A 230,686-nucleotide genomic window follows, 5' to 3' on the forward strand; every position below is an offset into this window, starting at 1 on the left:
CGGCGGCCGAGATGCCGATCACCACCCTGGTGATCGGCGAGGGAGGATCGGGCGGCGCGCTCGCCTTCTGTTCGGCGGACCGGATCTGGCTCACCCCGGACGCCTGTTTCTCCGTCATCGCCCCGGAACTGGCGGCCGGGATCCTCAAGCGGGGCCACGAGGACGTCCCCGCCCTCGCCGACGCGCTGAAGCCACGCCCCGAAGATCTGCTCGCCCTCGGTGCCATCGACGGCATCGCGGGACCGGAACCGGTCACCTTTACGAGATAAGGGGTTCGACATGTTCAAGCGGATATCCGCCGCGGTGCTCGCCGCGGCCTCGGTCGCTCTTCTGGCCACTCCGCCCGCGCAGGCGGACGCACCTGCCCGCTATGTCGCGATGGGCAGTTCCTTCGCGGCGGGGCCGGGAATCCCGCCGCAGCGGCCCGGAACCCCGGCGGCGTGCGGACGTTCGACGAAGAACTACGCGAGTCTCGTCGCCGGGCAACGCGGTCTGGCCCTCACCGATGTCACCTGCAGCGGCGCGACGACGGCGAACATCCTCACCGCCGGACAGTCCGGGCAGCCGCCGCAGATCGAGGCCGTCACCCGGGACACCCGGCTCGTGACGATCACCATCGGCGGCAACGACGTCGGCTACGTCGGGAGCCTGTTCACCTACGGCTGCCAGAACACAGGCGGCACGAACTGCGGCCAGGTCGACCGGAACGCCGTCCGCACGGCGCTCACCACGGTGCACGAGAAGATCGGCGCCGTCATCGCGGCGGTCCATCGGCGCGCGCCGCGGGCACGGGTGCTGGTCGTCGACTACCTGACGATCGTTCCGGGCGACAGGCCCGCCTGCGACGGCGTTCCGCTCACGCCGGAGCAACTCGCCTTCGAACGCGAGGTCGCGGACCGGCTGGCGGCGGCGACCCGGCGGGCGGCGCGCGACGAGCGGGCCTCCCTGATCCCGGCGGCCGCGGCGAGCGCCGACCACGACGCCTGCGCCGCCGTTCCGTGGATGGAGCGCTACACGACCGCGCAGGGCCGCGTGCCGTACCACCCGAACGAGGCAGGGATGGCGGCCGTCGCGGACCTGATCACGGCACGGCTGCGCCAGCCGCGCGGAAGGTGCGGCGGTAGCTGTCCGGCGGCACACCGACCGTCCGGTTGAAGTGCCGCCGCAACGTCGCGGCGGTGCCCATCCCGGTGGCCTCCGCGATCAGGTCGACGCTGTCGTCGGTCCGCTCCAGGAGTTCCTGCGCGCGGCGGATGCGCTGGGTCAGCAGCCAGCGCAGCGGCGTCGTCCCGGTCGCCGACCGGAAATGCCGGGCCAGGTTGCGGGAACTCATGCTGGCCTGCCGGGCGAGGTCCTCGACGGTCAGCGGCCGGTCCAGCCGTTCGGTGATCCAGGGGAGCAGCCCGCCGAGCGGATGGTCGTCCTGGTCGGGCACCGGGGTGGTGACGAACTGGGCCTGCCCGCCCGCGCGGTGCGGCGGGACGACCAGACGGCGGGCGACGGTGTTCGCGACCGCCGAACCGTGGTCGCGACGGACCAGGTGCAGGCACAGGTCCATCGCGGCGGCCTTGCCCGCCGAGGTCAGCACGCTGCCGTTGTCGACGTAGAGGACGTCGGGATCGACCTCGACCGAGGGATACCGGGCGGCGAGGACGTCGGTGTGCGCCCAATGCGTGGTCGCGCGGCGGCCGTCGAGCAGGCCGGCGGCCGCCAGGACGAACGCGCCCGTGCACAGGGAGGCGACCCGCGCGCCCGCTTCGTGGGCGGCACGGACGGCCTCGACCAGGTCCGCGGGCGGATCGACGTCGATGTCGGCCCAGCCGGGGACGATGACGGTGCCGGCGCGCGCGAGGCGATCGAGCCCGTGATCCGGTTCGAGCAGGAAGCGCCCGACCTTCACCGGCTCCGCGCCGTAGACCCCGAATTCGTACAGACCCGTGTCGAAGACCTCGTGGGCGATGGACAGCTCGAACTGCAGCATGCCGTCCGTGGCGGCGAGGGCGACCGTACTCACGTCCGAAAGTGTACGCATGATGGCGTTCCGGACACTGTCGATCGGCGGGCTCCGCCTACAGGATGGTCCACAGTGGATCGACCGAGGGCAGGAGAAACCATGGGTACGTACGACGTCGCGGTGTTCGGGGCCTACGGGCACACCGGGCGGTTCGTGGTGGCGGAATTGCGCGAGCGGGGCTTCGGCGTACTCGCGGTCGGGCGCGACGGGGCCAAACTGCGCGCCCTGCCTTGGTCCGACGTCGAGATCCACCGGGCTTCGGTCGACGACCCGGCTTCGCTCGACCGCGCGTTCGCAGGCGCGGACGCGGTGATCAACGCGGCCGGGCCGTTCGCCGACACCGCCGCACCGGTGATCGAAGCAGCGCTGCGGGCCGGCGTCCCGTACCTGGATGTGGCCGCGGAACTCGAAGCGAACATGGACACCTTCGCGGACTTCGGCGACCGTGCCGGGGGAGCGACGGTGATCCCGGCGATGGCGTTCTTCGGCGGGCTCGGCGACCTGATGGTCACCGCCGCGATGGGCGAGTGGACTTCCGCGGACGAAGCGCATATCGCGTACGCGCTGAGCAGCTGGCATCCGACGGAGGGGACCCGCGCGGCGGGCAAGGTTTCGCGGGAACGGCGTGACGGCAAGCGGATCCGGTTCTCCGGTGGCCGGATCGAACGCCGCGAGGACGCGCTGCCGGAACTGGACTGGGACTTCCCCGCGCCGTTCGGGACCCGTGCCGTGCTCGGCGAGTTCACGATGGCCGACGTCGTCACCGTCCCGAGCCACCTCGACATCCCCGAGGTGACCACGTACATGACCGTGAACGCGGCCCGTGAGGTGGTGACGCCCGAGACGCCGACACGTGCCGCGGAGGGCCCGTCCGCCGAGGAGTTCGTGGTCGACGTCGTCGTGCGGTCCGGCGGGGAGGAACGGCGGATCGTCGCGCGGGGCCAGGACATCTACGCGATCACGGCACCGCTGGTGGTGGAAGCCGTCCAGCGTGTGCTCGACGGGCGGGTCAAGGCCACCGGGGTCGTGTCGGCGGGCGAGATCTTCGACGCGCCGGCCTTCCTGGCGGCGCTGGCGCCACGGATCACCGTCACCGGGTGACACCGGCCTGCCAGCCCGGATGCGGCAACCGCGCGGGCGGAGCCTCGCCGGGCCGGTACTCGAAATGCCACCATTCGTTGTCGTAGATCCGGTAGAGCGCGAAGCGGGCGCCGTGGTCTTCCAGCCACTGCGCGCCCTCGCGCGGCCGGACGTCCAGCGCGGTGCCTCGGACGTGCGCGGAATCCTTCGGCGGCAGGACCCGCTTTCGTCCGGCCTCGGCGAGGAACAGCCGATGCTGCTCGGCGGCGTCGCGATGTCCCGAGGTGACGCCGAGGAGTGTGCGATGCCGCCAGAACGCCTCGGTTCTGGCGTCGGTGAACGCGGCGAGCGTTCCGGAGGTGAGCCCGGCGAGGTTCTCGGCGGGGAAGCGCAGCGACAACGCCCATCCGCAGGCGAGACGGCGGGCCTGACCGGGGGAGGCCAGCCACGCCGGGATCAGCAGCAGTACCGCGAGGACGCGGGTGATCGCCGCGAACACGAGTTCTTTCATGCCGTCAACGGTCGCCGCCGCCTGTCCGAACCCGATCGCGGCGAAGTGCGCGGACGCCGACGAAAATGTCACCGTTCCGCACGGATCACGTCGTGACGCAACGATGACATTCCGTGGACGTTCCGCGGAAACAGGGCGGGCACCATGGCGTGTCATGGACGAGCGGATTCCGTCCGGCGCTGCGATAGTCGTCGGCATGCCCAGGGTGCTGCTCATCGAGGACGACCAAGCCGTGCGTGACGGGCTCAGCATGGCGCTGGGCGGACGCGGCCACGCGGTCGACGCGGTGGCCACCGGCGAGGAGGGCCTCGCCCGGCTCGCGTCACGGCCGCCGGACATCGTCGTGCTGGACCTCATGCTGCCCGGACTCGACGGCTTCGAGGTCTGCCGCCGCATCCGCGCGGCGGGCGATCTGCCGATCATCATGCTCACCGCGCGCAACGAGGACATCGACGTGGTGGCCGGGCTCGCCGCCGGCGCGGACGACTACGTGGTCAAACCCGCCAGGGCCCAGGTATTGGAGGCCAGGATCCGCGCGGTGCTGCGCCGCACCGGGCAACCGGCGCCCGCGGTACCCGCGCCCGTCGAGATCGAGCGTCACGGCGATCTCGGCATCGACCGTGCCGGGCTGACGGTGACCAAGGCGGACAAGCCGCTCGCCCTCGCCCCGACCGAACTGCGGTTGCTGCTCGAACTCACCCAGGTCCCCGGCCGGGTGCTCAGCCGCCAGTATCTGCTGGAAAGCGTGTGGGAGCACGGCTACTTCGGCGATTCCCGCGTCGTCGACGCCTGTGTGCAGCGGCTGCGCGCGAAGATCGAGGACGATTCGTCCGCGCCGGTGTACGTGCAGACGGTCCGCGGGTTCGGCTACCGGTTCGGGCCGCTGTGAAGCTTGGGGGTCTGCGCACCCGCCTGCTCCTGGCTTTCAGCCTGCTGGTCGTGATCACCGCGGCGACAGTCGCCGGAGGCGGCTACGTCCAATCCCGGACCCTGATCCTCCAGCAGGCTCAGGACGCCACCGCCCGCGTGCTGGTCGACAAGGCCACCGCGCTGTTCCCCCTCGGCCCGCTGCCCCCGGGGGACGGGACGCTGAGCCGGATCAGCGGCGAACTGTCCGATCGTCAGCTGAGCTCCTTGGTCCTGTTCGAGGACAGGGCCAGCGGGAACCAGCAGATGCGGTCCTTGATCTCGCCGGAGCTTCGCGAGCGGGTCCGGGCCGGAAACGTCGCCTGGCAACGGGTCGACTCCGGGGGCACGCCGATGCTGGTGGTGGGCACGAGGTTCACGGTGCTGCTTCCCGGTGGGCAGCAACGGGATTCGGGTATCGAGGCCTACATCGCGCGCAGCATGGTGCCGGAGGCGACGAGTATCGACGAACTCGCCACGCGGGCGTGGCTGATCGGCGGCGTGGCGCTCGTTTTCGCCATCGGGCTGGCGCTGCTGGCCGCCCGCGGTGTCCTGCGGCCGGTGCGGGAACTGGGTGACGCGGCGAAGCGGCTGGGCGAGGGCGACCTGCGGGCCCGGATCAGCGTCCGCGGCTCGGACGAACTGGCCGGGGTGGCGCGGACGTTCAACGAGACGGCCGAATCGCTGGAACGCCACGTCGGGGAGCTGGAACGGATGGAAGCCGACGCGCGGCGGTTCGTCGCTGACGTCTCGCACGAACTGCGCACCCCGCTGGCCGCGATGACCGCGGTCGCGGACGTGCTGGAGCAGGAGGCGTCGAGTCTGCCGGGGGACGCCGGGCGCGCGGCGAAGATGAGCATCGAGGAGACGCACAACCTGACCCGGCTGGTGAACGACCTCATCGAGGTCTCCCGCTTCGACGCCGGGGCCGCCGCCCTGGCCCCGGAAGAGGTCGACGTCGCCGAGGTGATCACGGCGAGCCTGCGCATCCGGGGCTGGACGGGCGAGGTGGAGGGAGACCTGCCCTCCGGGATCTTCGCCGAGTGGGATCCCCGGCGGGTGGACGTCATCGTGGCGAATCTGGTCGGGAACGCGTTGCGGCATGGGGAAAAGCCGGTCTCGCTCCGGCTTTCCGAAGCGGGGGAGCAGATCACGGTGGAGGTCTCGGATCGCGGTCCCGGACTGGCGCCCGAGGTGCTGCCGCACGTGTTCGACCGGTTCTACAAGGCGGATTCGGCGAGGGCGAGGTCCGGCGGCAGCGGACTCGGGCTGGCGATCGCCTGGGAGAACGCCCGTCTGCACGGCGGGATGTTGAGCGCGGCCAACGGTACCGACGGTGGCGCCGTGTTCACCCTGCGCTTGCCCCGGCGGGGAGGGACAGCATGAGGAAGACCTGGCTCGCGGCACTTCTGCTCGTCTCGACGGTCTCGGGTTGCGGCGTCCGGCCCAGTGCCGTGATCGCCGGCGCGCCCGCACCGGTGGGACCCGCCAACGCCGCGGTGCTCTACTTCCTGTCCGGTGGGCAACCGGTCAGGGTGCTGCGCCCGCTCGCCGAGGAGCTGCCCCCGGCGAGCCCCGTCGACCTGCTCGCCGCCGGACCGGACGAGAGCGAGCGGGAACGGCAGTACACCACGGAAGTCCCGACCGGCACGGCGGTGCTGGACCAGACGCCCGCGCCGAACGGGGTCACGGTGACGCTGTCGGTCGGCGTCGCCGGGTTGTCGTCGAAGGCGGTCGATCAGATCGTGTGCACGGCCAGGGATTCCTTCGGTGGAAGCGCGCAGATCACGTTGCGGGGCGGGGGATCCGTGCGCGGTCCATTGACTTGTCCCTTGCCTGGCTAGGGGGCGTGAGTGGCGATTCGGTTTAGGGCCAAGAGCGTCTTAGCTGCCCAAGTACATGAAGGCCCCCTTCCTTGCGCCTAGGTACAGGAAGGGGTCCTTCATGTACTTCAGGCGAGCCCCGGCGCCGGCAATGAGCCCGCCGAACGCGTCGTGAGTGGCGATTCGGGTCAGAACCAACCGTGTCCTGAGTACCTACTGGCGGTCTTGCGTGACTGGATGGACGGCACACGTGATCGGACGGACGACTCACGGCGAAAGCTTCGCCGGGAGCGTGTCGTCCATCTGATCACGTGTGTCGTCCGTGGATCACACGTGCCGTCCGCCCAATCACGCGAAGCCACCGTCTCGGTACAGGTGGTCGTGAGTGGCGTTTCGGGTTCGAAACACGAATCGCCACTCACGACCACTTCGACCAACTCGGTGCCGGTGCTGCGTCGGCACTTCACGGACCGCGGCCAAGCACACACGCACCGCGCGCACGACGGCAATTTTGCCGTCCAGGGCCCAAGAAGGAGTGGCCCGAATCACCGGTGTCGGTCCCTCGCTTTGTCCGGTTCCGCCCGCTAGCTTAGGCAAGGCTAAGCAAACGGACGTGGGGTGGTTGTGGCGTGGAGGGGATCGAGGGCAAGGTCGCGCTCGTCACCGGAGGCGCGCGCGGGATCGGGGCGGCCGTCGTGGACGGGCTCGCCGAGGCCGGCGCGATCGTGGCGGCGGTGGACCTGGTCGAAAGCGCTTCCCGGGACGGGGTGGCCTCGTTCGTCGCGGACGTCGGGGATCCCGCCGCCGTCGCGCGGGTGGTCGGCGAGGTCGAAAACGAACTCGGGCCGATCGGCATCGGGGCGTCCGTCGCGGGTGTGCTGAAGCCCGGGTCCGTCTGCGACACGAGCGACGAGGACTGGGCGGCGACCTTCGCGGTCAACTCCACCGGCGTCTTCACCGTGCTCCGCGAGATTTCCCGCCGGATGTTGCCCCGCCGGAGCGGTGTGCTGGTGACGGTCGGGTCGAACGCGGCGGGAGTCCCACGCAGCGGGATGGCCGCGTACGCCGCTTCGAAGGCCGCGGCGACGATGCTGACCCGCTGTCTCGGGCTCGAACTCGCCGGTTCCGGCATTCGCTGCAACATCGTCTCGCCCGGCTCGACCGACACCGACATGCAGCGTCTACTGTGGACGGACGAAAACGGCGCGGACCGTGTCATCGCGGGAAATCCGGAGCAATACCGCGTCGGCATACCACTGGGCCGGATGGCGGAACCCGCCGATATCGCCGACGCCGTCCTGTTTTTGGCCTCCGATCGCGCGCGGCACATCACGATGCAGAACCTCTACGTCGACGGCGGCGCGACGCTCCGCGCGTGATCTCGATGACGCAACGAAGACTTTTCGGGTCCGTACGATTAGGTTAGGCTAACCGAAAGTCGGCGCTTTCGTACTGGGGTGTCACGGGCGCCTGTTCGGTCAGTAGCATTCGCGAAAGGGAATCCAGTCGTGTCCTCACCTGCACCGGCCCGACCAAGGCCGGTCCACCAGGCGGCCGATCTGCTGGCGGCGTATCTGCCCGGATCGTTCTACTACTCGTCCGCTCGAGGATCGCTGCTTGCCGACGGCGTGTACGCGCCGGTCCACGCGGCGCCCGGGAAGCGTGCCCGCGCGGCCGCCGAAGTCCTCGACGCCGCTCTCGTGGCGGGAGTGACCGAACCCGTCGTCGCCGGCGCGATCGGATTCCGGCCCGACGCGCCGAGCAGCCTGGTGGTGCCCGCCCTGGTGCGCAAGGCGGGACCACCGAAGGCGAGTGGTCCGGTCGCCCCGCTGGGCGGGAGTTGGACGGTGTCGCCGCGGCCCGCGCCGGAGGTCTACACCACTGCCGTGGCGAGGGCGCTGGAGGAGATCCGCGACGGCGACCTCCGCAAGATCGTGCTGGCCCGCTGCCTCGACGTCACCGGCGGCGACCCCGTCGCCGTGCCGCGGCTGCTGGCGCGCCTCGTCCACGCGGACCCGGCCGCCCACGCTTTCGCCGTCGACGTCAGCGCGCCGGGGGATCCCGCGCCGCGTACCCTGATCGGCGCGAGCCCGGAGCTCCTGGTCTCCCGCCGCGGTCGCGTCGTCACGGCCAACCCGCTGGCGGGATCACGGCCGCGAGTGGCCGACGACGCCGGGAACTCCCGGCGGATCAAGGATCTTCTGGCGTCCGAAAAGGACCGTGACGAACACGCGCACGTCGCCGCCCAGGTGGCCGAAGTGCTGGGCCGGTTCTGCGTCGACCTCGACGTCCCCGCCGAACCTGAGGTGATCGGCACGCCCACGATGTGGCACCTCTCGACCAAGATCAGCGGACGGCTCGCCGACGTGACCGACGCCGGTGCGTCCGCGCTCGGACTGGCCGAGGCACTGCATCCGACACCGGCGGTCTGCGGTGTCCCGACCGGACTCGCCCGCGACACCATCGCAGCGCTCGAACCCGAGGATCGCGGCTATTACGCGGGTCTCGTCGGCTGGACCGACCAGGACGGTGACGGCGAATGGGTCGTCACCATCCGCTGTGCCGAAGTCCGTGACCGGACCGTCCGGCTGTTCGCCGGCGCGGGAGTGGTGGCGGGTTCCGATCCGGCGGCCGAACTCGCCGAGACCGGCGCGAAATTCGGCACCATGCTGCGGGCCCTCGGTCTGGAGGGAGTGGAATGACCGCCGACCACGTGCCCTGGCCGCCGGAAACCGCGGCGCGCTACCGGGCTTCGGGATACTGGCGCGGCCAGACCTTCGGCAAGCTGCTGACCGGCCTCGCCGAGGCCTACGCCGAGCGTCTCGCCGTGATCGGCGAAAACGCCCGCTGGACGTTCGCCGAACTCGACGAGCGGGCGCACCGGCTCGCCGCGGGATTCGCCGGAGCCGGGATCCAGGCCGGTGACCGGGTCGTCGTGCAACTGCCGAACGTGCCGGAGTTCGCATCCGTCGTGTTCGGACTGTGGCGGGCAGGCGCGCTGCCGGTGTTCGCGCTGCCCGCGCACCGCGCGAGCGACCTGCGGCATTTCGCCGAGCAGAGCGAGGCCGTGGCGATCCTGACCGTCGGCGAACACGAACGATTCGACCACGCGGCCATGGCACGCGCGGTCGCCGCCGAGATTCCCTCGGTGCGCAACGTCTTCGTCGTCGGCACGGAGGAATTCGCCGAGCTCGAAGCGGCGACTCCGCGCGCCCTGCCGGACCCCGATCCGGCGGGCGTCGCGTTCCTCCAGTTGTCGGGCGGGAGCACCGGCCTGCCCAAGCTGATCCCGCGCACGCACGACGACTACCTCTACAGCGTCCGGGAAAGCGCCCGGATCTGCGGCCTGCGCCCGGAAAGCGTGTACCTGGCCGCGTTGCCGGTCGCGCACAACTTCCCGCTCAGTTCGCCCGGTCTGCTCGGCGCGCTGCACGCGGGCGCGGCGACGGTGTTCGCGCCGCGTCCCGACGCCGACACCGCGTTCCGGCTCATCGAGGCCGAGGGCGTGACGATCACCGGGCTCGTGCCGCCGCTGGCCGCCGCGTGGACGCAAGCCGCCGCGCGGACCACCCGCGATCTGTCCTCTTTGGACGTCCTGCTGGTCGGCGGCGCGAAATGCGCCCGTGAACTGGCCGAGAAGATCGGACCCGCGCTGGGGTGCCGTCTGCAGCAGGTGTTCGGCATGGCCGAGGGCCTGGTCTGCTACACCCGGCTAGACGACCCGGACGAGTACGTCCTCGCCACCCAGGGACGGCCGATCTCGCCGGACGACGAGATCCGCGTGGTGAACCCGGACGACCCACTGTCCACTTCGGACGATGTCGTCGCGCCGGGAGAGACTGGCGCACTGCTGACCCGGGGGCCGTACACGATCCGCGGCTATTACCGCGCCGAGGAGCACAACAAGACCGCGTTCACCGAGGACGGTTTCTACCGCACCGGTGACCTCGTGCGTCGGCATCCGTCGGGACATCTGGAAGTGGTCGGCCGGGCCAAGGAGCAGATCAACCGCGGTGGCGAGAAGGTGGCCGCGGAAGAGGTCGAGAACCACCTGATGGCCCACCCCGGCGTGCTCGACGCCGCCGTCGTCGCGGTGCCGGACCCGTACCTGGGCGAGCGCACCTGCGCGTACGTCGTCCCGGCTGCCGGCGCCGAGCCCGCCGCGGCGGAGCTGCGCCGGTTCGTCCGCGAGCGCGGGGTCGCGGCGTTCAAGGTGCCCGATCTGGTCCAGGTGGTGCCGGAGTTCCCGGTGACCGGTGTCGGCAAGACCAGCAAACGCGAGCTGCGGGCGGCGCTGGCCGCCCTGGCGAAGGAGAAGTGAACGTGTCACTGCCCAAGATCGAGCCCTACGCCCTCCCGACGGAGGCCGAGCTGCCCGCCGGACGGGTCGGCTGGAAACCCGACGCCGCCCGTGCCGCGCTGCTGGTCCACGACGCGCAGCGGTACTTTCTCGCGCCGTACGCGGGATCCCCGGTCCCGGAGATGGTCGCGAACATCGCCGCGCTGGCCGATGCCGCCCGCGCCGCGGGGGTCCCTGTGTTCTACACCGCGCAGCCCGGCCACCAGGCCGCCGAGGACCGCGGCCTGCTCACCGAGTTCTGGGGCGACGGGATCGGCGCGGTCATCGACGACGATCCGGCCGCGGCCGACGTGGTGGCCGAGCTCGCCCCGCAGCCGGGGGACAAGGTCCTGACGAAATGGCGCTACAGCGCGTTCCAGCGCAGCACATTCACCGAGCAGCTCGCCGAAGCGGGCCGGGATCAGCTGCTGATCACCGGGGTCTACGCGCATATCGGCTGCCAGGCCACCGCCGTCGAGGCGTTCATGCGCGACATCCAGCCGTTCCTGGTCGGCGACGCGGTCGCGGACTTCTCGCGCGAACGTCACGACCAGGCCTGCGAGTACGTCGCCCAGCGCTGCGGCGCACTGACCACCACGGCCGCCGCGCTCGCCGCGCTGGCCCCCATCCACGCGGGAGCACAGCGATGAGCCTGACCGTCCAGAAGATCCACGCCGACGTCGCCGAACTGCTCGGCTGCGACCCGGCCGAGCTGAAGCCGGAGACCGACCTGACCGATCTCGGCCTCGACTCGATGCGGATCATGGGCCTGGTCGAGCAGTGGCGTACCGAGGGTGCCGACACGCTCGAATTCGCCGACCTGGCCGAGCAGCCGACCCTCGGCCACTGGACGCGGGTCCTCACCGGGAGCGCGACGTGAGCCGCGCCGACCATCGCCACCGGCACCTGGAGCGCATCGCCGAGGTCCGTGCGGGACGGCATGCGGAGAAGGTTCCGTATCCGATCCGCATCCGGCAGGCCGAGGTCTTGCGTACCGAGATGATCGGTTCCGGGCTGCTCCGGGTCACGCTCGGCGGACCGGGAACGGCGGGTTTCGAGGCGCATTCGCCCGACGAACACGTGAAGATCCTGTTCCCCGAACTGGACCCCGAGCCGCGGCTCCCGGTGCAGGACGGCGACATGCTGCGCTGGCCGAAGCCGTCGCCGACGTCGCGCGAGTACACGGTCCGCCGGTACGACCCGGCTTCCGGGGAGCTCGACCTCGACGTCGCGCTGCACCAAGGCGGGCTCGGCTCCGGTTGGGCCGAGAAGGTCACGCCCGGCACGCCGGTGCACGTCGCCGGTCCGCCCGGCGGGCTGATCGTGCCGCACAACTACGACCGCTACCTGCTCGCCGGTGACGTCACCGCGCTGCCCGCGATCGCGCGCTGGCTCGAAGAACTGCCGCGTACCGCCGCGGGCTGGGCGTTCATCGAGGTCACCGGCGCGAGCGAGGAGATCGAGCTCTCCGCGCCCGAAGACGTCGAGGTGCACTGGCTGCATCGAGGCGACGTGGCGCCCGGCGCGTCCGACGTTCTCGCCCGTGCGGTCCAGACGATCGAGGTCCCCACCGGGGAACGGCTCTACGCCTGGGTCGCCGGCGAAGCGGGGCAGATCAAACCGCTGCGCCGCTGGCTCAAGAACGACCTCGGGCTCGGCAAGGACGACCACGACGTGACCGGTTACTGGAAACGCGGCGTCGCGGACTTCGACGACGAGCACGACCACTGATCCCCACCAAGAAAACCGAGGAAAACCCATGCGCACCACAAGAACCCGCCGTCTCGCCGGAGCGCTCGCGCTCGCTTTGACGGTCGTGACCGCGGCCACGGCCTGCGGTGCGGGCGAAGACGGCAAGGCCGCCGACGGCGGTCAGACCCGGGTGTTCGCCGCCGACAACGGCCAGATCACCATCCCGGTCTCGCCGAAGCGCGTCATCGCCACCGGTTACGCCGTGCCCGCCCTGCTCGAAGCGGGCGCGCCGCTGGTCGGGGTGTCCAGCTGGAAGCGCGGGATCCCGCTGTTCAACGAGCAGGAGCGCAAGAAGTACGACGAGCTGGCGAAGGTCGCGGGCGAGTCGGCGTCGGAGACGAACTACGAGGCGATCGCGCAGGCGGATCCGGATCTCATCGTGATCGGCGTGCCGAAGCCGGTGCTCGCCGACATCGACATCAAACGCCTCGAAGCGATCGCGCCGGTCGTGGCGATCGGCCCGTCGGTTCCGTCGATGTGGCGTGAGCTGTCGCGCAAGCAGGCCGACGCCGCCGGTGCGGCCGCCGGATTCGACGCGCTGAAGACGGCGTACGACACCAAGGCCAAGGCACTGGCCGAGAAGTACAAGGCCGTGGTGCCGCAGCTGAAGCTGGGCCACGTCGGTGCCTACGGCGAGGTCGCCAAGGGCAACTTCCAGCGTGAGTTCAACGGTTCCTGGGGCACCAACATCGCGCAGGACATCGGTGCCACGTACTACGGCCAGGTCAAGGTCAAGGGCGGCGGCTCGAAGGACGTCAGCGAGTATCCGTCGATCGAGGAACTGTCGACCGCGTTCGCCCAGGCCGACGCGATCACCTACTCGGTCGCCGCCGACGGTTCCGTGCCCGCGCCGGTCAAGTACGTCCTCGACTCGCCGCTGTGGAAGGAACTCCCCGCGGTGAAGGCGGGCAAGGTCTACCCGTTCCGCTTCACCGAGGCCGCCACCTACCGGGCCGCGACGTCCACTTTGGACGCCGTCGACCAGGCGTTCGCGCCGCTGCTCAAGCAGTGACCACCACCGGGCGGTCCGCGCTGCTCGGCGCCGCACTGCTCGGGCTCGTCGTGGTCGCCGTGCTGAGCGTCGGCATCGGCGCGCACGCCATCGCCCCCGGCGAGGTCGTGCGCGCCCTGCTGGGCGAGGGGAATCCGAGTGACCGGGCGGTGGTCCTGGACATCCGGATGCCGAGGGCGGTGCTGGCGATCGGGGTCGGCGCGGCGCTCGCCGTCGGCGGCGTGCTCGTGCAGGCCCTGTCGCGCAACGCTTTGGCCGAACCCGGCGTGCTCGGCGTGACCGCCGGGGCCGGGTTCGCCATCGCGGTGGGCTCTTCGTTCGGCCTGGCCGCGTCGGCGCCCGCCGAACTGGGTCTGGCGGTGCTGGGCGCGGTCGGCGCTTCGGCGCTGGTGTACGCGGTCGGCAGCAAGTCGCCGTTGCGGCTCGTACTCGCCGGGACCGCGTTGAGCGCCGTGCTGCTGGGGCTCACCCTCGGCCTGCGGCTGCTGTTCCCGGACACCTTCGACGTCTACCGGTTCTGGTCGGTGGGTTCGCTGGCCGGTCGCGAACAGGCGCCGACCACGGTCCCGCTGATCGTCATCGGCCTGTCCCTGCTGGGCGCGTTCGCGGTGAGCCGCCAGCTGAACGCGATCGCGCTCGGCGAGACGGTCGCGCATACGCTCGGCGCGAACGTCGCGCGCGTCCGGACGGTCACCCTGCTGCTGATCACGCTGATGGCGGGTGCGGCGACCGCGCTGGCCGGGCCGATCCTGTTCGTCGGGCTGATCGTGCCGCATCTGGCCCGGCGGGTGGCCGGCGCGTCGATCCCGTGGCTGATCGCGTTCGCCGCGCTGCTCGGCCCGGTCCTGATGCTGGCCGCGGACGTCGGCTCCCGGGTCCTGCTGCCGACCGGTGAGGTGCCGGTGGCGATCGTGACGGCGTTCCTCGGCGGCCCGGTGCTGATCTGGGCCGTCCGCAAATACGGGGCGGCGCCGCTGTGAACACACTCGTCCTGCGGCGCGGGCGGTTCTCCGCCCGGATGGAACGCCGCACCCTCGTCTTCTTCGTGGCGATGCTGGGGGTCATCGCCGGCCTGACGCTGCTCGGGCTCTGCTACGGCGCGGCGTGGGCGAGCCCCGCCCGCGTGTTCGCCGCGCTCACCGGTTCCGGTGGCGGGCCGGGCGTGGTCATCCGCGAATGGCGGCTGCCCCGGGTACTGGCCGGGCTGGTGTTCGGTGCCGCGCTCGGCCTGGCGGGCGCGATCTTCCAGAACGTCACCCGCAACCCGCTCGGCAGCCCGGACGTGATCGGTCTCGACGCCGGTGCGTACACCGGCGCGCTGTTCGCGATCACCGTGCTCTCGGGCACGTCGACGCAGCTGACCATCGGTTCGGTGCTCGGCGGCGTGATCACGGCGGCCATCGTCTACGCGTTGTCGCTCGGTGGCGGGTTGTCCGGGCTGCGGCTGATCGTCATCGGGATCGCGATCAACGCGATGCTGATGGCGTTCAACTCGTGGATCGTGCTGCGCGCGGAACTCGAGATCGCGATCGCGGCCGTCGGCTGGAACGCCGGTTCCCTCAACGGGGTCGGCTGGGACGACGTCGCCATCCCGTTCGCGGTGCTCGCGGTGCTGTTCGTCGTGCTGTTCACCAGGGCGCCGGCGCTGCACCAGGCCGCGCTCGGCGGTGCGCTGGCGGTCACCACCGGGGTCCGCTGGGACCGGCTGCGGCTGGTCCTGGTGCTGATCGGGGTCGGCTGCACGGCCACCGTCACCGCCGTGGCGGGCCCGATCGCGTTCATCGCGCTGGCCGCACCGCAGATCGGACGGCGGCTGGCCCGCACGCCCGGTATCGCCCTGCTGCCCGCCGCCCTCACCGGCGCCGTACTGCTCACCAGTGCCGACCTGGCCGCTCAGATGTTGCTCGCGCCGGAATCGCTGCCGGTCGGTGTGGTCAGCACCGTGATCGGCGGCGGCTACCTGATCTGGCTGCTCACCAAGGAGGTTCGGCGCATATGAGTGCCCGCTTGACCGCTCGGGACCTGACCCTGCGCTACGGCGACCGGGTCGTGTCGACCCGGCTGAGCCTCGACGTGCCCGACCGCGCGTTCACCGCCGTCGTCGGACCGAACGCGTGCGGCAAGTCCACCCTGCTGCGCGCGTTCGTCCGGCTGCTGCGCCCGTCGGACGGCGAGGTCCTTCTCGACGGCAAGGACGTGGGTTCCTTTCCCGGCAAGGGTTTGGCGCGGGAGCTCGGGTTCCTGCCGCAGGATCCGGTCGCGCCGGAGGACGTCCGCGTCCGCCAGCTGATCGCGCGTGGCCGGTTCCCGCATCAGTCGCTGTTCGCCACCTGGTCCGAAGAGGACGAACGCGCGGTGCTCGACGCGATGACCGCGGCCGGGGTGGCGGGACTGGCCGACCGGCCGGTGCAGGAGCTCTCCGGCGGGCAGCGTCAACGCGTGTGGGTGGCGCTGGTGCTGGCGCAGAAGACGCCGTACCTGTTGCTCGACGAACCGACGTCCTTTTTGGACATCGCGCACCAGTACCAGTTGCTGAGCCTGCTGGCGCGCCTGCGCGACGAGGGCCGCACGGTGATCGCCGTCCTGCACGACATCAACCAGGCCTGCCGCTACGCCGATCACCTCGTCGCCCTGCGGGACGGCCGGATCGTCGCCGAGGGCGCGCCGTCCGACATCGTCGACGCGGAGCTGATGAAGGAGGTCTTCGATCTCCCCAGCGTCGTCGTGCCCGACCCGGTGACCGGAACCCCGATGGTGGTGCCTTCATGCTGAACCTGACCGGTGCCCAGCTGGGGATCTGGACCGCGCAGCGCCTCGAACCCGACTCGCCCTACTACGTCGTCGGCGATGTCATCGAGATCGTCGGCGACAAGGCGGTCGACGTCGCCGCGCTCACCGAAGCGATCCGGGCGACCGCCGAGGAGGCGGACAGCCTGCGGTTGCGCGTTTTCGAGACGCCGGACGGTCCGCGCCAGGTCGTGTCGGAAGACGTGCTGCCGCTGCCGGAGGTCGTGGATCTGCGCGGTGAGGCCGATCCGGTCGCCGCCGCGCACGAGCGGGTGGACGCCGAACGCCGCCGGGTCGCCGAAGCCTGCCGCGGGATGGTGGATCGGCCGTTGTTCGCCCACCTCGTGCTGCGGCTGTCCGGATCGCAGGTGTGGTTCACCCAGCTCGGGCACCACCTGGTGTTCGACGGCTACACCGCGGCGATGCTCGCGCGCCGGACCGCGGCCCGCTACACCGCGTCGGTGCAGGGCAAGGACGTTCCGGCTTCGACGTTCGCCCGGTTCGCCGATCTCGTCGAGGCCGATCGCGCCTACCGCGAGAGCGAACGGTTCGCCCAGGACCGCGAGTACTGGCGCGAGCGGTTCACGCCGTTGCCGGATCTCGACGACGCCGGCAGCGCATCCGGCCCGCCCGAGCATACGGTCACCGCCCGGTCGATCCTGCCGGCTTCGGATGTCGCCCGGCTTCGTGAACTGGGCAAACGCGCCGGGACGACGTGGGGTGACGCGCTGATCGCCTGTTACGCCGCGTTCCTGCACCGCGTGCTCGGCTGGACCGACGTCGTGTTCGCGATGCCGTTGATGTGCCGCGAGGGCGCGGCGCTGCGGACTCCGGCGATGGCGGTCAACGTGCTGCCGCTGCGGGTCACGGTGCTCCCGGAGGACTCGGCGGCCGAGCTGACCGCGCGGGTCGCGGGCGCGCTGAAGGAAATGCGCACGCACCAGCGGTATCGCGGGGAAGACGTGCCGCAGGATCTCGCGGTGCCCGGCGCCGGCGCGCTGCTGCACGGCCGCGGCATCAATCTCAAGGCGTTCGACCTGAAGCTCGACTTCGCGGGCTCGCACGGCACGATGCGCAATGTCGCGGGCGGGCCGCCCGAGGACATGGGACTGTCGGTCCTGCCGACCTCGGACGGCGGGCTGCTGCTCGGGTTCGAGGTCGACGCGCGGACGCACGACCAGGCCGCGGTCGACGCCAAGCTGACCGCCTTGCGCTGCCTGATCACCGCGCTGACCGAGCCGGACGGCCCGGCGGTCGCGGGTGCGGATCTGATCCCGGCGGGGGAGCGGGACGCGGTGCTGGAGGCGTGGTCGACGCCCGCACCCGAGGGTGAACTCCTTGGCGTACCTGAACTTCTCGACCGGCTGGATCCCGAACACACCGCGCTGGTCTTCGGTGACGAACGGCTGACCGCGGGCGAACTCGTCACGCGGGTCCACCGCCTCGCCCGGGCGTTGCGGGCTCGTGGCGTCGGGGCGGACGACGTCGTCGCGCTGGCCCTGCCGCGGTCGGCGGATCTCGTCGTCGCCCTGCTGGCGGTGCTCGATGCAGGGGCCGCCTTCCTGCCGCTGGACCTGGCGCATCCCGTCGAACGCCTGCGGGAACTCGCCGCCGAAGCCGGTGCGGTGCTCACAGTGGCCGATGACCCGGGAATCGTGCCGGGGCCGCATCTCCTGCTCGGCGACACCAATCTGTCCACTCTGGACTCTTCGCCGCTCGCGATTCCGCGCCATCCGGAGCATCTCGCGTACGTCATCTTCACCTCCGGCTCGACCGGATGGCCCAAGGGCGTCCTCGGCCGGATCGGCGGGCTCGCGACGTTGCTGCGCCACCACCGCGCGACCACGGTCGCCGAGACCGAACGCACCGCGGGCAGGCGGCTGCGCGTCGCGCACACCTACTCGTTCGCCTTCGACTCCGCGCTCGACCAGCTGATGTGGCTGCTGTTCGGACACGAACTCCACGTCTACGGCACCGACGTCGCGCGGGACGCCGACGAACTGCTGGCCGCGTTCGCCCGCGACCGGATCGACGTCGTCGACACCACGCCCTCGATGGCGGCGCCGCTGGTCGACGCCGGGCTGCTCGACGGCCCCGACGCGCCCGCGCTGCTCGTCCTCGGCGGCGAGGCGACTCCGCCCGCGCTGTGGCGACGCGTCGCCGAGTCCGGTGTCCGCGCCCGCAACATGTACGGCCCGACCGAGGCCACTGTGGACGGTGCCGGATCCTGGCTGGACGACGGGGAACCGACCATCGGCACCGCGGTTCCGGGCACGGCGGTCCGGGTGCTCGACGCCGCGTTGCGTCCAGCGCCCGTCGGAACGCCGGGAGAGCTGTACCTGGCGGGACCTCATCTGGCGCGTGGTTATCTCGGACGTCCCGGCGCGACCGCCGAACGATTCGTCGCCGATCCGTTCGGCGCGCCCGGCGACCGGATGTACCGCACCGGGGACCTCGCCCGCTGGGTGCCCGGCCGCGGGCTGGAGTACCTGGGCCGCCGCGACGGCCAGGTGAAGGTGCGCGGACACCGCGTCGAACTCGGTGAGGTCGAGGCCGCACTGGCAGCTGTTCCCGGAGTGCGTGCGGCCGCCGCGGCGGTGCGCGGGCCCAGGCTCGTCGGTTACGTCGTCGGCGAGGTCGTGCCGGACGAGGTCCGCGCGGCGCTCGCCGGGCGGGTGCCGGAACACCTCGTGCCGGCCGCGGTCGTCGTGCTCGACACGCTTCCGTTGACCCCCAACGGGAAGATCGATCGTCCGGCGCTGCCCGCCCCACGCGCGGCGGCCGGACGCGTCGCGGCCACCGATCGCGAACGGCTGCTGTGCGCCACCATCGCCGAGGTGATCGGTGTCGACGAGGTCGCCGTCGACGACGACTTCTTCGCGCTGGGCGGCGACAGCATCACCGCGATCAGTGTCAGCAGCAGGCTGCGCGCGCACGGTCTCGACCTGCGCCCGCGTGACCTGCTGGCCCGCCGCAGCTTCGAGGCGCTGGCGGCGGCGAGCGCGGAGATCGGTGCCCTGGCCGCCCCGCCGGACGAGCCGGCCGGCGTGGTGCCCGCACCGCCGATCGTCCGCGCGCTGCTCGATTCGCATCCGGACGTCACGACCATCGCCGGCTACACTCAGTGGACCGCCGTCCGGCTCGATGAGGACCTTCCGCCCGCCCTGCTGGCCGAAGGCGTGCAAACGCTGCTGGACCACCACGACGCCCTCCGTCTGCATTTAGAGGACGAAATGCGGGTCCGGGAACGCGGGGCGGTGAAGGCGTCGGACGTGGTCATCGAGACGACCGGCGAACCGGCCGAGGTCGCGGCGCGACTCGCGGAGTCCCTGGACCTCCGGGCCGGGGTGCTCAAGGTGGCGTTGCTGCCGGATCACCTCGTCATCGTGCTGCACCACTTGGCGGTCGACGGTGTCTCGTGGCGGGTTTTGCTGCCGGATCTGCGTTCGGCCTGTGCCGGTGAACCGCTCGACCCGGTCGGGACGTCGTGGCGGCGGCACGCGCTTCTCCTTGCCGAGCAAGGCACTTCCGGTGCCCGGCGGGGCGAACTCGACCATTGGCGTGGCGCGCTCGACGGTCCGCGCCTCGGCCACCGTCCGCTCGACCGCGGCGTCGACACGGTCGCGACCGCGCGGCGATCGGTCACCCTCGCCACCCCGGAGCAGACCGAAGCGGTGCTCACCGCGCTGCCCGCGGCTTATCGCGCCGGACCGGACGACGTCCTGCTCGCCGCGCTCGTGCTGGCTCTGCGGTCTTGGCGCGATGCCCCGGTCGAGGCCGAGACGGTGTCGCTCGAAGGGCACGGCCGCGACCATGACGGCCTGGACCTTTCGCGCACCGTCGGCTGGTTCACCGCCGAGTATCCCGTGCGCGTTCCCGCCGGCGTGGCGGCGGCCGGAGAGCTGCTGCGGGCCGCCAAAGAGGCCAAACGCGCGGTTCCCGACAACGGTGTCGGCTTCGGGGTCCTGCGGTACCTCGACCCGCTCACCCGGGACGAACTCGCCGCCGTCCCGCCGCCGGACGTCGTCCTCAACTACCTCGGCCGGTTCGCGGCCCTGCCCGGTACCGGCTGGCGGCTGCCGGAGGAGGACCCGTTCGCGGTCACCGAACCGGACGCCAAGTCGCTGGAACAGGTGCTGGCGCTGAACTGCTTCGTCCGCGAGGACGGCCGTCCGCACCTCGCCGTCGAATGGACCGCGGCCGGTGCCGTTCTGTCTGAGGAAAGCGTTGCCGCGCTTCAAGAATCGTGGTCACTCGCGCTGGAAGCGATGGCCGCGTACGCCGCCCGGATCGGTCCGGACGGCGGTGGGCTCACGCCGTCGGATCTCCCGCTGGTCGGCCTCGGCCAGACCGACATCGACGCGCTCGAACGCCTGGGCCGCATCGAGGACGTCCTGCCCTCGACCCCACTGCAGACCGGGCTTTCGTTCCACACGCTGGCGCGCGGCACCGAAGACACCGACGTCTACGTGGTCCAGGCCGTCACCCTGCTCAGCGGGGCGCTCGACGCGGACCGCATGCGCGAGGCCGCGGCGGAAGTGCTGCGGCGGCATCCCGCGCTGCGCGTCCACCTGCACACCACCGACGCGGGCGAGGTCGTCCAGGTGGTGCCCGCCGACGTCACACTGGACTGGCGATTCGCGCATGTCTCGCCGGACCAGGTCGACGCCGAATGCCGCACCGAACTCGCCCGTCCCTTCGATCCGGCGACCCCGCCGTTGATCCGGTTCCTGCTGCTGACGCTCGGCCCGGACGAGCACCGCCTGGTGCTCACGAATCACCACGCGTTGCTCGACGGCTGGTCGATGCCGCTGGTCGGCCGCACGCTGCTGGCCACCTACGCCGAACTCGGCGGCGGCCCGGCGGCCCCGGTCGCGCCCCCGCTCTCGGAGTACCACCGGGTGCTCGGCGAACGCGACCCGGACGCCGCGCTGGAAGCGTGGCGCGAGGCACTGTCCGGATTGGACGAAGGAACGCGGCTCGCTCCGGCGAGCGTCGAGTCCACTGTGGAGCGTCCGGAACGCGTCACCGTGGAACTGGGCGGTGAGTTCAGCGAGCGGCTGCGCGCCTTCGCCCGCGAACGCGGCATCACCCCGACGACGGTGTTCCAGACCGCCTGGGGAGTGCTGCTCGCCAGGCTGACCGGCCGCCGCGACGTGGTCTTCGGCTGCCCGGTCTCCGGCCGCCCGGCCGACGTCCCGGGCGTCGAGCGCATGATCGGCCAGTTGGGCAGCACGATCCCGGTGCGCGTGCGGTTCGACGCCGCCGACACCGCGGCCACCGTGCTGGAACGCGTGCACACCGAAAGCGTCCGGCTCACCGATCACCATCACGCCGGCCTGCCGGACATCCAGCGTGCGGCGGGCGTCGGCGACCTGTTCGACACGATGCTGGTGATGGAGAACTTCCCGCTCTCCAGCCGCGCCCGCACCACGCTGGCACCCGGCCTCGACCTCGTCGGCGTCGACATCACCGACGCGACGCATTACCCGCTCACGGTGATCGTGCTGCCCGGCGACGAGTTCACGATCGGCCTCGGGTACCAGCCGCAGGCGTTCACCCGCGCGGAGGCCGAGTCCTACGGCCGCTGGCTGCGGGCGGTGCTGCACGAGATCGTCGCCGACCCGGCGCGGCCGGTCTCCCGGCTGCGCGCGCTCGACGCCGAGGAAGAACGCGCGATGCTGCGTCTCGGTGAGGGACCGGAACCGAAGCGTGAACGCGGCGGCATGCTGGAGGAGTTCGGCCGCTGGGTCCGGGAGACGCCGGACGCCGAAGCCGTCGTGTGCCGCGACCGGAGCCTGACCTACGCCGAACTGGACCGTCGCGCCAACCGGCTCGCGCACACCCTGATCGACGCCGGGGTGAAACCGCAGGACCCGGTCGCGGTCCTGTTGCGCCGCGACGTCGACCTCGTGGTCGCGCTGTTCGGCGTGATCAAGGCCGGTGCGGTGCACGTGCCGATGGACCCGGACTACCCGGCAGACCGGCTCGCCTACATGCTGGGCGACATCCGGCCCGCCGCCGTCGTGTCCACTTCGGACGTCGAAGGTCTTCCGGTGATCAACCCGGCCGAACTGTCCACTGAGGACTCGGATCCGGCCGTGCCCTCGTGCGCGGACGCGATCGCCTACGTCATCTACACCTCGGGCACCACCGGCAAACCCAAAGGCGTGGCGGTGCCGCATCGCGGCGTGCCGAGCCTGATCGCGTTGCAGGAAGACATCGTCGGGATCGGGACCGCCGAGCGATACCTGCATTTCGCCTCGACGAGTTTCGACGTCGCGTTCTGGCAGTTCATGTTGCCGCTGCTGTCCGGCGGCACGTCGGTGATCGCACCGGAGGAGGTGCGGGTCTCCGGCGACGACCTCCTTGCGTACGCCGCCGAACATCGCGTCACCGGGCTCAACCTGCTGCCGTCGTTCCTCTCGGTTATGCCCGACGACGCGACCGTCGACCCGGACGTGTTCTTCGTCGTCGGCGCCGAACGGCTCGACCCGGAACTGGCGCGGCGCTGGGGAAACCGGCGGGCGCTGTTCAACGCCTACGGGCCGACCGAGGTCACCATCAACTCGGTCACCTGGCACTACGACCCGGCCGACCCGGGTCCGCTGCCGATCGGCCGTCCGGACCCGGAGGTCCGTGCGTACGTGCTGGACGGTGGTCTGCTCCCGGTCGGCACGAACGTCACCGGCGAGTTGTACCTGGCGGGGCCGAAGCTCGCGCAGGGCTACGTGGGCCGGTCGGCGCTGACCGCGGAACGGTTCGTCGCCGATCCGTTCGGGCCGCCGGGGGAGCGGATGTACCGCACGGGCGACCTGGTCCGCTGGCGCCCGGACGGGCAGATCGTCTTCCTCGGCCGCGCCGACCACCAGGTCAAACTGCGCGGGTTCCGGATCGAACTCGGCGAGATCGAGGCCGCGCTGACCGCGCACGACGACGTGCGCGCCGCCGCGGTGATCGTGCGCGAGGACCGGCTGGTCGCCTACGTCGTCCCCGTGGACGGCGCCGAACCCGATCCCGTCGCACTGCGCGAATACCTCGCCGCCGAACTGCCCGCGTACATGGTGCCGACCGCGTTCGTGCCGCTGGACCGGCTTCCGCTCGGCCCGAGCGGCAAACTGGACCGTGCGGCGCTGCCCGCGCCGGAAGCCCGCTCCGACGGCGGCCGGGAACCCGCGACCCCGGCGGAAGCCGTGCTGCTGCGGGTGGTCCGCGAGCTGCTGGGGCCCGACGTCGGCCTCGACGACGGATTCCTGGACGCGGGCGGCGACAGCATCGCCTCGCTGCGGGTGGTCTCCCGCGCCCGCCGTGAAGGGCTGCACCTGACCGCGCGCGACGTCCTCGAAGGCGGCACGGTCGCCGGGATCGCCGCGCGCTGCGGAGAACCCGAACGGGCTGAGGAAGCCCCCGCGGTCGGCGACGCCCCGCTCACGCCGATCATGAGGGATCTGCTGCGGCGCGCGGGAAAGGCGGCCGACGGGTACTGCCAGTGGGTCGAGATCTGCGTGCCTTCGGCGGACGACGTTCCTCGCTGGATCGCGGTGCTCGACGCCGTTCTCGCCCGCCACGACGTCCTGCGCGCGCATCTGGTCGAGGACGCGCTGCGCGTCCCGGACGTCGGTGCCGTGACCGGTGCCGACGTGCTCACCGCCGTCCGCCTCTCCGGTGATCCTCGCGCGGCGCTGGACGCCCAGATCGAGCAGATCGTCGCGCGGATGGACCCCCGCACCGGACCACTGGTGCGGGCGGTGCTGGCGGACGCTGAGGACCGGCCCGGCCGGTTGCTGCTGGTGGCGCACCACCTGGTCGCCGACGCGGTGACCTGGCGTGTCCTGCTCGACGACGTCGAACAGGCCTTCCACGGCAACACCCTGCACCGGCGCGGCCAGTCGTTCCTGGGCTGGGCGCGGTCGCTGCGCGCGGCCGCCCCGCATCGAGAGGACGAAATGCGGCATTGGCAGGGGGTCGCCGCCGCGCCGGTGAGCACGCTCGGCCGGACCAGGCTCGATCCGGTGCGGGATACCGTGGCGACCGCGCGGCATCACCGGGTCGACGTCGGCGAGGGCACGACCCACGCCGTACTCACCGCGCTGCCGACGGCCTACCGCACCGGACCGGACACTGTGCTGCTGACGGCGCTCGCCCGCGCCGTCGCCGCCTGGCGGGGGACCGGCGCCGATCTGCTCGTCGCCGTCGAAAGCCACGGACGTCCGGGACACACCCCGGATTTCGCGGGCACGGTCGACCTGGCCCAGACCGCCGGCTGGTTCACCGCCGTGCATCCGGCGCGGATCGCACCGCCGTCCGGACTGGTGCCGGACGCGCTGCGCGCGGTGCGCGATCACCTGCGCGCGGCGGGGGACGGGCTCGGGCACGGGATTCTGGATGTCGACGGCCCGCGGCCGGAGGTGGCCTGGAACTACCTCGGCCGCTTCCCGGCCCCACCGGTCGAGGAGACCCTGTGGCAGCGCCCGCCGGACGCCGATCCGCTCGGTTCGGGTGGCGGCGCGGAGATGCCGCTGCCGTACGCGCTGACGGTGAACGCGATGGTCCCCGGCGGCGGCACGCTCGGCGTCCGCTTCACCTGGCCGTCCGCGCTGTTCACCGAGGACGAGATCGTCGTGCTGGGCGAGCATTTCCGGCGTGAGCTGGACGGTCTCGCCGCCGACGTCCCGGGGCCCGGCGAGATCATGCCGCTGACCCCGTTGCAGGAGGTGATCCTGCGCGAATCCCGGGCCGCGGACGAGGATCCGTATCGGGTGCAGGCGGCGTTCACGCTGTCCGGCGATCTGGACGTCGAGGCGCTGCGGTCGGCGGCGGACGCGCTGGTGCGACGGCAGCCGAACCTGGGCGCGGTGTTCCCGCCGTCGCACGAGGTCCAGGTGATCCCCGCCAAGCCACAGGCCGGTTTCCGTGTGCGCGAAGTGTCCGAAGTGGACGCTGCGTTGGACGAGGAGCTCGCGGAACCGTTCGACCTGGCGCACGGTCCGTTGTGGCGGGTCACCGTCCTGAGGCACGGCACTCAGACGCTCGTGCTGACCAGCCACCATCTGCTGTCCGACGGCTGGTCCGCACCGCGCATCCTCGGCGAACTGTTCGCGTTGTACGCGGGGAAGCCGTTGTCGGAGCCGGTGCCGCCGACGCGGTACACGCGCCTGCTCGCCGCGGCCGATCACTCCGCCGATGTCCGGGCCTGGCGTAAGGAACTCGACGGCCTGCCGGAAGGCGTCCACCTGCCGCGTTCCGGTGGTTCCGCCGATCCTGCCCTGTTCACTGTGGACGGTCGGCTGGTCGCGGAACTGACCAAGCTGGGTGCGGCACGGGGGCTCACCGTCAACACCCTGCTGCAGGGTGCGTGGGCGGCCGTGCTCGCGACCCATGCCGGACGTCCCGACGTCAGTTTCGGGGTGATGACCTCGAACCGGACGTCCGATGTGGACGGTGTCGAAGACATCATCGGCCTGCTGGCGAACAGTGTCCCGGTCCGGGCCCGGTTCACCGGAACCGTCGCCGAGGCACTCGCCGATCTGCAGGCACGGCAGCAGGCGATGGCCGCGCACCACCGGATGGGACTGGCGGAACTCGCGTCACTGGCCGGGCGCGAGCGGCTGTTCGACAGCCTGCTCGTCTTCGAGAACTACCCGGTCGACCCGGCCAAGCTGCGCGAACCCGCGCCCGGCCTGACCGTCACCGGGACGAGGTTCCGCGAACGCACGCATCACCCGATGAGCGTCACGGTCGTTCCCGGCGAGCAAGGCTGGGAGGGTGTTCTGTACGCGAGGGAGGCCGACGCCCGGTCGCTCGCCGACGACCTGGTCGGGTATCTCCGGAAGCTGCCGTCCTGGCTCGACGGCGACGCCGCCGGGTTCGTGGGGGAGCGGTGACCGCGCGCCCGATCGACGCCGCGCTGTGGCGCACGGCGGCCGTGCTGGTGCTCGGCACCTTCATGGCCACTTTGGACAGTACGATCGTCTCGGTGGGCGTCGACACCCTCGCCGACGAGTTCGGTGCGCCGGTCACGGGTGTCCAATGGGTGACGACGGCGTATCTGCTGGCCGTGGTCACCGCCGTGCCGGCGTCCGGCTGGCTCGCCGACCGGTTCGGCGGCCGTCGCGTCTGGCTCACCGCCGTCGTCGTGTTCCTGCTGGCGTCGCTGCTGTGCGCGCTGGCGACGACACTGCCCGCGCTCATCGCGTTCCGTGTCCTGCAAGGACTCGCGGGTGGTCTGCTCCCGCCGACCGGCCAGGCGCTGCTGGCGCGGGCCGCCGGACGGGACCGCATCGGCCGCGTGATCGCCGTCGTCGGGCTCGTGCCGCTCTTGTCGCCGGTGCTCGGCCCGCTGGCGAGCGGCACGATCCTCGCGGTCGCCGACTGGCCGTGGCTGTTCTACGTCAACCTCCCGATCGGTGTGGTCGCGGTTTTCCTGGCCCGGCGCTGGGTTCCCGAGAGCGAAGCCGGGGGCAAGGGCGAGCGTTTCGACTTCCGGGGTGCGCTGCTGCTCTCGCCGGGGCTGGCCGTCCTGGTCTTCGGGCTCACCTGGTTCGACCAGGGGACACCGCTGGTCGCCGGGATCGCCGTCGTGCTCGGCGTCGTGATGCTGGCGGCGTTCGTGAGGCACGGTCTGCGGGCCGAAGCGCCTCTGCTGGATCCGCGCTTGTTCACCAAGCCGCCGTTCGGAGTGGCCGCGTTGGCGCTGGTGCTGCTCGGCGCGTCGGTGTTCGGCACGATGTTCCTGCTCCCGCTCTATCTCCAGCGCGGTCCTGGACTGTCCACTTGGGACACCGGACTGCTGCTGGTGCCCCAGGGCATCGGCGCGGCGGCCGGTTCGCTACTGGTGAACCGGCTCGTCGACCGGATCGCGCCGCGCACCCTGGTGCTCGGCGGGATCGGGCTGGTCGCCCTCGGCACCGCCCCGTTCACCCGGCTCGGCCTGGGTCTCCCGGACTGGGTGATCGTGGTTTCCCTGCTGCTGCGCGGTTTCGGCGCGGCGCTGATCGGCGCGCCGGTGATGACGATCGTCTACCGCCGGGTCGAACCCGCCCGGCTGCCCCGCGCGGCCGGGGCGCTGAATCTGCTCAACACGCTCGGCGGCTCGATCGGCACCGCGGTGCTGGCCGTGGTGCTGCAGGCCCGGCTCGCCGCGCGCGGCCCGGATGTCGCCGCCGCCTTCGCCGACGCGTTCTGGTGTGTTCTCGGCCTCGCCGTCGTGGCGGTGGCCGGTGCGACGCGGCTGCCCCGGGCCGGAGAAGCCGCCCCCGACAAGGAGAAAGGTCATGCGGATGCTTGACCAGCTGCCCAGCCCGGCCGAGGTGGCCACGAGCGGCTTCGTGCCGGAGGAGATCATCCGGCACCGCGAGACCGTCGCCGACGTCCTCGCGCGGCGCGACTCGCGGCTGCTCGTCGTCGTGGGCCCGTGTTCGGTGCACGACACCGACGGCGCGCTCGACTACGCGCACCGGCTCGCGGAGGCGTCGCGCCGGTTCGCCGACGACCTCGTCGTGGTCCTGCGTGCCTACCTGGAGAAACCGCGGACGATCGCGGGCTGGACCGGCCTCGTGCCCGACCCCACCCTCGACGGCAAGGGCGATCTCGCGTCCGGCGTCCGGATCGGACGGCGGTTCCTGGACGACGCCGCCGCGACCGGGCTGCCGCTGGCGTACGAGTTCGTCGATCCGTTCCTGGCGCCGTACTTCGCGGACACCGTCAGCTGGGGCGCGATCGGCGCGCGGACCGTCGCCAGCCAGCCGCACCGGCAGCTGGCGTCGTGGCTGCCGATGCCGGTGGGCATGAAGAACTGCGTGTCCGGGCGGCTGGACACCGCCGTGGCCGCGGTCCGGTCGGCCGCGCTGCCGCACGTCTTCCCGGGCGCCGCCGCCGACGGACGGCCGCGGATCCAGCGCAGCGCCGGAAACCCGGACGCGCACCTCGTCCTGCGCGGTGGCCCGAAACCCAATCACCACGCGCACGCGGTCGCGGACGCCCTCGACGCGCTGACCGCCGCCGGGCTGCCGCACCGGCTCGTCGTCGACGCCTCGCACGGCAACAGCGGCAAGGACCACAACCGGCAGCCCGTCGTCGTCGCCGACCTGGCGGACCAGATCTCGGCGGGCAACGACGCCCTGGCCGGCGTGATGATCGAGTCGTACCTCTCCGACGGCAGGCAAGACGTCGGCTCCGCCCGGCCCCGGCCCGACCTGAGCATCACGGACGCCTGCCTGGGCTGGGAACGGACGGTCCCGCTCCTGGAGTCCCTCGCCTGCGCGAACGCGGTGCGGCGCCTGAGCGGCCCCGTCGGGTCACCCCGCGCCTAGCCGTTCCGGCGATCACGCGTGCTTAGACGGCGATCACACGTGATTGAAGGCGGAACTCGCGTGATTGAAGGCGGTCCGGCTCCAAACACGCGTGTCACGGCTTCAATCACGAGAGTTCCGGCAATGGACACGGGTCAAAGCGCTTCGAGGGTCGCCTTCATCGCCGGAACCAGGTCGTCGCCCATCTTCTCGAACTGCCGTTTGAGGAAGGGGTCCGCGAGTTTCGCCAGGCCGTGGAACTCGATGGTGGCGTGGTAGCTGACGGTCGTCGTGCCGTCCGCTTCGGAGATCGTCAGGTCGTCGGTGGACGTCGCGGTCTTGTTGCTGCCGACGAACACGATCCGGTCCGGCTCCAGCCGGTCGAGCCGATAGGTCAGCTCGGTCTTCTTGCCGCGGAACTCGGACACGTTGTGCCATTGCGAGCCGACGGCGATCGGGCCGGTGCCGGCGCGGGTGCAGGACACGGTGCCGGGGTCCCACGACTCGGCGTGCGCGAAGTCCCGCAGATAGCCGACGACGGTCTGGGCGGGGGTTCGGACGGTGATCGTCCGGTGCACGTGGACCATCACGACAACGCTACGCAGGAGGACCGGCTCTCGCAGCCTCAGCGAAACGCGTGAAGGCCTCCTTCCCTCGGCTCAGCCGAGGGAAGGAGGCCTTCACGCGCGTTGCGGGCTACTTCTTCCAGATGATCGGGTCGTCCTTGTACCCGTCGCCATCGTTGAATTCCGCGCCGCCGACCTCGCCGCCGTCCCTGATGGCCTGGAGCTCACAGGTCTCGTAGGTCGCGCCGGCGGTCTTGAAGTCCTTCTTCGCCGACTCGGACTGGCAAGCGGTGGTCTCACCGGTGATGATCACGCCGGTGCTCTTGTTGTCCGGACCGACCGCGCGCATCCGCACCGTGCTGTAGGTGAGGTCCGTACCGCCGACGTTCTCCACCGTCATCCGGATGTAGACCGGCGTCATGCCCTTGGCCTTCTCGCCGTAGGAGGCGAGGTCTTCCTTCGGGCCGAGTTCGATCGCCTTGACGGTGATCGCGATCGTGCCGCTCTTGTCCTTGCCGTACTTGAACGGGACGACGGCGCGTTCGCCGACCTTGAGCGCCGTGCCGGGCGCGGTGGCGTCCGCGTTCGAGACCGGGACGGTGCCGCTGGTCGCGGGCGAGGACGCGGAGGCCGACGTCGGCGCGGGCGACGGGGCGGGGGCCGGGCTGCCACCCTTCTCCTCACCGCCACAGGCGGAAAGCAGCAGCGCGGCGGCGCAGCCGGTGGCGGACAGAGCGATACGGTCGAACTTCATGGATCTCCTCGGACTCCCCGCCGAACCCTGCTCCGGCGTTCTCGCCACGCACCGTAGTTGATGACGGAGTACATCGGTGTGGTCCATTCGCACCAGAGCAGGTCACGAATCGGTTACGCTTATCGGCCTAATGGGTGCGCTTTCACTTCTTCCAGGTGATCGGGTCGTCCTGGTAGTCGCCTTCCCGGAAGATCACGCCGCCGACCTCGCCGCCGTCCTTGACGCCTTCGGTCTTGCAGGTTTCGTAGGTCGCGCCCGCGGTGGTGAAGTTCGCCGGCGCAGACTCGCCTTTGCAGGCCGCGGTGCTGTTGGCCAGGATCACCTTGGTGCTCTTGCCGTTCGGGTCCACCGCGCGCACCGACACCGAAGTGTCGGTGAGGTCCGTGCCGCCGACGTTCTCGATCACCATCCGGACGTAGACCGGGAGCATGCCTTCGCCCTTGTTCTTGAACTCGGCGAGGTCTTCCTTCGGGCCGAGGTCGACCGACTTCACGGTGATCGCGATCGTGCCGGACTTGTTCGCGTCACTGAACGGGACGACGGCGCGTTCGCCGACCTTCAGCGTGCTGCCGGGCGCCAGGGTGCCGTCGGCCCGGACGGTCTTGTCACCCTTCTCTTCCCCGCCGCAGGCGGAAAGCAGGAGCGCGGCGGCGCAGCAGGTGGCGATCAGGGCGGACTTCATGGATCTCCTCGGACTCGTGGCTCGTCACGCAACGTAGTCGGTAAAGGGGGAGGCGGGAGTGGTCCGTTCGTACCACAACCGGTCACAAATCGCTTACGCCGATCAGCCCGTCTTGGATCGCCCGTGCGACGAGCGCGGCCTTGGTCGGGGCCTCCCTGCCCATCTGGGCGTACTTCACCCGGATCCGCTCGAGATGCGAGTTGACCGTGTTCGGCGAGATCCCCAGCCGGTGCGCCACGAAGTCCTTCGACTCGGACTGGAACCACTCGATGAGCACCTCGGTCTCGCGCGCCGAGAGAGCGGGCCGTCGTTCGGAGCGGTCCCCGGCCATCGCACCCGCCATCGACGGCGGCGTGTACGACCGGTCGGCCGCCGCGGTGCGCACGGCTTCGAGGAGATGTTCCGCGCCCTCGGCCTTGGTGAGATAGCTGAGCGCGCCGAGTTCGAGGCACTGCAGCACGGTCTCGTCGTCGGCCCGCATCGAGTAGACGACGACGCGACGGCCCGCCTCGGTGAGCCGCCGCAGATCACCCATCGCCGGGGTGGTGCTGTTGAGGTGCAGGTCGAGGATGACGACGTCGGCCTGCGCGCCCTCGCCGATCCACGCGGCCCGCACGTCCTCGCCTTCGGCCACGACGGTCACCGGCGGGGTGCCGCAGGACAGCCAGTGCACGACCCCGGCCCGTACGGCCGGATGATCGTCGACGACCACCGCGGTCAGTTCGGTCGCGAACGCCATTTCGCCTCCATCCACGATCGTTCTCCCAGTGCGTGCCATTCGACGTCGACGGCGCCCGATCCGTTCGCCGTCACCCCCGGTTCACCGTCCGTGATCACCGCGACACGGATCTCGTCGTCGGCGCGCAGGACGCTGACCCTGGCGTGCGACCGCGCGGCGACCAGCGCGGTCATCAGGGGACCGGTCAGTTCGCGGCGGACGGTGGTCGGGACCGGCGCCGGTTCACCGCTGACCGCCAACGTCACCGTCAGTCCCCGCCGCTCGGCGAGATCGACGCAGGCCGAGACCTCGTGCAGCAGCGGGTCGGGGACGTCGTCGTTCTCCGCGAACAGCCGCCGCAATTGCGTGGCCGCGAGCGCGCACCGCCGCCGGACCTCGTCGTCACGCGGGTCGAGGGTGCGGTCGGCCAGCCCGGCCAGCAGCGGCAAGGTGGCCCCGAGCTGCCCGGCGAACCGGTTCCGCTGGTCGGCCTCCCGCTCCTCGGCGAGCGCCTTGCGGTGGGCCTGGCGGTCCCGTTCGGCGGAGGCCTCCGCGGCTTCACCCGCCCGCCGGTTCACCACCCTGATCAGCGCCAGCGTCGCGGCCTGGAAGGTGAGCACACTGAGCGCGACGATCACCACGCTGCCGATCTCGCCGCGATCCGTGAGCTCCACGCCGAACTGCCGGACGACGGCGAGCGTCATCTGGAGGACGAGCGCGGCCATCGCGATCGCGGGGCGGTCCATCAGCAGCACCAGCAGATGCCAGCCGGCGAGACCGGACGCCCAGTTCTCGTCGCCGAAAAGCCGCTCCGGGGGCAGCGTCCAGACCGCGACCGTCGCCGCGGCGAGCACCACCACCGCGCCCGTGAACGCGACCGGCCAGGGGACCGGCTTCCAGCGCAGCACCCACCACGCCGCCACGACGAGCACACCGGCGAGCGCCGCGTACGCGATCCGGCCGGGGGTGTCGGTCAGCCGGGCCAGGCTCAGCCCGACCTGGATCGCCGCCGTCGCGAGCAGGACCGCGATCCGGCAGCCGCCGAGGACGCGGTCCGCGGTCTCATTCATGCGGCCACACCAGTTCCACCGTGGTCCCCGCGCCGGGCACGGAGGTCACTTCGGCCCGGCCGCCCGCCGCGGCCATGCGTTCGACGAGTGATTCCCGGACACCTCGCCGTTGCGCCGGGGTCTTCGCCGGATCGAAACCGCGCCCTTCGTCCCGGACGGTCACGCGGACGCCGTCTTCGACCGTCAGCCTGGCCTCGCGGACACCCGCGTGCCGGTCGACGTTCACCAGCGCCTCGCGTACGGCGCGGACCAGCGCGAGCGCCGCCGACGCCGGGATCGGCGCGACCGGCGACCAGTGCGTCTCGACCTTCACCGGGGTTTGCGCGAGCACGCCGCGCAACGACGTCTCGAGGTCGACCACACTGCCGGGACCGGATTCGCCGGTGAGGATCGCGAGATCGCGACGGGCGTAGCCGGCGACCTCGGCCGGATCGGTCGTTTCCCCGCGCTGGGCGACGGTGAGAAAGGTGGCCGCGGCCGTGTCGTGCAGCACGGCCAGGTACTCCCGTTCCTGCAGCCGTCGTTCCACGGCAAGGGATTCCTCACGCGTCAGCCGGGCTTGGCGCTCGCGGAGGTGGTCGATCCGGCGCGTGGTCCGCGACAGCAGGAGGAAGGCGCCGCGGGCGAGGCCGGCTTCGATGAGCACTCGCAGGACCACCGAGAAGCCGTCCTCGAAGCCGAGCGGCACCACTTCGATCGCCAGCAGGCAGGCGATGGCGGGCACGGTGATCTTCGGCGGCCATTCCCATTGGAGGGTGATGGCGGTGAGGGTGAGCACGTTGAGCGCCCACTGGTTCAGCTCGCCCGCCTCGGGCGCGGTCAGGAACTGGGTACCGCAGATCGCCCCGGCGCGTACCAAGGTCAGCGCGAACGCCAGCGGCCTGCCCCGGCCCGTCTTCCCCACGACGTACTCGGCCACGGCGGTGACCAAGGCCAGCGCGAGCAGACCGAAGGCCAGCGGGAGCGCGCCCGACGGCGTGGCGAGCACGCCGAAAACGCTGATCACGAGCAGTCCGGCGCCTCTGGCCGGACCGGCGAACCGGCCGACCACCCGTGAGAACTCCGCTTCGACGGAGGTCTCACGATCGGACGGCACGGCAGCAGTCAAACAGATGCCTCGAGCGTGCGCAGGTCCAGTACCCGCCAGGTGAGCGCCTCGTTCCCGCCCTCCGACCACCACACGTACGGCCCCCGCGCCAGCACGGTGCCGAACTCCGCCGTCAGGTCGGCCATCCGGCCGGTGGCGGTGTCGTAGAGGGCGAGCACACCGCGGTCGTCGTCGACCACGACCGCGTACCGGTCGAGCACGACGACGTCGCCGAACGCGGGCCGGATCCCCTTCCCGCCGACCCGTCTCCGGTCGGAGCCGTCGGGTTTCATCAGGTCGAAGCGAGCCGTCCCGCTCTGGCGCAGGACCTGGACCCGGCACCAGGACGGCGTGCAGTCGACCAGTTCGACGTTCTGCCCGCCGACCCGCGAGACCCGGCCGTCGCGCAGGTCCACCAGCTCAGACGGTCCCGCCTGCTCGACGGCGGCCGACGTCGCGAACGGCCAGGCGGTGAGCGCGAAGTCGCCGGGCAGCGGGGTGGTGGTCACCGGACCGCCGGACAACGCGACCGTCCTCAGTTCGGTCGCGTCGCCCCGCACGGCGGCCCAGGACGCTCGGCCTTCGTGCACGACGAGGTCGTACTGGGAGTCCAGGAGGACGACCCGACCGGTGTCGGCGGTGATCAGGACGGGGCTCTCCCCGCGTGGCCCGGAGCGCCACAAGGCGCCCGTCCCGGTGATGTCGGACAGTTCCAGCCACACCAGCGAGTCCGGCGAAGTGGCGAGAACGAAGCGGGGCGAGCCCGACAACGGGACCTCGCGGAGTACCCGTTCTCCCAGCGTCAGCCTGAGCGAATCGCTCGCCCGGGTGATACCGGCGGAGGTCCCGGAATCGAGGTACGCCAGGGGCGTGTAGGGCGAACCGGTGACGGTGTTCGCGGCGATCCGCGCGCCCGGCCACACATCGGTGACCGACGCGGAGACCGGAGCCTTGACCGCCGGGACCGGTGCGGGCAGGACCACGACCACGACGGCGGCGACCGCCGCCAGCGCCAGGCCGATCGGGGTGCAGTCACGGGGGATCACCGCACCACCGCGGGGGAGGAGGCGTTCGCGCGGAGGAGCGTGGGCGCGCCGGTGCCGTCGGCGGGGACGGAGTAGATCGCCTTGTCCCGGCCGTAGGCGACGGTCCGGTCGTCCAGCCACTGCGCCTGGTCGTCCAGATGCGCCGGATCGGCCAGCGGGACGTCACGGCCGTCGGCGAGGGACAGCACGTGCAGCCGCCAGCGGTCGCCGTCACGGAACTTGTAGGCGACACGCGTGCCGTCCGGCGAGAGGGAGGGACATTCGACGTTCTGCCGCACCGTGGTCAGCGTGCGGCCGCGGAGATCGCCTCGGACCAGCCAGGTGTCGCCCGCGGACCGGGCGGTGGCGTAGAAGGTCAGATCGTCGCGGGCGAAGGTCACGCCCCAGTAGTTCAAATCCTTGGCGGGGTAAGGCTTTCCGTCGACGGTGAGCGCGAAATCCTCCAGTGAGCCGTAATGGTTCCCGGTGTCCAGGTCGTAGATCCCGGCGGTGGTGGAGAACGTGCCCACCCCGCCCAGATACGAGTCCCCGGCGCGGAACACCGTCCAGCCCACCAGCCGCCCGGACGGCGACACCCTGACCCGCGACGGCGTTCCCCATTCGGAGATCTGCCGAGGCTCCGCACCCGGTTTCGTGACGACCAGTTCGGCCTGGTCGGGCACGGCAGTAGCGCGCAGGCACGCCAGGGTGCCCGCGGCGACGTCCACGCGCTGACAGGACGGGCCGACGCGCTCGTCCTGCCGGACGCGGCCCGACTCGTCGACGTACAGCAGCCCGCCGTGCGCGAGGTCCAGCCGCTGCTCCGCCACCGCGTCGCCGGTGCGCAGCCCGACGAACACCGCCCCGGCCACCACCGTGACCACGAGCGCCGCGACGCCCGCCCAGATCCGCCTCATGCCATCCTCGATCCGGCCAGTACCGACACCAGCAGCGCCACGGCGAACAGCGCGAACGCGGGGCCCAGCGCCATCCCCGCCGCGAGCGCGCCGAACAGCACCGCGCCGGCGGCCCTGGCCAGCGCCTGTCCGGTTTGGACGAACGCGAGACCGGTGGCCCGCAACGATTCCGGCACGTGCGGCGCCGCGTGCGCCATCAGCACGCCGTCCGTGCACGCGTAGAACACGCCGTGTGCCGCCAGTACGACCACCGCGACGAGCCAGCCGGTCGCCGAAGCGGCCAGGACGACATACGCGGCGAGCAACACGACGTGCCCGGCCAGGAACACCTTCCACCGGCCGAGCCGGTCCGCGAGCCGTCCGATCGGCGACGCCAGCGCCATGAACGTCAGCGCCGTCGCCAGCGGCAGCAGGGGCAGTGCCCCGGGCGGCAGGCCCGCGGACCGCTGCACGCCGACGAACAGGAACATGTCGCCGACCGTGCACACACCGAGAAGCGCCGCGGCCAGACAGGTTCCGCGGAGTCCCGGCTCGCGAAGCAGGGCGAATCCGGCGCGCAACCGGACCCGCGACCGCTCGACGGCCCCGGCGGGAGCACGGACGAACACCGCCAGCACGATCACCGCGATCACGGCGAAGCAGAAGCTCACCCCGAACACCGCCGGGTAGTCGCCGACGAGCACGGTCAGCAGGCCGAAGGCGGCGAGCGGCCCGAGCAGCGCGCCGGCGGTGTCCATGGCGCGATGGACACCGAACGCGCGGCCCAGGCCGTCGGCAGGGGTGGCGAGGGTGATCATCGCGTCCCGCGGCGCGGTGCGGATGCCCTTGCCCGCGCGGTCCGCGCCGATCACCATGCCGATCGCGCCGAGCGACGACCCGGCGGCCGGGAAGGCGAGTTTGGTCGCCGCCGAGAGGCCGTAGCCCACCAGGGCCACGGCCTTCGGACGGCCGAGACGGTCGGCGAAATAGCCGCCCGCCAGCCGCAGCAACGCCGTCGCCCCCGTGTACAGCCCGTCGATCGCGCCCAACTGCAGGAATCCGACGCCGAGGCCGTACACGAGGTAGAGCGGGAGGACGGCGGTGACCATCTCGGCGGACAGGTCGGTGATCAGGCTGACCACGCCCAGCCCGATGACCGTGCCCGGGACCGCGTCCTTCGAACGGCTCGCGGGCCGGGCGGGGTCGGCGGAGCGGATGGAGGAGACGTACATGGCGGCCTTCCCGGCGCTGCTGTCGTGAGTGGCTGAAGGGACTTCGCATGAGATCGGGGGTCGTGAGTGACAAAGAGGGTTGTTGAGAGGTAAGCACACCCTTGAACTGTCCAAAAAGGACGCTTTTCGAGATCAAGCGTCCGATTCAAGCACTTTGCGCAGTGTTGGCCGGGGGTCGTGGGTGGCGATGGTCGTTCTAGCCCTCTTTAGCACTCACGACTCCCCGCGAAACCGGATATACAGGCACAAAGCAGGCGTGGACCGGCCGGAAAGTGACCACTGTGGACACCAAGGGCCTTAGGCGGCACAACGCGCCACATTTGCCTTATCCCTCATTAGAACGACCATCGCCACTCACGACCCCGGGCCGAAGGCTCCCTTGGCCGCGTCGGACGCGGCGAAGGGAGCTTTCACCCCGGCTGAGGCCTCGCTCACGAACACGCACGACCCGCCTTCGGCACGGCCTTACGGCGCGAGTTGCAGCCGCATGGCGCTACGCGGTGACGCGGATGTCGTCGACCGCGGACTCCCACAGCGACGCGGTGCTCGCGTCGGCGGCTTCGACCAGCAGGCGCACGCTACGGCCGGCGAACGACGACAGGTCCGCCGTCGCGTTCTGCCAGACCCCGGCCACCTCGGTCGCGGACCCGGTCTTCTCGAACACCGTCGTCGGCGCGGTCCCGTCGAGGACGCGGATCCGCAGGTAGTCCGCCGACGTCGCGTTGTCGCCGTGCGCGAAGGTGTAGGAGAAGGTCAGTTTCCCGCCCGCGGGCACCGTGAACGCCGGTGAGGCCATCGACGACGCCCCGCCGTCGAGGTCGTTGACGCCGTACTCCGATCCGGCCAGCCGCCCGGTGACCAGGCAGTTCACGCCGCTGGTGGTGTCGCCGCGCTGCTTGATCTGGTTGCTGTAGGTCGAGGTGGTCTGTTCGGGGTCGCCCCGTTCCCACTTGCCCGCCGTCGCGGTGTCGGACCCGGCCGTGTTGAGCCGCCAGCCCTTGTCGGTCTCGAAGTCGTCGGCGAACGCCTCACCGCCCGCCGCGCCGACGCTCACCGTGACCTTCGCCGTCTGCGTCGTGGAGCCCGAGGTCCCGGTGACCGTGGCGGCCGCGGATCCGGACGCGGTGTCCGAAGCGGTCAAGGTCAGCGTCGCGGTCGCCGTGCCGTTCGCGGGCGGGGTGACCGACGAGGGGGAGATCGTCCCGGTCACGCCCGAGGGCAGGCCGGAGACCGAAAGCGCGGTCGCCGCGGTGAAGCCGCCGGTGCTGCCGACGTTCACCGTCACCGACGCCGTCCCGCCCGGTTTCACCGAGACGGACGACGGTTCGGCACCGACGGTGAAGCCGGGGGAGGAAGACGCCGCCTTCTTGCATTTGCCGGTCGCGGTGTCAGTGAAGGTGCGGCCCGACACCGGCACGAAGTCGCTGCGGTAGTCGGTCGCGCTCAGCGTCAGCTTCCCGACGCCGAAGGTGTTGGTGTTACCCGCCTCCTGCACGGCGGCCGAGGACTGGTCGAAGTTGTAGTAACCCCGGCCACCGGTTCCGATCAGCAGTTCGCGGACGCCGTTCGCGTCGTCGCGGGTGCCGTCCGGCCGGGACGGTGCGTAGCGCTGATAGTTGTGGTCGTGGCCGACGACGACGAGATCGGCCTTCGCGTTGTAGAGCGCCTGGAAGAACGGCGTGACCGACGAGTCGTCGCCGTGTGTGCCGCGGCTGAAGCGCGGGTGGTGGAAGAACGCGGCCGTGCAGGGTTTGGTGCTCGCCGCCAGGTCGTTCTTCAGCCAGGTCTCCTGCGCCGAACCGGTACTGCGGGTGATGTTGGAGTTGAGCGCCACGAAATGCCAGTCGCCGACGTCGAAGCTGTAGTAGCCCTTGCCGCGTTCACCGGCTCGCGCGCCGAAGTAATCGAAGTACCCGGAGGCGCCGGACGTGTTGTATTCGTGGTTGCCCGGCGTCGGATAGGTGATTGCTTTGAACTGCCCGTAGTAGGGGTCGTAGTTGTTCTTGTATTCCGACAGCGTGCCCGAACTGTAGGCGTTGTCCCCGGCCAGGATCAGCGCCTGCGGGTTCATGTTCTTGATCAGCGGCGCGGTCTGGTTGCACGAAGACCCGCAGACGTCGCCGACGGCGGCCACCGTGGTCGTCGCCGCGGCGAGCGGCCGGTCGCCCGCCTGGTAGGCGTCGATGGCGAAGCGGCTGGCGGGATCGGACAGTGCCGCCGACACCTGCACACAGTCGCCTTCGAACGCGCGGGTGTGGAAAGCCTTGCCCGGCCAGTGTCGCGAAGTGAGCGTGTACGAGCCCGCACTGCTGCCGGTCAGGGTCACGGAGTCGTTGCCACGCAACGAAAGCTCCGTGAACCGGACGCGTAGCCAGTGCGCTCCGGGCGCGCAGACGGACCGGTCGGCCGAAGTGGACGTGCCGCCACCGGACACCGACGCGGGGCCGCCGGTCACGCCCGCTTCGGTCAGTTGTGGAACCTGATCGGCCACTTCGGGCACGGCGGGCGGAGCGGCCCCGCCTGCCTGGGGATGCGCGGCGACCAGGAAGGCCCCGGCCGCCAGCGTGGAGGTGGCGACGGCGAGCGTGCGACGGCGCCATCGTTTCGTGGTTGAGCGCATGCGAAATCATCCTCTTCGGTCATCGGCGGGAGGACGTGCGAGTCGTCGGGGATTCGGGGGATTCTTCCGACGATTCCGACCCTAATCGCGGCCCGGGGAGCGTCAACGAAAAGTCGTGGCGAGGCTGGATAACTCTGAACGGCGCCCGTTCACCCGACGAAAGTCGGGCGTTTCGGACGGTACGCTGCGCCTTCATGACGAGTCTCGCTCCGGCGGAATTCGGTGCCGCACTGCGCGCCGCGATCGAACGCAGCGGGCTGAGTCTCAGTGAGATCAGCCGCCGGTTGCGCGATCACGAGACGCCGGTCAGTGTCAGCGCGCTGAGCTATTGGCAGAATGGCGAGAATCGGCCGGAACGGGCGAGTTCCCTCGCCGCGGTGACCGCGCTGGAGGTCATTCTCGGTCAGTCGCCGGAAACGCTGACCGGATTGCTCGGCCCGCGTCGTCCTCGTGGGCGCTGGACCGTCCGCACCGGACACGCCCTGAGCTACGACCAGGTGTGGCGGCGACCGGAGGAGGTGGTGCGCGCACTGTCCAAAATGGACGTGACACCGGACGAGCTCGACACCCCGCACCGGCTTTCCCAGTACCTCACCTACCGCGTCGACGGCGACGGCAACCAGGAATCGGTCCGGGTCCGGCGGCTGATCCGAGCCGATCGGGACGGCACGTCGCGGTTCGTCTTCGTGAACCGGTGCTCCAGCATCACCCAGCCGCCGTCCGTGCTGTTCACCGACGGCTGCCGCCCGGCGCGGTTCCGCGCGGACGTCCCGTCGTCCACCTGCGTGTTCGAGTTCGCCCTCGACCGCACCTTGGCGGCAGGTGAACTCGCCGTCGTCGAGTTCGGCGTGCGGTATCCGCCGGGCCAGGGCCGGCGGCACGTGCAGGTCGCGCTCTACCGGCCGGCGCGGGACGTCGCGGTGCAGGTCAGCTTCGATCCCGGCCGGTTGCCGCGGCGCTGCGCCGGTTTCTTCCGGCCGCGCGGCGTCCTGCCACCCGAGGAACGGTCCGAGGCGAGGTTCGACCGGGACACCAGCACCTTCCAGTTCATCACCCTCGATCCGCAGCCCGGCCAGTACGGCATCCAGTGGAGCTGGACCTGACTATTCGTAAGGCCGTTCGGGCGCGGGGACCGGTGTGGCGCTTTCGACCTTCAGGAACGGGATGTGTTCGCCGTTGACCTCGTCCACCACGGACCCCGGCCGGAACGTGCCGGTGACCTCGATCCAGGTGTCGGGTTCGCTCGGGACGCGGCCGTCCAGCACGACCTTGACCGGTCGTCCGTCGGCGGCGCAGCAGGTCAGGATCATCCGGACGAGCAGTGACGCGCCGTCCGCGCCGGTGGCGGTGAAGCCGGTGAGCACGACCCGCCTCGCACCGAGGGAACGGCCCTCGTCGAACACCGCGCGCGACGCGTAGTCCAGGACGGTCACCTTCACCGGGTCGCCATCGGGCAAGGGCGGGTACTCGTCGGAGCGTGTCAGCGCCATGCCCGCGTTGCCCGCCGCGTAACTGCCGAGCGGCTGCGGGGCGACCAACAGCAGGGCGAGGACCGGAAGCGGGAGCAGCCACCCCACCTTCGGGTGACGATGGCGGTTCGTGGCCGCGAGCACGAGGACCAGGAGGCCCGACGCGAGCAGGAACGGCCAGAGCCCTTCCTTGACATAGCGCAGGTACTGGCCGGTCAGGCAGACCTTGAGCACCGCCGCGCCCAGCAGGAGCAGCACGACGGTCGCGGCGGTCCGGTTCACCAGAGCACCGTCCCGGTCACGGCCGCGCAGGCGAGCGCGACCACGAACGTGGCGGGCGCGAACCGCGCGGCGAACCGCCTGCCGAAGGTGCCGGCCTGCATGGCGAACAGTTTCAGGTCGACCATCGGCCCGACCACCAGGAACGCCAGGCGGGCGGTGAGGGAGAACTGGGTCAGCGAGGCGGCGACGAAGGCGTCCGCCTCACTGCAGATCGACAACAGGACCGCCAGCAGCGACAGCGCGAGGACACCGAGCAGTGGATCGTCCGCGACGGCCTGGAGCCAGCGGCCCGGGATCAGGACGTTGAGTGTCGCGGCCGCCATGGCCCCGACGACGAGGAAGCCGCCCGCGTGCACCAGGTCGTGGCCCGCGGCGCCGGCGAACGCCCGCCAGCGCGTGTCACCGTGGGCGTGTTCGGGCAGTTTGATCCATTCCGTCCGGCCGAGGCCGAGCCACAGCCAGCCCATCACGACCGAAGCGGCGAGCCCGGCCGCCGCCCTGGCGAAGACCATCGACGGCCGATCAGGGAACGCGATCGCCGTCGCGGCCAGTACGACCGGGTTGAGAGCGGGAGCCGCGAGCAGGAACGCGAGCGCCGCGGCCGGAGTGACCCCTTTGCGCACCAGGGCGCCGGCGACCGGGACCGAACCGCATTCGCAGCCCGGCAGCACCATTCCGGTCGCCGCGGCGGCCGGTACCGCGAGGGCCGGATGTTTCGGCAGGGCTTTCGCGAAGAATTCCCGCGGCACGAAGACCGCGATGGCGGCGGAAAGGGTGACGCCGAAGACGAGGAACGGAACGGCCTGGAGCACGATCGAAACGAAGACCGTCGTCCAGGTCTGCACGATCGGCGCCCCGAGGACGTCGCCGAGCAGACCCCGCGCGAGCAGAATCAGCACGAGAAAGGCCGCGAGCACTTCCACCGAACCGATGCGCGAGCGCACTCCGGTGTCCGTCATGTGGCGAACCTCCCATCATCGGTCAGAACTTTAGGGATTTCGCGGTCCACCTGGAATTTCGTTCTCTGGATAACGCTGGACGACCACGAATGGGCCGAGTCGCCCGCCTCGCCCGGTCGGGGGTATTTCCGGATTCCGATTGTGTTCACCCGGCCGGTGGGCACAAGAATCGCCGCATGCGTGCAAGGCGATTCGCCTCTCTTTCCGCCGGTGCCGCCGCTGCGGTGTGCGTGGCGGCTCTCGTGGTCACCGACGGCGCGGCCGCCGCCCCTTTGCCGGGCGGACTGGGACCGTGTGTCGGTCCGGCCTGCCCGGGTAAATACCCGCCGGTGAACAACAAGGACTACGCGGGCCGGGACAACGGCATCAACGTCTACGTCGGTGGCGAATTCCAGGTACGGGAAGCGGCGGCCGAAGCCGAAGGCCGGGTCGTCGTCCTCGGCGGTTTCGACATGGCGAAACGAGCGGGCGCGTCGTCCGTCTACAACGTCGGCATCGCCGGTGTCGGGTCACGTGTTCCGCCGCCCGACGGCGCCGACTTCCTGACCACCGGCGGAAACGTCAGCGTCGCGGCGGACCAGCGGCTGCTCGCCGACGGCGGGGTCGTCCGGCACGCCGGAACCGTCACCGGGACGGTGACCGGGAAACTCGAAAAGGACCCCGACGCGGCGAAGCCCTATTTGAGCCTGCGCGAGGATCTGCGAGTGGCGAGCAAGTGCTACGCGCGGGACGGCGCCACACCGCGGCCGGCCACGGGAACGGCGGTCAACCAGGGCTATCGCACCCTGTTCACCGGAGACGGCAAATCCGCGCTGCAGGTGTTCACCGTGGACTTCGACCTGACCGGCGCCACCGGTGGCATGCAGGGAATCGAGTTCGAGGGCATCCCGGCCGGGGCGACGATTCTGGTCAACATGGTGGGAGCGGCCCGCACGATCAACACCTACACCGGTGACCTGAACGATCAGGACCCGCTGAACAAACTGCGCGAGCGCCTGCTGTGGAACTTCCCGGACGCCACCCAGGTGAAGATCGCCGGTGGCGCCCAGTTCCAGGGAAGCGTGCTGATCGGCGAACCCGGGAGCACCGCGACCGTCACCGCGTCCGGGATGAACGGCCGGTTCTTCACCACGGGCTCGCTGGTGCACAGTTCCGAAGCGACCGGTGGTGGCGGGCAGGAGTTCCACGCCTACCCGTTCGACGGTGATCTGCCGGAATGCGGCAGCACGCCGACCACTACGCCGAGCAGCTCGTCCTCGTCCTCTTCTTCGTCTTCGTCGAGCTCGGCCACGACGAGCAGCAGCTCCACGTCGACGAGCCCGACTTCGACGACCACGACCAGCTCGCCGACCTCGACCACGTCCACCTCGACGTCCAGCTCCTCGACGTCGGCCACGTCCACTTCGACCACACCGACGTCGACCACCTCGTCGAGTCGGGCGAGCAGCACGTCGACCAGCCCGACGTCGAGCAGCAGCTCGTCGAGCGCGACTTCATCGAGCCCGACGTCGAGTAGCAGCGTCACCGCGTCGTCCAGTGCCACTTCGAGTAGCCCTTCGCCGACCACCACCAGCAGCTCCTCGAGCACGACCGCGGCTCCCGGGGTGACCACCTCCACGACGCCGGGGCAGCCGGGAGCGACCACTCCAGGTGGCGGGCCGTCCGACGGCGGCCCGCTGGCCTCGACCGGCAGCGAGATCCGAGGTCTGCTGGTGTCGGGCCTGTTCCTGTTGCTGGTCGGTGGCGCGCTGGTGGCGCTCACGATCCGGTCGAGGCGCCGCGAGTCCTGATACTCCGGCCACTTGGACGGCTCGATCCACTGCGGACCTGTGCGATCGTGGGCCCGCAGGAAAACGAGGAGGAGCCGTTGCCCGATGAAGCCCGACGAGAACGAGCGCGCCGGCCGGCCTCGGTGCATTCACGCCCCGGGACGTCTCCCCGAGAACTCGTGCGCACCCACCTGGCCGAGGCCGGAATCGAGGACGTGACCGGATCATTGCGGGCCGCCCAGGAAGCGGGTGACATCGCCGCGAACCGTGATCCGGCACGGGAGGCGCATCTCCTGTGGAGCATGGTGAATCTCCTGCGCGCACCAGCCGGTGTGGACGAGCGGCAGGCAGCCGAGGTGCTGGCCACCGTCGACTACCACCTCGACCTCTTGTTCCGGCCACGCCCGAAACTCGCCGTCGTCGTGGTGGACTGCCCCGATCCACAGGCCCTGGCTCCGTTCTACGAAGCCCTGTTGGGCGCGCCCCGGACCGGGAACGGCCCCGATCACGTCAGGATCACACTGGGCGGTGACCAGCCTGAGCTCGCCCTGCACCGCACCGATCACTTCGTCCGGCCGGACTGGAAGAGGGGCGATCCCGCGCAGCAACTGCACCTGGATCTGCTCGTCACCGACCTGGACGAAGCGGAGCAGGAGGTACTCGCTCTCGGCGGGCACCTCCTCGACGGCTCGGACAAACCCATCGGCTACCGCGTGTACGCCGATCCGATCGGACATCCGTTCTGCCTGGTCACCCCTGAGGGTCTCGGCTGACCTTCACGGCGGTGTCGATGACGTCGCGGCGGTCCACCAGCAGGGCCTCCGCGGCGGTCCGGCCGGCCGCGGCCAGGTAGGCGTCGACGAGCCGGTTGCCGACCGCGTACCCGGCGCCGGTCGGCAGGCCGACGGGAGTGCCGCCGTAACGGGCGGCCGTCTCGTCGCCGTGTACCCAGGCCGCGAAGTTCTGCATACCGGTGATCTCCAGGCCGGAGACGACCTTCTCGAACACCGCGTCGTCCCGCAGATGCGGCACGCCGATGCGGGCGTAGCCGAGTTCGTCGCCGTACAACTGGCGGGCGAACGCGTCGGCCAGGCCTTCGGACACGATCTGCTCGCCGACCGTGACGGTCGCCGGATCCCAGATCACCCCACCGGGGCTGTAGCGCAGGTTGTGGTTGAGCTCGTGGACGGCGGTGGCCTCCACCCTCGCCAGATTCTCCGGATACGGCCAGAAGTTGAGGTAGATGTAGCCGGACACGCTGCCGTTGGCCGACATCCCCAGGTTCGGGCCCATGAAGTGCCGGTCGCCCGGATCACCCAGCACGGTGAGCACGGTGATGTCCGGGATCGCCAGCCCGGGCGTCGCGGCGAGCTGAGCGGTGACGGCGTCGTCGAGGGCTCGCTGGATGCGGTTCCAGGCGTCCGCCTCGTGCAGGGCTTCGAGAGCCTCCAGACAGCGATCCTCGTCGCGGTCGAGCGGGAATCCGGAGCTCATCGCGTGCATCGCCACGAGGTCGACGTCGCCGGGGAAGTAGCGGTACATCCCGGCGGCGGGCTCGACCATCGCCTTGAGCAGGGCCGCGCGGTCCGCCCGAGGCGCGCGCAGGATCTCGCGCATGGCGGGGTAGGTGTCGAGAACGGTGATCGTCATGAGAGCGACCGTAAAGCCTCCAGTGGGTGGAGACTCAAGCCTCGTGAGCCGGACCCTGAGAACGGACCAGGGGAAAGCCCGGATGTCCTCGCCGCCGCCCGCTTCTAACGTCGTGATCATGATCCGACGGATACTCCTGACGGTGCTCGCGGGCGCGGCGGTCCTCCTCGTGCCCTGGACCGTCTACCTCGCGCACACCCTGCCCGACCGGTACGACACCGGGCAGTGGCGCGCGGCCTGGGTCGGGTTCGACGTCGCGCTCCTGCTCTGCTTCGCGGCGGGAGCGTGGCTGGGGATGCGCCGACGGCGGGCGGCCGTGCCGCTGCTGTCGGCGACGGCCGCGATGTTGTGCTGCGACGCGTGGTTCGACGTCATGCTGGGCTGGACGTCGTCCGAACGATGGACCAGCGTCGCGCTCGCCGTCTTCGTCGAGATCCCGGTCGCCGTGGTCCTGGCCTTCGCCGCGCGGCGGCTGCTGGGTGACGCGCTGCCGAAGCGATCGGTGAACCTGAACGACATCGCGATGCGCGAGGACCCGCGCTACCACCTGGTGACGCGCGAACTCCCCGCCGCCGAGGAGGACGTCGCGCGCCGGACCGGGCTGGCGCGTGCCGAAGTCGACCAGTGTCTGAAAACCTTGCAGGACAACGGTTTCGTGCGCCGTGACCGGAAAGGGAACTGGCTCTCGATCCCGCAGGACCTGCGCGAGCCGAAGCCGGACGACTACGACGGCGCGGATCGGGAACGGGTCACCGCGTTCCTCGACGCCAAGTACGCGAACGAGGTCGCTTTGCTGTCCTGGGCGGCGGAGCACCGCGACGAGTTCGGCCCGTGGGCGACGGCGCAGCGGACTTCGGCACGGCTCACCGAGGCGGAATTCCGGGAACTGGACGCGGAATACCGCGAGCTGATCACGCGGTACTGCCATCGCCGACGGCGTCCGGCGGAGGGTGAGAAGGAGCTTTCCGTGCGTTTCTACGCCTTCCCGCCACCGGAGACGGCCCCGGTCTAGGGGTGCCGCCAGGCCAGGAAGGTCTCCAAAGTGGTCAGCCGGTGCTCGCGCACGGCCAGTTCGATCTCCCCGGCCGGGGCGTTCCGGTCGAACAGGTCGAGGATCTTCTGGTGCTCCTGCACGGATTCGTGCGCGCGGCCGGGGACGAAGCTGAACGTCGAGGTGCGCAGCCCCGCCAGCCGGTTCCAGCCGCGGTTGACCAGATCGAGCACCTGCGGATTGGGGCAGGTGCCGAACAGGACGCGGTGGAAGTCGCGGTTCAGCGCGGTGAACCGCGACGGCTCGAAGTTGTCGAGACACGCCGTCAGCTCCGCGTTGAGTCCCTTGGCCTGGTCGAGCGCCTCATCGGGGAGGGACGGCGCCGCCAGCGCGGCGGCGTACCCCTCGACCAGCGCGAGCGTCTGCATGGTGTGCTGGTAGTCGCTCTCGTCGGCCATGGCGACCTGCGCGCCGATGTTGTGCTCGTAGGTCACCAGCCCTTCGGCCTCCAGCCGCCGCACCGCCTCGCGCACGGGCACGGTGCTGACGCCAAGCTCCTGCGCGATCTGCCCGAACACGAGGCGGTAGCCGGGGGAGAAGGTGCCGTCGTCGATCCTCGCCTTGATCCAGTGGTAGGCGATCTGCGACTTGCTCATCGCGGTCGAATTCACCGCGTCGCCCGCGGTCACGAGTAGTGCAGCCAGACTGATTTGATCTCGGTGTACGCGTCGATCGCCCACGGCCCCATCTCGCGGCCCCAGCCCGACGCCTTGTACCCGCCCCACGGCGCGGCCATGTCGGGGATCGGCGGCATGTTGACGAACACCGCGCCTGCGCGGATGCCGTTCGCGAACCGCTGCGCGACGCCCAGGTCGCGAGTCCAGACGGTGGCCGCGAGCCCGTATTCGGTGTCGTTCGCCCGCGCCAGCAACTCGTCCGGATCGTCGTAGGCGGTGACGGCGAGGACCGGGCCGAAGATCTCCTCGCGCATGATCGTCATGTCGTCGGCCACGTCTGCGAACAGCGTCGGGGTGTAGAAGTAGCCGTCGCGATCGACGGGCTTGCCGCCGGTGACCAGCTCCGCGCCCTGCTCGCTGCCGGTGGAGACGAGGAAGTCGACGTGCTCGCGATGCTTGGCGGACACGAGGGGCCCGAGCTGCGTCGACTCGTCCAGCCCCGGACCGAGCTTGAGGCCTTCGAGCCCGGAGGCCAGTTTCGCGACGAATTCCTGTTCACGTTTGCGGTCCACGAAGAACCGGGTGTACGCGGCACAGACCTGACCGCTGTTCAGCGTCGCGCCCGCCAGGTTGCCGGCGACGGCGGCGTCGATGTCGGCGTCGCCCGAGATGATGCTGGGCGCCTTGCCACCGAGTTCGAGGGTGAGCCGTTTGAGGTTCGACTCCGCGCTGGCCGCCGTGATCAGCTTCCCGACCGCGGTCGACCCGGTGTAGGACAGGTGGTCGACGTCGTCGTGCCTGCTCAGGAGCGCGCCCACCGCGCCGTCGCCGGTGACCAGGTTGACCACGCCCGGCGGGAACCCGGCCTCGTGCACGAGCTCGACCAGCCGGATGCTGGTCAGCGGCGTGACCTCGCTGGGCTTGATCACCACGGTGTTGCCGGTGGCCAGCGCGGGCGCGAGCTTCCACACGAGGATCATCAGCGGGAAGTTCCACGGCGTGATCAGCGCGTTCACGCCGACCGGCTCGCGGCGGGTGTAGTGCAGCGTGTCCGGGAAGGACACCGGGTTCGTGGTGCCCTGGATCTTGGTGACCCAGCCCGCGAAGTACCGCAGGTGCTCGGCCGCGCCGGTGACGCTGACCTGGCGGGAGATCCCGATCGGCTGGCCCTGGTCGCGGGTTTCGAGCGCGGCCAGCTCCTCGTGGTGCTCGTCGACCAGCGACGCCAGCTTGAACAGCAGCGCGGCCCGCTGGACCGGCAGCAGTCCCGCCCAGGCGGGGTCGTTCAGTGCCTTCCGTGCGGCACCGACGGCGGCGTCGACGTCGGCGGGCGACGCGGTGCCGACCTCCTCGATCACCTGGCCGGTGGCCGGATCGTACGTCGGCAGGGACCCGCCTCCCGCGGCGGTCCACTGTCCGTCGATGAACAGGCGTGTGGCCATGGCTAGCTCCTCCTCGACCGGTGTGTGATCGAGTATCGGGCGCCGCGACGTCTCCGGTCTTGCCCGCCAGGGCACGCCGATTGTCGGCCAGCGAACCGAATCCGCCGGACGTCCGCGTGCCTTGCGAGGGTGGGGGACATGGACGTCATCGTGGTGGGAGCGGGTTCGGCCGGTTCGGTGGTCGCCAGGAGACTGGCCGACTCCGGGGCGTGGGTCACCCTGCTCGAAGCGGGCGGGCCGGACACGAATCCGGCCATTCACGACCCTTCGCGGGCCGGCGAGCTGTGGCACGGCCCGGAGGATTGGGACTACTACACCGTGCCGCAGCCGCACGCGGCGAACCGGCGGCTGCATCTGCCGCGCGGCAAGGTGCTCGGCGGGTCGCATTCGCTCAACGCGATGATCTGGGTGCGCGGCGCCCCGGCCGACTACGACGGCTGGGACCTGCCCGGCTGGCGCTGGGACGACGTCCGGCCGGTGTTCGAACGGATCGAGAAGGATCTGCTCGACGTCGTGCCGAACGAGCCGCTGCATCCGATCCAGCAGTCCATTGTGGACGCGGCGGTGGAGATCGGGCTGCCGTTCAACCCGGACTACAACGGCGACGAACTCGACGGTGTGTCGGTGCAGCGCGTCACCACCCGCGACGGCAAGCGGCTCAACACCTGGCTCGCCTACGGAGAGCCCGCCGCCGAACGGATGACCGTCCACACGGGAGCGCTCGTCCACAGGTTGCTCTTCGAGGGCGACAAGGTGACCGGAGTGCTGGCCGAGGTCGACGGCGAGCTGCGCAAGGTCTTCGCCGACGAGGTCGTGCTCGCCGCCGGCGCGCTGGCGTCACCGGCGATCCTGCTGCGCAGCGGCGTCGGCCCGGTCGACGAACTGGAGGTGCACGGTATCGACGTCGTCGCAGAGCTGCCGGGCGTCGGGAAGAACCTGCACGACCACTTGCTCTCGCCGGTCATCTTCGCGACCGATCGCCGCCGGGTCGATCCGCCCGCGCCGGGGCGGTCGGTGACGCAGACCCATCTGTTCTGGCGCAGCCGTCCCGGACTGCCGGTGCCCGACACCCAGCCGATCCACTTCAGCGTGCCGATGTACGAGTCGTGGATGACGGGCCCGGAAACCGGGTTCTCGCTGATGGCGGGCATGGTCACGCCGCGCAGCCGGGGCAGTCTCCGGCTTTCGGGGCCGAGCCCGCTCGACGAACCGTTGATCGATCTCGCCGCGCTGGAGGATCCGGCCGACTTCGAGAGCCTGGTCGCGTCGGTCGGGCAGTGCCGGGAGATCGGCCGCGCGTCCGCGCTGGCGGAGGGATGGGGAGCCCGCGAGCTGTATCCGGGGCCGGAGGCCGATGTCCGCGAGTACGTCCGCCGGACCGCGATCACCTACCACCACCAGGTCGGGACCTGCCGGATGGGCACCGACGCGGACTCGGTGGTCGACCCGGAACTCGCCGTGCACGGGCTGAGCGGGCTCCGGATCGCCGACGCGTCGGTGCTGCCGCGGGTGACCACGGGCAACACCAACGCGCCGGCGGTATTGGTCGGCGAACAGGCCGCCAGGTTCATGCTCGGCCGATAATGCGGCGCAGCCAGGAGGCCCGGGCGGCGAGCGCGGCCCGGGTCACCTCGCTGTCCGGGGCGATCCGGTCGAAACCGTGGTACGCGCCCGCCCAGACGTGCAGTTCGGTGGGCACGCCGGCCCGCCAGAGCCGCCGCGCGTAGCCGACGTCCTCGTCACGGAAGATCTCGGCCGCGCCGACCTCGATGAAGGCGGGCGGAAGTCCGGTCAGGTCTTCCGCGGTCGCGGGAACGGCGTACGGCGACGTCTGTCCGTTCAGGAGCGACCGCCAGCCGAACTCGTTGGCCTCGCGTCCCCACACGCCGCGTTCCGCGAATTCCACTGTGGACGCCGAGTCGTTGCGGCTGTCGATCATCGGGCACAGCAGGAGCTGACCTGCCGGCGCCGGTCCGCCGCGATCCCTGGCCAGCAGGGCGATCCCGGCGCTGAGCCCGCCTCCCGCGCTGCCGCCGCCGACGATCAGCCTGCCCGGATCGAAGCCGAGTTCGGCCGCGTGCTCGACCATCCAGGTCAGGCCCGCGTAGCAGTCTTCGATCGGTGCCGGGTGCGGGTGCTCTGGAGCGAGCCGATAGTCGACGGTCACCGCGACGAAGCCGAATTCCTCGACCAGCGCGACCATCCGGGGCAGGTCGGCGAACCGGTCGTCCAGCACCATGCCGCCGCCGTGGATGTTGTAGAACCCCGGCGCGTTCCGGGCATCGGGCGGCTTGACGACGGTGACGACCACGTCGGTGCCGGGTACCTGGCGGTCTTCCCAGACGAGATCCCGGTCGCCGATCGCCTCGGCGCAGGTCGGGTTGCCCTCGGCCATCGCCTGGCGGATGCCCGCCAGCGAATCGGCGCTCAGTGGCGGCCCGGTGGGCAGACCTTCGAGGGCTCCGGCGAGCTCGGGATCGAAGGCCGTCACGGTCCCTCCGGATCGACGACGCCGCGGTCGGCCCAGTACGGCTCGACCAGTTCACGGAGCTGCTCCGCACCGACACGCTCGACGAGGTCGACGGCGCCGAGGTTGTCCTTGAGCTGCTCGGTGCTCGTCGCACCGAAGAGGGTGGTCGTGTTGGCCGGGTGGGTGAGGGTGAACGCGAGACACAGCTGCGCCGGCGTCGTGTCCAGGTCGGCCGCGATCTTCGCCAGCGCCGGGGCGGAGGCGGCGATGCGTTCGCGGATGTCGCCGGGGTCGCGGCCCACCTGACGCGCTCCGCTGTTCTTGCCCAGCAGGATCCCGCCCTCGAAGATGTCCGAAGACTGGAGTGTGACGCCGAGTTCGCCGAAGACCTTCGCGAACGGTTCACCGTCCGGAATGGACCGTCGCGCGACGCTGTACTTCAGCTGCGCGATGGCGGGGCCGGGCACGTTCTCGGCCGCGGCGAAATCGTGCAAGGCCCGGATCGTGGTGGCGGACCAGTTGTTGACGCCCCAGTGCCGGATGAGCCCGGCCTCGCGGAGCTCGTTCAGATCCAGCACGAGCCGGTGCAGGTCGGTGTCGTCGCGCCGGAGATCGCCCAGTACCACGAGATCGGCGTGCTCGACGCCCGCGCGGAACAACGCGTTGTCCAGCTGGTCGCGGAGGTCGTGCTCGGGATATCCCTCCAGCCAGAGCTTGGCCGAAAGCAGGTAGTCCTCGCGGCGGAGGCCCGCGGCGCGGACCATCGCGGAGAACAGCACGTCGGTGAAGACCGGTGTGGCGCCGGGGAATCCGTAGACGGCGACGTCGAAGAGCGTGATGCCGGAATCGACCGCGGTGCGGACGAGGTCGACCGCCTCGCGGAAGTCCATCCGGTCGTAGGTGTGCCAGGAGCCGAGCGAGAGGACGCCGGTGAGCGGGCCGTCGCGGCCGATGCGACGCTGGGGGATGGTCATTCGGGTCTCCTAGGGGAGGCGGGGGTCGATGACGGCTTTGAGTTCGCCGAGCCGCGACATCGACTCGACACGTTGGGAGGCTTCGGAAAGACCGACCGGTTCGCTGAACAGTTCGTCCCACGGCAGCCGATCGGCGAAGGTGCGGAAGAAGTCCACCGAGCGGTGGTAGTCGGCGATGTCGCCGTTGAGCGAACCGACGACCGTGAGTTCCTTGCCCATCACCGTGCCCAGCGCCACGGGGGAGGGCACGGGGCCGGTGGAGCCGACGATCGCGATCGTGCCGCGCTGGGCGGCGAAGGCGACGGCCTCCTCGCCGATGGTCGGCCCGCCCGCGAAGTCGAAGACGTGATCGGCGCCCCGGCCGTCGGTGAGTTCCTTGACCCGTTCGATGCGGTCTTCGACCGTGCCGTCGACCGGGATCGTCGCCGTCGCCCCGAAACGCTCGGCGGTCTTCAGCCGGTCGCCGGGCCCGCCGATGGTGATCACGTCGCCCGCGCCGGAGATCCGCGCGACCGCGGTGGCGAACACGCCCAGCGCGCCCGCGCCCTGGACCACGACCGTCGCACCCGGACGGATCCCGCCGGCGCGGGAGACGGCGCGCAGCACGGTTTTGCCCGCACAGCCCGACATCGACGCCCAGGTGTCCTTGACGTCGCCGGGAAGCAGGAGTTTGGCCGCACCGGGAGTCACATAGCAGTACCGCACGAGCCCGCCGGTGGCGTACGGGAAGACGTCGGAGCGCTGGAGGAATCCGTAGCCGCGCTTCTCGCAGGCGACCGGTTCGCGCAAGATCGTGCAGCCGTAACACTTTCCGCAGGTCGACTCGGACCAGCCGATGCGGTCGCCCTCGGCGATCTCACGGCCGAGGGTGTCGGTGGTGCCCGGTCCGACGGCCACCACCTCGCCGACCATTTCGTGTCCCAGCACCATCGGGAGCATGCCGGGGAAGGTCATCTGGCCGGACCAGAGGTGCACGTCGGTGCCGCACAGCGTGGTGCAGGTGATCCGGACCAGCGCGGCGCCCGGTTCCGGCTCCTCGGGCAGCGGTAGTTCCCGCAAGGTGAGCGCGGAGCCGTGTTCGGTGAGCACCGCCGCCTCGGTTCTGTTGACCATCTTTTTAGTCTACAGTCGTAGGAGAAAAAGTCCAGATCCTGGAGGAAACCATGCCGTCGCAACGTATTCGTCCCGCTTCGCTCGTGGTTCGCGGCGGTCCTGTGCTCACCTTCGACCCGGCGGGCACCGTCGTGCGGGCGATGGCCGTGCGAGGAGACCGGATCGTCGCCCTCGGTGACGTCGCGCTGGACCACATCGGTCCGGACACCGAGGTGATCGACCTCGCCGGGAGAACCGTTCTGCCCGGGATCAACGATGCGCACCTGCACGCGACCTGGCTCGGCGCGCGCTGGCCGGACATGCTCATCGGCGGCGCCGGATTCACCGGGGGAGAAGAGAAAACGGTGCGGACCGCCGCCGAACGGCGGGCCGCCATCCTGCGCGCGGGCGAGCTGTGCGCGTCATTGGGCATCACGAGCTACACCGAACCTGGTCTGGGCCCCGGTGAGACGGGCTGTTTCGGCGCCGAAGTGCTGGAGGAGTACGCGGCGCTGGCCGAGGAAGGCCTGCTGCGCGCGAGGGTGACGGCGCTGCGGTTGTTCGGCCTGCTCGACGGCGCCAGCTCGCTGGACGACTTCGAGCGAGGGCTGGCGACCCCGTCACCGGTCGCGAATCCGTTGTGGCTCACCGTGCCCGGGGTGAAGATCTTCGCCGACGGCATCCCGCCGATGCGCTCGGCGTGGACACATCATTGCTACGCCGACGGTTCGCACGGCGCGCTCCTCGTCGACGGCGACGACGATCCGGGACGCGTGGGCAACCTGGCCGCGATGATCCGGCTCGCCCACGACGCCGGGATGACGGTCGCCGTGCACGCCACGGGGGATCGCAGCATCGAGGCCGCGCTTGGATCGCTTCGCCGCGGCGATCATCTGGTGCACGGCGATCTGGTGACCCCGGATCAACTGGCGCGGATGGCTTCGGCGGGGGTGGGCCTGACCACGCAGCCCGCGATCGCGGTGGCGATGCGGGGAATGCTCACGGACGCGCTCGGTGCCGAGGTCGGCGCCCGCGCCTGGCCGCTGGCGGAAATGCTCGCGTCGGGTGTTCCGCTGACGTTGAGCAGTGACGCGCCCGTGGTGACCCCCGACTGGCGGGTGCACATCGCGGCGGCGGCCGGGATGCTGGCCGCGTCCGAAGTGGACGCCGGGCTGATGGCCCGGTTGCTGCGCTGCTACACGGTCGCGGCCGCCGAACAGGACGGCGCGACGGACTGGAAGGGATCGCTGACCGTCGGCCGTGCCGCGGACTTCTGCGTGCTGGCGGCGAATCCGCTCGAGGTCGCGTTCGCGGACCTGCCGGACGTCGGTGTGGAACTCACCGTGTCCGGCGGCCGCGTCGTGTACTCAGGTGAGCAGTTGCCCGCCGTCGACCTGGAGGCTCACCCCGGTGAGATGGCCGGCGTCGGCGGAGGCGAGGAACAGGACTGACGGCACCACGTCGGCGACGGAAGCGATGGTTCCCAAGGGAATCCTCGCTTCCCACGCCGCGCGGGCGGCCGTGTCGGCGGCGAATCCGGCGGTCATCGGCGTGAGCACCGGGCCGGGGGCGACTGCGTTGACCCGGATGCCGTGTGGCGCCAATTCGAGCGCGGCCGAGCGGGTGAGCGCCTCGACGGCGGCCTTGGTGGCCTCGTAGTGGCCGAGCCCCGGGGTCGGCTGCCGGGCGCCGATGGAGGTGATGTTGACGATGGTGCCACGCGTGCCCGTCTCGACCATCCGTGCGCCGACCGCGCGGGTCATCAGGAAGGTGCCGCGGAAGTTCACCCGCATGCACAGATCGAAGACGCCGATGTCCAGTCCCACCAACGGCCCACCGCCGCCGGCGAGACCGGCGTTGTTGACCAGCACCTCGACCGGGCCGAAGCGATCGGTGACGAGCGCCAGCGCCGCGTCGACCGATCCGGGGTCGGAGATGTCGAGTTCGACGTGCTCCGCGCCGAGTTCGGCGGCGAGGTCGTGGGCCGCCCGGGTGTCGACGTCGGCGATGACCACGCGGTCGCCCGCGGACTGGAAGGCTTCGGCGACTCCGCGGCCGATGCCACTGGCACCGCCGGTCACCACTACGAGTCTCTTGTTCATTCTACGATCGTAGACTAAAACTTGTTTCCGTTGCCAGCGAAAGGAAAACTCGTGGACGAGAAGCGGAACGGACTGGGCTTCGCCACTTCGGCGCTGAGCCTGGGATCCTGGAACACGTGGGACCGCATGGACTTCGACGACGCGGTACGCCTGATCCGGCACGCCGTCGATTCCGGGGTCACACTGTTCGACGTGGCCCACTACGACATGGGGCCGCATGCCGAACAGTCGCGCACGGATCTCCTGTTCGGCGAGGCGGTCCGCGCCGCCGGGATCCAGCGTGACGAGTACCAGCTGTGCGGAAAACTCTGGCTCTGGGACTACCCGAACACCGGTTTCGCCGAGCAGCTCGCCACTTCGTTCGACCGCGTCGGTGTCGAGCGTGCGGAAGCCGTCGTGGTCGGCGACTACTTCGAGCGGCCGGACATTCCACGTATCGTCGCCGAGGTGGCCGAACAGATCCGCCTCGGCCGCTTCGACGTCTGGGGCGTGAACAACTGGCGCGCCGCGGATCTCGACCTGGCGCTGGAATTCTCCGCGGCAGAAGGGCTTCCGGCGCCTCGTTTCGCCCAGCTGAAGTACAGCATCGCACGTCGATCGATGGCCGAAGGTTCCTTCTACGGCAAGCATTGTTCGGCCGGAACCTTGACGTTGCAGGCGTCGGACGTGTTCGAGGGCGGTGTGTTGCTCGGGAGGACCCCGGAGCGGAAGATCGGCGCGGATCCGGGTGAGATCCGAGAGTCGATCCGCGCCGCCGCCGCGCGTGTCGCCGCTGTCGCCGGGGACTTCGGGGTGAGCTCGTCGCAGCTGGCTCTCGCGTTCTGTCTCGCGTACGAGCCGGTGGTGAACGTGTTGTTCGGGGTGAGCCGGATGGCCCAGCTGGAGGACAACCTGGGTGCTGTCGCGTTGGCCGCTTCCCGCGGTGCCGAGGTGCGGGCGGCTCTGGAGGATCTTTGGCTGGACCGCTCGGTCGCCGCCGATGGGACGTTCTGACCCCCGGTGGTGTGTCGCGAGCCGGGCGCGAACGCTATGAAAGGTCCTTTCCTTGCAAAATTTGCAAGGAAAGGACCTTTCATAGCATCGGTCGGGTCGGGGGAGGCGTTGCGGAAGCCACTTTCGCAACGTTGAAGGTTGCGAAAGTGGCTTCCGCAACGCGGCGGAGCCGCAATCCTCAGCCGAGGAAGTCGAGCACGGCCGCCTTGAACTCCGCGCTCCGCAAAGCACCGCCGTGATCCCCGGGCACCCGCACGAGATCCGCGCCCGGCACCAGATCCACCAGAGTCTCGATGCCCCGACTCACCGGATCCTCCACCCCCGCCACGAACCGGGTGGGCACGGACACCGCACCCGAAACCGGCGCGAAAGGCTCGGCCCGCAGATCCTCGATGCACCGCGCGAGCGCCGCGGGATTCCGCCCCGGCGCCGTGATCATATGCGCGATCACCCCGGTCAGCGGGTCCGACGGAGCCTTGCCTCCACCGGCGAAGGCCAGTGCGGCAGCGACATCGACGGCGCCGAACGGTTCGAACGGGCTCACCCCGGCGAGCACGAGCCGCCGCACCGGAGCCTGAGCGGGCAGTTCCCAAGACAGCCGCGCGCCCAGCGAGTATCCGACAACGTCCACTTCGGACAGATCGCGGAGCAGCCGGGTCAGTTCCCGAGTGATCGCGGCGGCGCCGAGCGAACCCGAGGGGGCTGCGCTGGAGCCGTGCGCGGGAAGGTCCGGTATCACCACCTCCCGGCCCGCGGCGGTGAGCGCGGCGGGCCATCCGGTGGTGATCCAGTCGGTGTGCCCGTCGGAGGCGAATCCGTGCACCAACAGCACAGGCGGTCCCGAGACGGTTTCGGGAGCGAATCGGCGCACGGCCAAGGAAGTAGTGGCAGACAACGGGATCCTTTCTCAGCTGCCGGAGGGGCGGCGGGTGCGCAGCCGCTGCATCTCGCTCAGCGTCCGCGCGCGGGCGTCGACGGCGATCCGCAGCGACGATCCGATGAGGTTCAGCAGGAAGACGCACACCATGATCGTCACGCCGGGCACGATCACCAGCCAGGGCGCCTGCACCAGGTACGACCGGCCTTCGGCGATCATGTTGCCCCAGGTCGGGGTCGGGGGAGCGATGCCGAGGCCGAGGAAGCTCATCGCCCCGTCGACCAGCATCGCCGCCGCGGACAGGATCACCACCTGCACCAGCGCGAGCGGCAGGACGTTCGGGAACACGTGCACGACGAGGATCTTCCACCGGCTCATCCCCGAGACCCGCGCCGCGCCGATGTAGGCACGGCCGGCGATGCCGAGCACGCGGCTGCGGATGACGCGGGCGGTGAACGGCGTGAAGATCACCGTCAGCGCGATCAGCTCGGTCCAGATGCTCGCGCCGAGCGAGATCGCCAGCGCCATCGCGAGGATGATCGCCGGGAACGACATCCAGGCGTCCATCACCCGCATCAGCACCGCGTCGGCCGCCCGGAAGAACCCGCTGATCAGCCCGATCACCAGGCCGGTGAAGGCCGCGCACAGGGTGATCAACGCGGACAGCCCGAGCGACGCCCGTCCGCCGGAGACCAGGCGGGCGAGCACGTCACGGCCGAACGAGTCCGTGCCGAGGGGATGCGCCGCTGACGGTGGCAGCAGCCGGTTCACCGGGTCGGTCGCGCTGACGCTCGGCAGGAAGAACGGCAGCACGATCACGGCCAGGACGATCACCGCCAGGATGGCCGTGGTGATCACCAGCATCCGGTTGCGCCGGAACACCCGGGCCGCACGGCCGGACGACGGCTTCTCGCGCACCGGCGACGTCTTTTCCACGAGAGCGACGCTCACGAGACACGCACCTTCGGGTCGAGCAGCGCGTACGACAGGTCCACCAGCAGGTTGACCAGCACGAACAACACCGCGACGAACAGCGTCACACCCTGGATCAGCGGGAAGTCGCGGGTGGACACCGCGCCCATCAGCAGATGGCCGAGCCCCGGCACGACGAAGATGGACTCGATGATCACGATGCCGCCGACCAGCATGGCGAAGTTGCTGCCCAGCTGGGTGATCAGTGGCATCAGCGCGTTCGGCAGGACATGTTTGGTCATCACCTGCCGCTCCGACAGTCCCTTGACCCGCGCGGTGCGCAGATACGCCAGCGGCAATTCGCCGAGCAGGCTTTCCCGCAGGGTGAGCACGAACAACGCGGTCTGCCCGATGACGAGCACGGTCAGCGGCAGCACCAGCGCGGGGACCGCCGTCGCCGGATCGGTGAAGAGGTTCTCGTAGCCGCTGGAGGGGAACCAGCGCAGTGTCACCGAGAAGACGAGCACGAGCATCAGCGAGATCCAGAAGTCCGGCATCGCCATGCCGAGCGCGGACAGCCGGTCCAGCGCCCGCGCCACCGGGTTGCGCGGCGACACCGCCTGCCACGAGGTGATAGCGACCGAGAGGAAGAAGCTGATCACCGTCGAGAGCACGGCCAGGGTGAGCGTCGGCAGGATGTGGTCGGCGACCACGCCGAGCACCGGGGCGTGATAGGTGATCGACGTGCCGAAGTCGCCGTGCAGGACATTCCCGGCCCAGCTGAAGTACTGCTCCCAGAGTGTCCCGTTCAGCCCCATGCTCTCCCGCAGGGCGTCCACATCGGACGGTCGCGCGGTGGGGCCGAGGATGGCCTGCGCCGGATCGCCGGGGATCAGCCGGATGACGAAGAACATCATCGTCCCGACGATCACCAGGATGATCACCAGATCGCGCAGCCTGCGCAGCAGCAGACCGGTCATGACGCCAGCCAGGTGTTCCAGAAAACGCGGTAGAAGTCGCCGTAGCCCTTGAGCTTGGGGGAGTAGGCCGCGTACAGCCTGGACTGGCTCAGGGTGATCACCGAAAGCTGCTTCCAGGTGAACGCCTGCAGCTTGTCCACCACCGCCTTCGCCTGCTCAGGGGTGGTCGAGGCGTTGAACTCCGCCATGAGCCCGTCCAGCTCGGGCGAGGTCGAACCGTTCAGTGTGCCCAGGGTGAGCGCCGGCATCTGCGCGGGCGAGGTCAGCGCCGAGTCGAAGAACAGCGTGGTGATGTCCCAGCCGCCCGGCTCCTTGGTCAGCGTGCCGAGCATGGTGGCGAAGTCGAAGGTGTCGATCTTGGTGTTGATGCCGATCTTCGAGAGGCTGTCCTGGATCAGCACGGCCCACTTGCCGAACTCCGGGTACGAGTTCGTGGTGACGATGCGGATCGTCGCGCCGGCGGTGATGCCCGCCGCGGCCAGCAACTGCTTGGCCTTCGCCGGGTCGTGCGCCTTGTAGACCTCTTCGCCCGCGGTGGAATAGAACTGCTTGTTGTCCGGCGAGGCGAAGGCGCCGGTCTCGACGGTGAGGTCCTTGCTGCCGCCGGTGGCCGCGTTGATCGCGGGCTTGTCCAGCAGGAGGTTCAGCGCCTCGCGGGCACGGGGGTCCGCGAACTTCGAACCGGTGTTGAAGTTCGGGATCACCACGTTGTCGTTGCCGCCGGGCAGGTTGTGCACTACCACGGCCGGGTTGTTGCGCAGCGGCTCGTACTGGTCGTTCGTGGGCATGATGTGGTCCCACTGGCCGGTCTGCAGGCCGTTGATCAGCGCGTCCTGATCGGAGACCACCTTGTAGGTCACGGTGTCGAGGTACGCGTGCTTGGCGCCCGCCTGCCCGCCCCAGTCCTCTTCGGACCGGGACTTGTAGCCGGTGTATCGCTCCAGCACCAGTTCACGGCCGATGTCCCAGCTCTTCAGCTTGTACGGGCCGGTCCCGATCGCCTTGTCCTGGGCGAACCCGGTCGGCGCGACACCGGTGAGGTTCTTCGCCTCGTAGATCTCCGTGCCCGCGCCGGCGAGTTCGTTGATCAGCGGGTACCGCGGCTGCTTGAGCTTGATGGTCACCGTCGCCGGGTCCGTCGGCGTGATCGCCTCGATGTCCGGCGTGACCAGCTGACCGGTGCGGTGCACCTGCTGCCACCGCTTCAGGCTCGCCACGACGTCCTCGGACGTCAGCGGGTTGCCGTCGTGGAAGGTGACGCCCTGGCGCAGTTTGAAGGTGTAGGTGAGCCTGTCCGGGCTGGTGGTGTAGTCCTCGACCAGCATGGGCCGGGAAGTGAAACTCCGGTCCACCTCGAACAGCTTCTCGTACATCATGTTGCCGATATGCGCGGTCACCTGGCCGGGGTTCGCGACCATGTCGAGGGACTGCGGGTCGGTGGGCACGGCCACGTTGAGGTTGCCGCCGGGCTTCGGGGGCCCGTCGGCGGCGCCACCGCCCGCCTGTCCTCCCATGCACGAGCCGATCAGCAGGACGGTCGCCAGGCCGAGGGCGGCCGAGGTCAGGGTTCGTCTCATGGGTTCCGCACTCCAGTGTGGGGGTGGGCGGGCAGTTCGGGATTCGCCGCGAGGAGACGGCGGGTGTACTCGTGCCCGGCGTGGAGCCGGATCTCGTCCGGTTCGCCGATTTCGATCAGTTCGCCCCGGTACATCACGCCGACCCGGTCGGCGACCGACAGCACCAGGCTGAGGTTGTGCGTGATGAACAGGAAGCTGAGCGCGCGGGTGCGCCGCAGGTCCAGCAACAGGTTCATCACCTGGCCCTGCACCGAGACGTCGAGCGCGGAGGTCGGCTCGTCGGCGACGATGAGGTCGGGTTCGGCCGCGATGGCGCGGGCGATCGAGACGCGCTGCCGTTGTCCGCCGGAGAGCTGCGATGGCAGCTTCTTCGCGGTGTCCGAGGGAAGCCCGACCTCGTCGATCAGTTCGGTGACGCGGCGGTCGAGTTCCGCGCCGCGGAGACCGGTGAGCTCCCGCAGCGGCTCGGCGATGATCCTGGCGGCGGTGTGCCGGGGATCGAGCGAGCTCTGCGGATCCTGGAAGATGAGCTGCGCGCGGCGGCGGAACGCGCGCTCGTCCCCTTCGAGACCGGACGGCGTGCACCGGTGCTCACCGAAGGCGATGGTGCCCTCGGTCGGGGTTTCCAGGGCGCTCACCAGACGGCCGAGCGTGGTCTTGCCCGAACCGGATTCCCCGACCAGGCCGAAGAACTCGCCCGGCGCGATCTCCAGCGAGACGTCCTTGACCGCGTGCACCTCGGGTTCGCGGCTCAGCGAGAACCGGCCACGCCGTCCGTACACTTTGGACACCGAGTCGATGACGAGCGAGGTACCCTCGTCCGTCTCCCTGGACTTCGGGCGGCTCAAGGACCTGGTCTCGGTCGCGACCGCCGATTCGCCGTTCATCGCGGCTTCGAGCAGTGCCTCGGAGATGGTGGGGAAGCCGTCGCGTCTGCTCACCCCGAGCTGCGGGACACAGTCGAGCAACGCCTTGGTGTAGGGATGCTTCGGCGAATGCAGAATGTCCTCAGTGGACCCGAGCTCGACCAGTTCGCCCCGGTACATCACCGCGATCCGGTCCGCGACCTGCGCGGCCACGCCCATGTCGTGCGTGATGAAGACGCACGCGGTGCCGTGGTCACGGCGGACGCGGTCGAACAGGGTGAGGATCTCCGCCTGCGTCGTCACGTCCAGCGCCGTGGTCGGCTCGTCGGCGATCAGCAGGCTCGGATCGGCCATCAGAGCGAGCGCGATCATCACGCGCTGCTGCATTCCGCCCGACATCTGGTGCGGGTACAGGGAAAGCACGCGGTCGGTGTCGGTGAGGCCGACTTCCTTCAAGAGGCCTCGGGCCTTCGCCTCGGCCTCGCGGTGCAACGGCGTTCCCTTGCGCGCGGCTTGACGCGGCAGGGAGCCGGGCTTCCGGTAGGCCTCGATCAGCTGCTTGCCGACCCGTTGACTGGGGTTGAGCGAATCCAGCGCCTCCTGGAAGATCATGCCGATCCGCGGGCCGCGGTACGCGCGCATCTCGTCGGCGGACAGCCGCGTGAGATCGACGCCGTCGACGCTGATCTCGCCGCGGGTGAACACCGGCGCGACGAACTCCAGCAACCGGATGATCGACAAGGCCGTCACCGTTTTACCGCTGCCGGATTCGCCGACCACGCAGAGTGTCCGGCCTTGGTCGAGGTCGAACGAAAGTTCGCGGACCAGTTCGCGTTCGGTTTCGTCGGCGATGACGCCGACGGTGAGTTCTCGTAATTCGAGCAGGGTCATGAATCCCCTTTCCCGAGCCCGCCCGGAGCGGACCGCACTGCCGGGGAACGGACCTCCGGCGGGGGTAGTTCTACGCATGTTGACACTGGGGGAGTGCGCTGTCAATGGGTATATTCTACGAATGTAGGAAGTTGATATCCGGCAGGTTTTTCCTGGTGGTGGGCGAAAACTTGCACTGGATTCTTTTGTCTACGGCTGTAGACTCTCGGCGGAAACGAGCTAAGGAGGGCACCCGTGAGCGGGTCGACCAAGACTGCCGGTCCCGAGCGGATCGTGGACATCGCCGTGGGGTACATGGCGGCCAAGCAACTCTTCGCGGCGAGCCGGATCGGCCTGTTCACCGCGCTCGCCGGCGGGCCGCTGACGGCCGCGGAACTGGCGGAGAAGACCGGCAAACCGGAGAAGATCACCCGCATCCTCGGTGACGCCATGTCATCACTCGGTCTGCTGTCCCGTGTGGACGGACGCTACGCGCTGGCCGCCGACGCCGCGGCGTACCTCGGTGGCGAGGACCTCGATCTGGCGCCGTTCCTCACGTTCCTGGACTCGATCAGCTACCCGCATTGGCTGCAGTTCGGCCACACGGCCGACAGCGGCGAGCCGGGCAAGCTGGAGATGGACGACGCGCGCTGGGGCACGTTCATGGCCGGGGTCATGACGTACAACGCCCTGCACGCCAAGATGCTGGCCGGAGCGTACGATTTCGGCTCCCATCGCAAGGCGCTGGACCTCGGTGGTCTCTCCAGCGCGTTCGCCGTCGAAGCCATGAAGACCAACGACGAACTCCACACGACGTTCGTCTTCGATCCGGGCTTCACCGAGTCGGTCACCACCGCGGCGGCCGAGGCCGGATTCGCGGATCGCGCGACCGTGATCGGCGCGGAGACGCCCACCGCGCGTCCCGAGGGCGAGTTCGACCTGGTGATGGTCAACCACGTCGTCCACCGTTTCGACGCCGAGCAGAACGCCGGGATCCTGCGCAACGCCCGCGCCGCCGCCGCGCCGGGGGCGGCGTTGCTGCTGCTCGACTTCTTCCTCGACGGCGACACCGTCCAGCGGCCGATCGACGCGCTGCACGCGGGGGAGTACCTGGTGATCGACGGGACGGTCGTCTATCCGGAGGCCGAAGTCCGTGGCTGGCTGGACGAGGCCGGCTGGCGGGTCACCGACCGGCTCGCGCTGCCGGGCAGCCCGCGGGTGCTCGTCGCGGAAGCGGTGTGACCGTGACCCTCGATCCCGCGGTCAAGGAACTGCTGGCCCGCAGCGCTCCGGAGGAGGCGCCGGCCGGGCCCATGACGGCTCCCGAGTTGCGCGCGGCCTTCGCCGCTTCGTGGCGACGTCCCGATTCGGTCGAAGAGGTCGCTTCGGTGACCGACCACGTCCTGCCTTCCGGTGTGCGGGTGCGGATCTATCTGCCGGAGGCCACGGCGCCGGTGCCCGCGTTCGTCTGGATCCACGGCGGCGGGTGGACGATCGGGTCGATCGACGAGAACGAGGTCGCGTCGCGGGCGGTGTGCAATGCGGCCGGGGTCGCCGTCGTCGCGGTCGACTACCGGCTCGCGCCCGAGCATCCGTACCCGGCGGCCCCGGACGACTGCTACGCCGTCGTCGAGTGGCTCGCCGCGGGCGGTGCCGGTCCTTCGGTGGACGGGGCGCGGATCGCCATCGGAGGCGAAAGCGCGGGCGGCAACCTGTCGACGGTGGTGTCGATGATGTCCCGCGACCGGGGCGGGCCGGCGTTGGCCGCGCAGGTGCTGATCTGCCCGGTCTTCGGGCACCCGGACGACGGGTTCCGGTCCTATGTGGACTTCGCCGAGGGTTTCGGTATGACCGCGGGGGCGATGCGGTTCTTCTTCGAGCAGTACGTGTCGGATCCGGCGCAGCTGAACGATCCGTACCTGCTGCCGTTGCGCGCAGGCGACCTGACCCGGCTCCCGCCGGCGCTGGTGCTCACGGCCGAGTACGACGTCCTGCGGGACGAAGGGGAGGAGTTCGCGCGGCGCCTGACCGATGCCGGGACCCAGGTGGAGATGACGCGGTATTCGGGCCAGATCCACGGCTTCTACGGTCTCTACACGGATCTTCCCGCGTCGCCGCGCTCGCACCGGCACGTGGCGAGCTTCCTGACCCGGACCTTCGACCCCCGCGTTTAGTCCTCTGAATGCGCCTGTTCGCACTACGTACTACCGCATTCAGAGGACGAAATGCGGTAGTGCGTAGGGTCAGGGGCGGGTCAGGCGCGCGAAGAACGATTCCAGGTGTTGCCGCTGGAGGGCGATCGTCGAGAACTCCCCGGCGACCAGGCTCATCACGTTCGCCCCGGCGTTGATCAGCACGACCTCGTCGACCAGTTGCTCGTCGGGCGTTTCTGTGACGATGTCGCCGTCCTCCCGGCCCTCGGTGAGATACCGGTGCAGCAGGCCCCGCCATGAGCGGATGTGCTCGAGGTACTTGTCCTGCAGTTTCGGGTTGGTCAGCGACAGCTGCCAGAAGGTGAGCAGGACGCGCCCCGCGGCGATGCGGTCCTCGTCGATGGGCATCGACGAGACGCACAGCTCGCGGAGCGCGGTCAGCCCGCGCAGCTCGTCCAGCTCCACGTACTCGCGCATCATGCCGAGCGCGCGTTCGTAGGTGGCCTGGATGATGTCTTCCTTGCTCGGGAAGTACAGCTTGAGCGCGCCGTTGGCGAAGCCGGCGGCCGCCGCGATCTCGCGCATGGTGGCGGCCTCGATCCCGCCCTGGGTGATCAAATCCCAGGTGACGTCGACGATATGGCTGCGCCGCTCGTCGTGGTCGATGATCTTCGGCATCGGCAGACCTCCCGCACTGGTTCTTCTACCAGTGTAGGAGATCAGGCCTCGTGATACACGCGGTGCCCGGCGAACCACGTTTGCGTCACCTTTGTCTTGACGAGCGCCGACGGATCGGTCTTGAACGGATCGCGGTCCAGTACGACGAAATCCGCCGACTTCCCAGGGACCAGCGAGCCGGTGACATCGCCCAGCCCCATCGCCCGCGCTGCGGCCAGGGTGAAGACCTCGATCGCCTCGGCGAGGGTGATCGCCTGCTCCGGCCACAGCGCGCCCGGGAACATGCCGGTCGGATCCTGGCGCGTGACCAGGCCGTGGATGCCTTCCCACGCGTTCGGCGACTCGCTGACCGGCCAGTCCGAACCGCCGGCCACCAGCGCGCCCTCGTCCAGCAACGACCGGTTCGGCTGCATCCGCCCGGCACGCTCGCCGGGCAGCACCTCGGCGATGGCGGCCGGGATGACGCCGGGGACCCACAGGAACGGCGAAATGTCGGCGGCGACCCCCAGCGCGGCGAAGCGCGGGAGATCGTCGGGGTGCACGAACTGGCCGTGCGCGACCTGGAACCGCGCGTCGGCGAAGCCCTCGGCACGCACCTTCTCGACGGCGTCGAGCGTCGCGCGCACCGACGCGTCCCCGGTGCAGTGCACCTTCGCCGAGAGCCCCGCCGCGGCCGCCGTGCGCAGCCAGCCCACGAGTTCGTCACCCGGCATGGTGGTGGCGCCGTGGTGGCAGGCTCCGTGCGCGGCGTCCGGCAGGTACGGCTCCAGGAAGGCCGCGGTCCGCGTCGGCGGGACCCCGTCGAGGAAGATCTTCACGAAGTCCGGCCGGTGATGCTCGCTCCTGTACTGCCCGGCGACCTCCAGCAGCGGTGCCCCGATCGGGTCGAAACCGAAGATCGGGTCGTTGATCAGCAGCGACGAGACGACCCACGCGTGCAGTTCGCCCGCGTCGTCGAGCGACTTCAGCGCCCGCAGGATGTCCGCGGAGACGCCGGCGTCCTGGAACGCGGTGACCCCGTACGAATGCAGGGTGCCGATCCCGTGCCGCGACGCCGCCACATGCTGCTCCGCGGTGAGCGTCCGGGTCTCGCTGAGCGCCCGCTCGACGGCGACGCCCGCCGCTTCGAGCAGGACGCCGACGGGTTCGCCGGTGGCGGGATCACGGACGATCTCCCCGCCGGCCGGATCGGGTGTCGCGGCGGTGACCCCCGCGAGCTCCAAGGCGCGGCTGCTCACCCAGCGGTTGTGCCTGCTGTCGTCCGAAAGCATGACCGGACGCCCGCCGGCGGCCTCGTCTAGCGCGTGCCGGGCCGAAGTCCGCGACAGCGTGCCGACCAGGGTGGACGCCCAGGCGCCGCCGACCACCCACTCGTCCGGCCCGAGCCCCGCGGCGCGCGACCGGACCGCGGTGAGGATGTCGTCCAGGCCCGCGTCGAGACCGAAGTTCAGCTCGAACAGGGCCGCGCGCCCGGCCAGGGCGTGATGGTTGTGCACGTCGACCAGGCCGGGCATCACGAACGCGCCGCCGAGGTCGACGACCTCGGTGCTCGGCCCTCGTTCGATGTCCTCCAGCGACAGCATCTTGCCGTCCTTGATCGCCAGTGACGACGCCCAGGGGCGGTGACCGTCCACTGTGTACACCGTGGCGTTGGTGAGGACGATGTCGGCGGTCAAGGCTCAGCTCCCGGCCGGGTCGTACGACTCGGGGTGCACGGTGGTGCTGAGCAGCCTGCCGTGCGCGCCGAAGGTGAAGTGGGTGGGAGCGCTCCCGCTGGCGTCCAGTCCGAAAAGGACACCGTGCGAGCGCAGCCGCTTCGCGTCCCGGTGGTCGGCGACGGTCACCGACGCGCACGGGATCACCTTCTCCCGCCAGGCGAAGACGTAGATGCCCGGACGCAGCTCGTAGACCGAGTTCTCGTCGGTGTCCGCGAGCCCCCGCTCCGGCCCGGCGAGGCACTGCCACGTGTACCAGTGCGGGCTGAGGTACACGTGCTCGTACGCGTGCTCGGTGCTGTACACCCACAGCACCCGTCGCCCGACCAGCGACGTGGTCGGGGCGAGCGGCTCCCCGGCAGGCTCGACGCCGCCGATCGTGGCGGCCACGAAGGACTGCGTGACACGGGGCGAGGTGTCGCCGATCTTGCTCAATACCAGCAGCGCCCGGCCGCGGCGCAGGTCGAGCAGCAGGGTGAACGCCTCCTCCTGCCGTGCCTGCGGGTGGAACTGGACGTAGTACAGGTCGTCGTCGACCAGGAACGTCTCGCAGCGGTCGGTGCCCTCGCCGTGGTAGGCCCAGTCGATCCGGGTGCCGGAGAAGGCGGCGGTGAACGTGGTGCCGTCTTCGCAGGCGAGTTCGAACGAGCGGCCGTGCAGGTCGCCGACAGTGGGCGCCTTGTTCGCGTCGAAGCCGGGGGCGAGTCCGTCCAGCGGCAGCCAGGTGGACGTGTCGGACAGGGTCAGTTCGGGCATTGAAAGAGTCCTTGTGTCTGGTGGTGAACCCGCGTCCGCGATCGGCGTCGGCAGGGCGGTCGGCATCCATCTCGAGTTGGCGGGTCAGGCGCCCTGCCACCGCGATAGCGGGGCCTTCGGCCGGGCGGGTTCACGCGTTGGTCGCTTTCGGGCTACATCTTCAGCTCCGCCAACAGGTCCTTAGTGCTCGTGGGCGGAACAGTGCTCATCGGTGGCGCCGGAGGGCAGATCGAGGGCCGGGTTTCGGTCCAGGAAGCCATACGGGCGCAAGGAGAAACCGGAGTAGTCGACCGGCATGACCGGCCAGTCCTCCGGACGCGGGATGTGGGTCGGGCCGAACACGTGCCACAGCACGAGATCGGTGTCGGTGAGGTCACGGTCGGCGGCCGTCCAGGCGGGCAGTCCCGCGCCGCCCGGATGCGCGTTCGGGCGGTCGCCTGCCGGGAAACGTTCGTTAGCGCGGTACGGCGTCGCCCACAGGTGACGGGTGGCGAACGTCGCCCGCTGGTGGACGGTCGATTCCGGCTGCGCCATCAAGGTCGCGGAGGGCCGCGGCACGAGCTGGTACGCCGTGGGGGAGCCGAGGCGGTTGGTCCGCTCCGCGCTGCGGATCTCCCACACGCGCGCCTTGGCCGGATCCGCGAACCGCTGCGCCTCCCGCTCGGTCCGCAGCGGGGTTTCCTTCCAGGTGAACGCGTTCCCGTACGGGTTCTGTTCGCCCATGGGGACCCGTTCGACGTCGACCTCGACGAGCGAGTTGCGTTCGCCGTCGATCGCCACGTCGAGCCGCGCGCAGAACAGGTGCTGGTGCACCGGCGCGAAGAGGCCCGGCGCGATCTCGTTGGCGTGCGGGTGATCCGTGCCGGGATGCGCGGCGCCGGCGAACACGATGCCGGTGGCCTTCGCCTCCAGTTCCACGGTGCCGTCGAGGTAGAGGTACCAGAAGAAGCCGTAGTCGTAGTTGCCGATGGTGGAGATCGACGAGATCACCAGCCGCCGCGAGCGGCGGACCTCGGCGCGGCCGTCGAGATCCGTGTGCTTCCAGAGGATCCCGTAGTCCTCCTCGTGCATGCAGATCGCGCGCGGGATCTCGACCGGGTGGCCGTGGTCGTCGGCGACGAACGCGGGGAAGTAGTGGATGACGCCGAGGCAGTCGCAGCCCAGCCGCAGGTCGTTCCCGTTCTTGCCGAGCAGGTACTCGCCCGCGTCGAAGTAGCTGATCCAGAACCGGCCGGGCGCGGTGTCGCCGTAGGGCACCACCATCTCCGGTACCGACGCGCGGTGCAGCACCGACCGGTCCTGGAAGCCGATTTCGTGCAGCGTCAAGCCTTCGCGGGCGTTGAAGCCGACGCGGAGTTTCCAGCCCTCCCAGGTGACCTCGTTGCCGTCGACGGTGAAGCTCGGGCCCTCCGGCTGGGTGATCTCGATCGGCTTGAGCGTGGTCCTGGCCGGGACGTCGCCGTAGCGGCCGTGCTCCGGCGGCACGGGCACGTCGCCCTCGTCCTCCACCCGGAGGACGCGCTGCGCGGTCAGGTCGATATGGGCGATCAGGCCCTCGACCGGATGCGCCCACGGGCTGTCGGACGCGTCGTCGCGCAGGAACGTCAGCGTGCGGATGACCCGGCCGGTCTCGTCCGGCCTGCCGAAGAACCCGGGAGCCAGGGGAGCACAGAAGGCGTGTTCGATCCGGTCGGCGAGCCCGCGCCGCTCCATGGCGGCCTGCCATTCCGGCGACGCCTTGGTGATCGACGCGGCGAGGTCGTATTCCTCGAACAGGTACGCGGGCTGGCCAGGGCCGCACTCCTCGGTGGAGATCAGTTCGTGTTTCTCCAGCGAGACGACCACGTCGCGCGCCTCGCCGGTCGCGGTGTCCAGCAGCGTGTACCGGACGCGGCGATCGGGTGCGGCGTCGCCCTTCTCCGGCTCCACCGGCAGCACGGCCGGGAACCGTGTCGTGGCGGTGAGCAGGCCTTCGGCGGCCAGGATCGCTCGGCCTTCGGCGAGTTCGTCGGCGGTCAGCGGGTCGAATGGATGCGGCCTGGTCATACTTCGCAGTCTTGCCGGTCCGTCCGCGGCTGGAAAGACCGTCATGCGGCTGCCGACAAGAAGGATGCACTGACGGCCAAGCTCCGTGAAAGGTCCGGACCGGAGGATGACGTCATGGGACTGGATCTCGCGGGCAAGGCCGTGCTGGTGACCGGCGCGGCATCCGGTATCGGCCTTGCCTGCGTCCAGGCGTTCCTCGCCGAGGGCGCGCGGGTCGGCGCCCTCGACCGGGCACCCGTGCCCACCCTGGCCGACGGTCTCCTGGCCGTGCAGGCCGACGTGACCGACGAACCGTCGGTGGCCGCCGCGATCGACACCGTGGTGAGTCACTTCGGCGGGCTCGACGTCGTCGTCGGCTGTGCCGGGATCTCCGGTCCGGTCGGGACGCCGGTCACGGAGACCTCCTCGGCGGACTTCGCCGCGCTCTTGGCGGTCAACGTCACCGGCCAGTTCCTGCTGGTCAAACACGCCGCGCCCTGGCTCACCGCGTCGGGTGGCTCGGTCGTGCTGCTGGCCAGCGACTCGGCGTTCACCAGCGCGCCCGGCATGGTCCCGTACTGCGCGTCGAAAGGGGCCGTGGTCGCGATGACCAGGGCCCTCGCGGTCGATCTCCCCGGCGTCCGGGTGAACTGCGTCTGCCCGTCGGTGGTCGACACCCCGATGGCGCGCGGCGATCTCGGCGAGGTGCTCGACGATCCCGCGTTCCCGGTGCAGGCTCCGGAAGAAGTCGCCTGGCAGGTGCTCCATCTCGCGTCCGCGCGTTCGCGGGCGGTCAACGGTCAGGCCGTGCTCGCCGACTTCGGCGTCTCGGCCCGCTCCGGTTTTCCCGCTTAGAAAGGACTCCGCAAGTGAAGAAGGTTGTCGCGATCACGGGTGGCGGTACCGGAATCGGCGCCGCGGTGGCCCGCCGGTACGCCGACGAGGGCGCCCAGGTGGTGGTGCTCGGACGGCGGCTCGAGCCGCTGGAGAAGGTCGCCGCCGAAACCGGCGCGCACGTCATCTCGTGCGACGCCAGCGATCGCGAAGCCGCCGAGAACGCCGTGGCGGAGATCGTCGGCAAGTTCGGCAGGCTGGACGTCGTGGTGGCCAACGCCGGCGGGCACGGGCTGTCCTCGGTGGTCGACACCGGTGACGAGGAATGGGAACTGGCGCTGCGCTCGAATCTGTCGAGTGCTTTCGTGTTCTGCCGGGCCACGCTGCCGTCGCTGATCGAAACCGGCGGCCAGGTCGTCGTCGTGTCGTCGCTGGCCGGCCTGTTCGCCGGGCCGAACGTCGCCGGCTACACCGTCGCGAAGCACGCGCTGATCGGGCTGACGCGTTCGATCGCCCGTGACTACGGGCCGAGGGGCGTCCGCGCGAACGCGGTCTGCCCCGGCTGGGTGCGCACGCCGATGGCGGACGGCGAGATGGACCAGTTCGCCGAGGCCGCGGGCTTCGACGGCGGCCACGCCGAGGGCTACCGGCGCGTCACCGCCGAGGTGCCGCTGCGCCGCCCCGCCGAACCGGAGGAGATCGCGTCGATCGTGCGGTTCCTCGGGTCTTCGGAGTCGTCGTACATCACCGGCGCGGTGATCGTGGCGGACGGTGGCGCGCATGCGGTGGATCTGCCGACGCTCGCTTTCGAACGGGCGGGGATGGGTTCTTAGCGCTTTCAGGATTTCGCTGGAGACAGCGCTGTTCGCTACTGATTCGCCTTCCTGTGGGGTGCCCGGTTGATCGAGGCGGGAGGCGAGGTGAATCGCTCGTGCCTCGTCACCCGGTCGGCGGTTTCGAGGTCGGTGTCAGAGGGTCAGAGTGGCCCTTGGTTGGTGGTAACCAACGATCGAGGGGGATCGGGGATTTCTCACCGTCATGGATAGTGTGCGGCCGCGGAATTCGCGTGCCTCCGATTCATTCTGGACACCTATCGAGATGGGGAACTCGTGGTAGACAGACGTGTCAGCGCGCTTTCGGCAGTCGGACTGATGCTGACGACATCGGCTTTCGGCGCCGTGTCGGCGCACGCGGACAGCGCGCCGCAATGCACGGCGACGGATCATTGCTACTCTGTCGGGGTCATCGGATCCCAAGCGGAACCCTTGTGGATGAACGCGGTCGGCGCGGATCTCGGAGTCGGATGCCTGCATGTCGACGATCGGGACAACGAGTTCGCGAATTGGGAGATGTGGATCCTCACGAACCTCAACGAACCGAAACTGGACACCTGGGTGGAAGCGGGAATGACCGCGGGAACACTCCACGCTTCACCCGGGCAGGAGAAAGGGTTTCTCTGGTACTGGGCGGACTCGCGCCCCGGGTCGCCCTACCGTGAGAGTTATATCAAGCCCGCACGCACGAATGAGTTCGAGAATGTGACGTTCAAATGGGTGCCCGGCAGCGGTGACTGGGAAATTCACCAGGACGGCGACCGGGTCGCGGTGTCCGCGGGTAACGGGGCGTATGGTGGGCGAGCAGACAACGGCCTGGAGGTGACCACGGCGGGCGCCCGGATTGCCGGTGCTTCGACGAACTTTCAATACCAGGATACCGGCAATGTGTGGCACACCGCTCCCACCTACATCGAGAACGACCGGCCCGACCTCTTTTTCGGCTATACGAACGGGAAGAATGTCGTTGCCGGAACACACAAGCCGTGCGTGGACGAAGTGAGCCCGATGACCGAGAACGACGAGGCGACGCCACCGACGCCGGCCAGCCTTTTGGCGGCGGCCAGGAAGCTGGCGAGCCTGAACGGCGAGCCCAACCCAGGGAACATCGAGTACGTCCAGACCGGCAGGCAGGCTCTCGCCAGTTTGGACGGTAGCCGGACGACCTCCGACGACCCGGCCTATCTCATTCAGATGACCGGAGAGTTCGTCGGGCATGCCGCGAAGGTCCCCCGGGGCAGCAAAGCGCCCAGGGGCAACGTGTTGACGTTGACGATCGACGCGAAGACCGGACGGACACTGGGTTGGGCCATAGCACTGGCACCGCACGATCTGTCCCGGCTCGGGACGGTGTCGGCCCTGCGATAGTGCGGCAAAGGGTCCGTTGCGCGTGAAGGCCTCCTTCCCTCGGCTCAGTCGAGGGAAGGAGGCCTTCACGCGCGTGGGGAGGGTGATCGCCCGGTACCGGATGTCATGAAAGGGTCGTTCAGGACGAAATGTGTCCTGAACGCCCCTTTCATGACATCCGGGCAGCCGCGAAGGCGAGTGGGACTGTCCGTGAAGGCCTCCTTGAGGGACCCAGAGTCCCTCAAGGAGGCCTTCACGGACTTCCGAACGGTCAGGATTCCCCGAGGTAAGCCGCGTGCAGGGTACCGGGGGAGTCCAGCAGTCCCTGAGCCGAACCCGCGTAGGTGACCCGCCCCGAGGAGACCACCAAAGCGTCGCTCGCCACGCCGAGGGCGAGATGCGTGAACTGCTCGACCAGCAGGATCGCCGCGCCCTCCTCGGCGAACCGGGTCACCATCGGCAGCAGCCGAGTGAACACCACGGGCGCGAGGCCCAGCGACATCTCGTCGATCAGCAGGAACGACGGCCGCGCGGCGAACGCGCGGGCCAGCACCACCATCTGCTGTTCGCCGCCGCTGAGCAGCGCGGCCGGCGAGTCGCGGCGTTTCTCCAGTTCGGGGAACGCCTCGATCAGTTCGTCCGCCCGCGCGCGGGTGCCCGCGGTCAGCATCAGGTTCTCCAGTACGGTCAGGCCGCCGAACACCGCGCGACCCTGCTCGATATGCGCCAGACCTCGCCGAGCGCGGGCCACCCGGGACTGTTTCGTGATCTCGTCGGCTCCGATGTGGACGGTCCCCGACGCGGCGGGCACCACGCCGGAGACGGCCTCCAGCAGGCTGGTCTTCCCGGCACCGTTGGGGCCGACGAGCGCCGTGATCCGGCCCGGCTCCAGGGTCAGGTCGACGTCGCGGATCACCGGCCCCGCGCCGCGGGTGACCGTCAGCCCCGCTATCCGCAAAGCGTTCACAGCATCTCCGTTTCACCCATGTACGCCTTGAGCACGGCGGGATCGGCGAGCACTTCGGCCTGCGGGCCGGAGGCGAGCACCCGGCCGAAGTCGAGGACGGTGATCGTGTCGCAGACCGAGCGCACGAGGTCCAGATCGTGCTCGATGAGCAGGACCGAAACCCCGAACCGCGCGGGAACCTGCCGCAGCCGTTCCCCGAACGCGACGTGCTCTTCGTGCGGAAGGCCCGCGGCGGGCTCGTCGAGCAGCAGGACACGCGGCCGTGCCAGCAGATGCCCGACGACCTCGACGAGCCTGCGCGCGCCGACGTCCACTTGCGACAGTGGGGTGCGGGCGGCGGGGCAGCCGAAGAAGTCCAGCGCGTCGCCGATCTCGTCGGCGGTGAGCCGCCGCCTGGCGAGGAACTTCAGGTACGCCCCGACCGTCAGCCCCGGCGGGACGCGGTCCTGCTGGAACGTCCGGCGCAGCCCGGCGCGGGCCCGGTTCGACGGCGATCCGGTCAGCGGACGGCCGCCGAGTTCGACGGCGCCCTCGGCGTTCGGCAGGAATCCGCTGATCGCGTCGACCAGTGTCGACTTGCCCGCGCCGTTCGGCCCGATGACGCCGAGCACGCCATGCTCCGGCACCGAAATGTCCACTGAGGACAGTGCGGCGACATGCCCGAAGTTCACGCTCAGGTCGCGGACGGTCAGCACCGGCGGGCCGGGAGAGACCGGTTCGACGTCGCCCGCGCCGGCGGCGAGATCGAGCTTCGCCGGTTCCTTCTTGGACCGCCGGTACCAGACCTGCCGCACCGTGGTGCCCAGGTTCCCGCCACTGGCCAGCGCCTGGACCCCGAGCACGCCGAACACCACGAAACCCCAGTCCTGCGGGATTCCCCAGCGTTTGAGCAGTTCCGGCACCCCGACCCAGAGGACCGCGCCGAACACGGCCATGTCGATCAGATGCGCGCCCGACATGATCGCCAGGACGTACAGCGCCAGCGACTGGATCGCGGTGAAACTGGCCGGGAAGGCGATGCCGACCTGCCCGGTGAGCAGGCCGCCGCTGATCCCGCCGAGGGTGGCGCTCACGGCGAACGCGGTCAGCTTCGACGTCCGCACGCTCGTGCCGGCGGCCGCCGTCCCGCGTTCGGAGAACGCCACCGCCTGCCAGGCGCTGCCCCAGCGCCCGCGGCGCAGGAAGTACACGGCGAGGCAGCACAGCACCAGCACCACGACGGCGAGCTGGAAATACGACCGGTCGTCGGAGAAGGCCTCCGGTCGTTCGACCGAGATCCCGGCGGAGACGCCGGGGAACTGCAACTGGACGAGAGCGAGGTCCGCCGCCGCGGCGAGCCCCAGTGTGACGACGGCGAGGTTGATCCCGCGCAGCCGCAACGCAGGGAGCCCGACGAGCACCCCGACCGCCCCGGCGGCGAGACCGCCCAGCACCAGCCAGGTGAGGAACCCGCCGGGCGCCTGCGCTTCGTTCAGCGCCGACACCGTCCAGGCGCCGACGGCGCCGAAGGTCAGCTGGCACAGGGAGATCATGCCCGCGCTCCCGGTGACCACACCCAGCCCGAGCAACGAGATCCCGGCGACGACGGCGCTCATGCCGAGGTAGACGAAGTACCCGTCGAGCCCGACGCTCAGGGCGTACCCGACCGCGATCGCCACGACGGCGACCACGAACGGGATCCCGCGTTCAGCGAGCCGCATCCCACACCTCCTTGCGCTGCGACCACAGCAGCAGCGCGACGATCACTGCGAACGGCAGGAAGTACCGCACCACCGAAAGGCCGTCGACCTGCGCGGCCGCGCCCTGGATCAGGCCGAGGCCGAGCCCGCCCGCGACCGCGAGGTCGAGACGGCGGAATCCGCCGAGCAGGGCCGCCGCGGCCGCGGGGACCACCAGCATCGCCAGCGACGTCGCGTCGTTGGACTGCGACGGCGCCACGATCGAGATGACCAGCGTGCTGACGACCCCGGTGACCGCCCAGACCGCGACGCTGAGCCGTTTCGCCGGGATGCCCAGCAGTTCCGCCGTCGTCGGGCGTTCCGACAGCGCCCTGAGCTGGACACCGGCAGGCGTCCGGCTCAGCACGATCCGGCTGGCCACCGCCACCAGGACCGCCAGCGCGACGGTGACCACGGTGACCTGGCTGATCACCACACCGCCGACGGTGACCGCCGGACCGTCCAGGATCGGGTGGAACGGCTGCGGTTTGTTGCCGAACAGGATGAACGACAACGAGATCAGCAGGAGCAGCACCGCCACGGTGACCGCCGAGCGGGTGCCGGTGTCCGCTTCGGCGAGCCAGGTGGACACGATCCAGCCCAGCAGCGCGCTGAGCAGCCCGCCGAGCACGATCCCCGCGACGGTGGCGAGCCACATCGGCAGGCCGAGATCGACGGACAGGAACACCGCCACGTAGCAACCGAACATCCCGGTGGCCGATTGGGCGAAGTTCACCACCCGCACCAGGCGCGACATCAGCGTCAGGCACACCGCCAACACCGCGTACAGTCCGCCGGCGGCCAGGCCTGCCAGCGCTCCCTGCAGCATCGAATCCTCCCGTTACTTCTTCGGAATCCGCAGCCAGTCGTTCGCGACGAGCTCCCATTTGTTGGTGCCGGAGGTGAGCTTGATCGGCCAGCCCGCGGTGTTGTCGTGGTGCGTCTGGCCGGGGCCGAAGACGTACGGCGTGCCGACCATCGGATCGGTGACCGGTTTCATCTCGCGCAGTGCCTTGGTCACCGATTCACGGGTGATGTCGCCCTGGATGCCGCGAACGACGTCGAGGAAGTACTTCGCCGCCAGGTAACCGCCCTGGCTGAACGAGGTCAGCGGGATGTTGTTCTTGGTCATCAGCTCGCGCCAGTCCTTGTTCTGCGGGCTGGTCGCGTCGGTGAACGGGTAGAACTCGGCGGGCACGTACACCCCGGCACCGGCGTTGGTGATGGCCTTGGCGTAGTTCTCGCTGTAGACGCTGGTGAGCAGCAGCCACGTGACGTCGTTCCAGCCCTGCGCCGCGGCGGCCTTCAGCTGCCCGATGGAATCCGGTTCGACCGGGTTCACCGTGATCGCCTTGCAGCCCGCGTTGCGCGCCTTGACGATGTAGGAAGTGTAGTCGGAACCGCCGTAGGGCACGGTCGCGTCGAGGTACTTGAGCTTCTTGCCGGTGATGGCCGACCATTCGTCGATCGCCGCCTGGTACGACGGCAGCGTGTTGCCCGCGATCTCCAGCAGCGCGCAGATGTCGTTCAGCTTCAGCTTTTCCGAGCCGTAGAGCAGGGTCAGCGTCATGTCGTGGTACGGGCCGACGTTGACCGGGGCGATGTTCGGGCTGGAGAAACACGCCGGGTCCACGCCGATGCCCTGCATGGACAGGATCTTCTGCTGCTCGTAGTACTTGTTGTTGATCTCGCACTCGATGAGGCTGGACGAGCCGACGAGCGCCACCGCCTCGTCGCGTCCGACGACCTCTCGGGCCGCGGCCGCCGCGGCCGCCGGGTCACCCTTGTCGTCGAGGGCCTTGTACTGGATCTGCCTGCCGTTCACGCCGCCGCTCGCGTTGGCCGCGTCGAAGACCGCCTTGGCCGCCTGCGAAGCCTCGGGGAACGTCGCCGCGCCGCTCAGCGCGTTGACCGAACCGACCACGATCGGCCCGCTCGAACCACTGTCGGCTCCGGCGCAGCCCGCGGTGGCCAGCAGGACGGCCGCGGCGAGGACGGCGAGACGCCGCGCGGGTTTCACCGGGTCCCCATGGCGTCGGCGACCGGCACCGAGTCGACGATCTGCTCGAACGAGGCGAGCTTGCCGCCGTCGAACCGCCACACGTGCGCGACCCGGGCGGTGAACGACCGGCCGGTGCCGCGGTGCTTGCCGTGATAGGTCCCGACGCCGATCACCGCGTCACCGGCGTCGAAAAGGTCGCCGAGGGTGAAGGTGTAGCCTTCCCAGTCCTTCGCGATCGGGCCGAAGACGTTCTCCGCGACCTCTTCCCGGCCGGTGTACGTGCCGGCGTAAGGGAAACCGGCCGCCTCCGTCCAGGTGGTCTCCGGACTGAGCGGGGACAGCATGCCCGCCAGGTCACCCCGGTCGCTCGCGGCGTAGTGCGCGGCGATGACGTCTAAATTGGACACTGAGGCTCCTTAAACCGGTTGCGCGTCGGGATAGGCGACGGCGCCGAGTGGGTAGATGTGCCCGCCCGCGCGGGAGTGTTCCGACCGGCCGTCGCCGGTCAGGCCGAGGAAGACGCCGGTGGTCTTCAGCGCGTAGCCGAGGTCGTGCAGCCACACGCTGGCCACGGCGATGCGGAACTCGCGGAAGCAGAACAGGTAGAGCCCGTCCTGGAACTTCCACACCGTCGACAGGTCCATGTCCCCGTGGCCGCGCTGCACGCCTTCGAGGCATTGCCAGGCATAGCGTTGCGAAGACACGTACACGTGCTCGTAGAGGTGTTCCGGGCTGTAGCGATAGACGTTGCGCTTGCCGATCAGGTCGCGCGACGGGCCGGGGACCTCGCCGGACGGCGCGCCCGCGTCGGTCGTGCCGGACCAGAACGTCTGGGAGACACGGGGAACGCCTTCGACATCCTCGGCGCCGATGATCGAGCGCACGGCGAGCGCGCGGTGCGTCGTGGTGGAGAAGACGACGGTGAGCGCTTCCCCTTCGACGCTGGTGTGTGGGAGATTGACGAAGAAGACGTCTTCCCGGACGGCGACCGCGTCGTACGGATCCTTGATGCCGTTGCAGGTGACGGTTTCAGCGTCTTCGAACCGCAGCGCGAGCGTCGTCCCGTCGTCGAGCGTGACGGTGAGCTCGCGTCCCGACAGGTCCGCGTTCGGCAGGCGGTAGGTGGCTATTCCGGCGGCGAACTCGTCATAGGTACGCCACTGTTCCTCGGGTGCTTCGGGCATGCGGTCATCGTCGAGGCGACCGCCCGGGAAGGGCCAGCTGTCACGCGCTGGGCGGCAACAACCGATCGCTCACGGTCAAGCCGCGCCGCAGTTCGCTCGGCGAGCAGCCGAATTCCGTCTTGAACACGCGGCTGAAATGCGGCGCGTCGACGAAACCCCACTTCGCCGCGATGGCCGCGACGGGCCGCGAAGTGTGCACGGGGTCGAGCAATTCGCGGCGGCAGTGTTCGAGGCGGCGGGTGCGGATCCAGCCCGAGACGGTGGTGCCCTGCTCGTGGAAGAGGCCGTGCAGATGCCGGGTGGAGATGTAGTGCTCGGCGGCGATCTGCGCCGGTCCCAGGTCGGTGGAGGAGAGGTTCGCGTCGATGTAGGCGAGGACCCGGCGCATCAGTTCGTGATGCGGCCCGGCGCTCGTGCGGGCGAGGTCGAGCTCGCTGGCGAACAGGGTGGCGAGCAGATCGACCGCGGTATGCGCGAGCCGGACGCCCGCCGGCCCGCCGAGCTGGTCGAGGTTGCTGCCGAGCTGCGCGAGGAAGGGCACCACCACGTTGCCCATGCCCCGTTTACCCGACATCGGCACCGCGGTCAGCTGGCCGACCAGGTCGCGGGGGAGATCGATGAGCCGCTGCGGGAACATCACCACGAGCGTGCGGAAATCCTCTTCGAACGCGAGGGTGTACGGCCGGTGCGTGTCGTACAACGCCACGTCGCCGGGACGCAGCATCGCCTCGCGGTTGTCCTGCACGAGCAGGCCGGTTCCGGCCAGGATCAGGCTCAGCTTGTAGTAATGCCTGTCCGCCCTGGCGATGAGTTCGGGTGTCCGCTCGACCACGTGCGCCGACGCGGTCACCTCGGTCAGCTGCACGTCGTCGGCTCCGCACGAGCGGATGCGGCCGCGGAAGTGGTCCCGGTGCTCGCTCGTCACGTGCAGTGGCACGAAGGATTGTGACACCACCGTGCGGAAATCGGTGAAATCTCGCGCGACCGTGGTGGTGGTCGGGTCGGCGGTGGCGGTGGTCACGGGGGTCACCTCGCAGCATCGGGGGGTGAATTTCATATACGATAAGCGATACGATGCTGCCGGGCAATGATCGCGGCGAGGTCAGTCGGCGAGGCGGAACAGGAGGGTCCCCGGGTCCACGTCGACGGGTACCACCGTGCCCGTTTCGTAGCGGCCGACGTCCTCGGTGAGCACTCGCGCACTGAACGGAGCCACGCCCGGGCCGGTCACGACGAGGTCGACGTCGTCCGCGGGCGTGCTCACTTCGCCGACCCAGATCCGCTTGCTGGAAACGACTTCGGCGTTCGCGCGGACACCTTTCCGGTCCAGTCCGCGATGGGCCTCCCTGGCCTTGGCGTTCTGCCAGAGGTGCGAGCCGACGGTGCCGGCCCCGCCGAGCGTGAACACGGCGCCCATGGCGACGACGACCAGGCCGTCATCGTCGCCGGGATCGAAGCGGGTGCTGATCCAGAGCAGGGCCGGGCCGATCAGGACCAGTACCGTCATGAAGAAGCCCAGGAGGCAGCCGATGACCGTGACGGTAGGGAGCTCCGGGGCTTCCTTGCCTTCGCGGTCCGTCTTCACCGGCGTGAGGCTACCGGCCGGTTTCCCGTGCCGGTTCGGTAAAAATGCCCGCTTGCCCGGTCGTGAGCCGTCCGGTGAGCACGGCGTCGGAGCGCTTCGCCATTTCGGCGCGATCGTCGGCGGTGTAAGGGAAAGCCGCCGCTACTTCGGGGTCTTCGGGCCTGGGCGAGGTAATGCTGGACTTCTGTGAGCTGCTCACGAAGTCTTTCGTCCTTTGTGGACGAATTGCGGCGGAGGCCGCTTTCGAACCGTCCGGGGCGCGGCCGAGACCGCCGCCCTGCGCTCGCAGCTGCAGTACGTGAAGGCCCCCTTCATTGCGTCTAGCGCAGTGAAGGGGGCCTTCATGTACTTGGGAAGGTGTGAAGGTCGAGTTTCCTCGGCTGAGCCGAGGGAAGGAGGCCTTCACGGACCTGCGATCAACTGCCGCCACGGTCAGGAAGCGCCCAAGTCAGATGAGCGCGGCCGGAAGCGTTTCGAAGCCGCGCAGGATCCGGGTCTCCCGCCGCCGGCCGCCACCCAGCAGCCGCAGGCCGGGGAAGCGCTCGAAGATCGACCGCAGTCCGATCTCGCCTTCCATCCTCGCCAGCGAAGCGCCGAGACAGTAGTGCCGCCCGGCGCCGAACGACACGTGATCCCGCGCGTTCGCCCGAGCGACGTCGAAGGCGGCCGGATCGTCGAAGATCTCCGGGTCCCGGTTCGCGCCCGCGAGCACGGTGCTGACGATCGCCCCGCGGGCGATGGGGGTCCCGCCGATCTCGGTGTCCTTCGCGGCCAGCCTGCCGGTGAGCAGGACCGGCGGGTCGTAGCGGAGGACCTCGTCGACGGCGTTGCTCCACAGGTCCGGATCCGCCCGCAGCTTCGCGAGTTCGTCCGGATGCCGGGTGAGCAGGGCGATGCCGTTGCCGAGGAGGTTGACGGTCGTTTCGAAGCCGGCCGCCAGCACCAGCCCCGCGGTGGCCTTGAGTTCCCGCTCGGTCAGGCCGACGCCGTCCTCGCGTGCGGCGATCAGCTTGCTGAGCAGGTTGTCGCCGGGGTTCGCCCGCAGCTTCTCCAGATGCACGGTGAGCCACGAGTCGAACTCCGCCAGCGTCGCCTCCACCGTCCGGAACGTCCGCCACGGCAGGCCGAGGTCGAGGCTCGGCGCCGCGGCCCCGCCCAGCGCGAGCACCTTGTCGCGCTCCTCCGGCGGGACGCCGAGGATCTGGCTGATCACGGTGACCGGCAGGAGCCCGCAGTACTGCTCGATGAGATCGACCGGGCTCGTCGGGTCGAGACCGTCGAGCAGTTCGTCGGTGATCGCCTGCGTGCGCTCGCGCAGTTGCTCCACCGCGCGGGCGGTGAAGACGCGGGTGACCAGTTTTCGGTAACGCGTGTGGTCGGGCGGCTCGCTGGCGAGCAGCGACGGCGGCTCGATCGGATGGATCAGACCGGACGACGACCAGGCGACGAGCCGGTTGAGCAGCGGGTTGTCCGGGACGAACCGCACGGTCTTGAACGCGTCGCTGCCCAGGATCTCCTTGCACGCCGAATGCCGGGTGGTGACGTGCCCGACCCGGGTGGTGGCGATGGCGCCGTGCGAGCGGATCTCGTCGAACAGGCCGGTCAGGTCCGCTCCGCCGCTCGCCTCGACGGACAGCCTGCCCTGGAGGTCGCCCCGCCGCGCCGCGGCCCGCAGAGCGACCCGGGGGATGGCGTGGCCGATGCTCCAGCGGGTGACCGGTTTGGCGATCGCCTCCGCCTTGTGCCGGAAGGTCCGGGCGGGAGCGGTCTTGAGTGCGAACATCAGGACTCCGTCCGTGCGGGTTCCCTTCGAAGGTAGCGGAACGACGTGTCAGTAGCGAGCAGTCGCGATATCTGCGGACCTGCCTTCCGCTCGGTAATGTTCTGCACTTCCGGCGGGCCGGGGAGTGCTTGTGGGCGGCTACGGGTTCGACATCGCGCTGGTCGCGGTGCTGGTGGTGCTCAACGCGGTGTTCGCGGGCAGCGAGATGGCGCTGATCTCGTTGCGCGAAGGACAGCTGCGGGCGTTGGAACGCGACGGCCGCGCGGCCGCCCGCACACTGGTGCGCCTGGCGCGCGACCCGAATCGGTTCCTGGCGACGATCCAGATCGGCATCACGCTCGCCGGGTTCCTGGCCTCGGCCACGGCGGCGGTGTCCCTCGCCCAACCTCTGGTGCCACTGCTGGGTTTCCTCGGCAACGCCGCCGGCGCGGTGGCCGTCGCGCTGGTGACGATGGTCCTCACGTTCCTGACCCTGGTGCTCGGCGAACTGGCCCCGAAGCGGCTGGCCATGCAGAACGCGCTGCGGTGGGCGTTGCTGGTGGCGCGGCCGCTGAACCTGCTGTCGGCGATCTCGCGGCCCGTGGTGTGGGCGCTGAGCGTGTCGACGAACTTCGTCGTGCGGGCGCTGGGCGGCCGGGCGGAAGCCGATCCGGACCAGATGTCCCCCGAAGAGCTCCGCGAGTTGGTGTCCGCGCAGCGCGGCCTGAACGCCGAACAGCGCATGATCATCAACGGCGCCTTGGAGATCCACGAACGACGGCTGCGGGAAGTGCTCGTTCCCCGCCGGGCGGTGCTGACCCTGGCCGCCGAGCAGGATCTGCTCTCGGCGCGCAGGCAGCTGGCCGAATCCGGCCATTCCCGGGCGCCGGTCGCCCGCGGCGGCCATCTGGACGATGTCCTCGGTGTCGTGCGGTTGCGCGACCTGCTCGGCGACCACGAAGACCTCGCGGAGGTCGTCCGGCCGGCGGTGGTGTTCCCCGATTCGTTGCGGGTGTCGGACGCGATCCGGAGTTTCAAGGCCGAACGGGAGCAGATGGCGCTGGTGGTCGACGAGCACGGCGCCGTCGCGGGCATGGTCACGCTGGAGGATCTGCTGGAGGAGATCGTCGGCGAGATCTACGACGAGACCGACCGCGACGTGCTGGCCGTGCGCGACGGCAAGGACGGTTCCCTGGTCCTGCCCGGCACCTTCCCGGTGCACGACCTCGTCGACGTCGGGGTCGAACTGCGCGACGCGCCGCCGGGGGAGTACGCGACCATCGCCGGGTTGATCCTCGTGATCCTCGGCCGGATCCCGGAGAAGCCGGGCGACCGTGTGGTGGTCTCCGGCTGGACGGCCGAGGTGCTCGGCGTGGAGCATCACGCGATCACGCGGGTGGCGCTGCATCGTGGGCCGGCCACGGAGCGATGAGTTGCGCCGGACGCGCGGGGTTGGCAGCGTGCCCGGTGTCCCGCCACGAAGGAAGGTGCCCCGATGCCGCAAGACCAGCCGGATTTGAAACCTCGTTCGCGCGACGTGACCGACGGCCTGGAGCGCGCGGCGGCCCGCGGGATGCTCCGCGCGGTCGGGATGGGCGACGACGACTTCGCCAAACCTCAGATCGGGGTGGCGTCCTCGTGGAACGAGATCACGCCGTGCAACCTGTCGCTCGACCGGCTGGCCAAGGCGGTCAAGAACGGCGTGCACGCGGCCGGTGGCTACCCGCTGGAGTTCGGCACGATCTCGGTTTCCGACGGCATTTCCATGGGGCACGAGGGAATGCACTTCTCGCTGGTGTCCCGCGAGGTGATCGCCGACTCCGTCGAGACGGTGATGATGGCCGAACGGCTGGACGGCTCCGTGCTGCTGGCGGGCTGCGACAAGTCCTTGCCGGGCATGCTCATGGCCGCGGCCCGGCTCGACCTCGCCTCCGTCTTCCTTTACGCCGGCTCGATCATGCCGGGTCAGGTCGACGGACAGGACGTCACGATCATCGACGCGTTCGAAGCCGTCGGCGCCTGCCTGGCGGGAAAGATCAGCCGCGCCGAAGTGGACAAGATCGAGCGCGCGATCTGCCCCGGCGAGGGGGCCTGCGGCGGCATGTACACCGCCAACACGATGGCGTCGGTCGCCGAAGCGCTCGGCATGTCGCTGCCCGGATCGGCCGCCCCGCCCGCGGTCGACCGGCGTCGTGACGGGTTCGCGCATCGTTCGGGGGAGGCCGTCGTCGGCATGCTCCGCCAGGGCATCACCGCGCGGCAGGTCATGACCATGGAAGCGTTCGAGAACGCCATCGCCGTCGTGATGGCGCTGGGCGGTTCGACCAACGCCGTCCTGCACCTGCTCGCGATCGCGCGCGAGGCGGAGGTCGATCTGCGCATCGACGACTTCAACCGGATCGGTGACAAGGTCCCGCACCTCGGCGACCTGAAACCGTTCGGGAAGTACGTGATGAACGACGTCGACAAGGTCGGCGGCATCCCCGTGGTGATGAAGGCGCTGCTCGACGCCGGGCTCATGCACGGCGACGTGCTCACCGTGACCGGGAAGACGATGGCCGAGAACCTCGAAGGCATCGCGCCCGCCGGGGTCGACGGCGAGATCATCCGGCCGCTCGACCGCCCGATCCACAAGACCGGCGGGCTGACCATCCTCAAGGGCTCGCTGGCGCCCGAAGGCGCGGTCGTGAAGTCGGCGGGCTTCGACGAATCGACGTTCACCGGCACCGCTCGGGTCTTCGACGGCGAGCGGGCCGCTCTCGACGCGCTCGCCGAGGGCCGGATCGTCGCCGGGGACGTCGTCGTCATCCGCTACGAAGGTCCCAAGGGCGGCCCGGGGATGCGGGAGATGCTCGCCATCACCGGCGCGATCAAGGGCGCCGGACTCGGCAAGGACGTCCTGCTCATCACCGACGGCCGGTTCAGCGGCGGCACGACCGGGCTCTGCGTCGGCCACATCGCCCCGGAAGCCGTCGACGCCGGGCCGATCGCCTTCGTGCGCGACGGGGACCCGATCACCCTCGACGTCGCGAACCGGACGCTGGAGGTCGAGATCGACGACATCGAGGCACGCAAGGAGGGCTGGACTCCCAAGGCGCCCGCGTACACGCGCGGGGTGCTCGGCAAGTACGCCAAGGTCGTGCGGAGCGCCGCGCATGGAGCCGTGTGCGAGTAGAGCGGCTGGCCAGTCACGCCGGACTGTGTGGATTTCTGGTCATCCAACGCCCCAAAATCCACACAGTCGACGTCCTGGGCTGACTTATTTGAGGGGTAAGGCAAAGGTGGCGTGATCGAACCCCTGTCGCGCAGGCCGTCTTCGCCGGCTTTGCGATGAGATGACCACCCTGGTCGGCAACCGTGTCGCGTTCGCGGGCGGGGCCAGCGATGGCGTGAAGGCTCCCTTCACCACGTCTAATGCGGCGAAGGGAGCCTTCAGCCCTGGCCAAGCGCTGGTCGTGAGTGGCGTTTCGGGTTAGCACCCGAAACGCCACTCACGACCACCCGCACCGACCACGCCACGTTTGCCCTACCCCTCAAATAACGCGACACGATCGCCGAGGGTCAGGAGGCCTCCACGAACGGGTGATGCGTAGTCCCGCCGGACCCGAGTACGTAATTCACCCGATGTGCCCCGCTACTCCGGAGTAGCAGACTCGGCGGCCCGACGATTCCCGCTGCTCCGGAGGTCGACGATGACCGCGTCCTACGCCCCAGCCCGCTCCGCCGCCCTCGTGATCGCCCGCGTGGTCGTGGACGGGATCCGGCATTCGCTGCCCGAGCACGCGCCGCTGTTCGACGCGCGTGCCACGGAGTTCGTCGCCTCGGTACTCGAGCGCGACGGGATGAACCTCGGCATCGCGGCGGGTGCGGACGCCTTCCGCCAGGTCGGGGTCGCCGAGTACGCGGCGGGCAAGGAACTGGACCGGCTCTCCCGGGCCTACCACTCGGCGGGGCGCGGAGCCCTTCCCGCGCTGGCGTCGTTGTCGCGGCAGCCCGGGGCCGGGTCCGGCTTGATGGACACCGGGGTGGAGGCCCTGCTCCGCTGCTCCGACGTCCTGATCCGGCTGTCCACCGCGGCCTACCGCGCCGCGCACACGCCCTCGGTCGCCGAGCTGCGCCGAGACCTGCTGAAGGAGATCTTGAGCGGCCGTCCGCCCGCGAAATGGGCGGGACTCGCGGCCGAGGCGGGCTGGGTGCCGCCCGCGCGGGTGGTGGCCGTCGCCGCCGAACCCGGCGCCGTCCGCGCCTCGTTCGGTCCGGAGGTGCTGGCCGACCTCGCCGGCGAGTACCCGCTCCTGCTCGTGCCCGACGACGTCGAGATCGGCGGTGTCCTGGCGGGGACGCGGGCGGCGGTCGGGCCCGCGGTGGCGCCCGCCGACGCCGCGATCTCCCTGCGCTGGGCGCGCCGGACGCTGGAACTGGTCCGCCGCGACGTGATCGAGGACGGCCCACTCGTGCGCTGGTCGGATCATCTGACCACGCACTGGCTGTTCGCGGACGAGGTGCTCACCACCGCGCTGGTGACCCGCAGCCTGGCGCCGATCGCCGACCTTCCTGCCAACGAGCGCACCAAACTCGCCGAAACCCTCGACGCCATGCTCTCCGCCCGCGGCGGGGCGCCCGAGATCGCGAACAACCTCGGCGTGCACCCGCAGACGGTCCGGAACCGCATGCGCCGTCTGCGGGTCCTGTTCGGTGCCCGGCTCGACGACCCGCAGTCCCGCCTGGACCTGCGGATCGCCCTGCGCGCGGACCTGCTCACGACCGAACCGGCGCGGCAGGCCGCCCCGATGAAGGTGGCGTGAGCGTCAGGCTGGATCCGCGGACCGGGTCACCCAGGTGGCGACCTGGACGCGGTTCGAGTAGCCGAGCTTGGTGAGGATGTGGTCGATATGGGTGTCCACCGTGCGCCGGGCGATGCCGAGCCGGTCGGCGATCTCCTGATTCGTCAGGCCCTCGGCGATCACGTGCGCGATCTCGGTCTCGCGTTTGGTGAGCACCTGCGCGGTCTGTTTCCGCGGGCCGGGGGTGCGTTCCTCGAGGGCGTACGCGATGGCGTCGCGGGTGGGCATCGCGGCGCCGTCGGCGAATTCCTTGACCGCGACCTCCCAGCCCAGCGCGGTCGTCACGGTGTCGGTGTCCGCGAGCAGCGGTTCGGTGAACGCCTCGTACCGCGTCGGCCACGCGCCGACCGTGCGCCAGACGTTCATCGAGGCGCCCTGCAGGATCGCCGCCCGGTTGGGGCGTTTGGTCCGGGCCGCGCAGCCCGCCATGACGGTGAGCGTGAACCCGACGACGACGCGGTCGTCCACCCGCTCGTGCAGGCGCAGGACCTGCTCGCAGCAGCGTTCGGCGACGGCGATATCCCCTTGGAGGTATTCGGCGGCGGCACGCGACCACAGTGCCCAGCCTCGCCAGAAGACCTCACCGCGCCGCTCGCAGCGTTCGACGGCTTCCGCGAGCACCGCCCGGCCGCGGTCGATGTCGCCGTTCAGCCAGACGGCGAGCCCGTGGTTGTAACTCGCCCAGAGGTCCCCGCCCTCGTCGCCGTGCGCGCGGAACAGGTCGATGGCCGTGCCGAACAGGCGTGACGCCTCGGCCATGTCGTTGCCGATCAGCGCGGCGTAGGCACGGACGTGGAGGACGTACGCGGCGGCGAGTTCGTCGCCGCTCGCCTCGGCTTCGGCGGCCGCGCGCTCCAGCATGCACAGGTGGGCGGACATGTCGCCTTGCACCACCGCCAGGAAACCGGAGAGCCACAACCCGTGCGCCCGCTCCGGAACGCCCGGTGCCGCGGCCTCGTCGAGGCGCCGGACCCACATCCGGCCTTCGGTGTTGAGCCCGCGGACGATCCAGAACTCCTTGACGTCACGCAGCATCCGCAGCCCGACGACCGCGTCCTCGGGGGTGTCCGTGCAGTAGTCGAGGGCGACGCGCAGGTTCGCGTGTTCGCGCCGCAGCCGTCCGATCCAGCCGAGCTGATCGGTCTCCAGCCATTCGGTGGCGTACCGGCCGGCGAGTTCGGCGAACCAGTCGCGGTGCCGTTTCCGGACCTCCGCCGTCCCGCCCGTCTCGCTGAGCCGGTCGACGCCGTACTCGCGCACCGATTCCAGCATGCGGTACCGCACCCCGCCGGGGTATTCCTCGCGCAGCAGGATGGACTTGTCGAGCAGCCCGTCGACGACTTCGAGGACGTGGTCGCGCGGAAGTTCGCCACCGCTGCAGACCTGCTCGGCGGCGTCGAGGTCGAAGCTGCCGGAGAACACCGACGCGCGGGCCCACAGCAGCCGTTCGGGCCCGGTGCACAGGTCGTGGCTCCAGTCGATCAGGGCCCGCATGGTCTCGTGCCGCTCCGGCCGCCCCCGCCGGTCCTTCGTGAGCACGGAGAACTGCCGGTCGAGGCGGTCGGCCAGCTGGCGCACGGACAACGCCCGCGCGCGGACGGCGGCCAGTTCGATGGCCAGCGGCAGGCCGTCGAGCCTGCGGCACAGCCGGATGAGCGGCTCGATGTCCTCCTCGGCGAGCCGGAACGACGGCGCGACCGCGGTCGCGCGATCGACGAACAGGCGCACGGAATCGTCGTTCATCACGCGTTCGAAGGAGTCGCCCTGTTCCGGGATCGCCAGCGGCGGAACCGGCAGGACACGCTCGCCTGCCACACCGAGCGACTGCCTGCTCGTGGCCAGCACGGTCACCTGGGGACAGGCCCTGACCACGGTGTCGGCGAACCAGGCGCAGCTGTCGACCAGATGCTCGCAGTTGTCGAGCACGAGCAGCAGACGGCTCGCCTGCAGGGCTTCGACGACGACGTCGATGGCCGGTTTCGCCGAGCGGTCACCGAAGCCGAGGACGTTCGCCACCGTCGGCACCAGCAACGCGGGTTCCCGCAGTTCGGCCAGCGAGACGAACGCGACCTCGTCGGCGGTGGCCTCCCGGTGGGCCGCCGCGATGCGCCAGGCCAGCCTGGTCTTGCCCACCCCGCCCGGCCCCGTCAGCGTGACCAGCGACGATGCCTCCAGCAGGCGCCTCGCCTCGCCGGTCTCGGCGTCCCGGCCCACGTAGCTGGTCACTTCGGTGGGATCGGCCGACCACCCCGCAAGCGAGCCAACTCCGTCCGCCATGCACTCTCCCGCGATCGACCAGCCCCGCGTTTTCCGTCCGATGTAGACGGAAAACGCCCGGCTGCGGATACTAGCGGAACGGCGTCGTCCTAGCGGGCCACTCGCTTCGCGCGATCATGCGCCCAGCCCGCCAGTACCGTTCCGGTGGCCGCGAGCAGCAGGAACACGATCAACCTGCCGCCCCACTCACCGGGTACCCAGTCGAACGCGCCCCACAACTGGGTCGCGGAATGATCGAAAAGGCTGCGGATGGCGGCCTGCGCGAAGACGGCGACGGCCACCATCCCGAAGATCTGCAGCCCCAGATAGCCGCCCTTGGTCATGCTTCCTACCTCCTGGTTCCACGATCGGACCCCAGGATCGCCCGCGCGGAACCCGGCGCACATCGGCGGCGCGTCGCACGTCGTGTCCGACCAAAGTCGATCCCCGTCGCGACCGAGGTCGGGGCCGGGATCGTCCCGTGTCCGGCTGCGTCGCCGCGGGCCGGTCGACCATGATGGGCCGGTGATCACCGACGCCGGCGCCCAGCCGCCCCTTCGTCCGTGGGGAGAGGCCTGGCGTCTGCTCGCCGCGGCGGCGCTGGGCGTGCTGCTCTGGGTCATCACGGCGGCGCAACTGCCGGTGGGCGCGTCGGGGCCGAGGGTCGAGTGGATGATCACCGGTGATCCACTGATCGCGCTCGTGTGCCTGATCGCGCTGCTGTGGCGCCGCCGTTTCCCGGTGGTGATCGCCATCGCGGTCATCCTCGCTTCGACGGCGTCTGTGCTGGCCGGTGGCGCGTCGCTGCTGGCGCTCTGTTCTCTGGCCACCCGGCGGCGACCGGCCGAAACGGCGGTCGCGGCGGTGCTGTCCGTCGTCACGGCGATCTTGGTCGTCGACCTGTACCCGGCACGCGAGACGCCGGGGCCGCTGTGGCTGATGATCAGCCTCCCCACCTTGCTGGTGGGCATCGTGGTGGCCGTGGGCGCCGCGATCGGGGCGCGCCGGGAGGAGGTGCGCTCCCTGCGGGAACGGGTCGAGAGCGCGGAACGGGAGCAGGCCGCGCGGGCGGCCGAGGCCCGGATCGTGGAGCGCCACCGGATCGCCCGCGAGATGCACGACGTCCTCGCGCACCGCGTCTCGCTGGTCGCGATGCAGGCCGGGGTGCTGGGGCACCGCCCGGATCTGCCCGCCGAGCAGGTCGCGGAACTCGCGCGCGGCATCGCCGACGGCTCCCATCAGGCGCTGGAGGAACTGCGGGACGTCCTCGGCGTGCTGCGGGCGGATCCGGACGAACTGGAGCCGCCGCAACCCTCGCTCGCCGAGCTGCCCGCGCTCGTCGCGGACGCGCGGGCGCTGGGACTGGCCGTCAGGATGGAGATCTCGACCGAGGGCGAGCCGCCCGACGCGATCGCGAGGACCGTCTACCGGATCGTGCAGGAAGGGCTGACCAACGCGGGCAAACACGCGCCCGGCGCCGACGTGGTCGTCACCGTCGAAGGAAGGCCGGGCGACGGGCTGCGCGCGACGATCCGGGATTCCGGTGCGGCGCGGGCGATCGCGGGCCCGCCCGCGTCGGGATTCGGCCTGCTGGGCCTCGCCGAACGGGTCGAACTGGCAGGCGGCGAACTGGACCACCACGCCGAACCCGGCGGCGGATTCGTGCTCGCCGCGCGTTTGCCGTGGCCGGTCCGTGAAGGGAGCGAATGAATGGACGACGAGCGGGTGCGGGTCGTGCTGGTCGACGACGAGCATCTGGTGCGGATGGCGCTGCGGCTCATCGTCGATGGCGAACCGGATCTCGTCGTGGTCGGTGAGGCCGCCGACGGCGACGCCGCGGTCGGGGTGGTGGGGGAGCAGCGGCCCGACGTCGTCCTGATGGACGTCCGGATGCCCGGCCGCGACGGGCTGAGCGCGACCGAGGAGATCCTTCGCCTCCCGGAGCCGCCGCGGGTGCTGGTGCTCACCACGTTCGACTCCGACGAGATGGTGCTGGGCGCACTGCGCGTCGGCGCGCTCGGGTTCCTGCTCAAGGACACCCCGCCGCCGCGGATCCTCGCGGCGATCCGCACGGTCGCGACCGGTGAACCCGCGCTCTCACCTGCCGCCACGGCCCGGCTGATCACCGCGGCCACCGGACCGCATTCGTCCGACGCGCGCCGGGCGTCGCGGGAAACCGCCCGCGGGCTGTTGGCCACGCTGACCGATCGCGAACGCGAGACGGCGGGCGCCATCGCCGAGGGGCTTTCCAACACCGACGTCGCGCGAAAGCTGGACATCACCGTCGCGACGGTGAAGGCGCACACGAGCAGCATGCTCGCCAAGCTCGGCGTCGAAAACCGGGTCCAGATCGCCCTGCTGGTCCGCGACGCCGAAGAGTGAGGAAATTTCTTCGCCGCGATGTCGAATCCGTCGTTCCCCGGTCGACGCAGTGTCGAAAGCACTTCCGGACCACCAAGGAGAAACCAGATGCGCACCCTGATCGCCACCGCGTTCGTCTCGCTCGACGGCGTCGTCGAAGGGCCCGGCGGAGAGCCCGGCTACCGCAATTCCGGCTGGACCTTCAACGGCATCGAGTTCGACGAAGCGGCCTACGAGCTCAAGGGGCGTGAGCAGGGCGAGGCCACGGCGATGATGATGGGCCGGGCCAGCTACCAGGCGTTTTCGCCGGTGTGGCCCGGGATGACGGAGGAATTCGCCGAGTACAACGCGATGCCGAAATACGTCGTGTCGACCACGCTGCGGGACGAGGACCTCGTCGACAACTGGGGCGAGACCACGATCCTGCGCTCGCTCGACGACGTCGCGAAGCTCAAGGAGACCGAGGGCGGGCCGATCATCGTCCACGGCAGCGCGGAACTCGACCGGAACCTCGCCGACGCCGGCCTGATCGACCGCTACCACCTGCTGCTGTTCCCGGTCCTGCTCGGCGCGGGGAAGAAGCTGTTCAGCGACACCGACAAGGACAAGCAGAACCTCAAGCTCGTCGAGAGCGAGTCCTACGGCAACGGGATCCAGAAGCTGGTCTACGACGTCATCCGATGATCGGACCCCGACCGGGCGCGGGCCGCGAGGATCTCCTGATGGCGCTGGAGAACCTGACGCCGGCGCAGCCGACCACGGTCACGTGATTCGCGTGAGTCCCGTGTCCGAGCACGCTCAGAGGAGGCCCAAGCCGGTCAGAGGGCAGGGCCAGGCGAGCCGGACGATGGTCCCGGTGGGTGTGCTCGTCACCGAGGCCTCCGGCGCGAAGGCGCGGATGATCGGCAGACCGCGTCCGCCGTCCGGGCGGCGGCCGTCGCGCCAGCGTCCCTCGTCGGCGACGCTGATCTTGAGATGGCCGTCGTCGTGGGCGGCCGTCACCGTCATGACGTTGCCTTCGGTGCCGTCCGGGTAGGCGTGCTTGACGACGTTCGTCATCGCTTCGTAGGCGGTGAGTTTGAGATCCTCGGCCAGTTCGCGGGGGAGACCCCGGTCGAGGGCCCATTTCGCCAGGACGTCCCGCAACGCGGCGGCCTGGGCGGGGACGGCGGCGACCTCGAGGACCAGCTCGTCGGTGTGCTTGCGCACCGGCTCGTCGATCGGCATCACGAAGCTTCTCCTCGTCGTCCGCCGCGGTCCACGACCGCCGGATCCATCGACAAGGCTAAGGCACCGCCCGGATCGGGACACGTGAGCCGCGCGAGCGGGCGCCGTCATCCGATATGTTCGGGGCAGTCGGGTACCGATCGTGAGGGGTGGATGACGGTGACGAGCGGAGACGGCGAACACCGGGAGGTTCCGTTCTCGGTGTCCGTCGCGAGGCCCGATGGCGCCGAGGTCGTCATCGCGGTGGCGGGAGAGATCGATCTGACGACCTCCGAGGATCTCAAGGAGACCTTCGAGGAAGCGCTGCAGCCCGTGCCGGGCAAGCTGGTCATCGACCTCGAAGGCGTGGAATTCTGCGATTCCACCGGTTTGGCGACCCTGGTCGGGATCAACGACCGGTGCAACACCCAGGGGGTCGCGCTGCGTTTCCTTCCGTCGCCCACGATCCGGCGGCTGGCTTCGAAGACGGGGCTGTCCACACTCCTGCCGCTCGCCTGACCCTCACTGGTTCGAAACCTCGAGGATCGCGTGGTCGAGGCGCCGGTACACGGGGATCTTGGTCTCGGTGCCGAACAGCTGCAGCAGGCGCAGCACCGGGCGGGAGTCGGCGACGACGCCGGTCGTTCGGCGTTCGGCGTGGGCGCGGACCGCGGCGGATTCGATGACCCGCAACCCGGCGACGCCGAGGAAGCCGACCTCGCTGAGATCGAGCACGGTCGCGGCGGGCAGGCGGCCGCGCAAGGCCTGTTCCAGCCGTCCCGCGGTGGCGAGGTCGATCTCACCTGCCGCGGCGATGACCAGGAGGTCCTCGTTCCATCGGATCCGCTGGACCCGCAACAGGTTCTCGGCGGACGGGCGCGGTCGCGGAACGGCGGGGTGGAGCACGGTGCGGAAGGCGGGGCCGTCGCGGCTGCTCCGCGTGAAAGGAATGCGTTCGGTCATGAGGGTGTCTCCCGGATAGCCGGGGACGAGACGGACAACGGGTAAGCCTGCACAGCTGCTGCGCAAGTGAACTCGCCTCCGCGTCGCCTGTGAAGGTGCTGGCCGCGGACATGCGGGTCGTTCGCGCGGGCTGGTGGACTCAACCTCACGTACTGCTCACCGTACGCCGCTCGCCTCTCCTGGCAAGGCCGCGTGCGGTGAACGGTGGGTGACCTCGTCACTCACGCAGCGTCTTTTCCCAGGCGAGGCCCCATTTCTCCAGTGGGTGCAATGCGTCGAGAAGCCGTTCCCCCAGTGGTGTCAGGCGGTAACCCTCGCCGCCGGTCTCGACGATGCGGGCTTCGGTGAGCTCGCCCAGCCTGGTGGCGAGCACGCTCGACGACATGTGCTCGCAGCGCCGCCGCAGTTCCCGGAAGCCGATGTCGCCCTCGCGCAGTTCCCAGATCACCCGCAGGGTCCATCGGCGCCCCAGCAGATCGAGCGCGGCCATGAGCGGGCGGCCGGTTTCGGAGCCGCGGACCGGCCGCCCGGGCCGCGGGATCGGATGATCGGGCATGGCACCCCCCTTGTGCTTCGACTTTCGAAGCAGCATAGTGGTTCTGAAATCGAAGCACCGGAGGTGGTCATGGCCCGCATGGAGCCACTCGCCCCGCCCTACGAGGCGGACGTCGAACAAGCCCTGCGCAAATGGATGCCGCCCGGCGTGACGGAGGAGCCGCTGGCGCTGTTCCGGTTGCTGCAGCGCCATCCGGAGTTGGCGTCGCGAATGCGCGTCCTGGGCGCCGGTCTGCTCGCGCACGGCGAATTACCCGCGCTGGACCGGGAAATCGTCATCGCGCGGGTGACCGCCCGCTGCGGATGCCGCTACGAATGGGGTGTCCACGCCGCGGTTTTCGCACCGATGGTCGGCTTGACGCCGGAACAGCTCGAAGCCACCGTAACCGGCGACTCCGGGCATCCCGCTTGGCCGGAGCTGCACCGCGTCCTGATCGCCGCCGTCGACGAACTCCACGACACGGCAACGGTTTCCGACGCCACCTGGGCCGCGCTCGCCGCGCACTATCCGGCCTCGCAGCTCCTGGAGTTCCTCGTGCTGGCGGGCTGGTACCGGACCATCGCGTACGTCGCCGACGGGGTCGGCCTCGACGAGGAGCCGTGGGCCGCGCCATATCCCGGTGGTTAGGGCGTGTTTGAGTCGATTTCCCTTGTGTCGTCCCGTTCTCGTTTCGGCGCCTTCCATGCGGCGAGGACGCACAGCAGCGCCGCCACGAAGCCGACCGCGGTGAGTGTCCCGGCCCAGACGGCGCCGGTGCTGGCGAGAAGGTAGAGCTGGACCACGGCGGTGCACGTGTAGACGACCGCCAGTCCCAGCCACAGCCGTTGCGTCATCATCTCCCGTCTCCGTTCGCCCGGTACGGGAGGTCAATCGCGGCGAGGCGGGATCGGGTTACAGGCTGTTCGAAACCGGTGGTTTCACACCGGTCCCGTCATGAACCGGCCACCCGGAAGAAGTCCACCAGCCCGTCCCACGACTGGGAATCCCGTCGCCGCTCCCACCACGTCCGGAACGGCGTCGACGCCATCGCGTGCCGCGTGTACGACGTCATCACCGCGCGGTAGACGTTCTCCGCCTGGTCCCACGTCAGCCGTTCCTTGCGCCACGCCAGCACGAGCCGCATCCGCATCGGGTCGCCCTTCAACGGCCGGACGACCATGCCGGGCAGTTCGGGCGCGGTGGGTTCCACGAGCTGTACCGCCTGCCCGGCGGCGATCAGATGGCGTCCGCCGCCGTTCGGGCATTCGAAGCGGATCCGCGGCGTGAACCCCGCGCGATGCGTCGCCGCGCGCAACGACGTCAGCGAGCCGTCCTCGGGGCCGGGCGGCCCGATCCACGCCTCGTCCGCGAGGTCGGCCAGGTCGACCTCGAAACCGCCGGCGAGCCGGTGCCGTGCCGGAATGCCGACGAAGACGGGCAGCCACGAGAACAGCACCCGGTGCCCGAGATGCTTCGCCAGCGGCACTTCCTGGTCGTCGGACATGGCGATGACGGCGATGTCCAGTGTCGCGCGGGCGAGTGCCTGCGCCAGCACCGAGCTGGAGGGTTCCACGTGGACGGTGACGTCGAGCCCCGGCAGCGCGTCGTCCAGCCGTTCGACGAAGGTGGGCAGACAGTCCATTTGGGACGATCCGAGCCGCACCGGGCCGTCGCCGAGCGCGCCGAGGAGGTCGCTCTCGAACCGGTCGAACTCCACGAGCAGGGTCAGCGCGCGGCGCAACGTCTGCTCGCCGACGGGGGTCGGGGTCACGCCGGTGTGGCTGCGGACGAACAACGGCGCGCCGATCTGCCGCTCGAGCCGCTGGAGCAGCGAGGTCAGCGAGGGCTGGGACATGCCCAGCGCGGCGGCCGCCTGCGAGAGGCTGCCCGCTTCGGCGATGGCGCAGATCGCCCGCAGGTGCCGGATCTCCAGGGCCATAGGCGGAGTCTATCGCCGCCGGTCATTACGGCCGGGTCCGTCGCGGTGCGAAGGTGCGGCGAGGACCATGACTACCTGAAAGGGGTGCCGATGACCGGCGACCGAACCCGGCCGGATCTGCGCGCGCTGCTGGCCGCCAAAGGGTTCCGGAACTGGATCAACGACGGCTGGGAGCCCGCGGACGACGTGGTGGAGGTGCCGCCGGGCACCGCCGAGGCGGCCGCCGCCCATCGCGGCAGGCTGTCGGCGGAACTGCCCGGTCAGCGCATCGCGCTCGCGGCGGGCCGGGCCGTGGTGCGGTCCAACGACACCTTCCACGGCTTCCGTGCCGACAGCGATTTCGTCTGGCTCACCGGTTGCCAGCGTGAGGGCGCGATCCTGGTGATGACCCCGGCGGGGGATAGTCACCACGCCACGTTGTACGTCCCGCGGCCCGCCGAGGCGCACGAGCCGGACTTCGTGGGCGACGCCGACACCAGTCCGCTGTGGGTCGGCTCCGCCGCCGGACCGGCCGCGTACGGGGACGCGCTCGGCATCGAATGCCGCCCGCTGGAGGATCTCCCGCACGGTTTGCGCGGGCGGAACCCGAGTTTCCTGGTCGGTGCCGGGGTCGATCCCGCGCTCGACGCGTACCGCTTCGGCCACAGCGAGCGGCTCCGGACGGTCCTCGCCGAATTGCGCCGTATCAAGGACGACTGGGAGATCGGCCAGCTGCGTGACGCCGTCGACGCGACCGCCCTCGGCTTCGCGGACGTGCTGGCCGCGCTGCCGGAGGCGGTTCGCGGTGGCGGGGAACGCTGGCTGCAGGGCACCTTCGACCGCCGTGCGCGCACCGAAGGCACCGGCCCCGGCTACACCTCCATCGTGGCGGCCGGGCCGCACGCCCCGATCCTGCACTGGACGCGCTGCGACGGGCGGGTGACCGAGGACAGCCTGCTGCTGCTCGACGCCGGCGTCGAAGTGGATTCCCTGTACACGGCCGACATCACCCGGACCTTCCCGGTCGGCGGGGAGTTCACGAAGGCCCAGCGCGACGTCTACGACCTGGTGCACAAGGCGCACGTCGCGGCGCTGGGCGAGGTCCGTCCCGGTCAGGACTACGGCGCTTTCCAGGCGACGGCGCTGCGCGTGCTCGCGGAGGGGTTGCACGATTGGGGCCTCCTCCCGGTTTCGGTGGACGAAGCGCTGTCGCCGGACGGGCAGCAGCACCGGCGGTACATCGTCTGCGGTACCGGCCATTTCCTCGGGCTGGACGTCCACGACTGCGCCGCCGCGCATCCCTCCACCTACCGCGAGGGCACGCTCGCCGAGGGGATGGCGCTGGCGGTCGAGCCAGGTCTGTACTTCCACGCCGGTGACCGCACCGTTCCGCCCGAGCTGCGCGGCCTCGGCGTCCGTATCGAGGACGACGTCGTGGTCACCGGATCGGGATACGACCTGCTGTCCGGCGGTTTCCCTTCGACCGCCGACGAGATCACCACCTGGGTCCAGGCAGCCAGGGGCTGAAGGACGCTTTCCCCGCATCCGACGCGGTGAAGGGGACTTTGGGCGCAAGGACCGCCGTGTCTTAGGTACCTACGATCGTGCGGTTTCGCGTGACTGAATGGACGACACGTGTGTCTGGACGGACGACACTCTCGCGGCCGAGTCCCAGCGCGTGTCGTCCATGCAGTCACGCGTGTCGTCCACTCACGACCCGCTGTGATGACGCCATCGACCACCGCACGCACCAGCCGATGGCGTCATCACATGCCCCGTCAGTACCGGATGGTGTGACCGGCGAGGATCCGCTCGGCGGCACCGGTCGTGGACAGGCCGGCGGCCGGCCGGTCCTCGGTGAAGTACTCGCGGAAGTCCTGGCTGAAGTCGCGGGTCATCAGCGCGATCGTGCGGTTCCAGTTCCCGCCGTCCGGTCCGTCCGCCGCCCACAGGTCGAGCAGCGACGAGCCGACCCGCCCCTGCACGGTGTCGCCGTCGTCCCACCCGGGGGTCGAAGCGTCGTTCTCGAAGCTGTACGAGCTGCCGTTGTCGTAGACGTAGCGGTAGTCGCCGAGGGCGTAGGCGGCGACCGCGTCGGCGAAGCCTTCGGTCCACGCGCACGATTCCGAGCTGTGCTTCTCGATGTAGTGCGGGTTGCAGCCGTCGACGACGGGGAAGTCGCGGCCGTAGAGCTGCCACTGCAGCCAGTGCCCGGCCTCGTGGAGGATGAGGTGCTTCGAGTCGGGCATCGTGTTGCCGAGGAAGACGTAGTTCGTGTTCGGGTAGTCCCAGTAGCCGCCGTCGGCGACCTTCGGATCCCAGACGAAGGTGATCTGGTCGCAGCGGCCGTCGGACTGCCGGGCCGTCCAGCACGAGGACGACGGGTTGGCGCGCTTCCAGTACAAGACGTTGAGCGTGTCCACGACCTTCCACGCGCGCTGCAGCGTTGAGGGCACCTTCACCGTGCCGAGGTTCTGAGTGCCGGAGACGTTCGTGCGGCGCGCCGAGTCGAACGTGTAGTCGGTGGTGTTGTTCGCGGCCTTGACGACCCGCCACATCGCCGTGCTGCTCGACCGGAAGCGCACGTACGCCTCGGCCAGGGACGCCGTGTGGCAGGCGGTGAAGCGGCCGTCGGAGGCGCCGGTGATCCCGGCGGCGAGCCGGGTCGCCGTGCCGGAACCGGTGCGGCCCCACAGTTCCCAGTTCGCGTTCCGGGCGACCTGGGTGCGCAGCGGCTTGCTGGTCCCGGCCTCCGCGTCGAGATGGTCGAAGACGAGCGTGCCGGTGAGACAGGCGTTCGCGGCGGCCGTCGCCGTCGGCGCGACGACGGCCGCGGTCAGCCCGAGGGTGGTGATGAGCACCGCGCCGAACGCCCGAAGTCGTCGGCCTGCGGATCTGCGGATCAGCTGCACGGGAATCTCCTCGCTGGCAGGAACGACGGTGCGCCCGTGACCCTGTGTCGACGGTGACACACCGGTTGGTGAAGGAGTTTCATCGCGGCCCGCGCCGCCCACCATCGCGCCGCCCCATCGGCCGCGGCTATGCCCTCCCCGTCGCGGGGCGTGTCATGATGTCCGCGAACTCGATCGGCAAAGCGAACGAGGTCGTACGGTTTGACGAACGACAGGGGAGAAGCGGTGGAGGACGAGACGCCCTCGATCCGGGACATGCTGGCGGTCAACCTGCGCGCGGCCAGGGCGGCGAGGGGGATTTCGCTGTCGGAGCTCTCGCGGCGGTCGGGAATCGGCAAGGCGACGCTGTCCCAGCTGGAGTCCGGCGGCGGCAATCCGACCATCGAGACCGTGTTCAGCCTGTCCAGGGTGCTGGAGGTGGCGATCTCCGATCTGCTCGACCATCGGGCGGGCGGCGCGCTCACCGTGGTGCGCGGCGCCGACGTCGAGGTGCTCAGCGGCGAGGGAGTGGATCTCCGGCCGTTGCGGCGGATCGAGGCCGGTGAGGGCGTCTTCGAGGTGTACGACCAGGTCGTGCGCGGGGATGCGCCGCAGCGTTCACAGGGGCACGTCGGGGTCGAGCACACCATCGTGCAGACCGGATCGCTGCTGGTCGAGGTGGCGGGCCGCAGCGTCGAGGTCGGCCCGGGCGATTACGTCGCCTTCGACGCCCGCGAGCCGCATTGCTACACCGCTTCGGCGGGGCCCGTGCACTCGGTCCTGCTGCTGCAGTACCGCGCCGACGAACGGCTCGACGGCAGGCCGCATCCGGTGCTGAAGGGCTGACCGCGCCCGAGGTATTGACACCCGTCCTGGGTGGAACCTACTCTCCGATCGTTCGCTTTACCGAACGCTGGAGGGTCGATGAACCGAACGCGTGTGGTCGTCCTCGGCGCGGGGATCGTCGGCGCCGCGTGTGCCCGTGAGCTGACCCTGGCCGGGTTCGACGTCGTGGTCGTGGATCGCGGCCGTCCTGCCGGAGGGACCACGTCGCACGGCGAGGGCAACATTTTGGTCTCCGACAAGGGACCTGGCGCGGAACTCGAACTCGCGAAGCTTTCGACCGCGTTGTGGCCCCGGGTGGTCGCCGAGATCGCCGACGAGGACGCGCGTGCCGCTTCGTCGATCGAGTACGACCCCAAGGGCGGCATCGTCGTCGCCACCACGGACGACGGCGCCGTCGCGCTCACCGCGTTCGCCGCCTCGCAAACCGGAGTCCGCGCGGAACCGTTGTCCCGCAAGGAACTCGCCGACGCGGAGCCCGCGCTGACCCGCGACGTGACCGCAGCGTTCCACTACCCGGAGGACGCGCAGGTCCAGCCCGCGGGCGCGGCGCTGGCCCTCCTGGGCTCGGCTCTGCGCCATGGCGCGCAGTTGCGCTTCGACACCGACGTCGTCGGCGCGACCGTCCACAACGGACGGATCACCGGCGTCCGGGTGCCCGGCGAGGTGATCGAGGCCGACGTCGTCGTGAACGCCGCGGGCCCGTGGGCCGGTCAGGTGTCGGCGCGCCTCGGCGCCCCGATCGCCGTCCGCCCCCGCCGCGGCGAGGTACTGGTGACCACGCCGATGCCGGGTGTCGTGCGGCACAAGGTCTACGACGCCGATTACGTCGGCGCGGTCGGGGCCGACTCGGGCGAGCTGCAGACGTCCGCCGTCGTCGAGTCGACCTGGGGCGGCCCCGTGCTGATCGGTTCTTCCCGCCGCCGGGTGGAGTTCGACGACACGATCCGCCCGGAGGTGCTGAGCGCCATCGCGGTGAAGGCGCTGCGGCTGTTCCCTTCGCTCGCCGACGTCGCGATCATGCGCGCGTACGGCGGATTCCGGCCGTACGTCGACGATCACCTTCCCGTGCTCGGCGAGGATCCGCGGCTCGGGAACCTCTGGCACGCGACCGGGCACGAGGGCGCGGGCATCGGGCTGAGCGTGGGCACCGCGCGGTTGCTGCGCGAACTGCTCACCGGGACCGAGCCCGCGATTCCGGCCGGCGAGTTCACCGTGGACCGTTCCGCGGTAGTGGCGGAGGCGGCGGCATGAGCGGATGGCTGCTGCCGCGCGATCGCGATCCGGTGGGCCGCACCGACCGGCCGATCCGGATCACCGTCGACGGTGAACCCGTGACCGGGATCGAGGGCCAGAGCGTGGCGGGGATGCTGCTCGCCGCGGGACGGACCTCCTGGCGGACCACGCGTTCCGGGGCTCCGCGCGGGGTTTTCTGCGGGATCGGCGCGTGTTTCGACTGCCTGCTCACGGTGAACGACGTGCCCGACGTCCGCGCTTGCCGCCGTCCGGCCGCCGACGGCGACGAAGTCCGCACCCAGTCACGGGAGGAGACCGCGTGAACGTGGTGATCGTCGGCGCCGGGCCCGCCGGGCTCGCGGCGGCCGAGCACGCGCTGCGGGCCGGTGCCCGGGTCACGGTGCTGGATCAGGCGGAGACCCCCGGCGGCCAGTACCACCGGATGCTTCCCGAGGTCTATGCGGCGAAGCGTCCGGACCGGATTCAGCACGGCCGGGCGGACTTCGACCGGCGCCGCCGGGTCCTCGCGCATCCGCGATGCCGGTGGTGGCCCGGCTCCACCGTCTGGGCGTTCGACCGGGCGGAGAAGCGGGTGCACGTCCTGCGGGGACCGTCGGACGGCTCCGGACGGCGGCGGCTGACCATCGTCCCCGACGCGCTGATCCTGGCGACCGGAGCGCACGACCGCACCCTGCCGTTCCCCGGCTGGGAACTGCCCGGCGTGTACACCGCGGGCGCGGCCCAGGCGCTGGCGAAAGGGGAGCGGGTCGCGATCGGCGGACGGGTCCTCGTCGCCGGTGCCGGGCCGTTCCTGTTGCCGGTCGCGGAATCCTTGCTGGGGGTCGGGGCCGAAGTGGTCGCGGTACTGGAGGCGAACCCGGCCTCGACCGTCCGGAAAGGATGGTCGTCCCGGCCGTGGCGCCTAGCCGCGCACGCCGGGAAGGCGGGTGAACTGGTGCGTTACGCCGCGACACTGGCCAGGCACCGGGTCCCGTACCTGATGGGCCGGGCGGTGATCGAGGCCCGCGGCGCGGACCGCGTCCGCGAGGTCGTGACCGCGAAAGTGCGCGCGGACTGGTCCGTCGTGCCCGGTACCGAACGCACGTACGAGGTCGACGCGGTCTGCGTTGGCCACGGTTTCAGCCCGCAGCCGGAACTGGCCGTCGCCGCGGGCTGTGCCCTGGACGACGGGTTCGTCCGGGTCGACATCGCCCAACAGACCACAGTGGACGGTGTCTTCGCCGCGGGCGAGATCACCGGCATCGGCGGGGCGATCACCGCCGCGGCCGAGGGTGCGGTCGCCGGCCGCGCCGCCGCGGGTGGAACACCGGACGCGGCACTGCTCCGTGCCCGTGACCGGGCCCGTACCTTCGCCGAACGTCTCGCCGCCGCCCACCCGATCGGCCCGGCCTGGCGAAGCTGGCTGCACGAAGACACGATCGTCTGCCGTTGCGAGGAAACCACATACGGCGAACTGACGCGTGCGGCCGGGGACGAGTCCTGTCCCGGACCGCACGCACTGAAACTCGGCACCCGGGCCGGTCTCGGCCCGTGCCAGGGCCGGATCTGCGGCCCGACCGTAGCCGAACTGTGCGGTGGCGCCGAACGGCACCACCGCCCGATCGTCCAGCCGATCCGGCTGGGCGAACTCGCCGCCCGAACCGAAGGAGAACCTGAATGAGCACCCCCGACCTCGGTGGCGTCGTCGTCGCGACCGCCCTCCCGTACCGGGCGGACGCGTCGGCGCCCGCCGGGCTGGCCGTGGACTACGACGCCTACGCCGCGCACTGCCGGTGGCTGGTCGACAACGGCTGCCGGGGCGTCGGCCCGAACGGCTCCCTCGGCGAGTACTCGTCGCTGACCGACGAGGAACGCCGCCGCGTCGCCCGCACCGCGATCGAAACCGTGGGCGACGACGGGATCGTCGTCGTCGGCGTGCACGGCCCCGGATCGCACCAGGCCAAGTACTGGGCCGAGGTCGCGGCCGAGGACGGCGCCGACGGCCTGCTGTGCCTGCCGCCCACGATGTACCGGGCGAACCACGGCGAGGTGCTCGCGCATTTCGAGGCGGTGGCGTCGGTCGGCCTGCCGGTGATGGTCTACAACAACCCCATCGACACGAAGGTCGACCTCACGCCCGCGCTGCTCGCGGAGATCGCGCAAATCGACAACATCGTCGCGGTCAAGGAGTTCTCCGGTGACGTCCGCCGGGTGCTGGAGATCCGCGAGCAGGCACCGGGCCTCGACGTGATCAGCGGCGCCGATGACGTCGTGCTGGAGAGCCTGCTGATGGGCGCGACGGGCTGGTTCGCCGGGTTCCCCAACGTGTTCCCCGCCGAGTCGGTGCGCCTGTTCGACCTGGCGCGGTCCGGCAAGCTCGACGAGGCAAGGGCGCTCTACGAACCGCTGGTGGCCGCGTTCCGCTGGGACTCGCGCACCGAGTTCGTGCAGGCGATCAAACTCGGGATGGACCTCGTAGGCCGGTACGGCGGGCCGTGCCGTCCCCCGCGGGGCCCGCTGACCGAGGAGCACCGCGAGCAGGTCACCGCCGACATGCGCCGCGCGCTCGCCTCGCTGGGGGTGGCGTAGGTGCGGTCGATCCGGTCGATCACCGCCGTCGACTCGCATACCGAGGGCATGCCGACCCGGGTGGTGACCGGCGGGGTCGGCGTCATCCCCGGCGACACGATGGCCGAACGCCGCCGGTACTTCATGGAACGCCTGGACCATCTGCGGCAGTTCCTGATGAACGAGCCGCGCGGTCATTCGGCGATGAGCGGCGCGATCCTGCAGCCGCCGACCAGGCCGGACGCCGACTGGGGTGTGGTGTACATCGAGGTGTCCGGCTGCCTGCCGATGTGCGGGCACGGCACCATCGGCGTCGCGACCGTGCTGGTGGAGACCGGCATGGTCGAGGTGACCGAACCGAAGACCGTGGTCCGGCTGGACACCCCGGCCGGGCTCGTGCACGCCGAGGTCGAGGTCCGGGACGGCCGCGCGGTCCGCGTCAAACTGCGCAACGTCGCGTCGTTCCTCGCGGAGCGAGACGCCGTCGTCGACGTTCCGGGGCTGGGCGAGGTGCGTTACGACCTGGCCTACGGCGGCAACTTCTACGCCATCCTCGAACTGTCCCAAGTGGACATCCCGTTCGACCGGGCGGAGAAGGACCGGATCCTCGCCGCGGGGCTGGACATCATGGCGGCCATCAACGACCAGCGGCCGCCGAAACATCCGGCCGATCCGCTGATCGGCGGCTGCAAGCACGTCCAGTTCCTCGCCCCGGGCTCGGACGCCAGGGCGTCGCGGAACGCGATGGCGATCCACCCCGGCTGGTTCGACCGATCACCTTGCGGCACCGGCACGTCGGCCAGGATGGCGCAGCTCCACGCCCGAGGCGAGCTCCCGTTGCACACGCCGTTCGAGAACAGTTCGTTCATCGGCACCACGTTCACCGGTGAGCTGGTCGCCGAGACCACCGTCGGCGGCGTCCCCGCGGTGGTGCCGGAGTTCTCCGGCCGGGCCTGGATCACCGGCAACGCCACCTATCTGCTGGACCCGGACGACCCGTTCCCTGCGGGGTTCGTCCTCTAGTCCCTGTCTCTCGAAGCGCGCTTTCGGATTTCCGCAGCCGGGCCGCGGCATGGCGGAGCTACTCGCTCAGCCGTGTCGGCGGCCCGCCTCCGCAAATCCGAGGCCTCCGCCCCATACCCACCGCAGACCCGGGCCGCCTCGCGCGGTCCGGAAGGGATTTGTCATGCCCGAATCAACGACGATCCGGCCTCAGCCCAAGCTTTTCTCGCGCTCCGGGCTCTTCCGGCGCAAGTCCTTCGAAGGCCCCGACGAGGCCGGTCCCGGCGGGCTTCCCCGCACGATGGGCCTCTGGCAGCTGGTCTCGCTCAGCCTCGGCGGCCTGGTCGGCGCCGGGGTCTTCTCGCTGGCGGGCGTGGTCGCGAACCAGCAGGCCGGACCCGGGGTGATGATCTCGTTCCTGATCGCGATCATCGCCAGCTCGGCGGCCGCCCTGTGTTACGCGGAGTTCGCCGGGCTCATCCCGCGTGCCGGATCCGCGTACACCTACTCGTACGCGGCGCTGGGGGAGATCGCGGGCTGGCTGATCGGCTGGGATCTGCTGCTGGAGTACACCGCGATCGTCGCGGTGGTGGCGATCGCGGTCTCCGGCTACCTGTCCTACGTCGTGGAGCAGGTCGGCCTTGACCTGCCGTCGTGGATGCTCGGGGCACCGGGAACCGGGCCGGGGCACCGCGTCGACCTGTTCGCCGCGCTGCTGTGCCTGCTGCTGGCGTTCGTCCTTTCCCGTGGCAGCAAGCAATCCGCGCGGTTCGAGACGGCGCTGGTGGTGATCAAGCTGGCGATCGTGGCACTGGTCGTGGTCGCCGGCGCGTTCCACATCTCGGCGGGGAACTTCAGCCCCTTCCTGCCCTATGGCATCGGCGGCGCGGTCGCGGGCGCGGCGACGACGTTCTTCGCGGTGTACGGCTACGACGCGATGACGGCCGCCGCGGAGGAGAGCGTCGAGGCGAAACGGTTGCTGCCCAAGGCGATCATCGTGTCGCTCGCCATCGCGGCGGTGATCTACCTGCTGGTGTCGATCGTGCTGGTCGGCATGCAGCGCTACGACCAGATCGACGTGCACAGCCCGTTTTCGAGCGCGCTGGCCGCGGTCGGGCTGGCCGGGCTCGGCACGGTCGTCGCGGTCGGCGGCATCCTCGGGATCACCACGTCGGCGTTCGCGAACATGCTGGCGGTGTCGCGGATCTGGTTCGCGATGAGCCGGGACGGCCTGCTGCCGCGGTATTTCGCCCGAACCCACCCCCGGCGCAGGGTGCCGACGCGGGTGATCTGGCCGGTCGGGATCGGCTCGGCGGTCATCGCGGGTTTCCTGCCGATCAAGGAGGCCGCGGATCTGACGAACATCGGGATCCTGGCCGCGTTCATCGTCGTGTCGATCGCGGTGGTGGTGCTGCGGCGCACCCGGCCCGATCTGCCGCGGTCGTTCCGCACGCCGTGGGTCCCGTTCGTGCCGCTGGTCGGGGTGGCGTTCGCGGTGTGGCTGATCGCGAACCTGGACGCGCTGACCTGGCTGCGGTTCGCGGCCTGGATGGTGCTCGGGCTGGTGGTGTACGCGCTGTTCGGATTCCGGAACTCGGCGGAGAACCCGGAAAGGAAGGAACCATGAAGGAAATCGAGCGGGCGGCGGAGATCGCCGCCGCATGGGCCGCGGTGCCGCCGACGACGCGGGCGGAGGTGATCACCGGTGTCGCCGACGCGCTGGACGCGGCGGGGCCGTCCCTGATCGAGATCGCCGACGCGGAAACCAGGCTGGGAACCGCACGGCTCACCGGCGAACTGGCCAGGACGACGTTCCAGCTGCGGCTGCTCGCGGCCGGGAGCGGCGCGTACTACGACGTCCGGATCGACCGCGCCGACCCGTCGTGGCCACCCGGCCCGCGTCCGGAGCTGCGTCGCTATCGGACCGCGGTGGGGCCGGTGCTGGTGTTCGCCGCGAGCAACTTCCCGTTCGCGTTCAGCGTGGCGGGCGGGGACACGGCGTCGGCGTGGGTGGCCGGGTGCCCGGTGGTGGTCAAGGCGCATCCCGGACATCCGGAGCTGTCCCGTCGCACGGCGGCGATCATCGAAGAGGCTCTCGGCCCCTGGGGTGACATCTTCGGCCTCGTCGAAGGAGAATCCGCCGGCGTGGAGGCGTTGCGTCATCCGGCGATCGCGGCCGCCGCGTTCACCGGATCGGTGGCGGGCGGCCTCGCCCTGGCGCGGATCGCGGCCGAACGGCCGGTCCCGATCCCGTTCCATGGCGAGCTCGGCAGCGTCAACCCGGTGATCGTCCTGCCGGGCGCCGCGCGCTCTGAAGACCTGGCGGCGGGCTACGCCGGTTCGCTGACGCTGGGCAACGGGCAGTTCTGCACGAATCCGGGTCTGGTGTTCGTGCCGTCGGAGAGCCCGTTCGTGGATCGCGTCGCCGAACGGTTGCGCGGCATCCCGGCCGCGCCGTTCCTGAACGACCGGATCGCGTCCGGCTTCGACGCGGGAGTGGAGCGGCTGACCGGGATCCCGGGGATGCGCGAGGTCGTCGCCGGTCCTGGAGCTCGGCTGCTCGACATCGACCTGGCCGACTTTGTACCTGAAGCGGCCGAAGAGTGCTTCGGTCCGCTGGGGGTGGTCGTGCGGTACTCGCGGCTTTCCGACGTCCTGCCGGTGCTGTCGGCGTTGCCCGGCCAGCTGACGACGACGGTGCACGCGCTGCCCGAGGAGTCCTCCGAAGTCGAAGCGCTGCGGCCGGTGCTGGCCGACCGCAGCGGGCGGATCCTGTGGGGCGGCTGGCCGACCGGGGTCGCGGTGACCGCCGCGATGCAGCACGGCGGACCGTTCCCGGCGACGACGTCACCGGCGTCGACCTCGGTCGGGACGGCGGCGGTGGACCGCTTCCTGCGTCCGGTGTCCTATCAGGACTGGCCGTCGCACCTGCTGCCGGAACCGCTGCGGGACGAGAACCCTTGGGATGTTCCGCAACACTTCTCGTGAGCTTGAAGTACATGAAGGCCCCCTTCACGGCGCTAGACGCAATGAAGGGGGCCTTCATGTACTGCGGAAGTGAGTGGGGCAGCGAGACAGGCGCAGGTGGGTGCAGTGGGCGGATCGCTCGCTGATGTTGCGAAAGCCACTTTCGCAACCTGCCCCTCCACGTTCCCTCAAAGAGAACCGTCAGGCGGAGACGACGGTCCCGCCCTGCACGACGTACCGGAACTTCTCCGGCTCGGCCAGTACGCCGACGTCCTCCAGCGGATCCCGGTCGACGACCACCAGATCCGCGTGCGCGCCCGGCGCGAGCGTGCCGATCTCTCCGGTCAGGTTCAGCAGATCCGCCGCCGTCGACGTCGCGGAGCGGATCACCTCCAGCGCGGACTGGACCTCGCCGCGCAACCGGAACTCGTGGTTCTGGTGCCGGTGCATCCCGCCGAGGAGATCACTGCCGTACACCAGTTTCACCCCGCCGCGCGCGGCCCGCTCCAAAGCGGCCATGCCCGCGCCGAGCACCTCGTCGACCTTGCGCCAGCTGGATTCCGGCAGCCCGTGCTCGCGCCCTTCCTCCTTCAGCGCCCAGTACGTCACCAGGGTCGGCACGAGGTACGCGTCGTGCCGGAGGAACAGCTCGACACTGAGATCGTCGATCAGATTGCCGTGCTCGATCGACCGGACACCCAGCTCCAGCGCGCGGTTCACCGCGCGGGCGGTGTAGGCGTGCGCGGCGACGTAGCGGTTGGCCGCTTCCGCCTCTTCGACGATGGCGCGCAGTTCCTCGCCGGAGTACTGCGTCGAGTCGATCCGGTCGGTGGGGGAGGCGACGCCGCCGGAGGCCATCACCTTGATGTGGTGCGCTCCCTTGCGCAGTTCGTCGCGCGCCGCCGCGCGGACCGCGTCGACCCCGTCGGCGACCCGGCCGAGCCCGGCGCAGCACGGGTGGTCTTCGCTGGTGTTGGCGCCGCGCGTCCGGCTGTCGCCGTGCCCGCCGGTCTGGCTCAGCGCGCGGCCGCAGAACAGCAGCCGCGGGCCGCGGAACAATCCTTCGGCCTGCGCGTCCGCGAGACCGTAGTCGGCGCCGGAAGCGTCACGGACCGTCGTGAAGCCCCGGTCCAGCATCCGGCTCATGGTGCGGGCGCTGTGCGCGGTCACGTAGGACGGCGAAGACGCGGGCAGCGACCCGAGATCCGCGGTCGACGCGGTGACGTGCACATGGGCGTCGACGAGCCCGGGCAGCACGAACGCCCCGCGCAGCTCCTCGGTCCGCGCGTCGTCCGCGGTGAGACCGGTGCCGATCTCGACGATCCGGCCGTCGGCGCACCGGAGGTCGCCCTCGGTGTACTCGCCGGTGACCGGGTCGAGCAGGCGGGCGTCGCGCAGCAGCAGCGATCCGTTCATCGGGTCTCCTCCAGGAGTTCGCGCAGGGCCGGGACCGCCAACGGTGCCAGAGATCGCGCCACCGCGACGGAATCGTCGTCGTAGTGGCCTTCCGCGTCGAGGAGGTTGAGGACGCCGAGGGTGCGGCCGTCGTCCACCACCGGCACGTTGATCACCGCGCCGCAGCCGAGGCTGTCGACGAGTTCGTGGTCGGCGAAGATCTCCCGCACCGCCGCGCTGTCCGGCCCGAAGTACGGCTCCTGCCCCGTGATGCACCGCTCCAGCCAGCCGGCGGCCACCTCGACGGTCTTCTCGCCGCCGACCGGGTATTCCGCGGGGTGGCTGCTGTGCACTCGCCGCAGCGCCCGCCGTTCGGGCACCCAGGCCAGCACGGTGAACAGCCGTACGCCGATCGTGGCTCGGGTCTTGTCCTCCACAGTGGACAGTGACACGGTCACTTCGTCATCTCCTTGGCGGTTTTCACGGGCGCGCCGTGTTCGGTCAGTTCTTCCAGGGAACGGCCGGCGGTGGACAGGCCGAACACGACCACGCACACCACCCCGGCCGCCAGGACGGCGGTGGTGAGGCCGAAGACCCCCGCGAAGCCGAGGCTCGCGGCGGACAGGCCGATGATCGTCGGGGCCAGGATGCTGCCGACCCGGCCGAACGCGCTGGACAGCCCGGTCCCACTGGCGCGGATCCAGGTCGGGAACACTTCGGGGGTGTAGGAGTACACGCCGGCGTACGTGCCGTTGAGGAAGAACGACAGCACCGCCCCGGCGAGGGTGATCGACCACGGCGCGTCCATCTGGCTCAGCCAGAACGCGCTCACCGCCGAGCCCGCGAGGTACAACGCGATGGTGTGCTTGCGGTCGAGCCGTTCCGACAGCCACGCGGCGGAGAAGTACCCGGGGATCTGCGCCAGGTAGATGATGATCGAGAACTCGAAGCTCTTGGTCACCGTGATGCCGCGTTCGACGAGCAGCGTCGGGATCCAGGAGAAGAAGCCGTAGTAGGAGAACGTGATCACGAACCACACGGTCCAGATCACCGCGGTGCGGCGGGCCATCGCCGGGCTCCACAGGAACTTCAGCGCGCTGAGGAGATTGACCTTGGGGGTCTCCGTCGCGGGCCGGGCATCGGCCTCGGCGACGGCCGGAAGTGCTTGCCCTGTCGCCTTTTCGACGTCCCGTTCGAGTTTCGAGACGATCTTCTCGGCCTCGGCATGACGTCCGTTCGCGACCAGGAACCTCGGTGATTCCGGCAGCGAGCGGCGCCACCACAGCAGCATGACGATCGGCAGCGCGGTGATCAGCTGCGCGACCCGCCAGCCCTCCGGCACGGTCGGGACGACGAACCGCCCGATCAGCGCGGCGGCGACGAATCCGAACGAGAAGAACCCGGCCAGCGCGCCGACGAACCAGCCGCGTCGTTTGGCGGGGACGAATTCCGACAGGAACGGCGCGATGATCGCGCTTTCGGCGCCCGCGCCCGCTCCGGCCAGCACCCGCGCGCCCAGGAACACCTCGTAGTTGGGGGAGAAGGCCGCGACCACCGAGAACACCGCGTAGAAGGCCAGCGCGTACATCATGACCTTCTTGCGGCCGATGCGGTCGCCCAGCAGGCCGGCGGCGATCGCGCCGAAGAGGAACCCGAACGGCGTCGCCGAACCGATCAGCCCGAGCTGGCCGTTGTCGAGGCCCCAGGCGGCTTTCGCGCTCGGCAGGAGGAAGGCGACGACGGCGGAGTCCATACCGTCGAAGGTGTAGCCGAGTCCGCCGATGAACAGGAGTTTGTAATGGGGACGGCTCAGCGGGAGCCGGTCCAGTCGTGCCAGAAGCGTCATGGGGAACGCCTTCCGTGGTTCGGGCGACGAGGAGTGCGGACAACGTATACTGCGTTTCGGCAAAACTGCAATGGTTGTTGCAAGTGGTTCGACGGGCACGATGCGTTACCGTGGCGCGGTCGAGGGAGGGCGTGCGTGACAGAGACGGGAACCGACGACGGTTTCGAGGCGTGGCTTCGGGATCGGACACCGGAACGAGGCCTGCGGCCGAAGTCGGCCGCGGTGCTCGAAGTGCTGGTCTCGCAACCGCGACGGGCGTCGTTCGGCTCGACCGCCGAGCTCGCCCAGCTCGCCGGGGTCAACGTCGCCACCGTCACCCGGACGGCGCAGGCGCTCGGATTCGCCGGATGGCCGGCGCTGCAACAGGAGTTGCGGGCGCGGTACATGTCGTCGCTGAGCGCGCCGCAGGTGGCCGAGGAGCACCGGGACGTCGACTCGCCTGGTTCGGCGTCGTTGCGCCGGGACCTCGACAGCCTCGCCCTGCTCAACCGGCGGTTTGCCGAGGACGAGATCCGCCAGGTCGCCGAAGCCGTCGCGGGGGCGCGCCGCACAGTGGTCATCGCCGACGGCAGTTACGCCGCGGTCGGCATCGCGTTCGCGCACAACGCCCGGCTCGCCGGGTACGACGTCCACGCGATCACCGCGGGCGACGCCGAACTCGCCAACGCCACGGCGAAGCTCTCGTCCGAAGACGTGCTCATCGCGATCAGTTTCTGGCGCCTGTACGAAAGCACCGTGCTCGCCGCGAACGAAGCGAAGGCCAGGGGAGCGCGCGCGTTCGCCATCACCGACGCGGCGAGCCCCGCGCTGGCGGGCGCTGTCGAGCAGGTGTTGATGGTGCCCGCCGAGGGCGTGACCTTCTTCCCGTCGCTGACCGCGGGGATGAGCCTGGTGCAGGCGATCGTCGCGCAGCTCGCCGCCGTCGACCCGGTCCGCACCGGGGAGTCGATCGAGGCGGCCGAGGCCATGTGGTCGCGGTTCGACCTGCTGCACCGCCGCCCGGGATCGGCCGATCGGACAGTGCCGAAAAGGCCGGCCGGTGGAGGCGTCTCCGCCGGATGACCGATCCGCCGCCCCCTGCCGGGAGGCGATCCTGGTTCCAGGCCGCCGGAACGGGCGGCACGGGATCGAGGAGGCCGAAATGACGATCATCGCGACTTTGGGTGCCTACGCCGGGTTCGCGCTTCTGGCGCTGATGGCGGTGACGCCGCTGCTGGTCGAACTCGACCAGCGGTTCCCGGTCACCCGCCAGGCGAAGGCGGCCGAACGGGAACGCCGCATGCCCGCCGGGCTCGCGTCAGCGTGACGCAGAGCACAGATTCCCTCCCGGACTACCTCACGTGAGTGATTCGCGCTCCGCCAATTCGTAACTTTGTGTCGCGCTATGGAACGCTCTGTGACGTGACCGTGGATTTCTGCACCAACGCCCAGCCCTCCGACACCTTCGCGGAGTTCCGGAGGAACGTCGACGAACTGACCCAGGCGTTCGTCGACGCCTGCCGTCAGGGCCGTACGCCGGGCGATGCTTCCCTCGACCTGCTGCAGCGGGTCCATCGCGAAGACCGCAACTGGGTCGTCGTCCACCTGACCTTCGCCATCGCGGCGCTCGCGCATCAGCGAACGCTGGCGCCCTCCGACACCGTCACCCGGCCAGGTGGCGTGACATGTGCGCCGGAGCGCGCGTTGTTAGCTTCCGCGAGTGACTGATCCGACCATCTCCGCGGTCATCGCGGTGTTCGCGGGTTTCGTGCTCGCGGGCTTCCTGGCCGTCCCGTACATCGCCGCGAGTTACCGGCGCCGCGGCGAACTCGGGCTCTGGCGGGTTCTGCTGGTGTTCGGGTTCCTGGTCTACGCCATGTCGCTGTGGACGTACACGTTGCTCCCCATCCCGGAGACGACGACGGCGTGGTGTGCCGAACACGCGTCCAGTCATCTGCAACTGCGCCCCTTCCAGTTCGTCGCCGACATCCGCCGTGAACAGACCGGCGCGGGGCCGCGGGCGTTCCTGCGCAATCCGGCCGTCCAGCAGGCGGTGTTCAACGTCGCCTTGTTCGTGCCGCTGGGGATGTTCGTGCGGCACCTCTTCCGGCGGGGTTTCCTCACCACCGTCGCCATCGGCTTCGCGGTCTCGCTGTTCATCGAAGGCACCCAGCTGACCGGGGTCTGGTTCCTGTTCGAGTGCCCGTACCGGCTGGCCGACGTCGACGACCTGCTGACCAACACCCTCGGCGCGGCCGTCGGGTTCGGGCTCGCCCCGTTGCTGCGGCTGCTGCCGGGGAACGAACCGTCCGCGCCGCCCGGGACGCCGCGACCGGTCACCGCGCGCCGCCGCCTGCTCGGGATGGCCGTCGACGTCGTGTCCGTCATCCTGCTCGGCACGACGGTCGGGATCGTGACGACCCTGCTCGTGGGTGAACCGAACACCGTGGTCACCGCACTGATCGGCACCTTCCTGCCCGCGCTGCTCCTGCTGTTCGTCATCCCGGTGGCGGGTAACGGCGCCAGCTTCGGGCAGCGCGTCGTGTTGCTGCGCCCCGCCGGCCCGGACGGCGGGAAACCCGCCCTGTGGCGGATGGTCGTGCGATTCCTGACCGGGTCCGGCGGCTACTTCACGCTGCTCACCCTGGCGTCGGTGGTCAACGGAGGCTTCGAGCCGCTCGCGAACCTGCTGTTCTTCGCCAGCGGCATCCTCGCGATCCGGCCCGAAGGCCACCAAGGACTTTCCGGATTGATCGCCGGCCTGCGCATGGCCGATGTGCGGGCGCTCGACGACCAGGAGTGCCGAGTCTCGTGAGTGGCAAGGACGGTTAGGACCGTTGGTGCTGGACGGACGACGCTCGGCCGTCGCCGCGTGTCGGCCGTGGCCTGGCCCGGTACCGCCTTGCCACGCACGAGACTCGCCACCCGATCGGGTCGACCCTGCCGTTCCCGCGAGTCATTCCGCCTGGCAGGAGGCACGGGCCGGAACACTCGCCCGGTGGACGTGGAGTCGATGGACGACGTGGCCGACTGTCTGCTGTCGGTGGCCTGGAACATCTTCCCGTTGATGGGGAAACCTCCCGCGAGCCCGGGGAACCGGACGGAGGAGATCCGGACCCTGCTCGTCGACGCCTGCCACGACGCCGGGATGCGCGCCCGCGAACGGGCCGCGTCGCACGGAGCGGGAACCGAAGAAGAACGCCGCCCCTTCCTGCGTCTCGCGGAGATCGGGACGGACGCGAACCTGTTCCTGGGCATGGTTTCCGGCACGCTGGTCGCGGATCCCGAGCGGATCCGCCGCCGCTGGGCCGAGATCGAGACGCTTGTCCTCGAGGCGGGGGAGCTCGCCGCGCTGATCAAGGGGCGACCGGAGGACCGGCCGCCCCTCGCCGCGGGAGATCAGTCCTTTTCCAGCGTCAGGTCGTAGCGGTCGAGCACCTCCTTGACGGGCTGGAAGAACGTGGTGCCGCCTTCACTGCAGTCACCGGAGCCGCCCGAGGTCATGCCCTGCGCCTGCACCAGTTTCGTGCCGGAGCCCGACGAAGGACGGCTGACGAACGAGCCGCCGGAGTCACCGGGCTCGGCGCAGGCGTCGGTCTGGGTGAGGCCCCGCACGATGTTCCCGTTGCCGTAGTTCACCGTCTGGTCCAGCGCTTCGACGTGTCCGCAGTGCCAGTGGGTGGTGATCCCGGACCGGCAGATCCGGCCGCCGACGCTGACCACGTCGGCCCCCTCGATCCGCACGTCGGAACCGTCCTCGTAGCGGTCGACCCGGGGCGGGGTCGAGACGTCGGAATGCGTCACCTTGACCGTCCCGTAGTCGTTCCCGGGGAAGGACGACTTCGCGACCTTGCCGATCGTGCCGCCGACGCCGCGCACCGTGCCGCCGAGTTCGGTGCAGTGGCCCGCGGTGATCACGTAATGATCGTCATCGTCGTAGGCGTTGAACCCGACCGAGCAGGCGCCGCCGCTGAAGTACAGACCCTGACCGCCGACCACGCTCCACAGCGGCCGCGGCGCGCTCTTCACGTGGTCCACGCGCACCGGTACGCCGGCGGAGGCGGCCCACGCCCGGCCCGCGGGGTCACCACCCACCACGCTCACCACGACCTCGTTCGCCGGTACGTCGACGTACCATCCGGCGACCGAATCGGGCAGGCCGGCGGTTCTGTTGTCCAATGTGGACTGCATTCGCTTGAGTTCGGCGGCGCTGTGCCTGAGTACCTTCGGATTCGCGCCCGCGGCGCGGATCCTGGCCGACTGGCGCGCGTCGGTGGTGCCGACGACGAGTTCGCCGGTCGTGGTGTCCAGCCAGGTGCCGGCGAACGCGGCGCCGAGCGAGGTGCCGAGTTTCTGCTGCGCGGCGGCCAAAGCGACCGGTCCGGCAGCTTCGTTCAGCACCGATGTCGCCGCCGAAGCCGGGGACGCGAAAGCGGTGACTGCCGCCGCGGCGCCGATCAGGACGGTCAGGGTGCGCAGGGGGCGTCGGATCACGAAAACCTCCAGGAAATTCAGTGCGGGAAACCCTCCTCATTCGACGTTACGACAACGGGATGTCGCGCGAATGCCGCCATTTGAGTAGCGCTGTGAATTCGCCTTTCCGGCTCAGTGGAATGGTCATCCCTCACTCTTGTGAGTGGAAACTGCACGATTTGCCGTCCCCGATTCCCTGACCGTCGAACGACTGACAGCGACGTGCGTACGTCCATTCGGGAAAGACGTGGTCAAGGCCGGAAAACGCGGATCACCTGATGGTGTCCGCGCTCAACCCGTTCGTCCGCATCGGTGACGAACGCGTTTCTTTCACCGCCGTCGACTTCCGGCTGACCTGCCTGGTCGCCGCCGTCGACTTCCGGCTGACCTGCCTGGTCGCCGCCGTCGACTTCCGGCTGACCTGCCTGGTCGCCGCCGTCGACTTCCGGCTGACCTGCCTGGTCGCCGCCGCCGTCTTCGGCGTCCTGACCGTGGTGCAGATACGGGCGCTGCCCGCGCACGAGAACGAACGCGACCACTCGTCGGTCTGGTCGGACTGGCGCGCCGTCGTGGCGAATCGCTCCTTCCTGCTCTTCGCGCTGGTCATGATCGGCTCGTACGTGCTGTCCTTCCAGACCTATCTGGCGCTTCCGATGGAGGCCCGCCGGATCACCGGATCGGAGACGTCGGCGACCGTGCTCATCGCCGGGCTGTTCGTGATCTCGGGCGGGCTCGCGATCGCCGGGCAGCTCAAGATCACGGCCTGGGCCAAGGCTCGGTGGCCGCCCGGCACCTGCCTGGCCGTGGGCATGACGTTCATGGCCGCGGCCTTCGTCGCGCCGCTGACAGTCGCCAGGGCGGGCCCGGTCGTCGCGGGAGCCGGCTTGCTCGTCTCCGCGGCCCTGCTGGCGGTGGGGACGGTCGTCGTCTTCCCGTTCGAAATGGACACCGTGGTGCGGCTTTCCGGCGACCGGCTCGTCGCCACGCATACGGCTTCTACAACACGATCGTCGGCGTGGGCATCCTCCTCGGGAAACTGTTCACCGGCACCGTCTTCGACCTCGCACGCGGGGCGGGTTTCCCGGAGTTCCCGTGGCTCGCCCTGACGGTGATCGGTGCCGTCTGCGCCTGCGGGTTGCGTGGTCTCGACCGGAGCCGCCTTCAGACGAGCGTCGTCCAGTAACTCCAGAACGCCTGAAGGACCGCGACGGTGACGGCGGCGTACCAGACCACGAGCACCACGTTGTGGTACCGGAGCGCCGCCTTCACCTCCGGTCCTTTGTGGAGGTTGTGCAGGGTCGTGTACCAGAAGACGGCGATGGTGACCGCCCACACGACCATGCAGTACGGGCACAAAGCGCCGATGAGGTACAGGCTCTGGATCATCAGCCAGTGCACGAACACGACACCGAGTGCCGAACCCCTGTAGTGACGATCACGCCGAATCCGGCGATCCCCAGCGACGGGTTCGGGAAACCGAACAGTTCCGCCTGCGGCGTCTCCATGATCGAGCCGCAGCTGAGGACCGGGTTGATACTGCAGGTCGGGATGTAGGAGAAATCCTTGAGCAGGCGGAACTTCTCGATGGTGAGGACGAACGAGGCCAGCAGCCCGATCGCGCCGCCGGCGAGCAGGACCCACGGCGTCGCCCGGACGGCGAACGGCTTCACTTGGCCAGTTCCCGGTCGATGGCCGCCTTGAGGCCCTGATAGGACGGCGAGCCCGAGAACCTCACGCCGTTGACGAAGAACGTCGGTGTGCCCTCGACGCCGATGTTCGCGCCGTCGGTGCGGTCGGCCAGCACCCGGCCGAGGGTGACCTGGTCGTCCAACGCGGTCTCGAACGCTTTCAGATCGAGGCCCAGCTGCCGCGCGAAACCGAGGAAGGTCTCGCGATGGGAGACCTGCTGGTCACCCCACTCCGGCTGCTTCTCGAACATCAGGCGGTACATCGGTTCGAGTTTGCCCTGTTCACCCGCCGCTTCCACGGCCCGGGCGGCGAGCTCGGCGTTCCGGTGACTGGGGATGGGAAAATAGCGCATGACGAAGGTGACCCGGTCGCCGTACTCGGCGCGGAGCCGTTCGACGCCCGGGAAGGCGGCGCCGCACGCCTCGCATTCGAGGTCGAGGAACTCCACGACGGTCACCTTGCTGCCCGGCGGATCGGAGAGCCGGTGGCTGTCCGGCCGGACGAGGATCGACGCGGGCACCACCGGAGGCGCGTCCGCTTGGGCGGTCGGGGTGTCTTCACCGAGATCGGTGAAGACGAGCAACGCGGCCACGACCGCGATAACGACGGCCACGACCGTCAGGGAAACCTTGGTGTACTTGGTCATTCTGTTGTGTCCTTGGCTGGGTTCCGGCAACTGAAACGGCAGGGGGCTACGCCGGATCAGGTACGGGAAACGCAGAGCCGGACAAGGGGCGGAATGCTCCAAGAAGACCTCGCCGCTGAGGTCGGCGGCACTCCCGTCTCACGGCGTCGATGCTGCTGGACGAGGAGGAAGAGCACGGCGAGCAGCGCCACGCCGATCCCCGTCAGGTCGTCGAGGTGGTTGTCCGGAACGGGCTGCTCAGCCGGGCTGAGCAGGGACGTCGCCGGATCGCATTCGTCGGCCGGGCCGGGGACGTGCGTCGCTTCGGCGGCGAAGAGGGGAGCGCAGGGTGAGCCGGCCGCCGCGGCGCCGTTACTGCACAGCGCGCCCTGCAGGAGGGTGACGGCGGTGAGCACGGCCAGCACGGCGAAAAGCCGCGCGGTCATCCTCACTGTCGTCGTTCCGCCGGTCACGGGAGCAGGGTAAAGGCGACCTTGTAAAGCCGAGGCGAACTCGGACAAAACGGCCTACAGTGGTCGGCGATCCCGAGTGGAAGGACGACGTGCCGTGCCGAGGTTCAAGGATGTCTACGCTGTTCTGCCGGTCTCGGACCATGCCGCCGCGGTCGCCTGGTACGAGCGGTGGATCGGGCGGCGACCCGACACCGAACCCATGGAAGGCGTCGCGGAGTGGCTGATCGCCGGGAGCGCGGGCATCCAGGTCGCCCACGACCCGGAACCCGCGGGCAAGAGCACCGTGGTCATCGGCGTCGAAGACATCGACGAGACCGTCGGCGACCTCGCGGAGCGCGGTGTGGAATGCGGCCCGGTCCAGGACTTCGGCTTCGTCAAATTGACGGAGATCGTGGATCCGGCGGGCAACAAGGTCACCTTCGTCTGGGAGAACCCGTCGCCGGAGTGATCGGGTCAATTCTTTCCGGAAGATGACGGCAGCGCGCTTGCCATTGCCCGTGGCGGGCGGCCGATGGTCCGATTCCCTCCGTCATCGACACTGGAGGGAATTCCATGAAGCATTCGAGGCGCAAGGCGTTCGCGCTGGCCCTGCTCGTTCCGCTCGCCACGCTCGTCGCGGTGCCCAGCGCTGAAGCCGCGACCGAACGCACGATCAAGGTCGTCACCTACAATGTGGGCGACGCGGGCGGGCTCAAGGCCGACCTCGTCCGTCTCCTCGAGACCGAACGTCCCGCCGTCCTGGGACTGCAGGAGGTCGCCGACCGCGAGGACGTCGTGCGGGAGGCCGCGGCGGCGACGGGCTATGTCGCCATCTACGAGACCGACCGCCGCGCGATCAAGCACAACGCCATCCTGGTGCGCGGCAACATGACCATCACCGGCCATGGCGCGGGCGAGATCTCACCCGCGTCCAAAGTGGACCCGTCCACGCCCGGTACCGGCCCCGCCGAGCCAGGTGACTGCGGCTGCTGGGTGCCGCCCAAGTACGTCAACTGGGTGCGGGTCGGAGGCGCCGGCTTCGAGTGGGTCGTCGGCGTCGTGCACCTGACCCCGTCCGCGCAACGGTTCGAGCTCAACCGCGAACTGCACAACCTGCAGGTCCGCAACACCGCGGACTGGTTCTCCTCGCGGGCGGCCGAGCCGATCGTCATGGGGGACTTCAACGCCGAGCCGGGTTCGGATCTGATGACCGGGCTGCGGCGCGTGGCCGACTCCTACAGCGCGCCGAGCCACGACGGCAGGTCCATCGACCACGTGTGGGCGAAAAAGGACTCGACCGGGTCCGCTGTGGACGCCCTCGGCGGTTACGGGAGCGACCACCGGCCGGTGCGTGCCCGTGTGACGGTGACCCGATGATGCGGCGCGCCCTGATCGCCGTCCTGTGCGGCGTCAGCCTCCTGACGGCCGGGCCGAGCGCCACCGCCGAAACCGGGCCCCGCGACGAGTCGCTGGACTTCCGCTTTCCGGCGGCGGATCTGATGCGGATTCCGGAGACGAACACCTACGTCGCGGTCGGCGCGAGCGTCCCCGGCAAGAAGCTTCCGTACACGAAGGTCGAGTTCAGCGGCGGAACCTTCCAGCGCCGGGGCGCCGTCGACGGCGATGCCTGGGACGGCGTCACGTTCCCCGCGGGCTATTGGGCGAGACCGGACTCTCCACTGTGGACACCGGCGTTGTTCGCGCATCAGGAGGACGGCCGCGTCGTCTACTACGTCTTCTACAGCGCGGCGCTGCCCGGTTCCGAGCCCGCCGGGCAGGCAAAACACTGCATCGGCTACGCGACCTCGTTGCGGGCCACGGGCGGGTTCGTCGCCAACGCGGATCCGCTGTTCTGCCCGGATCGCGGGTGGGCGATCGACGCCGACGTGAGCAGGGGACAGGGCGAGGTCTGGCTGACCCTGCGCAACGGCGCCTGGACGCAAGACCGCGTCACCGCCCTCGGTGCCGCCAAACTGGACTTCGACCGGTCCCGCCACGTGCGGCGGATACCGGAAGCCGACGCGAAGAAGCTCATCGACAACGCGAACCTCGAGTGGACGCACCACAACAGCCCGTCCGACGACGTCCTCACGATCGAGAATCCCAACGCCGTCCGCATCGACGGGGACTGGTATCTCTTCTACTCGGGGAACAACTGGTACGCGAACCGGTACTCCACCGGCGTCGCCTACTGCGGAACCGCGCTGACGGACAACCGGTGCACCCCGATGGCCGAGCAGCGCGCGTACTTCTCCTACGAGCCCGACCCGGAGGGAGAGCCGCGATTCCGGCCGGGACTGCCGGACAAGTTCCGCAAGAAGAACCTGCCGGGCAACAAACGTGGCCCTGGCGCGTTCAACGCCTTCCAGGCACCCGACGGATCGTGGTGGGCTTCGTGGAACTACATCACCGACGCGAGCCCGTTGCCGCAGGAGGATCCTTCTCCGGAACGGCAGAGCCGGATCGGGCGATTGACGAAAACCGGTAGCGGGGCCACGGCCGAGTTCAGCGTGAGCTGGTGAGTCTCGGAGGAAGCGGGTCTCCGTCGCCGCGGAGACCCGCTTCGTCGCTCAGTCGCGGCCGGCGTCCTGCAGCCGCTCGATGGTTTCGTCGATCCAGGCGACCCAGGTCTGCGCCATCATCTCGCCGGCTCGGCGGACCGAGTCCCAGACGAGCGGGTCGAGTTCGTTGCCGCCGGAGAGGGCGGTGGCCGCGGCGATCTGGTCCGGCAGTTCGACGGCGAGCCGTTCGTGGTCCTTGACGTGGAGGTCGCGCATGACCCGGAGCTGGGTCACGGTGTCTTCCAGCGAACGGGAGCCGGCGAAGAAGAAGCGGACCATGAAGGGCACGCGGACGGGGTCGAGTTCGGTGACCAGCTCGCTCTGCCAGGAATCGAACGCCGCCCGCCCGGCGTCGGTGATCGTGTACACGCGGCGGTCCGGCCTGCTCTGCTGTGGCTCCACTTCGGACACGACCAGGCCGCTGTCCTCGAGCTGGCTCAGCGTGCGGTAGATCTGGCTGAGCTGGGCGGGCCAGACGAAGTGGATGCTGGAGCGGATCGCGGTGGCCAGGTCGTAGCCGGTCATCGGTTGCCGGAGCAGGAAGCCCAGCAGGGCGAATCTGAGCATCGGGCTCCTCTCGGCGGGAAACCCGGAGGATAGCAATCGGTCAGACCCGCTCGGCGTGCCGTGCGAACCAGGCGGAGAGGAGTTCGGTGACGTGCCGGGGCTGTTCGCGGTGCGGCCAATGCCTGGTGTCGAGCCAGTGCAGCTCGGCCTGCTCGCACCGCGCCGCACTGGGTTCGGCGAGGTGCTTGCCGAGCGCGCCGTCGCGGCGGCCCCAGATGATCTGCGTCGGCACGCGCACCGTCGCGGGATCCGCCGCGCGAAGCGACGTCAGCATCGACCGGAACATCGCGCGGTACCAGAAGAGCGGGCGTTGGATCGTGCCGGGATGGCGCCAGACGGCACGGTGCCGGTCGAGGTCGGCGTCGTCGAGGTGGGCGCCGTGTTCGAGCATCGCCGCCAGCATCGCGCCTTTGCGGGCGCCGAGGATCGCCTCGGCGAGTCCGGGGATTTGGAACGCCACCATGTACCAGCTCCGCAGCAGCTGGGAAGGCCTGTGTCGCAACGAATCGGCGAACACCTGCGGGTGCGGGCAGTTGACGATGGTCAGCGAGCGGACCAGATCCGGTCGTTCGATCGCCACCGCCCAGGCGACGGCTCCGCCCCAGTCGTGCCCGACCAGATGCACCGGCGCCGCGTCTTGCCGCTCGATGAGCAGGACGATGTCCTCGACCAGTTTGGGCATCGCGTAGTCGGCGACGGTGGCGGGCTTGGACGACAGGCCGTAGCCGCGCTGGTCCGGCGCGAGTACCCGGTACCCCTGCTCGGCGAGCACGCTCATCTGCGGCTCGAAGGTGAACCACAGATCGGGCCAGCCGTGAAGGAACAGTGCGGCGGGGCCGTCTTCGGGGCCGTCGGTCTCGACGTGGAGCAAGACATCGTCGACGTCGACGAACTGTGGCCGGAACATGGGCGGGCTCCTCGTCGGACGGGTTCAACCGGCGCCGAGGACGGCGGCGACGGTCGCGGACAGGGGACCGGGATCGCGGTCGCGCAACGGCCTCAGCACCCGCCGGACGATCCGCGGTGAGCCGAGCGACGACAACGGCCGGTGGAGATTGAGCACGTCGTTGAAGGCCGCCGCCACTTCGGGATCCAGTGCCGCCGCTCGTTCCAGGCGGTTGCGATAGCCCTCGCCGAACCTGGCCGTCCAGGGTGACCGGACTCCTTCGGTGCGGCATCCGTAGCGGATGTCCTCTCCGAGCGCGAGGCGCCAGGCTTCGGCGGAGGTGGCGGCGATGGCTCGTGCCGCCCGCCTTTCCAGCCCCGCGTCGTCCCCGGCGGCGAGCGCCCGGCCGAGCGCGGCCGCGGACAGTGCCGCCACGCTCATTCCCTGGCCGTAGATGGGGTTGGCCGCGCTGGCGGCGTCGCCGAGCGCGATGACGCCGCCGGGTAATTCGCGAGCCCGGTCGTAGTGGCGACGGGTGTTGCTGCGGACGCGGAAGGCGCGGATCGGGCCTGCCGGTGTCGACCGGCGAAGTGCCTCGGCCACCACCGGCGCGGTGAAGCGATCGGCGAAGTCCCGCAACCCGGCGAGATCCGACGGCACGGGTTCGTCGCGGGCGATCGATCCGAACGAGATGTGCAGCAGGCCGTGCTCGATACGCAGGACGACACCGCCGACGGAGGAGCCGGACTCGGCCTGGCCGCCCAGGATGGCCAGCCACTCGGGATCGAAGGACGGATCGGGTTCGGTGACGACGCTGACGTAGCGGACGTCGGAGTGGACGATCGATTCCGGTGGAGGCCGGTATCCGAGCCGTTCGAGCCACTCCGGCAGCGGTGAGCCGCGGCCCGAGGCGTCGACGACCAGGTCGGCGCCCAGATCCTCGTCGGGCGTCCGGACGCCGGTGACCCGTCGGCGGGCCCGGTCGGTCATCAGCCCGGTGGCGGGTGTCCGGTCCAGGATCGTCACGTTCGCCAAGGCCCGGACGTGGTCGCGGATCGCGTGCTCGATCAGGACCCGGCTCGCGCCGAAGCCACCGCTCCACCAGGCGGGTATCCGGATGGTCGTCCCGCCGCGGACGAGGAAGAGCGAACGATCGCCCATCGCGGGGTCGCCGGACCCGGGGGTGAGCGCGCCACGGGCGGCCAGCTCCGCGGACAGACCGGGGAACAGCCCCACCAGTATCCGGCGGCCGGAGCCCAGCAGGCCGTGCGCGTGATGCGACTGCGGGACGAAGCGCCGATGCTCCGGCCGGTCCGGGAGTTCGTCACGCTCGACCACGACCACCTCGTCGTAGTGCTCGGACAGGATCCGTGCGGCCACGAGACCGGCGACGCCCGCCCCGAGCACCAGCGCCCGGTCCCGCCGAAGGTATGACATGAGTCATATATAACTTGTTGAATAGCGGAGGTCAATGGCCGGCGGAGAGGCCGTGATGACCGCTCAGCCGAGCTCCAGCGTCGGGAGTTCGGTGCGCGCGGTGATGCCGAGCTTGGGAAACGCCTTGTACAAGTGGTATCCCACCGTCCGAGCGCTGAGGAACAGTTGTGCCGCGATGTCCCGATTGGACAGTCCGCGCGCCGCGAGCCGGACGATCTTCCGTTCCTGCGGGGTGAGTGCCGCGAGCGCGCCCGCCACGGGTTCCGTCACGACTTCACCGGTCGCGTCGAGTTCGGCGCGGGCGCGTTCGGCCCAGGGGACGGCGTCGAGCCGCCGGAAGGTTTCGAACGCCTCACGCAGGTGAGTCCGCGCCGCGGACTTGCGACGCATGCGGCGAAGCCATTCCCCGTACAGCAACGCGGTTCGCGCGCGTTCGAACGGCCGGTCGCCGGGATGGCGGCGCAAGGCCTCCTCGTACAGTTCCGCCGCGGCGGAATCGGGGGCGAGCAGGGCGCGGCACCGGTGCACGTGGGCGGAGATCCACGGCTGGTCCGCGCGAGCCGCCCAGTCCGCGAGCCGCTCGACCGGTTCGGCGGCCAGATCCGGCTTGCCGAGACGGGCCGCGGCCTCGACCAGATCCGGGACTCCGCGCAGACCGGGCAACTGGTGGCGCATCGGGCCGGTGCGCAGGGCGGTGAGCCGGGTGAGCGCGGATTCCCAGCGGGCGAGCCCGAGATCGAGCAGCGCCAACGCCCAGTGCGCCCACGACAGGCCCGGCGCCGGGGTCCCGGGTTCCGGCGCGGCGAGGGCTTCGTCGGCGTAGGCGTGGCAGCGGTCCTCGTCGCCGGCCGCCGCGGCCAGGTAGGCCAGCACGCCGTTGGCCTCGGCGATCCATTGCCGATGGCCGAGTTCTCGCGCCAGCTGCAGCGCGTCGGCCGCCTGGTCGCCCGCCTCGGCATGACGGCCGAAGAAAACCGCGGCTCGGGCCGCGCAGAGCAGCACCGGCGGGGTGCGCCCGAGCTGTCCGTTCTTCCGGCATTGGGCGAGCAGTTCGTCGGCGACCTGATGCGCTTCGGCGTCGTGCCCTGCCGATTGCAGGCTGGTGGCACCGACCAGGATCGTGTCGTGCGGACCGCCGAAGCCGGTGCGGCGCGCGTCGGCGATCCGGTCGGCGAGCGGACGCCGCAGCGGGAGGCCGATCGCGGCGCGGGCGACTTCGGACAGCAGCCCGCCGACGTGGGCGATCGGTTCGGGGGCGGCGGGCGCCGCCGCGTCCAGCAGCTCGACGGTGTCCGCGATCTCGCGTTCGCCGAGGTACCAGGCCGCGTGTACCGCGTCGAGCAGCAGGTGGACGGCGGTTTCCGGTTCGGCGGACGGAGCGGTTTCGGTGAGCAGGCGCCGTGCGGTGGTGAGGGCGCCACGATGGAACGCCGCGGTCGCGCGGACCCGGTCGGCGCGGACGCTCAGGGCGGGGTCGGCGGAGACCAGCGCACCGGCGAGGGCCTCCATGCGGTCGAGATCGCCTTCTTCGGCCGCGGCTTCGGCGGCGAGAACCAGCCGTCGCGCGGAGTCCGGACCGGGCCCCGTCAGTTCCGCGGCGCGTTGGTACGCCGCGGAAGCGGCCGCGTAACCGCTGCGGGCGGCGGCGCGCAGGGCGGTGGTCTCCAGTTCCCCGGCCACCTGCTCGTCAGGGCCGTCGGCGACGACCGCGTGGTGCCAGGCGCGACGGTCGGCGTCGGCGGGTTGGTCGAGCGCTTCCGCCAGCGCCGTGTGCACGACGAAACGCAGGCTGACCGGCGCCGCTTGGTAGACCGCGGACCGGACGAGCGGATGACGGAAGCGGACACTGCGGTTGTCGACCTGGAGCAGCCCCGCGGTTTCGGCGGGCACGAGATCCGCGGGCCGGCAGCCGAGAGCGGTCGCGGCGCGCAGTACGACGCCGCGATCGCCGGTGTCCTCGGCGGCGGCGACGAGCAGCAGCCGCCGGGTCGGCTCCGGCAGCAGCCGGACCTGGTCGAGGAACGCCGCTTGGACGGTGTCCGGCAGCGGCAGGGCCTCTCCGGCGGCGGGACGGCCGGCGGCGAAGGCGGCGGGTAGTTCGAGGAGGGCGAGCGGATTGCCTTGCGCTTCGGCCAGGACTCGATACCGGTCCGCGGGGGACAGCGGCGTGGCGTGATCGGCCAGCAGTTCGGCGGCGGCGGGCGCGGTGAGCCCGGACAGCGGCAACGTGGCCACTCCGGGCGCGAGAAAGCCGTCACGGGCGGCGATGAACAGCGCGATGCCTTCGGCGTCCAGCCTCCGGGCGGCGAACAGCAGCGCTTCGGCGGAGGCTCGGTCCAGCCACTGCGCGTCGTCGACCAGGCACACCACCGATCCGCCCTCGGCGAACTCGGCGAGGAGCGAGAGAACGGCGAGGCCGACGAGCATCCGGTCGCCCGGTTCGGCCGCCGCGAGACCGAACGCCCCGCGCAGGGCCCGTGCTTGCGGCGCCGGGAGCGCGTCGGCCCGGTCGAGCGCGGCGCGCAGTACGAGATGCAGGCCGGCGAACGGGAGATGGGCTTCGGACTCGATCCCGGTTCCACGGAGGATCCGCAGGTCCCCGGCTTGGGCGGCGGCGTACTCCAGCAGTGCGGTCTTGCCGATCCCGGGTTCGCCGGTGAGGAGCAGGCTGCCGCTGCGCCCGGCCCGGCAGTCCGCCACTAGCCGGTCGATGACCGATGTCTCGTCCTCCCGTCCGCGCAACACGTCGCGACAGTACTTAATGCGCGAGGGAAACCGCCGCGAGACTGCCGGGTTGTGACAGATTCCGCAGGCCCGGCGAAGCCCTAGCGTCCTCGGTGAAGGAGGTGGCCATGTCCGGCATGGATGCGCTGGCCCGGCGGTATCTGGCGAGCTGGAACGAAACCGACCCGGTCCGGCGGCGCGCGCTCGTGGCCGAACTGTGGACGCTCGACGCCCGTTACGTCGACCCGATCGTGGTCGCGGAAGGCCACGCGGGCATCGACGAGGCGATGGCGACCGCGCAACGACGGTTCCCCGGTCTGCGTTACCGGGCGGCGGGCACGGTCGACGCCCACCACGACGTGGCGCGGCTGACCTGGGAGCTCGGCCCGGCCGGTGGTCCGGCCGTGATCATCGGCAGCACCGTGCTGGTCGCCGGGCGGTCCCGGCTGAGCCGCGGCTACGGCTTCCTCGACCCTGTCCCCATATCTGGAGCCGACAAGTGAACCCTGATCCGACGACGCTTCACCCGCTGCCCGCGCACGAGCGGGTGATCTTCCTGAAACCGCTGATCCGCTCGCCGAAGATCGTGGTCGGCGACTACACCTATTTCGACGATCCGGACGGCGCGACGGAGTTCGAGCGGCGCAACGTCCTCTACGGCTACGGGCCGGAACGACTGGTCATCGGCAAGTACTGCGCGCTCGCCAGCGGCACCCGCTTCCTGATGGCCGGTGCCGACCACCCGACCCTGGGGCCGTCCACCTTCCCGTTCACCATGTTCGGCGGCGACTGGACGGAGAAGACGCTCGACCTCGTCACCGGCATGCCGAGCCGGGGTGACACGGTGGTCGGCAACGATGTCTGGATCGGCCACCAGGCCACCGTCATGCCAGGGGTGACCATCGGCGACGGGGCGATCGTGGCGGCGGGCGCGGTGGTGACCGCGGACGTGCCGCCGTACACGATCGTAGGCGGCAATCCGGCCCGGCCGATCCGGCAGCGGTTCGGTGACGCCGAGGTTTCCGCGCTGCGCCGTGCGGCCTGGTGGGACTGGCCGGTGGGCCTGGTCACCGAGCATGTCCGGACGATCATGGCCGGCGACCCGGCCGAGGTTCTCCGTATCGCCGCCGAGCACGGATTGGCGGGCGCCGAATGAGCCGCATCGGCATCGAAGAGTTCCCCGTCCCCGGCGAAGGCCCGTACGCGATCACCCTCGGACCGGACGGCGCCCTCTGGTACACGTTGGTCCGAAGTGGACACATCGGGCGGCTGGTTCCGGGAGAATCGCCGGAGAACTGGCCGCTTGCGCCGGACAGCGGCCCGACCGTTATCGCGGCAGGCCCGGACGGCGCGTTGTGGTTCACCGAGTACCAGGCGCACCGTATCGGACGTATCACCACTACCGGTGTGATCAGCGAGTTTCCCTTGCCCACGCCGGAATGCGGCCCCTACGGACTCGCCGCCGGCCCCGACGGGGCGCTGTGGTTCACCGAGATCGCCGCCGACCGGATCGGCCGGATCACGATGTCCGGTGAGGTGGCGGAGTTCGCGCTGCCAGACAGCGGAACGTTCCCGTCGGCGATCGCCGCGGGACCGGACGGCGCGCTGTGGTTCACGATGAACCAAGCCGACGCCATCGGCCGGATCACCACCGGCGGAGAGATCACCGTGCACCGGCTGCCGACCCAAGCCGCCGGACCGGTCGGAATCGCCGCCGGTCCTGACGGGGCCCTGTGGTTCACCGAGATCACCGCCGGGCAGATCGGCCGGATCACCGTTCACGGGGACGTGACCGAATTCCCGCTACCCGACCGTTCCGCGCGGCCGCACGCCATCGCCGGCGGCGACAACGCGTTGTGGTTCACCGAATGGGGCGGCAACCGGGTCGGCTCGATCACCCCGGACGGTGCCATCGAGACACACGACCTGCCCACGCCGGGTTCCGAACCGCACGGCCTCGTGTTCGGCCCGGACCGAGCACTGTGGACGGCGTTGGAACTTGGGGCACTTGCCCGAATCGACAATGAAGGAGAGGCTCGATGAGCACCACGATCGACGCGGAATTCGAGATCGACAGCTGGGACGAGAAGCCCTACGCCGAGCCGTCGGAGGGCCCGAGGCTGACCCGGATCGTGATCCGCAAGACCTACCGCGGAGCGCTGGCCGGAACCGGGGTCGCCGAGGTGCTCACGGCCCAAGGCGAGGGCGGCGCCGGGTACGTCGCGTCGGAACGCATCGAAGGAACCCTCGACGGCAGGCCGGGCTCCTTTGTGATCCAGCACGGCGGACTGGCGGACGGGGACGAACAGAGCACTTTCGGCGCGGTGGTCCCGAAATCCGGCACGGGGGAGCTGGCCGGGTTGTCCGGGCGGGCGGTTGAGGCGCGGCACGGGGTGCTGACGCTGGAGTTCTCGTTCGGTGCCGGGGTGGGGGCGGAGGACGGCTGACAGCGACGGCACTGCAAAGCCGCCTGGGGACTGCTCACTTCATCGGGGTGAGCAACGCTGCGTCAGCCGCCGCGCAGACCCCAGTCGGCGAGACCGCTGTAGACGTGTGCCGTCCGGCACTGGGGTGCGGTGAGGCAGTCGGCTTCGCCGCGGTAGACGGCGATGAGGGTTTCTGCGCCGCGCCACCAGTTGTCCGTCACTCCTTGGACTTCGGGTACCGGTTCGTATTCCTCCAGGTCGAGGGCATCTACGGCCTCGCCCGCGATCTTCGTGATGCTCTTCGCCCAAGACGCGGCGTGGTGGGCCAGTGCCAGGGATTCCACCCACCCGTCGATGCCGGCGTGCAGCGGCGTCCAGCGTTCGGCTCGGATACCGAATTCGCCCTCAGGTCCGATCATGAACTCGTAGGCCATGGACACCCGCTCGTCTCCGGCCGAAAACCACCAGCCTTCCGAGTCGGAGCCTTGCGGCATGTCCGCGTTCAAGATCCGCGGTCCTCCTTCGTAGGCTGGGGCGGGAGGCAGAGCCATACCGCCCCAGCGTTCCTGGAAGTCCGCAACCCGGTCGATCTCCGCATCGGGTATCCCGCACCTCTGCCACCGATCCCGCCAAGGCCGTATCTCCGGGGAGGAGATACGTAGTCCGTGCACGTGGACGAAGTGCAGGGCCCTGTTGCTCAGTCCTTCAAGCGTGCGAGGTGGCAGCGCTCCGTGTGTGGTCACGTGGGGACGTTAAGGCATGACGCTGCCCCTGTGTTCGCTATCCGCGCCTTTCAGGTCTTGAGGCCGGAGTGGGATCGCGCATATCGCTTCATCTGCCGGGGCTGCAACCCGAAGCACGAGTGCCGGACGAGAGTCGGCGCGGGGCCAAGGGGGTTTCATGCGATGGCCCTCAAGCGGATCATGCTCGGCCCGCCGTGCCATGCGTGCCGTAGAAACAGAAGAGCCGCTTGGTTTGAGCTTTCACTCAAGCCAAGCGGCTTCGTCTTCCGGTCGGGCTGACAGGATTCGAACCTGCGACCCCTTGACCCCCAGTCAAGTGCGCTACCAAACTGCGCCACAGCCCGGACCCGCGCTCCGTGGAGTGCGATGTAAGTACTTTAGCGGGTCCCGAACCGGGGCTTGCAACCAGGGGTCACTGTGTGTCTGAGCTGGGAAAACGGTCCGTGAGGGCCGCCCTGCCGCATTCGGGCGGCCCCCACGGGGTCACTGAGGGTTGCCGGCGTGCGTGAGGGTCTGCCAGGCGACGAACAGACTGTTGGTACCCGCCGGGCGCTGGCGCAGGGTGAGGGCCTCCGTGTTGCTCATGGTGTGCCCGAGGCGGGTGTGGAGGTGGTTGTACCCGACTTCGGTGATCGGGCCGAGGCCGAGCTTCAGGCTGCCGCCGCACAGCCACGACGGGACCGCCGCGCCCATCTGGTACTTCGCGTGGAAGCCGAGGCCTTCGCGGAGGCGGTCCGCGATCTCGGGGTAGAGGTCCTGGCCCTGGATGCGGGTGGTCTCGGCGAAGTCCGCGATGGCGGCGAGGCCGTAGCCGGTGTGCGTGAAGTCCCGGCAGGTCTCCTGGGAGAGGCCGTTGACGAACGTCGTCTGGCCTTGCCAGTACTTCACGATCTTGTCGCGCGTGTCCAGCCCGCTGCCGGGCGCGGTCTTCGGGAGCGCGCCGTCGCTGGTCAGGTAGAGGTAGGCGGGGACGCGGGTGCGGAACTTCGCGACGGCCTTGTCGTAGGCCGTCTTGTCGTCGAGGAACACGGCGATGCCGATCGCGGCCTCGGTCATGCTGAGTTCCCAGTTCCCGTTGCTGTGACTGCCGTTGATCACTTCGGGCAGGTACACGTTCCGGAGCATGGTGCCGAACCGGCCGGAATTCGGCCAGCTCGTGTAGGTGTGCTTGATGATCTCCGCGGCGCGCGGCCAGGAGGAGGCCGACCAGGCGGACTGCAGGGGAGCGTTGCTGTTCGTGTGATCTTTCAGCACCGCGGACCAAGCGTCCATGATCTCGATCGCCTTGGTCGCGTATTTCGGGTCGCGCGTGATGTACCACGCCAGTGAAAGGGAATACGCGGCGATCGCGTCTTGCCGTTCATCGGTACAGCCGATGTTCGGATTCGAATAGGAACCGCATTCGACGATGGCGCGTGGTTTCGGTGACCGGGACAACGAGGCGTACGAACTCGACATCATCGCGTCGTAAGCCTGTTTCCACGGTTGTGCGCCGGCCTGGACCTTGGCGCGGACGAAGTCCAGTTGCGGGCGGCTGACCAGCACGCCGGGATGGGTGAAAGTGGCGGGCGCGGCTTGGGTGGGAGCGCTGAAAAGGCCTAGGGTCAACGGGACGAGCGTGGCCAGGGCGAGCAGTTTCCTCGGTAGGGACATGGTTCTCCTCGGGCGGGTGTGAGCCAGGTCACCGGCGGCGTGCGTTCAGTGTCATGGTCTGAACCAGTTGCGTCAAGACCTTTATTCGCCTCGAAAAGAAAGAAGGCCCGCCCGTTCAGCGGGCTGAACGAATCAATGCGGCCAAAGTCCGACGAAGGCCGGGCTGCCGATCGGATAAGTGCCGATCAGACGCCAGGTCGCGTGTTCGTAGACCTGGATCGCGTCACTGCTCTGCGCGGCGACATAAACGTGCTCGCCGATGATGGAGAAGTGCCGGGGCCATTCACCGGTGCCGTGGTCGGCCACAGCCACACCGTCGAAAGCGAACTCCGTGATCTGCTCGGGGCCCCGGTTCGAGAGGAACAGCCGGTCGCCGTGCAGGACGAGCTGCGCCGGGAGGTTCTCCCCGCCCGGTTCGAGCGTCGCCGGAACGGAGTTCTCCACGGCGAACGTGCCCGGGGGCTCTTCGCGCACCGTCACGAGCGACGCGGCAAGTTCGCCGACGACGTAGGCGTGGCTCGTGCCGGGACGCCGGACCAGTTGCCGCGGGCCGGTCCCGGAGGGCAGCGTCGACACCGACGCGGGGATCAGTTCGCCTTCCTCGCCGAGCCGATAGCTGCGGATCTCGTCGGTGCCCAGGTCGACGGCGCTGACCAGCGTGCCCGTCTCGTCGATGACGGCCATGTGGACGTGCGCGGCTTCCTGCCGGTCGGCGTTCGGGCCGCTGCCTTCGTGCTGGACCAGCGCCGTCCGCACGGTGGGCACCCCGTCCGGGCCCAGCGCGAACGCGGCCAGGCTGCCACCGCTGTAGTTGGCGCACAGCAGGAACCGGCCGTCCGGCGTGGCCGACAGATGGCACGGATCCGCCCCGCCGGTCGGCAGCGAGTTCAAGGCCGACAGGGTCCCGTCTTCGGCGACCGCCACGGCGGTGATCGCGCCCTCGGCCGTCTCGTTCACCGCGTAGAGCACCGGAAGTGTGGGATGCGGGGTCAGCCAGCTCGGCGAATCCAGGTCGAGCGAGCCCACCGGGGTCAGTTCCCCGGTCCGTGCGTCGCGCCGGAACGTGCCGATGCCTTCGCCGCGGCCGGCGCTCGCGGCGGTGTAGGAGCCGACGATGAGCAGAGTCCGGTCGTCGTTCGCAGAAGTCACGAGGCACACTGTGCAGCAAGCCGAGGTGGAGGTGAATCCCTTTTGACCACATCCTGCGCGATCGTTTCGGGAGCGGCGTCCGGTATCGGCGCGGCGACCGTCGCGCGGCTGACCGAAGCCGGCCACACCGTCGTCGGCATCGACATCACCGAGCAGCCCGGGATCCGGCACAGCGTCGTCGGCGACGTTTCCGAAGAAGACACTTGGCGCCGGGCCGTCGAGCTGGCGGAAGAGACGTGCGGCGGGGTCGACGTGCTGGTCAGCAACGCGTTCACCGCGGTGATGGCGCCGCTGCACGAACTCGGCAGGAAGGACTGGGACCGTCAGCTGGACGTCAATCTGGCGGGCGCGTATCTCGGCGCCAAGGCCTGCCTGCCGTCGTTGCGGGAGCGGCGGGGCTCGATCGTCCTGGTCTCCTCGGTGCACGCCATGGTCGGCCTGCCCGGGCGGCCCGCCTACGCGGCGAGCAAGGGAGCTTTGGTGGCGCTCGGCCGTCAGCTGGCCGTGGAGTACGCGCCCGACGTCCGCGTGAACTCCGTGCTGCCCGGCCCGATCCTCACGCCGGTCTGGGACGCGGTGGACGACGCCGATCACGCCCGCGCGGTCAAGGCCACCCCGGCGGGGAGACTCGGGGATCCCGCCGAGGTGGCCGAGGTGATCGCGTTCCTTGCCTCGTCCGCGGCCTCGTACGTCACGGGGACGCAACTGGTGGTCGACGGCGGCTGGTCCGCGACCAAGGACTCGGTCTAGCCCTGGGTGCCGGACACCGGCACCCAGGGGGACCGTCACTTCAGCGAGTTGTCCACTGTGGTCATGAGGGATCCGGTGTCACCGGACATCTCCCAGGCCATGACCCCGAGCAGCCCTCGTGTCTTGAGCCAGGCGACCTTCTGCTGGATGGACCAGGCGTCGTCGAAGGTCCACCATTGCCCGCCGTTGCCGGTGTAGCACGACGTGGCCACGGCCGCGGTGTCGTGCTGGACGGCGCAGTTGGGGACACTGGCCAAGAGATTCGCGTAGCCACGAGTACCTGCTTCCTCGGCGAACTGGCCGGGCGCGGCTCCGGTCGCGCTCTGCCATTCGCCCTTCTTCCCGCCTTCCGCGACCCCTTGCCAGCCTCTCCCGTAGAAGGCGAGCCCGAGGGTCAGTTTCCGTGGATTGGCACCGGCTTCGGTGTAGGCGTTGATCGCCGATTCCACACTGAACTTGAAGTTGTACGGATCGTCCGCGTCGGCGTACAGGTTCCCTTGATGGCCGGTGCGGTTCGGCTCCCACGAGTTGTCGCTGCCCGAGCCGTGGAAGTCGTAGCCCTGCACGTTCGCGACGTCGAGGTAGTCGAAGATCTTCGGGATCTCCCAGCCGCCCTTCACCTTCGCCGGGTCGGCGGGGGTGAACGCCTGCAGTTCGTACCGCTTGCCGGTGGTCGCGCCGTAGGCGTCCATCTGCGTGCGGAACTCGGCCAGCAGCGCGGTCAGGTTCGTCTTGTCGTTGGCGCTCCAATGGTTCCCGGGGTGCCCGTCGGGGCTGCCGGGCCACTCCCAGTCGATGTCGATGCCGTCGAAGATGCCCGCGGCCGTGCCCGGACCGCCGGCGCCGCCGTACGCCTTCACGTTCCCCTTCAGGTACGTGTCGATGCACGACGCGACGAACTTCTGCCGCGACGCGGGGGTGGCCGCGACATCGGAGAAGTACTTCGAGTAGGTCCACCCGCCCAAGGAGATGAGCACCTTCAGGTTGGGGTACTTGGCCTTGAGCTTCTTCAGCTGGTTGAAGTTGCCGCGCAGCGTCTCCCAGCCGGTGTCGCCGACACCGTCGACGGACTGGGACGCGGACATCGGCCGCGAGTAGTCGGCTTCCGCGTCGCCCGCGCCGTCGCCCTGGTTCGGGTCCTGCGGATTGGACGTCGTTCCCTTGGTGACACCCGAAAGGCAGGTGTGGTTGACCGGGTCGATGTTCCCGAAGGCGTACAGCAGATGGGTCAGCTTGGCGGCCGAGCCGTTGGTCACCAGGTTCTTGACGAAGAACTGGCGGCCGTAGATACCCCACTGGACGAAGTAGCCGACCCGGGCGTACCCGTTCACGATGTCGCCGGTGCGAGCGCTGACGGCGGCGCTCGCGGCGGAGACGTTGTCGTACCCGTCACGGGCTTTGACCGTGAAAGAGTACGAAGTGGACGGTGAAAGCCCGGTCACCGTCGCGGTCGTCCCGGTGACGGTGGTGGCGAGGGTCGTGCCGCGGTAGACGTCATAGGAGACGACGCCGGTGTTGTCCGTGGACGCGTTCCACGCCAGCGAGACCGAGCCCGAGGTGACCGCGGTCGAGCGGAGGTTCGACGGCACCGTCGGAGCCTGGGTGTCGTCGCTCGGGTTGTTGGTGGTCACCGCCAACGCGGGGGTGGGCGGGGACTTGGCGTCCTTCCGGTCCTTGGCGACGACGGTGAAGCTGTAGGCCGTGTTCGGCGTCAGCCCGGTGATCCTCGCTTCGGTGCCGGTGACCGAGGCCGCCAGCGTGGTGCCCTGGTAGACGTCGTAGCCGACGACGGGCAGCGAGCCGGGAGCCGCGGCGTTCCACGCCAGCGCGGCGGTCGTGGTCGTCTTCGCCACGAGACGCAGGTTGGCCGGGGTCGACGGCGGCGTGTCGCCGGAACCGTCGCAGTTGGCGTCGTCGATCCGGCACGTGGTCGGGTTGACCGCGGAACTGAGCTGGAACGACGGGCTGTAGGGATAGGTCGAACGGCCCGGCGCGAGCGACTTGATGTAGAACGCCGGGGTGAGGGTGACCTGGTTGCCCGACTGGGAAACCGTGGCGTGCGAGCCGCTCGTGGCGGTCACGCCGGCGGGCACGGTGAAGGTGATGGACCAGTCGGCGACGGTTTCGCTGCTGGGGTTGGTGACGGTGTACTCACCGGTGGTTCCGGCCAAGGTGAAGGCGGCGCGGAGGCGGCCCGCCGCCAACGCCGGATTACCTGCGGCCACGAGGAGCCCGGCGGCGAGGAGTGTCACGGTGAGTGCGCTGAGTAGTCTTCTTCTGGTGCGTCTCATGGCGGTTCTCTCCAAAAGAGGCGGCGAGACTGACCTGCTCTGAACTGGCGCGTGTGGTCTAGACCACAGATGAATGTAGCGCGGCACGCATAAAAGGTCTAGACCGATTCGTCGGTCGTGAACCCGTTCGGCGCCGGATGCGGACAACAAGTGACACCGACGAACGGCGAAAGGCGGTTCATGAGCTCATCCGAGGCGGATCCCGGCGATCCGGAGGACGCGGAAGTGATCGCGAGGTCGGTGACCAGCCCGGACCGGTTCTCCGCGATCTTCGACCGGCATGCCGCGCACATCCACCGCTACCTGGTCAGACGTATCGGGCCCGCGGCCGCGGAAGACGCGCTGGGGGGAGACGTTCCTGATCGCCTTCCGCAAACGCGCGGGATACGACACCGAGCGCCGCGACGCCCGGCCGTGGCTCTACGGCATCGCGACCAACCTGGTCGCGCAGCGGCGCCGTGACGAGGTCAGGGAGCTGAAACTGCGGGAAGCCCTCGGCCCGCCACCCGACGAAGAGGGGCATGCCGAACGCGTCGCCGATCAGGTGACCGCCGAGGCGATGGGAAAACTGCTGGACTCCGCGCTCGCGGAACTGGCCGACGGCGACCGCGACACGCTCACGTTGTTCGCCGGGGAAGGCCTGAGCTACGAGGAGATCGCCGCTGCGCTCGACATCCCGCTCGGCACCGTCCGCTCCCGGCTCAACCGTGCCCGCCGGAAGGTCCGCGAGGCGCTCGGGCGCCCGGACACCACGATTGCGAAGGAGATCTCCACCCATGGATGAACTGCAGCTGATCGCCGGGCGGACCGGATCGGTGCCCCTCGCGGAATCCGGCGCCCTCGGCTCGGCACGCGCGCGATTGATGGCCGAAATCGCCTGCACCGGAACGGAAAACGTGGTGCCGCTGAACAAACGGCGGCGCTGGGTCTGGACCGGCGCCGGTGCGGTCGGGATCGCCGCGGCGATCACCGCCGTCGTCGCGCTGGCGCCGGTCGAGAAGGTCGGCCTGGAGCCGACCGCGGCCGTCGCGGACCCCGTCGTCGTCCTCCGCAACGCCGCCGCGGCCGCGCTGAAGGCGCCGGACACCCGGCCGAAACCGGACCAGTTCGTCTACACCAAGACGAAGCAGCCCGACGGCGAGCGGGAGGCGTGGCTGTCGGCCGACGGCACCCGTGACGGGCGGATCAAGATGGCCGACGGCTCGCTCTTCCCGCTCCCGGGTTGCCGGGACGGGCGGGGGCAGGTCTACAAGGGCGACCAGCCGCTCAAGGGCGTCACGGAGCCCTGCACGCCGTCACCCGCCTACCGGACGGACCTCCCCGCCGACGCCGAGGCGATGTTCGCCTACCTCAACGCCCATCACAGCGGTGAGACGGGTGACTACAACGCGATGGGCAAGGACATCCTCGCGCTGGCGAACGAGAACCTCCTCCCGCCGGCGGTCCGGGCCGCCCTGTTCGGCGCGGCCGCCAAGGTGCCCGGGCTGCGCGCCGTCGACCACACCGAGGACGCGGCGGGCAGGCCCGGTGTCGGCATCACGTGGCCGCTCGGACCGCATGACGACCCGAAGGTGGCGAAACCGGTGGTGATCGTCTTCGCCGCCGACACCTTCCTGTATCTGGGCACGAATTCGACCGCGGTGACCGCGTCCGGCGTGGTGGACGAGGCCGGACAACGGCCCTAGGCCGATCAGCGGCCGGTGAAGGTCGCCTTGCCGGGACCCTCGGCGAGGAACGACTTCACCGCGCCGCGCAGATCTTCGGTCTCGAAGAGCCCGGCGGCGATGGTCGTGATGTGCTCGTTCGCCTCGGCGACGCCGCCGTGCTCGTAGTGCTCGAGCACCTTCTTGGTCGCGGCGTGCGCCCGCGTCGGGCCCTGCGCGAGGTCGGTCGTGAAAGCGCGGACGGCCTCGTCGAAACCGTCCACCGGGAACACCCGGTTGACCACGTTCCAGCGTTCGAGTGTCGCGGCGTCGTAGGTCGCGCCTGTCATCACGAACTCCTTGGCGCGGCCGACCCCGGCGCGGGCGGCGAGCCGCTGCGTGCCGCCCATGGTCGGGGTCAGGCCGACGACCCTCTCGACCAGGCCGAACTTGGCCTTCTCGCTCGCGAGGATGATGTCGCAGGCGACCGCGACCTCGAACGCCCAGGTCAGGCACAGACCGTGGGCGGCGAACACGGTGGGGAACGGGAGTGCGGCGATCCGGTCGGGGATCGCCAGCATCTCGTCGAAGAGCACCTTCGCCTCGGCGGCGCTCGACTGGGCGTCGAACAGGGAGACGTCCACCCCGCCGCTGACGATCTTGCCCTCGGCGCGGATCAATGCCGCGCGCGGCGGCGTGGCCTCCAGTTCGCCGATCGCCTCGCCCAGTTCGCGCTGCAGGTCCGCCGTGTACAGGTTCAGCGGCGGCGAAGCGATGGTCAGGACGGCGAGGTCTTCTTCACGGTCGAGGCGGATCGACGTGGCCAAGGCGGATTCCCTCCGGTGGGTCGGTTTCCCGTGACCCTAGCCCGAGGTCGCCGCGAGTTCGTCCCATTGCGCCTGTGCTTCCGGTCGCCATTCGACGTGCTTGCGGTGGAAGAGGTCCGCCGCGCGCACGCCGCTCCAACCGTCGGGGAGGAGTTTTAGCGGGAGCCGTGGATCGAGGAACGGGAAGCTGCGCCATTCGTGTACGAGTTCGGTCTGCGCGCGCAGGACGCCGCGTTCGCCGGAGGGCCGGGCACCGGTGAAGCGGTCGATGAAGTCCTCGTAGCGGTCTTTGAGTTCGCTCAAATCCCAGGAGCGCGCGACCATCGTCTCCTGGTCGCCGACGTCGCCGTAGGCGGCGGTGAACGACATCGCCTGGGCGTCGAGGCCGAGTTCCTGCACGATCTGCTGGGCTTCCCGCTGGCGGCTGAGATCCGGGCTGACCCAGACCCCCGCGACCGGGGAACCGAACCCGGCCCACGTCAGGCGCGTGCGAAGCCGATGGCGGAGATCCCGCTTCGCCTCGGGGACCGAGACGATCAGCATCAGCCAGCGCCCGTCCCAGGCCTTTTCCTCGTTGCCGAACGCGTAGATCCGTTCCGCGCCTTCGGTCAGCAGGCGCCTGCCTGGTGGGGTGAGCGACCAGCGCACTCTTCGTCCGACGCGTTCGGAGACCACCCAGCCCTCGGCGGAGGAACGGGCCAGCGCCTGCCGCGCGGACTTCTCTTCGATGTCCAGCACCCGCAGTGCCTCGACCAGTGTCGACGTCCAAATCGCTTGGTCGCGGGGCAGGACGTACTCGCCGAGGATCGTCATCAGCAGCGACCGCGCGCTGGCATGACCGACTTCCCGCCGCCTGCTCAATGTCGGCCTGCGGGTACCGCCTTTCTGCTGGTGGACGACGGGGACCGGGGTGGCGGAGTCCGCCATTTGCTGTCACCGACCTCAATGCTCGGGGGATTCGTTCGGGTCCAGAAGAACAACCAGGTTACCCACGTTCCGTGATCGCTTGGATACTTGCCACTCTTCCGAGGGACCACGAGCTGTTCAATCGGTCCCCGTAGACTTACCGATCTCATGAGCGCCACACTCGTTGCCAAGGATCTCGCCGCCGGCCACGGCGACCGTGTTCTGTTCTCCGGTCTCGACCTGGTCGTCGCCCCGGGCGAAGTGATCGGTCTCGTCGGGGTGAACGGCGCGGGCAAGTCGACCCTGCTGAAGACCCTCGGCGGCCTCGTGCCGCCGGAAGAGGGCAGTGTCCGGCTGAACCCGCCGACGGCCACCGTCGGTCACCTTCCGCAGGAACCGGAACGCCGCGAGGGTGAGTCCGTCCGCGCGTTCCTCTCCCGGCGCACCGGCGTCACCGCCGCCCAGGCCGCGCTCGACGCCGCCACCGAGGCGCTCACGGCGGGCGAGCCCGGCGCGGACGACGCCTACGGGCTGGCACTCGATCGCTGGCTCGCGCTCGGCGGGGCGGATCTGGACGATCGGGCGGGGGAGGTCGTCGCGGATCTCGGGCTCACCGTGAACCTCGATCAGCCGATGCTGTCGCTCTCGGGCGGGCAGGCGGCGCGCGCCGGGATGGCGTCGCTGCTGCTGAGCCGGTACGACATCTTCCTGCTCGACGAGCCGACCAACGACCTCGATCTCGACGGCCTGGAACGGCTGGAGCGGTTCGTGACCGGGCTGCGCGCGGGGACCGTGCTGGTCAGCCACGACCGGGAATTCCTCGCCCGCACCGTCGATCGCGTCGTCGAGCTCGACTACGCGCAGCAGCAGGTGCGGACCTACGGCGGCGGCTACGAGGCTTACCTGGAGGAGCGTGCCGTCGCGCGACGGCACGCCCGGGAGGAGTACGAGGAGTACGCGAACACCAAGGCGTCGCTCGAAGCCCGTGGTGCGATGCAGCGTTCGTGGATGGAGAAGGGCGTCAAGAACGCCCGGCGCAAGGCCACCGACAACGACAAGGTGGGCCGCAAGTTCCGGAGCGAGGCGACCGAGAAGCAGGCGTCGAAGGCACGCCAGACCGACCGCATGATCGAGCGGCTCGACGTCGTCGAAGAACCGCGCAAGGAATGGGAACTGCGGATGGAGATCGCCGCGGCGCCCCGGGCGGGCGCGGTCGTGGCGACCCTGCGTGGCGCGGTGGTGCGGCGCGGCGGGTTCACCCTCGGCCCGGTCGACCTGCAGATCGACTGGGCGGACAAGGTCGCGATCACCGGGGCCAACGGTGCCGGGAAGTCGACGCTGCTCGCGGCGCTGCTCGGGCGGGTCCCGGTCGACGAGGGCGCCGCCTCGCTCGGTTCCGGGGTCGTGGTCGGGGAAGTCGACCAGGCGCGGAAGCTGTTCCTCGGCGACCTTCCGCTCGTCGAGGCGTTCTCCAGGGAGGTACCGGAACTCGCCGACGCCGACGTGCGGACGCTACTGGCGAAGTACGGGCTCAAGGCCGCGCACGTCCTGCGGTCGGCGGCCACGTTGTCGCCGGGGGAGCGGACCCGGTCGGCTCTGGCGCTGCTGCAGGCGCGCGGGGTGAACCTGCTGGTGCTCGACGAGCCGACGAACCATCTCGACCTGCCCGCGATCGAGCAGCTGGAGTCGGCGCTGGCGGAGTATCCCGGGACGCTGCTGCTGGTGACGCACGACCGGCGGATGCTGGACGCGGTGGCGACGACGCGGCGGCTGGAAGTGGCCGAAGGGAAGGTCACCGAACTCTGAGCGTTTAGTCCTCTGAATGCGTGCGCATTCAGAGGACTAAACGCGAGGTCAGCCCTTGGTCGCGCCCCCGGTGAGGCCCTTCACGAACTGCTTCTGCAGTGCCAGATAGAAGATGAGCACCGGCAGCGTCGCCAGGAACATGAGCGCGAAGACGCTGCCGAGATCCGCCTGGTACTGGCCGATCGAGCGGTAGATCCCGGTGGTGACCGTGGTCCCCTGGCTGGGGCCGAGGATGATCAACGGATCGATGAAGTCGTTCCAGATCCACACGCCGAGGAAGATCAGCACACTCGCCGTGGCCGGGCGCAGCAACGGGAACACGATCCGCCAGAACACCTGTGCCCGGCTCGCGCCGTCGAGCCGGGCGGCCTCCTCGAGTTCCACCGGCACCCCGCGGATGAACCCGGTGAACACGAAGACCCCGAACGGCACGTAGTAGCCGACGTTGAACAGCACCAGACCCTGGATCGTCGCCATCAGTCCGGTCAGCCGCAGCACCTCGGTGACCGGGATGAGGATCACCTGAGGAGGGATCATCAAGCCCGCCAACAGGATCAGCGCGAGCACCCTGGTCCACCGCTTGGCCGACCGCGCCAGGTAGTGCCCGAGCATGGCCGAAAGCACGGTCAGCACGAGGATCGACAACAGGGTGACGAGCAGGCTGTTCGCCAGGCTCACCCAGAACAGGCCGTCGGGCCGGGTGAGCACGGCGTGGATGTTGGCCGGCGTCGGTGGCAGCGGGACCGACGCCGGCGTCCGGGCGATCTGATCGCCGGGTTTGAACACGTTGACGAGCACGTAGTACAGCGGCACGGCGAAGAGCGCGCTCACCAGGATCGCGGCGACGGGCCGGATTTTCGTGGTCACAGGTCGACCTCCCGCCGCCGCAGGAAACGCAGCACGATCGTGGTCAGCGTCGCGACGATCACCAGCATCACCATGGCCATCGCGGACGCGTAGCCGACGTGGTTCGCGTCGAGGCCGGTGGCGAGAACGTCGAACGCGATGGTGGCCGTGGTCCCCGAACCCGGTCCGCCGTTGGTGACGACCTTGACGTAGTCGTAGGTCTTGAACGCCGAGATCAGCAGCACGACGGTGTTGATCGTCAGCGACGGCGCGAGCAGCGGCCAGGTCACCGCGCGGAACCGGCGCACCGGCCCGGCACCGTCGATCTCCGCGGCCTCCAGCAGTTCGGCCGGGACGCCCTGCAAACCGGCGAGGTACACGACCACGCAGAACCCCAGCATCTGCCAGCACACGATCGACGCGACCGAGTACAACGCCAGATCCGGGTCGGAAAGCCAGCCCGGCGGATGCTCGACGCCGAGGGCGCGGAGCGCGTCGTTGACCGGGCCCCGGTCGTCGAGCAGTTTCGTCCAGATGATGCTGACCACGACCGAGCTGAGGATCACGGGCGTGAAGAACACGCTCCGCAAAGCGTTGTACAGCCAGCCTTTCCGGTCGAGCAGCACCGCGACGCCGAGCCCGAGCACGTTCGGCACGACCACGACGATCGCGGTCAGGATCGTGGTGACGCGGAGCGCGGTCAGGAACTGTTCGTCCTGGAACAGCAGCCGGTAGTTCTCGAGACCCACGAATTCCGCGGGCGGGCTGAACGGGTTGTGGTTCGTCAGGCTGTAGCCGAAGCTGATGAGGATCGGTGCCATGACGAAGCACAGGTAGATGACGACGCCGGGCGCGCCGAATGAGGCGAAGTGCCACACGCGCGGCAGGATCGGTTTTCTCCCCATCGTGGTGTCAGCGCGCCTTCGCCCACTCGGTGTCCAGGAACGCGCACGCGTCGGCCACCGTTCTGCGGCCGGTGATGACGTCCTGCGCGGCCTGGTACACCTTGTCCTTCATCCCCGGCAGGAGCCCGTCGTCCGCGGTTTCCCAGCTGAAGGCGTTCACGACGGCGTTCTTCGCGACGGCTTCCTTGTACAGCTCGTATCCCGCTTTGAAGACCGGTCCGACGTCGGCGGGCGGTGTGTAGCCCTTGATCGCGGGGAACAGGCCGTCGGCCTTGACCGAGGCGTCGATCTGCTGCTTGTCCAGCTGGAACGCGAGCGCGAACTTCCTTGCCGCGTCGAGGTTCCGAGACTTCGCGTTCACGACGATGCCGCCACCGGTGTACGCGGGCACGACGAGTTTCCCGTCCTCGGAAGGAAAGTTGAAGACGCCGATCTCGAACGGCGGCTCCTTGGCGTCGGCGCTCGCGGCGAACCAGTTGCCCATCGGGTACATCGCGCCCTCGCCGTTGAGGAAGGCCGCCTCGGTCGCGGAGTAGTCGCGCGACACCTGCGTCTTGTCGAGGTAGCCCTTGGCCACCAGATCGGCGAACTTGCCGAACGCCTGCTGGAAGGCCGGGTCGGCGAACTTGACCTTGTCGGCCCGCCGCTGGGAAAGCCAGTCCGGTGTCTTGCCGTAGACCTCGACGCTGACCAGGCCGTCCAGCAGCATCGCGGACGGGAACCCTTCCTTGCCGCCGCCGATGGTGAACGGCGTGATGCCCTTCGCCTTCAGTTTCTCCGACGCCGCGAGGAGCTCGTTCCAGGTCGACGGCGCCGACGTGATCCCGGCGTCGGCGAAGAGCTTCTTGTTGTAGTAGATCGGCGGGATGGTCTGGGTGTTGGCGGGAAGCTGGTGGTGCCCGCCCTTGATCGGGTTGGCACCGGGGAACTGGAAGTCCTTGAGTTCTTCGGGTGTCCAAGCGTAGAGGTTGCCCGATTCGGCGAACCCGGCCGAATCGACGGCGATCGCGACGTCGGGGAACTGGCCGGACTGCAGGAGTTGTTTGGCGTAGCCGGTGCGGTCGGTCGACGGGGCGACCAGTTTCTTCACGCTCAGGCCGGGATTTTTGTCCGTGACGCGTTTGATGGCGGAGTCCCAATAGGACGGTGGGAGGTTCGGCGTCTCGAACGTCAGGAAGGTGATCTCGCCGCCGGAGGCGTCCGTCCCGCCGCCGACGGTGCAACCGGTGAGGCTCGCGGCGAGGAGTAGTGCGGCTCCCAACGCGAAGGACCTTCTCATGCCCCAGTCACCCTTCTCGCGGCGATGCACGACGTCTCATATACGACGGCATTCGATCGGATGTCTAGGGTGATGTCAAGCAGTCCTGGCGGGCGTCGGCGGGCGAAAAGTGGCGATACATCTGATCTATCGGCGGGCCTAGACCTTCGTCAACCGGATCACCGCACTCGCGAAATCGCCGTCCGGAAGGCCGGGGAACAGGCCGTGTGCCAGGAGCGAGGCGCCGTGCCACACCTTTCCGGAGTCCTCGTCACGGTAGCGGGCGGCAGGGTCGAGACCGTCGAGCCGGAGCGGTCGTTCGCGAGTGTGGAAATGTGCCGCTTGCCGGAACACGAACACTACCGCGCGTCCGCCGTCGGCCGCCACGTACTGCAGCGCGGAGACACCGTCGGTGGCAGGCGGCACGAGACGGTGAAGCCTGCCGTGCTGGACGATCGGCCGGATGTCCTTGTACAGCGCGATCTGTTCCCGTGCGTAGACCAGATCCTCCTCGGGCCATTTCACGATGTCGCCACCGATGCCGAGCACGCCGGCCATCGCGACGTGGAACCGGAAACGCAGGGGAGTGGACCGCCGGGTGACGAAGTTGGGGTCGTCGGTGACCCACGCCGACATCGCGCGCGCCGGGTACACCTGGCCGTAGCCGTGCTGGATGACGAGCCTGTCGAGCGCGTCGGTGTTGTCGGACGTCCAGACCTGATCGGTCCTGGCCATCACCCCGAGGTCGATCCGCCCGCCACCGCCGCTGCACGCCTCGATCCGCAGCCCGGGATGCCGGGCGCGGAGGCGGTCCATGATCGCGTAGACCGAGCGGGTGTGCTCCACCCACAGCGTGTCCGGATCGACTGCACCGGGCCAGCCCGCTTCGCTGAAGGGGCGGTTCATGTCCCATTTCAGGAAGTCGATCCCGTGCTCGCCGACGAGGGAGTCGAGCGTGCCGAACGCCCATTCGGCGACGTCCGGCCGGGCGAAGTTGAGCACCAGCTGCCGTCGCAGTTCCGACCGGGTCCGATGTGGATGGTGCAGGACCCAGTCCGGGTGGGCGCGGTACAGATCGCTGTCCGGGTTGACCATTTCGGGTTCGACCCAGAGCCCGAACCTCATGCCGAGCCGGTGCACCTCGCGGACGAGCGGTTCGAGACCGCCGGGGAACTTGTCGCGGTTGACCTGCCAGTCGCCGAGGCCCGCGTGATCACCGCTGCGGGCTCCGAACCAGCCGTCGTCCATCACGAACAGTTCCACGCCGAGCGCCGCGGCCTTCTCCGCCAGCGCGCGTTGCCCGGCTTCGGTGACGTCGAAACCCGTTGCCTCCCAAGAGTTGTAGAGCACCGGCCGGATTTCGCCGGGATGAGGGAGGACGTGGTCGAGCGTGTACGCATGCCACGCGCGGCTCGCGGCGCCGAATCCGCCGTCGGTGTACAGCCCGGCGAAGACCGGGGTGGTGAGCGTGTCACCGGGTGCGAGCCGCGGGACGACGCCGTCCTGGCCGAAGCCGCCGGTCACGGTGAGCCGGCCGGTGGAGGAGCGCGTGGTGGTGATCCGCCACGAACCGCTCCACGCGAGCGCGGCGCTGTAGACCTCGCCGTGCCGCTCGGTGGCTTCGCCGTCGTCGAGCATCACCCACGGATTGGCGTGATGACTGGTGATGCCGCGCCTGCTGCCGAACGTGGTCTCGCCGTGGGGGACGGGCTCGCGGAGCAACTGGCTCTCGGCGGCCCAGCCGCCGGTGACGTGGCTGATCCGGTAGTCCGGCCGGATCGGCGCGACCCAGGTCGCCGAGTCGGCGCGGATGATCTCGATCGGGCCGTCCGTGCCGTCGTGGGCGAGTTCGGTCCAGCGCTCGATGACGTCCGTGCCCGCCGGGACGCGGTAGCCGAGCGTGATCCGCAGCGGGTAGTGGCGATCGCGGAAGTGGACGCGCAAGCTCACGTCGTCGATGTCGTGGCCGAGGTAGCGCCATTCGAGGGCGCGGGTCCCGTCGGCGAACCGGACCTGGAGGGCGGGCGTCCAGTAGCGGGTACCGCCGTCGGCGGCCAGTTCGTCCAGCCCCTCGTTGGGATCGTTGAAGGAATCCCAGCGTTCCTCGGTCCGGCTGAGGACGTCGGCGAGCTGATCGGCGGTGAGCGCCGGGCCCCAGTAGACGTGGGAGGGCGCGTCGTCGTCGGTCAGCCGGAGCGCGTAGCTCGTGGCTGCCGTGCGGATGAGCCAGGAACGGGTGCTGTCGTCGAAAACGATCTCGGCCACGGGCCCATCCTGACGCCCGGCGCCCGCGGTGACCAGGGGCTCCCGCTCGCCGGTACATGAAGGCCCCCTTCCTGTACCTAGGCGCAAGGAAGGGGGCCTTCATGTACTTGGGAAGCGGTCAGCCGCCGACCTTCGCGATGGCCACGAAATGCTCCGGCCGCACCCGCACGATCACCTTCCCCGGCGAGGTCGCGTACGCCAGCCAGCCGTCGATGACCTCCTGCCCCGCTTCGCCGAGGTACCGCCGGGCGATCACTTCCGAGCCGAGCCGGACGCCGTCCGGATCCGAAACGATCTCCGCCACGCCCTCGACGCTGACGAACGAGTACGGCGGAACAGGGTCGTCGGCGACCACCGAAACCCGCGGATTCTCCTTGAGCGCCCTGCCTTTGACCGTGTCCGCACCCAGGTTGACCAGGATGTCGTCCCCGTCGAGGGCGAACCAGACCGGTACCGCGTGCGGCCTGCCGTCGGGGCGGACCGTCGCGAAGACGGCGGTGCGGGTGCCTTCGGCGAGGAAGGCGCGGCGCTGCTCGTCGGTCATCTTCTCCGGCATTACTTTCCCTCCAGGACGGCGTCCAGGCCGAAGGCCGGGAACAGGTGACTGTCGAACGTGGTGAACTCCGCGGCCTTGCCGTCGATGACGCAGACGAGGTCGAGCTTGAAGGCACGGAAGACGGTGTCGCCGGGACGCCGCAGATACGAAGCGAAGGCGGGCATCCGGTTCGCGTCGACGGGGACGGCGCGCCATTCGCCCATCTCTTCGGCGATCCTCCCGTGCCGGGCGAGGTGTTCGAGGCCGATGTAGCAGTGGGGCTCCGGCGGCATGGTCACGCGGACGTCGTCGCGGACCAGACTGCTCAAAGTGCTGAAATCGCCGCTGTCGTGGGCTTCGACGAGCCGCCGGACCAGCGCCCGTTCCTCTTCGGAGGGAGCCGAGACCGACCATTCGCCGCGTTGCTGCGGGAGGCGTTCACGCAGGGTCGCGCGGCCGCGTTGCAGTGCGCTGTTCGCGGCGGGGACCGAGAGATCGAGCAGTTCGGCGGTTTCGGCGGCCTGCCAGCCGAGGACGTCGCGCAGGATCAGCACCGCGCGTTGGCGCGGCGGCAGCATCTGCAGGACCGCGAGGAAGGCGAGTTCGATGGTTTCCCTGGCGATGGCGAGCGCGTGCGGTTCGGCCTCCGAGGGCGCGATCTCGTCCAGCAGGCGGTCCGGATACGGCTGGATCCAAGGGACTTCGGCGAACGAGCGGACCGACGGCACCCGGCGGTCCTTCTTGCGGATCGCGTCGAGGCAGGCGTTGGTGGCGATCCGGTACAGCCACGCGCGGAAGTTGCCGCCGTCGAACGTGTCCAGCCCGCGCCACGCGTTGAGCAGCGCCTCCTGGACGGCGTCTTCCGCCTCGTCGAACGAGCCGAGCATCCGGTAGCAGTGGACGTGCAGTTCCCGGCGGTGTTGTCCGGTGAGCGCGGCGAAGGCGGTTTCGTCTCCCGCCTTCGCCGCGGCGATCGTGTCGGTCATGGCGCCTCCCATCGAGTGTTCTTACCCGATGTAACGGCGCCCTTCGCCGGAACTCATCGATCCCGCGATGACTTTTTCGCGGGACCGCGGAAACCGCAGGTCAGGGACGGGTGGTGAGGTATCCGCCCATGGTGCGGAAGTACTCGGTCGCGGCCAGTTCGGTGCCGTCCTCGGTCCGCACCCGCTCGATGACGAGCCCGTGCGACCGGCCGCGGCGCGATTCGGGCCCGGCGACGATCACGACGCCTTCACCCTCTCGGATGAAGATCCGGCCGGGGGTGCCGCCGTATTGGCCCACCGACACCGAGGAGCGGATCACGCGTAGCTGCTTGCCGCGGTGGTAGGTGAAGGCGTTGGGGTACGGGTCGGACTGGGCGCGCACCAGCCGCTCGATCTCGTCCGCGGGCCACGACCAGTCGATGAGGCTGTCTCGCAGGGCGCGCTTGTGGAAGAAGCTGGCCCTCGACCTGTCCTGTTTGACCGGGGTGAAGTTGCCCTTCGCGATCAGCTCGATGGCTTCGGTGGTGATAGGCGCGATGAGGTCGACCGTCCGGTGGAACAGATCGGTCGTCGTGTCCTTCGGTCCGACCGGGACGGAGCGCTGCAGCACGATGTCGCCCGCGTCGAGGTCGGCGTCCATCATGTGGGCGGTGAGGCCGACCTCCTTCTCGCCGTTGATGAGCGCCCAGATCAGCGGCGAGAAGCCGGCGTAGGCGGGCAGCAGCGAGTCGTGGACGTTCAGCGTGCCGTACCGCGGCATCTCGAAGATCTCCGGCGGCAGCCAGGTGCGCCAGTTGTTGGCGACGATGAGGTCGAGATCGGCTTCCTTCAGCTCTGCCAGGAGTTCCGCGTCGTCGGGACTCTGCCGCAACAGTGCGCGGATCCCGTTCTCCTCGGCGAGGTCCGCGACGGAGTCGGACCAGATCTTCTCGTAGGCGTGGTCACTCTTCGGGTGGGTGACGACGAGGGCGACCTCGTGACCCGCGTCGATCAAGGCCCGCAGGGTGCGGTGTCCCCAGGTCTGGTATCCGAACATGGCGACCCGCATGGGACCGGCCTCCTCCTGGTCGAGGGATGAACATCACCACTGAAAGTACTAGTTGAGCCTCACCTAACTTAGGTTAGGGTTCCCTGGTCTTTGTTGCGAAGTACCGAGATGCGGCTGAGCCGCGCAAGGGGTTCAAGATGGCACGAGCAGTGGTCGGTGAACGGGTTCCGGTCTACGACGTGGTCGGGGTCGGGTTCGGTCCCTCGAACCTCGCGCTCGCCATCGCCGTCACCGAGCACAACGCCGCGCCGGGAGCCGGGACCGTCACCGCCCACTTCCTCGAGCGCCAGGCCCGTTTCGGCTGGCACCGCGGGATGTTGATCGACAACGCGACCATGCAGGTGTCCTTCCTCAAGGACCTCGCGACGATGCGGAACCCGACCAGCTCGTTCAGCTTCCTGTCGTATCTGCACAGCAAGGACCGGTTGGTCGATTTCATCAACCACAAGAACCTGTTCCCGTTGCGGATCGAGTTCCACGACTACTTCGAATGGGCGGCGGAGAAGGTCGACGACCTGGTTTCCTATGGCACGGAGGTCCTTTCCGTCACGCCGGTGTTCGACGGCGACGAGATCGTGTTCTTCGACGTGCACGCCCGTACCGACGGCGAACTGGTGAACCTGCGCGCCCGCAACCTGGTGATGGGGACCGGGCTGCGCCCGAATCTCCCCGATGGTGTGACGCCGGGCACACGGATCTGGCACAACAGCGAACTCCTGCACCGGCTCGAAGGCATGGCCGCCGAGGAGCCGCGCCGGTTCGTCGTCGTCGGCGCCGGCCAGAGCGCGGCGGAGGTCAGCGCGCTGCTGCACGATCGCTTCCCCCGCGCCGAGGTGTGCGCGGTGTTCGCGCGGTACGGCTACAGCCCGGCCGACGACAGCGCGTTCGCCAACCGGATCTTCGACCCCGAGGCGGTCGGCCGGTTCTACGAGGCGCCGGAAGCGGTCAAGGACCGCCTGATGCGCTACCACGGCGCGACCAACTACTCGGCAGTGGACATCGAACTCATCGACGAGCTGTATCGCCGCGTCTACCGCGAGAAGGTGCAGGGGATCGAGCGGCTGAAGCTGATCAACGTCTCCCGGCCCACCGAGGTCACCGACACCGGCTCCGAAGTGCGGGTCACCGTCGAGGCGCTGGAAACCGGTGAGCGGACCAGGCTCGACGCCGACTTCGTCGTGTACGCCACCGGGTACAGCCCGGCCGACCCGACCCCGTTGCTCGGCGAGCTCGCCTCCACCTGCGCGCGCGACGACGAGGGAAGGCTCCGCGTCGAACGCGACTACCGGATCGTCACCGAGCCGCCGCTCGACGGTGGGATCTACCTGCAGGGCGGCACCGAGCACACGCACGGCATCACGTCTTCGCTGCTGTCCAACACCGCCGTCCGGGTCGGCGAGATCCTCCAGTCCATTGTGGACCGGCGCGCCGCCGGCGCGTCCCGGCCCGAGTACGCGGTGAGCGGGTCCGGGCCCGCCTGAGGCCGGACGATCCCGAGCGTTTCCGAACGGTGGAGGCAAACCCGATGAACCGCGGCTTTCCGCTGACCCCGGCACAGCAGGGGATCTGGCTCGCCCAGCAGCTCGACCCGGCCGATCCGGTCTACACGATCGGCTGGGTCGTGGAGCTTCGCGGCGACATCGACCTCACCCGGCTGGGCGACGCCGTTCGGCGGGCGGTCGCGGAGGCGGAGTGCCTGCACGTGACGGTCGGGCTGGACGGCGACACGCCGGTCCAGCGTCCGGTCGCTCCCGGCGAGGTCGCCGTGCTCGACTTCAGCGCCGAGCCGGATCCGGAGCGGGCGGCCGACGAATGGGCACGTGGTGAACTCACCGTGGCGGCCGACCTCGAACGGGGGCCGCTCACGGCGCATACGCTGCTGATCCTGGCCGGGGACCGGGTCCGCTGGTTCCAGCGCTACCACCATCTGGTGATGGACGCGCACGGGCAAGCCGTCCTGACCCGCCGCGCGGCGGCACTCTATTCGGGCACCGCCGAGGAGGTCTCCTGGCCGCTGTCGGGATTGGCCGAGGCCGGCTATGACGGGAAAGCCGACCGGGAGCACTGGCTGGGTGAACTCGCCGGCAGGCCGAACCCGGTGCGGCTGCTCGGCCGCGCGTCGGCGGGCCGGGTCCGGCTCCGGCGGCATTCGTGGGAACTGCCCGCCGCCGAGGCAGGACGGCTGCGGAAGTTCGCGCTGGACGCGGGGACGCGGCTGTCCCGGGTCGCGATCGCCGCCGTCGCGGCGTACGCCCATCGCGTGACCGGTGCCGAAGACCTCGTCCTCGGCCTGCCGGTCACCGCGCGCACCACCCGCGCCCTGCGTGAGCGGCCGGGCATGGTCTCCAACGTCCTGCCGCTGCGGCTGACCGTGCGGCCGGAGACGACGCCCTCGCGACTGGTCGCCCAGGTCGCGGAGAAGGTCTCCGCGCTGCTGGAACACAGCCGGTACCGCGGGGAGGACCTGGCCCGCGAACTCGGTGCGAGCGGCGGGGTGCACGAACTCGTCGGGCTGAGCGTGAACTACATGGCCGTGGACGGCGCACTCGCGTTCGGCGACGCGAGCGCGACGGTGCACAACCTCGAACTCGGGCCGATCAGCGACGTCGCCATCGCCGTGTACGACGCCGGCGAGGGCCGGGGCCTCCGCTTCGACTTCGACGCCGATGCGGCCGTGTCGTCCGACGACGAATTGGCCGATCATCGCCGCCGGTTCGCCGCCGTACTGGACGCTCTGCTGGCAGGCCCGGACCTGCCGCTGGCCGCCATCGAGCTGCTTTCGGCGGAAGAGCGGGCCCGGGTCTTGGAGCTCGGGACCGCGGTCGCGGACTCGCCCGAAGTGTCCTGGCCCGAGGCGTTCGCCCGGATCGTGGCGCGGAAACCGGACGCCGAGGCCGTCGTCTGCGAGGACGTCCGGATGACCTACGCCGAGGTCGACGCCGCCGCCAACCGGCTCGCGCGGCTGCTGCGCCGGCGCGGGGTCGGTGACGAGGACGTCGTCGGCGTGGCCATGCCGCGTTCGGCCGATCTCGTGGTCGCCCTGCTCGGTGTCATGAAGGCGGGGGCCGCGTATCTCCCGCTCGACCTGGACCACCCCGAGGACCGCCTCGCGTACATGCTCGCGCACGCGGGCACGGGGATCGTGGTGTCCACTGTGGAGGAATCCGCCCAGCTCCCGTCCGGTGTGGACGTCGAGCGGATCCTGCTCGACGACCCGGAGATCACCGCCGAGCTCGCGGAACTCGATGCGTCCACTGTGGACGTGAGCGGGATCGCGCTGAGCCAGGCCGCGTACGTCATCTACACCTCGGGCTCGACGGGCAAGCCGAAGGGTGTGGTCCTGTCCCACGACGGGATCGGCAGCCTGATCAGCACGGCGACCGAGCGGATCGGGATCGGCGAGGACAGCCGGGTGGTGCAGTTCGCCTCCACCGGGTTCGACGTGACGGTCTGGGATCTGGTCATGTCTTTGTGCGTCGGCGGGACACTGATCGTCGTGCCGTCGCACCGCCGTGTGGCGGGCGTCGAGCTGAGCGGCTACATCGCCGCCAACGCGGCGACGCATATGATCCTGCCGCCGTCGCTGGTCGCGGCCCTCCCGGCGGACTGCGAGCTGCCGAAGGGTGCGGTGCTGATCGTCGGCACCGAGACCGTCCCGCCGGAACTGATCGCGCGCTGGGCAGAAGACCTGAACGTCGTCGCCGCGTACGGCCTGACCGAGGCGACGGTGAACTCGACGCTGTGGGCGGCCGAGCCCGGCTGGAGCGGGCCGATCCCGATCGGTGTCCCGGATCCGAACACCCGCTGCTATGTCCTCGACACCGCGCTGCGGCCGGTCCCGGTCGGCGTCGAAGGGGAGCTGTACGTCGGCGGACGCGGTCTCGCCCGGGGTTACGCGGGGCGTCCGGGCCTGTCGGCGGAACGCTTCGTCACCGACCCGTTCACCGGTGGCGGCGAGCGGATGTATCGAACTGGCGACCGCGTCCGCTGGCGCTCGGACGGGAACCTCGACTTCCTCGGCCGTACCGATCACCAGGTCAAGATCCGCGGCTTCCGGATCGAACCAGGGGAGGTCGAGTCCGCGCTCGCCGCGTATGCCGGGGTCGAGCGGATCGCCGTCGTGCCGCGTGAGGTCAAGCCGGGGGACCGGCGCCTGGTGGCGTACGTCGTGCCGCAGGCCGACGGCTCACCTTCGTTGCTGAAGGAACTGCGTGCCCACGCGGAATCGGCGTTGCCGCACTACATGGTGCCGTCGGCCTTCGTGGAACTCGACCGGCTGCCGATCATGCCGAACGGCAAACTGGACCGGACGGCGTTGCCGTTGCCGGACTTCGGTTCCGCCGCGACCGGCCGCGCACCGGGCACCGAGCGGGAACGGATCCTCTGCGACGTCGCCGCACGTGTCCTCGGCTTGGCCACGATCGGCGCGGACGACGACTTCTTCTCCCTCGGCGGCGACAGCATCCTGTCCATCCGGCTGGTGCTGGGTGCGGCGGAACACGGCCTCGCCATCACCCCGCGCCAGGTGTTCCAGTACCGGACACCCGAAGCGCTGGCCGTCTGTGCGGTAACAGTGAGCGCCGAGTCCACTGTGGACGAGCGACCACTACTGGAGCTGACCGACGCCGAACGTGCGTCGCTCGCCGAATACGCCGAAATCCTGCCAGTGGCACCGTTGCAGGAAGGCTTCTTCTTCCACGCGGAATTCGAAGGCGGTTCGGCCGCCGACATCTACACGGTCCAGGAGGTGCTGGACCTCGAAGGTGACGTCGACGCCGACGCGTTGCGACGGTCGGTGCAGGTGCTGCTGGACCGGTATTCGTCGCTGCGGTCCGGCTTCCGGCAGCTCGACGGCGGCCGGGTCGTCCAGACGGTGGCACGGCACGCCGAACTGCCGTGGCGCGAGGCGTCCGCCGAAGACGCTGAAGTGGCCTTCGAAGCCGATCGTGCGCGGCGGTTCGACTTCGCCCGGCCGCCACTGCTGCGGGCGACTTTCGCCCGGCTCGGCGAGGATCGCGCCAAGCTGGCGCTCACGTTCCATCACATCATCGCCGACGGCTGGTCGGTCGTGGTGCTGCTGCGCGAACTGCTCGCGGCGTACGGGGGAGCACCCGTACTGCCGGAAGCGGGCACCCGTGCCGACCACCTGCGGCGGCTCGCGTCACGCGATCACGAGGTTTCGCGCGAAGCCTGGCGGACAGCACTGTCCGAAGTGGACGGACCCACCCGGCTGATCGACGAACGAGCCGGAGCGGCGAGACGGCCGTCGCGGCTGCACCTGAACCTCGGGGAGCAGGCGACGACGGCGTTGTCCGCGATGGCCCGCGAGCACGGGCTCACCCTCGGCACCGTCCTGCACGGCGCCTGGGGGTTGCTGCTCGGCGGGCTGACCGGACGGGACGACGTGCTGTTCGGGAGCACGGTCTCCGGCCGCGACACCGGCGCCGCCGGCCTCGAATCGGCGGTCGGCCTCTACATCAACACGGTGCCGGTGCGGCTGCGCTGGTCGGGTGCGGAGACCGTCGCGGCCGTGCTGCGACGGCTGCAGGACGAACAGGCGGCCCTGCTGGACCACCAGCATCTGGGCCTCGGCGAACTGCAGCGCCTCGCGGGCGCGGGGCAGGAAGAACTGTTCGACACCCTGGTCGTCGTCGAGAACTTCCCGCGCGACGACGAGCGCGCTTCCGGAACCCTCCGCCTCGCGGGCGTGGAAGTCGCCGACGCGGTGCACTTCCCGGTCGCGGTGATCGCGACCCCGGGTGACGACCTGGCGTTCAGCCTCAAATTCGACGTCGCCCGCATCGACGCGGTCGCGGCCGGGCAACTCGCGGAACGGTTCGCGCGGCTGCTGGAGACGTTGACCGCGAACCCCGGCCTGCCGGTCGCCGCGCTCGACCTTCTGTCGCCCGCCGAACGCGGCCGCCTGGCCGAACTCAACGCGACCGCGCACCCCGTGCCGGAGCGCACGCTGGCCCAGGCCTTCGCCGCGCAGGTCGCCAAGACGCCTTCCGCCACGGCGGTGATGTTCAAGGACATCGAACTGTCCTATGCGGACCTCGACGCCCGCGCGGAGAACGTGGCGCGCCGCCTGCGTTCCCTGGGAGCCGGTCCCGAAGAGGTCGTGGCCGTCGCCGTGCCGAGGTCGGCCGAGCTGATGGTCGCGTTGCTGGGTGTCCTCAAGGCCGGGGCCGCCTACCTGCCGATCGACCTCGACTATCCGGCCGACCGGCTCGAATACATGCTGGCCGATTCCGGCGCGCGTCTCGTGCTCTCCGAACCCGGGACGGCCGCGCGGATCCCGGATGTCGCCGGGCTGACTCGGGTCCCCGTGACCGGCGAGCCCGTCGACGACGTCGAGGGTGTGTCAGCCGGACCGGACAACACCGCCTACCTCATCTACACGTCGGGTTCGACCGGGCGGCCGAAGGGCGTGGCCGTCACGCATCGCGCGATCGTCAACCGGCTCGCGTGGATGCAGCACGAGTACCGGCTCACGCCCTCGGACCGCGTGCTGCAGAAGACGCCGTCGAGCTTCGACGTGTCCGTGTGGGAGTTCTTCTGGGCGTTGTGCGAAGGCGCCACGGTGGTGCTCGCCGAAGCGGACGGTCACCGCGATCCCGCCTATCTCGCGCGAGTGATCCGGGACCGGCGGATCACGACCCTGCACTTCGTGCCGTCGATGCTCGCCGCCTTCCTCGGCAGCGACGAGGCCACCGGCGATCTCGGATCGCTGCGTCGGGTGTTCTCCAGCGGCGAGGCGCTGCCCGGCGAGACCGCTGCGCGGTGGCGCTCGCTCACCGGTGTCCCGCTGCAGAACCTCTACGGCCCCACCGAGGCCGCCGTGGACGTGACCTTCTTCGCCTGCACCGATGCCGACGGCGCCACCGTCCCCATCGGACGTCCGGTGTGGAACACGCGGCTGCACGTCCTCGACGGCTGCCTCCGCCCGGTGCCCGACGGCGTGGCGGGCGAGCTGTACCTCGCCGGTGTCCAGCTGGCCCGCGGCTACCACGGACGGCCCGGCCTGACCGCCGAACGCTTCGTCGCCGACCCGTTCGGCGAGCCGGGACAGCGGTTGTACCGGACCGGCGACCTGGTTCGCCGCCGCGCCGACGGCGAGATCGAGTACCTCGGCCGCACCGACCGGCAGGTGAAGATCCGCGGCAACCGGATCGAACTCGGCGAGATCGAAGCGGTTCTCGTCGCGCAGCCGGAGGTCACGGCCGCGACGGTCGTGGCGAAGGACGGCGCGCTCGTCGGTTACGTCGCCGGGAACGCGGATCCGGAGAGCCTGCGGACCGCCCTCGGCGCGGCACTGCCCGCCCCGATGGTCCCGCAGGCGTTCGTCGTCCTCGACGAATTCCCCTTGACCCCCAGCGGGAAGCTCGACGTCCGGGCCCTGCCCGCACCCGAGGCCGGCCGGACCGAAGCCGCGCCCGGGAACGATCAGGAGCGCGCGCTCGCGCGGATCTTCGCCGACGTCCTCGGCCTGGAGACCGTCGGCGCCGACGGCGACTTCTTCCTGCTGGGCGGCGACAGCATCTCGTCGATCGCCGTGTCGAGCCGTGCCCGGCGAGCCGGATTCGAGCTGAGCCCCAAGGACGTGTTCGAACTCCGGACCCCGGCGGCGCTCGCCGCGTTCGCCGCGCCGGCGGAGCCGATGGCCGACGCTGACGGCATCGGTGCCGTCCCCCTGCTGCCGGAAATGCTCCGGCTGCGTGAACTGGGCGACGCGGTCCAGCCGGAGTCCGTACTGCTGACCGTGCCCTCCGGAGCCGACCTCGAGACGCTCGCCGCGGCCCTGCAGCTCGTCCTCGACCACCACGACGGCCTGCGGCTCCGGCTGTCGCGGGTCGCGTCGGTGCTGTGGTCACTCGAAGTCCGTCCACAAGGGACTGTCCAGGCCGCGGACCTGCTTCGTCACGCGACCGGATCCCTCGAAGACGAGCACCGGGACGCGGCGGACAGGTTGACCGACAATCTGCTGCAGGCCGTCTGGTTCGGCGAACCGGGCAGGCTGCTCCTGCTCGCGCATCCGGTCCTGCTGGACGCGCGGAGCCTGACGACGCTGTCCACCGATCTCGGGATCGCCTGGCAAGCCGTGACCGAGGGGCACCCGCCTGTCTTCACCCCGGCGCGGACGTCCTTGCGGACCATCGCCCGCCGGATCACCGACGCGGCTCAGGATCCCGCGCTCCTCGGCGAGATCGAGCACTGGACCGAGACGCTGACGCCGGTCTCCTTCGAGGTCGACGGCGACGATGTCACCGAACGCCGGATCACGCTGTCCGTCGAGGACACCCGGACGCTCGTCGGCGCGCTGCCGTCCGCCGTGCACGGCGACGTGACCGGCGTCCTCCTGACCGCGCTGAAGATCGCCGTCGACGGTGACCTGCTCGTCGATCTGCACGGCCGGATCGACCCGTCGGACACGATCGGCGCGTTGACCTCGGTCCGCCCGGTGCGGATCACCGCGTCCGGCGAACCGCTCGCGATGCTCAAGGCGGTCAAGGAAACCGTCCGGAAGACGCCCGAGGGCTACGGCCCGCTGCGCTACCTCAACGCCCAGACCGGACCGTTGCTCGGCGGGCTCACGAAGCCGCGGATCGCACTGCGGTACGACGGCCGCGTCCCGGCCGGACCGGGGGACTGGCAGGTCGCCGGGTACGCGGCCACGCCGCCGACCGGCGACCATGCCGTGCGGATCGGGGTCGCCTGCGAGGAGACCGAGGAAGGTCCGAGGCTGACGGCGACGTTCGCGGGCGGTGACCTGGCCGAACGCTGGGCCGCCGCGCTCGTCGATCTCGCGGCCGTGGACACGACGGCACCGGTGGGACTCACGCCGTCCGACCTCGAACTGGTGTCGCTGACGCAGGAGGAGATCGACCGCGTCGAGCGGTCCAGCCCGGTGCCGGTCGCCGACGTCTGGCCGTTGTCGCCGCTGCAGGAAGGCCTGTTCTTCCACTCCAGCTACAACTCCGACCGGGTCGACATCTACACGATCCAGGAGGCGATCGACTTCGATCACCGCCTGGACGCCGGCAGGCTCCGGGCGGCGGTGTCCGCCCTGCTGCGGCGGATCCCGAGCCTCGGCGCCGGTTTCACCAGCGAAGGGCTGCGCGGCCCGGTCCAGTTCGTGGCGGCCGAGGTCGCGCCGCCCGTGTCCGAAGTGGACCTTTCGGCGCTGCCCGAAGACGAGCAGTCTGAACGGCTCGAAGAACTGATGGCCGAGGATCGCGCGACGCGGTTCGACCTCGGTGCCCCGCCGCTGTTCCGGCTGAAACTGGTGCGGCTCGGCGGCGGCCGCGACCGCGTGGTGCTGAACCGGCATCTGCTGCTCTGGGACGGCTGGTCGGCCTGGCTGTTCATCGAGCATCTGTTCGCGCTGTACGACCTCGGCGGCGACGACCGGACGCTGCCCGCGGCCGGGTCCTATGTGGACTTCCTGCGCTGGCTGGACCGGCAGGACATCGAGGCCGCCACGAACGCGTGGCGCGAGGCGCTGTCCGGCCTCGCGGAGCCGACCGTCGTCGGGCCCGAGGGCCGCGACCTGGCCTCGGCGACCCCGGTCAACCTGGACACAGTGCTGCCCGCCGGCCTCAGCCGTGCGTTGCGTGAGCAGGCGCGCAGGCACGGCCTCACCGTGAACTCCGTGCTCAACGCCGCCTGGGGGCTGGTCCTGTCGACCATGACCGGACGGCAGGACGTGGTGTTCGGCGCCGCGGTCGCGGGCAGGCCCGCCGCCGTGCCGGAGATCGAGAACACCATCGGCCTGTTCCTCAACACCGTGCCCACCCGCGTGCGGCTCGACGCGGCCGAATCCGTGCTGGACCTGGTGCGGCGCCTGCAGTCCGAGCGGATGGACCTGACCCCGTACGAGTTCATGAGCCTCGGGGTCCTGCAACGCGAGGCCGGGCACCGTGTCCTCTTCGACACGCTGTTCGTGCTGCGCAACGCCGATGGTGACGAACGGCGCGACGGCCTCCGCCACCGGCACGGCATCACCGACCTGCTGAACATCGACGCCACGCACTACCCGCTGACGCTGGTGGTCACCCCGGGCGAGGAAACACGGGTCACGCTGTCCTACCGGGACGACGTCATCGACACCGCCGAAGCGGAGTCGGTGCTCGATCGGTTCACGTCACTGGTCGCGCAGATCGTCGACGATCCGGCGAAGCCGGTCGCCGCGCTGGCCACGATGTCCAGTGAGGACCGTGCCGCACTGGAAGCGGGCTGGGCCGAAGCCGAGCATCCCGTCATCGAGGACACGATCGCGGATCTGCTCGCCGTCCAGGCGGAGCGGGCCCCCGACGAGACCGCCCTGGTGTTCGGCGAAGAACAGCTGACCTACGCCGAACTCGACGCGCGCATCAACCGGATGGCCCGGCTGCTGCTGGCCAAGGGCGCCGCGCCGGAACAGGCGATCGCGCTCGGCTTGCCGCGCTCGATCGACATGGTCGTCGCGCTGTTCGCCGTGCTGCGGACAGGTGCGGCGTACCTGCCGCTGGAACTCGACTACCCGGTCGAGCGGCTCGCGGTGATGCTGGAAGACGCCCGGCCGCTCTGCCTGGTGTCCACAAAGGACGTCTCGGCGACGTTGCCCGGTGACACGCCCCGGGTGCTCGTCGACGACCACGAAGACAGGGCGTTCGGCGGCGGCCCGATCTCCGACGCCGAACGCCCGCTGTTCGCGCGGGACCGCGTGGACCGCATGGAACACCCGGCGTACGTCATCTACACCTCGGGCTCGACCGGGAAACCCAAGGGCGTCGTGACGCCTTATCGCGGCCTGACGAACATGCAGCTCAACCACCAGGGCGCGATCTTCGCCCCGGCCATCGCGTCGGCGGGCGGGCGGCGGCTGCGGATCGCGCACACCGTGTCGTTCGCCTTCGACATGTCCTGGGAAGAGCTGCTGTGGCTCGTGGAGGGGCACGAGGTCCACGTCTGTGACGAGGAACTGCGCCGGGACGCGCGGGCGCTCGTGGCGTACTGCGACGAGCACGAGGTCGACGTCGTCAACGTGACGCCGACGTACGCCCACCTGCTGATCGAGGAAGGGCTGCTGGAGGGGCACCGGCCGGCGCTGGTCCTGCTCGGCGGCGAGGCGGTGTCGGAGTCGGTGTGGAACCGGCTGCGCGACACCGAGGGGACCTACGGCTACAACCTGTACGGCCCCACCGAGTACACGATCAACACGCTCGGCGGCGGTACGACCGACAGCGACACCCCGACCGTCGGCAAGCCGATCTGGAACACCCGCGCCTACATCGTCGACGCCTGGCTCCGGCCGGTCCGCGACGGTGTCGCGGGTGAGCTCTACATCGCGGGCGAAGGCCTGGCCCGCGGCTATCTCGGCCGTCCAGGCTTGACCGCCGAACGTTTCGTCGCCGATCCCTTCGTGCCCGGAGGCGGGCGCATGTACCGCACCGGCGACCTGGTGCGCCGCCGCCCCGACGGGAACCTCGACTTCCTCGGCCGCACCGACGATCAGGTGAAGATCCGCGGCTATCGCGTCGAACTCGGCGAGATCGAGACCGCGCTCAGCCGCTACCCGGAGGTCGCGCAGGCCGCCGTCATCGCGCGGCCGGACCCGTCGGCTCCTGGCCTGCAGCGGCTCATCGGCTACGTCGTCCCAGCCGAGCTGAGCGGAGACGCGCGCGCCGAAGCGGAAGCCGACCAGGTCGGCGAATGGCAGCAGATCTACTCCGACGAGTACACCGAGATCCCGACGGCGTTGTTCACCGAGGACTTCGCGGGCTGGGACTCCAGCTACGACGGCGACCCGATCCCGCTGGCGCACATGCGGGAATGGCGGCGCGCGACCGTCGACCGGATCGCCGAACTGAAGCCGGAACGGGTGCTGGAGATCGGTGTCGGCACCGGCCTGCTCATGGGGCAGATCGCGCCGCTGGTCCAGGAGTACTGGGGGACCGACCTCGCCGCGCCGGTGATCGCGAAGCTGAACCGCGAGCTGGAACAAGACCCGGCGCTGGCGGCCAAGGTGAACCTGTGCGCCCAGCCGGCGCACGTGTTCGACGGCCTGCCCGCCGGCCGGTTCGACACGATCGTGATCAACTCCGTCATCCAGTATTTCCCGAGCGTCGACTACCTGACCGACGTCATCACCCAGGCGATCGGCCTGCTCGCCCCCGGCGGCGCGCTGTTCGTCGGCGACGTCCGGAACCTGCGGCTCGCCCGCGCCTTCCACACCGCCATCCAGCTCACCCGCGCCGACGCCACCGCCGACGTCGCCCAGGTGCGCCGCGCGATCGAACGCGGCGCCGCGCTGGAGAAGGAACTGCTGATCGACCCGGACTACTTCACCGTGCTCGCGCGGCGGCTCCCGGACGTCGCCGCGCAGGTCCGGATCAAACGGGCCCGGCTGCACAACGAGCTGAGCCGGTACCGGTACGACGCGGTCCTGGTGAAGGAGCCTGCCGAGACCTTCTCGGTCGCGCAAGCACCGCGCTTGTCCTGGGACGAGGTCGGTTCCCTCGCCGCGTTGGAGGACCGCCTCGGCGGCGTGGAAACCCTGCGGGTGAGCCGGATCCCGGACGCCCGCCAGACGCCCGAGGTCGAAGCGACGCGTGCGCTCGACGCCGGTGCGCCGCTCATCGACGTCCTGGATCTCTTCCGTGCCCCGGTTGGAATCGAGCCGGAGGACGTGCACGAACTCGGTGACCGGCTCGGCTTCCGGGTGTACTGCACCTGGTCGGCCGACGGCGCGTTCGAGGCCGTGTTCGTCCACAAGGGACAGACGGACGCGCTGGTCACCGGTGTGCATCAGCCGGTCTCGGTGGGCACGAGCCTGGCCAAGTACGCGACGAGCCCGACGGCGGCGCGTGGTGGCGGCGAACTGGTGCAACGCTTGAGGGACCGGCTCAAGACGGAACTGCCGGACTACATGGTCCCGGCCGCGTTCGTCACGCTCGGCGCCCTGCCTTTGACCGACAACGGCAAGCTCAACACCCGCGCGCTCCCGGACGCCGAACAGACGGTGCGGCTCGCCGAAAGCCGTCCGGCCGAGACCGCCGAGGAGGAGACGCTGTGCGCGCTCTTCGGCGAGGTCCTCGGCGTGGAGGGGGTCGGTGTCGAGGACAACTTCTTCGACCTGGGCGGCCATTCCCTGCTCGCCACCCGGCTCATCAGCCGGGCCCGCACCGAACTCGGCGCCGAACTGGCCATCCGTGACCTGTTCGAGGCACCGACGGTCGCGGAGCTGGCCGCTCGTGCGGGTGGCGGCGAACCGGCGCGGCCTGCCGTGGTCCGCGCCGAGCGCCCCGACCGGACCCCGCTTTCCGCCGCCCAGCGCAGTCTCTGGCTCGTGGATCGGATGGATGCGAACGCGGTCGCCTACAACTTCCCGCTCACCTTCCGACTGCGCGGCGACCTGGATCTCGACGCGCTGCGGGCCGCGCTCGGCGACGTGCTCGGCAGGCACGAAGTCCTGCGGACCGTTTTCGAGGAGCACGGCGGCGAGCTCTACCAGCGTGTTCTCGACGCGCCGGAGATTCCGTTCGCCGTCGAGGACTGCGACGAGGGCGGGCTGGATGCCCGGATCGCCGAGCTCTCGCGGACGCCGTTCGACCTGGCGCGGGAGATCCCGGTCCGGCTGCGGGTACTGCGGATCGGCGATGGCGACCAGGTGATCTCGCTGGTCCTGCACCACAGCGCGACCGACGAATGGTCCGACCGGCCGTTCCTGGGCGACCTGACCTCGGCCTATCGGGTGCGGCTCGCCGGTGACAGTCCCGCGTGGACGGACCTCCCGGTGCAGTACGCCGACTTCGCGTTGTGGCAGAAAGACTTCCTCGACCAGCACGGTGCCGCGCAAGTCGCCTACTGGGCCGAGTCACTGCGTGGGGCGCCGGACGAGTTGACGCTGCCACTGGATCGTCCCCGTCCGCTCGAGCCGACGGGCAAGGGCGGCAAGGTGAAATCCCTGCTCTCCGAGGAACTGTCGGCCGCGGTGCGCGACCTGGCGGCGAAAGCGGGAGCGAGCCCGTTCATGGTGCTCCAGGCGGCGGTGGCCGCACTGCTGCACCGGACCGGCGCCGGGGACGACATCCCGCTGGGTGCCCCGATCGCCGGACGGACCGACGCGGCGCTCGACGACCTCGTCGGGTTCTTCGTGAACACGCTGGTGCTGCGGACCGATCTGTCCGGCGAGCCGACGTTCGCCGCCCTGCTCGCCCACGTGCGCGAGGCCGACCTGGCCGCGTTCTCGCACGGTGATCTGCCATTCGAAAGTGTCGTCGAACGGCTGAACCCGTCCCGCGTCCCGGGGCGCAATCCGCTGTTCCAGGTGATGGTGGGTTACCACCGGCAGAGCGACGCGCACGACGTGCTCGGGCTGCCCGCCGAGTGGTTCGAGATGGACACCGGGATGGCGAAGTTCGACCTGCACTTCACGATGGTCGACGACGGCACGACCGCGACGTTGATGCTGGAGTACGCCGAAGACCTCGCCGGCGAGACGACGGCCGTGCGCCTGCTGGACCGGCTCACGTCCGTGCTGGAGCAGGTCACCGCCGAGCCCGAGCGGCCGGTCGCCGCGCTCGACATCCTCGTCGGGGACGAACTCGCGCGACTCAGCGGCTGGAACCGCACTTCGCACGATGTCCCGGCGAGCACGTTGCCGGAGTTGTTCGAGGCGCAGGTGGCCCGGACGCCGGATGCTCCGGCTGTGGTGTTCGAGCGCGTCGCGCTGTCGTATGCCGAGTTCGACGCGCGGGCGAACCGGCTCGCGCGATGGCTGGCAGACCAGGGTGTGGGGGCGGAGTCGGTGGTGGCGGTGTCGCTGCCGCGGTCGATCGATCTGGTCGTCGCGCTGTACGCGGTGCACAAGGCGGGCGCGGCCTATCTGCCGCTCGACACGGACTATCCGGCCGATCGCATCGCGTTCATGCTGGAAGACGCCGCCCCCGCGGTCGTGCTCGAAGAACTGCCCGTTCTCGACGGGTACTCCTCCGAAAGCCTGGGGCGGATCGTCGACCCGTCGTCCCCGGCGTACGTGATCTACACGTCGGGCTCGACCGGTCGCCCGAAGGGTGTCGTGGTGCCGCATGCGGGCATCGTGAACCGGTTGCTGTGGATGCAATCCGAGTACGGTCTGACGGCCGACGATCGGGTGTTGCAGAAGACGCCGTCGAGTTTCGATGTGTCGGTGTGGGAGTTCTTCTGGCCGTTGATCACCGGCGCCACGCTGGTGGTCGCCAAACCGGAGGGGCACAAGGACCCGGCGTATCTCGCCGAACTGATCCGCACGGCCGGGATCACCACCGTCCACTTCGTACCGTCGATGCTCGCGCTCTTCCTGGAGACAGCGGAGTGCACCGGCCTCCGGCGCGTGATCTGCAGTGGTGAGGCACTGCCGTCGGACCTGGCGGCCCGCGTGGACGTCCCGCTGTACAACCTGTACGGCCCGACCGAAGCGTCCGTCGACGTGACCGCTTGGCGGGCCGGTGCCGAGACGACGCCGTCCGTCCCGATCGGACGTCCGGTGTGGAACACGCGGACGTACGTGCTGGACGCGCGGCTGAACCCGGTTCCGCCGGGTGTCCCCGGTGAGCTCTACCTCGCCGGTGTGCAGCTCGCTCGCGGGTACCTGGCCCGGCCAGGGCTGACCGCGGAACGGTTCGTGGCGAACCCGTTCGTCGCGGGGGAGCGCATGTACCGCACCGGGGACCTCGCGCGCTGGTCGGACGACGGCGTGCTGGAGTTCCTGGGCCGCGTGGACGATCAGGTCAAGATCCGCGGTTTCCGGGTCGAACTCGGCGAGGTCGAGGCGGCGCTGACCGCGTTCGGGTCCGTCACGCGCGCGGTGGTCGTCGCGCGTGAAGACCGGCTGGTGGCGTACGTCGTCGGTTCGGTCGACGGGCTGCGGGAAGCGGTGGCCGCGAAGCTGCCGGACCACATGGTGCCGTCGGCGTTCGTCGTGCTCGACGAGATCCCGCTGACCCCGAACGGCAAACTCGACCGCAAAGCCCTGCCCGCTCCCGAGTTCGCGACCACTGAAGGCCGTGAGCCGAGGAACGCGCGGGAAGCGGCGCTGTGTGCGTTGTTCGCCGACGTGCTCGGTGTCGAACGGGTCGGGATCGACGACGGTTTCTTCGCCCTCGGTGGGCATTCGCTGCTGGTGATGCGCCTGGTCAGCCGGATCTCGGCGAGTCTGGACGCCACGGTGTCGGTCCGTGACGTCTTCGACGCTCCCACGGTCGCGGCTCTAGCCGAGCGCCTCGCGGAACCGTCCGACCGGCCGGTCCTGAGGGCGGGGAACCGGCCGGAGCTGCTGCCGCTTTCGCCCGCGCAGCAGCGGTTGTGGTTCCTGTACCGGCTCGAAGGAGCCACGCCCACCTACAACATACCGCTCGCCTGGCGGCTGCACGGCGAGCTGGACGCGGAGGCACTGAGGGCAGCGATCGGCGATCTCGTCGAGCGGCACGAACCACTCCGGACGGTGTTCGTCGAGGAAGGCGGCGTCGCGGCGCAGCGGATCCTGACCGACGCGCGTCCGGAAGTCCGTTTCGAGGAAGCGGATGATCTCTCGGCGCCGTTGGCCGCGGAGGCCGGTCGCGGATTCGCCCTCGACGAGGAACTCCCGATCCGGGCCACGGTCTTCACCGTGTCACCGCGGGAACATGTCCTGCTGCTGGTGATCCACCACGTGGCGACGGACGAGTGGTCGCAGGGACCGCTCATGGCCGACCTCGCCACCGCGTACGAGGCGCGTCTCGCCGGAAACGCTCCACAGTGGACAGAACTGGCGGTCCAGTACGCGGACTACGCCCTGTGGCAACGCGAACTGCTCGACTCGACGGCCTCCGGGCACCTCCGGTTCTGGCAGGAAACGCTGGCGGATCTGCCGGACGAACTGCCGCTGCCCGCGGACCGGCGGCGCCCGGCCGAATCGAGCCATCGCGGTGGCCTCGTCACCTTCCCGATCGACGCCGCGCTCACCGCACGGCTGCGTGCGGTGGCCCAGCGGCACGACGTCAGCATGTTCATGCTGGCCCAGGCCGCGGTCGCGGCGCTGCTGCACCGGCTCGGCGCCGGGGACGACATCCCGCTCGGCGCCCCGAGTTCCGGCCGCGTCGACGAACGGCTGGAACCGCTGATCGGCTTCTTCGTGAACTCGCTCGTGCTGCGCACCGACCTGTCCGGCGAGCCGGCGTTCGGCGAACTGCTCTCGCGGGTGCGCGCGACCGATCTCGCGGCTTTCGAACATCAGGAGCTGCCGTTCGAGCGCCTGGTCGACGCCGTCAACCCGGAACGTTCGCTGGCCAGGCATCCGCTGTTCCAAGTGATGGTGGTGTACCTGCCCGAAGCCGAGGACGGACTGAACCTGCCCGGCCTTCGTGCGGAACAAGAGGACTTCGCACAGGGCATCGCCAAGTTCGACCTCGAGTTCGGCTTCCTGGAGAGCGGCGACGGGATCTCCGGCGCGATCGAGTACAGCGCCGACCTGTTCGACCACGCCACCGCCGAGTCGTTCGCTCGACGGCTGGTGAGGGTCCTTGACCAGGTGGCGGCCGATCCCGCGATCCCCGTCGGCGAAATCGACGTCCTTGCCGAGGACGAACGCACGTTGCTCGGGCACTGGAACGACACTTCGCACGACGTCCCAGGGAGCACGTTGCCGGAGTTGTTCGAGGCGCAGGTGGCGCGGACGCCGGATGCTCCGGCTGTGGTGTTCGAGGGTGTCGAGCTGTCGTATGCCGGGTTCGACGCGCGGGCGAACCGGCTCGCGCGGTGGCTGGCCGAGCAGGGTGTGGGGGCGGAGTCGGTGGTGGCGGTGTCGCTGCCGCGGTCGATCGAACTCGTCGTCGCGCTGTACGCCGTGCACAAGGCGGGCGCGGCCTATCTGCCGCTCGACACGGACTACCCGGCCGATCGCATCGCGTTCATGCTCGAAGATGCGGTGCCGACGGTCGTTCTGGACGAGCTGCCGGTGCTGGACGGCTATTCGGGAGAGAGCCTGCGGCGGGCCGTGGATCCCGCGTCCCCGGCGTACGTCATCTACACGTCCGGATCGACCGGTCGCCCGAAGGGTGTCGTGGTGCCGCACGAGGGCATCGTGAACCGTCTACTGTGGATGCAGGCCGAGTACGGTCTGGCGGCCGACGATCGCGTGCTGCAGAAGACGCCGTCGAGTTTCGACGTGTCGGTGTGGGAGTTCTTCTGGCCGCTCATCACCGGTGCGACGCTGGTGGTCTCCAAACCGGACGGGCACCGGGATCCGCGGTATCTCGCGGAGTTGATCCGCGACCAGCGGATCACGACCCTGCACTTCGTCCCGTCGATGCTGGAGGCGTTCCTCGCCGAAGAGCCGGGGTGGCATGGCGTCCGCCGCGTCCTGTGCAGTGGCGAGGCGCTGCCACCGGAGCTGGCCGCTCGCGTGGATGTCCCGCTGCACAACCTTTACGGGCCGACAGAGGCTTCGGTGGACGTGACCTCGTGGGAGGTCATTGACGACACCGTCCCCATTGGACGCCCGGTGTGGAACACGCAGGTCCACGTGCTCGACTCCCGGCTGCGGCCGGTTCCGCCGGGTGTAGCAGGCGAGCTCTACCTGGCTGGCAAGCAGCTAGCGCGTGGCTATCTCGGCCGGGCCGGGCTCACCGCGGAACGGTTCGTGGCGAACCCGTTCGCGGCGGGGGAGCGCATGTACCGCACGGGCGACCTCGCGCGGTGGCGGGCCGACGGCGCGCTCGACTATCTTGGCCGCGCCGACGACCAGGTCAAATTGCGCGGCTTCCGGATCGAGCTGGGCGAGATCGAGTCTGTGCTCTCCGCGCGGGTGGTCCTGCGGGAGGGCAGGCTCGTCGCGTATCTGACCGGGGAGGCCGACGTCGAGGAGGCCCGGCGGCTCGCGGAGGCCACCCTGCCGGAGTACATGGTGCCGTCCGCGTTCGTCGTGCTGGACGCGTTCCCGTTGACACCCAACGGGAAGCTCGACCGCAAGGCGCTCCCCGCGCCGGACTTCTCCGGCGAGGTCACCGACGACGCCCCGCGCACGCCTCGCGAGGAACTGCTCGCGTCGCTCGTCGCGGGGGTGCTCGGGTTGGAGAAGGTCGGTGTCCACGATGACTTCTTCCGCCTCGGTGGGGACAGCATCGTCGCGATGCAGCTGGTCGGCCGCGTGCGGAGTGCCGGGCTGCTACTGAGCCCGCGTGACGTCTTCCGGCACCGGACCGTCGCCGCCCTGGCCGAAGTCAGTGCGGTGCGGCTCGACGCACCTGCCCCCGGGAGCGGGAAACCGCTGGTGGAGCTCGACGCGGGGGAGCGCGCGGAGATCCTCGACGTCGCACCGGACACGGCCGAGGTGTGGCCGCTGACACCGTTGCAGGCCGGGTTGCTCTTCCACGCGACGATGGATGGCGACGGGCCCGACGTCTACACCGTCCAGGTGTCCTTCGATCTCGACGGGCCGCTGGATCCGGCTCGGTTGCGTGACGCCGCTCAGGCGCTCGTCTACCGGAACGCCGTCCTGCGGACCGGCTACCGCTACCTCGCGTCTGGGCGCCCTGTGGCGCTGGTGGCGCGTTCGGTCACGGTCCCCTGGCGTTTCGTGGATTCGCCGGACGCCGTCGAAGCGGAGATGGCCCACGACAGGCGCCGCTTCGATCCGGCTGCCGCGCCGGTGCTGCGGTTCCTGCTGCTCGCCCTGCCGGACGGACGGCATCGGCTGGTGTTCACCCACCAGCACGTGCTGCTCGACGGCTGGTCGGTTCCGCAGCTGTTCGCGGAGCTGTCGCAGCTCTACGCCGGAGCCGACGTGGCGCCGGCCCGCCCGTATCGCGACCATCTCGCCTGGCTCGGGAGCCAGGACCGGGAGGCGGCGGAGGCGGCTTGGCGGCAGGCGCTCGACGGCCTGACCGAGCCGACCCATCTCGTCCCGCACGACCCGCAGCGGGTTCCGGCCCTGCCGGAGCGCCTGTCGCTGGAGTTGCCGGAACAGGCGACCGAGGCGCTCACCGCACTGGCCCGCTCACGGGGCCTGACCCTGAACACGCTGGTCCAGACGGCGTGGAGCATCGTGCTCGGCAGGCTCACCGGCCGATCGGACGTAGTCTTCGGCGCGACGGTCGCCGGGCGCCCGCCCGAACTGGCCGGGGTCGAGCGGATGATCGGCCTGTTCATCAACACCGTCCCGGTGCGGATCGTGCTCGACCCGGCCGAGAAGCTGGGCGACCTGCTCGACCGGGTCCAGGACGAGCAGTCCGGATTGCTCGCGCACCAGCACTTCGGGCTCGCCGACATCCAGCGCGGCGCGGGGCTGGGAGAGCTGTTCGACACGCTGATGGTGTTCGAGAGCTACCCGGGCGCGGGCGAGGACGAGACGGGTGCCGGGTTGCGCGGGGAGATCGTGCGCCACGACGACTCCACGCACTATCCGCTCACCTGGGCGGTGGAGCCGGGAGCACGGCTGAAGCTCACCGCGGAGTATCGCTCCGACCTGTTCGACGCCGGCCTGCCGGAACGGCTCCTGCCCGCGATGGAGCGCGTGCTCGCGACGATGGTGTCCGATGTGGACGCTCCCGTCGGCCGGACCGACATCCTGGGTGATGCGGACCTGGACCTGATCGTGCGCGAGTGGAACGGGACGGCACTCGCCGTCGAACCGTCCACTGTGGCCGGTCTTTTCGAAGAGCAGGTCCGGCGCTCGCCCGACGCGACAGCGGTGGTGTCCGGTGCGGTCGCCCTGACCTTCACCGAACTCAACGAGCGCGCCAACCGGCTGGCCAGGGCGCTGGTCGCCCATGGGGTGGGTCCCGAGGACTTCGTCGCCTTGGCGCTGCCGCGTTCGGCCGACGTGCTGCTGGCGATCCTCGCGGTCCACAAGGCGGGGGCGGCGTATCTGCCGCTCGACCCGGACTATCCGGCCGAGCGGCTGGCCGCGATGCTCGCCGACGCGCGACCCAAGGTGATCCTGACCGAGCCCGAGCTGCTGGAGTCGTTGCCTCGGACGGAGATCGAGACGCTGGCGCTCTGCGCGCTCGTCACCGAGGACCGGCAGGCACACGACCTGACCGACCGGGACCGCGTCCGTCCGCTCGTCCCGGAGCATCCGGCGTACGTGATCTACACGTCGGGCTCGACCGGGACGCCCAAGGGGGTCGTGGTCCCGCATCGCGGCGTGGTGAACCTGTTCCACAGCCACCGCGCCACGTTGCACCGGCCCGCGGTGGAGGCCACCGGCAAACCGCATCTGCGGGTCGGGCACGCGTGGTCGTTCTCCTTCGACGCCTCCTGGCAGCCGCAACTGTGGCTGCTCGACGGGCATGCCGTGCACATCGTGGACGAGGAGACGCGGCGCGACCCCGAGCTGCTGGCCGCGATGATCGAACGGGAGGGCTTCGACTTCATCGAGGTCACGCCGTCGTTCTTCGCGCAGATGGCGGACGCGGGCCTGCTCGACGGCGACCGGTGTCCCCTCGCGGTGATCGGGGTCGGCGGCGAAGCGGTGCCCGAGAGCCTGTGGCGCCGTCTGGCCACTTTGGACGGCACGGAGGTCTTCAACCTGTACGGGCCGACAGAGTCCACAGTGGACGCGCTGGTCGCGCGGATCGGCGACAGCGAGAAGCCGCTGGTGGGCCGTCCGGTCGCGAACACCCGTGCCTACGTGCTGGACGCGGCGCTGCGGCCGGTACCGCCCGGGGTCACCGGCGAGCTGTACCTCGCCGGGGCCGGTCTCGCCCGCGGCTACCTCGGGCGGACGGCGCTGACGTCGGAGCGGTTCGTGGCGGATCCGTTCGGGCCGGCGGGCGCCCGGATGTACCGCACCGGAGACCTCGCGCGCTGGACCGCGGACGGACGTCTGGACTTCGGCGGGCGCGCCGACGACCAGGCGAAGATCCGCGGGTTCCGGGTCGAGCCGGGCGAGATCGAAGCCGTGCTCGAACGGCACGGCGACGTCGCTCAGGCCGTCGTCCTGGTGCGTGAGGATCGCCCTCGGGTCAAGCAACTCGTGGCGTACGTGGTGTCCACTGTGGAGCGGGACGAGCTGCGGCGGTTCGCGGCCGAGACGTTGCCGGACTACATGGTCCCGGCGGCGTTCGTCACGCTCGACGCGCTTCCCACGCTGTCGAACGGGAAACTGGACCGCAAGGCGCTGCCGGCGCCGGACTACTCGGAGCTGGCCGGTGGCCGCGCGCCCGAGACCGCGCTGGAAAAGACGTTGTGCGCGCTCTTCGCGGAAGTGCTCGACGTGCCGGAACTGGGTGCTGATGACGACTTCTTCGCCCTCGGCGGGGACAGCATCGTCGCGATGCGGCTGGTCGGCCGGGCACGCGCGGCCGGGCTGAAGATCACGCCGCACGACGTGTTCGCCGGCCGGACGGTCGCGGCGCTGGCCGAGGTCGCGGAACGGATCGAGGACGACAACACGGTCGCGCTCACGCCGATCATGCACGCGCTCCGCGAACTCGGCGGACCGATCGGCGGTTACCACCAGGCCGCGCTGGTGCGGACGCCCGCCGGGATGACCGGCGAGCAGCTGAAGACCGTGCTCGACGCGCTCGTGGTGAGGCACGACATGCTGCGTGCGCGCCTCGACCGATCGGTCGACGGCTGGGTGCTGCGGGTAGCCGATTCGGTCGATGTGCGCATCGAGCGGGTCGACGCCGAGGACGGCGACTTGTTCGCGCTGATCGAGCAGCACGCGATGCCGACTCGTTCCCGGCTGGACCCGGACGCCGGCGTGATGCTGAGCGCGACGTGGTTCGACGCGGGCTCGTCGGGCTCCGGCCGGTTGTTGCTGATGATCCATCACCTGGCCGTCGACGGCGTCTCGTGGCGGATCCTGCTGCCGGACCTCGCTTCCGCCTGGGAATCGGTCGCGCGCGGCGAGACGCCCGCGCTGTCCTCTGTGGACACTTCATTCCGGCGATGGGCGCGGTCACTGTCCACACAGGACCGTGCGGGTGAGCTGGAGCGGTGGATGTCGTTGCTGGGCGGTGGGGATCCGATCCCACTGGAACGGCCGCTCGACCCCGCTCGGGACGTGCAGGCGACCGTGCGGAAGGTGTCGCTGAGACTGCCCGCTGAGCGGACGGCCCCGCTGCTGTCCCGGGCGACGATCAACGACGTCCTGCTCACCGGTCTCGCGCTCGCCGTCGCCCGCTGGCGCCGGGATGGGGGACGGGCGGTGCTGGTCGACGTCGAGGGGCACGGCCGCGAAGAGGAACTGGCGGACCTTTCACGGACGGTCGGCTGGTTCACCAGCGTCGTCCCGGTGTGCCTGGACCTGGGCGACGTCGACCTGGACGACGCGTTCGCGGGCGGACCCGCCGCCGGCGACGCGTTGAAGCGGGTCCAGGCTCACCTCGATGGGTTGCCGGACGGCGGTATCGGGCACGGCGTGCTCCGTTACCTGAACCCGCGCACCGGGCCTGAACTCGCGAAGTTCGCGAAGCCGCAGATCGAGTTCAACTACCTGGGCCGGATCGGCGTCCCCGAAGCGACCGACTGGTCGTACGCGGCGGAGGCCGAGGCGGCCGAACTCGGTGCCGACGACGGGATGCCGGTCTCGCACGCGCTGACGGTCAACGTCGTGGCCGAAGACCGCCCCGGCGGTCCTGAACTGAGCGCGCACTGGTCGTGGCCGGAGGCCGTGCTCACCGAAGACTCGGTGCGGGAACTCGCGGAAGGCTGGTTCCTCGCGCTGGACGCGCTCACTCGCCGGGCTGATTCACCGGCCGTACAGAAGGAGAACAAGGAATGACGAACCCGTTCGAGAACCCCGACGGCACGTATCTGGTGCTCGTCAACGACGAGGGACAGCACAGCCTGTGGCCCGAGTTCGTCGAGGTCCCGGCGGGCTGGACCACGAAGTTCGGCCCGGCCCCGCGTCCGGAGTGCCTCGAGTACGTCGAGACCAACTGGACCGACCTGAGGCCCGCTTCGCTCGTCAAGGCCATGGAGTCCTGACCCGCTTCGGTCCGTGAAGGCTTTCTTGTCTCTCAAGGAGGCCTTCACGGACTTGCGTTGTTCAGAAGCGCGACCGATTTCGGCCATAAAACGTGAGTAGCGTTCGGGTTATGGATCGAAGAGCGTTCATGGTGGCCGCCGGCGGTGCGGCCGCAGGAGTGACGATGCTGCCGGGACAGGCTGAGGCGCAAGGGAAGTGGGGCCCGCGCGGGCCGGTCGTCCGCTTCAACATCCTCAGTGACATCCAGGGCGATCTCACCGACTTCGGCAAGGCGCTCGACGACCTGCACGCGATCAACCCGGGCAGTGCGGGGCTCGGTATCGCGGGTGACCTCACCCCGCGCGGCTACGACTTCGAGTACGCCCAGCTCCGCTCGACCTTCGACAAGCACCCGCATCCGCGCGAGGTCGCGTGGGCCATCGGCAATCACGAGTTCTACGTCCCGAAATGGCGCGATCCCGACACCCTCGCCCAGGAGACCTGGCCCAACGGGACGACCGAGGACTCGCTGTTCCGCAGTTTCTACCGGTTCGCGGGCCGCAACACCGTCTACAGCGAGATGTCGTTCGGCGGGGTTCCCGTGCTCTGCCTAGGGACCGAGCGGTACGCGAAGTACCACGACCCCAAGCTGTGGGACGAAGTCTGGATGAGCGACGGCCAGTTCACCTGGCTGGAGCAACGGCTTCGATACTGGTCGAACCGGCGCAGCCCGGTGATGGTGCTGACCCATCATCCGTTGCCCAACACGGTTTCCGGTACGCACAACAAGCTCTACCGGTCCGACTACCTCCAGCCCGACCGGCTGCTTTCGATCCTCGGCCGGTACCGGGACGTGTTCCTGTTCTCCGGGCACACGCACTGGGATCTCAACCTGTCGGACTGGGTGGTCCGCCGGGTGGTCCCGGGTACCGGCAACCTCGAAGGGTTCACCGTGGTCAACACCGCGGCCGTCCAGACCGGGTGGACCGACGACGGCAAGGGCGGGGAAGTGTCCCTCGGCGGTGCTTTCAACCAGGGGCTACAGGTCGAGGTGTCGTCGGGCTCGGTGGTCATCAAGGCGCGCGACTTCACCACGAAGACCTGGCTGAAGCAGATCACGGTTCCGCTGCACAACTCCTGGGGCTTCCCGCACTGAGCGGGCGTCGCGCCTACGGGTTCGGTGGGGCGGTTGCGAAAGTGGCTTTCGCAACACCTCCGGCCAGGCGCGGCAGCACCCAACGGGACCTCCAAGTACGTGAAGGCCCCCTTCATTGCGCCAGGCGCAATGAAGGGGGCCTTCACGTACTCAGCGAGCGACAGGCTCAGCTGGCCGGCTTGACCTCGGTCTTCGGGTCGCCGTCGACCGCCGCGGAAAGCTGCGGGACGATCCGGTCGATCACGTACGGCAGGCTCAGCACGGTCACGAACGAGACCGCGCTGCCGTAGTTGCCTTCGTTCTCGATGAAGACCTCGCGCTTTTCCTTCGCCACCTTGAGGCCGGTGTAGAGGGCGTCCTTGCCGAGGATCTCCTGTGCCTTGGCCGGGGTGTCGATGAGCCACACGAGCGCGTCGCGGTCGAGGAGGTCGGTCCGTTCGGCGCTGAGGCTCTTGCCGAACTTGTCACCGATGACGGCGTCGAGGTCGGCGGGCAGCTTGAAACCGAGCGATTCGAGGATGTGCGAGCGGCCGTCCTGGCTGCCGTAGACGAAGTAGCCCTCGTAGGTCGACGCCATCAGCGCCGACTTGCCCGCGAACTCCGGGTGCTCCTTGCGAGCCTGGGCGAACTTGTCCTCGACGGCCTTGACCAGTTCGTTCGCCTTGGTGGCGCGCCCGACGGCCTGGCCGACCTTCTTGGTCGCCTCGTTCCACGGGATGCCGTAGTCGTTGTACTCCTTGGGCTGCGCGACGACCGGGACGCCGATCTGGCTCAGCTTGTCGTACTGCTCCTTGGTGAGCCCGGAGTACAGCGCGATGATCAGATCCGGCTTCAGCGCGGCGATCTTCTCGTACTGCGGTCCGTCCACGTCCTTGAGCACCTCGGGCAGCGCGGCGCCGCCGAGCTTGTCGGTCGCCCACGGGCCGATCGTGCCGGGGAACTTGCCGAGCCATTCGGTGACCCCGACCGGGACCACGCCGAGGGCGAGCAGCGCGTCCTGTTCGGTCAGGCCGACCGTGACGACGCGTTTGGGCTCCTGGGTGATGGTGGTGCTGCCGTACTTGTGCTCGATGGTGGTCGGGAACGCGTTCGCGTCGACCGCGGAGCCGGCGGAGTTCTGCGCGGCCGGGGTGGCCGACTCGCCGCCTCCTCCGCACGCGGTGAGCGAGGCGGCCAGCACCAGGGTGGACGCCAGTACACCGGCGGTCTTCAGGCGCCCTCGCACGGCGGAGAGGGTGGGGATTCGGGCCATCATCCGTCCTTCATGATCGGAGGTCCGGCGAGATGCCGGATTAATCGAGAATCAGGTTTGGCTAACCTAAGACGCCGACGGGCCGATTGCAACCGGTGACGCTGCGTCCCGGATCACGTCTGTGAACGGTTGTCCGACCACGCGGCCCAAAGCGTTGCGTATTGACCACCCGTGGCCACGAGTTCGTCGTGTGTCCCGCTTTCGACGATCACGCCTGCGTCGAGCACGACGACGCGGTCCGAGGCCGCCGCCTGTGTCAGCCGGTGCGCGACGACGAGACCGGTCCGCCCTTCCAAAGCGGCGGCCGCGGCGGCTTCGAGGGTCTTCGCGCCCGCGCTTCCGGCTTCCGCGGTCGCCTCGTCGAGGATCGCGATCGGCGGATCCGCGAGCACCAGCCGCGCCAGCGCCAGCTGCTGAGCTTGGGTCACCGTCAACTGATGCCCGCCCTCGCCGACGACGGTCGCGAGACCCAGCGCCTCCGCCCAGCCCCGTGCGCCGACCTTTTCCAGTGCTGCCACCAGGTCCGCGTCGGACGCGTCCGGGCGGGCCAGGCGGAGGTCGTCCGCCAGCGAACCGGCGAAGACGTGCACTTCTTGACTGATCAGCGCGACCGCCCGCCGGGTGGCGGAGGCCCCGAGTTCGTCGAGCGGGACCCCGCCGACGGAGATCGTTCCCGCGGCCGGGGTGTGGATCCCGGCGATCAGCTTGGCCAGCGTCGTCTTCCCGGCCCCGCTCGCCCCGACCAGCGCGACCCGCTCGCCGGGGGAGAGGTCGAGGTCGACGTCCCGCAACACCGGATGTCCGTCCACATAGGAATGAGAGATCCCAGCCGCTTTCACCGACGCGTCGACGGGCCTCGCCGGCCGCTCGGGTTCGCGCGGTGCGGGCAGGTCGGCGACGCCGATCAGGCGCGCGAGACTCGCGGCGGCCGCTTGCGCGTCGTCCACCAGTGCGAGCGCGGTGTTGATCGGGCCGAACAGGCTGTGGAAGTACAACGCCGCCGCCGTCGCGGCGCCGACGGTCACCGCGTCGGCGCCCACCAGCAGGAAACCGGCCGCGAGCACGGCCGAGAGACCGATGAACTCGGCGAGGTTGAGCCGGGCGAAGAACTTCGTCATCAGCCGCACACCGCGCAGCATCAGGTCCATCGCGCCCTCGGACCGCTGCCGCACGCGCTCCACATGGGCGTCGGCGAGCCGGAACGCGCGGACGGTCTTCGCGCCGCCGATCGTATCGAGCAGTTGCTGCTGCTGCGAACCCGTCGCGATCCGTTGCTTCGCGTACAAGGGAACGGCGTTGCGGACGTACCAGCGCACGGTGTGCAGCTGGATCGGCGCCGCCAGCAGCGCGGCGAGCAGGAACCGCCAGTCCAGGACGGCGAGCGCGCCGAGCGTCAGCACGATGGTGAGCACCGAGCGGCCCAGTTCGGGCAGGGCTTCGCGGACCGCCCTCGCGACCACCGTGACGTCGTTGGTGACGCGGGCGGTCAGGTCGCCGGAGCCCGCGCGTTCGATCTGCTCCAGCGGGAGCCCCAGCGCGCGGTCGACGAACCGTTCGCGCAGTTCCGCCAGCAGGGTCTCGCCGAGCTTCGCGGTGAGCGAGACACCCAGCGCCGTCGCGATCGCCTGGGCGACGGCGACCAGGACCAGGGCCACGACCGGGGTCGTCAGTTCGGTCGCGGGCCGTTTCTCGATGACCAGGTCGACGATGTGGCCGAGCAGGCGGGCGGTGAGCAGCCCGATCGCGGTGGCGCCGACGAGCATCGTGAGCGCGCCCGCGGCGCGGGCCTTCGACGTGCGGAGCAGCTCGCCGAGGACCGCCCGGATCCGCTTGCCGTCGGCGGTGGGGAGCAGTTCGCGGGTCATGACAGCACCGCCGCGCGGTAGTCGGCGCGATCGCGGACGAGTTCGGCGTGGCCGCCCTCGCCGGTGATCCGGCCGCCGTCGAGGACGACGACGCGGTCCGCCACGGCGAGCAGGGCGGGGCTCGTGGTCACCAGGATCGTGGTCCGTCCTCGTCGTAGCCGGGCGAGCCCGGTGGCGATTCTCGCTTCGGTCACCGTGTCGACCGCCGTCGTCGGGTCGTGGACGACGAGCACCGGCGCGTCGGCGGCGAGCGCGCGGGCGAGCGCGACCCGTTGCCGCTGGCCACCGGAAAGGGAACGTCCGCGTTCGGTGACCGCGGTCGCGGTGCCGTCCGGCAGCGCCGCGGCGACCTCGTCAGCCGCCGACGCGGTCAAAGCCTCGTCGGGTGAGCGATCCCCGGCGCCGACGTTCTCCGCGAGCGTCCCTCCGAACAGATCCGCGTCGTGCGCCGCCACCAGCACGACCTCCCGAACCCGTTCGGGGTCCACAGTGGACAGATCGACGCCGTCGACCTCGACGCGGCCCTCGGCGGGATCGCCCGCGCGGCCGAGGCAGTCGAGCAGATCGGTGGCCGCGGCCGGATCCGCGGCGACGACGCCGATCAGTTGTCCGGCCGGGATGTCGAGGTCGACACCGCGGAGGCTGCCGTACGAGACCGCGTCGAGCCGGACGTTTCCGGTGGCGGGTGACGGGAGTTCGCCGTCGCCCGATTCCACCGCGGCCGGCGTGGTCAGCAGGTCGGCGACCCGGGACGCGGAGGCGCGGCCCTGCGCCAGTTCGCCGTTGACCCACGAGAAGATCAGGAACGGAGTGAGCAGGAACTGGGCGAGCCCGACGGCCGCGACGAGGTCGCCGGCGCTGATCGACCCCGACGACGCCAGATGCCCGCCGACGAGGGCGACGATCGCGATGAAGACGCCGGTCAACGCGAGCACCGCGCCGTCGTGCCAGGCCTTGGCCCGCGCGGCGCGCAACGTCGCCTTCAGCGAGTTCTGGCTCGTGTCGCGGTAGCGGGCGACGGCGGCCGGTTCGGCGCCGATGCCCTTGAGCACCCGCAATCCGGAGACCAAGTCCGTGGCGACCCCCGAGGCGTGCGCGGACCGCTCCTGTTCGGCTTCGCTGCGGCGTTCCAGCGGCTTGCCGATGAGATGCGCGAGATACAGCAGCGGTGGCGTGCCCAGCAGCACGAGGAGACCCAGCGGAAGCGAGATGCGCAGGAGGGCGATCGCGCTGACCAGGACCCCGGCCAGCGCCGCGATCCCGAACGGCAGCACCGCGTTCACCACCCCGACGCGTTGCGCGTCGCTGGTGCCGATGTTGACCAGTTCCCCGGCGAGCTTGCCGTTTTCGGCGCCACCGCCGGGATGCAGGACCCGTCGGCTGATCGCGATGCGGAGGTCGTGCGCCGCCCGCAGCGACGCGCCCTCGGCCGCGCGCGCGGCGAACCGGTAGCTGTAGGACAGTCCCGCGAAGACCACGGCGAGCACGGCGAGCCAGAACACGAGCGTGCCCACGGAGCCGCCGTCGACCGCCTGGTCGATCACCACGCCGATGATCACCGGAACGAGTGCTTCACCGCCCTGGTGCCCGGCGGCGAGTACGGATGCCAGGGTGACCTGCCGTCGTTGCCCGGAAATCGCCTGGCGCAGGACGCTTCGGCTGGTGGTGGCCGTTGCGGTCACCGGCGCCTCCGATCGTGGTGGGGAAGGTAAGGCTAGTCTAAGTAGGTAGCTCGTTGAGGTGAACTCCGGCGTTCGGTTAGCCTCGCCTCACTCGAAGGAGGTCCCGTGGTCGTCACCGAACGCCCGCCCGAAGCGGCATCCCCGCCCAGCGCGGCGGCACGGACGTTCCGCGCCGGCGGTCTGGTGGTCGGGCTCGCCCTGCTGGCGGTGGTGTTCCTGCTGAGCATCTGGGTGGGGTCGAAGAACATCCCGTTCACCTCCACCTGGTCGGTGCTGTGGCACAACGACGGCTCGACCGACGCGGTGATCATCCACGACCTCCGCATCCCGCGGACCCTGCTGGGCCTGGTCGTCGGGGCGGCGCTCGGGCTCGCGGGCGCGGTGATGCAGGCGCTCACCAGGAACCCGCTCGCCGACCCCGGACTGCTCGGCGTCAACACAGGCGCTGCGGCCGCCATCGTGTCGGGGATCGCGTTCGCCGGTGTCACCAGCGTGCTCGGCTACATCTGGTTCGCCTTCGCCGGAGCCGCGATCGCTTCGGTCGTGGTGTACGTCCTCGGCTCGGCGGGCCGCAGCGCCACGCCGGACCGGCTGGTACTCGCCGGTTCGGCCGTGATTGCGGTGCTCCAGGCGTACATCGTCGGCGTGCTGCTGCTGATGCCGGAGACGTTCAACCAGTTCCGGTTCTGGAACGTCGGCTCGCTCAGCGGCCGCAAATGGGACGTGTTCCTGCAGATCTCGCCGTTCGTCGTCCTCGGTGTGATCATCGCGCTGCTGCTCGCCCGCCCGCTCAACGTCCTCGCGCTCGGTGACCAGACCGGCAAGGCGCTCGGCGCCCACGTCGGCCGTACCCGGGTGCTGGGCGCGATCGTGGTGATGCTGCTCTGTGGCGCGGGGACCGCGGCGATCGGACCGGTCCTGTTCCTCGGGCTCGCCGTGCCGCACGCCGCGCGCATGCTGGTCGGCCCGGATCAGCGCTGGGTGCTGCCGTACTCGATGCTGCTGGCGCCGATCGCGCTGATCGGCGCCGACGTCGTCGGCCGCGTGCTGAACCCGCCGGAGGAACTGCAGGCGGGGATCGTCGTCGCGTTCCTCGGGGCGCCGGTGTTCATCGCGCTGTGCCGCCGCCGGAAGCTGGCCCGCCTGTGACACCAGGCAAGGGGACCGCGATCAAGGAGGAGCCACGGATGAGCACCCGCGTCCTGCGCAGCCCGGGCGGGGGGCTTTCCCTGCGTGTCACCCCGCGGGCCGCGATCGTCGTCGCCCTGCTGGCCGTCGCCGTGTTCTTCGTCGGCGCGGTCAGCATGACCACCGGCGACTACCCGCTGTCCGTCGGCGAGGTCATCCAGACGCTGTTCGGTTTCGGCGACCGGGCCACCGAGTTCATCGTGACCACCCTGCGGTTGCCCAGGCTGCTGACCGCCCTGCTGGTCGGCGGCGCGCTCGCGGTCAGCGGCGCGATCCTGCAGAGCCTGTCCGGGAATCCCTTGGGCAGTCCCGACTTCATCGGCTTCACCGAAGGCGCGGCGGCCGGTGCGCTGCTGACGATCATCGTGGTGCACGGCGGCATGCTCCAGGTGTCGCTGGGCGCGCTGGTCGGCGGCGTCGCGACGGCGGCGTTGATCGCGTTGCTCGCGCTGAAAGGTGGCGTGCACACCTTCCGGCTGATCCTCGTCGGCATCGGCGTGAACGCGATGCTCATCGCGTTCAATTCCTATCTGATCACCAGGGCCGCGTGGCAGGACGGGCTCGCGGCGCAGGCTTGGCTGGTCGGCGGGCTCAACGGACGCGGCTGGGAGCACGTCGTCCCGGTCGCGATCGCCATCGCGGTCCTGCTGCCGCCGGGATTGGTCTACGGCAGAAGGCTTTCGCTGCTGGAGATGGGCGACGATTCGGCCATGGGGCTCGGCGTGCCGGTCCAGCGGAGCCGGATCGTGCTGCTCGCCGTCAGTGTCGGGCTGTGTTCGATAGCGACGGCGGCCGCCGGTCCGATCGCGTTCCTGGCCCTCGCCGCGCCTCAGCTGTCGAAGCGGCTCACCCGGTCTTCGGGACCGGGGCTCGCCGCCGCCGCGCTGATGGGCATGCTCCTGCTGGTGACGAGTGACCTGGTCACCCAGCAGTTCTTGGCCGGACTGCCCGTCGGACTGGTGACCGGGGCGATCGGCGGGCTGTACCTGGCCTGGCTGCTGGTGTCCCGGCGCGGGGTCAGCCGAGCGGCGCGCTGACCGGCTCGATCGGCGCGGGCTCGCCGAAGCGGGCCAGCGCGAGCGCGGCCGAAACGGCGAGCACGAAGCCGACCGCCGCCACGGCCGCGAAACCCGGCCGCGTGGTGTCGCCCAGCACGAGCACGCCGATCAGGGACGGGAAGACGGTCTCGCCGATCACCATCATCGCGGTCGAGGTGGTGACACTGCCGCGTTGCAACGCGGTGGCGTAGAACAACATCGCCAGCGCGCCGGCCACGCCCAGCGTGTACGTGGCCGGGTCGGTCAGCAGATCCAGCGGGGCGAGGCTGGTGAGCGCGCGGCCGGAAAGCGCGACGACGCCGAAGCACAGACCGGCGATCAGGCCGAGCGCCGGTGTCCGGATCCGCCGTGCCGCGCGGCCGGCGAACATCCCGGCCGTGCCGAGGACGACCACCGCGCCGATCAGCACGAGCCGGAAACCCAGGCCGGTCGGCTCCGAACCCTCGCTCTCCGCCGACATCCCGAGCAATGCGAGCCCGGCGCAGACGACCGCGACCGCCGTCCACTCGCGACGGCCCAGCCGGACGCCGAGCGTGCGCGCGGCGACCGCGGTCACCGCGAGACTGCCCGCCAGCGCCGCCTGGACCACGAAGAGCGGCAGCACGCGGAGGGCGGCGACCTGGGCGACGAACCCGATGACGTCCAGCGCCAAGCCCGCGACGAACTTCCACTGCCGCAGCACCCGCACGAGCAGGCGGGGATCGACTCGGTCTTCGGTGCCCGAGGTCGCTTTCGCGGCGATCGCCTGCATCACCGAAGCGACGCCATAGGCACAGGCCGCGAAGAACGCGCAGATCAATCCCCACCACATGAAACGAGCCTAGCCCTGTGGTGCCCTCGCGTGATCACGCGAGTTCCGCCTTCAATCACGCGAGTTCGCCGCTCAATCACGCGAGTTCGCCGTCTGATCACGCGAGTTCGCCGTATGTGTACAGTGCCCGTATGTCGAACACGAGTTCGAGACCCGCCGAGCCGGTGGAGCGGGCTTGGCCGGACGGGATCGCCGAGGACGAAACCGGGATCCAGTGGGACTTCCTGCGTTTCCTTCGCGCGACGGCGGTCAACAAGGTCGCCGGGCTGACCAGGGACCAGGCGGCCGCGACGCCGCTGCCGTCGTCGCCGCGGATGAGCGCGCTGGGGCTGCTCAAACATCTGACCGCGGTGGAACGCTGGTGGCTTTCGATCGAGGCGGGCGGTGCCGACCTGCCTTCGCTGTGGGAAGGCTCACCGGATCCGAGCTGGGACCTGTCCGACGACGACGATCCCCGCTCGGTCGTCGAGGCGTATCGCGCCGAGTGGGCCTTGTCGGAGTCGTCGCTGGCGGGTGTCTCGCCGGACGACCGGGCGCGCAGGTCGGGGAAGTTCACCGTGCGCTGGGTGCTCGCCCACGTCCTCCAGGAGACCGCGCGCCACGTCGGGCATCTGGACGTCTTGCGGGAGCTGGCCGACGGAACCACCGGCGAATAGCACCGTAAGGTGTGCGCCATGGCTGACAGGCTGTACTTCCGGCAATTGCTCGCGGGCCGCGACTTCGCGGTGGGGGATCCCGTCGCGACGCAGATGGTCAACTTCGCGTACCTGATCGGTGACCGGGAGACGAACGAGGCCGTCATCGTCGACCCTGCCTACGCCGTCGGGGATCTGCTGGACCTGCTGGAAGCCGACGGCATGCGGCTGACCGGTGTCCTCGCCACGCATCACCACCCCGACCACGTCGGCGGCGAGATGATGGGGTTCTCGCTGCCGGGGATCGCGGAACTGCTGGAGCGCGTCCAGGTGCCGATCCACGTCAACGGCGCGGAAGCCGAGTGGGTCCGCCGCATCACCGGCGTTTCCGGCACGGACCTGCGCTCGCACGAGCACGACGAGGTCCTGGAGGTCGGCGCGGTGCCGATCCGGCTGCTGCACACGCCGGGCCACACCCCGGGCAGCCAGTGCTTCCTGGTCGACGGGAAGCTCGTCTCGGGGGACACGTTGTTCCTCGAAGGCTGCGGCCGGACCGATTTCCCGGGCGGTGACGCGGAAGCCATCTACCGGAGCCTGCAGTGGCTGGCGGGGCTGGACGGCGATCCGGTCGTCTATCCGGGGCACCAGTACTCCGCCGAGCCGTCGGCGAACCTGTCGCGGGTGAAGGACACGAACTTCGTGTTCCAGCCGAAGTCGCTGGAGGAATGGCGGCTGATGTTCGGCGGCTGAGGCGCGTTCAGAGGACTAAATGCGTCCAGATCGCGGGACGCGGAGCCCGCCGATTGACCCGGCCCGCCCCGGAAGCCGAAGCTCGGAACCGTGACGCTCAAGCTGCATTGGTTCCTGCCCACCACCGGGGACGGCCGGACGATCGTCGAGCACTTCCACGCCAGCCGCGCCGCCGGAGCGTCCTCCGCGCGTGAGCCGAGCCTGGACTATCTCGCGCAGGTCGCCCGCGCCGCCGAGGCCAACGGTTTCGAAGGCGTGCTGACGCCGACCGGCACCTGGTGTGAGGACGCCTGGCTGACGACGGCGGCGCTGATCCGCGAGACGCGCAGCCTCAAGTTCCTCGTCGCGTTCCGGCCAGGGACGATCTCGCCGACGCTGGCCGCGCAGATGGCCGGGACGTTCCAGCGGATCTCCCAGGGGCGCGTGCTGCTCAACGTCGTCACCGGCGGCGACGCGGTCGAGCAGCGCCGGTTCGGCGACTGGCACGACCACGACGAGCGCTACGCCCGGACCGGCGAGTTCCTCGAGATCGTGCGCGGCGTGTGGAGTGGCAAGCCGTTCGATTTCGACGGCGAGCATCTCAAGGTCGAGGGCGCGACCACGCGCGCGGCGCCGGATCCGGTCCCGCCGATCTACTTCGGCGGGTCGTCCACGGCGGCGCTGCCGGTCGCGGCGGCACACGCCGACGTCTACCTGACCTGGGGCGAGCCACCCGCGCAAGTCGCCGAGAAGATCGCCAAGGTCCGCGAACTCGCCGAGGAGCAGGGCCGGAAGATCCGCTTCGGCATCCGGCTGCACACCCTTTCCCGTGACACGTCGGCGGAAGCTTGGGCGGAGGCGGGAAAACTGCTGGACGCGATCGACCCGGAGCGGATCGCCCACACCCAGAAGCAGTTGTCCGCCAGCGAATCCGTCGGCCAGCGACGAATGGCCGCGCTGCACGGCGGGAAGACCGACGGCGGCGTCCGGGGTCTGGAGGTGTACCCCAACCTGTGGGCCGGGATCGGCCTGGTCCGCGGCGGCGCGGGCACCGCGCTCGTCGGCAGCCACCGCGAGGTGGCCGACCTCATCGAGGAGTACCACGCGCACGGCATCGAGGAGTTCGTCCTGTCCGGATATCCGCATCTGGAAGAGGCTTACTGGTTCGGCGAAGGCGTGCGGCCGGAACTGGTCCGCCGCGGGCTCGTCGCGTAAAGCCCCTTACAGGGTGCGGGAAAGAGCCAAAGCCGCGGTCCGGACCGCCGGCGCGACGCGGTTGGTGTGCATGCGATTCGCCCAGCCGGAGATCGACAACGCCGCCACCGCGACACCGTGCGCGTCGAGCAGCGGGCTCGCGGCGCAGACGACGCCGACGCCGGACTCCTCCCGCTCGAACGCGATCCCTTCGCCGTGGATCTTGGCGAGCTGACGGCGCAGCAGGCCGGCGGCGGTGATCGTCCGCACGCTGACGCGGGGCAAACCGGCGTCGATCACTTGTGTCACCACGGATTCCGGGGAGAAGGCGAGGATCGCCTTGCCGACGCCGGTGGCGTGCGCGGGGAACCGGCCACCGATCCGGGACGGCAGCGACGGCGCGTCCGGTCCCCGCAGGATGTCGAGATAGACCACCTCGGTGCCCTCCAGGACCGCGAGGTGCACGGTGTTGCGGGTCGCCTCGCGCAGATCGGCGAGATACGGCCGCGCCGCCTCGACCAGCCCGCGGCGCCGGACGGCCAGCTGCCCGATCTCGAACAGTTTGAGCCCGAGCCGCAACGCCGCGCCCTCGCGTTCGAGCAGACCGGTCGCGACCAGATGTCCGGTGAGCCGGTGGACGGTGGACTTCGCCAGCCCGGTCCGCCGTGCCAGTTCGGAGACGCCGAGCGCGTCGTCGCCGGGGCGGAAGGCGGAGAGCAGCGCGGAGATCCGGGCGGCGACGAGGCCGTCCGCTCCGGTTCGTTCGGTGTCGTCGTTCCGCCCAGCGGCACGCATGGGTTGAGTGTGCCCTATCCGCTCGGGGAGCGTCACCTGGCATGGCGCAACGGAAAGCGGTGGCCGCGATCGTCGGTCCCGGGAACATCGGCACCGACCTGCTCGCGAAGCTGAGGCGCAGCGAGCACGTCGAGGTGCGGTACATGGTCGGCGTGGACCCGGATTCGGACGGGCTGGCGAAGGCCGCGGAACTGGGACTGGAGACCTCGGCCGGTGGTGTCGACTGGCTGCTGTCGCGGGACGAGCTGCCGGACCTGGTCTTCGAGGCGACCTCGGCGAAGGCGCATCTGGCGAACGCGCCGCGGTACGCCACCGCCGGGATCCGCGCGATCGACCTGACCCCGGCCGCGGTCGGCCCGTTCACCTGCCCCGCGGTCGGCCTGCCCGAACGGCTCGACGTGCCCAACGTCAACCTCATCACCTGCGGCGGCCAGGCCACGATCCCGATCGTGCACGCGGTGTCGCGGGTGACGCCGGTGCCCTACGCCGAGATCGTCGCGTCCGTCTCGTCGCGTTCGGCCGGGCCGGGAACGCGCGCGAACATCGACGAGTTCACCGCGACGACGGCGCGCGGGATCGAACTCGTCGGGGGAGCGAGCCGCGGCAAGGCGATCATCATCATCAACCCGGTCGAACCGCCGATGATCATGCGCGACACCGTGTTCTGCGCGATCGGCCCGGACGCGGACTTCGACGCGGTGAGCGAATCCATCCACCGGATGGTCGAAACCGTCCAGGGTTACGTGCCGGGCTACACGCTCAAAGCGGATCCGCAGTACGACCCACCCCGGCCTGGCTGGAGCGGGCAGGCGCGGGTCGCGGTGTTCCTGGAGGTCGCCGGGAACGGGGACTTCCTGCCGAAATACGCCGGGAACCTCGACATCATGACGGCCGCGGCCGCCCGTGTCGGTGACCTTCTGGCCACTCAGGAGGTGGCGGCATGAGCTGGGACGACGTGAACCGTGAGGTCCGGCTGGTCGACACCAGCCTGCGCGACGGCAGCCACGCGATGGCGCACCAGTTCACCGAGAAGAACGTGCGCGACACCGTCCGGGCACTCGACGACGCCGGGGTCTCGCTGATCGAGGTCAGCCACGGCGACGGGCTCGGCGGCTCGACGTTCAACTACGGGTTTTCCCTTGTGGACGAACGGAAGCTGATCGAGGCGGCGGTCGACGAGGCACGGCGGGCGAAGATCGCGGTGCTGTTGCTGCCAGGCCTCGGCACGGTCGGCGACCTGCGGGTGGCCGCGGACCTCGGCGCCGGCGCGGTCCGGATCGCGACCCACTGCACCGAGGCCGACGTCTCCGTCCAGCATTTCGGCGCGGCGCGCGAGCTCGGGCTGGAAACGGTCGGTTTCCTGATGCTGTCCCATATGTCCACGCCCGAGGCGCTGGCGAAACAGGGCCGGATCATGGTCGACGCCGGGTGCCAGTGCGTGTACGTCGTCGACTCCGCCGGGGCGCTGATCCTGGAGGACGCGGGCGAACGCGTCGCCGCGCTGGTCGCGGAATTCGGGGACGAGGCGCAGGTCGGCTACCACGGGCACCAGAACCTGAGCTTCGGCGTCGCGAACTCGGTGCTCGCCTACCGGGCGGGCGCGCGGCAGATCGACGGTTCGCTCGTGGCGCTCGGCGCGGGCGCGGGCAACTCGCCGACCGAGGTCCTCGCGGCGACCTTCGAGAAGCTCGGGATCCGCACGGGCGTCGACAAGGACGTGCTGATGGACGCGGCCGAGAACGTCGTGAAGCCCTACATCACGCGGTTGCCGGTGATGGACCGGTCGTCGATCGTGCAGGGCTTCGCCGGGGTGTACTCGAGTTTCCTCCTGCACGCCGAACGCGCCGCGGAACGCTACGACGTCCCGGCGCACGAGATCCTCTACCGCGTCGGCGCCGCGAAGTACGTGGGCGGGCAGGAGGACATGATCATCGACATCGCCCTGCAGCTGGTCGCCGAACGCGGTCAGGGTTGACGGTCGGCGCCGAGCACGAGGCGGACGCAATGCTCGATCAGGCGCTCGCGGCTCACCTTGAGCGAGCCGTCGAGGTAGGCGATGAACACGTTGCTCAGCGCGCCCACCAGCCCGATCGAGGTCATCTGCCGCTCGGCCGCGTCACCGTGGGACAGCTGCCCGCTGACCAGTTCGGCGAACGAGGGGAGGAGCGCGATCCCGCGCGTCGTCAGCGCGGGATCGGTGATCGGCGCGAGCAGGAGCACCCGGCCCTTGCGCGGGTCGTCGAGCATCAACTCGACGAACGCGCGGACGGCGGCCTTCGCGCGTTCGGCGGGTTCGGCCGTGTCGCTCACCGCGTCGACCAGCGCTTGCCGGGCCTGCTCGCCGATGTGCTCGTAGACCGCGACGACCAGTTCCTCGCGATCGGTGAAGTTCTCGTAGAAGTACCGCTCCGTCAGCTTGGCGTGGCGGCACACCGCGCGGACGCTCACCCCCGCGCTGCCCTGGGTGCCGAGCAGGTCGAGGCCCGCGTCGACGAGTTGTCCCCGCCTCGCGGCCTTGCGGTCGTCCAGGGTCGTGCCTGCCCAGCTGCGGCCGGCCATGATCGGCTCCTCTTGTTGACTACGGCCGTTGTCAACTTTAACCTGACAACAGTTGTGGTCAATTTAACCAGCTCATTGAGGAGACCGGGGATGACGCAGCCACGGCCGCTGGGACCGGATTCGCTGACCTGGAAGTACTTCGGCGACTGGCGCGGGCTGCTCATCGCGCTCTGGGCCGGATCCATGCAGAACATGCACCCCGAGCTGGGCGCGGGCGTCGAAGAACACTCGCGGTTCTTCGAGGAGCGCTGGCAGCGGCTGTTCCGCTCGCTCTACCCGATCGGGGGAGTGATCTACGACGGCCCGCGGGCGCGGCAGACCGCGCTGGAGGTGCGCGGCTACCACGATCGGATCAAGGGCGTCGACAAACACGGGCGGCGCTATCACGCGCTCAACCCGGACACGTTCTACTGGGCGCATTCGACGTTCTTCGTGAGCGCGATCCTCATCGCCGACAACTTCTGCGGCGGCATCGGCGAGGCCGAGAAGCGGAAACTCTTCGAAGAGCACGTGCAGTGGTACGAGATGTACGGCATGAGCATGCGCCCGGTGCCGGAGTCGTGGGAGGACTTCCAGCTGTACTGGAAGCGCATGTGCGAGGACGTGCTGGAGGACAACAAGGCCACGCGCGACGTCCTCGAGATCCAGGACATCGCCAAACCGCATTTCCTGCCCTGGCTGCCGGATTTCGCGTGGAACCTCGTGCGCGGGCAGGTGGCGCGGAACTTCGTCTGGCTGACGATCGGCCTGTACGACCCGCCGATCCGCGAGCGGCTCGGCTACACCTGGACCGAACGCGACGAGCGACGGCACCGCCGGGTGGGGAAGCTGATCAACGCGGCGTTCAAGCTGGTCCCGCGCGATCGCCGCTACCACCCGCGCGCCAGGGCGGGCTGGCGCCGCGAGCGTGGCGAACTGGCCCCGGACGCGCCGTTGGTCGAGACTCCCGCGAGGAACCTTCCGCCGCTTTCGGAGCGGGGCAAACCCGAGCACTACTCACCGAACGTCTGACGAGGAGCCTCGATGAAGCTTGGTTACCACCTCGGGTACTGGTCCTCCGGCCCGCCGGAGGGCGCGCTGGACGCGATCCGGCGGGCCGAAGAACTCGGTTTCGATTCGGTGTGGACCGCCGAGGGCTATGGCTCGGACGCGTTCACGCCGCTCGCCTGGTGGGGCGCGTCGACCAGCCGGATCAAGCTCGGCACCAACATCGTCCAGATGTCGGCGCGCACCCCGACCGCCACCGCCATGCACGCGCTGACGCTGGACCATCTGTCCGGCGGCCGGTTCGTGCTCGGGCTCGGCGCGTCCGGGCCGCAGGTGGTCGAAGGCTGGTACGGGCAGCCGTATCCGAAGCCGCTCGCGCGCACCCGCGAGTACGTCGACATCGTGCGGAAGGTCGTGGCGCGCGAGGCGCCGGTGACCCATGACGGGCAGCATTTCCAGTTGCCGCTGCAGGGTGGCACCGGGCTCGGCAAGCCGCTGAAGTCCACAGTGCACCCGTTCCGCAAGGAGATCCCGATCTTCCTCGCCGCGGAGGGGCCCAAGAACGTGGCGCTGTCGGCGGAGATATGCGACGGCTGGCTCCCGTTGTTCTTCTCGCCCAAGAGCGACGCCTTCTATCGGAAGGCGTTGGAGGAGGGCTTCTCGCGGCCCGGCGCCCGGCGCGGTTTCGACGACTTCGAGGTCGCCGCGTCCGTTCCGGTGCTCGTCCACGACGACGTCGAAGAGGCCGCGAGCTGGATCAAGCCGTCGCTCGCGCTCTACATCGGCGGTATGGGCGCGAAATCGGTCAACTTCCACCACGACGTCTTCGCGCGGATGGGGTACGAGGACGTCGCCGACAAGGTCCAGGAGCTGTATCTGGCCGGGCGCAAGGACGAAGCGACGGCCGCGATCCCGACTTCGCTGGTCGAGGATACGTCGCTGATCGGGCCGGCGGAGAAGATCCGCGACGAACTCGCGGCGTGGGAGGAGACCGTGGTGACCACGCTGCTGCTGCGCGGGGATGCCGCGACGCTCACGAAGGTCGCCGAAACCCTCGGGTAGCCGCTCCCAGCATGCAATTAGTCCTCTGAATGCGGGTGGTCCGCGCCTTTAGTGGGGTTGCGGCAGTGAGGCCCATCACGTAGCGTCCCGGCCACGAACATGAAGTCGGTTCATGTTCGTGGCCGGGAGGTGCGACTCATGACGGTGAGCCGGAGGCGGGTTCTCGCGGGTGCGGCGGCGTTGCCGGTCGCGGCGAGCATGCTCGGCGCCCAGCAGGCGCAAGCGGCGCCGTCGAAGGGTTTCCGCGTCGGCGTAGGCATCTCCGACGTCACCGGCCCGGCCGCCGAAAACGGCATGATGGGCTACTCGATGCCGCAGCAGCAGACCGCCGGCATCCACCTCCGCACCCGGGCGCGGGCCTTCGTGGTCGACGACGGAGCCAAGCGGATCGCCTTCGTCACCGCCGACCTCGGCGCTCTGTTCCAGTCGGTCCACCAGGGCGTGCTGCGCAAGCTCCAGGCCGCGTACGGCGACCTGTACACCGAGCAGAACGTACTGCTCAACGCCACGCACACCCATTCCGCTTGCGGCGGGGATTCCCATTACGCCGCTTACGATCTGGCGATCCTCGGCTTCCAGCAGGAGGTCTACGACGCCGTCGTCGACGGGATCTTCGAAGCGATCAGCCGGGCGCACGCGAACCTCGCGCCCGGGTCGATCCGGCTCGGCCGTGCCGAGCTCACCAAGGCGAGCGTCAACCGTTCCCGCAAGGCCTTCGACTTGAACCCCCAGGCCGACAAGGACCACTTCCCGCAGGCGATCGACCCGGCCGTCACGGTGCTGCGGTTCAGCCAGAACGGCGTCGACGTCGGCGCGATCAGCTGGTTCGCCACGCACGGGACGTCGATGAGCAACGGCAACCACCTGATCAGCGGCGACAACAAGGGGTACGCCGCCTACGAGTGGGAGCACGACCACGCCGGCGTGCGCTACCTCGACGGGAACCCGCGGTTCGTCGCCGCGTTCCCGCAGACCAACACCGGCGACATGAGCCCGAACCTGAACCTCCAACCCGGCACGCCCGAAACCGAGTTCGAGAACACCCGTACCATCGGCGATCTCCAGTTCCGCGCGGCGAAGAGCGCCTTCGACGCCGCCGCCGAGGCCGTGACGGGCGGCGTCGACCACCGGATGTGCTACGTGGACATGTCCGACGTGGCCGTCGACGCGAAGTACACGCCGAACGGGCGGCCGCAACGCACCTGCACGGCCGCGATCGGCGTCTCGATGCTGGCGGGCAGCCGTGAGGACGGCCCCGGCCTGCCGCTGCCGGAAGGGGTGAAGAACCCGTTCATCGACTGGCTCGGCGGCATCGACGCGCCGATCCCGCAGGCGCTCGCCGACGCGCACGCGCCGAAGGTGATCGCGGTGCCGTTCGGCGCGATGAAGCCGTACCCGTGGACGCCGGAGGTACTGCCGCTGCAGCTCGTCCGGATCGGGCAGCTGCACCTCGTGGCCGTACCGGCCGAACTGACCATCGTCTCCGGGCTGCGCTTGCGCCGCACTGTCGCCGCCGAACTCGGTGTCCCGCTGGAGAACGTGCTCGTCCAGGGCTACTCCAACGCCTACAGCCAGTACGTCACCACTCCGGAGGAGTACGACTCGCAGCAGTACGAAGGCGCGTCGACCCTCTACGGCCGCTACACACTTCCCGCGTACCAGCAGGAATTCGCCAAACTGGCGGCCGCGATGAAGGCGGGGACCTCGGTTCCGCACGGGCCGACGCCGCGGGATCTGCGCGGCAAGCTGATCAACTTCCAGCCCGGCGTCGTCTTCGACAGCCCGCCCGCGTTCAAGAGCTTCGGTGACGTCCTGGCCGACGCGAAGAGCACCTACGCGCGCGGCGAACAGGTCGCGGTCGAGTTCGTCACCGGTCACCCGAAGAACGACCTCCGGCGCGGCGGCACGTTCCTGGAGATCCAGCGGCTGGTCGACGGCAAGTGGGTCCGCCACGCCGACGACGGCGACTGGGACACGAAATACCACTGGGCGCGGACCTTCGTCGCCGAATCGAAAGCCGTCGTCCACTGGAAGATCCCCGCGAACGCCCCGATCGGCAAATATCGCGTGGTCCACTTCGGCAACTGGAAGAACGGCTGGAACGGGGCGATCTCCGCGTTCAGCGGGACTTCGCGGACGTTCGTCGTTTCCTGACACCGAAAGGGTCTTTCGTGCGGAAGCTCGCCGTACTCGCCATCGCCGCCGCCTTGTTCGCCGGAACCGCCGTCCCCGCCCAGGCGGCGGTCACGGTGAAGGTCATGGCGTTCAACATCTGGCAGCTGCCCTGGATCGCCAGTCCGAACACGGCGGACAAACAAGCGCGCGCCCGCGCGGCGGAGGCCGTCATCCGCGCGAACGACGCCGACGTCGTCGTCCTGGACGAGGCGTTCAGCGCCCAGGCGGAGGAAATGCGGAACCGGCTGAAGGACGTCTGGCCGCATCAGACCCCGCTCGTCGGCCAGTACTGCTCCACGTCACCGGGCTGGACCACGGTGAACGGCAACTGCTCGAATTCCCCGATCGTGGTCAACGGCGGGGTCACCGTGCTGAGCAAGGCGCCGGTGACCGAACAGCACCAGCTGGTCTTCCGCAATTCCTACTCCGGCACCGCGGACTATCTGTCGAACAAGGGAGCCGCGCTCGCCCGGCTGGTCGTGGCCGGGAAGCCGGTCTGGATCGCGGGCACCCACATGCAGGCCGACGAGGGACCGGAGACGCTGCCGAAGGCGCACGACGTCCGGATGGCGCAGCTCGGCGAGATCCGGGACCTGGTCACGAAATACGCTCCCGCCGGCGAGCCGGTCGTCATCGCGGGCGACCTGAACATCGAGTACTGGGCGGGACAAACGCGCAAGGATTCCCTCGGCCGGACCCAGGTTCAGCAAGGTGAGGCCTTCCTAGACGGCGTTCTCCGCACGACGGGCGAAGGCGCGTACACCTTCGACGCGGCGACGAACCCCAATGCGGCGAAGTCCGTTCCGGCGACCTACCGCGACTCGCTCGACTACGTCGGAGCCGTCCGCGCGGGCGGGCGTCCACTCGCCGCTGTCGGCCCGGTACAGCTCGTGCATTACGACGGTGGCACGATTCCCTCCGACCACTACCCGGTGGTGGCCAAGATCCAATACTGAGGCCTTCATCGGGAGAACCGCCTCGAGGAGGATCATGGCAGCCCTGCCAGCACGGACGAGGTACCGCTACTCGCTCGGCTCGTTCGTCACCGGCGCCTTCGGCACGGTTCCCGGCCTGCTCCTCCTGAAGTACCTCACCGACACGATGGGCGTCGCGGCGGGCGTGGCCGGCCTGATCGTCTTCGTTCCCAAAGCGTGGGACGTGCTCTTCAACCCGATCGCGGGACGGCTCTCGGACGCGGACATGGTCCGCACCGGGAGCCGTCGCCGTTTCCTGCTCTACGGCGGCATCGGCGTCGCGGTTCTCTTCGCGGCCCTGTTCGCGCATCCGGGCTTCGGCGGCCCGGTTCCCGACGCGATCTACGTGATCGTCGTGTTCCTGTTGTGCGCCACGGCGTACGCCTTCTTCCAGGTGCCGTTCAACGCGCTGCCCGCCGAGCTGACCGACTCGGCCGAAGAGCGTACGAAGCTGACCAGCGTCCGGATCGGTTTCCTCGCGGTCGCCATCCTGGTGTCCGGTGGCGGCGCGCCCGCGATCACCGACCTCATCGGCGGCGTCGCCGGCTATCGGGTGATGGGTCTGTTCATCGCCGTGGTCATCCTGCTCGCGACGCTCGGCGTGTACTTCGGGCTCAAGGACGCTCCCGTCGGCGCGCTGCGGCCGAACACGGTGAGCCCGCGCGAGCTGCTCCGGACGCTGGCGCAGTGGCGGCCGTTCCGCTGGCTGCTCGGCGTCTACTTCATCCAGGCGCTCGGCATCGGCACGGTGCTGGCCGCCATCCCGTTCTTCGCCGAGCGGATCCTCGGCAGCTCCGGCTACTCGACGGTCCTGTTCGTCGGCTTCGTCGGTCCGGCACTGCTGACCATGCCGCTGTGGCCGAAACTCGGGGCGAGCGTCGGGAAACTGGCCGGATTCCGGATCGCGACCGCCGCGTTCGGGATCGGGCTGCTCGGTCTTCTCGGCGCGAAGGTGTTCCCGTTCCCCGTCACGATGGTGTTCGTCGCCTTCTGCGGCGTCGGGTACGCGGGGATCTCGGTGTTCCCGCTGGCGATCCTGCCGGACCTGATCAGCGACGAGGAGGAGCGGACCGGCGAGACCAGGGCCGGGGTCGCGGCCGGGGTCTGGACCGCGTCCGAGACGCTGGGGCTCGCGCTCGGGCCGGGGCTCTGGGGGCTGGTGCTGCAACTCGGCGGCTACCAGTCCAGCCTCGACGCCAAGGCCGCGCAGCCGGACAGCGCGCTCACGGCGATCCTGCTCGGCGCGTCGATCCTTCCGGCCGTGCTGATCGTGCTCGGCATCCCGCTGCTGCGCAAGTCGGTGCTGGAGCGCCGGCCGTGACCGCCGAGGACGTCCTGAAGGAGCTTCGGGAACTACGTGCGGGAGACCTGCCGACTCACGGCGGCCGGACGCTCGCGTACGTCTACGACAGCGGTCTGTCCGAAGTGGACGAACTCGGCGCGGCGGCGCACGCGCTGGCCTCGGCGGCCAACGGGCTCGACCCGACGGCGTTCCCGAGCCTGCTGCGGATGGAGAACGACCTCGTCGGCACGGCCGCCCGGTTGCTGGGCGGTACGGCGGACACGGTCGGCTCGGTGACGTCGGGCGGCACGGAGTCGTGCATGCTCGCGGTCCTGGCCGCCCGCGACGCGCGCCCGGACGTGCCCTCGCCGAGCATCGTGCTGCCCATGACCGCGCACGCCGCGTTCCACAAGGCCGCGCATTTCTTCGGCGTGCGTGTGGTTTCGGTGCCGGTCGATCCGGTGAGCTTCCGCGCCGTTCCCGAGGCGATGGCCGCGGCGGTCGACGACAGCACGGTTCTCGTCGTCGCGAGCGCGCCGTCGTACGCCCACGGCGTCCTCGACCCGATCCCGGAGATCGCCGCGTCGCTGGGCGGCGTCCGGTTCCACGTCGACGCGTGTATCGGCGGCTGGGTGCTGCCGTATCTGGGGCTCGGCCCGTTCGGGTTCGACGTCCCCGGGGTCACCAGTGTCTCGGTGGATCTGCACAAGTACGCGTACTGCCCGAAAGGCGTGTCGGTCCTCTTGCACGCCGACGCCGGGCTGCGTCGTTCGCAGTACTTCGCCAGTGCGGACTGGCCCGGCTACACGATGCTGAACACCACGCTGCAGAGCACGCGGTCCGGCGGTCCGCTCGCCGCCGCGTGGGCTGTCGTGCGGCATGTCGGCGAAGAGGGTTACCGCGAACTGGCTTCGGCGGCGCGTGAGGCGGCCGTCGAAATCCGCGCCGGGATCGAGGCGCTGGACGGCTTGCGGGTCCTCGGCGATCCGGTGTCGACCCTTCTCGCGTTCACCGTGGCGGACGGCGCCGGATTCGACCTGTTCACCGTCGCGGACGAGATGCGCGAGCGCGGCTGGTACGTCCAGCCGCAGTTCGCCCACGAGTCCTCGCCCGCGAACCTTCACCTGACGGTGACGGCCGCGAACCGGGGGAGCGAGAAGGATTTCCTCGCCGATCTCGCAGCCTCTGTCTCGTCCGCCCGGGAGGCCGGGCCGGTCGTCGTCGATCCGCAAGTGGCCGAGTTCGTCGCCGCGCTGGATCCCGCCACGCTGACGCCGGAGCAGTTCGCCGGACTGCTCGCCGCCGCGGGCCTCGTCGGCGACGCGGGCCTGCCCACCCGGATGGCGGAGATCAACGCCCTGCTGGCCACGGCGCCCGGTCCGCTGCGGGAGCGGCTGCTGCTCGAGTTCCTCGGCGCGTTGTACACGGCTTCCTGAACTTCCCTTGACGCAATCAGTCGGTTGCTATACAAAATTATAGCAACCGACTGATTGCTACTTGAGGAGGCTGTCGTGGGATTCCCCGACCGGATCGAACGCACCGTCGAGATCGCCCATTCGCCCGCGAAGGTCTGGGCCGCGCTGACCACGGCGGAAGGGCTGGGCACCTGGTTCGGCAACCAGGCCAGCATCGACCTGCGGCCCGGTGGCGACGCCGAGATGAAATGGGACGAGGGGCACAAGGCGATCATGCGCGTCGAGCGTGTGGAAGAGCCGGAGATCTTCGGCTTCACCTGGAACATCTACGGTCTGCCCGACGACGACCCTCGCCGTACCTACGTCGAGTTCACCCTCGCCCCGAACGGTGGAGGCACCCGGCTCACCGTCGTCGAGACCGGTTTTTCCCAGCTGCCGGACGACGTCCACCAGGTCGCGTTCGAAGGGAATACGAAGGGGTGGGCGGCCGAGCTGGGCGAACTGATCGAATACCTCGATGCCGCCTGACAACGAAGCGATCGCCGAACAGGTCTTCGTCGCCTTGGCCGACCCGAGCAGGCGGAGTATTCTCGCCGTCCTCGCCTCGGGCGGCCCGGCCACGGCGACCGACCTGGCGGACCGGCTGCCGATCACGCGGCAGGCCATCGCCAAGCACCTCGCGCTGCTCGCCGATGCCGGCCTCGTGATCTCGGAGCAGGGGGAGCGGCGTCGCGTCCGGTACCGGCTGCATTCGGCGCCGATGCAGGTCGCCCAGCAGTTCCTCGCCGCGCTCGCCCGCGATTGGGACGGGCCGCTCGCGGCGCTGAAAGACCATCTGGAGGGTTCAGCATGAGTTTCACCGAGGAGTCGGCGCGATGAACACAGTGTCCGCCGCGGAATGGGAAGAAGCGCGTCTTCGGTTGCTGGTCAAGGAGAAGGAGCTGGCCCGCGCCCGCGACGCGCTCGCGGCCGAGCGGCGGCGGATGCCGTGGCTCGCGATCGAGAAACCGTACGAGTTCGAGAGCCCGTCCGGGACGGTCAACCTCCTCGACCTGTTCGAGGGACGCCGCCAGCTGATCGTCTACCGGGCGTTCTTCGATCCCGGGGTGGAGGGTTTCCCCGACCACGCCTGCAAAGGCTGCTCGCTGGTCGCCGACCAGGTCGCGCACGTCGCGCATCTGAACGCCCGTGACACCACGCTCGCCTTCGCCTCACGCGGCACCCAGCCGGATATCGCGCGGCTGAAGACGCGGATGGGCTGGACGATGCCGTGGTACACGATCACCGGCGATTTCGACGTCGACTTCGGCGTCGGCGAATGGCACGGCACCAACGCCTTCATCCGCGAGGGTGACCAGGTGTTCCGGACGTACTTCGTCAACGGTCGCGGCGACGAGGCGCTGGGGGGCACCTGGGGCTACCTCGACATCACGGCGCTGGGGCGCCAGGAGGAATGGGAGGACTCGCCGGAGGGTCATCCGCAGACGCCGCCGTACGAGTGGTGGAACTGGCACGACGCTTACGAGGATTCCGCGTCGTCCGGTGGCGGGTGCTGCTCGGGGTCGTGAGCCTGGGTTTAGGGTCCGGCCGGTGGAGAGTCTGTTTCTGACCAGGGTGCTGGACGCGCTGCGTTCGGGTGGCGACGAGGTGCTGTTCGTCCAGGACGGCGTGAAGACCACCTACGGGCAGGCGTTCGAGCTGGTACGCCGGATGTACGCGGGACTGCCGGACGGCGGTGTGGTCGCCATCGACGCCGGCAACCGGCCCGAAACCGTCCTCCTGCAGATCGCCGCCCAGCTGCGGGGCTCGACGGTCCTGCTCGTCGCCGCGTCGGCGAGTGCGCCGGATCGTCTCGCCGCGGTCGAGGCGGCCGGGGTCACGACCCTGGTGGCCGAGCACGCGGCGGACTGGCCGGACGGGGTGACCACGCTCGGCGAACTGGTGGACCGTGACGGTGCCGACCCGGCGAGGCTGCCGGGGTCGGTCACCGTCGTCTTTCCCACCGGTGGCACCACCGGAACGCCGAAACTCATCCGGCACAGCGGGATCTACGACGGGATGGCCCATATCTTCGCGCCGGACCCGACGGGGCCGGGGCGCACCCTGCTGATCGCGCCGATGACGCATATGACCGGCAACGCCACCGTGCTGGGGGCGATCCTGCGGCGGGAAAGCGTGGTGCTGCTCCGGGGCTTCGACGCGGGCGCCGTCCTGGACGCGATCGCGGAACACCGGATCACCACGTTGTCCCTCACGCCCGCGCGGCTGGCCGCGGTGCTCGACCATCCGGCCATGACGTCGACCGATGTCGGCAGTGTGCGCGGGCTGTCGCTGGGTGCCGCCCCGCTTCCGCCGCGGCGGCTGGCTCAGGCACTCGACGTGTTCGGGCCCGTGGTCGGGCAGGGATACGGGCTCACCGAGGCGCCGATGATCGCGAGCATCTCCGCGGCGGAACTCGACGGGCGGCCGGGCCGGCTCGAATCCGTCGGCCGGATCGTCCCCGGCATGGAGGCGCGGATCGACGACGGGGAGGTCCTGGTGCGCGGACTGTCCATGATGGACGGTTACCACGGGCAGGCGCCGATCGGGGACGGCTGGCTGAGGACCGGTGATCTCGGACGGTTCGACGACGAGGGGTATCTCTACCTGCTGGACCGGGCGAACGACGTCATCATCACCGGTGAGCACGGCACCAAGGTGTACTCGACCGTGGTCGAGCACGCGCTCGCGCGGCACCCGCTGATCCGTTCCGTTGCCGTTTTCGGTGTGCCGGGTGACGACGGCGAGGGTGAGCGGGTCCACGCCGTGGTGGTGCCGGTCGCTTCAGGAGCGCTGTCGGCCGAAGACGTCCGCGTCCATGCCAGGGAGTTCTTCGGTCGGGAGCATTTCGTACCGTCCGATGTGGACTTCGCCGAGGCGCTGCCGCTGACGGCGATCGGCAAGGTCGACAAGCGGGCACTGCGGGCGCCGTTCTGGGCCGCGCACCGCCGCGGCATCGCCTGAGCCGGGGGAACTCGGTCGGGTGAGAACGTCGCAGGACCACTACGACGACCACTGACCTCATACGTAGTGAGCGGCGAGGGCAGTTCCGTTGAGGGGTAAGGCAACTGTGTCGTGTTGCGAAAGCCACTTTCACAACCTTCAACGTTGTGAAAGTGGCTTTCGCAACGTTGAAGGAGCCGCTAAGTCGCGGAAGTGCCCATTACCTAGTCCGTGACCGTACTTGCCGCAGGCAAGTCAGTGGACGTGGACCGCTTCCCACTCCGGAAACGGATCCACGCCGCCCGAACCGACGGCCAGACAGGCCTCAAGCGAGTCCAGCAGCGCGTCCTTCTCCAGCCCCACACCGATGAACACCAGTTCCTGCCGCGGCGCCTCCTCGACACCCTGCGGCTCGAACCGGGCCACCGAACCGGCCTGCGACCACAACCCGGTCACCCCGGGTCGCGACGCCAGCGAGAAGAACCCCTTCGACCGCAGGACCGTCCCGAACTCCCCGGTGTCGAGCCGCTCGAGAAAGTCCCACAGCCGTTCCGGATCGAAAGCCATCGAGGCGCGGAAGACGACGCTGGAGATCCCGTACTCCTCCGTCTCCGGTACGTGATCACCGTTGAGTTCCGCCACCCACCCGGGTGCCTCCTGCGCCCGCTCGATGTCGTAGCGCCCGGTGCCGAGCACCCGGTCGAGCGGGACTCGGCCGTGGGTCGCGACGACGACCTCGGCGGCCGGGTTGAGCCGCCGCAACACCGCCGTCAGCCGGTCGAGCGAACCGCCCGGGACCAGGTCCGCCTTGGTCAGCAGGAGGACGTCCGCGAACTCGATCTGGTCCATCAGCAGGTCGCTGACCGTCCGCTCGTCCCCGTCGTACTGGTCCAGCCCGCGTTCGGTCAGCGCGTCCCCGGTGGTCAGTTCCCGCTCGAAGTTCACCGTGTCGACCACGGTCACCATCGTGTCGAGCCGCGCGGAATCCAGAAACGAGAACGTCGCCGCCACCGGCATCGGCTCGGAGATGCCGCTCGATTCGATGAGCAGGTAGTCGAACCGTCCGTCCTCACACAGTCGCGAAACCTCCTCCAGGAGGTCGTCGCGCAAGGTGCAGCAGATGCAGCCGTTGGTCATCTCGACGAGCCGTTCCTCGGTACGGGACAGGCTGTTCCCGTCCCGCACCAGCGCGGCGTCGATGTTGACCTCGCTCATGTCGTTCACGATCACCGCCACCCGCAGCCCGTCGCGGTTGGCGAGGACGTGGTTGAGCACGGTCGTCTTGCCCGCACCGAGGAAGCCGGACAGCACCGTGACGGGCGTCGTCACGCCCCACCCTGGTGAAAGTGTTTCATCAGCTTGCGCGGCACGAGTTTCGTCTCGCCGTTCACCTTGATCGGCACCAGATCCGGCACGGCGGCCTTCCACTGCGAACGACGGGACCGGGTGTTGCTGCGCGACATCTTCCGCTTCGGGACGGCCATTACTTCGACCCTCCGCGACGGCCGTAGCGGCGGTGGAACTTCTCGACCTGGCCGGCGCTGTCCATGATCCGCTGGTTGCCGGTCCAGAACGGATGCGACCACGAGCTGATCTCGACGTTCACCAGCGGGTAGGTGTTGCCGTCGCTCCACTCGATGGTCTGCTCCGACGTGGCGGTGGAGCGGGTCAGGAAGGCGTCCCCGGTGGAGAGGTCCTTGAACACCACAGGGTGGTAGTCGGGGTGGATACCCGGTTTCACTGCGTTTCGTCCTTTCGGTTCGACGCGTTCACGTCGTGCTTCTCGGGGTCGGTTTCCGTGTCCTCGCACGGTTCTTCGTGCCACTCGCCGAACGGATCCGGATAGCGGAGCCATTCCTGTTCCCCGGCGGCGAGTTCTTCCTCGGTCAGCAGGGCCCCGTTCAGGGCGGCTTCGATCTCGTCGGGGGTGGCCTGATCGGTGACGACGACCAGTTCCTGCGCGCGGTCGCCGAAGAGCGGGTCCCAGCGCAGGGACGCGAGGGTGCGTCGTTCGGGGGAGACGGCGGCCCAGTCCGGACCGTCCGGGGCGGCGAGCCACGGCCCGGCGTGCCCGACGCCGAGACCGCCGCCCGCGGATTCGATCCACAGCGCCATGTCCGGCTGGCTCGCCACCCAGAGCCGTCCCCGGGTGCGGACGACGCCGTCGAGCAGGACGTCGATCGCGTCGTGGAGGCGCTCCGGGTGGAACGGGCGCTGCGAGGTGAAGGTGAGCAGCCCGATCCCGCAGTCGGTGTGCAACGGCGGCTGGCCGCGCAGCAGCGGGCCGTGCATGTCGGTGACCTCGCCGCGCCGGGCATCGGCCGGGACGGCGTCGAGCACGGTCTTCCCGTCCACAGAGGACAGTTCGACGCGCGGGATCGACGGCGCGACGCGGTCGAGCACGGCCGAAGCCTTCGCCGCAGACCAGGCGTCGGTCGCCGCTCCGGCGAGGACGAGCAGATCGGCGAACTCGACCTGGGACAACGCGACCTGCGCGAGGGTGCGCTCGTCCTCGGGGCTGGCCGGCAGGTTCCGCTCGGCGAGCGTGTCGTCGCCGGTGCTGTCGGCCAGCCAGCCCGCGCAGTCGACGACCGTCAGCACGGCCCGCAGGTCGACGTCCTCGATCACCGGCCGCTCGCCGACGAGGACGTTGTGCAGCGCCCAGCTGACCGGCTCTGGCTCCATCGCCTCGTCGAGCCGCACCACGATCCGCCGCACCCGCGGCATCTGCGAGAGCTTGCGCAGCAACGGCAACAGGTCTTCGCGCAACGTGCACGACACGCAGCCGTGCGCCAGTTCGAGCACCGTCAGCTGGTCGCGGTCGCCGAGCCGGATCCGGCGCCGGACCACACCGGAGTGGATCTGCCTCAGGTCGTGATGCACCACGGCGGTGCCGGGTTCGGCGAGGCGCAGCCGCTCGGCGAGGTCGGCGTTCGGTCCCGGTGCGAGGCCACTGATCAGGACGAGGGGCACGCGGGGGTTGTCGGTCACTGAAGCTCCGGGGCGTCGAGGGCGTTCTGGTTCGGCTGTGTAGAGTAAATGAAAACGACAACCGATATCAACTCGGGAGGGTGTATGTCCGCCGTGTGCCAGGTCACCGGCCGCAAACCGGGCTACGGGAAGCAGGTGTCGCATTCGCATCGGCGCACGTCCCGGCGCTGGGAGCCGAACCTGCAGGCCAAGCGGTACTTCGTGCCGAGCGAAGGGCGCTGGGTCCGGCTGCGGGTCTCGGTGAAGGGCATGAAGACCATCGACAAGCGGGGGATCGAGGCCGTCGTGGCCGAGCTCCGCGCGAAAGGGGTGAAGCTCTGATGGCCAAGAGCACCGACGTCCGGCCGATCATCAAGCTCCGCTCGACCGCCGGCACCGGCTACACCTACGTCACCAAGAAGAACCGCCGGAACGACCCGGACCGCATGGTGCTGCGCAAATACGACCCGATCGCGCGCAAGCACGTCGAGTTCAAGGAGGAGCGCTGATGGCCAAGAAGTCCAAGATCGCCAAGAACGAGCAGCGCAAGGTCGTCGCCGCCCGCTACGTCGAACGGCGTCGTGAGCTGAAGGCCACCATCGCCTCGCCCTCCGCGTCGCCGGAGGAGAAGGCCGCCGCCGTGTCGGCCCTGCAGGCGATGCCGCGCGACGCCAGCGCGACGCGGATCCGCAATCGCGACGCCGCGGACGGCCGCCCGCGCGGTTACCTGCGGAAGTTCGGGCTCTCGCGGGTCCGGATGCGGCAGATGGCGCACAACGGCGAACTGCCCGGCGTCACGAAGTCGAGCTGGTGAGCACGATGGCCAAGCCGAACCGCGACCGTCCGTACAAGCGCAAGACGAACCTGTTGCACGCCAACAAGATCACCGAGGTGGACTGGAAGGACGCCGACCTGCTGCGGAAGTTCATCTCCGACCGAGGCAAGATCCGCGCCCGCCGGGTCACCGGGCTGACGCCCCAGCAGCAGAAACAGGTCGCCACGGCGATCAAGAACGCCCGCGAGATGGCGTTGCTGCCCTACCCCAACGCGGGGCGCTGACGCCGCCGGTCCGGGCGGTGCGACGCGCCGCCCGGACCGCGTCGCTGTGGGAGAATCGGCCCCATGACGGAGAACCCCGGACAGGCCGAGGAATTCGATCCCGAACTGCTGGAGTTGTGGGCCAAGGTGTTCGGCTTCGCCCGCTCGGGCGCGACGGCCGAGCTCGCCGCGTACGTCGACGCGGGGGTCTCGGCGAACCTCACCAACGACCGGGGCGACACGCTGGTCATGCTCGCCGCCTACCACGGTCACGCGGAGACCGTCGCGGCGCTGATCGAGCGCGGCGCCGACCCGAACCGCGAGAACGACCGCGGCCAGAGCCCCCTCGCCGGCGCGGTCTTCAAGAACGAGCCCGAGGTCGTGAAGGCGCTCCTCAAGGGCGGCGCGGACGCGACGGCGGGGGAGCCGTCGGCGATCGACGCGGCCAAGATGTTCGGCAACACCGAGCTGCTGGAACTGTTCGAGCGCTGAGGCGGTTCTCACTCGGATCGCGGTCCGGGGCGCTGAATCCTTACACTGCCCCGCATGGATGACCCGCATTACCTCTCCGGCCTCGACCTGGCCGGCCGTCGTGTCGTGATGATCGGTGGCGGGACGGTCGCCCAGCGCCGCCTGCCACGGTTGATCAGCGCCGGCGCGCGGGTCGAACTGGTCTCGCCGCACACCACGCCGTCGGTGAGCGCCATGGCCGACGCCGGCGAGATCGTCTGGCACGAACGCCGCTACACCGAGGGCGACCTCACCGACGCCTGGTACGCGCTGGCGTGCACGAACGACTCCGAGGTCAACGCCGCCGTCTGCGCCGAGGCGGAACGCGCGCGGGTGTTCTGCGTCCGCGCCGACGACGGGGATCTCGGCAGCGCGGTCACCCCGGCTTCCGGCAGGCACGGCGGGCTCCTGGTCGGCGTGCTCTCCGGTGGTGAGCCGCTGCGTTCGGCCACCGTCCGGGACAGCGTCCTCGACGGCCTCCGGGCCGGTACCGTCGCCGACGGCCGGGTGCCGGACGCCCATGACGAGCTTCCGGGCGTCGCCCTCGTGGGCGGCGGCCCCGGTGACCCGGAACTGATCACCGTGCGCGGCCGCCGTCTCCTCGCCAGGGCGGACGTCGTCGTCGCCGACCGGCTGGCCCCGCGCGAACTGCTCGACGAACTCGCGCCCCACGTCGAGATCGTCGACGCCGCGAAGATCCCGTACGGCCGCGCCGCGAGCCAGGACGTGATCAACTCCACCCTGATCGAGCGGGCCAAGGCCGGGAAGTTCGTCGTGCGGCTCAAGGGCGGCGACCCGTACCTGTTCGGCCGCGGCTTCGAAGAAGTCCTCGCCTGCGCCGAAGCGGGTATCCCGGTGACCATGGTCCCCGGTATCACGAGCGCGTTCTCCGTTCCCGCCGCGGCGGACGTCCCGGTGACCCACCGCGGCGTCGCGCACGAGGTCGTCGTGGTGTCCGGTCACGTCGCGCCGGACGACGAGAAGTCGCTGGTGGACTGGGATCAGCTGGCGAAGATGCGCGGCACGATCGTGCTGATGATGGGTGTCGAGCGGCTTCCGTTGTTCGCCAAGGCGCTCCAGGCCGGGCGGCCGGGCGACACGCCGGTGGCGATCGTCGAGGACGGCACCATGCGCACGCAGCGGGTGCTCCGCTCCACTTTGGACAAGGTGGTCGAGGACGCGGCGGCGGCCGGGGTGCGGCCGCCCGCGGTGATCGTCTTCGGCCCAGTGGCGGGGCTGGCTCAGCCTTCGTAGCCGGTGTCCGAGACGTAGAACCAGTCGGCCCCGTCGTCGCCGGGTGTGTCGAGGTGCTCCGCGCGGACCAGCCCGGCCCGTAGTGCCACCCGCTGCGACGCGACGTTCTCCGGCCGGACGCGGGCGATCACGAGGTCGTCCGGCCGGTGGACGCGGGCCCAGTCCACCGCCGCGGTGGCGGCCTCGCCGGCGTACCCGGAACCCCAGGAAGCGGGGAACAGCCGGTAGAAGAGGTTCAGGACCGGGCGGCGCCGGAAACCGACGATCTTCACTCCGCAGAACCCCAGCGTCTCGGCCGAGTCGTGGGGCCGGATCGTCCAGTAGCCGAAGCCGTACCGGTCCCACTGGTGCGACCAGCGGAGCAACAGCAGCTCCGCGTCTTTGCGTGTCTCCAGCAGATCCGACGGGTTGTGTGCGCAGGCCTCGGGATCGGTGTGGAGGGCGAAGATCGCGTCGAGGTCGCCGGGGCCCGGACGACTCAGGCGCAGACGCCCGGTCCGCAGCTCTTCCGCGCCCACGTCCCGGGTCGGGGCCGGCTCAACGGTCATGACAGCGCGCGGAGAAGTCGGCGATGGTGTCGGTCAGGCGGGTCGGATCGAACCGCAGTTCGACCGGGCTGCGGGCCTGGACGAACTCGGCCGCCGGCATGTCCGCGGCCAGGGTGTCCGCGTCGCCGAAGGGGTGGATCGGGTCGCGTTCGTGCCCGATGACCAGCGCCGGCGTCTCGATCTTGCACCGGATCGACTTGGGCGGCGCGATCCGGCCGAAGAGCACGCCGTGCAGGAGCGCGGCCATCGGCGCGGGCTGCTGGGACAGCGTGTCGGTGACGACGTCGACCCACTGGTTGCCGTGCGGGACGAGTTTCGCCGCCAGCGCCACCCCCTGCACGGTCACCGGCAGGAACCGGGCGGCCATGAGCAGCGGCGCGAACGTGATCAGCCCGGCGACGATCGCGTTGTCCAGCACGGGCATCTCGACGACCAGGCCGAGCGCGCGTTCCGGCGCGGCGACGCCGACTTCGAGCGCGACGTTGGCCCCCAGCGACGTCCCGCCGATGACGGCGGCCTCGATCTCCAGGTGGTCGAGCAGCGCGACGGTCTGCTCGGCGAACGCGGGCATCGAGTACAGCCAGGAGTCGGTGGGCCGGTCCGAATCGCCGTGCCCGAGCAGGTCGAGGGTCACCGCCCGGAAACCGGCGCGGGCCAGCCTGCGGGCGAGCGGGGCGTGCATCCGCCTCGTCAGCATGATGCCGTGGGTGAGCACGACCACCCGGTCGCCGGAGCCGAACTCGGTGTAGGCGAGCCGGTGACCCTCATGGGTGAAGGATCCCGAGAGCTCGATCGGCCGGGAGGACCGTTCCCGGCGCCGTCCAGGGGTCGGCGCGGGCAGGTCGGCGACCGCGGTGGCGCTGCTGGCCGGGCTCATATCCCACCGTCCTTCGTCGATCGTCGGGTACTCGCCGGTAGTACTCGCTGGTACCAGGAAAGCATCTCAGGCGCGGCCGGGCACAGTGGCCGTTGGCAGCCTGTCAATCACATGAGTCAAGATGACCCCATGACCGCTACAGCTGACAGTCTTCCCGATCTCGTTTCGCTCAAGGTGGAGATCGACGGGCACGTCGCCGAAGTGACGCTGCTCGGTCCGTCCAAGGGCAACGCGATGGGCCCCGATTTCTGGCGCGAGCTGCCGATCGTCTTCCGCGCGCTCGACGCGGACCCCCAGGTCAGGGCGGTCGTGCTGACCGGGAGCGGCAAGCACTTCTCCTACGGGCTCGACCTGCCCGCCATGATGCCCAGCTGGGGCGAAATGCTCGGCGGCGACGCGCTCGCGGGCCCGCGCACCAAGTTCCTCGACGAGGTCCGGACCCTCCAGGCGAGCGTGTCCTCGGTCGCGGAATGCCGCAAACCGGTCATCGCGGCCATTTCCGGCTGGTGCATCGGTGGCGGTGTCGACGTGATCGCGGCCGCGGACATCCGGCTGGCGAGCGCCGACGCGAAGTTCAGCGTGCGCGAGGTCAAGGTCGCGATCGTGGCCGACCTCGGCAGCCTCCAGCGGCTCGCGCCCATCATCGGCGAGGGACACCTGCGCGAACTGGCCCTGACCGGCAAGGACATCGACGCCGCCCGCGCGGAGAAGATCGGCCTGGTCAACGACGTCTACGCGGATCAGGACACTCTGCTGGCCGAGGCCCGCGAGCTGGCGTCGGAGATCGCCACGAACCCGCCGCTGGTCGTGCAGGGCACCAAGAACGTCCTGTCGGCCAACACCGAACGTCAGGTCGCGGACGGCCTGCGTTACGTCTCGGCCTGGAACGCGGCCTTCCTGCCCAGCAAGGACCTCGGCGAGGCCGTGCAGGCCTTCCTCGAGCGCCGCGCGCCCGAGTTCAAGGGAGAGTAGAAAGAACCGGCGGCCCAACCAGCGGACCAGGAGGACGATCGTGAGCGCTTCGGAGGCATACCGCACGTTCCGCGAGGCACGGGACTATCTGCAGGCCCATCGCGAGGACTACGAAACCGCCTATCGGGACTTCACCTGGCCCCGGCCCGCCGAGTTCAACTGGGCGCTCGACTGGTTCGACGTCGTCGCGGCCGATCCGGCCAATCAGGACCGGTACGCGCTGTGGATCGTCGAACAGGACGGCATCGAGAACCGCTGGACCTATCCGGAGATGGCGCGGCGATCGAACCAGGTCGCGAACTGGCTGCGCTCGCTCGGCGTGGCCAGGGGCGACCGGCTGATCCTGATGCTGGGCAACCAGGGCGAGCTGTGGCAGACGATCCTCGCCGCGATCAAACTGGGCGCCGTCATCATCCCGGCCTCGACCCTGCTCGGCCCGGCGGACCTCACCGACCGGGTCGAGCGGGGCGCGGCGAAACACGTCGTGATCCGGTCCGTCGACGCGCACAAGTTCGAGAACGTCGAGGGCGACTACACACGCATCGCCGTCGGTGAACCGGTCGAGGGCTGGCGGTCCTTCGTGGACGCCTACGAGGAAGCGGACACCTTCACGCCCGACGGACCGACGGCGGCGGAAGACCCGCTGTTGCTGTACTTCACCTCGGGGACCACCGCGAAGCCGAAACTGGTGCAGCACACGCAGGTCTCGTACCCGGTCGGCCATCTGTCCACAATGTACTGGATCGGCCTGGAACCGGGCGACGTCCACCTCAACATCTCCTCGCCCGGCTGGGCGAAACACGCGTGGAGCAACGTCTTCGCGCCGTGGAACGCCGAGGCGACGGTGTTCCTCTACAACTACGCGCGGTTCGACGCGGTCTCGCTGATGGCGCAGATGGAACGCTGCGGTATCACCAGCTTCTGTGCCCCGCCGACGGTGTGGCGGATGCTGATCCAAGCGGATCTGACCGTGCTCAAGACGCCACCGAGCAAGGTGGTCGGCGCGGGCGAACCGCTCAACCCCGAAGTGATCGACCAGGTCGAAAAGGCTTGGGGTGTCACGATTCGCGACGGTTTCGGGCAGACGGAGAGCAGCGTCCAGATCGCCAACACGCCCGGACAGGACGTCGTGCCGGGGTCGATGGGCCGTCCGCTGCCCGGGTTCACCGTGGCGCTCGTGGACCCCGTGACGGGGGAGCGCGCGCAGGAGGGCGAGATCTGCCTGGACCTCGCCAAGCGGCCGGTCGGGCTGATGGCCGGATACGCCGACGACGAGGAACGCTCCGCCGCGGCGTTCGCGAACGGCTTTTACCACACCGGCGACGTCGGTTCGATCGACGAACGCGGCTACATCACCTACGTGGGCCGGACGGACGACGTCTTCAAGGCGTCGGACTACCGGATCTCGCCGTTCGAGCTGGAAAGTGTCCTGCTGGAACACGAGGCGGTCGCCGAGGCGGCGGTCGTCCCGGCGCCGGACCCGATCCGGCTCGCGGTCCCGAAGGCCTACGTCGTCCTGGCGAACGGGCACGAGCCCACGGCCGACACCGCGGTGTCCATCCTGGCCTTCTGCCGGGAACATTTGGCCCCGTACAAGCGAATCCGTCGGCTGGAGTTCACCGACCTGCCGAAGACGATCTCCGGCAAGATCCGCCGCGTCGAACTGCGCGGACGCGAAAACGAAGCCGACGGCCGGCCGGCGGGGGAGTTCCGCGAAGAGGACTTTCCCCAGCTGAAGGGCTGACCTCCGACGGCGGACACACGTGATCAGGCGGACGACACGCGTGTCTAGGCGGACGACACGGCTGGGAGCCCGCCTCAGGCCGTGTCGTCCGCCTGATCACGAGTGTCGTCCGTCCAATCACGCGTGACGGTCAAGGCAGGCGTGTGGGTCGAACGACCCACAGCGCGGTAGGAGGAACCGCGTTAGCATCCTCGGCAGTGAATCGTTGACAACCCGTGGGGGTCACGGGTCTCACCTTCCCTGCTTTGAAAGGTGTTCCTGTCATGCGCATTCGTTTCCTCCTGCCGATGCTCGCCCTGGTGGCCGGGCTCGGTACCGCGGTGGCCACCCCGGCCGCCGCCGATCCAGGCCCGGTGACAGCGGGCGAAGTGTCCGTCGCCGACGCCTGCTACTCCTGGGGACGCACGTTGTCGGAAGGCGCGTCCGGTGAGGACGTCCGGCAGCTGCAGATCCGTGTGGCCGGGTACCCCGGTTACGGTGGCGTGCTCGCCCTCGACGGCCAGTTCGGCGCGGGGACCAAGGCCGCGGTCACCCGCTTCCAGCAGGCGTACGGGCTGGGCGCGGACGGCATCGCCGGTTCGGCCACGTTCTCGAAGCTCTACGCGTTGCAGGACGACGACTGCACGCCGATCAACTTCACCTACGCGGAACTGAACCGGTGCAACTCCGACTGGTCGGGCGGCAACGTCCCACCGGCGACGGCGAAGGCCAACGCGCTGGTCTCGATGTGGAAGCTGCAGGCGATGCGGCACGCCATGGGCGACCGGCCGATCGACGTCAACGGCGGGTTCCGCAGCGTCGCCTGCAACAACGCGGTAGGCGGCGCGACCAACAGCCGTCATCTCTACGGTGACGCCGTCGACCTCGGCGCCGGCTCGCAGGGCTTCTGCGGACTGGCGAAGCAGGCCCGTAACCACGGGTTCGCCGAGATCCTCGGGCCGGGCTACCCCGGCCACAACGATCACACGCACGTGGCACACCGGTCGACGCGGTTCTGGTCGGCGTCCTCCTGCGGGATCTGAGTCACTCCCAGCGCCACAGCGACGGCGGCCGTCCTCCCTTGGGGAGGGCGGCCGCGTGTTCGGTGGTACGCCGCAAACCGGGGACCCGCTCCATCGTCCGGCCGAGGTTGGCCGGATACGGGCGGTCCCCGGTCAGCGCTTCGGTGGCGTCCAGCGCCTGTGCCGTGGTGAAGATCGGTCCCAGCAGCCCGGCGGTGAAGGCGGCGTCCCGCCACAGCCGTTCGGCCAGCATCGGACGGCAGTCGGCGACGATCCGGTCGTGGTCGAAGGCCAGCGGCGGGATCTCGTCCAGCGGCGCCCAGACGACGTTCCCCGGGACGTCGAGCGCGGGATTCACGGTGGCCCACAACGCGATGGAGAGCGTGGGGCCACGCGGGTCACGGTTCGGCTCGTCGAAGGTGGCGAGCTGTCCGGTCGCCGAGACCGCGTCGGACGGTAGGCCGAGTTTGCCGACCACTGCCCGGCTCGCCGCCTCCCGCAGCCGTTCCCCGAGCCCGAGCAGCACTCCGGGCAGGGCGAGTTCCCCTTCGAACGGCTCGGCCGCACGCGGCGCGATCCCCAACAGGACGTTCCTGGTGCCGGGGGCGAACCGCACCACGAGCACGTCAACGGACACCGGCGTCGAATCGATCACGCGTTGATTGTCGACCGTGCCTCCGCGACGCGGTAACCGGCCCTGTCCGGGCCGTACCCCATGACGGCCACCGGCAGCCGTGCGCCGAACCACGCCAGCGGATCCGGCAGGTCGACGGCGGGGGAGCCGTCACGGGGCACGACCTTCAGCCCGGTCGCGTCGAGATGGGTCACCGCGAGCGCGTCCACGCCGTCGCAGGCCGCGATCGCGTAGTCCAGCAGGGCCGCGTCGAGATGCCCTGCTCGCCAAGCGCCCTGGAATTCGCCGGTTTCGTTGTGCCGCTCCGGGAACCGGGCGAGTACGGCGGCGGATTCGGTCGGCAACGGTCCCGCGCCGTGCCGGGTGAGGTACGTCCGCGTCACCCCCACGACGGTGTGCGGGCGCCGGCCCAACAGGGTGCGCGCGTTGTGCGGCGTGGTCGTCGACCAGGTCGTGTGCGGATGGAACCCGTGGTACTGGTCGAGGAGAGCCCCCTGCGCTCCCTCGAACACCAGCCGCCCGGAATCCGCCAGCCGCCCCGTCTCGTCCCCGTCGGTGATCCGCACCGCGCCCGCGAAATCGCGGTACAGCGCCACCAGATCGTCGACGCTGTGCGGCGGCGTGGCCAGCGGCGCGTAGAACCGCGCGAGCGCGTCCAGTTTGCGCCGCAACACCGACGGCCGGGCGCAGTCGGCGACCGTGGGCGCTTCCCCCGGCGTCCCGATCACCTCCTGGCTCTCCACCACGTCCCCCGGCACGGCCCCGGGCAACAGCGAGTACCAGACGGTCTCGCCGATGCCCTTGCCACACGAACCGTGCCGGTTCATGCCACGGGCCTCCTCCCTGGCCCGGTTGGCGTGGATGTGGAACGGCGTCGTGAGCAGAGCCCGGCCGTCCACACTCAGCAGCGAAAGCGGATTCCGGACGCCGACCGCTTCGAGCCGCCGAGCTTCCGCGGCCAGCGCGAACGGCTCGACGAGCACGAACCGCGACAGATGGGTGGGCACGCCGGCGAACGTGCCCGCCCCGAACTGGCTGAAGGTGTGGTGCCGCCCGTCCACGACGACGTTGTGCGCGGCCTGCGCGCCCCCGTTGAAGCGGACCACCGCGGTGGTGGGCCGGGCGGCGCAGAGCGTGTCGACCACCGCGCCCTTGCCTTCGTCGCCGAAGCCGAGCCCGACCACCACCACGTGACCATCCAGGAGAGTCATCGCAGCACCACGTCGCTCGGCCCGCCGGCCTCGGGCACCGCCGAAGTGACGACCGATTTGGTGCCCAGCTTCGCCAGCGCCTTGCCGACCGCCTTGCTTTCGGCGACCGAACCGACGTCCGCGAGGTCGGCGAGCGCCCGGTCGACGTCGACCACCCGCTCTTCCAGCCCGATGGTGGCGGCGATCAGTTCGCACACCGCGCCCGGGTCGTCGAGCTTCAGGAAGTTCTGGCCGAGCAGCTCGCTCCAGTGCTCGCCGATCTGCGGGTCGTTGTAGTACGAAGACTGGTTCGGCAGCACGAAGTAGACGTGCCACTTGCGCGCCAGCTCCCGGTACACCGAGGCCGGGTCGATGTCCTCCCGTACGTCGTCGCCGATCACCCGGCGGATGTGGCGGGCCTCCAGCGCGGGCTTGTTCAGCTCGTCGCCGATGATGAACAGATAGCCCTTGCGGCCGCGGTTCTGCCACGCGTCGGTCACCACGTGCCGCGCCATGAAGTACGCGGCCAGCTCGTAGGACTCGCTCTTCTGCCCGCCGCCACCGCCTTCGAGGAACATCGTGCGCAGCTGCTCGTCCATCCGGTTGTCCGATTCGAACTGTCCGACCTGCAACGGAACCCGGTCGCTGTCGGCGTCGCCGATCGCGCCGAACAACACCTGCGGGTCGGCCAGGTAACCCCGGCGCTTCAGCAGGCCGTGCAGCTTGCCGAGTTTGCCCTGCATGATCCGCGGCACCCGGCGCATCGAACCGGTGACGTCGAACAGCACCGCGATCGGCGTCGAATCGCTGTGGTCGGCCGAATCCCGGCATTCCCGCACGGCGTTCAGCGGGTCCAGCGCGGGCGCGACCTTCCATTCCTTCGCGGGCTTGGAACGGAGATCGGCGGTGTAGCCGAAATCGTCCTCACCCTGGGCCGCGCGGAAGGTCTTCGCGGCGGCGTAGGCGTTGTCGTCCCAGTGTCCGTGTCCCATGGTCAGGCTCCTGTCTCGGGGATGATGAACGGTCGGAAGGTGCGAGGGCCGTACAGATCGGCGAGCAGCTCGTCGTACTCGTCGAGCAGATCGGCGGCCTCGGGTCGTTGTGCCGGGATCTCCTGGAGACACCACTTGGCGAATTCGCGCTGGCGGGTTTCGCCCGGTGCCAGGAGGCCCAGCATCATGCTGTGGAGCATGTGGACGTCGGTGGCCGCGGTCATCGGCTGTCCTTTGTGGACTTCCGGTGGATAGCGGACGGATTTGTCCGCCGCCAGCGGGAGCGCACCGTCTTCGACGGCGAACGACCAGCCGGCCACGACGATGCCGTGCTGTCCGGGATGGACGAGCACGTTGTCCGCGGTGAGATGGCCGTGGACGACACCCGCCCGGTGCGCGCCTGCCACGGCACGCAGGAGGCGACGGTGCATCCAGGCGTAGTCGCGGCCGTCGAGCCCGCCGGGGAAGGCCTTCCCGATGTCGGCGAGGGTGAGGAAGCCGTCGACGAGCGGGTCGAGAACGCTGAACGCGCGGTCGCCCCTCGCGACCGGCCCCGACGTGTCGAGCAGTCGCGGGTAGTAGGGGCGGAGCCACCGATGCCGTTCGGTGAAGCCGTCCAGCGCGCGCAACGCCTCCCATTCGGCGTGGATCAGCGGATTGAGCGCCGGATCGCGGACGAGTTTGACCAGATGCGGGCCGGTGGTCCGGTACGTCGTGGCGACACTGCCCACCGCGTGCGGTGCGACGAGGGTGTAGGCCGACGTCGCCGTGGTGACCGTCTGCCGCCGGGCCCGCTTCCACTCGTCGTGGAGGCGGTTGAGCGTGGCTGCCGCGCGGTGGGCCCGCGCGTCGCCGGGGTTGCGGTCGGGGTGGAGCACGGCCGCCAGTTCGCGGTAGCGATGGCGGGCGAACAGCGCGGCCGGGCCGTTCGCGTCCTCGACCGCCTTCATGGCGTCTTCCCTGGTGAGCATAGTTTGAGTCTAGACGACTCTTACTTTGCTTCGCAAGGGGGTGGGTACAAATCCCGTGCCGGTCGGCTGCCTCTGTCACTAGGCTCGGTGGGCCGGACAGGGGGGTGTTGGTGGTCTTACGGGAACAGGATCGGCAAGCCGGGCAGTGGACGAACGCGATGATCATCGCGTTCGTGATCGGGATCGTCTGGGGCTCCGTCGCGGCCTTCGCCGGACGATGGGCCGTCGAAGGGTCGGCCGGCACTTACGACGTGCGCGCGGTGATCTCCGAGTGGAACTCCAAGACCACCGAAGGGCAGAACGGCCCGCATACCGGCTACGAGGTCCTGGCGATCACCGAAGACGGCCGCGCGATCGAACTGCCGACACGAGATGCGTTCGGCCTCGCCGATCCGGTGGTCGCCCGGCTTTCCTCGGTGACGGACAGGGTGTTGTCCGTGCGTGGGGCCGCTCGCGTCGTGGAAGCCCATCATCCGTGGGAGAAGATCACGGCGATGTCCCTCGGCTTGGCGCTCCTGGTGTTCGCGGCCGTCGTGCTGTGCAGACTGGCGAGACCGGGGGTGGCGCGGAAGGCGCTGCCGTTCCTGGCCGGGCTGGCCTTCGCCGCGTTCGTGGTGCTGACACCGGTCGGGTTCGGCGGGACGGCCTATCGCGAGGCGGCCGACCCCGTCCCGAATTTCTGGGAGCACCGTCGCGACTTGTGGGGGCCGCCGCCGGTGTTCGCCCGCGGACAGACCGCCGTATCCGGGGAATCGGCCGTGCGCGTGCTCGACGGCTGGCCTGGAGCGCCCAGCGGAGCCGAGGCTTGGTTGAGCGGATTCCACGTCCTCACGTTGCGGATCGAGGCGTCCCGCCTCGGTGACACCGCACTGGAGCTGTCGGCCGACGAACACGGTGAGCCGGAACGGGTCAAGGACTGCGCGGGCGCTCCCGGTGCTTTCGACGGCACCACGGGGCTCGTCTGTTTCGTGGTCCCGCCCGGATACCGGCCCGAGTACCTTCTCGTCGGCAAGCTCGACCGGGAAGTCCTGCTGAAGCTCCAGTGATCGACGAAAGGACTCCAGTGCCGGAAGAAGCGCGGAAATCCGGAGTTCTCTCCTCGGTGCTTTCGGCCGTTGTCCCTTTTCTGCTGATCTTCGGTGTCGTCGGGGGCTTCCTCGGTTCCGGCATCGGTGAATTGAGCACCGGCGAGGACGTCGCGGTCACCGAGATCTCGGGCTGTACGTCGGAGGGATCCGCGGTGAACGGCCAGACCCCGTACTGCTCCGGGAAATGGCGCTTCGCCGACGGTCGTACCGGCGGCGGCCGGATCCTGGGCGAGGACATCTCGGCGGGTGACACGGTTTTCGCCGGTGACGGGTTCGCCTATCGGTCGCGATCGCCGTTGATCCGGAAGATCTCCGCGGGCGGCGCGCTGGGTCTCCTCCTGGTCGGCATGGTGATCGTGGGCGTCGTCCTGTACCGGTTGGACGCGGGCAAGCGGCGACGTGAGGGTCCTCGAGAGTAAGGCAAAGGTGGCGTGTTCGCGGGAGCGGCCAGGGGTGGGGTGCTGGCTCCCTTCACTGTCTCCGATGCGCTGAAAGGAGCTTTCGGCGCTGGTCCTGAGTGGCGTTTCGGGTCAGGGCCAGGAGCGTCTTGGGTACCTGCAGGATTGCCGCGGCTGATCGCGGGTCCGGTAGTGAAGGCCTCCTTGCCTACCCTGAAGGTAGCGAAGGAGGCCTTCACTACCTTCCGGGTCGCCGCTGTGGCCCCAGATACACCAGCGGCCACAGTGGCCGCGTGTGAAGGACCCCTTCCCCAGTACAGAGGGCACGACCACATGGACGAGCCCGTCGGTGCCCGCCGCCTTGGGGTTCCGCTCAAGAGCCGTGCGCGAGCCTCACGTCCGGACACAGTGGACTGTGGTGCGAACGACCGACAGGACTGGGCGGGGAACTGCTCTACGGTGTCCGCACAGCGCGCGCGATCCGCCCGCGGCTGAGCATCAAGAGGAGAACTCTCCACCGTGAAGCACGTCCGCACCATCTCTTTGTTCACCGCCGGATTCGCCGCTCTCGCACTGACCGCCTGTGGCGCCAAGGCCGAGCAGCCCGCCGAGGCGGCCAAGCCCGCCACGCCGTCGGTCACCCAGCCCGCCTCGCCGACCACCGCCGACGGCCACACCAGTCCCGGAATGCGGCTCAAGTTCGGCGAGCGCGCGCTCGTCCCGGTGGACTACAACAAGGAGAGCTTCGGGACCGTCGCGCTCACGGTGACGGCGATCGAAGAGGGGAAGGCCGCCGACCTCAAGGGGTTCGACCCCGAGCAGATCGCCGGTGTCACGCCGTACAACATGCGGTACACCGTCGAATTCGTGAAAGGCGACGACCTGTCCGGTGTCCCGCTGGCCTTGCGCGGGCTGCTTTCCGACGGCAAGCAGGGCGGTACGGCCCTGGTGGGCAAAACCGCCGACTGCGGCAAGGTGACCGCACCACGGGACGGCGGGTTCTCGAAACCGGGACAGAAGTTCGAGGCCTGCACCATGTACGGCGCCAAGGGTGGCGAGAAGATCTCGTTCGCCGCCTTCAACTTCGGTGACGCCTACCGCAAGACCCCGATCGTCTGGGGCAGCTGACGCTCAGGAGCGGGTCGCTTCGATCTGGCGCTCGTCCTCGGTAGAGCAGCTCGTCACCGGATCGTTCGGCCCGCTCCCGCAGGTCCATGCCCCGACGACGACCGGGCCCGGCCCCTGCGGTGACGCCGCTTCGGCGGGCGTCAGCTTGGCGAAGTAGTCCGTGAGCACCTGTGTCGCTTCGGCGCAGTCCGTCTTCCCTCGGACGACGACCTTGTTCTTCGCGCCCTGGAACCCGGTGACGTCCCCGCAGGGTGAACCGGCGAGAGCCTGGTCGGCCGAAGGGGCGGGGGAGGGTGACGGCGCGGCCGAGGGCGCGGGATCGGCGCCGCAACCGCTCAGCAGGACGACGGCGAACGCGGCGGGAAGCACGGCGAGGCTCTTCATGGGCCCTTCTTCTCGGGGATGGTTCATTCGACGGGGACGACGGCGGCGAACACGTTCTGCTCGCCTTTGCTGCAACTGGTGCCGCCTTGGGCGGCGGGAGCTCCGGAGACGCACAGCCAGCCGTCCACGGTCTCGCTGACCGGTTCGTCCGAGCCCGCGGACTGGCGTCCGGCGATCCTCTTGTGGAACGAATCGACGATCCCGGTCGCCTCCGCGCAGGAGACACCGGGCCCGTTGAGCACCTGCAAGGTCAGCCCGCTCGCCGCGGTCACCGTTCCGCAGGAACCCTGTACCGGTTCAGCGGGTTTCGGTTCGGGGGCGGGAGTCGGGGCGGCGGACGGACTCGGCGCGGTTTGCGACGGGATCGGCGGTACCGAAACGCTGGACGCGCTCGTGGGGATCGCGGGCGATGAGACCGGCGTCGAAGTGACAGGCGGTGGCGGCGCTTCGCCCGAACAGGCGGCGAGCGATCCGGCGACGGCGCAGACCGCGAACAGGCGCCGCCACGTTCCCGTGGTCGTCGAGACGGGCAAGGCGATCCTTTCGTCGGCCGGTCGTGGCCGGCCCATTCTGACCCGGCCGGGCCCGATGTCGTGGCATTGAGCCACGTTCGGTTCGCGGGAGGCTATCGCGGCCCCGCCGCCGCGATACGCGAGGACCGCCCAATCACTGTCCACTGTGGACAATTAATATGCCGTTCACGGCGCGGCAACACCCTGCTGTCGTCGCGAACCGATCGGACGAATCCGGCGCCGAGCCGTTAACGCGCGGCCCCGTTCTGCCGAAAAGACAAGTAGCGCTCCGGCGTGTCCCAGTCCCCGTCACCGAAACCGTGAGAGCGATGAAGACCGACGAACAGACCGACCCCGCGTCACCCCAGGCCACCGCACCGGCGAGCACGGAGCTTCCCCCGACGGCCCCGTGCACCGTCGTCTGGTGTGGCGGCCGCCCGTACGTCCTGGAGAACTCGGCGGGCCACCATCGCTGGATGGGCACCGACCACCGAGGCAGGCCCGTGGCGCTGACCAGTGCGGACCTGCAACGCCGCGGCTGGACGCACACCCGGGCCAGCTGACGCGGGAGGACGTGGGCGCCACTGGCTAGGCTGAGCGGGTGAGTACGCCCCCCGAACCGAGCGTGACCAGCGAAGAGCCTCCCCTGCTGCGGCAGGCCCTGAACGTCCCCAACATGCTTTCCATCCTCCGGCTCGCCGGAGTGCCGGTCTTCCTGTGGCTGCTCCTCGGCCCGAAGGAGGACGGCTGGGCGCTCGCGCTGCTCGTGTTCAGCGCGCTCACCGACTGGCTCGACGGCAAACTCGCCCGCTGGCTCAACCAGATGTCGCGGCTCGGCCAGCTGCTCGACCCCGCCGCCGACCGGCTCTACATCCTCGCGACCCTCATCGCCTTCCTGATCCGCGACATCATCCCGTGGTGGCTGGTGGTCCCGCTGGTCGTCCGGGAGGCCGTCCTCGGCGTCTGCGTCCTGCTGCTGCGGCGCCGGGGGTTCGCCCCGCCGGAGGTCACCTACATCGGCAAGGGCGCCACCTTCGTGCTGATGTACGCCTTCCCGTTCCTGCTGCTCACCCAGGGCGGCTCCGACATCGCCGCGATCGCCCGGCCGATCGGCTACGCCTTCACGGCATGGGGTGCGGTCCTGTACGTCTATTCAGGCGTGCTGTACGTCGTGCAGACCGTTCGGGCGTTGCGCTCGGCCGCTCCCGGCGTGTCGCGGGAGGCGCCGGGCGCGTGACCCGGCGGGATGCGAAACTTCGCGCGTCGGTTTCGAGTGAGGGCATCAGAAAGGGGAGCGGCGTTGTCCACTCCAGAAGAACTGCGGTACACCGAGGAGCACGAGTGGGTCTCCGTGCGCGACGGCGGGCTCGTGCGCGTGGGCATCACCGAGTACGCCCAGGACCAGCTCGGTGACGTGGTGTTCGTCGAACTGCCCGAGGTCGGCAAGCAGGTCGGCTCGGGCGACGCGTTCGGCGAGGTCGAGTCGACCAAGAGCGTCTCGGAGCTGTTCGCCCCGCTCGACGGCGAGGTGGTCGCGGTCAACGACGCGGTGACCGAATCGCCCGAGCTGATCAACAGCGACCCGTACGGCGAAGGCTGGCTGATCGAGCTCCGTCTCGACGACGCGAGCTCGGTGGAATCCCTGCTGGAGGCCGAGGCGTACCAGGCGCTGATCAAGGAATAGCCGCAGGCCGTGGCCCTTCGGGAAGAGTAGGGGGAGCCGCGGGCCGGAGATTCGATCAGGCACGGTACGTTTGACCTCCACACGTTCTTGAGTAGTGGCAACACACATGCGTTAGGAGAGCTCAGGTGAGCACGAACGACGGGCCCGGCGTTCCCCCGGAGCAGTCTCCGGAGCGGACTTCTGTCTTCCGGGCCGACTTCCTGGCCGACGTCGAAGGCACTGAGGCTCCTCCGGCTGCCGAGGCCCCCGTCCAGGGTGTGGACGCGCTGCCCGCGGGTTCCGCGCTGCTGGTCGTCAAGCGGGGCCCGAACGCGGGGTCGCGCTTCCTGCTGGACCGCGACACCACCAGCGCGGGACGGCACCCGGACAGCGACATCTTCCTCGACGACGTCACGGTCTCCCGGAGGCACGCCGAGTTCCGCCGTGAGGGCGGCGAGTTCGTCGTCATCGACGTCGGCAGCCTCAACGGCACCTACGTCAACCGCGAGCCGGTCGACCAGGCCGTCCTCGCCGGTGGCGACGAGGTGCAGATCGGCAAGTTCCGCCTGGTCTTCCTGACCGGCCCGGGTTCCGGGGGCCAGGGGGCACGGTGACGGCGGCCGGGCGGCCTGATCGGGATGCGTCGCAGCGCGATGGGTTGAGCATCGGGGCCGTGCTGGCACAGCTGCGCGGCGACTTCCCCGATGTCACCATCTCCAAGATCCGGTTCCTCGAGGCGGAGGGTCTGGTCCAGCCGGGCCGGACCCCGTCGGGGTACCGGCAGTTCGCTCCGGCGGACGTGGAGCGGTTGCGGTTCGTCCTGTCCGCCCAGCGGGATCACTACCTTCCGCTGAAGGTCATCAAGGAACAACTGGACGCGGCGGATCGGGGCGCCGTGCCGGAAGCGGCGATGCCGAGGCTGCCGCGGAAACTCGTTTCGCTCGACGCCCCCGGGGAGAACGGCGGACTGCCGTCCCCCGGGGACTTCGAGACCGATCGCGAGATCAGGCTGACCGAGGAAGATCTGCTCCGCCAGGCCGGCATCGACGCCGCCACCCTGGCTGAGCTGCGGCAATACGGTCTGGTGCGCCCAGGCGCGGCGGGGTTCTTCGACCCCGACGCGGTCCTCGTGGCGAAGACCGTGAAAGCGATGACCGAATTCGGTATAGAGCCGAGACATCTGCGTGCCTTCCGGGCCGCGGCCGACCGCGAGGTCGGCCTGCTGGAGCAGATCGTGACCCCGGTGTATCGGCATCGTGACGAGGACGCCCAGGCGAGGGGCGACGAAGTCGTCCGGGAGCTCGCCGCCTTGACCGTGGCGTTGCACACGCTCTTGGTGAAGGCCGGAATACGGGCTGTCACGGGCGGTTGAACGGTTCCAGGGGACCGGGAGCCGCTGTACGGCCACTTGTCAATGCCTGAATGTTCGGCACCCTATGCCGTACCGTGAGAGTCGGGTTTGCCACGGGCGAACCGAGAATGTCGGAGACAGCGAGCACAGCGCTCGGAAGACGGGTAGCGTCGGGACTACCGTCGCTTGGTCGTCGAGACAAGCGTTGCAGCCCGTGCGCACGAGAGGGAGGCGAAGCCCGATGAGCGAGATGCGCGTCGTCGGCGTGCGGGTGGAGCTACCCGCGAATCAGCCGATCTTGTTGCTGCGGGAAACCGAAGGCGAGCGTTACCTGCCGATCTGGATCGGCTCGGTGGAGGCCACCGCCATCGCCTTGGAGCAGCAGGGAGTCCGCCCGGCCCGTCCACTGACCCATGACCTGCTCAAGGAGGTCATCGGCGCGCTGGGCCGTGAGCTGGAACAGGTCGTCATCACCGACCTGAAGGAAGGCACGTTCTTCGCGGAACTGGTCTTCGACGGGGACATCCGGGTTTCGGCGCGGCCGAGCGATTCGGTGGCGCTGGCGCTGCGGGTGGGGGTGCCCATCCACGCCGTCGACGCGGTGCTGGAGGAAGCTGGCCTCATCATCCCCGACGAGCAGGAGGACGAGGTCGAGAAGTTCCGCGAGTTCCTCGACTCGGTCTCGCCGGAGGACTTCCGCGGCGCGGACACCTGATCCCGAGAACTCGAAGAAGGGGCGGCGCCCGTTGGTGCCGCCCCTTCTTCGTATGCGTTTAGTCATCTGAATGCGGGTCAGGCCGCGGTCGCCTTGAGGAACAGGTCGGCCAGCTCCCGGCCGTACCGCTCCAGGTCCAGCTTCGGATCCGCCGCGAACTTCGCCGCGACGCCGTCGATGGCCTGAGCGATCGACAGCGCCATCACGTCCGCCGCGAAGTCGCCGAAAGCGCCTTCCTGCTGGCCCTGGCGCAGCTGACGTTCGAGCCGCCCGGTCCGGAACTCCTCGACGAGCGGCGCCGACATGAACCAGCCCTCGGCGTCCGAGCCGCTCGAAGCCATCTCGACCATGACCCGCACCAGTTCCGGGTACGAGCCGAGGAAGGCGATCTCCGCCTCGATGTAGCCGCGCAGCAGCCCGGCACGGTCGGTCCTGCCCTCGATGCGCTCCTCGAGGAACTTGTCCTTCATCCCGGTCGCGGTGGTGACCACCGCCTGCATCAGGCCGGCCTTGTTGGTGAAGTGGTAGGAGATGATCCGGGTGCTGGACAGCCCGGCCCGCTCCTTGATCTTCGCGAACGACGTCTTGTGGTAGCCGAAGTCGGCGATCGTCGCGATCGCGGCCCCGACGATCTGGGCCCGCCGGGCCGCCTCGGTGACCGACAGCCCCAGTTCCGCCTGAACCTCTTGCAGGGCGCTTTGAGTGGAGGGATTTACTTGCATGAGTAAAAATTAACACGGCTGGGTAAAACCGGCAACCCTGCGGCCGAACGGGGGACTGTCCTCGACAAGCCTCAAGAAGAGCTTGAGGCCGACCGCGCGTCGCGTTGACCGGTTTGCCGGACGCGCTTACCGTCAATGAAGGTGAATCGCCAAGGTGTGATTCGGATGTCTGGGGCATTCGTCTTGACGAGGAACTCCGGTGCGGACTCCCGTGGGTCCGCGCGGCTTTGTTCGCCGGCCGCCAGGTCGGGCGAGGGGAGGCATGGCGTGGTCGAGGCTGGTAGCCCTCAAGAGCCGCTCGTTCCGGTCGCTGACGGCGAGCAGGGCGAGCTGTTCCCCGACTCTTCCCTCCCGGACGAACTCGTCGGCTACCGCGGCCCGGCCGCCTGCCAGATCGCCGGGATCACCTACCGGCAGCTCGACTACTGGGCCCGCACGAAGCTGGTCGCGCCGAGCATCCGCACGGCGCATGGTTCCGGTTCGCAGCGGCTCTACTCGTTCAAGGACATCCTCGTCCTGAAGGTGGTCAAGCGGCTGCTGGACACCGGCGTCTCCCTGCAGAACATCCGCGTCGCCGTCGACCACCTGCGCCTGCGCGGCGTCCGTGACCTCGCCAAGGTCACCCTGTTCTCGGACGGCACCACCGTCTACGAGTGCACCTCGCCCGAAGAGATCGTCGATTTACTCCAGGGCGGGCAGGGTGTCTTCGGCATCGCGGTCAGTGGCGCGATGCAGGAGATCAGCGGCACCATCCACGAGTTCCCGGCCGAACGGGCCGACGGCGGCGTGATCGAAACGGTCACGCCGGACGAGCTCACGCAGCGCCGCAACGCCCGTCGCACCGGCTGATCATGAGGCCGCGCGAGCGGCAGGGTAGGCTCACTTCCGCGGTCGACGAATCCGCGCGGGAGAGACCGAGTCGATAACCGTTGAGCTCGGCGCCGAAGGAGCAAGTCCTCCCCGGAACCTCTCAGGCACCCTGGACCGCGCGGAAGAGACGCCTCTGGAAAGTGGTTCGCCAGGTCACAGCCTGGCGGCCCCGCCGACGGTGCAAGCCTGGCTCAACACTCGGGCGAAACTCTCAGGCGCCCCCTCGGGGGTACGGACAGAGTGGGGAGGGCCAGGACAATCCGTCCCGGCCCCACCCCCGCGTCTTGGGAGGTCCCCGATGGAGCCTGTTTCACTGGCCGCTCTCGAATCCGGAACCCTCTTCGCGGACCGGCACATCGGTCCCGGCGCGGAAGAGCTCGCGCGCATCCTCGACGTCGTCGGCGTCGCCTCCCTCGAAGAGCTCGCCGAGCGGGCCGTCCCCGCGTCGCTGCGGGAGTCCGCGACACCGCCGGATCTGCCGCCGCCCGCCACCGAGACCGGCGCGCTCGCCGAACTCCGCGTACTGGCCGGGCGCAACCGGCCGATGGTCCAGATGATCGGCCTCGGCTACCACGACACCGTGACCCCGCCGGTGATCCGCCGCAACGTGCTGGAGAGCCCGGCCTGGTACACCGCGTACACGCCGTATCAGCCGGAGATCTCGCAAGGCCGCCTCGAAGCGCTGCTCAACTTCCAGACCATGGTCGCCGACCTGACCGGGCTGCCGATCGCGAACGCGTCCATGCTGGACGAGGCGACCGCCGCGGCCGAGGCGATGACGCTGGTCCGCCGGGCGGGCAAGGCGAAATCGAGCCGGTTCGTGGTCGACGAGGACACCCTTCCGCAGACGATCGAGGTGCTGCGCACCCGTGCCGAACCGCTCGGCATCGACCTGGTGACCGCGGACCTGTCCCAGGGCATCACCGGGCTCGGGCTCGGCGGCGACTTCTTCGGCGTGCTGCTGTCGTATCCGGGCGCGTCGGGGGTCGTCCGCGAATGGGATCACACCATCGCCGAGGTCAAGGCGCTCGGCGCCGCCGTGGTGATGGCCGCGGATCCGCTCGCGCTGACCCTGCTGCGGTCGCCCGGTGAACTCGGTGCCGACGTCGCGATCGGGTCGACGCAGCGGTTCGGGGTCCCGATGGGCTTCGGCGGACCGCACGCGGCGTACCTCGCCGTCCGGCAGGGGCTCGAACGGCAGCTGCCCGGACGGCTGGTCGGGGTGTCGAAGGACGCCGACGGCGCCCCCGCGTACCGGCTCGCGCTGCAGACCCGTGAACAGCACATCCGCAGGGAAAAGGCGACGAGCAACATCTGCACCGCCCAGGTGCTGCTGGCGGTCATCGCGTCGATGTACGCCGTGTACCACGGTCCCGAAGGGCTGCGCGCGATCGCGAACCGCGCACACCGGATGGCCACGGTACTCGCGGCGGGCCTCGCCGAAAGCGGTGTCGACGTCGTGCACTGCGAATTCTTCGACACCGTCACGGTTTCGGTCCCGGGCCGCGCGGCGGGGATCGTCGGCACGGCGCGGGAACTCGGGGTCAACCTGAGGCTCGTGGACTCCGACCACGTCGCCGTCGCCTGCGACGAGACGACCACCCGTGAGCATCTTTCCTTGGTGTGGAAGGCGTTCGGGGTCGCGGTGTCCGATGTGGACTCGCTCGACGCGGACACCGCGGACGGCTTCCCGCCGGATCTGCGCCGCACCAGCGACTACCTGACCCATCCGGTCTTCCACGCGCACCGCTCGGAAACGGCGCTGCTCCGGTACCTGAGGTCGTTGTCCGACAAGGACGTCGCGCTCGACCGGAGCATGATCCCGCTGGGCTCCTGCACGATGAAGCTCAACGCCACGGCCGAGATGGAGCCGATCACCTGGCCCGAGTTCGCCGGTCTGCATCCGTTCGCACCCGCCGAGGACGCGGCCGGTCTGCTCACCGTCGTGAAGGATCTGGAGCGCTGGCTCGCCGGGATCACCGGCTACGACGCGGTCTCCCTGCAGCCGAACGCCGGAAGCCAGGGCGAGTTCGCCGGACTGCTGGCCATCCGCGCGTACCACCGCGAACGCGGGAACTCCGCACGTGACGTCTGCCTGATCCCGTCCAGCGCGCACGGGACGAACGCCGCCAGCGCCGTGATGGCCGGAATGCGGGTGGTCGTCGTGAAATGCGACGACGAGGGCAACATCGACCTCGGCCATCTCAAGTCCACTGTGGACGAGCACGCGGACGACCTCGCCGCGATCATGATCACCTATCCCTCCACGCACGGCGTGTACGAGGACACCGTCCGCGAGGTCTGCGCGCTGGTGCACGACGCGGGCGGCCAGGTGTACGTCGACGGCGCGAACCTGAACGCGCTGATCGGGGTGGCGCAGTACGGCAGGTTCGGCGCGGACGTCTCGCATCTCAATCTGCACAAGACCTTCTGCATCCCGCACGGTGGCGGCGGGCCGGGGATCGGGCCGATCGGCGTCCGCGCGCATCTGGCGCCGTACCTGCCGAACCACCCGCTGCAGCCGGACGCGGGCCCGTCCACCGGAGTGGGGCCGATCAGCGCCGCGCCATGGGGGAGCGCGTCGATCCTTCCGATCTCCTGGGCCTACGTCCGGATGATGGGTGCTGAAGGCTTGAAGCGGGCGACGCTGACCGCGGTCGCGAACGCCAACTACGTCGCCAAACGTCTCGCCGCGCACTACCCGGTGCTGTACTCCGGGCACGACGGCCTGGTCGCGCACGAATGCATCCTCGATCTCCGCGCGCTCACCAAACGGACCGGCGTCACCGTCGACGACGTCGCCAAGCGGCTGGCCGACTACGGGCTCCACGCGCCGACGATGTCCTTCCCGGTGGCGGGAACGCTCATGGTCGAGCCCACCGAGAGCGAGGATCTCGGTGAACTCGACCGGTTCTGCGACGCGATGATCGCGATCCGCGGCGAGATCGAGAAGGTCGCCGCGGGGGAGTGGCCGGTGGAGGGAAGCCCGCTGCGGAACGCGCCGCATACCGCGCGCTGTCTCGCGGGCGAGTGGGATCGCCCGTACAGCAGGGAGATCGCGGTCTTCCCGGCCGGCTTCACCGCGTCGAAGATCTGGCCCCCGGTGCGGCGGATCGACGGGGCCGCGGGGGACCGCAACCTCGTCTGCTCCTGTCCGCCGCCGGAGGCCTTCGCCTGATCGTCAGCCGGGCATTTTGTCGAGAAAACCCAGCACCTGCTTGATCCGGCCGTCCTCGACGGTGATGACGTCGAAACCGATCGCCAGCGGCTCCTCGGCGCCCTCCGGGCCGAGGTACCACTGGAACCGCGCGATGTCGTGGTGCGCGTCGGGCGCCGCGGGCAGGCTGAACTTCAAGCCCGCGAACTGGGCCTGCGCGCCGGCGATGAAGCCGTCGACACCGTCGCGGCCGGTCACGGCGCCGAGCGGGTCGGTGTAGACGGCGTCCTCGGTGAACACTTCGGTGATGAGCGCGCGGCGCTTGTCCGCGTCGGTCTCGTTCCACACGGCGATGTACTGCTCGGCGACGCGCTGGATGTCCGACATGGTGTCTCCTCGTTCTGTTGTGGGGTAACCGATGCCGCAACTCTGTCGGCCGAGGGTGGGTCCCGTCGATTACGCGGGAGGTAATGGCGGCCCGGCGCCGGTGGCCGTAGGTTCGTGATCGTGACGACCACACTGACCGCGGGCCGCGCGGGCCGCCCCGTCGGGGAACTCCTTCGTGAATGGCGTGACCGCCGCCGGATCAGCCAGCTGGACCTCGCCATCTCGGCGGACATCTCCACCCGGCACCTGAGCTTCGTCGAAACCGGCCGGTCCAAGCCGAGCCGCGAGATGGTGCTGCGGCTCGGCGAACACCTGGAGGTGCCCTTGCGGGAACGCAATCAGCTGCTGCTGGCCGCGGGGTACGCGCCCGCGTACGCCGAAACCGGTCTCGCCGCCCCGGAGCTGGAGGCGGTCCGCAAGGCGGTGCGCCAGCTGATGGCCGGCCACGAGCCGTACCCGGCCGCCGTCGTCGACCGCTGGTGGAACCTGGTCGACGCCAACGCGAGCATCTCGCTGATGACCGACCTGGTCTCGCCCGCCTTGATGACGCCGCCGGTCAACGTCCTGCGGGTGACGCTGCATCCGGACGGGATGGCGCCGCACGTGCTGAACCTGGGGGAGTGGCGTGCCCACCTGCTCGGCAGGCTGCGGCGTCAGGTGGCCCAGACCGCCGACCCGATGCTGACCGAGCTGCTGGAGGAACTGCTCACCTATCCGTGCGCGGATCCCGTCCCCGAGGTGGAGGTCCCGGGACCGGGTGACATCTTCGTCCCGCTGAAACTGCGGCACGAGGACGCCGAACTCACGTTCTTCAGCACGGTGTCCACCTTCGGCACGCCGCTGGACGTCACGGTCGCCGAGCTGGTGATCGAGTCGTTCTTCCCGGCCGACACGGACACGGCGGAGTATTTGCGCGCGTATGCCGCGCGCGGGGTGGAATGATGCGGGGCAAGAAGCCCTGCCACCGAACCCAGTGAGGATTTCCCTTCCATGGCCGTGCCTTCCGTCGTCCTGAACAACGAGGTAGCCATCCCCCAGCTCGGTTTCGGCGTCTGGCAGGTGCCCGCGGGCGATACGGCCAAGGTCGTCCGGACCGCCATCGAGACCGGGTACCGCAGCATCGACACCGCCGCGTCGTACCGGAACGAAGCCGGTGTCGGCGAGGCGATCCGCTCATCGGACGTCCCCCGCGACGAACTGTTCATCACCACGAAACTGCCGAATCCGGGCCACGGTTACGACGAGGCGCTGCGGGCGTTCGACGCGAGCCTCGCGGAGCTCGGGCTGGACCACGTCGACCTCTACCTGATCCACTGGCCGATGCCCGCCCGCGGGAAGTACGTCGAAACCTGGCGGGCGCTGGAAAAGCTCTACGCGGACGGCCGGGTGCGCGCGATCGGGGTGTCGAACTTCCACGTCCCGCATCTGCGGCGGCTGTTCGACGAGACCGGGATCGTGCCCGCGGTCAACCAGGTCGAGCTGCATCCCCGGCTTCAGCAGAAGGCGTTGCGGGAGTTCCACGCCGAGCATGGCATCGTCACCGAGGCGTGGAGCCCGCTGGCGCAAGGATCTTTGCTCGCGGACGCGACGCTGACCGCACTCGCCGCCAAATACGGCAAGAGCCCGGCGCAGCTCGTGCTGCGCTGGCATCTGCAGCTCGGCACGGTCGCCATCCCGAAATCCGTGACACCGTCCCGGATCCGCGAGAACTTCGACGTCTTCGACTTCGAACTCGCCGAAGACGATCTCGCCGCGCTCGCCGAGTTCGACGACGGGACGCGCACCGGCCCGGACCCGGACACCTTCTCCTCGTGAGTGTTGGGTTCTAACGGTCCCAACACTCACGAGGCCGGGACCGAATCGGGAAGTCTTGCGTGATCAGGTGGACGACATGCGTGATCGGACGGACGACACGCGTGTCTGGAGGGACATCACGCGAGTCGTCCGTCTGGGCACGTGTGTCGTCCGTTCCGTCACGTGTGTCGTCCGTCGGATCACGCCAAACCGTCGGACACGGTTGGTGCTAACCGTTCTCTCCCCACTCACGAGGACTTGGCCCGCTGGTACTGGCGTCCTGGGTACATGAAGGCCCCCTTCATTGCGTCTAGCGCAGTGAAGGGGGCCTTCATGTACTTGGGAAGGTGTGAAGGTCGAGTTCAGCAGAAGTCCAAGACACCCTTGGTCCTAACCGTCCGCGCGCTCACGAGGCGGAGGTACGGGAAAGGCCCCTTCCCGAGCGGCGAAGGGGCCTTTCCCGTGGTTCGGGGCCTCAGGTGGCCTTGATACCCGCGGCCGCGAAGTCGGCCTGCTGGGCGGGCTGCTGGAGGTACTGGCGGAACGTCTGCGCGGCGCGCATCTGGACCTCGTCGATGTTCTTGCCGGCGAGCCCGACGAGCGGGTAGTCGGCCGAACGCGCCGTCGCGACGGACTGGGCGGGCGAACCGACCAGCTCGGGCTTGGCGGTGTTCAGCTCGGTCACCCAGTAGGAGGACTCGGGGATCCAGGCGGCGGGAAGGCCGCCGATGGAGTCGAGGTTGGTCCGTCCGACGAGGCCGTCGAGCACCGAACCGGACGACAGCGCGTCGATCTGGATGATCACGCAGTGGTCGCGGACCACGGTCGCGGCGTTGTTCCACCGCTCGGCCGCCGCGCGGACCGGCTTCTCGATGCTGGGGGTGACGATGACCCGCATCGGGGTGTCGCCGGCGCTGCACGCCTTGGCCTGGGCTTCGGCGCGGGTGTTGAGCTCGCCGTCCGCCCAGTTCCAGCCGAACACGCCGATCGCGACCAGGACCACGAGGACCAGGCAGGCGATGGGCCACTTGGCGATCCGCCGCCGCGGGGCCTTCTTCCCGACGATCCGGTGCGAACCGGTCGCCTCACCGCGACCCTGAGGCCGCTTCGGCGGGTCGAGGGGATGCGGCACCGGCTCCTCGGCCACGCTGTGTCGCCCCATCGTTGTCCTTTCGAAACGTGCGCGCTCGCGCTGCGTATGCAATCAAACCGTTATCACTCTAACAGGGGAGGATGTTACGGGGAATGCGACGACTCACAGTTGTTTTCCGCGTGTCGCGGGAACTTTCCTTAACTCGGCCAGGAGCCGTTGGCAATGCGCTATCAGGTGCTCACGCAGCGGCGCGGCCCGGCGGGCGAACCCGGCCTGGGCACGGGCGTACTCGGCACGGCCTTCCGGGGTCTCGATCCGCACGGGCGAGTACCCGAACGACGCCAGATCGTACGGGCTGGCCCGCATGTCCAGCTCACGGATGTCCGCGGCCAGCTCGAAGCAGTCCCCGACCAGCTCAGCCGGGACGAACGGATCGAGTTTGTACGCCCACTTGAACAAGTCCATGTTGGCGTGCAGGCAGCCCGGCTGCTCGAAGTCGACCTGGTCCTCCCGCGCCGGTCGCAGGGTGTTGAGCGGCCGGGCGGGCTCGGTGAAGAACCGAAACGCGTCGAAATGTCCGCATCGGATCTCCAGCGACTCGACGACGCCGTCGGTCCCGGCCGAGCCGAGCCGGAGCGGAAGTTGTGAGTGGCGGACCTCATTCGCCGATTCCCGGTAAACCATTGCCCATTCGTGAAGCCCGAAACAACTGAGTCTCGGCGAGCGGGACGCGGTCGCGGAAAGCAGCCGGAGAACGAATTCCGCGGTCTTGGCCCGGCCCTCGGTGAAGCCCTCCGGGTCGAGCATGACGCCGTCCGGGGTCTCCAGGTAGCCCTTCCGCTCCAGGAACCGGCGCGCGGGCGCGCCTTCGAGCACGACACCCGGGCCCGGCTGCCAGCGCTCGAGATGCCCTGGCCGGTGCGAGTAGTAGCTGAAGAGGAAGTCGAGCACCGGATGCTTCTCGCCTCGCGAGCGGCGGCGCTGGTGCGGTGTCGTCCAGCGCCGCATCCGCGTGACGTGGTCGTCCTCCCGAGCCCGCCACACGGGCTCGGGAAGGACGATCAGGCCGGTCATGACATGACGTGGGTACCGTCGCGGACAGTTCCCACGTATTCCTCGACGAGGTCCTCCAGCGCGACGACGCCGACCGCGGCCCCGGCCGGGCTCAGCGCCCGCGCCAGGTGGCTGCCTTCCTTGCGCATCGCCGACAGCGCCTCGTCCAGCCGGGCGTCGGCGTGCAGTTCGGTGAGCGCCCGCGTCTTGTCCGACGGCACCACGGTGGTCGGGTCCTCGCCCACGAGGTCGAGGATGTCCTTGACGTGGATGTAGCCGGTCAGCGTCCCGTCGTCGGTGCACACCGGGAAGCGGGAGAACCCGGTCGAGGACACCGCGCGTTCGACGTCGCCCAACGTGGGCGAGCAGGGCAGCGTGGTCAGCTGAGCCGTCGGGACCAGCACGTCCGCGACCGTCTTCTCCACCGAGGACAGCGTCTTGCTCAGGCGCTGGTGCTCGGAATGCTCCAGCAGCCCCTCACGACGCGACTCGCTGAGCAGCTCGGCGAGTTCGTCGGAGGTGTAGGCGGTCTCCAGCTCGTCCTTCGGCTCGACCTTGAACACCCGCAGCAGCGAGTTCGCCACGAAGTTCAGCAGCCAGATGAACGGGTTGGCGACCTTCACCCAGGCCACGTGCACCGGCACCAGCCACAGCGCCAGCCGCTCCGGCTCGGCGATCGCGAGGTTCTTCGGCACCATCTCGCCGATGAGGACGTGCAGGATGGTGATGAACGCCAGCGCGATCGCGAACGAGATCGGGTGCAGCAGGACCTCGGGGATCCCGAACAGCTCGAAGAACCCGGCCAGCCGGTGGGCGATGGCGGGCTCGCCGAGCCGTCCCAGCAGCAGCGAGCAGATGGTGATGCCGAGCTGCGCGCCCGCGAGCATCAGCGAGACGTTCCTGCTCGCGTTGATCACGATCCTGGCGCGCGTCTTTCCCTGCTCCAGCAAGGCTTCCAGCCGGTCACGCCGCGACGAGATCAGCGCGAACTCGGCACCGACGAAGAACGCGTTGGCCAGCAACAGGACCACGACGAGGAAGATGTTGAACCAGTCGCTCATCGGGCGGGCTCCTGCTCGGCGGAGGTCGCGGTGTCGCCGACCCGGCGGACTTCGACCTCGGCGATACGGAGACGGTCCATTTTGGTCACCGTGAGCCGCCAGGCGTCGAGTTCGGTGGCGTCGCCGGGGGAGGGGATCCGGCCGAGCCGTTCGAGGATCAACCCGGCGATGGTCTCGTAGTCGCCGTCGGGCATCCGGAACCCGGTCTCGTCGGTGACCTCGTCTGCGCGAAGCTGTCCGGACACGAGCCAGTTGTCGGCGCCGACCTGTTGGGAGGACGGCGCTTCACGCTCGTCGTGCTCGTCGCGGACGTCGCCGATGATCTCCTCGACGACGTCCTCCAGTGTCACCAGGCCCGCGGTGCCGCCGTACTCGTCGACGACGATCGCGAGCTGGAAGCGGGAATCACGCAGCCGGTTGAGCAGCGAGTCGCCCGGCAGGGATTCGGGCACCGTCGGGATCGGCCGCATGACCGAACCGATCCGTACCGTGGCGCGCTGGGCGGCCGGGACGGTGAACGCCTGCTTGATGTGCACCGCGCCCTGCACGTCGTCGAGATCCTCGGTGTAGACCGGAAAGCGTGAGAAGCCGGTGCGGCGCGAGATCTCGATGAGGTCGGAGATCGTGTCGTCCACGGTCAGCGATTCGAGCTGGACGCGCGGCGTCATCAGCTCGTCGGCCGTCCGCTCGCCGAAACGCAGCGACTTGTCCAGCAGTTCGGCCGTCGACGTGTCGAGCGTGCCGCTTTCCGCGCTGGAGCGCACGATCGAGCCGAGTTCCTGCGGCGACCGGGCCGACCGCAGTTCTTCCTGCGGCTCGACGCCGAACTTGCGGACGAGGAAGTTGGCGCTGTTGTTCATCAAGGTGATGAGCCAGCGGAACAGCGACGAGAACCGCGAGTGGTACCCCGCGACGGCACGCGCGGTCTGCAGCGGCCGGGCGATCGCGAGGTTCT

General features: G+C 69.9%; 203 protein-coding genes, 1 tRNA gene, 1 pseudogene and 1 riboswitch (2 of these 206 only partly in view). Of the genes and pseudogenes, 109 read left to right on the forward strand and 96 right to left on the reverse strand.

The window, feature by feature from the left end; genetic code table 11:
• Together ACSMFO_RS00735 and ACSMFO_RS00740 are read left to right on the forward strand one after the other, a co-directional pair.
• Positions 1-269, forward strand: the 3' end of a protein-coding gene (locus ACSMFO_RS00735) for a carboxyl transferase domain-containing protein (protein ID WP_436456350.1). The gene continues 988 nt to the left of window position 1, outside the view; only the last 269 of its 1,257 coding nucleotides appear in the window; its start codon lies beyond the left edge, outside the window; the stop codon is at positions 267-269.
• A 10-nt stretch (positions 270-279) separates the two neighbouring features.
• Positions 280-1,155, forward strand: a complete 876-nt coding sequence (locus ACSMFO_RS00740; protein ID WP_436456351.1) for an SGNH/GDSL hydrolase family protein — start codon at positions 280-282, stop codon at positions 1,153-1,155.
• Here ACSMFO_RS00740 and ACSMFO_RS00745 read toward each other — a convergent pair.
• A complete protein-coding gene (locus ACSMFO_RS00745) occupies positions 1,082-2,032 on the reverse strand; it encodes a helix-turn-helix domain-containing protein (RefSeq protein WP_436456353.1) in 951 nt (316 codons plus the stop codon). The genes ACSMFO_RS00740 and ACSMFO_RS00745 overlap by 74 nt on opposite strands.
• 81 nt (positions 2,033-2,113) lie before the next feature.
• On the opposite strand from ACSMFO_RS00745, the gene ACSMFO_RS00750 reads away from it, so the two are divergent.
• Positions 2,114-3,115: a saccharopine dehydrogenase family protein gene (locus ACSMFO_RS00750; protein ID WP_436456355.1), complete on the forward strand. Its 1,002-nt coding sequence runs from the start codon at positions 2,114-2,116 to the stop codon at positions 3,113-3,115.
• On the opposite strand, the gene ACSMFO_RS00755 is transcribed toward ACSMFO_RS00750, so the two are convergent.
• Positions 3,105-3,605, reverse strand: coding sequence for a D-alanyl-D-alanine carboxypeptidase (locus ACSMFO_RS00755; protein WP_436456356.1), 501 nt, complete (start codon positions 3,603-3,605; stop codon positions 3,105-3,107). The two genes, ACSMFO_RS00750 and ACSMFO_RS00755, sit on opposite strands and share 11 nt — an antisense overlap.
• A gap of 154 nt (positions 3,606-3,759) precedes the next feature.
• On the opposite strand from ACSMFO_RS00755, the gene ACSMFO_RS00760 reads away from it, so the two are divergent.
• The 16 genes from ACSMFO_RS00760 (at position 3,760) to ACSMFO_RS00835 (ending at position 28,535) form a co-directional block, all read left to right on the forward strand.
• Positions 3,760-4,494: a response regulator transcription factor gene (locus tag ACSMFO_RS00760; protein ID WP_038514478.1), complete on the forward strand. Its 735-nt coding sequence runs from the start codon at positions 3,760-3,762 to the stop codon at positions 4,492-4,494.
• Entirely contained in the window at positions 4,491-5,897 is a 1,407-nt protein-coding gene (locus ACSMFO_RS00765) for an ATP-binding protein (protein WP_436456357.1), read from the forward strand. The genes ACSMFO_RS00760 and ACSMFO_RS00765 overlap by 4 nt, the downstream gene beginning before the upstream one ends.
• Positions 5,894-6,355 carry a GerMN domain-containing protein gene (locus ACSMFO_RS00770; RefSeq protein ID WP_436456358.1) on the forward strand — a complete coding sequence of 154 codons (462 nt, stop codon included), beginning with the start codon at positions 5,894-5,896 and terminating at the stop codon, positions 6,353-6,355. The genes ACSMFO_RS00765 and ACSMFO_RS00770 overlap by 4 nt, the downstream gene beginning before the upstream one ends.
• A gap of 608 nt (positions 6,356-6,963) precedes the next feature.
• On the forward strand, positions 6,964-7,713 hold the full coding sequence (gene dhbA, locus ACSMFO_RS00775) for a 2,3-dihydro-2,3-dihydroxybenzoate dehydrogenase (RefSeq protein ID WP_436456359.1): 750 nt from the start codon (positions 6,964-6,966) through the stop codon (positions 7,711-7,713).
• A gap of 129 nt (positions 7,714-7,842) precedes the next feature.
• On the forward strand, positions 7,843-9,036 hold the full coding sequence (locus ACSMFO_RS00780; protein ID WP_436456360.1) for an isochorismate synthase: 1,194 nt from the start codon (positions 7,843-7,845) through the stop codon (positions 9,034-9,036).
• Positions 9,033-10,655 carry a (2,3-dihydroxybenzoyl)adenylate synthase gene (locus ACSMFO_RS00785; protein ID WP_436456361.1) on the forward strand — a complete coding sequence of 541 codons (1,623 nt, stop codon included), beginning with the start codon at positions 9,033-9,035 and terminating at the stop codon, positions 10,653-10,655. Before ACSMFO_RS00780 ends, ACSMFO_RS00785 begins: the two co-directional genes overlap by 4 nt.
• Positions 10,652-11,323: an isochorismatase family protein gene (locus ACSMFO_RS00790; RefSeq protein ID WP_360133923.1), complete on the forward strand. Its 672-nt coding sequence runs from the start codon at positions 10,652-10,654 to the stop codon at positions 11,321-11,323. Before ACSMFO_RS00785 ends, ACSMFO_RS00790 begins: the two co-directional genes overlap by 4 nt.
• Positions 11,320-11,553, forward strand: coding sequence for a phosphopantetheine-binding protein (locus tag ACSMFO_RS00795; RefSeq protein WP_038514458.1), 234 nt, complete (start codon positions 11,320-11,322; stop codon positions 11,551-11,553). The genes ACSMFO_RS00790 and ACSMFO_RS00795 overlap by 4 nt, the downstream gene beginning before the upstream one ends.
• Positions 11,550-12,404 carry a siderophore-interacting protein gene (locus ACSMFO_RS00800; RefSeq protein WP_436456362.1) on the forward strand — a complete coding sequence of 285 codons (855 nt, stop codon included), beginning with the start codon at positions 11,550-11,552 and terminating at the stop codon, positions 12,402-12,404. Before ACSMFO_RS00795 ends, ACSMFO_RS00800 begins: the two co-directional genes overlap by 4 nt.
• Positions 12,405-12,432: 28 nt before the next feature.
• Positions 12,433-13,437 carry an ABC transporter substrate-binding protein gene (locus tag ACSMFO_RS00805; RefSeq protein ID WP_436456364.1) on the forward strand — a complete coding sequence of 335 codons (1,005 nt, stop codon included), beginning with the start codon at positions 12,433-12,435 and terminating at the stop codon, positions 13,435-13,437.
• Positions 13,434-14,417, forward strand: coding sequence for a FecCD family ABC transporter permease (locus ACSMFO_RS00810; protein ID WP_038514450.1), 984 nt, complete (start codon positions 13,434-13,436; stop codon positions 14,415-14,417). Before ACSMFO_RS00805 ends, ACSMFO_RS00810 begins: the two co-directional genes overlap by 4 nt.
• A gap of 38 nt (positions 14,418-14,455) precedes the next feature.
• Complete coding sequence (locus ACSMFO_RS00815) at positions 14,456-15,436, forward strand: FecCD family ABC transporter permease (protein WP_436457052.1); 981 nt, start codon at positions 14,456-14,458, stop codon at positions 15,434-15,436.
• Positions 15,433-16,209, forward strand: a complete 777-nt coding sequence (locus tag ACSMFO_RS00820) for an ABC transporter ATP-binding protein (RefSeq protein WP_037336902.1) — start codon at positions 15,433-15,435, stop codon at positions 16,207-16,209. The genes ACSMFO_RS00815 and ACSMFO_RS00820 overlap by 4 nt, the downstream gene beginning before the upstream one ends.
• Complete coding sequence (locus ACSMFO_RS00825) at positions 16,203-26,108, forward strand: amino acid adenylation domain-containing protein (RefSeq protein WP_436456367.1); 9,906 nt, start codon at positions 16,203-16,205, stop codon at positions 26,106-26,108. Before ACSMFO_RS00820 ends, ACSMFO_RS00825 begins: the two co-directional genes overlap by 7 nt.
• On the forward strand, positions 26,105-27,511 hold the full coding sequence (locus ACSMFO_RS00830; RefSeq protein WP_436456368.1) for a DHA2 family efflux MFS transporter permease subunit: 1,407 nt from the start codon (positions 26,105-26,107) through the stop codon (positions 27,509-27,511). Before ACSMFO_RS00825 ends, ACSMFO_RS00830 begins: the two co-directional genes overlap by 4 nt.
• Positions 27,498-28,535 carry a 3-deoxy-7-phosphoheptulonate synthase gene (locus tag ACSMFO_RS00835; RefSeq protein WP_038514440.1) on the forward strand — a complete coding sequence of 346 codons (1,038 nt, stop codon included), beginning with the start codon at positions 27,498-27,500 and terminating at the stop codon, positions 28,533-28,535. Before ACSMFO_RS00830 ends, ACSMFO_RS00835 begins: the two co-directional genes overlap by 14 nt.
• Positions 28,536-28,669: 134 nt before the next feature.
• Here ACSMFO_RS00835 and ACSMFO_RS00840 read toward each other — a convergent pair whose 3' ends face one another.
• The 10 genes from ACSMFO_RS00840 to ACSMFO_RS00885 all read right to left on the reverse strand — a co-directional run bounded on the left by ACSMFO_RS00840 (position 28,670) and on the right by ACSMFO_RS00885 (position 39,164).
• Positions 28,670-29,101 carry an SRPBCC family protein gene (locus tag ACSMFO_RS00840; protein WP_436456369.1) on the reverse strand — a complete coding sequence of 144 codons (432 nt, stop codon included), beginning with the start codon at positions 29,099-29,101 and terminating at the stop codon, positions 28,670-28,672.
• A 109-nt stretch (positions 29,102-29,210) separates the two neighbouring features.
• Positions 29,211-29,834: a hypothetical protein gene (locus tag ACSMFO_RS00845; RefSeq protein ID WP_436456370.1), complete on the reverse strand. Its 624-nt coding sequence runs from the start codon at positions 29,832-29,834 to the stop codon at positions 29,211-29,213.
• 142 nt (positions 29,835-29,976) lie between these two features.
• Entirely contained in the window at positions 29,977-30,516 is a 540-nt protein-coding gene (locus tag ACSMFO_RS00850; RefSeq protein ID WP_436456371.1) for a hypothetical protein, read from the reverse strand.
• 82 nt (positions 30,517-30,598) lie between these two features.
• Positions 30,599-31,255 (reverse strand): response regulator transcription factor, encoded by a 657-nt coding sequence (locus ACSMFO_RS00855; RefSeq protein ID WP_350584294.1) that lies wholly within the window; start codon positions 31,253-31,255, stop codon positions 30,599-30,601.
• Positions 31,234-32,304 carry a histidine kinase gene (locus ACSMFO_RS00860; RefSeq protein WP_436456373.1) on the reverse strand — a complete coding sequence of 357 codons (1,071 nt, stop codon included), beginning with the start codon at positions 32,302-32,304 and terminating at the stop codon, positions 31,234-31,236. Before ACSMFO_RS00860 ends, ACSMFO_RS00855 begins: the two co-directional genes overlap by 22 nt.
• Positions 32,297-33,400: a sensor histidine kinase gene (locus ACSMFO_RS00865; RefSeq protein WP_436456375.1), complete on the reverse strand. Its 1,104-nt coding sequence runs from the start codon at positions 33,398-33,400 to the stop codon at positions 32,297-32,299. The genes ACSMFO_RS00860 and ACSMFO_RS00865 overlap by 8 nt, the downstream gene beginning before the upstream one ends.
• Positions 33,401-33,408: 8 nt before the next feature.
• Complete coding sequence (locus ACSMFO_RS00870; protein ID WP_436456376.1) at positions 33,409-34,437, reverse strand: hypothetical protein; 1,029 nt, start codon at positions 34,435-34,437, stop codon at positions 33,409-33,411.
• A complete protein-coding gene (locus ACSMFO_RS00875) occupies positions 34,434-35,333 on the reverse strand; it encodes a TolB family protein (RefSeq protein ID WP_436456377.1) in 900 nt (299 codons plus the stop codon). The genes ACSMFO_RS00870 and ACSMFO_RS00875 overlap by 4 nt, the downstream gene beginning before the upstream one ends.
• On the reverse strand, positions 35,330-36,544 hold the full coding sequence (locus ACSMFO_RS00880; RefSeq protein ID WP_436456378.1) for an MFS transporter: 1,215 nt from the start codon (positions 36,542-36,544) through the stop codon (positions 35,330-35,332). The genes ACSMFO_RS00875 and ACSMFO_RS00880 overlap by 4 nt, the downstream gene beginning before the upstream one ends.
• Positions 36,545-37,037: 493 nt before the next feature.
• Complete coding sequence (locus ACSMFO_RS00885) at positions 37,038-39,164, reverse strand: metallophosphoesterase (protein ID WP_436456379.1); 2,127 nt, start codon at positions 39,162-39,164, stop codon at positions 37,038-37,040.
• Between the two features lie 194 nt (positions 39,165-39,358).
• Here ACSMFO_RS00885 and ACSMFO_RS00890 point away from each other — a divergent pair, with 194 nt between their 5' ends.
• Positions 39,359-40,267, forward strand: coding sequence for a helix-turn-helix domain-containing protein (locus ACSMFO_RS00890; protein ID WP_436456380.1), 909 nt, complete (start codon positions 39,359-39,361; stop codon positions 40,265-40,267).
• Here the strand turns inward: ACSMFO_RS00890 and ACSMFO_RS00895 are convergent, their stop codons facing one another.
• Both ACSMFO_RS00895 and ACSMFO_RS00900 read right to left on the reverse strand, forming a co-directional pair.
• Entirely contained in the window at positions 40,268-40,915 is a 648-nt protein-coding gene (locus ACSMFO_RS00895) for a TIGR03943 family putative permease subunit (RefSeq protein ID WP_436456381.1), read from the reverse strand.
• Positions 40,912-41,874: a permease gene (locus ACSMFO_RS00900; protein ID WP_436456383.1), complete on the reverse strand. Its 963-nt coding sequence runs from the start codon at positions 41,872-41,874 to the stop codon at positions 40,912-40,914. The genes ACSMFO_RS00895 and ACSMFO_RS00900 overlap by 4 nt, the downstream gene beginning before the upstream one ends.
• Positions 41,875-42,050: 176 nt before the next feature.
• Here ACSMFO_RS00900 and ACSMFO_RS00905 point away from each other — a divergent pair, with 176 nt between their 5' ends.
• On the forward strand, positions 42,051-43,664 hold the full coding sequence (locus ACSMFO_RS00905; protein ID WP_436456384.1) for a choice-of-anchor A family protein: 1,614 nt from the start codon (positions 42,051-42,053) through the stop codon (positions 43,662-43,664).
• A gap of 158 nt (positions 43,665-43,822) precedes the next feature.
• Positions 43,823-44,416 (forward strand): VOC family protein, encoded by a 594-nt coding sequence (locus tag ACSMFO_RS00910; protein ID WP_436456385.1) that lies wholly within the window; start codon positions 43,823-43,825, stop codon positions 44,414-44,416.
• On the opposite strand, the gene ACSMFO_RS00915 is transcribed toward ACSMFO_RS00910, so the two are convergent.
• Positions 44,394-45,293 (reverse strand): DUF2268 domain-containing protein, encoded by a 900-nt coding sequence (locus ACSMFO_RS00915; RefSeq protein ID WP_436456386.1) that lies wholly within the window; start codon positions 45,291-45,293, stop codon positions 44,394-44,396. The two genes, ACSMFO_RS00910 and ACSMFO_RS00915, sit on opposite strands and share 23 nt — an antisense overlap.
• A gap of 118 nt (positions 45,294-45,411) precedes the next feature.
• On the opposite strand from ACSMFO_RS00915, the gene ACSMFO_RS00920 reads away from it, so the two are divergent.
• Positions 45,412-46,305: a helix-turn-helix domain-containing protein gene (locus tag ACSMFO_RS00920; RefSeq protein WP_436456387.1), complete on the forward strand. Its 894-nt coding sequence runs from the start codon at positions 45,412-45,414 to the stop codon at positions 46,303-46,305.
• Here ACSMFO_RS00920 and ACSMFO_RS00925 read toward each other — a convergent pair.
• The gene (locus ACSMFO_RS00925) at positions 46,302-46,973 is read right to left on the reverse strand and encodes a GntR family transcriptional regulator (RefSeq protein WP_081975771.1); all 672 of its coding nucleotides are present in this window, start codon (positions 46,971-46,973) and stop codon (positions 46,302-46,304) included. The two genes, ACSMFO_RS00920 and ACSMFO_RS00925, sit on opposite strands and share 4 nt — an antisense overlap.
• Positions 46,970-48,403, reverse strand: coding sequence for an aldehyde dehydrogenase family protein (locus tag ACSMFO_RS00930; protein ID WP_436456388.1), 1,434 nt, complete (start codon positions 48,401-48,403; stop codon positions 46,970-46,972). The genes ACSMFO_RS00925 and ACSMFO_RS00930 overlap by 4 nt, the downstream gene beginning before the upstream one ends.
• A gap of 138 nt (positions 48,404-48,541) precedes the next feature.
• On the opposite strand from ACSMFO_RS00930, the gene ACSMFO_RS00935 reads away from it, so the two are divergent.
• Complete coding sequence (locus tag ACSMFO_RS00935; protein ID WP_436456389.1) at positions 48,542-49,987, forward strand: GMC family oxidoreductase; 1,446 nt, start codon at positions 48,542-48,544, stop codon at positions 49,985-49,987.
• On the opposite strand, the gene ACSMFO_RS00940 is transcribed toward ACSMFO_RS00935, so the two are convergent.
• Genes ACSMFO_RS00940 through ACSMFO_RS00950 form a run of 3 tightly spaced genes read right to left on the reverse strand, consistent with a single transcriptional unit; the run spans position 49,971 to position 52,960 of the window.
• Positions 49,971-50,894, reverse strand: coding sequence for an alpha/beta hydrolase (locus ACSMFO_RS00940; protein WP_436456390.1), 924 nt, complete (start codon positions 50,892-50,894; stop codon positions 49,971-49,973). The genes ACSMFO_RS00935 and ACSMFO_RS00940 overlap by 17 nt on opposite strands.
• Positions 50,891-51,847, reverse strand: a complete 957-nt coding sequence (locus ACSMFO_RS00945) for an aldo/keto reductase (RefSeq protein ID WP_436456391.1) — start codon at positions 51,845-51,847, stop codon at positions 50,891-50,893. The genes ACSMFO_RS00940 and ACSMFO_RS00945 overlap by 4 nt, the downstream gene beginning before the upstream one ends.
• Positions 51,848-51,856: 9 nt before the next feature.
• On the reverse strand, positions 51,857-52,960 hold the full coding sequence (locus tag ACSMFO_RS00950) for a zinc-binding dehydrogenase (protein ID WP_436456392.1): 1,104 nt from the start codon (positions 52,958-52,960) through the stop codon (positions 51,857-51,859).
• A gap of 50 nt (positions 52,961-53,010) precedes the next feature.
• Here ACSMFO_RS00950 and ACSMFO_RS00955 point away from each other — a divergent pair, with 50 nt between their 5' ends.
• Entirely contained in the window at positions 53,011-54,390 is a 1,380-nt protein-coding gene (locus ACSMFO_RS00955; protein ID WP_436456394.1) for an amidohydrolase, read from the forward strand.
• On the opposite strand, the gene ACSMFO_RS00960 is transcribed toward ACSMFO_RS00955, so the two are convergent.
• Positions 54,307-55,023 carry an SDR family NAD(P)-dependent oxidoreductase gene (locus ACSMFO_RS00960; RefSeq protein WP_436457053.1) on the reverse strand — a complete coding sequence of 239 codons (717 nt, stop codon included), beginning with the start codon at positions 55,021-55,023 and terminating at the stop codon, positions 54,307-54,309. The genes ACSMFO_RS00955 and ACSMFO_RS00960 overlap by 84 nt on opposite strands.
• Positions 55,024-55,092: 69 nt before the next feature.
• Here ACSMFO_RS00960 and ACSMFO_RS00965 point away from each other — a divergent pair, with 69 nt between their 5' ends.
• Complete coding sequence (locus ACSMFO_RS00965; protein ID WP_436456395.1) at positions 55,093-56,034, forward strand: aldo/keto reductase; 942 nt, start codon at positions 55,093-55,095, stop codon at positions 56,032-56,034.
• Positions 56,035-56,212: 178 nt separating this feature from the next.
• Here ACSMFO_RS00965 and ACSMFO_RS00970 read toward each other — a convergent pair whose 3' ends face one another.
• The 5 genes from ACSMFO_RS00970 to ACSMFO_RS00990 form a co-directional block, all read right to left on the reverse strand.
• The gene (locus ACSMFO_RS00970) at positions 56,213-56,866 is read right to left on the reverse strand and encodes an alpha/beta fold hydrolase (RefSeq protein ID WP_436456396.1); all 654 of its coding nucleotides are present in this window, start codon (positions 56,864-56,866) and stop codon (positions 56,213-56,215) included.
• A 75-nt stretch (positions 56,867-56,941) separates the two neighbouring features.
• The gene (locus ACSMFO_RS00975; protein WP_360084435.1) at positions 56,942-57,862 is read right to left on the reverse strand and encodes an ABC transporter permease; all 921 of its coding nucleotides are present in this window, start codon (positions 57,860-57,862) and stop codon (positions 56,942-56,944) included.
• Positions 57,859-58,803 carry an ABC transporter permease gene (locus ACSMFO_RS00980; RefSeq protein ID WP_073842625.1) on the reverse strand — a complete coding sequence of 315 codons (945 nt, stop codon included), beginning with the start codon at positions 58,801-58,803 and terminating at the stop codon, positions 57,859-57,861. The genes ACSMFO_RS00975 and ACSMFO_RS00980 overlap by 4 nt, the downstream gene beginning before the upstream one ends.
• Positions 58,800-60,380, reverse strand: coding sequence for an ABC transporter substrate-binding protein (locus ACSMFO_RS00985; RefSeq protein WP_436456398.1), 1,581 nt, complete (start codon positions 60,378-60,380; stop codon positions 58,800-58,802). Before ACSMFO_RS00985 ends, ACSMFO_RS00980 begins: the two co-directional genes overlap by 4 nt.
• The gene (locus tag ACSMFO_RS00990) at positions 60,377-62,137 is read right to left on the reverse strand and encodes a dipeptide ABC transporter ATP-binding protein (RefSeq protein ID WP_436456399.1); all 1,761 of its coding nucleotides are present in this window, start codon (positions 62,135-62,137) and stop codon (positions 60,377-60,379) included. The genes ACSMFO_RS00985 and ACSMFO_RS00990 overlap by 4 nt, the downstream gene beginning before the upstream one ends.
• A gap of 234 nt (positions 62,138-62,371) precedes the next feature.
• On the opposite strand from ACSMFO_RS00990, the gene ACSMFO_RS00995 reads away from it, so the two are divergent.
• Positions 62,372-63,358, forward strand: a complete 987-nt coding sequence (locus ACSMFO_RS00995; RefSeq protein WP_436456400.1) for a methyltransferase family protein — start codon at positions 62,372-62,374, stop codon at positions 63,356-63,358.
• Complete coding sequence (locus ACSMFO_RS01000; protein ID WP_436456401.1) at positions 63,355-64,290, forward strand: alpha/beta hydrolase; 936 nt, start codon at positions 63,355-63,357, stop codon at positions 64,288-64,290. Before ACSMFO_RS00995 ends, ACSMFO_RS01000 begins: the two co-directional genes overlap by 4 nt.
• A gap of 69 nt (positions 64,291-64,359) precedes the next feature.
• On the opposite strand, the gene ACSMFO_RS01005 is transcribed toward ACSMFO_RS01000, so the two are convergent.
• The 4 genes from ACSMFO_RS01005 to ACSMFO_RS01020 all read right to left on the reverse strand — a co-directional run bounded on the left by ACSMFO_RS01005 (position 64,360) and on the right by ACSMFO_RS01020 (position 69,464).
• A complete protein-coding gene (locus tag ACSMFO_RS01005; protein WP_016333932.1) occupies positions 64,360-64,947 on the reverse strand; it encodes a TetR/AcrR family transcriptional regulator in 588 nt (195 codons plus the stop codon).
• A 41-nt stretch (positions 64,948-64,988) separates the two neighbouring features.
• Positions 64,989-66,623 carry an amidohydrolase gene (locus ACSMFO_RS01010; RefSeq protein WP_436456402.1) on the reverse strand — a complete coding sequence of 545 codons (1,635 nt, stop codon included), beginning with the start codon at positions 66,621-66,623 and terminating at the stop codon, positions 64,989-64,991.
• A gap of 3 nt (positions 66,624-66,626) precedes the next feature.
• Positions 66,627-67,418: a molybdenum cofactor biosynthesis F family protein gene (locus ACSMFO_RS01015; RefSeq protein WP_436456403.1), complete on the reverse strand. Its 792-nt coding sequence runs from the start codon at positions 67,416-67,418 to the stop codon at positions 66,627-66,629.
• A 180-nt stretch (positions 67,419-67,598) separates the two neighbouring features.
• Positions 67,599-69,464, reverse strand: coding sequence for a primary-amine oxidase (locus ACSMFO_RS01020; protein WP_436456404.1), 1,866 nt, complete (start codon positions 69,462-69,464; stop codon positions 67,599-67,601).
• 114 nt (positions 69,465-69,578) lie between these two features.
• Here ACSMFO_RS01020 and ACSMFO_RS01025 point away from each other — a divergent pair, with 114 nt between their 5' ends.
• The 3 genes from ACSMFO_RS01025 to ACSMFO_RS01035 all read left to right on the forward strand — a co-directional run bounded on the left by ACSMFO_RS01025 (position 69,579) and on the right by ACSMFO_RS01035 (position 72,478).
• Positions 69,579-70,298, forward strand: a complete 720-nt coding sequence (locus ACSMFO_RS01025; protein WP_436456405.1) for an SDR family NAD(P)-dependent oxidoreductase — start codon at positions 69,579-69,581, stop codon at positions 70,296-70,298.
• Positions 70,299-70,312: 14 nt separating this feature from the next.
• Positions 70,313-71,110, forward strand: a complete 798-nt coding sequence (locus ACSMFO_RS01030; protein WP_436456407.1) for an SDR family NAD(P)-dependent oxidoreductase — start codon at positions 70,313-70,315, stop codon at positions 71,108-71,110.
• Positions 71,111-71,428: 318 nt separating this feature from the next.
• The gene (locus ACSMFO_RS01035) at positions 71,429-72,478 is read left to right on the forward strand and encodes a hypothetical protein (RefSeq protein WP_436456408.1); all 1,050 of its coding nucleotides are present in this window, start codon (positions 71,429-71,431) and stop codon (positions 72,476-72,478) included.
• 250 nt (positions 72,479-72,728) lie between these two features.
• Here the strand turns inward: ACSMFO_RS01035 and ACSMFO_RS01040 are convergent, their stop codons facing one another.
• The 10 genes from ACSMFO_RS01040 to ACSMFO_RS01085 all read right to left on the reverse strand — a co-directional run bounded on the left by ACSMFO_RS01040 (position 72,729) and on the right by ACSMFO_RS01085 (position 81,696).
• Positions 72,729-73,424 (reverse strand): ABC transporter ATP-binding protein, encoded by a 696-nt coding sequence (locus tag ACSMFO_RS01040; protein WP_436456410.1) that lies wholly within the window; start codon positions 73,422-73,424, stop codon positions 72,729-72,731.
• The gene (locus tag ACSMFO_RS01045; RefSeq protein WP_436456411.1) at positions 73,421-75,124 is read right to left on the reverse strand and encodes a branched-chain amino acid ABC transporter ATP-binding protein/permease; all 1,704 of its coding nucleotides are present in this window, start codon (positions 75,122-75,124) and stop codon (positions 73,421-73,423) included. Before ACSMFO_RS01045 ends, ACSMFO_RS01040 begins: the two co-directional genes overlap by 4 nt.
• Positions 75,111-75,971, reverse strand: a complete 861-nt coding sequence (locus ACSMFO_RS01050; RefSeq protein ID WP_350597681.1) for an ABC transporter permease subunit — start codon at positions 75,969-75,971, stop codon at positions 75,111-75,113. The genes ACSMFO_RS01045 and ACSMFO_RS01050 overlap by 14 nt, the downstream gene beginning before the upstream one ends.
• 12 nt (positions 75,972-75,983) lie before the next feature.
• Positions 75,984-77,162, reverse strand: a complete 1,179-nt coding sequence (locus ACSMFO_RS01055; RefSeq protein ID WP_436456412.1) for an ABC transporter substrate-binding protein — start codon at positions 77,160-77,162, stop codon at positions 75,984-75,986.
• Positions 77,159-77,551 (reverse strand): nuclear transport factor 2 family protein, encoded by a 393-nt coding sequence (locus tag ACSMFO_RS01060; RefSeq protein WP_436456414.1) that lies wholly within the window; start codon positions 77,549-77,551, stop codon positions 77,159-77,161. The genes ACSMFO_RS01055 and ACSMFO_RS01060 overlap by 4 nt, the downstream gene beginning before the upstream one ends.
• 9 nt (positions 77,552-77,560) lie before the next feature.
• Positions 77,561-78,328, reverse strand: a complete 768-nt coding sequence (locus ACSMFO_RS01065) for a MoaF C-terminal domain-containing protein (protein WP_436456415.1) — start codon at positions 78,326-78,328, stop codon at positions 77,561-77,563.
• 40 nt (positions 78,329-78,368) lie between these two features.
• On the reverse strand, positions 78,369-79,349 hold the full coding sequence (locus tag ACSMFO_RS01070; protein WP_038514326.1) for a helix-turn-helix domain-containing protein: 981 nt from the start codon (positions 79,347-79,349) through the stop codon (positions 78,369-78,371).
• Between the two features lie 81 nt (positions 79,350-79,430).
• Complete coding sequence (locus ACSMFO_RS01075) at positions 79,431-79,913, reverse strand: hypothetical protein (protein ID WP_436456417.1); 483 nt, start codon at positions 79,911-79,913, stop codon at positions 79,431-79,433.
• Between the two features lie 10 nt (positions 79,914-79,923).
• Complete coding sequence (locus ACSMFO_RS01080; RefSeq protein WP_436456419.1) at positions 79,924-80,112, reverse strand: hypothetical protein; 189 nt, start codon at positions 80,110-80,112, stop codon at positions 79,924-79,926.
• Positions 80,113-80,361: 249 nt separating this feature from the next.
• On the reverse strand, positions 80,362-81,696 hold the full coding sequence (locus ACSMFO_RS01085) for a cytochrome P450 (protein WP_436456420.1): 1,335 nt from the start codon (positions 81,694-81,696) through the stop codon (positions 80,362-80,364).
• A 130-nt stretch (positions 81,697-81,826) separates the two neighbouring features.
• Between ACSMFO_RS01085 and ACSMFO_RS01090 the strand changes: the two genes are divergently transcribed.
• The 3 genes from ACSMFO_RS01090 (at position 81,827) to ACSMFO_RS01100 (ending at position 86,480) form a co-directional block, all read left to right on the forward strand.
• Complete coding sequence (locus ACSMFO_RS01090) at positions 81,827-83,107, forward strand: hemolysin family protein (protein WP_378419249.1); 1,281 nt, start codon at positions 81,827-81,829, stop codon at positions 83,105-83,107.
• Positions 83,108-83,170: 63 nt separating this feature from the next.
• Positions 83,171-84,850, forward strand: coding sequence for a dihydroxy-acid dehydratase (ilvD, locus tag ACSMFO_RS01095; RefSeq protein WP_360084491.1), 1,680 nt, complete (start codon positions 83,171-83,173; stop codon positions 84,848-84,850).
• Between the two features lie 517 nt (positions 84,851-85,367).
• On the forward strand, positions 85,368-86,480 hold the full coding sequence (locus ACSMFO_RS01100; protein WP_436456423.1) for a helix-turn-helix domain-containing protein: 1,113 nt from the start codon (positions 85,368-85,370) through the stop codon (positions 86,478-86,480).
• Positions 86,481-86,483: 3 nt separating this feature from the next.
• Here ACSMFO_RS01100 and ACSMFO_RS01105 read toward each other — a convergent pair whose 3' ends face one another.
• Entirely contained in the window at positions 86,484-88,796 is a 2,313-nt protein-coding gene (locus ACSMFO_RS01105) for a LuxR C-terminal-related transcriptional regulator (protein ID WP_436456424.1), read from the reverse strand.
• A gap of 89 nt (positions 88,797-88,885) precedes the next feature.
• A complete protein-coding gene (locus tag ACSMFO_RS01110) occupies positions 88,886-89,119 on the reverse strand; it encodes a hypothetical protein (RefSeq protein ID WP_360126513.1) in 234 nt (77 codons plus the stop codon).
• Positions 89,120-89,300: 181 nt separating this feature from the next.
• Between ACSMFO_RS01110 and ACSMFO_RS01115 the strand changes: the two genes are divergently transcribed.
• The 3 genes from ACSMFO_RS01115 to ACSMFO_RS01125 all read left to right on the forward strand — a co-directional run bounded on the left by ACSMFO_RS01115 (position 89,301) and on the right by ACSMFO_RS01125 (position 91,820).
• Complete coding sequence (locus ACSMFO_RS01115; RefSeq protein WP_436456426.1) at positions 89,301-90,485, forward strand: sensor histidine kinase; 1,185 nt, start codon at positions 89,301-89,303, stop codon at positions 90,483-90,485.
• The gene (locus ACSMFO_RS01120) at positions 90,486-91,157 is read left to right on the forward strand and encodes a response regulator (protein ID WP_436456427.1); all 672 of its coding nucleotides are present in this window, start codon (positions 90,486-90,488) and stop codon (positions 91,155-91,157) included.
• 87 nt (positions 91,158-91,244) lie between these two features.
• Complete coding sequence (locus ACSMFO_RS01125; protein ID WP_436456428.1) at positions 91,245-91,820, forward strand: dihydrofolate reductase family protein; 576 nt, start codon at positions 91,245-91,247, stop codon at positions 91,818-91,820.
• Between the two features lie 114 nt (positions 91,821-91,934).
• On the opposite strand, the gene ACSMFO_RS01130 is transcribed toward ACSMFO_RS01125, so the two are convergent.
• Positions 91,935-92,363, reverse strand: a complete 429-nt coding sequence (locus ACSMFO_RS01130; protein WP_436457054.1) for an ATP-binding protein — start codon at positions 92,361-92,363, stop codon at positions 91,935-91,937.
• 153 nt (positions 92,364-92,516) lie between these two features.
• Between ACSMFO_RS01130 and ACSMFO_RS01135 the strand changes: the two genes are divergently transcribed.
• Positions 92,517-92,861, forward strand: coding sequence for an STAS domain-containing protein (locus ACSMFO_RS01135; protein ID WP_436456430.1), 345 nt, complete (start codon positions 92,517-92,519; stop codon positions 92,859-92,861).
• Between the two features lie 3 nt (positions 92,862-92,864).
• Here ACSMFO_RS01135 and ACSMFO_RS01140 read toward each other — a convergent pair whose 3' ends face one another.
• Both ACSMFO_RS01140 and ACSMFO_RS01145 read right to left on the reverse strand, forming a co-directional pair.
• Complete coding sequence (locus tag ACSMFO_RS01140; protein WP_436456431.1) at positions 92,865-93,305, reverse strand: STAS domain-containing protein; 441 nt, start codon at positions 93,303-93,305, stop codon at positions 92,865-92,867.
• A gap of 217 nt (positions 93,306-93,522) precedes the next feature.
• Positions 93,523-93,861, reverse strand: coding sequence for a winged helix-turn-helix transcriptional regulator (locus ACSMFO_RS01145; RefSeq protein ID WP_436456433.1), 339 nt, complete (start codon positions 93,859-93,861; stop codon positions 93,523-93,525).
• Between the two features lie 69 nt (positions 93,862-93,930).
• Here ACSMFO_RS01145 and ACSMFO_RS01150 point away from each other — a divergent pair, with 69 nt between their 5' ends.
• Positions 93,931-94,488, forward strand: coding sequence for a carboxymuconolactone decarboxylase family protein (locus ACSMFO_RS01150; RefSeq protein WP_436456434.1), 558 nt, complete (start codon positions 93,931-93,933; stop codon positions 94,486-94,488).
• Here ACSMFO_RS01150 and ACSMFO_RS01155 read toward each other — a convergent pair.
• Both ACSMFO_RS01155 and ACSMFO_RS01160 read right to left on the reverse strand, forming a co-directional pair.
• Positions 94,485-94,697 (reverse strand): hypothetical protein, encoded by a 213-nt coding sequence (locus ACSMFO_RS01155; RefSeq protein ID WP_436456435.1) that lies wholly within the window; start codon positions 94,695-94,697, stop codon positions 94,485-94,487. The genes ACSMFO_RS01150 and ACSMFO_RS01155 overlap by 4 nt on opposite strands.
• Before the next feature lie 95 nt (positions 94,698-94,792).
• Positions 94,793-95,779, reverse strand: coding sequence for a LysR family transcriptional regulator (locus tag ACSMFO_RS01160; RefSeq protein WP_350585024.1), 987 nt, complete (start codon positions 95,777-95,779; stop codon positions 94,793-94,795).
• A 90-nt stretch (positions 95,780-95,869) separates the two neighbouring features.
• On the opposite strand from ACSMFO_RS01160, the gene ACSMFO_RS01165 reads away from it, so the two are divergent.
• Positions 95,870-97,285 carry an aminopeptidase P family protein gene (locus ACSMFO_RS01165; RefSeq protein ID WP_436456437.1) on the forward strand — a complete coding sequence of 472 codons (1,416 nt, stop codon included), beginning with the start codon at positions 95,870-95,872 and terminating at the stop codon, positions 97,283-97,285.
• A gap of 251 nt (positions 97,286-97,536) precedes the next feature.
• Here the strand turns inward: ACSMFO_RS01165 and ACSMFO_RS01170 are convergent, their stop codons facing one another.
• On the reverse strand, positions 97,537-98,670 hold the full coding sequence (locus ACSMFO_RS01170) for a metalloprotease (protein ID WP_436456438.1): 1,134 nt from the start codon (positions 98,668-98,670) through the stop codon (positions 97,537-97,539).
• 225 nt (positions 98,671-98,895) lie between these two features.
• On the opposite strand from ACSMFO_RS01170, the gene ACSMFO_RS01175 reads away from it, so the two are divergent.
• The 8 genes from ACSMFO_RS01175 (at position 98,896) to ACSMFO_RS01210 (ending at position 107,286) form a co-directional block, all read left to right on the forward strand.
• On the forward strand, positions 98,896-99,495 hold the full coding sequence (locus ACSMFO_RS01175; protein WP_436456439.1) for a helix-turn-helix domain-containing protein: 600 nt from the start codon (positions 98,896-98,898) through the stop codon (positions 99,493-99,495).
• 78 nt (positions 99,496-99,573) lie between these two features.
• Positions 99,574-100,746 (forward strand): NAD(P)/FAD-dependent oxidoreductase, encoded by a 1,173-nt coding sequence (locus ACSMFO_RS01180; protein WP_436456441.1) that lies wholly within the window; start codon positions 99,574-99,576, stop codon positions 100,744-100,746.
• The gene (locus ACSMFO_RS01185) at positions 100,743-101,051 is read left to right on the forward strand and encodes a (2Fe-2S)-binding protein (RefSeq protein ID WP_051972534.1); all 309 of its coding nucleotides are present in this window, start codon (positions 100,743-100,745) and stop codon (positions 101,049-101,051) included. Before ACSMFO_RS01180 ends, ACSMFO_RS01185 begins: the two co-directional genes overlap by 4 nt.
• Positions 101,048-102,409 (forward strand): NAD(P)/FAD-dependent oxidoreductase, encoded by a 1,362-nt coding sequence (locus tag ACSMFO_RS01190; protein ID WP_436456442.1) that lies wholly within the window; start codon positions 101,048-101,050, stop codon positions 102,407-102,409. Before ACSMFO_RS01185 ends, ACSMFO_RS01190 begins: the two co-directional genes overlap by 4 nt.
• Complete coding sequence (locus ACSMFO_RS01195; protein WP_436456443.1) at positions 102,406-103,317, forward strand: dihydrodipicolinate synthase family protein; 912 nt, start codon at positions 102,406-102,408, stop codon at positions 103,315-103,317. The genes ACSMFO_RS01190 and ACSMFO_RS01195 overlap by 4 nt, the downstream gene beginning before the upstream one ends.
• Positions 103,318-104,319: a proline racemase family protein gene (locus ACSMFO_RS01200; RefSeq protein WP_436456444.1), complete on the forward strand. Its 1,002-nt coding sequence runs from the start codon at positions 103,318-103,320 to the stop codon at positions 104,317-104,319.
• A 163-nt stretch (positions 104,320-104,482) separates the two neighbouring features.
• A complete protein-coding gene (locus tag ACSMFO_RS01205; protein ID WP_073842679.1) occupies positions 104,483-105,925 on the forward strand; it encodes an amino acid permease in 1,443 nt (480 codons plus the stop codon).
• On the forward strand, positions 105,922-107,286 hold the full coding sequence (locus ACSMFO_RS01210) for an aldehyde dehydrogenase (NADP(+)) (RefSeq protein ID WP_436456446.1): 1,365 nt from the start codon (positions 105,922-105,924) through the stop codon (positions 107,284-107,286). The genes ACSMFO_RS01205 and ACSMFO_RS01210 overlap by 4 nt, the downstream gene beginning before the upstream one ends.
• Positions 107,287-107,466: 180 nt before the next feature.
• Here the strand turns inward: ACSMFO_RS01210 and ACSMFO_RS01215 are convergent, their stop codons facing one another.
• From ACSMFO_RS01215 to ACSMFO_RS01225, 3 genes are read right to left on the reverse strand one after another with little or no spacing between them, the layout of a single operon-like run.
• Entirely contained in the window at positions 107,467-108,681 is a 1,215-nt protein-coding gene (locus tag ACSMFO_RS01215; RefSeq protein WP_038514264.1) for a metal-dependent hydrolase family protein, read from the reverse strand.
• Positions 108,678-109,118 carry a GAF domain-containing protein gene (locus ACSMFO_RS01220; RefSeq protein WP_436456449.1) on the reverse strand — a complete coding sequence of 147 codons (441 nt, stop codon included), beginning with the start codon at positions 109,116-109,118 and terminating at the stop codon, positions 108,678-108,680. Before ACSMFO_RS01220 ends, ACSMFO_RS01215 begins: the two co-directional genes overlap by 4 nt.
• A complete protein-coding gene (locus tag ACSMFO_RS01225) occupies positions 109,115-110,506 on the reverse strand; it encodes an MFS transporter (protein ID WP_436456451.1) in 1,392 nt (463 codons plus the stop codon). The genes ACSMFO_RS01220 and ACSMFO_RS01225 overlap by 4 nt, the downstream gene beginning before the upstream one ends.
• Before the next feature lie 135 nt (positions 110,507-110,641).
• On the opposite strand from ACSMFO_RS01225, the gene ACSMFO_RS01230 reads away from it, so the two are divergent.
• The 5 genes from ACSMFO_RS01230 to ACSMFO_RS01250 all read left to right on the forward strand — a co-directional run bounded on the left by ACSMFO_RS01230 (position 110,642) and on the right by ACSMFO_RS01250 (position 113,912).
• Entirely contained in the window at positions 110,642-111,568 is a 927-nt protein-coding gene (locus tag ACSMFO_RS01230) for a MurR/RpiR family transcriptional regulator (RefSeq protein WP_436456452.1), read from the forward strand.
• 79 nt (positions 111,569-111,647) lie between these two features.
• On the forward strand, positions 111,648-111,812 hold the full coding sequence (locus tag ACSMFO_RS01235) for a hypothetical protein (RefSeq protein WP_436456454.1): 165 nt from the start codon (positions 111,648-111,650) through the stop codon (positions 111,810-111,812).
• 95 nt (positions 111,813-111,907) lie between these two features.
• Entirely contained in the window at positions 111,908-112,213 is a 306-nt protein-coding gene (locus tag ACSMFO_RS01240) for a hypothetical protein (RefSeq protein ID WP_038514259.1), read from the forward strand.
• The gene (locus tag ACSMFO_RS01245; RefSeq protein WP_436456455.1) at positions 112,206-113,300 is read left to right on the forward strand and encodes a VanZ family protein; all 1,095 of its coding nucleotides are present in this window, start codon (positions 112,206-112,208) and stop codon (positions 113,298-113,300) included. The genes ACSMFO_RS01240 and ACSMFO_RS01245 overlap by 8 nt, the downstream gene beginning before the upstream one ends.
• 183 nt (positions 113,301-113,483) lie before the next feature.
• Complete coding sequence (locus ACSMFO_RS01250; RefSeq protein ID WP_436456457.1) at positions 113,484-113,912, forward strand: hypothetical protein; 429 nt, start codon at positions 113,484-113,486, stop codon at positions 113,910-113,912.
• Here ACSMFO_RS01250 and ACSMFO_RS01255 read toward each other — a convergent pair.
• On the reverse strand, positions 113,885-114,979 hold the full coding sequence (locus ACSMFO_RS01255) for a S1 family peptidase (protein WP_436456458.1): 1,095 nt from the start codon (positions 114,977-114,979) through the stop codon (positions 113,885-113,887). The two genes, ACSMFO_RS01250 and ACSMFO_RS01255, sit on opposite strands and share 28 nt — an antisense overlap.
• Before the next feature lie 257 nt (positions 114,980-115,236).
• Here ACSMFO_RS01255 and ACSMFO_RS01260 point away from each other — a divergent pair, with 257 nt between their 5' ends.
• A complete protein-coding gene (locus ACSMFO_RS01260) occupies positions 115,237-116,064 on the forward strand; it encodes a hypothetical protein (RefSeq protein WP_436456459.1) in 828 nt (275 codons plus the stop codon).
• A gap of 55 nt (positions 116,065-116,119) precedes the next feature.
• Here ACSMFO_RS01260 and ACSMFO_RS01265 read toward each other — a convergent pair.
• From ACSMFO_RS01265 to ACSMFO_RS01275, 3 genes and pseudogenes are all read right to left on the reverse strand, one after another.
• A pseudogene (locus tag ACSMFO_RS01265) lies at positions 116,120-116,628 on the reverse strand (vitamin K epoxide reductase family protein).
• On the reverse strand, positions 116,625-117,293 hold the full coding sequence (locus ACSMFO_RS01270) for a DsbA family protein (RefSeq protein WP_436456460.1): 669 nt from the start codon (positions 117,291-117,293) through the stop codon (positions 116,625-116,627). The pseudogene ACSMFO_RS01265 and the gene ACSMFO_RS01270 overlap by 4 nt, the downstream one beginning before the upstream one ends.
• A 56-nt stretch (positions 117,294-117,349) precedes the next feature.
• On the reverse strand, positions 117,350-117,745 hold the full coding sequence (locus tag ACSMFO_RS01275) for a hypothetical protein (protein WP_436456461.1): 396 nt from the start codon (positions 117,743-117,745) through the stop codon (positions 117,350-117,352).
• Positions 117,746-117,839: 94 nt separating this feature from the next.
• Between ACSMFO_RS01275 and ACSMFO_RS01280 the strand changes: the two genes are divergently transcribed.
• The 3 genes from ACSMFO_RS01280 to ACSMFO_RS01290 all read left to right on the forward strand — a co-directional run bounded on the left by ACSMFO_RS01280 (position 117,840) and on the right by ACSMFO_RS01290 (position 120,246).
• A complete protein-coding gene (locus ACSMFO_RS01280) occupies positions 117,840-118,193 on the forward strand; it encodes a VOC family protein (protein ID WP_350596575.1) in 354 nt (117 codons plus the stop codon).
• 104 nt (positions 118,194-118,297) lie between these two features.
• Positions 118,298-119,101 carry an endonuclease/exonuclease/phosphatase family protein gene (locus ACSMFO_RS01285; RefSeq protein WP_360131334.1) on the forward strand — a complete coding sequence of 268 codons (804 nt, stop codon included), beginning with the start codon at positions 118,298-118,300 and terminating at the stop codon, positions 119,099-119,101.
• Positions 119,098-120,246 carry a family 43 glycosylhydrolase gene (locus ACSMFO_RS01290; RefSeq protein ID WP_436456462.1) on the forward strand — a complete coding sequence of 383 codons (1,149 nt, stop codon included), beginning with the start codon at positions 119,098-119,100 and terminating at the stop codon, positions 120,244-120,246. The genes ACSMFO_RS01285 and ACSMFO_RS01290 overlap by 4 nt, the downstream gene beginning before the upstream one ends.
• Positions 120,247-120,294: 48 nt before the next feature.
• Here the strand turns inward: ACSMFO_RS01290 and ACSMFO_RS01295 are convergent, their stop codons facing one another.
• From ACSMFO_RS01295 to ACSMFO_RS01310, 4 genes are all read right to left on the reverse strand, one after another.
• Positions 120,295-120,852 (reverse strand): PadR family transcriptional regulator, encoded by a 558-nt coding sequence (locus tag ACSMFO_RS01295; protein WP_436456464.1) that lies wholly within the window; start codon positions 120,850-120,852, stop codon positions 120,295-120,297.
• 40 nt (positions 120,853-120,892) lie between these two features.
• Positions 120,893-121,759: an alpha/beta fold hydrolase gene (locus ACSMFO_RS01300; protein WP_436456465.1), complete on the reverse strand. Its 867-nt coding sequence runs from the start codon at positions 121,757-121,759 to the stop codon at positions 120,893-120,895.
• 24 nt (positions 121,760-121,783) lie between these two features.
• A complete protein-coding gene (locus ACSMFO_RS01305; protein ID WP_436456466.1) occupies positions 121,784-123,175 on the reverse strand; it encodes an NAD(P)/FAD-dependent oxidoreductase in 1,392 nt (463 codons plus the stop codon).
• Positions 123,176-123,238: 63 nt separating this feature from the next.
• A complete protein-coding gene (locus ACSMFO_RS01310; protein ID WP_436456467.1) occupies positions 123,239-125,920 on the reverse strand; it encodes an ATP-binding protein in 2,682 nt (893 codons plus the stop codon).
• 107 nt (positions 125,921-126,027) lie between these two features.
• Here ACSMFO_RS01310 and ACSMFO_RS01315 point away from each other — a divergent pair, with 107 nt between their 5' ends.
• From ACSMFO_RS01315 to ACSMFO_RS01330, 4 genes are read left to right on the forward strand one after another with little or no spacing between them, the layout of a single operon-like run.
• A complete protein-coding gene (locus ACSMFO_RS01315) occupies positions 126,028-126,402 on the forward strand; it encodes a nuclear transport factor 2 family protein (RefSeq protein WP_436456468.1) in 375 nt (124 codons plus the stop codon).
• Positions 126,399-127,055: a CatB-related O-acetyltransferase gene (locus tag ACSMFO_RS01320; protein ID WP_436456470.1), complete on the forward strand. Its 657-nt coding sequence runs from the start codon at positions 126,399-126,401 to the stop codon at positions 127,053-127,055. The genes ACSMFO_RS01315 and ACSMFO_RS01320 overlap by 4 nt, the downstream gene beginning before the upstream one ends.
• The gene (locus ACSMFO_RS01325; protein ID WP_436457055.1) at positions 127,037-127,942 is read left to right on the forward strand and encodes a Vgb family protein; all 906 of its coding nucleotides are present in this window, start codon (positions 127,037-127,039) and stop codon (positions 127,940-127,942) included. Before ACSMFO_RS01320 ends, ACSMFO_RS01325 begins: the two co-directional genes overlap by 19 nt.
• Positions 127,939-128,346, forward strand: coding sequence for a DUF3224 domain-containing protein (locus ACSMFO_RS01330; RefSeq protein ID WP_436456471.1), 408 nt, complete (start codon positions 127,939-127,941; stop codon positions 128,344-128,346). Before ACSMFO_RS01325 ends, ACSMFO_RS01330 begins: the two co-directional genes overlap by 4 nt.
• A gap of 62 nt (positions 128,347-128,408) precedes the next feature.
• Here the strand turns inward: ACSMFO_RS01330 and ACSMFO_RS01335 are convergent, their stop codons facing one another.
• The 4 genes from ACSMFO_RS01335 to ACSMFO_RS01350 form a co-directional block, all read right to left on the reverse strand.
• Positions 128,409-128,831: a hypothetical protein gene (locus ACSMFO_RS01335; protein WP_436456472.1), complete on the reverse strand. Its 423-nt coding sequence runs from the start codon at positions 128,829-128,831 to the stop codon at positions 128,409-128,411.
• Between the two features lie 507 nt (positions 128,832-129,338).
• A tRNA-Pro gene (locus tag ACSMFO_RS01340) sits at positions 129,339-129,412 on the reverse strand.
• Between the two features lie 139 nt (positions 129,413-129,551).
• Positions 129,552-130,721, reverse strand: coding sequence for an alginate lyase family protein (locus ACSMFO_RS01345; RefSeq protein ID WP_436456474.1), 1,170 nt, complete (start codon positions 130,719-130,721; stop codon positions 129,552-129,554).
• Between the two features lie 132 nt (positions 130,722-130,853).
• Positions 130,854-131,870: a lactonase family protein gene (locus ACSMFO_RS01350; protein WP_436456475.1), complete on the reverse strand. Its 1,017-nt coding sequence runs from the start codon at positions 131,868-131,870 to the stop codon at positions 130,854-130,856.
• A 42-nt stretch (positions 131,871-131,912) separates the two neighbouring features.
• On the opposite strand from ACSMFO_RS01350, the gene ACSMFO_RS01355 reads away from it, so the two are divergent.
• The gene (locus ACSMFO_RS01355) at positions 131,913-132,620 is read left to right on the forward strand and encodes an SDR family NAD(P)-dependent oxidoreductase (protein ID WP_436456476.1); all 708 of its coding nucleotides are present in this window, start codon (positions 131,913-131,915) and stop codon (positions 132,618-132,620) included.
• Positions 132,621-132,655: 35 nt separating this feature from the next.
• On the opposite strand, the gene ACSMFO_RS01360 is transcribed toward ACSMFO_RS01355, so the two are convergent.
• On the reverse strand, positions 132,656-134,872 hold the full coding sequence (locus ACSMFO_RS01360; protein ID WP_436456478.1) for a glycosyl hydrolase family 18 protein: 2,217 nt from the start codon (positions 134,870-134,872) through the stop codon (positions 132,656-132,658).
• 319 nt (positions 134,873-135,191) lie between these two features.
• Between ACSMFO_RS01360 and ACSMFO_RS01365 the strand changes: the two genes are divergently transcribed.
• Positions 135,192-135,695 carry an RNA polymerase sigma factor gene (locus ACSMFO_RS01365; RefSeq protein ID WP_436456479.1) on the forward strand — a complete coding sequence of 168 codons (504 nt, stop codon included), beginning with the start codon at positions 135,192-135,194 and terminating at the stop codon, positions 135,693-135,695.
• Complete coding sequence (locus ACSMFO_RS01370) at positions 135,688-136,596, forward strand: CU044_5270 family protein (protein ID WP_436456480.1); 909 nt, start codon at positions 135,688-135,690, stop codon at positions 136,594-136,596. The genes ACSMFO_RS01365 and ACSMFO_RS01370 overlap by 8 nt, the downstream gene beginning before the upstream one ends.
• Before the next feature lie 5 nt (positions 136,597-136,601).
• On the opposite strand, the gene ACSMFO_RS01375 is transcribed toward ACSMFO_RS01370, so the two are convergent.
• Positions 136,602-137,381, reverse strand: a complete 780-nt coding sequence (locus ACSMFO_RS01375) for an enoyl-CoA hydratase/isomerase family protein (protein WP_436456481.1) — start codon at positions 137,379-137,381, stop codon at positions 136,602-136,604.
• 36 nt (positions 137,382-137,417) lie between these two features.
• A complete protein-coding gene (locus ACSMFO_RS01380) occupies positions 137,418-138,308 on the reverse strand; it encodes a PaaX family transcriptional regulator (protein WP_360084667.1) in 891 nt (296 codons plus the stop codon).
• A 147-nt stretch (positions 138,309-138,455) separates the two neighbouring features.
• Between ACSMFO_RS01380 and ACSMFO_RS01385 the strand changes: the two genes are divergently transcribed.
• Positions 138,456-140,093: an ABC-F family ATP-binding cassette domain-containing protein gene (locus ACSMFO_RS01385; protein WP_436456483.1), complete on the forward strand. Its 1,638-nt coding sequence runs from the start codon at positions 138,456-138,458 to the stop codon at positions 140,091-140,093.
• Positions 140,094-140,141: 48 nt separating this feature from the next.
• Here ACSMFO_RS01385 and ACSMFO_RS01390 read toward each other — a convergent pair whose 3' ends face one another.
• The 7 genes from ACSMFO_RS01390 to ACSMFO_RS01420 form a co-directional block, all read right to left on the reverse strand.
• On the reverse strand, positions 140,142-140,960 hold the full coding sequence (locus tag ACSMFO_RS01390) for a carbohydrate ABC transporter permease (RefSeq protein ID WP_436456485.1): 819 nt from the start codon (positions 140,958-140,960) through the stop codon (positions 140,142-140,144).
• Positions 140,957-141,844, reverse strand: coding sequence for a carbohydrate ABC transporter permease (locus ACSMFO_RS01395; RefSeq protein ID WP_436456486.1), 888 nt, complete (start codon positions 141,842-141,844; stop codon positions 140,957-140,959). The genes ACSMFO_RS01390 and ACSMFO_RS01395 overlap by 4 nt, the downstream gene beginning before the upstream one ends.
• A gap of 7 nt (positions 141,845-141,851) precedes the next feature.
• Entirely contained in the window at positions 141,852-143,123 is a 1,272-nt protein-coding gene (locus ACSMFO_RS01400) for an extracellular solute-binding protein (protein WP_436456487.1), read from the reverse strand.
• A gap of 138 nt (positions 143,124-143,261) precedes the next feature.
• Positions 143,262-145,367, reverse strand: a complete 2,106-nt coding sequence (locus ACSMFO_RS01405) for an alpha-galactosidase (RefSeq protein ID WP_436456489.1) — start codon at positions 145,365-145,367, stop codon at positions 143,262-143,264.
• 118 nt (positions 145,368-145,485) lie between these two features.
• Entirely contained in the window at positions 145,486-145,923 is a 438-nt protein-coding gene (locus ACSMFO_RS01410) for a PPOX class F420-dependent oxidoreductase (RefSeq protein ID WP_436456490.1), read from the reverse strand.
• On the reverse strand, positions 145,923-146,888 hold the full coding sequence (locus ACSMFO_RS01415) for an RNA polymerase subunit sigma-70 (RefSeq protein ID WP_436456491.1): 966 nt from the start codon (positions 146,886-146,888) through the stop codon (positions 145,923-145,925). The genes ACSMFO_RS01410 and ACSMFO_RS01415 overlap by 1 nt, the downstream gene beginning before the upstream one ends.
• Positions 146,889-146,988: 100 nt before the next feature.
• Positions 146,989-147,936 carry a methionyl-tRNA formyltransferase gene (locus ACSMFO_RS01420; protein WP_436456492.1) on the reverse strand — a complete coding sequence of 316 codons (948 nt, stop codon included), beginning with the start codon at positions 147,934-147,936 and terminating at the stop codon, positions 146,989-146,991.
• 137 nt (positions 147,937-148,073) lie between these two features.
• Here ACSMFO_RS01420 and ACSMFO_RS01425 point away from each other — a divergent pair, with 137 nt between their 5' ends.
• The 4 genes from ACSMFO_RS01425 (at position 148,074) to ACSMFO_RS01440 (ending at position 173,009) form a co-directional block, all read left to right on the forward strand.
• Positions 148,074-149,417 carry a lysine N(6)-hydroxylase/L-ornithine N(5)-oxygenase family protein gene (locus ACSMFO_RS01425; protein ID WP_436456494.1) on the forward strand — a complete coding sequence of 448 codons (1,344 nt, stop codon included), beginning with the start codon at positions 148,074-148,076 and terminating at the stop codon, positions 149,415-149,417.
• A complete protein-coding gene (locus ACSMFO_RS01430) occupies positions 149,414-171,667 on the forward strand; it encodes a non-ribosomal peptide synthase/polyketide synthase (protein ID WP_436457056.1) in 22,254 nt (7,417 codons plus the stop codon). The genes ACSMFO_RS01425 and ACSMFO_RS01430 overlap by 4 nt, the downstream gene beginning before the upstream one ends.
• Positions 171,664-171,873, forward strand: coding sequence for an MbtH family protein (locus ACSMFO_RS01435; protein ID WP_360133096.1), 210 nt, complete (start codon positions 171,664-171,666; stop codon positions 171,871-171,873). The genes ACSMFO_RS01430 and ACSMFO_RS01435 overlap by 4 nt, the downstream gene beginning before the upstream one ends.
• A 110-nt stretch (positions 171,874-171,983) precedes the next feature.
• Positions 171,984-173,009 carry a metallophosphoesterase family protein gene (locus ACSMFO_RS01440; protein WP_436456495.1) on the forward strand — a complete coding sequence of 342 codons (1,026 nt, stop codon included), beginning with the start codon at positions 171,984-171,986 and terminating at the stop codon, positions 173,007-173,009.
• Between the two features lie 166 nt (positions 173,010-173,175).
• Here the strand turns inward: ACSMFO_RS01440 and ACSMFO_RS01445 are convergent, their stop codons facing one another.
• The 3 genes from ACSMFO_RS01445 to ACSMFO_RS01455 form a co-directional block, all read right to left on the reverse strand.
• On the reverse strand, positions 173,176-174,261 hold the full coding sequence (locus tag ACSMFO_RS01445; RefSeq protein ID WP_436456496.1) for an ABC transporter substrate-binding protein: 1,086 nt from the start codon (positions 174,259-174,261) through the stop codon (positions 173,176-173,178).
• A 113-nt stretch (positions 174,262-174,374) separates the two neighbouring features.
• Positions 174,375-176,126, reverse strand: coding sequence for an ABC transporter ATP-binding protein (locus ACSMFO_RS01450; protein WP_436456497.1), 1,752 nt, complete (start codon positions 176,124-176,126; stop codon positions 174,375-174,377).
• Positions 176,123-177,808, reverse strand: a complete 1,686-nt coding sequence (locus ACSMFO_RS01455; protein ID WP_436456499.1) for an ABC transporter ATP-binding protein — start codon at positions 177,806-177,808, stop codon at positions 176,123-176,125. Before ACSMFO_RS01455 ends, ACSMFO_RS01450 begins: the two co-directional genes overlap by 4 nt.
• 105 nt (positions 177,809-177,913) lie before the next feature.
• On the opposite strand from ACSMFO_RS01455, the gene ACSMFO_RS01460 reads away from it, so the two are divergent.
• Complete coding sequence (locus tag ACSMFO_RS01460) at positions 177,914-178,957, forward strand: FecCD family ABC transporter permease (protein WP_436456501.1); 1,044 nt, start codon at positions 177,914-177,916, stop codon at positions 178,955-178,957.
• 38 nt (positions 178,958-178,995) lie between these two features.
• Positions 178,996-180,033, forward strand: coding sequence for a FecCD family ABC transporter permease (locus ACSMFO_RS01465; protein WP_436456502.1), 1,038 nt, complete (start codon positions 178,996-178,998; stop codon positions 180,031-180,033).
• On the opposite strand, the gene ACSMFO_RS01470 is transcribed toward ACSMFO_RS01465, so the two are convergent.
• Positions 180,014-180,865, reverse strand: a complete 852-nt coding sequence (locus ACSMFO_RS01470; RefSeq protein ID WP_436456503.1) for a DMT family transporter — start codon at positions 180,863-180,865, stop codon at positions 180,014-180,016. The two genes, ACSMFO_RS01465 and ACSMFO_RS01470, sit on opposite strands and share 20 nt — an antisense overlap.
• Before the next feature lie 131 nt (positions 180,866-180,996).
• On the opposite strand from ACSMFO_RS01470, the gene ACSMFO_RS01475 reads away from it, so the two are divergent.
• The 3 genes from ACSMFO_RS01475 (at position 180,997) to ACSMFO_RS01485 (ending at position 183,444) form a co-directional block, all read left to right on the forward strand.
• Positions 180,997-181,521: a DinB family protein gene (locus tag ACSMFO_RS01475; protein WP_436456505.1), complete on the forward strand. Its 525-nt coding sequence runs from the start codon at positions 180,997-180,999 to the stop codon at positions 181,519-181,521.
• An 18-nt stretch (positions 181,522-181,539) separates the two neighbouring features.
• Positions 181,540-182,250: an MBL fold metallo-hydrolase gene (locus tag ACSMFO_RS01480; RefSeq protein ID WP_436456506.1), complete on the forward strand. Its 711-nt coding sequence runs from the start codon at positions 181,540-181,542 to the stop codon at positions 182,248-182,250.
• A gap of 90 nt (positions 182,251-182,340) precedes the next feature.
• Positions 182,341-183,444: an LLM class flavin-dependent oxidoreductase gene (locus tag ACSMFO_RS01485; protein WP_436456507.1), complete on the forward strand. Its 1,104-nt coding sequence runs from the start codon at positions 182,341-182,343 to the stop codon at positions 183,442-183,444.
• 6 nt (positions 183,445-183,450) lie between these two features.
• Here the strand turns inward: ACSMFO_RS01485 and ACSMFO_RS01490 are convergent, their stop codons facing one another.
• A complete protein-coding gene (locus ACSMFO_RS01490; RefSeq protein ID WP_037337219.1) occupies positions 183,451-184,218 on the reverse strand; it encodes an IclR family transcriptional regulator in 768 nt (255 codons plus the stop codon).
• A 41-nt stretch (positions 184,219-184,259) separates the two neighbouring features.
• On the opposite strand from ACSMFO_RS01490, the gene ACSMFO_RS01495 reads away from it, so the two are divergent.
• Both ACSMFO_RS01495 and dmpG read left to right on the forward strand, forming a co-directional pair.
• Positions 184,260-185,162, forward strand: a complete 903-nt coding sequence (locus ACSMFO_RS01495; protein WP_436456509.1) for an acetaldehyde dehydrogenase (acetylating) — start codon at positions 184,260-184,262, stop codon at positions 185,160-185,162.
• Entirely contained in the window at positions 185,159-186,193 is a 1,035-nt protein-coding gene (gene dmpG, locus ACSMFO_RS01500) for a 4-hydroxy-2-oxovalerate aldolase (protein WP_360094197.1), read from the forward strand. Before ACSMFO_RS01495 ends, dmpG begins: the two co-directional genes overlap by 4 nt.
• On the opposite strand, the gene ACSMFO_RS01505 is transcribed toward dmpG, so the two are convergent.
• The gene (locus ACSMFO_RS01505) at positions 186,184-186,777 is read right to left on the reverse strand and encodes a TetR/AcrR family transcriptional regulator (RefSeq protein ID WP_436456513.1); all 594 of its coding nucleotides are present in this window, start codon (positions 186,775-186,777) and stop codon (positions 186,184-186,186) included. The two genes, dmpG and ACSMFO_RS01505, sit on opposite strands and share 10 nt — an antisense overlap.
• Before the next feature lie 90 nt (positions 186,778-186,867).
• Between ACSMFO_RS01505 and ACSMFO_RS01510 the strand changes: the two genes are divergently transcribed.
• The 10 genes from ACSMFO_RS01510 (at position 186,868) to ACSMFO_RS01555 (ending at position 197,675) form a co-directional block, all read left to right on the forward strand.
• A complete protein-coding gene (locus tag ACSMFO_RS01510; protein ID WP_073842763.1) occupies positions 186,868-187,788 on the forward strand; it encodes an oxygenase MpaB family protein in 921 nt (306 codons plus the stop codon).
• A gap of 12 nt (positions 187,789-187,800) precedes the next feature.
• Entirely contained in the window at positions 187,801-188,826 is a 1,026-nt protein-coding gene (locus ACSMFO_RS01515) for an LLM class F420-dependent oxidoreductase (protein WP_436456514.1), read from the forward strand.
• Positions 188,827-188,964: 138 nt separating this feature from the next.
• Positions 188,965-190,980, forward strand: a complete 2,016-nt coding sequence (locus tag ACSMFO_RS01520; RefSeq protein ID WP_436456516.1) for a neutral/alkaline ceramidase — start codon at positions 188,965-188,967, stop codon at positions 190,978-190,980.
• Positions 190,981-190,997: 17 nt separating this feature from the next.
• Positions 190,998-191,957, forward strand: a complete 960-nt coding sequence (locus ACSMFO_RS01525; protein WP_436456518.1) for a sphingomyelin phosphodiesterase — start codon at positions 190,998-191,000, stop codon at positions 191,955-191,957.
• Positions 191,958-191,991: 34 nt separating this feature from the next.
• The gene (locus tag ACSMFO_RS01530) at positions 191,992-193,296 is read left to right on the forward strand and encodes an MFS transporter (protein WP_436456520.1); all 1,305 of its coding nucleotides are present in this window, start codon (positions 191,992-191,994) and stop codon (positions 193,294-193,296) included.
• Positions 193,293-194,693: a pyridoxal phosphate-dependent decarboxylase family protein gene (locus ACSMFO_RS01535; RefSeq protein WP_436456522.1), complete on the forward strand. Its 1,401-nt coding sequence runs from the start codon at positions 193,293-193,295 to the stop codon at positions 194,691-194,693. Before ACSMFO_RS01530 ends, ACSMFO_RS01535 begins: the two co-directional genes overlap by 4 nt.
• A gap of 75 nt (positions 194,694-194,768) precedes the next feature.
• Positions 194,769-195,200 carry an SRPBCC domain-containing protein gene (locus tag ACSMFO_RS01540; protein WP_436456523.1) on the forward strand — a complete coding sequence of 144 codons (432 nt, stop codon included), beginning with the start codon at positions 194,769-194,771 and terminating at the stop codon, positions 195,198-195,200.
• Complete coding sequence (locus tag ACSMFO_RS01545; protein ID WP_436456525.1) at positions 195,190-195,525, forward strand: ArsR/SmtB family transcription factor; 336 nt, start codon at positions 195,190-195,192, stop codon at positions 195,523-195,525. Before ACSMFO_RS01540 ends, ACSMFO_RS01545 begins: the two co-directional genes overlap by 11 nt.
• Positions 195,526-195,547: 22 nt before the next feature.
• Positions 195,548-196,240, forward strand: coding sequence for a DUF899 domain-containing protein (locus ACSMFO_RS01550; RefSeq protein WP_436456527.1), 693 nt, complete (start codon positions 195,548-195,550; stop codon positions 196,238-196,240).
• A gap of 22 nt (positions 196,241-196,262) precedes the next feature.
• Positions 196,263-197,675 (forward strand): AMP-binding protein, encoded by a 1,413-nt coding sequence (locus tag ACSMFO_RS01555; RefSeq protein ID WP_436456529.1) that lies wholly within the window; start codon positions 196,263-196,265, stop codon positions 197,673-197,675.
• 234 nt (positions 197,676-197,909) lie between these two features.
• Here the strand turns inward: ACSMFO_RS01555 and ACSMFO_RS01560 are convergent, their stop codons facing one another.
• Genes ACSMFO_RS01560 through mrf form a run of 4 tightly spaced genes read right to left on the reverse strand, consistent with a single transcriptional unit; the run spans position 197,910 to position 200,645 of the window.
• Positions 197,910-198,983: a GTP-binding protein gene (locus ACSMFO_RS01560; protein WP_436456530.1), complete on the reverse strand. Its 1,074-nt coding sequence runs from the start codon at positions 198,981-198,983 to the stop codon at positions 197,910-197,912.
• Positions 198,980-199,138, reverse strand: coding sequence for a 50S ribosomal protein L32 (gene rpmF, locus ACSMFO_RS01565; protein WP_038514106.1), 159 nt, complete (start codon positions 199,136-199,138; stop codon positions 198,980-198,982). Before rpmF ends, ACSMFO_RS01560 begins: the two co-directional genes overlap by 4 nt.
• On the reverse strand, positions 199,138-199,395 hold the full coding sequence (locus tag ACSMFO_RS01570) for a type B 50S ribosomal protein L31 (RefSeq protein WP_034306403.1): 258 nt from the start codon (positions 199,393-199,395) through the stop codon (positions 199,138-199,140). The genes rpmF and ACSMFO_RS01570 overlap by 1 nt, the downstream gene beginning before the upstream one ends.
• Positions 199,392-200,645 (reverse strand): ribosome hibernation factor-recruiting GTPase MRF, encoded by a 1,254-nt coding sequence (gene mrf / locus ACSMFO_RS01575; RefSeq protein WP_436456532.1) that lies wholly within the window; start codon positions 200,643-200,645, stop codon positions 199,392-199,394. Before mrf ends, ACSMFO_RS01570 begins: the two co-directional genes overlap by 4 nt.
• An 84-nt stretch (positions 200,646-200,729) precedes the next feature.
• Between mrf and rpmB the strand changes: the two genes are divergently transcribed.
• The 6 genes from rpmB (at position 200,730) to cobA (ending at position 203,426) form a co-directional block, all read left to right on the forward strand.
• On the forward strand, positions 200,730-200,966 hold the full coding sequence (rpmB, locus tag ACSMFO_RS01580; RefSeq protein WP_005149951.1) for a 50S ribosomal protein L28: 237 nt from the start codon (positions 200,730-200,732) through the stop codon (positions 200,964-200,966).
• Positions 200,966-201,133, forward strand: a complete 168-nt coding sequence (rpmG, locus tag ACSMFO_RS01585) for a 50S ribosomal protein L33 (RefSeq protein WP_240598784.1) — start codon at positions 200,966-200,968, stop codon at positions 201,131-201,133. The genes rpmB and rpmG overlap by 1 nt, the downstream gene beginning before the upstream one ends.
• A complete protein-coding gene (rpsN, locus tag ACSMFO_RS01590; RefSeq protein ID WP_016334058.1) occupies positions 201,133-201,438 on the forward strand; it encodes a 30S ribosomal protein S14 in 306 nt (101 codons plus the stop codon). The genes rpmG and rpsN overlap by 1 nt, the downstream gene beginning before the upstream one ends.
• Positions 201,435-201,683, forward strand: coding sequence for a 30S ribosomal protein S18 (gene rpsR / locus ACSMFO_RS01595; protein ID WP_038514098.1), 249 nt, complete (start codon positions 201,435-201,437; stop codon positions 201,681-201,683). Before rpsN ends, rpsR begins: the two co-directional genes overlap by 4 nt.
• A 63-nt stretch (positions 201,684-201,746) precedes the next feature.
• A complete protein-coding gene (locus tag ACSMFO_RS01600; RefSeq protein WP_436456535.1) occupies positions 201,747-202,154 on the forward strand; it encodes an ankyrin repeat domain-containing protein in 408 nt (135 codons plus the stop codon).
• 54 nt (positions 202,155-202,208) lie between these two features.
• Positions 202,209-203,426: a uroporphyrinogen-III C-methyltransferase gene (gene cobA / locus ACSMFO_RS01605; RefSeq protein WP_436456537.1), complete on the forward strand. Its 1,218-nt coding sequence runs from the start codon at positions 202,209-202,211 to the stop codon at positions 203,424-203,426.
• Here cobA and ACSMFO_RS01610 read toward each other — a convergent pair.
• Both ACSMFO_RS01610 and ACSMFO_RS01615 read right to left on the reverse strand, forming a co-directional pair.
• Complete coding sequence (locus ACSMFO_RS01610; RefSeq protein ID WP_436456539.1) at positions 203,414-203,974, reverse strand: GNAT family N-acetyltransferase; 561 nt, start codon at positions 203,972-203,974, stop codon at positions 203,414-203,416. The genes cobA and ACSMFO_RS01610 overlap by 13 nt on opposite strands.
• Positions 203,964-204,851: an alpha/beta fold hydrolase gene (locus tag ACSMFO_RS01615; protein WP_436456541.1), complete on the reverse strand. Its 888-nt coding sequence runs from the start codon at positions 204,849-204,851 to the stop codon at positions 203,964-203,966. The genes ACSMFO_RS01610 and ACSMFO_RS01615 overlap by 11 nt, the downstream gene beginning before the upstream one ends.
• Positions 204,852-204,980: 129 nt before the next feature.
• On the opposite strand from ACSMFO_RS01615, the gene ACSMFO_RS01620 reads away from it, so the two are divergent.
• From ACSMFO_RS01620 to ACSMFO_RS01630, 3 genes are all read left to right on the forward strand, one after another.
• Positions 204,981-205,823, forward strand: coding sequence for a crotonase/enoyl-CoA hydratase family protein (locus ACSMFO_RS01620; protein WP_436456543.1), 843 nt, complete (start codon positions 204,981-204,983; stop codon positions 205,821-205,823).
• A 40-nt stretch (positions 205,824-205,863) separates the two neighbouring features.
• Positions 205,864-207,567 carry an AMP-binding protein gene (locus ACSMFO_RS01625; protein WP_436456545.1) on the forward strand — a complete coding sequence of 568 codons (1,704 nt, stop codon included), beginning with the start codon at positions 205,864-205,866 and terminating at the stop codon, positions 207,565-207,567.
• A 263-nt stretch (positions 207,568-207,830) separates the two neighbouring features.
• Positions 207,831-208,589 (forward strand): D-Ala-D-Ala carboxypeptidase family metallohydrolase, encoded by a 759-nt coding sequence (locus tag ACSMFO_RS01630; protein WP_073842789.1) that lies wholly within the window; start codon positions 207,831-207,833, stop codon positions 208,587-208,589.
• 1 nt (position 208,590) lies between these two features.
• Here the strand turns inward: ACSMFO_RS01630 and ACSMFO_RS01635 are convergent, their stop codons facing one another.
• The 4 genes from ACSMFO_RS01635 to ACSMFO_RS01650 are packed head-to-tail and all read right to left on the reverse strand — an operon-like array spanning position 208,591 to position 212,355.
• The gene (locus tag ACSMFO_RS01635; protein WP_436456546.1) at positions 208,591-209,223 is read right to left on the reverse strand and encodes an NUDIX hydrolase; all 633 of its coding nucleotides are present in this window, start codon (positions 209,221-209,223) and stop codon (positions 208,591-208,593) included.
• Positions 209,220-210,413: an adenylosuccinate synthetase gene (locus ACSMFO_RS01640; protein WP_436456547.1), complete on the reverse strand. Its 1,194-nt coding sequence runs from the start codon at positions 210,411-210,413 to the stop codon at positions 209,220-209,222. Before ACSMFO_RS01640 ends, ACSMFO_RS01635 begins: the two co-directional genes overlap by 4 nt.
• Positions 210,410-211,384, reverse strand: coding sequence for a hypothetical protein (locus ACSMFO_RS01645; RefSeq protein WP_436456548.1), 975 nt, complete (start codon positions 211,382-211,384; stop codon positions 210,410-210,412). Before ACSMFO_RS01645 ends, ACSMFO_RS01640 begins: the two co-directional genes overlap by 4 nt.
• A gap of 2 nt (positions 211,385-211,386) precedes the next feature.
• Positions 211,387-212,355, reverse strand: a complete 969-nt coding sequence (locus tag ACSMFO_RS01650; RefSeq protein WP_436456549.1) for an adenylate cyclase — start codon at positions 212,353-212,355, stop codon at positions 211,387-211,389.
• Between the two features lie 110 nt (positions 212,356-212,465).
• On the opposite strand from ACSMFO_RS01650, the gene ACSMFO_RS01655 reads away from it, so the two are divergent.
• The 3 genes from ACSMFO_RS01655 (at position 212,466) to ACSMFO_RS01665 (ending at position 214,969) form a co-directional block, all read left to right on the forward strand.
• Positions 212,466-213,401, forward strand: coding sequence for a hypothetical protein (locus ACSMFO_RS01655; RefSeq protein ID WP_436456551.1), 936 nt, complete (start codon positions 212,466-212,468; stop codon positions 213,399-213,401).
• A 17-nt stretch (positions 213,402-213,418) separates the two neighbouring features.
• A complete protein-coding gene (locus ACSMFO_RS01660; protein ID WP_436456552.1) occupies positions 213,419-213,862 on the forward strand; it encodes a hypothetical protein in 444 nt (147 codons plus the stop codon).
• A gap of 498 nt (positions 213,863-214,360) precedes the next feature.
• Positions 214,361-214,969 carry a hypothetical protein gene (locus ACSMFO_RS01665; RefSeq protein WP_436456554.1) on the forward strand — a complete coding sequence of 203 codons (609 nt, stop codon included), beginning with the start codon at positions 214,361-214,363 and terminating at the stop codon, positions 214,967-214,969.
• A gap of 3 nt (positions 214,970-214,972) precedes the next feature.
• Here the strand turns inward: ACSMFO_RS01665 and ACSMFO_RS01670 are convergent, their stop codons facing one another.
• Positions 214,973-215,353, reverse strand: coding sequence for a hypothetical protein (locus ACSMFO_RS01670; protein WP_436456556.1), 381 nt, complete (start codon positions 215,351-215,353; stop codon positions 214,973-214,975).
• Between the two features lie 18 nt (positions 215,354-215,371).
• Between ACSMFO_RS01670 and ACSMFO_RS01675 the strand changes: the two genes are divergently transcribed.
• The 7 genes from ACSMFO_RS01675 (at position 215,372) to ACSMFO_RS01705 (ending at position 219,594) form a co-directional block, all read left to right on the forward strand.
• Positions 215,372-215,956: a hypothetical protein gene (locus tag ACSMFO_RS01675; protein ID WP_436456557.1), complete on the forward strand. Its 585-nt coding sequence runs from the start codon at positions 215,372-215,374 to the stop codon at positions 215,954-215,956.
• Positions 215,957-216,194: 238 nt separating this feature from the next.
• Positions 216,195-216,428: a hypothetical protein gene (locus tag ACSMFO_RS01680; RefSeq protein ID WP_016334075.1), complete on the forward strand. Its 234-nt coding sequence runs from the start codon at positions 216,195-216,197 to the stop codon at positions 216,426-216,428.
• Between the two features lie 38 nt (positions 216,429-216,466).
• The gene (locus ACSMFO_RS01685; RefSeq protein ID WP_436456559.1) at positions 216,467-217,102 is read left to right on the forward strand and encodes a CDP-alcohol phosphatidyltransferase family protein; all 636 of its coding nucleotides are present in this window, start codon (positions 216,467-216,469) and stop codon (positions 217,100-217,102) included.
• Positions 217,103-217,165: 63 nt separating this feature from the next.
• Positions 217,166-217,549 carry a glycine cleavage system protein GcvH gene (gene gcvH, locus ACSMFO_RS01690; RefSeq protein ID WP_005150021.1) on the forward strand — a complete coding sequence of 128 codons (384 nt, stop codon included), beginning with the start codon at positions 217,166-217,168 and terminating at the stop codon, positions 217,547-217,549.
• A gap of 125 nt (positions 217,550-217,674) precedes the next feature.
• On the forward strand, positions 217,675-218,142 hold the full coding sequence (gene garA, locus ACSMFO_RS01695) for a glycogen accumulation regulator GarA (protein WP_016334077.1): 468 nt from the start codon (positions 217,675-217,677) through the stop codon (positions 218,140-218,142).
• The gene (ftsR, locus tag ACSMFO_RS01700) at positions 218,139-218,900 is read left to right on the forward strand and encodes a transcriptional regulator FtsR (RefSeq protein WP_436456560.1); all 762 of its coding nucleotides are present in this window, start codon (positions 218,139-218,141) and stop codon (positions 218,898-218,900) included. The genes garA and ftsR overlap by 4 nt, the downstream gene beginning before the upstream one ends.
• Positions 218,901-219,120: 220 nt before the next feature.
• Complete coding sequence (locus tag ACSMFO_RS01705; protein WP_005150031.1) at positions 219,121-219,594, forward strand: bifunctional nuclease family protein; 474 nt, start codon at positions 219,121-219,123, stop codon at positions 219,592-219,594.
• A gap of 77 nt (positions 219,595-219,671) precedes the next feature.
• Here ACSMFO_RS01705 and ACSMFO_RS01710 read toward each other — a convergent pair whose 3' ends face one another.
• Positions 219,672-220,316 carry a TetR/AcrR family transcriptional regulator gene (locus tag ACSMFO_RS01710; protein WP_072027304.1) on the reverse strand — a complete coding sequence of 215 codons (645 nt, stop codon included), beginning with the start codon at positions 220,314-220,316 and terminating at the stop codon, positions 219,672-219,674.
• A 267-nt stretch (positions 220,317-220,583) separates the two neighbouring features.
• Between ACSMFO_RS01710 and ACSMFO_RS01715 the strand changes: the two genes are divergently transcribed.
• Both ACSMFO_RS01715 and gcvP read left to right on the forward strand, forming a co-directional pair.
• A complete protein-coding gene (locus tag ACSMFO_RS01715) occupies positions 220,584-221,165 on the forward strand; it encodes a MerR family transcriptional regulator (RefSeq protein ID WP_005150040.1) in 582 nt (193 codons plus the stop codon).
• Between the two features lie 46 nt (positions 221,166-221,211).
• A riboswitch (glycine riboswitch) is annotated at positions 221,212-221,313 on the forward strand.
• Between the two features lie 171 nt (positions 221,314-221,484).
• Entirely contained in the window at positions 221,485-224,364 is a 2,880-nt protein-coding gene (gene gcvP, locus ACSMFO_RS01720) for an aminomethyl-transferring glycine dehydrogenase (protein WP_436456562.1), read from the forward strand.
• A gap of 3 nt (positions 224,365-224,367) precedes the next feature.
• Here the strand turns inward: gcvP and ACSMFO_RS01725 are convergent, their stop codons facing one another.
• Positions 224,368-224,730, reverse strand: coding sequence for a nuclear transport factor 2 family protein (locus ACSMFO_RS01725; RefSeq protein WP_436456564.1), 363 nt, complete (start codon positions 224,728-224,730; stop codon positions 224,368-224,370).
• Between the two features lie 114 nt (positions 224,731-224,844).
• On the opposite strand from ACSMFO_RS01725, the gene ACSMFO_RS01730 reads away from it, so the two are divergent.
• Positions 224,845-225,672: a helix-turn-helix domain-containing protein gene (locus tag ACSMFO_RS01730; protein ID WP_436456565.1), complete on the forward strand. Its 828-nt coding sequence runs from the start codon at positions 224,845-224,847 to the stop codon at positions 225,670-225,672.
• 48 nt (positions 225,673-225,720) lie between these two features.
• A complete protein-coding gene (locus ACSMFO_RS01735; RefSeq protein ID WP_436456566.1) occupies positions 225,721-226,545 on the forward strand; it encodes an aldo/keto reductase in 825 nt (274 codons plus the stop codon).
• 454 nt (positions 226,546-226,999) lie between these two features.
• Here the strand turns inward: ACSMFO_RS01735 and ACSMFO_RS01740 are convergent, their stop codons facing one another.
• The 4 genes from ACSMFO_RS01740 to ACSMFO_RS01755 all read right to left on the reverse strand — a co-directional run.
• The gene (locus ACSMFO_RS01740) at positions 227,000-227,686 is read right to left on the reverse strand and encodes a hypothetical protein (RefSeq protein WP_360095514.1); all 687 of its coding nucleotides are present in this window, start codon (positions 227,684-227,686) and stop codon (positions 227,000-227,002) included.
• Positions 227,687-227,779: 93 nt separating this feature from the next.
• A complete protein-coding gene (locus ACSMFO_RS01745; protein ID WP_436456567.1) occupies positions 227,780-228,691 on the reverse strand; it encodes a 3-methyladenine DNA glycosylase in 912 nt (303 codons plus the stop codon).
• Complete coding sequence (locus tag ACSMFO_RS01750) at positions 228,688-229,731, reverse strand: hemolysin family protein (protein WP_038514040.1); 1,044 nt, start codon at positions 229,729-229,731, stop codon at positions 228,688-228,690. The genes ACSMFO_RS01745 and ACSMFO_RS01750 overlap by 4 nt, the downstream gene beginning before the upstream one ends.
• Positions 229,728-230,686 carry the 3' portion of a hemolysin family protein gene (locus tag ACSMFO_RS01755; protein ID WP_436456569.1) on the reverse strand. It continues 388 nt past the right edge of the window, so only the last 959 of its 1,347 coding nucleotides appear in the window; its start codon lies beyond the right edge, outside the window; the stop codon is at positions 229,728-229,730. Before ACSMFO_RS01755 ends, ACSMFO_RS01750 begins: the two co-directional genes overlap by 4 nt.

This window comes from Amycolatopsis sp. w19 (assembly GCF_051373225.1).
Classification (GTDB): Bacteria; Actinomycetota; Actinomycetes; order Mycobacteriales; family Pseudonocardiaceae; genus Amycolatopsis; species Amycolatopsis japonica.

Coding starts and splice junctions, on each gene's coding strand:
- ACSMFO_RS00740 (WP_436456351.1), top strand. CDS start 280: ATGTTCAAGCGGATATCCGCCGCGGTGCTCGCCGCGGCCTCGGTCGCT.
- ACSMFO_RS00745 (WP_436456353.1), bottom strand. CDS start 2,032: ATGCGTACACTTTCGGACGTGAGTACGGTCGCCCTCGCCGCCACGGAC.
- ACSMFO_RS00750 (WP_436456355.1), top strand. CDS start 2,114: ATGGGTACGTACGACGTCGCGGTGTTCGGGGCCTACGGGCACACCGGG.
- ACSMFO_RS00755 (WP_436456356.1), bottom strand. CDS start 3,605: ATGAAAGAACTCGTGTTCGCGGCGATCACCCGCGTCCTCGCGGTACTG.
- ACSMFO_RS00760 (WP_038514478.1), top strand. CDS start 3,760: ATGGACGAGCGGATTCCGTCCGGCGCTGCGATAGTCGTCGGCATGCCC.
- ACSMFO_RS00770 (WP_436456358.1), top strand. CDS start 5,894: ATGAGGAAGACCTGGCTCGCGGCACTTCTGCTCGTCTCGACGGTCTCG.
- ACSMFO_RS00785 (WP_436456361.1), top strand. CDS start 9,033: ATGACCGCCGACCACGTGCCCTGGCCGCCGGAAACCGCGGCGCGCTAC.
- ACSMFO_RS00795 (WP_038514458.1), top strand. CDS start 11,320: ATGAGCCTGACCGTCCAGAAGATCCACGCCGACGTCGCCGAACTGCTC.
- ACSMFO_RS00805 (WP_436456364.1), top strand. CDS start 12,433: ATGCGCACCACAAGAACCCGCCGTCTCGCCGGAGCGCTCGCGCTCGCT.
- ACSMFO_RS00815 (WP_436457052.1), top strand. CDS start 14,456: ATGGAACGCCGCACCCTCGTCTTCTTCGTGGCGATGCTGGGGGTCATC.
- ACSMFO_RS00820 (WP_037336902.1), top strand. CDS start 15,433: ATGAGTGCCCGCTTGACCGCTCGGGACCTGACCCTGCGCTACGGCGAC.
- ACSMFO_RS00825 (WP_436456367.1), top strand. CDS start 16,203: ATGCTGAACCTGACCGGTGCCCAGCTGGGGATCTGGACCGCGCAGCGC.
- ACSMFO_RS00835 (WP_038514440.1), top strand. CDS start 27,498: ATGCGGATGCTTGACCAGCTGCCCAGCCCGGCCGAGGTGGCCACGAGC.
- ACSMFO_RS00840 (WP_436456369.1), bottom strand. CDS start 29,101: ATGGTCCACGTGCACCGGACGATCACCGTCCGAACCCCCGCCCAGACC.
- ACSMFO_RS00845 (WP_436456370.1), bottom strand. CDS start 29,834: ATGAAGTTCGACCGTATCGCTCTGTCCGCCACCGGCTGCGCCGCCGCG.
- ACSMFO_RS00850 (WP_436456371.1), bottom strand. CDS start 30,516: ATGAAGTCCGCCCTGATCGCCACCTGCTGCGCCGCCGCGCTCCTGCTT.
- ACSMFO_RS00855 (WP_350584294.1), bottom strand. CDS start 31,255: ATGGCGTTCGCGACCGAACTGACCGCGGTGGTCGTCGACGATCATCCG.
- ACSMFO_RS00860 (WP_436456373.1), bottom strand. CDS start 32,304: ATGAATGAGACCGCGGACCGCGTCCTCGGCGGCTGCCGGATCGCGGTC.
- ACSMFO_RS00875 (WP_436456377.1), bottom strand. CDS start 35,333: ATGAGGCGGATCTGGGCGGGCGTCGCGGCGCTCGTGGTCACGGTGGTG.
- ACSMFO_RS00880 (WP_436456378.1), bottom strand. CDS start 36,544: ATGTACGTCTCCTCCATCCGCTCCGCCGACCCCGCCCGGCCCGCGAGC.
- ACSMFO_RS00885 (WP_436456379.1), bottom strand. CDS start 39,164: ATGCGCTCAACCACGAAACGATGGCGCCGTCGCACGCTCGCCGTCGCC.
- ACSMFO_RS00890 (WP_436456380.1), top strand. CDS start 39,359: ATGACGAGTCTCGCTCCGGCGGAATTCGGTGCCGCACTGCGCGCCGCG.
- ACSMFO_RS00900 (WP_436456383.1), bottom strand. CDS start 41,874: ATGACGGACACCGGAGTGCGCTCGCGCATCGGTTCGGTGGAAGTGCTC.
- ACSMFO_RS00905 (WP_436456384.1), top strand. CDS start 42,051: ATGCGTGCAAGGCGATTCGCCTCTCTTTCCGCCGGTGCCGCCGCTGCG.
- ACSMFO_RS00915 (WP_436456386.1), bottom strand. CDS start 45,293: ATGACGATCACCGTTCTCGACACCTACCCCGCCATGCGCGAGATCCTG.
- ACSMFO_RS00920 (WP_436456387.1), top strand. CDS start 45,412: ATGATCCGACGGATACTCCTGACGGTGCTCGCGGGCGCGGCGGTCCTC.
- ACSMFO_RS00930 (WP_436456388.1), bottom strand. CDS start 48,403: ATGGCCACACGCCTGTTCATCGACGGACAGTGGACCGCCGCGGGAGGC.
- ACSMFO_RS00935 (WP_436456389.1), top strand. CDS start 48,542: ATGGACGTCATCGTGGTGGGAGCGGGTTCGGCCGGTTCGGTGGTCGCC.
- ACSMFO_RS00945 (WP_436456391.1), bottom strand. CDS start 51,847: ATGACCATCCCCCAGCGTCGCATCGGCCGCGACGGCCCGCTCACCGGC.
- ACSMFO_RS00950 (WP_436456392.1), bottom strand. CDS start 52,960: ATGGTCAACAGAACCGAGGCGGCGGTGCTCACCGAACACGGCTCCGCG.
- ACSMFO_RS00955 (WP_436456394.1), top strand. CDS start 53,011: ATGCCGTCGCAACGTATTCGTCCCGCTTCGCTCGTGGTTCGCGGCGGT.
- ACSMFO_RS00980 (WP_073842625.1), bottom strand. CDS start 58,803: ATGACCGGTCTGCTGCTGCGCAGGCTGCGCGATCTGGTGATCATCCTG.
- ACSMFO_RS00985 (WP_436456398.1), bottom strand. CDS start 60,380: ATGAGACGAACCCTGACCTCGGCCGCCCTCGGCCTGGCGACCGTCCTG.
- ACSMFO_RS00990 (WP_436456399.1), bottom strand. CDS start 62,137: ATGACCCTGCTCGAATTACGAGAACTCACCGTCGGCGTCATCGCCGAC.
- ACSMFO_RS01005 (WP_016333932.1), bottom strand. CDS start 64,947: ATGCCGAAGATCATCGACCACGACGAGCGGCGCAGCCATATCGTCGAC.
- ACSMFO_RS01015 (WP_436456403.1), bottom strand. CDS start 67,418: ATGCCCGAACTGACCCTGTCCGACACGTCCACCTGGCTGCCGCTGGAC.
- ACSMFO_RS01020 (WP_436456404.1), bottom strand. CDS start 69,464: ATGACCAGGCCGCATCCATTCGACCCGCTGACCGCCGACGAACTCGCC.
- ACSMFO_RS01025 (WP_436456405.1), top strand. CDS start 69,579: ATGGGACTGGATCTCGCGGGCAAGGCCGTGCTGGTGACCGGCGCGGCA.
- ACSMFO_RS01035 (WP_436456408.1), top strand. CDS start 71,429: ATGCTGACGACATCGGCTTTCGGCGCCGTGTCGGCGCACGCGGACAGC.
- ACSMFO_RS01045 (WP_436456411.1), bottom strand. CDS start 75,124: ATGCGGCTCGCTGAACGCGGGATCCCGTTCGTGGTCGCCGTCGTGGCG.
- ACSMFO_RS01050 (WP_350597681.1), bottom strand. CDS start 75,971: ATGCTGCAGGGAGCGCTGGCAGGCCTGGCCGCCGGCGGACTGTACGCG.
- ACSMFO_RS01065 (WP_436456415.1), bottom strand. CDS start 78,328: ATGCCCGAAGCACCCGAGGAACAGTGGCGTACCTATGACGAGTTCGCC.
- ACSMFO_RS01085 (WP_436456420.1), bottom strand. CDS start 81,696: ATGTTCGCACTCAAGACCGCTCCCGCCCGGACCTTCCGGCACAAGGCG.
- ilvD (WP_360084491.1), top strand. CDS start 83,171: ATGCCGCAAGACCAGCCGGATTTGAAACCTCGTTCGCGCGACGTGACC.
- ACSMFO_RS01100 (WP_436456423.1), top strand. CDS start 85,368: ATGACCGCGTCCTACGCCCCAGCCCGCTCCGCCGCCCTCGTGATCGCC.
- ACSMFO_RS01105 (WP_436456424.1), bottom strand. CDS start 88,796: ATGGCGGACGGAGTTGGCTCGCTTGCGGGGTGGTCGGCCGATCCCACC.
- ACSMFO_RS01110 (WP_360126513.1), bottom strand. CDS start 89,119: ATGACCAAGGGCGGCTATCTGGGGCTGCAGATCTTCGGGATGGTGGCC.
- ACSMFO_RS01120 (WP_436456427.1), top strand. CDS start 90,486: ATGGACGACGAGCGGGTGCGGGTCGTGCTGGTCGACGACGAGCATCTG.
- ACSMFO_RS01125 (WP_436456428.1), top strand. CDS start 91,245: ATGCGCACCCTGATCGCCACCGCGTTCGTCTCGCTCGACGGCGTCGTC.
- ACSMFO_RS01130 (WP_436457054.1), bottom strand. CDS start 92,363: ATGCCGATCGACGAGCCGGTGCGCAAGCACACCGACGAGCTGGTCCTC.
- ACSMFO_RS01135 (WP_436456430.1), top strand. CDS start 92,517: ATGACGGTGACGAGCGGAGACGGCGAACACCGGGAGGTTCCGTTCTCG.
- ACSMFO_RS01140 (WP_436456431.1), bottom strand. CDS start 93,305: ATGACCGAACGCATTCCTTTCACGCGGAGCAGCCGCGACGGCCCCGCC.
- ACSMFO_RS01145 (WP_436456433.1), bottom strand. CDS start 93,861: ATGCCCGATCATCCGATCCCGCGGCCCGGGCGGCCGGTCCGCGGCTCC.
- ACSMFO_RS01150 (WP_436456434.1), top strand. CDS start 93,931: ATGGCCCGCATGGAGCCACTCGCCCCGCCCTACGAGGCGGACGTCGAA.
- ACSMFO_RS01155 (WP_436456435.1), bottom strand. CDS start 94,697: ATGATGACGCAACGGCTGTGGCTGGGACTGGCGGTCGTCTACACGTGC.
- ACSMFO_RS01160 (WP_350585024.1), bottom strand. CDS start 95,779: ATGGCCCTGGAGATCCGGCACCTGCGGGCGATCTGCGCCATCGCCGAA.
- ACSMFO_RS01165 (WP_436456437.1), top strand. CDS start 95,870: ATGACCGGCGACCGAACCCGGCCGGATCTGCGCGCGCTGCTGGCCGCC.
- ACSMFO_RS01180 (WP_436456441.1), top strand. CDS start 99,574: ATGAACCGAACGCGTGTGGTCGTCCTCGGCGCGGGGATCGTCGGCGCC.
- ACSMFO_RS01185 (WP_051972534.1), top strand. CDS start 100,743: ATGAGCGGATGGCTGCTGCCGCGCGATCGCGATCCGGTGGGCCGCACC.
- ACSMFO_RS01195 (WP_436456443.1), top strand. CDS start 102,406: ATGAGCACCCCCGACCTCGGTGGCGTCGTCGTCGCGACCGCCCTCCCG.
- ACSMFO_RS01205 (WP_073842679.1), top strand. CDS start 104,483: ATGCCCGAATCAACGACGATCCGGCCTCAGCCCAAGCTTTTCTCGCGC.
- ACSMFO_RS01210 (WP_436456446.1), top strand. CDS start 105,922: ATGAAGGAAATCGAGCGGGCGGCGGAGATCGCCGCCGCATGGGCCGCG.
- ACSMFO_RS01215 (WP_038514264.1), bottom strand. CDS start 108,681: ATGAACGGATCGCTGCTGCTGCGCGACGCCCGCCTGCTCGACCCGGTC.
- ACSMFO_RS01225 (WP_436456451.1), bottom strand. CDS start 110,506: ATGACGCTTCTGGCACGACTGGACCGGCTCCCGCTGAGCCGTCCCCAT.
- ACSMFO_RS01235 (WP_436456454.1), top strand. CDS start 111,648: ATGACGATCATCGCGACTTTGGGTGCCTACGCCGGGTTCGCGCTTCTG.
- ACSMFO_RS01260 (WP_436456459.1), top strand. CDS start 115,237: ATGGTGTCCGCGCTCAACCCGTTCGTCCGCATCGGTGACGAACGCGTT.
- ACSMFO_RS01270 (WP_436456460.1), bottom strand. CDS start 117,293: ATGACCAAGTACACCAAGGTTTCCCTGACGGTCGTGGCCGTCGTTATC.
- ACSMFO_RS01285 (WP_360131334.1), top strand. CDS start 118,298: ATGAAGCATTCGAGGCGCAAGGCGTTCGCGCTGGCCCTGCTCGTTCCG.
- ACSMFO_RS01290 (WP_436456462.1), top strand. CDS start 119,098: ATGATGCGGCGCGCCCTGATCGCCGTCCTGTGCGGCGTCAGCCTCCTG.
- ACSMFO_RS01295 (WP_436456464.1), bottom strand. CDS start 120,852: ATGCTCAGATTCGCCCTGCTGGGCTTCCTGCTCCGGCAACCGATGACC.
- ACSMFO_RS01300 (WP_436456465.1), bottom strand. CDS start 121,759: ATGTTCCGGCCACAGTTCGTCGACGTCGACGATGTCTTGCTCCACGTC.
- ACSMFO_RS01305 (WP_436456466.1), bottom strand. CDS start 123,175: ATGTCATACCTTCGGCGGGACCGGGCGCTGGTGCTCGGGGCGGGCGTC.
- ACSMFO_RS01315 (WP_436456468.1), top strand. CDS start 126,028: ATGTCCGGCATGGATGCGCTGGCCCGGCGGTATCTGGCGAGCTGGAAC.
- ACSMFO_RS01330 (WP_436456471.1), top strand. CDS start 127,939: ATGAGCACCACGATCGACGCGGAATTCGAGATCGACAGCTGGGACGAG.
- ACSMFO_RS01345 (WP_436456474.1), bottom strand. CDS start 130,721: ATGTCCCTACCGAGGAAACTGCTCGCCCTGGCCACGCTCGTCCCGTTG.
- ACSMFO_RS01365 (WP_436456479.1), top strand. CDS start 135,192: ATGCCGCGCACATCCACCGCTACCTGGTCAGACGTATCGGGCCCGCGG.
- ACSMFO_RS01370 (WP_436456480.1), top strand. CDS start 135,688: ATGGATGAACTGCAGCTGATCGCCGGGCGGACCGGATCGGTGCCCCTC.
- ACSMFO_RS01380 (WP_360084667.1), bottom strand. CDS start 138,308: ATGGCGGACTCCGCCACCCCGGTCCCCGTCGTCCACCAGCAGAAAGGC.
- ACSMFO_RS01385 (WP_436456483.1), top strand. CDS start 138,456: ATGAGCGCCACACTCGTTGCCAAGGATCTCGCCGCCGGCCACGGCGAC.
- ACSMFO_RS01395 (WP_436456486.1), bottom strand. CDS start 141,844: ATGGGGAGAAAACCGATCCTGCCGCGCGTGTGGCACTTCGCCTCATTC.
- ACSMFO_RS01400 (WP_436456487.1), bottom strand. CDS start 143,123: ATGAGAAGGTCCTTCGCGTTGGGAGCCGCACTACTCCTCGCCGCGAGC.
- ACSMFO_RS01410 (WP_436456490.1), bottom strand. CDS start 145,923: ATGCCGGAGAAGATGACCGACGAGCAGCGCCGCGCCTTCCTCGCCGAA.
- ACSMFO_RS01415 (WP_436456491.1), bottom strand. CDS start 146,888: ATGACCGACACGATCGCCGCGGCGAAGGCGGGAGACGAAACCGCCTTC.
- ACSMFO_RS01420 (WP_436456492.1), bottom strand. CDS start 147,936: ATGCGGGTCGCCATGTTCGGATACCAGACCTGGGGACACCGCACCCTG.
- ACSMFO_RS01425 (WP_436456494.1), top strand. CDS start 148,074: ATGGCACGAGCAGTGGTCGGTGAACGGGTTCCGGTCTACGACGTGGTC.
- ACSMFO_RS01435 (WP_360133096.1), top strand. CDS start 171,664: ATGACGAACCCGTTCGAGAACCCCGACGGCACGTATCTGGTGCTCGTC.
- ACSMFO_RS01440 (WP_436456495.1), top strand. CDS start 171,984: ATGGATCGAAGAGCGTTCATGGTGGCCGCCGGCGGTGCGGCCGCAGGA.
- ACSMFO_RS01445 (WP_436456496.1), bottom strand. CDS start 174,261: ATGGCCCGAATCCCCACCCTCTCCGCCGTGCGAGGGCGCCTGAAGACC.
- ACSMFO_RS01450 (WP_436456497.1), bottom strand. CDS start 176,126: ATGACCCGCGAACTGCTCCCCACCGCCGACGGCAAGCGGATCCGGGCG.
- ACSMFO_RS01465 (WP_436456502.1), top strand. CDS start 178,996: ATGAGCACCCGCGTCCTGCGCAGCCCGGGCGGGGGGCTTTCCCTGCGT.
- ACSMFO_RS01470 (WP_436456503.1), bottom strand. CDS start 180,865: ATGTGGTGGGGATTGATCTGCGCGTTCTTCGCGGCCTGTGCCTATGGC.
- ACSMFO_RS01475 (WP_436456505.1), top strand. CDS start 180,997: ATGTCGAACACGAGTTCGAGACCCGCCGAGCCGGTGGAGCGGGCTTGG.
- ACSMFO_RS01480 (WP_436456506.1), top strand. CDS start 181,540: ATGGCTGACAGGCTGTACTTCCGGCAATTGCTCGCGGGCCGCGACTTC.
- ACSMFO_RS01490 (WP_037337219.1), bottom strand. CDS start 184,218: ATGCGTGCCGCTGGGCGGAACGACGACACCGAACGAACCGGAGCGGAC.
- ACSMFO_RS01495 (WP_436456509.1), top strand. CDS start 184,260: ATGGCGCAACGGAAAGCGGTGGCCGCGATCGTCGGTCCCGGGAACATC.
- dmpG (WP_360094197.1), top strand. CDS start 185,159: ATGAGCTGGGACGACGTGAACCGTGAGGTCCGGCTGGTCGACACCAGC.
- ACSMFO_RS01505 (WP_436456513.1), bottom strand. CDS start 186,777: ATGGCCGGCCGCAGCTGGGCAGGCACGACCCTGGACGACCGCAAGGCC.
- ACSMFO_RS01510 (WP_073842763.1), top strand. CDS start 186,868: ATGACGCAGCCACGGCCGCTGGGACCGGATTCGCTGACCTGGAAGTAC.
- ACSMFO_RS01515 (WP_436456514.1), top strand. CDS start 187,801: ATGAAGCTTGGTTACCACCTCGGGTACTGGTCCTCCGGCCCGCCGGAG.
- ACSMFO_RS01520 (WP_436456516.1), top strand. CDS start 188,965: ATGACGGTGAGCCGGAGGCGGGTTCTCGCGGGTGCGGCGGCGTTGCCG.
- ACSMFO_RS01530 (WP_436456520.1), top strand. CDS start 191,992: ATGGCAGCCCTGCCAGCACGGACGAGGTACCGCTACTCGCTCGGCTCG.
- ACSMFO_RS01545 (WP_436456525.1), top strand. CDS start 195,190: ATGCCGCCTGACAACGAAGCGATCGCCGAACAGGTCTTCGTCGCCTTG.
- ACSMFO_RS01550 (WP_436456527.1), top strand. CDS start 195,548: ATGAACACAGTGTCCGCCGCGGAATGGGAAGAAGCGCGTCTTCGGTTG.
- rpmF (WP_038514106.1), bottom strand. CDS start 199,138: ATGGCCGTCCCGAAGCGGAAGATGTCGCGCAGCAACACCCGGTCCCGT.
- rpmB (WP_005149951.1), top strand. CDS start 200,730: ATGTCCGCCGTGTGCCAGGTCACCGGCCGCAAACCGGGCTACGGGAAG.
- rpmG (WP_240598784.1), top strand. CDS start 200,966: ATGGCCAAGAGCACCGACGTCCGGCCGATCATCAAGCTCCGCTCGACC.
- rpsN (WP_016334058.1), top strand. CDS start 201,133: ATGGCCAAGAAGTCCAAGATCGCCAAGAACGAGCAGCGCAAGGTCGTC.
- ACSMFO_RS01600 (WP_436456535.1), top strand. CDS start 201,747: ATGACGGAGAACCCCGGACAGGCCGAGGAATTCGATCCCGAACTGCTG.
- cobA (WP_436456537.1), top strand. CDS start 202,209: ATGGATGACCCGCATTACCTCTCCGGCCTCGACCTGGCCGGCCGTCGT.
- ACSMFO_RS01610 (WP_436456539.1), bottom strand. CDS start 203,974: ATGACCGTTGAGCCGGCCCCGACCCGGGACGTGGGCGCGGAAGAGCTG.
- ACSMFO_RS01615 (WP_436456541.1), bottom strand. CDS start 204,851: ATGAGCCCGGCCAGCAGCGCCACCGCGGTCGCCGACCTGCCCGCGCCG.
- ACSMFO_RS01620 (WP_436456543.1), top strand. CDS start 204,981: ATGACCGCTACAGCTGACAGTCTTCCCGATCTCGTTTCGCTCAAGGTG.
- ACSMFO_RS01630 (WP_073842789.1), top strand. CDS start 207,831: ATGCGCATTCGTTTCCTCCTGCCGATGCTCGCCCTGGTGGCCGGGCTC.
- ACSMFO_RS01640 (WP_436456547.1), bottom strand. CDS start 210,413: ATGACTCTCCTGGATGGTCACGTGGTGGTGGTCGGGCTCGGCTTCGGC.
- ACSMFO_RS01645 (WP_436456548.1), bottom strand. CDS start 211,384: ATGGGACACGGACACTGGGACGACAACGCCTACGCCGCCGCGAAGACC.
- ACSMFO_RS01650 (WP_436456549.1), bottom strand. CDS start 212,355: ATGCTCACCAGGGAAGACGCCATGAAGGCGGTCGAGGACGCGAACGGC.
- ACSMFO_RS01670 (WP_436456556.1), bottom strand. CDS start 215,353: ATGAAGAGCCTCGCCGTGCTTCCCGCCGCGTTCGCCGTCGTCCTGCTG.
- ACSMFO_RS01675 (WP_436456557.1), top strand. CDS start 215,372: ATGGTTCATTCGACGGGGACGACGGCGGCGAACACGTTCTGCTCGCCT.
- ACSMFO_RS01680 (WP_016334075.1), top strand. CDS start 216,195: ATGAAGACCGACGAACAGACCGACCCCGCGTCACCCCAGGCCACCGCA.
- ACSMFO_RS01705 (WP_005150031.1), top strand. CDS start 219,121: ATGAGCGAGATGCGCGTCGTCGGCGTGCGGGTGGAGCTACCCGCGAAT.
- ACSMFO_RS01710 (WP_072027304.1), bottom strand. CDS start 220,316: ATGCAAGTAAATCCCTCCACTCAAAGCGCCCTGCAAGAGGTTCAGGCG.
- gcvP (WP_436456562.1), top strand. CDS start 221,485: ATGGAGCCTGTTTCACTGGCCGCTCTCGAATCCGGAACCCTCTTCGCG.
- ACSMFO_RS01725 (WP_436456564.1), bottom strand. CDS start 224,730: ATGTCGGACATCCAGCGCGTCGCCGAGCAGTACATCGCCGTGTGGAAC.
- ACSMFO_RS01735 (WP_436456566.1), top strand. CDS start 225,721: ATGGCCGTGCCTTCCGTCGTCCTGAACAACGAGGTAGCCATCCCCCAG.
- ACSMFO_RS01740 (WP_360095514.1), bottom strand. CDS start 227,686: ATGGGGCGACACAGCGTGGCCGAGGAGCCGGTGCCGCATCCCCTCGAC.
- ACSMFO_RS01745 (WP_436456567.1), bottom strand. CDS start 228,691: ATGACCGGCCTGATCGTCCTTCCCGAGCCCGTGTGGCGGGCTCGGGAG.
- ACSMFO_RS01750 (WP_038514040.1), bottom strand. CDS start 229,731: ATGAGCGACTGGTTCAACATCTTCCTCGTCGTGGTCCTGTTGCTGGCC.